The organism is Paucibacter sp. PLA-PC-4 (assembly GCF_026241155.1).
Taxonomy (GTDB): domain Bacteria; phylum Pseudomonadota; class Gammaproteobacteria; order Burkholderiales; family Burkholderiaceae_C; genus Roseateles_E.
Window position 1 is genome coordinate 1 of the sequence record NZ_JAPFGP010000016.1, and the last position, 162392, is coordinate 162392.

Below are 162392 nucleotides of genomic sequence, written 5' to 3' on the forward strand. Positions count from 1 at the left end.
CTGGTCGCACGTCACGGCCGTCACGCTCAACCCGGAGCGCGAATCGGTCGTCACTGCGGCCTCGCGTTCCCGAAATACTCAGCCATTGGCTGCATGAATGAGGCGACAGGTAGCTTGACGCGCGCCGCGAACCACCCGGTTCACAGGCCGCGATTGCACCTCAGCCCCAGCAACAAGGCTATCCCCCGAGTAGGGGCGTGCAGCGCAGAACTGCCCACCCAAAGCGGCCTCAACTGGCCGGACGCCGCGAGCAATTCGGCTTACTTGCTGCGTCCTCGCAACACCGGTCGGATAAAGCTCAGCAGCAATTGCTGCAGCGGATTTGCGTTGCCCAGGGGGCGCCAGGCAAAGCTCAACTTCTGGCGATACCCATCGAACTGCAGCGACCACGGCGCCGCGCGCAGCGCGCCGCGCCCCAGCAAGACCTTCAACACCGAAGTCCCCATCATCCCAGCACAGAGGTCGCAGGCCATCATGGTCGATGGCCCCCGCTTCTCAACGAAATTCACCGCCTCGGGCACCACAAGGTAGGAGCGCTGCAGCATGGCCGGAGACAGCCCAGCGATGAATCGCGCGTATTGCTCCTGCTTGTTATGACCTTCGAGCCGAAAGTAATTCTCAAAACTCAGCCCTCCCGGCTTGAAGTACAGCAAAGAAACACCCATGCCAAGCGGGGCGGCCGTCAGCGCCGGAATATTGCGCTCGTGACACAGCTGAAACAAGCTGCGCCGTGCATCGATGGCGAAAACGTCGATGCCGTCCACGTAGACATCGACATCAGCCAAGAACTCGCCAATATTCTCAGCAGTGACGCCGGCCGGATACACCCGCACATCGGCCTCGGGATTGATGTCCTTGACCATTTCGGCCAGCACTTGCGCCTTCGGACGCCCCAACGTCGACATCGTCGCACCAACTTGGCGGTTGAAATTGTGGACTTCGAAATCATCGAAGTCGGCAATATTGAACTTGCTCAGCCCCAACCTCGCCAGGGTCAGCAAATGAGCCCCACCAACCCCACCCAGCCCGGCTATCGCCACCCGCGCCTGACGCAGCCGCGCCTGCTCTGCGTCGGAGACCCAGCCGATATTTCGCGAAAAGGCGCGCTCATAATCAAAACTCAATGTCGGCTCCAAGTGCACCTCTTTTCTTCCGGCCGTCAATGGCGCGGCACCCTCATCATCGGCAGTTCGCAAGCAGCTGTAAATCCAAACACAGCCCCGGCGCACTCAAACCTGCCTTGCGCAGCTTTTTTGAGGAGCCTTTGTATACCATGTGCAACCTCTTCTGAAGCACCCGCACCATGCCGACTCGCGACCAAGTTCTGCAGATTCTGGACCTCGCTCGTTGGGCACCCAGTGGCGACAACACTCAACCCTGGCGATTCGAGATCATTGCGCCCGAGCACGTCGTTGTGCACGGGTTCGATACGCGCGAACATTGCGTCTATGACCTCGACGGGCATCCAAGTCAGATTTCCCTGGGAGCCCTGCTTGAGACCGCTGCGATCGCCGCGAGCGCCCATGGCCTAGGCCTGGAGATCAGCCGACGAAACGAGCTGCCGGAATCAACGCCCACCTTCGATGTGCACTTGCACGCGGATCCGAGCGTGAGGCCTGATCCACTGATCGATCAGATCGAACGACGCAGCGTGCAGCGCCGGCCGTTGAGCACCCGGGCGTTGAGTGCGGCCGAGAAACAGCAGTTGCAGGATTGCTTGCCGGCTGGCTACAAGGTGCATTGGCTCGAGGGCTTTACCAACCGGCTGCAGACCGCCCTGCTGATGTTTCGCTCGGCCCGGCTGCGCCTGACCACGCCCGAAGCCTACCGTGTGCATTGCGACATCATCGAATGGGATTGCCAGTTCAGCGCCACCAAGGTCCCCGATCAGGCCTTGGGCGTCGATGCGGCCACGACCCGTCTGATGCGCTTCGTGATGAAGAGCTGGGGTCGGGTGCAGTTTTTCAACCGATTCCTAGCCGGCACCTGGGCGCCTCGGCTGCAGATGGATTTTGCCCCCAGCCTGGCTTGCGCGGCTCACTTTGTGCTGTACGCACCTTCTCAGCCCAAGACCGTAGATGACTACGTCCATGCCGGCCGGGCCATGCAGCGCTTCTGGCTGAAAGCCACGGAGCTACAGTTGCAGCTGCAGCCGGAGGTAACACCGCTCGTCTTCGCAAGATATGCCAGAGAGCAACGACCTTTCTCTACCATCGGTAACGCCATGGCGGCTGCGGCCGACGTCAAGGCTCGCCTTGAACTGCTGATCGGCGCTGAATTGGCTCGCACAGCGGTTTACATGGGGCGAGTCGGCGCTGGCCCGAACCCCAGTTCGCGCTCGTTACGCCGCCCCCTGGAAGACTTGATCATCAACAGGCCAGCGGGAGCCTCATCATGATCGTGGTGATCACCACGTTGCTGGCGACGCTCTTCATCCAGCTGGGCTACTTTCTGTGGAAACTCTCCGCCGAGCACCAACCCAAGATCGGACAAGCCTCCTGGCGCAGTGTCGCCACATCACTGCTGACGGACTGGCGCTGGCTGCTGGGCCTGGGCAGCACGATCATTGGCTGGGTGCTCTTTGTCCAGGCGACCGCCTTGGGCGAAATCTCGCTGGTTCAACCCCTGATGTCGGCAGGTGACGTGCTGCTGGTCTTGATGGCGGTTGTGTTCCTGAAAGAGCGGATGAACCGCGCGGAATGGCTGGGCCTGGCACTGACAGTGGCAGGCGCATTGGCGCTGTCCTGGCAGGCCGAAGCCAAGCCATTGATCGCCCCCGACATCACCAGTCTGCTGATTGCGGCTGCCGCACTGACCATTGGTGGAGGCATTATTCTTTCTCTGGGCCGGCGGTCGAGCCAGAGAGAACTTCCTTTGGCCATCGTCGTCGGCTTGGCGTTTGGCATGGGCGCGGCGCTGACCGAAGCGCTGACCGCCCAGCCGCAGAGCGGAGACAACGCGCTTTCGCTGCAGACTTTGACCAACCCTTTGCTACTCGGAGTGGTGGTTTTCAACATCGCGGGCCTGATACTGCTTCAAGCTGCGTTCCAGCGCGGGCGAGCCTCACTCATCGTGCCGGTTCAACTTGCGCTCGCCAATCTGGTGACCGTTGCCATCGGGGCAACGGTTTTCGCCGAGCACATCAGCCCGGCCCGAGCCACGGGCATCGCGCTGATTTTGCTGGGCGCGGTCATGCTGCACCGCCACCAAGGAATTCCTGATGGGCAAGCACTGTCGGAATAATTTACACCGCCAATCCCCTTGGACCGATAAACCCGCGAACCAAGCCCCTAAGTGATTGATTTAAATAACAAAAATATCGCTGGCACGAACTCTGCTTAGAAGATGCACGGGTGGGCTGCCCCTTCGAGCAGCTTTTCGATAAGGAGATGGATATGACGATTCTGCGCAAAGTTGCACTGGCAGCCGCACTGACCCTGGCCGGTCACGTTGCTCACGCTGGTGTTGTGATTGATGACTTCTCTGTCAATCAAGGTACCCTGGCTACTGGCGTCCTGCTGGACAACGTGACCGACGCCAATGGCGTCTTTAGCCGCGTTTCTGGCCCGGCTGCCAGCATTCTCGGCGGCCAGCGAGACATTTTTGTCATCAAGAATGGTTCTGTCGCGTCTGACAACACTGGCGCTGGCATCCAAGCCTCGGCCAATGGCGGCGTGCTGAGCTACAGCACCGCTGCAGGCACTCACGGTCAAGCCTATGTTCGCTGGGACGGCAGCGTGCTGGGTGACATCGGCGCAACCGCATCGACCAAGGCTGGTTTCGAGGCCCAACTCGACTACACGGGTCTGGGTGGACAGAACCTGGCAGCGACCGCCAATGCATTCAAGATTGACGTGCTTGAGTCGGATCTGGGCTTTGACTTCACCATCGAGGTCTACACCAGCGCCACTCAGTGGACCAAGCTGATCTTGCAATCCTCCGCTGTCAATGGCGGCGTGCCGGACCAGGGCGCGATCTCGTTTGCCGATTTCGTCGGCCCGAACGCCGTGCTGCCAAGTGGCGCGATCCGCATCTCCGCCGGTGGTGGCGCTGACTTGAGCAATGTCGGTGCCCTGCAAACCGTCATCAACTTCAGCGGCAGCACGACCAAGATCGACTTGGAACTCGACCTGATCAAGACCGTTCCGGAACCGGCATCGCTGGCACTGGTTGGTGCTGCTCTGTTCGGCCTGGGCTGCGCTCGCCGCCGTCGTAGTGTGCAAAGCTGATCGGTTCTCACCGATAAGCAAAAAAAGGGCGCCTCGGCGCCCTTTTTTGTTGTCAATCGTTTGAGTTCAGGACGGATCCGAAACCTCCATCTCGGGCAGACCCCGCAGTCAGCTCGCTGTCACAGCGACCTCTCTGTAGCTGGACTCCATCAAGTCAACCACTGACTCGGCCTCGTATTGTGTCGACTTGCGTCGACCCGCAGCACCGAAGGCAGCCCTTAGACCAGCATCGGCGGACAACTGCACCAACCGATCAGCTAGCTCCTGGTCATTCTCCGGCTCGACCAGGAAGCCATTGACACCCTCATCGACCAACTCTGTCGCGGAGACCACGCTGCGAGCAACCACAATCGGCTTGGCAAACCACATGGCCTCCATCGCAACAAGGCCCTGGGTCTCGACCCACGACGGCAGAACAAACACATCGCAAGCTGCGTAGTGGCGGGCCAGCAGATCATGGTTTAGAAAGCCAAGGAACTTGACCCGATCTTGAATGCCCAGGGCCGCACATTGCCGTTGAAGCGAATCAAGATCGGCGCCTGCCCCGGCTATAAGCAGCTGAGCATCCGTCACCCGCTTCAGCATGAGCGCGAAACTACGCAGCAAGAAGGGGATGTTCTTCTCTGGATTCAAGCGCCCGGCAAACATCACCACATAGCCTGCTTCTTTGGCCATCGGTTCGACCGATTTCGGGTCCGCAAAGTCGACCGGGTTACTGATGAAGTGCACCGGCGTATGGATGCCTTTGCCCGGCAGTTGATCAGCCAGGTTCTTGGACACTGAGATCAGCAGATCGACGCGGTTGCAGATCGAGACAATCTTGCGAACAATGAGGCGTCGGAACGGCCGCATCGGTAGCGGTTGCGTCAGATGATCCTCTGTCATGTGATAGGTGTAGACCTGCTTGAGCCCCAGCCGTTTGCAGACCTTGAGCGCTCGCAGCAGCATCACTCCCAGATAGTGATGATGGACCACATCGGGTTGTATCTTGCGCAGCAGGCGCTCAATCTCTGCACTCGAAGGCAGAGCCTGATAGAAGCCGAATAATTTGAGAGTCGCCACGCGATAGACCTGCACACCGCGCCAGACTTCATGCTCAGGCTCTCCGGGCCGACGCGAGGTAATGATGCTGATGCGGTGGCCACGCCGGCTGAGATGACCCGCGACCGCCTGCAAATGCGTCCCGACCCCGGTCGCTCCGGGTAGGAAATCATCCGACAGCATGCATATCGACAAGGGCTGTACCTGGCTCATGGCGGACCTTGCGTTGTGGCAGTGAAAGATATGTTGATTGGCGAAGGCCGGCAGCGCCGGGCTTTTGCTAGCGCTTGGCGAGCAATCGAGCCGCGTAATGCGCAGGGATGGCGTAGCTGATTCCCGTGGGCTGGGTCAATGCGGTCTCCTTGCTGCCCTTGATGAAGACCATATTGACGATGCCCAGCACCTCGCCAGTATCCAGATTAAATACCGGACCGCCGCTATTGCCGGGGTATGCCGTAGCATCCAACTGGAGAATATCGAATGCGCCCTCGCGCAATTGGCGTATCGCCCGTGCATTGAGTGTCTGAGCGCTGGGTGGTGGCAAGGCAATGCTCGTGATCGCCGCGACGATGCCCCGGTGGGTCACCGGTGAAAAACCCAGGGCACCACCGACCGGAAATCCCATCAAGGCAATCGCCTGCCCTTCTTGAGCAATGGCGCTTTGACTCAGCTGCAGTGCCGGAACCTCGGGGCCATCAAAGCGCAGCAGCGCCAGATCATGCGCATGGTCAAGGCTGAGCACCGTAGCTGACCGCATGCCCCAGCGTCCATCGCCTTGCGGCACCTGGATCACCAGCTTGCGCTGCCGCTCTTCATCCGAGGCCGGTGGCAGCACATGGGCATTGGTGATCGCATGTCGACCGTCATCGACAACAAAACCGGTGCCACGGAAAGCGAACCGGGGGCTGTCAGTCTCCGCATAGGTGCCGACCAATAGCAACGACGGTTTTGCGCGCTTGATCAAGGCCGGCAGATCGGCACTCGCCGGCGCCGCCCACAGAGACAGGCTGGCGATACAGCACGCCTGGAGAAGTAGGAGCCGGCGCTTCATTGCATCAGATCATCCGAGGTCTGCCCGACCTCGAGTGCAGCCACGCACTGGCGCCAGATGCGGTCAGGCTCGTCGAGCCTGAAACCGATGAAGACACCGGCCTCGGTCTCTCGCCGCCGCACCGCCGAGACCGTAACCGTTGAATGCTCGGATTTGCCAAGCTCTATCGTTGCCTCGCCTGACCGGCCGAGTTCCAGATCCAATTTGCATTCCGCCTGGAAGCCCGACAGCGAGACCTCGATGACATGCAATACAAAGGGTCTCTTGCCCTCTGGGGTATCAAAGGTCACCACCCCGGGACAACGGATTGAGTAGCGCTGATGCTGACGCAAGGGATGTCCAGCCACCGCGTCCCCGCGCAGCATCGGCAGCACCGATCGATAGTCCACCAAACCGTAGATGGACCAAAGCAGTGCCTTCTTCCGATCATCCAGTTCCTCAAATACCTTGCTCTTCTTGTTGAAGAAGTGGTCCAGCAGGGCCGGTGTCATGACCGGATCATTGGTCGTGAAATAGCGTCGCCGCGGCAGTTGGATATTCTCGAGCTTGAGCTGAAAGAAATACTTGTGCAGATTTTTGCGAGCGGCTCGGCCCCGATAGCCGGCGCGAAAAACATCCGATGCATGCTTGAGGTCAAGCGTGGCGCCGACAGCGGGGGCACCATTGGCGAAGTCGTAGTTGTCTACCACGGTCTCCTGCAAACGCTGGAAAAACAACAATGCCTCATAGAGCTCGATCCGCTCGGGATTCACCGCGATCACCAGATGTCGGGTGTCGAAGAACTCGGTGCAATATTCGTGCATGAACTTCATCAGCGGGAACAGGATGGCCCCACCCGTCTTACGGAAGTCCGGATGAACCGCCAATGCGGAAATCTCGGCGATCTGACCGCCTTGAGCCCGCACATGTTCTAGATCAAACACCGACTGCAACGGAAAACCAAACACCCCTTCTCTGATCATCGATATGGTGCCTACCACGCGCCCATCGTACTTGGCACACAGCGTCGTGGTGGTAGGCAAAGCGTGATAAGGCGTGATGCGCATGCCCGAGGGCTCGGGCTTCATGAATCCGCTGGCCACATAAGCATCGTGGAGAATTTTGAAACAGTCTTCGAGTTCTTCGCGCGTTTCGGCAATTTTCAGTTGTAGCCGAGCATCGGGCTCGGGATCGCAATCAACCATCCGACGGTAGATTTCAAAACGTGCCGGCGCCGGCAAAACGCCGAAAAGGCGCCGCAGTCCATGGTGAAACTTCTTCCTAAAGCTGGATCGCTGAATTTGCGTCATGCCACATTCTCCGTTGGCCGCCTTCTACCCCGATGCGGTTGAGGCTAACAGAGCCCAGTGTCACTCACAAGCTGTCACATTTGCGGCTCAGAGTTCTGACTGCAGTTTTTTCACCTCATTGTGCTGGGCAAACTTATCGCCGAGTTCAGCCAGTTTCTTCAGCTCCTCCTGGGCCGCCGATTTCTGCCCGGCCCGTAGGTAGTAGCGCGCCAGATGCAGTCGGTGCAAATGCACCTCGGGCGCAAGTTTCACGGCTTGCTGTTGAACCTCTAGCGCCTTATCGAACTGGCCGGCATCGGCATGAATCTCCGCCAACGTATCCATGAAGGGAGGTTGATTGGGACGCAAGCGATTGGCCTTTTCTGCATATGCCAGGGCCCCGGGCTTCTTGGTTGTCTTCAGCAGCCAAGCCACATTGTTATTGGCGGCCGGGTTGTCGGGTTGGAGCTTGAGGACCTCCTGATAGAACGTCAGGGCCTGGCCATGATCGGAGGTCAAGAGCGCACTGTCCCCGAGGTAGAAGACAAACGCACTGTCCTTGGGACGATCTTTGCGCCATGCCGCCTCGAAGGTGGTGGCCTCTGCCCTCTTGCCTGCGGCCATCAAGCTGCGATGCAGTTTGATGGCCAAGTCGGTCTGAGCACGCTTGTCCAGGCTGCTGCGGTATGCGGCCGCAGCCTTGGGCCAGTTCTTCTGCTGGGCTTCGAGATCCCCCTCCAGCTCGTAGCCGGCAGGGTTCTGGGGGCTTTGCTGTTGCAAGCTGCGTACTTGCGCTCGGGCTTCGCTGATCTTCCCCGCTGCAATCTCCAAGGTCAGCAGGCCGGTATGGGCGGGCACGAAATCAGGCTTGATACTCAACGCCCTTTTGTAGCTTTGCGCCGCCGCTGCCTGGTTCTTGCCAGCCAGATGCAACTCGGCAATACGCATGAAGGGTTGAGGCGATGTGGGCTGCAAAGAAGCCATCTTGTTGAAGGCAATCAAGGCCTGATTGCTGTCGCCGGTCGCCATCTGGACCTGCCCGAGCAATTCTTGCAACTCGGCACTATCGGGCAAGGCTGCCACCCCTTCCTGAGCCGCCGCGAGCGCGAGCTTGTTCTCCTTGCGCTCAAGCTGCAGTCGCACCAAAGCAGCACGAGGTGCCAACGCTTCGGGATTCTGTTTGACCGCCTTGGTCAAAAGCTCGATCAGCTCAGCCGGCTGTGCGCCGGCCTGAGCCCGCAAGCCAACGATGGCCATCTGGGCCTGCACATGCCGCGGGTCCGCCTCCAACATCTTCTCGAAACGCTTGATAGCGAGTTCGGGCTTCTTGTCCGCGACGTCCATTGTGGTCAAGCTGCTCGCGGCCGGGAAGTACACCGGATCTGCCTTCAAGGCCGCCTCGAAAGCCGAACGAGCCTGCGCTTGATTGCCACGCCGGAGCTCGACGCCGCCGCGCAGCATGGGCGCCAGGGGTTTGTTGGGCTGCTTGCGCTCGAGCGCATCGATCGCCTGCAAGGCCTTCTCGCTCTCACCCTTGCGCACCAAGGCGCTGATCAAAGCCAGGTCGGCCGTTGCACCGCTGTCCTCTGCCGAGATGGCCCGCAGCTCGTCGAGACCTTGGTCGCTGCGGCCTTTGCCGATGTTGGCTACAGCCAGGGCTGTGCGGCTGCGAGCGTCTTGAGGATTGAGCTTGACCGCTTGCTGCAGATACTCCTCGGCCTGCTTGGCATTGCCCAATTGAAAGTGCGCTTCGGCAGCCGCCGCAAAGATGTCGGCATCTCCTTTGTCATCATTGAGCGCTGGCTGTAGCACGGTCAGCGCCTTGGCAGCCTCGCCTGCACGCAAATGAGTTCGAGCGAGCAACACCCGGACGCGCTTTGTATTGGGCGCTAGCCGAAGCGCCTTGTTCAGATGACTCTCCGCCTGTAGCAAGGCCCCTCGGCGAAACTCGATTGCACCCGCAAGGAACTGAACTCGCCCGTCTTCGGGTGCCCCTTTCAGCAAGACCTGCACGTTTTCTCGCGCGGTCTTCAGGTCGCCGGATTCCATCGCTTGATTAGCGGTGAAAAGGCGCAGCTGAGGGTGATTGGGCAAGGCAGCCTTGAAGTCGGCCAGCGCCTTGTCGATCGCCGTCCGTTCACCCTTTGCGCTGAGCAGAGACAACAAGCCGTTGTGAGCAGCGACATTGCTTTTGTCGAACTTCAATGCCTCTCGGAATGCTGTGATCGCCTCATCGTTTCGCCCGGCGAAAGCCAGCAACTCGCCCTTGAGCTGCCAGCCCTCGGCGAACTCGGCATGCTTGGAGAGCACCGACTCCAGGGCCGGCAAGGCCAGTGCCGTACCGCCCGAACCGGCCAGCAGGCGCACCTGGACCAGCTGAGCGCTCACGTTCCCAGCATCGAGTTTCAAAGCCCGATCGATACGACTCCTTGCCTCGTCCTGGTTGCCGCGCAAGGCGTATACGGTTGCCAGCGTCGTCTGCAGATCGGCCATTGGTTTGGCAGCGGCCAGTTCGACCTTGGCATAGTCCGCGAGCAGCTTGTCGAACTGCAGTTGCAAAGACAAAGTCCGCGCCAGCAATGCTGTCAGCTCATCATTCGCATAGCCGAGCTCGCGTGCCTTGCCAAGCTCAATCACCGCGCCGCTGACATCGCCACTTTCGAGCAATATTTTGCCAAGCAGGAAGCGCGCCTCCGCCAGATTGGCATTGCCCTGCAAGGCATTCTTCAGCTGTATCACTGCCGCCTTGTTGTCCTTCTTCTCCAGATGGCTTTTGGCCGAGGCCAGCAACTGCTCGGGCGAGTCGCTGAAACATCCCGTCATCGACAGGGCAGCCAACCACGCGACCAAGGTCTTCGTGCCCACGCTGGTGCGCTTGGATACTTGCTTTACTTTCACTGCGCTCTCCCCTTCGGTGTTACTTGATCTGCAGCCTGCTCATCAGGTCGTACAAGGTCGGGCGACTCACGCCCAGTATCTCGGAGGCCTTGACGATGCTGCCATCGGCACGTGCCAGCGCCGTCACGACGGCTGCACGCTCGGCACGCTCTCGGACGGTACGCAGATCCAAGGTCGCAATCGCCTCATCGGGATCCCCCGCGGGCTGCGGCAAACCGAGATCCTCCCCACTGAGGCGATCGCCATCAGCCATGATCGCTGCGCGCTTCATCAAATTCTGCAGCTCGCGGACATTCCCGGGCCAGTGATAAGCCTCAATCATGCGGACCGCCTCTTCACTGAGGATCAGCTGGCTGCGGCGCTGCTCAGCCGCATAGCGCCGCAAAAAGGAATGACATAGCAGCACCGCATCGCCCTGACGCTGGCGAAGCGGCGGGATCTCGACGACGATCTCGGCCAGGCGGTAGTAGAGATCCTCACGAAAACGCCCCTCGGCGATCAGTTGCTTCAGGTCCTGGTGAGTGGCTCCGACGACGCGAACATCGATGGCGATCTCCTGCCGACCGCCCACCCGCTCCACCGTGCGCTGCTGCAGAAAACGCAACAGCTTGGCTTGCAAGGCATGGGGCAGATCGCCGATCTCGTCCAGCATCAAGGTGCCGCCGTTGGCCGTCTCGATCTTGCCAATGGTCGTTTTGTTCGCACCGGTGAACGCCCCGCGCTCATAGCCGAACAGCTCGCTTTCCAGCAGGTTCTCCGGAATGGCTGCACAGTTGATCGCGACAAAGCGACCTTTGCGCTTGGAGGCGTCGTGCAGCCCCTGGGCCAGCAGCTCTTTACCGGTACCACTCTCGCCCAGCAGCAGCACGGTTGCATCACTGGGCGCTACTTTTTCAATCGTCCGGCAAAGCTTCTGCATCTGCGCATCGCGCGTGACCAAGCCACCCAGCGCCTCGCTTTGCTGCTGGGATTGCAGGCGCTTGTTCTCCTGCTGCAACTCGTAGAGCCGATAGGCGCGCTCGACCGTCAAGCTCAGCACATCGGGATCGACCGGCTTAGCCAGGAAATCGTACGCACCAAGCCGAATGGCTCGCAGCGCATTGTTTTGGTCGTTTTGGCCTGTCAGCACAATGACTTTGACGCCAGGGTCGAGCTCAAGCATCTTCTCCAGCAGCTTGAAGCCCTCGGTCACCGAGTCCTGGTCGGGCGGCAGGCCCAGATCCATCGTGACTACGGCAGGCGAGTGGCGCCGGAACTGCAGCAGCGCCGACGGGCCATCGTCAGCCAGCACCGACTCGAAACCATCGAGCGACCACTTGATCTGTTTCTGCAAAGCCAAGTCGTCTTCGACGATCAGCAGCGGTTGTTGGCGGGGTGTTGTCATTTGGCGCCGAGCATACCCAGGTCCGAGGCCTGCGAGGCACGGAACAGTGGGAGCAAGATGGTAATTCTCGTGCCACGATCGATTTCACTGTCCACGTTGATCTTGCCTCCAAGTTCGTTCAGGTACTGGAAACTCTCGAAGGCGCCGATGCCCATGCCGCTGGACTTGGTGGTTTGAAAGGGCTTGAACAATCGGGTTCGGATGAATTCCTCGGACATGCCGCACCCCGTGTCGCCCACCTCGATGCGCGCATAACTGCCCTCGACGTTCAGTTGCAGCCACACCCGACCCTGCTCGGGGGTCGCGTCAAAGGCATTCTGCACCGCATGTCCGATGACCCTTTCAACCCGCTCCTCATGGCCGCGGGTGCTTGCCGCAGCCTGAATATCCAGCTGCAACTCCCGACCTTTGCTCTGGGCAGCAACAGCAAGGCGTCGCGCAATCGGCGCCAGGTCCACCCCGCGCGACAGGCCATGAGGAGACTCCCCTTCACGCAGCTGCAGCATCAATTGACGCATCTTCTCCAACGAGTTCTCGACCGTTGCCAGCATGTCTTCCTGAAACTCCGGGTTGTCGCGCAGTCGGCGCGCATTTTTCATCATCAAGGACAGCTGGGTGACGATGTTCTTCAGGTCATGCACCACAAAGGCCGACATGCGATTGAAGGCGTCGAACTTGCGCGCCTCCAGCAGCGCCTCGGTGGCCTGCATCTGGGCAAGATAGCTGGAAGCTTGGCTGCTCGCCGTGCGCAACAGATCCCGAACCTCCCAGTTGAGCTCCAAGGGCGTGCGGGGTCTGCTGAGCAACACGAAACCGATCAGGTCGGCACCGACCACCAGGGGCACCAGCAGCCAGCACCGAGCATCCTCAAGCAACCAGGCCGGGCATTCAAAGCCGGGATAGCTTTGCGGCGAGCGCCGCAGTTCGTCGAAGTCAACAATCCAGTGACGCTGGCGAAGGAACTGCGCCATTGGCGAATCCGCTGGCTCGCGCTCGTTGCGCGCAGGCATATTCCAGTGCGCCGACTGCGAATACTCGGCCTGCACGCCATGCCGTAGCCACAAAGTACCTGCTGGGCTCTCTACCAGATTGGCCAAACCCTTGATCACCGAGATGCCCAACTCCTGCGGCGAACTCTGAGACGACAGCATCGCCGTGAAACGCAGCCATTCCTCGCGATAGTCATAGCGATAACTAAAAAAGTTCTTGCTGATATACACACGCAGCTTGGCTCGCATGGCACCCGATAGCAGCACCATCACCAAGGCCAGCAGACCGACCACCATCAGCGCCATCTGCAAGGCACGCCCCCAGTTTCCACCGGTGTAGCGAACGTAGTAGCCAACTGCCGAAACGAGTAGGAGGTAGGCGCCAGCGATCAGCAGTGTCGCCGAATGGAACACTGCCGCACGAGAGACGTGCAGTTTGGAGAGCCAGTCTTTGTGCCGACGTGAGGCGATAAACAGCAAGGGTGCAGCAATCGCGTGCACTGCGGGACGTATGCCAATTGCATCCCCATCAAACTGCCTGAACAGCGCAGCCTGGGAGTAGGTATAGAGGTCGAAGATGAAGAGCGCGCCCAGGGCGAGGCAAACAGGCTTGGCGCTCCAGCGAGCATCGCCCTTGATACTGCGCAGCAACTGCTCGACCAGCATCAGGCCCACAACAGCGAGAGCCAGACCAGAGAATGCAACGGGACGCTCGAGTTCGGAAATTCGATAAGGGCCGAACTCCTGGATCAGTTGCAGACCCAGCGCCAGCAACAGAGCTGCGATTGCTGCAAGAGGCAATGCACGCTGCGGACGCTCGGCCGATGCCGGCCGCAACAGCAACAAAATGAAGCCAAACCAGAGGCCGTAGCGCAAGATATCGGCGATCGGCAGCAGCAAATCACCCAGCCATCGCCAAGGGCGGTGATGCGCCCCCAAGCCGATCGCAGACCAGACCACACTGGCCAGCAAAGCGGCACAGAAAAGCCAATTGGCTGGCGTCAGGCGATCACCGATGCGCCACAGCCGCCCCGCATACAGGGCGAAGAGGCCGACGTAGCACAGGCAAGCCAGCCCGTAGGACAGCAGGCTGATATTGAATTCCCCGGCTAGCATGCCTCAGTCAACCATGCGGGATCAGGCGGAGCCGGTCGGCGGCATCGAGCCGCCAAGTCGACCTGGAATCAGCGGGCACCCTTACCCGTCAGCACAACCGCCACCGTTTCCAACATGATCAGCAGATCCAGGAACAGGGTGTGGTTCTTCACATAGTAGAGGTCGTACTGCAGTTTCTCGACCGAATCCTCGACCGTTGAGCCGTACTCGTAACGAACCTGTGCCCAGCCGGTGACGCCGGGCTTGACGCTATGGCGCACCGCGAAATAGGGAACTTGCGCGACCAGTTCGTCGACAAAGTACTGGCGCTCTGGCCGCGGGCCAACGAGGCTCATCTCGCCCTTCAGCACATTGATCAACTGCGGCAGTTCATCGATGCGCACCCGGCGAATGAACCGGCCCACGCGAGTCACCCGGTCGTCATTGACGCTGGCCCAACGCGGCTTGCCGTCTTTCTCGGCATCGGTACGCATGCTGCGGAACTTGATGACCTTGAAAACCTCGCCGTTGAGCCCGACGCGCTCCTGGCGATAGAAGATCGGGCCGCGAGACTCCAACGCCACCATCACCGCGGTAACAAGCATGATAGGTGCGGCCAGCAGCAGGATCAGGGCCGAAAACACCAGGTCAAAGCTGCGCTTCACGGCAGTACGAATCACCCCTTGATTGAAACCGTCGCCAAAAATGAGCCAGCCGGCATTGACATGGCTGATCTTGATCTGAGCCAAGGTCTTTTCAAAGTAAGTGGCGATGTCGACGACACGAACGCCATAAAGCTTGCAATCGAGCAACTGCCGCAGAGGCATGCTGCCACCACGACGCTCCGACAGTGCCACGACAATTTCGTCGACACCCAGGCGCAAGGCCGTTTCGGTCAAACTGCCCTGAGCCTCGATCAACTGCGAGCGAGGCACGGCAGGTTCGACCTCATTGGGACCGGCGAAGTAACCGACGATCTGGGCATGAGGATCCGCAGCCCGGAGCGTGTGACCCACGGTCTTGGCCGCCTCACCGGAACCGAAGATCAAGATCTTTGTTTTGGTCTGCGACTGGGACACCGAGTGCGCGGCATAGACCCGGTGCACCAACACGGCAGCTACCGACGCCATGGCCGCAAAGGTCATCAAGTCGCGGTTGTCTGCACTCGTCGGAAGAAAACTGAAAATTCCGTAAGCCAGCGGCAGGGCCACCAGCAAAGCAAGCAGGCCGCGTGCGCAGGACTCGGTCACCGAGCGGTTGTGCACATGCTGGTAAAAACCCGTAGCCGAATTGATCACAAACATGCAGCCAGCCAGCGACAGCCCTTGGGAGGCCGCGAACGGGATGACCTGACCGGCGCCCTCGCCCTGACTCAGCACCACCGCAAACACAGCCACGATGATCAGGCCCAGATCAAAGAAAACCTGGAGCAGCGTACGCCGATGCAAATAGTGATTGAATATTCGAACCATGCTTATCCCCAATCGCTGGACTCGGCAGCTGGACACTGCTTCCGAGTTTGATTTCCGCCTGCCTCAAAACGGTTTACCGTCGTTGAGGAACTGCCTGCCGGCTACCCTGGCTCGGTGCATGCGGCCTTTCTAGCCACCCATCTCGAACCGAACGGGACCCGAACTGCCTGGCAGGCCGAAATCGGAAATCCGCATTGCGCCCGAATCATGCCCGCCTGACCCTCTCTTGAAAGCCCCCCGTTTAAAGGGTGCGCTGTCCTTGAAAGCGGGGAACTGATCTTGACTGCCAAACCGCAATCCCCACCCCCGACAGCACAGGCAAACAAGCGTTCGAAAACCAGTCGACTCCGAGGCGTTGACGGCAACCCGAACCTGCCAGTGACGCAGTAGAACGCATTTGGATGTGCCGTTGACATGGCGGCTGGCCGGTCGCGTGCGTATTGCACAAGCTCGCATCATTGCGCGGCCTCGCGCCGAACAACGCTTGCCTGAACGCAACAAAAAAAGCGCCCACCGAAGTGGGCGCTTTGGCTCAGTGTCGAAAAACGACGATGGTCTGAGCGGAACTCGCTTAACGCACGACAGCGATTTGCTGACGGGCACCGGCCTTGTAGGTGAACAGGGTCAGTGCACCGTTCTTGATATCGCCCTTGTTGTCGAAGGAGATCGTGCCGGTCACGCCCTTGTAGCCGTCGGTCTTGGCCAGCACCGGCAGGTACTTCGCAGGCTCGGCCGAACCGGCCTTGACCATCGCATCGACCATCACATTGACCGAGTCATAGACGTAAGGTGCATAGATCTGCACATCGGCCTTGTACTTGGCCTTGAACTTGGCCTTGAAATCGTCCATCGACTTCTTGGACTCGCCCTCGACGCCACCTGCTTCGGCGCAGACCACCTGGTTGTCGGCCATCGTGCCGGCCGCCAGCTTGGGAAGTTCGCCCGAGCAGATGCCATCGCCGCCCATGAACTTGGCTTCGATGCCCAACTGCTTCATCTGGCGCAACATCGGGCCAGCCACCGCATCCATGCCGCCGAAGAAGACCACATCGGGCTTCTTGGCCTTCAAGGAGGTCAGGATGGCGGTGAAGTCCGTGGCCTTGTCGTTGGTGAACTCGCGACCGACGACCTTGCCGCCCGCGCCCTTGACACCTTTCTCGAACTCATCAGCCACGCCCTGGCCGTAGGCCGTGCGGTCATCGATCACCGCGATCGACTTGCCCTTGAGCTCCTTGACGGCGTACTTGCCCAGCGTGCCACCCAGGTGCACGTCATCGGCCACGACGCGGAAGGCAGTCTTGTAGCCGTTGCGGGTGAACTTCGGGTTGGTCGCCGAAGGGCTGATCTGCGGCACACCAGCGTCGCTGTAGACCTTGGAAGCCGGGATGGAAGTGCCCGAGTTCAGGTGGCCGATCACGCCGTTGACCTTGGAGTCCATCAGCTTTTGCGCCGCTGCCGTGCCCTGCTTCGGATCGCCGGCATCGTCTTCGGCCAGCAGCTCGAACTTGGCCTTCTTGCCGCCGATGGTCACGCCCTTGGCGTTCAGATCATCAATGGCCATGCGGGCGCCCAACTCATTGTCCTTGCCCAGGTGGGCAATCGCGCCGCTGGTCGGGCCGACATGGCCGATCTTGACGACCAGCTCTTGCGACATCGCGGTGCCGCTCAGCACCACAGCGACCGCGCCAACAATCATATTCAACTTAACTTGCATGAATTACCTCCGAGTTGGAAGAAGGAGAGCTATTGCTGTTGAGATATCAACCCAAGGAACATAACCGAAATCAGAACGCTTCTCCATGGGGAAAGCGCGGGCCTGAAAGCGGGTTTAGCCACAGATTGAATTCGAACTCAGCCTTGCCAGAACGCGGATTCCAGGCCATGGTTGACAGGGTCATCCGAGCTAGCCATCCTGGCGCTCGCGTTGGAGCCAATCTTGTACGGCGCGCTCCACCATCTGCTCCACCATCTGCTCCACCATCTGCTCCAGACGAGGCGCCAGATGCTGGCGCAACTCCAGCATCAAAGACTCTTGCAGCTGTGCGGTCGCATGCTCCAGCGCAGCACGCAAGCTGTGTTCCAGCAACTCATCGAGGCCCTGATTCAGCGAAGGTCTCAAGGCCTCACGCAGCCGGTCTACCGTCGCAGCCATAGGTTCCGGCTCAGCGCTAGGCTCAGCAACTGACGGCGCTGCAGCAAAGCCCAGATCCAGCTCGAAATCCACTTCGTCGTGGACCGGCCCAACGCTTGCCGCTGGCGGCATTGACTGCCAGCTGCCTTCGTCCAGCACCTCGGTCAGCGTCGGTACGACGCGCGGCGGATGCGGGCTCAAGCGCCAACCTCGTGATGCGTGACCTCGTGGCCTCCGGCCTTGTAGGTCTTGAAGCGCTGGCGGCCCGCCTGCACCTGCTCGGGCTCGCGCGACACCACCTCCAGCACACGCTGGAACTTCTCGAAGTCCTCGGGCAGATCGGGCCCCAGATTCAGCAACACCTCACGATGTGGCTGCTCGCTGGCCCGCTCGGCCAGCACAATCGATGTGGCGGCCAGCAGGGCGGGCTGGGCGCTGCCGTGCCAGCGCAGGTGCGGCACGAACTCGGTCGGCTCGAAGCTCCACAGCGCGGCATCCAGCCGGTCCAGCAGCGGAGCTGGACCGACCACGGTCACCTTGGCGCCGCTTTGCTGCGCCTTTCGCAGCAAGCGGCACAGAAAGCTCAGGCGCTCCGGCACATGGGTATAGAAGCTGACAGCCGTCATGCCGGCCTGCCCCGAACCATCCTCATCACCGCGCGTGGGACAGCACGAAGTGTGTCAGCAGGCCGACCGGGCGACCCGTGCTGCCCTTGGCGCCGCCGCCCTTCCAGGCGGTGCCGGCGATGTCCAGATGGCCCCAGCGGTACTTTGAGGCGAATCGCTGCAGGAACTTGGCCGCTGTGATCGAGCCGCCTTCGCGACCGGCCACATTGGCCACATCGGCAAAATTGCTCTTCAGTCCCTCTTCGTACTCGTCGTCCAGCGGCATACGCCAGCAGGGATCGAGCGCCGCCTCACCGGCTGCTGACAGCGACGCCGCCAGCTCGTCGTCGCTGGCATACATGCCGCTGCGCACGCCGCCCAGCGCGATCACGCAGGCGCCGGTCAGTGTGGCCACATCCACCACCACCGCAGGCTTGAAGCGCTCGGCATAGGTCAGCGCATCGCACAGGATCAGCCGGCCTTCGGCATCGGTGTTCAGGATTTCGATGGTCTGGCCTGACATCGACGTCACGACGTCACCGGGCTTGACCGCACGCGCGCTAGGCATGTTCTCGCAGGCCGCGATGATCACCACCAGGTTCAGCTTGGGCTTGAGCTCGGCCACCGCGCGCAGCGTGCCCAGCACGCTGGCTGCGCCACCCATATCGAACTTCATCTCATCCATGCCGGCGCCCGGCTTCAGCGAGATGCCGCCCGAGTCGAAGGTAATGCCCTTGCCGACGAGGACTACCGGTGCGACCGTCTTTGCCGCACCCTCATAGCGAGCCACGATAAAGCGCAGCGGCTCGTCCGAGCCCTTGGCCACGGACAGGAAACTGCCCATACCCAGCTTCTCGACCGCCTTCTGGTCCATCACCTCGACCTTGATGCCATGGCTGCGGCCCAGGGCCTTGGTCTGCTCGGCAAGATAGCTCGGCGTCGCGTAGTTCGGTGGCAAATTGGCGGCCTCGCGCGCCACCGCAATGCCCGCAGCGATGGCCTCCCCGCGCGCCAGCCCCGTCTTGACCGTCTTTGCGTCGGCCTTATCGGCCAACAGGGTCAACTTGCCCAGCACAGCGGGCTTGGCCGCGCTGGGCTTGGTGTTGCGGTACACATAGAGCGCTTCAGCGGCAGCCAGCACGGTCTGCTCGACCAAACCCTCGCTGAGGCCCTCGATGCCAGCAAACGCAACGGCGGCGTGCGCCGCGCCACGGCTCTTGAGCGCCGTCACCGCCGCAAGCACAGCGGCGCGGGCGGCCTTGATTGAGGGCTTGCCAATGGCCGCCAGCACCAGGCGCGGAGCCTTGATCCCGGCCACGCGCTGCAGCACCAGCGTTTTGCCGGCCTTCAGCTCGAAATCGCCGAGCTTGATCGCGTCCTTGAGTGCCGAGGCAACGCTGGCATCCAACCCAGCCGGCACGGAATCGCCGCCGACCAGCAGGATCAAAGCATCGGCGTTGACGCCGGCCAACGCGTCCAAAGACGCAGACTGAGTACGGAAGTCCATAATGTCGTGGAATAAGTAAAGTGCCCGGATGTTATTCGATTCCACCGTACGCAAAGAGCTGGCGCGCAGCTTCGGCGTGACCCTCGTGGTCATCCTGACTATCGTCCTGACCATGATGTTGATCCGCACTCTCGGCCAGGCGGCGGGCGGCAGCGTGGCACCGCAGGACGTGCTGCTGCTGATGGGTTATGCCGCCCTGGGCCATCTGCCGACCATGCTCAGCCTGTCGCTGTTCATCGCCATCGTCGCAACCCTGGGCCGTATGTACCGCGAGTCTGAGATGACGATCTGGTTTTCCAGCGGGATAGGACTATCGCGCTTCGTCAAGCCGGTGCTACGCACCGCCTGGCCGGTGTTGATCGTGATCCTCGCGCTGGTGCTAGTGGTCTGGCCCTGGGGCAACCGAAACAGCGCCCAGCTCAGGGAGAGTTACGAGAAACGCTCGGATCTGTCGCGCGTCGCCCCGGGTCAGTTCCAAAGCTCGCGAGACGGCTCCCGAGTCTTCTTCATCGACCGCGACAGCGACGGCGGCAATGGCGGGAGGGTCGGCCGCAACGTCTTTATCCTCAGCAATACCGAGCACAGTGAGTCGGTCACGACCTCGCACAAAGGCCAGATCGAACTGGAGGACGGCGACCGTTACCTGGTGCTGGAGAAAGGCCAGCGCAACGAGATGAACCGGCAAAGCGGCGAGAAAAGCCTGGCCCGCTTCGAGCGCTACAGGCTGCTGGCCGACAGCCAGGTGATGCGCTCGGTGGAGGCCCTGCCACCCAAAGCTATGGACACACTGGACCTGCTGCGCAGCGCCAACTTGCGCCAACGCGGCGAGCTGACCTGGCGCCTGGGCATCGCGTTGGGCGCGGTCAATATGGTGCTACTGGGCATCGGTATGTCGGCAGCCAACCCACGCCGGGCCAATAACTGGAACCTGCTGTTCGCCTTGCTCAGCTTTGTGGTGTATTTCAATCTGATAAACCTGTCCCAGTCCTGGGTCGCCGCCGGACGTATGGGCATGGGCGGCGCGTTGACGACCGTGCATGGCGGTGCCCTCTTCATCGCCATGACCCTGCTGTGGCTGCGCGACCAAGGCAACCGGCTCCTGCTGCCCAGGCGCAACAGCGCCCGAACGACCAAGGGAGCCGCCGCTTGAGAACCGTCCGCAGCCTGCTCTACCGTGACATCCTGGGCTCGGTGCTGTTCGTCGTGCTGGCCTTCTTGTCGCTGTTCTACTTCATCGACTTTGTCGACGAACTCGACCGGCTGGGTCGCCGCGGGATCGGTGCCGGTCAGGCTGCCTGGCTGTCCCTGCTGGAACAGCCAGGCCACTTCTACGAGCTTTTCCCGATCGCGGTGCTGATCGGCAGCATCTACTCGCTGGCCCGCATGGCCCAGTCCAGCGAGTTCACGATTTTGCGCACCGGCGGCCTAGGCCCCGGTCGTGCGCTGAGCCTGCTGACCACTCTCGCTTTGGGCTTTGCAGCGCTGACCTTTGTGGTGGGCGACTACGTCGCCCCGCAGTTCGAGCGCCAGGCCGAGCAGCAACGCGCCCGGCTGACCGGCGGCGTCGCCCGCAGCGGCAACAGCGCCTGGCTTAAGGACAAGCAACAGATCGATGGCGTCGAGCGCAGTTACTCGGTCAATGTGCAGCGCGCCAAGGCGCCAGGTGAACTGGACAAGGTGCGCATCTTCGAATTCGACGCCCAAGGCAGCCTGATGTCGCGCACCGAAGCGGCCAGCGCCAAGGTCGAACCCAACGGCGTCTGGCGCCTCAGCGATGTCCTCCAAACCCGTTGGCAGGTTTCGGCAAACAGCACGCCTCAGGTCAGCGAGCTGAAGCTGCCCACGCTGGACTGGCCCAGCGGCCTGACCATCAACGTGATCAGCGCCGCCTTGCTGCCAGCCAAGACCATGTCGACCGCCGAGCTCTATCGCTACACCCAGCATCTGTCAGCCCAGGAGCAGTCGGCCCAACAGCATGACATCCAGTTCTGGCGCAAGGCCTTCTACCCCTTCGCCTGCCTGGTGATGGTGGCACTCGCCCTGCCCTTCGCCTATTTGCACGGCCGCGCCGGGGGCATCAGCCTGAAGGTCTTTGGCGGCATCATGCTCGGCATCAGCTTTGTGCTGCTGAATAATCTGGCCGGCCATCTGGGCCTGCTCAAGGGCTGGACGCCGTGGGCGGTGGCCGCCACGCCCAGTCTCATCTATCTAGGCATTTCGCTGGCCGCCTTTGGCTGGCTGGTGCGTTACCGCTGAACCACTGAATGGACCCAAAGATGGACGGCATCCTTTTGTTTGCCCATGGTGCACGCGACCCGGCCTGGGCCCGACCGTTCGAGGAGGTCTCGCGCCGTATCTGCGCGCAGCGGCCCGACATGCCGGTGAGCCTGGCCTACCTGGAATTCCTGTCGCCCGGCATCGCAGAGGCCGGGCAGCGCCTGGCCACCATGGGCTGCCAGCGCATCCATATCGTGCCTCTATTCCTGGGCGGCGGGGGCCATGTGCGGCGAGACGTGCCGCCACTGGTCGAGCAGTTGCGCCAGCAGCATGCCGGCGTGCAATGGCTACTGCACCCGGCCATCGGCGAGCAAGATCCCGTCATGCAAGCCATGGCCGAGGCCAGCCTGGCCTTCACCTGCGCACCCACCGCATGAACCTGCATCAATTCCGCTTTGTCCAGGAAGCGGCACGCCGCAACCTCAACCTCACCGAGACCGCGAAGGCCCTGTTTACCTCGCAGCCCGGCGTCTCCAAGGCCATACTGGAGCTAGAGGAAGAGCTGGGAGTCGACATCTTCTCGCGCCACGGCAAGCGGCTGCGCCGCATCACCGAACCTGGCCTGCAGGTGCTGAAATCGATCGAGATCATCATGCGCGAAGTCGGCAACCTCAAGCGCATAGGCGAGGAGTACTCGAAGCAGGACGCCGGCACCCTGTCGATCGCCACCACACACACCCAGGCCCGCTATGTGCTGCCAGGCCCGGTGTCCCAGCTGCGCCGCCAGTTTCCGCAGGTCCATGTCAGCTTGCACCAGGGCAACCCTGAGCAGGTCGCTCGCATGCTGATCGACGAGACAGCCGATGTCGGTCTGGCTACCGAGGCAATGTCCGAGCATGAGGAGCTGGTCTCGCTGCCCTGCTACGAATGGCAACATGTGCTGGTCGTGCCGGCAGGCCACCCGCTTGCCCAGATCGACCGGGTCAGCTTGGAGCAACTGGCGGCCGAGCCTCTGGTCTCCTATCACCCCAGTTTCACCGGCCGCACCCGCATCGACCGCGCCTTCGCAGCCCGACATCTGAAGCCAAATATCGTGCTGGAGGCAATCGACTCCGACGTTATCAAGACCTATGTCAAGCTGGGCATGGGCGCGGGCATCGTCGCCGAGATGGCGGTGCGAGAGGACCCGCCCGGCGGTGAACTGGTCTCGCGCCCGCTGGGCCATTTGTTTGGCCAGAACGTCGCCCGCATCGCCTTCAAGCGGGGCGCTTATCTGCGCAACTATGTCTACGCCTTTGCCGAGCTGCTGTCTGACCGGCTCGACAAAAAGCTGCTCGAGCGCGCGATGAGCGGCGACACCAGCGACTATGGACTTTGACGACTGCCTTTGATGGCTGCGTTTGTCTCCCGAGACCCCAATAACCATGCGATTGCACAGCCGCCTGCCCCATGTGGGCACCACGATCTTCAGCACCATGTCGGCACTGGCCCATCAGCATCAGGCCGTCAACCTCGGCCAGGGCTTTCCCGACTTCGATTGCGATCCGCGCCTGCTTGACGCCGTCGGCCGCGCGATGGCCGGTGGCCACAACCAGTACCCGCCAATGCCCGGCGTGCTGCTGCTTCGCGAGGCGGTCTCGGCCAAGATCGAAGCCCTGTACGGGCACCACTACGACCCCGGAAGCGAAATCACCATCACCGCCGGTGCCACCCAGGGCATCTTCACGACGTTGCTGGCCATCGTGCATCCAGGCGACGAGGTCATCGTGCTGGAGCCCTGCTACGACAGCTATGCGCCCAATATCGAGCTGGCCGGCGGGGTCATCGTACGCGTACCGCTGACGCCGGGCAGTTTTCGCCCCGACTTCGAGCGCATCGCCGCCGCAATCAGCCCGCGCACCCGCGCGCTGATCATCAACACACCGCACAACCCCAGCGCCACCGTTTGGAGCGATGCCGAGATGCGGCAACTTGCCACGCTCCTAGAGGGCACCGAGGTGCTGCTGATCAGCGACGAGGTCTACGAGCATATGGTGTTCGACGGCCAGGCCCACCAAAGCGTGGCGCGTCTTCCTGAGCTGGCGGCACGCAGCTTCGTGATCTCCAGCTTCGGCAAGACCTACCACGTCACCGGCTGGAAGGTCGGCTATGTGGCTGCGCCGGTGGCGCTGTCGGCCGAGTTCCGCAAGGTGCACCAGTTCAATGTGTTCACCGTCAACACCCCGGTACAGCACGGCCTGGCCGCTTACATGGTCGACCCGGCACCCTACACGGGGCTGCCGGACTTCTACCAGCGCAAGCGTGATCTCTTCGCGGCCGGCCTGACCGGCAGCCGCTTCAAGCTGCTGCGGACCCAGGGCAGCTACTTTCAGTGCGTTGATTATTCGGCCATCAGTGCGCTAGGTGATGCCGAGTTCTGTCAATGGCTGACGCGCGAGGTCGGTGTCGCCGCGATCCCGCTTTCGGCCTTTTATGCCGGAGGCAGCAGCGCGCCCGTCATCCGCTTTTGCTTCGCTAAGCAGGACGAGACCCTAAGTCTGGCACTGAGCAAGCTCGGTGGGCTCTGAGCCGGCCGCGGATTAGGGGCGCTCGGGTTCGTCCAAAGAGATATCGACCTCCAGCGTCTGCGATTGCGGCGGACGCTGGCTGGCCGGCGGCTGCCAAGCCATCGTCGCCATCATGCCGCTGGAGCCGGGCGTATCCAGCGGCAGGAACAGATCGATCTCGTCGCCGCGTACCTCGTGCTCAGACAGGTCCCGAGCGACGCCGTAAAGCATCAGCAGCTCACGGTAGCTTTGCAGATCCAGCAGGCCGCCGTCAAGACCTGACCCTTGCGGACTTCCCGTCAGCAAGCGTTGCAGCAAGGCCATGCAGGCCCCGCTGTCGCGCCAGCAGGCCTGCAGCAGCGCCAGCGTTGATGACTGAGCCTGCAGCCCGGCACTGGCACCGATGGCAGGTCCCCAGGCTGGCGCCGAGATGCCGAATGCGGCGGCGTATCGCTGGGCGGCAATGGCGAACGCCGCCTCATCGCCGCGCCGTTGCAAGACCTCCAGCAGCTTCAGATGCGGCAGGGCGACCTCGGCGCCCGAACCTTGCAGACGACTCTCCAGCAGCTCAATCGCCGCCGCGTCCTGCCCCAGCACCATGAAGAAATCAATCTGCTGCTCCAGATCGATCAGTTCCTCCACCGTGACGGTGCAGGCCACGTTATTGGCCGGGACATCCGAGACCAGCGTGCCGGCCGGTGGTGCATCCACCAGCTGGAGGCCGATTGGCTCCGGCGCCACCTTTAGCGCAGCGACAACAGGCGGCTGTAGACTTGGCGCCACCGCGGCGACCAAGCTGGGAAGTGCCAGGGTTGGTTCATCCTGTGCCGTCAAGGCGCCCCAGTGAGACATGACCTCGACTGCCGCAGGCGCGGCCCCAGCAGCCGGCACTGCAGCCGTCGGCACTGCCGGCTTGCTCGGCTCGGCGGGCGCCACCGGATCAGCCGCACGCTCAGAGCGCGCCTGGTCCCACCAGGCCGATTCCTGTGACAGTTGCTCGCCGCGACGACTGCGCCAGAAGTACAGACTGCTGCCCGCCAGCATCAGGCTCAACAGCCCCAGTGCGTACACCCAGGGACCCTGCGAGCCCGCCGACTGAGCCTCGACCAACCGCTGGCTGACCAGTTTGAGCTCCTGACGGGTGGCCTGGTTCTCGGCCTGCAACTTCAGCAGGGTCTGTTCAAGCTGAGCCAGGCGGGCCTGCGTAGCCGCATCAGGAGCCGATGCGGCAGCGGCTGCCGACGCTGCCGACGCTGCCGGCGCGGCCGCCAGCACCTCGGCCGGCTCGAGCATCAGCATCGGGGCCGGGCTAGGTTTGGGGCTGCGGGCCGGACGCCGGGGCCGCGACGGCGCCTTGGCAACAGGTTTTGCCACCGGGGGAGCTGAGGCCGCTGACGCGGGGGCCTGACCCGGCGCCAGCAAGGCCTCGGGCATGGCCTGGGCAGTGGCCAGCGCGGCACTCAGCGCCGGCGAATACTGGCGCAACACCGGCTCCGGCACAGCGGCCGGTGTGGTAGCCGCCCCCGGCGGATCGATGAAGGCGATGTACTGGCGGGTAAAACGCGCCGGACAACCCAGGCTCAGATTGATCGTCACCAGCGGCTCGTCGACCTGCACCAGGCTTTGCAGCCGCACCGCGCGCACCGCCGCCTCGCCCTCACCCTCCAGTTGCAGCTGGATCAGATTGGCAGGGACCCGCGATTCCCCGGCCAGCACCTCGGCCCGCACACAGTCTAAGCTCAGGGTCTCTCCGCTGGCCAGCCGCACGGGGAACACCAGGTTCAGCGACTGCCCGAGCGCCGACAGGGTCAGCGGACGCCCGACACCCAGAGCCTGCACGGGGCCTAGCGCTGCCGCACTGAGGACAAACACGCTAAGAACGCGGGGGGGCAAACCCTTGCGAGACAAGGCTCGGTACATGCAGGGATGATCTGTTGTTTGCTGGGCACTCTAGCATGTCGGGCACCACAACAAGTGCGGTCAAACCCAGCATCAGCACACCAAAGCCGCAGCTGTTCCATTGTTCACACAGTGCCCGCCTCTTGGCAGCGTCGCAGCAGACTCATGGACAATGACCGAGAAGGGCAGCCTGTAGCTGTCACGTCAGCGACTAAGCATGAATAGCACGGTTCTTACAATTCCCGAACGCAGCAATATCGAGTCGGGGTCGTGGTTCTCCAAACTGTCCGCGCCCTTGCGAGGCGACATTCTCTCGCGTGCTACGGTGCGCCGCCTGGGCGACAACGCCCTGCTGTCCTGCCGCGGCGAACCGGCCGAGGAATGGGTCGGCGTGGCCAAGGGCGCGGTGCGGGTCAGCTCGGTCTCGCTCTCGGGCAAGCAGATCACGCTGACCTACGTGGAACCCGGCACATGGTTTGGCGACATCTCGCTGTTCGACGGCATGCCGCGCACTCACGATGCCACCACCCATGGCGACACCACCTTGCTGGTGGTGCGCAAGCCCGACTTCAAGGATCTGCTGTCGCGCCACTCCGAGCTCTACGAGGCCTTGCTGCGCCTGAACTGCCGGCGCCTGCGCCTGATGTTCGATGTGGTCGAGGATCTGAACACCCGGCCGCTGGCCTCGCGCCTGGCCAAGCAGATCCTGCTGCTGGCGCGCTCCTACGGCGTGCCGCAGGGCGAGGAAATCCGTATCGGCCTGCAGCTCGCGCAGGAAGATCTGGCCCAGATGCTGGGCGCCTCGCGCCAGCGCGTCAATCAGGAGCTCAAGGGCTTCGAACGCGACGGCGCGGTGCGAGTGGAGCCCACCCGCCTGGTGTTGCTGAGCAAGGAAAAGCTGATGGCCATCGCCGCACGCTGATCCCGGCTCGCGCGTCGCCGGGCCTGTCCAACAACCATTGAAGGAACCCCATGGACGACGCATTCACAGGCACCCGCGAGCTCGCGCAGGCGCTGGACACCGAGGCCCTGGACCGCTGGCTGAGTGCCCAGGTGCCAGGTTTTGCCGGCCCGCTGCGCATCGAGCAGTTCAAGGGTGGTCAGTCGAACCCGACCTACAAGCTGCTCACGCCCAGCGCCAGCTATGTGATGCGCTCCAAGCCCGGCCCGGTCGCCAAGCTGCTGCCCTCCGCCCATGCGATCGAGCGCGAGTTCGCGGTGATGAAGGCGCTGCAGGGCACGGCGGTGCCAGTTCCGCGCATGCTGGCGCTGTGCGAGGACGAGGCCATGATAGGCCGGGCGTTCTACGTCATGGAGTTCATCGAGGGTCGGGTCTTGTGGGACCAGAGCCTGCCGGGCATGGGCCCGGTCGAGCGTGGCGGCCTCTACGATGAGATGAACCGCGTGATGGCAGCACTGCACAACGTCGACTTCGCGGCCGCCGGGCTGACCGGCTACGGCAAGCCAGGCAACTACTTCGAACGCCAGATTGGGCGCTGGAGCAAGCAGTATCAGGCGTCGGTCACCGGTCCCAACGAAGCCATGGACAGACTGATCGAATGGCTGCCGCTGAACATCCCAGCTTCGGCGCGCGACGAGCGTGAGGTGGCCATCGTTCATGGCGACTACCGGCTCGACAACCTGGTATTTCACCCGACCGAGCCGCGCGTGCTGGCGGTGCTTGACTGGGAGCTGTCGACCCTCGGTCACCCACTGGCCGACTTCAGCTACCACTGCATGTCGTGGCATATCCGGACCTCGGGGGCGGCGCGCGGCCTCGGCGGCCATGACCTGGCCGCGCTGGGTATTCCCGATGAACTCAGCTACGTGCGTCGCTACTGCGAGCGCACCGGCCGCGCAGACATGGCCCTGGTGATGCGCGACTGGAACTTCTACCTGGCCTACAACCTGTTCCGTATCGCCGCTATTTTGCAAGGCATTGCCAAGCGCGTCGAGGCCGGCACGGCCTCCAGTGAGCGGGCCCGCGAGGCAGCGGCCGGCGCCCGGCCGATGGCCGAGCTGGGCTGGCAGTTCGCGCGGCGCGCTGCCTGAGCGTCAACGCCCCGGCAGCTCGCCCAGAGGTGGCTGGCTTTGCCAGGCCACCGATGTGGTGGTCGGCCAGGGCCCGCCATCGGCCAGCCGTGCATTGACACGCTGGGCCTCGCGGCAGGCTGTCTCCAGCAGCTTCACCAGCCCTTGGATCTCGGCCAGGGTCGGTTCCTGCATCGAGACGCGCAGATAGACATTGCCGCGCAGCACCATCAGCACAAAGGGCCGCTCCTCGGGCAGCAGATCCTGGCTGGCCTGGATTAGCAGGTCGCTGAGCGCGTTCTCCAACCAGGCCGACACCACTTCCTGGTTGATCGCAACGGCGCCGAAACGCTCCTTGACCAGCTTGTGAGGATAGTTCTTCAACTTGGCGAACATCACCAGCCAGCGCATCTCCTCGGGCGTGTCGGTATCGACCCGGGTCTTCAAGGTGTCGGTATAGGCCTCAAACACCGCCTTCTCCAGCCGCTCCATCAATGAGCGCGCCAGCACCATCATTTGCAGATCCGAGTGCAGCCCCAGCTCGCAGCGCATGCGCAGCTCATTACCTTCGATATAGCTGCGCTGCGACGGCGCCCATTCGATGCGCAGCGCGCCGCCCGGCGCGGCCTTGGCCTGCTCGATCTGGAAGCCGCGCGCATCGCGGCTCTGGCGAAACTGCGCGCCGCGGCTCTCGGCCCAATCGGCCATGTGCTTCCACCGCGCGGCATTGGCCCGTGCGACAAACCAGCGTTTAACTTGCTTAATTAACATGGACTAGGACAATGAGCTGCGCAGCGTGGAGAGCAAACAATGATTGAAGTCTATTCATGGCCCACACCCAATGGGCACAAAGTTCACATCATGTTGGAAGAATGTGACCTGCCGTATAAGGTGATCCCCGTGGACATCGGCGCCGGGGCTCAGTTCGAGCCCGGCTTTCTGTCCATCAGCCCCAACAACAAGATTCCCGCCATCGTCGACCCCGATGGGCCGGAGGGAAAACCGATATCGCTGTTCGAATCGGGTGCTATTTTGCTCTACCTGGCCGGCAAAACCGGCCGCCTGTTGCCCGGTGACACGGCGGCTAAATACGAGGTGCTGCAATGGCTGATGTTCCAGATGGGCGGCGTCGGTCCGATGCTTGGTCAGGCCCACCACTTCCGCATCTACGCGCCCGAGAAAATCGATTACGCGATCAATCGTTACAGCAATGAGGCCAGGCGTCTTTACAGCGTGATCAACAAGCGCCTGGCCGCCAGCACTTATCTGGGCGGACCCGATTATTCGATCGCCGACATCGCCACCTTCCCCTGGCTGCGCTCATGGAAGAACCAAGGCGTGGAGCTGGGCGACTATCCGCATCTCAAAGGTTGGTTCGACGAGATCTCCGCGCGACCGGCGGTGCAGCGCGGCGTCGAGGTGCTCGCCCAGCAGCGCAAACCCCTGGTCACCGACCAAGCCCGCGAGGTGCTGTTCGGCGCGACCCAGTACAAGAAACACTGAGCGTCAGCGCGCCTTGGCCAATCCTGCTAGGCTTGCGCGGCCCGTCACTGCGAAGCTCAGGAGATAAGCCATGGCCCAGTTGAATGTTAACGGTGCGCTGCGCGAATTCGAGGCCGATCCCGACACCCCCTTGCTGTGGGTGCTTCGTGAACAACTCGGCCTGACCGGCAGCAAATACGGATGCGGCATCGCCCAGTGCGGTGCCTGCACCGTACACATCGACGGCGTCCCGACGCGCTCCTGCGTGCGGCCCGTCTCCAGCCTCGGGGCCAAGGAGAAGATCGTCACGATCGAAGGCCTCTCGCCCGATGGCAGCCACCCGGTACAGCAGGCCTGGGCCGCGCTGGACGTGCCGCAATGCGGCTTCTGCCAGAGCGGCATGATCATGGCGGCCGTTGCGCTACTGAAGGACAAACCCAGGCCCAGCGACGCCGACATTGACGCGGCGATGAACAATATCTGTCGCTGCGGAACCTACAACCGCGTGCGCGCCGCCATTCACCATGTGGCCGGCGGCTCCAAGCGCGCGGCCATCCCTATCCGTATCGTCGACGGGGGTGCCGCATGAGCCAGACCTTGACCACAACACGCCGACAATTTCTTCAGCGCAGCGCCCTCGGCGGCGGCGGACTGATGCTGGGCTTTCACGTGCCGCTGCCGGCGCTGGCGCAAGCCACGGCGGCCACGCCCGAGATCAATGCCTGGGTGCTGATCAGGCCCGACGACAGCGTGGTGATCCGCATTGCCCGCTCTGAGATGGGCCAGGGCACGCTGACCGGCCTGGCTCAGCTGGTTGCCGAGGAGCTGGAATGCGACTGGTCCAAGGTCACGACCGAGTACCCGACGCCCGGGCAAAACCTGGCACGCCAGCGCGCCTGGGGCAATTTCTCGACCGGCGGCAGCCGCGGCATCCGCGAATCACATGACTATGTGCGCAAGGGCGGCGCCGCCGCGCGGCTGATGCTGATCCAGGCGGCGGCCGCCGAGTGGGGCGTGCCGGCCGCCGAATGCACGACAGCCAAGAGTCTGATCAGCCACAAGCCCAGTGGCCGCAGCACCAGCTACGGCAAGATGGCCGCAGCGGCCGCCAGGCTGCCCATCCCCGCCGCAGCCGACATCAAGCTCAAGGAGCCCGGCGCCTGGACCCTGGTCGGCCAGCCCATACGCCGTCTCGACACCCGCGACAAGCTGACCGGCGCCCAGGTCTACGGCATGGACCTGAAGCTGCCCGGCATGCTCAATGCCGCAATCAAGGACTGCCCGGTGTTCGGCGGCAAGCTCAAGAGCTTCGACGCCGCCGCCACATTGAAGCGCCCCGGCATCAAGGCCGTGCTGCCGGTCGGCGACAGCGCCGTGGCCGTGGTGGCCGATACCTGGTGGCGCGCCAAGACTGCGCTGGATCAGCTCCCTATCCTCTGGGATGAAGGCCCCAACGCCCAGCTCAGCAGCACCGCCATCGCGGCGACGCTGAAGGAGGGGCTGGATGCACAAGACGCGGTGCCCGGCACCAAGTTCGGCGATGCGCCGACGGCCATCGCGGCTTCAGCCCGCCAGTTGGAAGCCATCTACAGCTACCCCTTCCAGAACCACGCCACGATGGAGACGATGAACGCCACCGCGCGCTGGACACCGGAGCGTTGCGAGGTCTGGACACCGACCCAGAACGGCGAGGCTGCGCTGGCCGCCGCCGCCGAGGCGGCCGGCCTGCCGCCGGCGCAGTGCGAGGTCTACAAGCTGCTGCTGGGCGGCGGTTTCGGCCGGCGCGGTGCCGTCCATGACTGGGTGCGCCAGGCTGTGGCCATTGCCAAGCAGATGCCCGGCACGCCGGTCAAGATGATTTGGTCGCGTGAGGAGGATATGCAGCACGGCCGCTACCACCCGGTCACGCAGTGCAAGCTGACGGCGGGTCTGGACGCGCAGGGCAAGATCACGGGCCTGGCCATGCGCATCTCGGGCCAGTCCATCGTGGCCGGCATCTTCCCGCAGAACATCCGCGACGGCCGTGATCCGGTGGTGTTCCAGGGGCTGAACGCCGATGGCCCTGAGGGGCATCTGGGCTACAAGTTCCCGGCCCTGCTGATCGAGCATGCGATGCGCAATCCTGCGGTGCCGCCGGGCTTCTGGCGCGGTGTCAATCTGAACCAGAACGCGATCTATATGGAGTGCTTTTTGGACGAGATCGCCCATGCGGCCAAGCGCGACCCGCTGGCGCTGCGCCGCGAGCTGCTGGCCGGCTCACCCAAGCACCTGGCGGTCTTGAACGCGGTGGCCGACAAGGCCGGTTGGGGCCGACCCGCACCCAAGGGCCACCATCGCGGGCTGGCCCAGATCATGGGCTTCGGCAGCTATGTCGCGGCCTGTGCCGAGGTCTCCGTCGGGCCCAAGGGCGCGCTGAAGATCCACCGCATCGTTGCCGCTACCGACTGCGGTCATGCGGTCAATCCGCAGCAGATCGAGGCCCAGGTCGAGGGCAGCTTTGTCTACGGCCTGTCGGCCGCTTTGTTCGGCGAATGTACGGTCAAGAACGGCCGCATCGAGCAGAGTAATTTCCACGACTATCCGGTGCTGAAGATGGAGCACATGCCCAAAGTCGAAACCGTGGTGATGCCCTCGGGCGGCTTCTGGGGTGGGGTCGGTGAGCCCACTATCGCGGTGGCCGCGCCTGCGGTGCTGAATGCCATCTTCGCTGCCACCGGCAAGCGCATCCGTCAGCTGCCGCTGAAGGATCAGTTGGCGGCCTGAGCGCCATGCTGCTGGCCACGTTGGTGCTGGTGTCGGCGACCACTGCCGATGTCATCCCCGAACCGCTGCAGGGGCTGCAGGGAGATGCGCAGCGCGGCCGCGCCATCGTCGCGAGCCGCCAGACCGGGCTGTGCCTGCTGTGCCACAACGCGCCCATCCCTGAGGAGCGCTTTCAGGGCACACTGGCGCCCAGTCTGGCGGGCGCCGGTGCGCGCCTGAGCATCGGCCAGCTGCGCCTGCGCATCGTCGACAGCCAGCGCGTCAACCCCGACTCCATCATGCCGGCCTATCACCGCTTGGACGGCCTGAATCAGGTCGGGCGCGACTGGCGCGGCAAGCCGGTGCTGGATGCCCAGCAGGTCGAGGATGTCGTGGCCTATCTGCACACCTTGAAGGACTGAGGCATGGACCGCTCACGCCGTCTGTGGCTCGGTCTGAGCATGTTCCTGGCGCTGCGGCCGGCCGGCGCCACGCCCGAAGCGCTTCGCGAGGCAATCGCCGGCTTTGCTGCCGGCACACCGGTCCAGCGCGGGCGCATCACGCTGGAGATCGCGCCGCTGGTTGAGAACGGCAATGCCGTGCCCATCAGCATCACCGTCGCCAGCCCGATGACCCCGCAGGACCATGTGCGCGAGATCGCCCTGTTCACTGAGCAGAACCCACAGCTGGAGGTGCTGCATTGCAGACTGAGCTCGCACGCTGGCCGGGCAGAGGTGTCGACCCGCATCCGGCTGGCCACAAGCCAGCAGATCGTCGCGCTGGCACGCCTGTCCGACGGCAGTTGCTGGCAAGCCAGCGCCGATGTGGTGGTCACGCTGGCCGCCTGCGTGGAGTAGCAAGCCCATCATGGCTAGAACGCTGATCACCCTGCCCGCCAGCGCGCCGCGCGGCAGCATCATCGAGATCCGCACGCTGATCGCGCACCCGATGGAGACCGGCTACCGACGTGACAGTGACGGCAGCCTGCTGCCGCGCAACATCCTGCGCCGCTTCGAGTGCCGCTACAACAACGAGCTGGTGTTCAGCACCGATCTGTTCGCCGCCATCGCCGCCAATCCTTATCTGGCCTTCCCGCTGCGGGTCGGCGACAGCGGAACGCTGAGCTTCAGCTGGATCGGCGACCAGGGCTTCGCGCAGACTGAGACCGTTACGCTGACCGCGACATGAAGGCCTGGCCGGCGCTGCTGCTGATCGCGACCGCACTGCCCGCCTGGGCGCGCTCGGGCTTCGAGCAGCTGAGCCCGGCGCTGCAGGCCATGCAGCGCGATGACGCCCAGAACCCGGCCATGCTGTGGGTGCAGGACGGCGCCCAGCTGTGGACTCGCGGCCCTGACAAAGCTTGCGCCTCCTGCCATGGGGATGCAAGGCAGAGCATGGTCGGCGTGGCTGCCCGCTATCCGGCCTTCGACACCCGCTCGGCCAGGCCGCTGAACCTGGCCCAGCGCGTCAACCAGTGCCGCAGCGTCCACCAGGGCCGCCCGCCGTGGCCGCCTGAGAACGCCGAGCTGTTGGGGCTGACGGCCTTTATCGGTCTGCAGTCGCGCGGCCTGCCGCTGGCACCCCCCACCGACGCGCGGCTGGAGCCGGCGCGGGCGCGTGGTCGGGTCTTGTTCAACGCTCGTATCGGCCAGCTCAATCTGAGCTGCGCGATCTGCCATCAGGCCAATGTCGGGCAGCGTCTGGCAGGCAGCCTCATTCCGCCGGGTCATGCGAACGGCTACCCGCTATACCGGCTGGAATGGCAGGGACTGGGTTCGCTTCAGCGCCGGCTGCGCAACTGCATGAGCGGAGTGCGGGCCGAACCCTTTGCCTGGGACGCGCAAGAACTGCTTGATCTGGAACTCTATCTGGCTCAGCGCGGCGCTGGCCTGCCGATCGAGACGCCGGCCGTGAGACCTTGAGCTTGTGAGCGCCACGGGCTCCGATATGCTTGCCCGCTCACCAAGGACAGCTGCTATGCATCACCACCGCCTGATCATTCTCGGTGCCGGCACTGCCGGCCTCAGCGCCTACAAGCAGGCCAGCGAACTCAGCGATGACATTCTGCTGATCGACCCGGGCCCGTTGGGCACCACCTGCGCGCGGGTCGGTTGCATGCCGTCCAAAGCCTTGCTGCAGGTGGCGCGCGAGGTCCACGCCACACACAGTCTCTACCGGCGCCGGCTGCTCAAGGGCACCCTGCCCGAACTGGACTCGGCAGGCGTGATGCAGCAGGTGCGCGCGCTGCGCGACCACTTCGTCAGCGGCCCGGTGCGAGCCGTCGACAAGATGGGAAAGCACTATCTACAGGCCAGCGCTCGTTTCGTCGCGCCGAACCGCATCGAGGCGCGCAGCGTCACCGGCGTCGAGCTGTTCAGTGCCGATGCCATCATCGTCGCCACAGGCAGCCGTCCCCTGGTGCCGCCGGCCTGGCAGGCCTTCGGCAGCCGGGTGCTCAGCAGCGACAGCCTGTTCGAGCTGCCGGACCTGCCGGCGCGAATGGCCGTCATCGGCCTGGGCGCGCTGGGCTGCGAGCTCGGCCAGGCGCTGGCGATGCTGGGTGTCGAGGTCCACGCCTTCGGCCGTGGCAGCGCCCGGGTGGCCGGCATGGCCCAGCCCGAACTCAGCGCCCTGGCGCATGCGGCACTGTCCGAGCATTTCTCGATTCATCAAGGCCATGAGGCCCAGTTGCGAGCCGCCGATCCGGGCCTGGTGGTCGAGTTCGGCGAGCAGCGCATCGAGGTCGACGCAGTACTGGCTGCCTTGGGTCGCACGCCGGCAGTCGAAGGGCTGAACCTGGCCGCGCTGGGACTACCCCTCGATGCACGAGGCCTGCCGTCCATCGATGCGCAAAGCCTGCGCGCCGGTGACACGGCGGTGTTCTTTGCCGGCGATGTCAATGCGCTGACGCCGCTGATGCACGAGGCAGCCGACGATGGTCGGCTGGCAGCCTGGTATGCGCTGCATCCCGAGGCCTCATGCCTGGCCCGCCGCACACCCTTGTCCATCGCCTTCACCGAGCCGCAGATAGCACGCTGCGGTCTCGGCCAGGCGGAGCTGCCCGCTGGTGCACTGACCGGCCGCAGTAACTTCGGCACCCAGGGACGCTCGGTCATCATGGGGCAGACCCATGGCCTGATGCTCGTCCATGCCGATGCCGGCGGTCGGCTGATCGGCGCCGAGATGGTGTGCGCCGGTGCCGAGCATCTGGGCCACGAACTGGCCTGGCTGATACAGCGCCGTGTCGATGTCATCGAGGCGCTACAGCTTCCCTTCTATCACCCGGTGCTGGAAGAAGGTCTGCGCAGCGCGCTGCAGGACATCCGCCGCCAGTTGCCCGCGCGCGAGCGCCGCCCCGACCTACCCTTGTGCGGCCAGTCAGACGAGGGCTTACCCGGCGTCTAGGTCGCCCTCTGAGGAAGACTCAGCACAAAGCAGCTGCCGCCGCCCTCACGGCCTTCGCAACGCACTTCTCCGCCGTGGCGCTGCGCGATTTGCTTGACCAGACTCAGTCCCAGGCCGACACCGCCGGCCAGTTCGGCATGGCCGGGCAGGCGGAAGAAGGGTTCGAAGATGCGCTCACGCATCTCGGGCGGCACGCCGGGGCCGCGGTCGCAGACCCTCAGCTCCATGCTCGCACCGCGCCGACGCAACTCCAGCAGCACCTGTTCGCCGCCGTAGCGGCGGGCGTTCTCGAGCAGATTGCGCACCGCACGGCGCAGCAGGCGCTCCTCGCCGGGTACCTTGAAGTCCAGTGCGCCCTCGTCAGGATCGACCAGGGCGCCGGTGCGCGAGGCCTCCTCGGCCGCAAGGCCGAGGAGGTCGACAGGATCTTGCTGCAGCGCTTGGGCGCCGGACTCGAGCCGACTGGCCAGCAAGACCTCTTCGACCAGTGCATCGAGCTCGCCAATGTTGGTGTCGATCTCCTGCTGCAGTCGCGCACGCTGGGCCGGGCTCGACCCCTCGAGCATCGCGAAAGCCATCTTCAGCCGCGCCAGCGGCGAGCGCAGTTCATGGCTGGCATTGGCCAGCAGGCTTTGGTGCGAGCGCAGCAAGGCCTCGATCTGGCCAGCCGTGCGGTTGAAGCTGGCGGCCAGCGCAGCCACCTCGTCGCGCCCTGCGTCCTTGACCCGGTGCTGCAGATTGCCGGCGCCGAACAATTCGACACCGCGCTGCAGATTCTCCAGGCGCCGGGTCAGGCGCCGTACCACCGGATAGGCACTCACCGCCACGGCGAGGAAGAGCAGCACCAGCAGGATGACCAATGCCTCGCCGCTGGGGCGAGGCCCGAAGGGCGCCAGCAGCCAGGGGCCTTCATCGCGACGCGGCGGCCTGGCGATGCGATCACCACGCTCAGCGCGTTCACCCGCAGGGCTGGCACCAGCCACTGCGGAGCGCAACCCGCCCCGCAGCATCCACAAGCTGCGGCCATCCTCCAGCGGCACCTGCAGCAATCGCACACCCGGGTCCTTGATGCGGCGCTCGAACTGCTCCGAGGCCGCGATCCGCTCACCCTGAGGATCGTCCAGCGCGATAGACATTCGCAAGCGCTGGCCCCAGTCGCGCAGCGCCTCGGCTTGCTGTTCGCGCGGCGCGTCGGCCTCGGGCAGCGCGCGGTGAATCAGCAGCGCCATCGAACTCAGGCGCTCGGTCGCGGCGGCCTCAAAGCCGCCTCGCTCCTGCTCGATCTGGCGCTGGAACAGCCAAGCTGAGCCGAACGCAAAGGCCAGCAGCAGGACCACCAGGGTCAGATAGATGCGCAGGTAGAGTGATTTCAAGTGCGGGCGGCCTCAGCTGTCGGCGTCTTGCTTGCGCGCGAACACATAGCCCACACCGCGCACCGTCAGCACGCGGCGCGGGTTCTTTGCGTCATCCTCAATCAGCGCGCGGATGCGCGAGACATGGACATCGATCGAGCGATCGAAGGCGTCCAGCGGATGGCCTTTCAGCGCGTCCATGATCTGGTCGCGCGACAACACCCGGCCCGGGCTTTGCGCCAGCACCACCAGCAGATCGAACTGATGGCTGGTCAGATCACAGGGCTTGCCGTCCAGCCGTGCGACGCGCGCCGCCAGATCGATCTCGAGCCGACCGAAGCGCAAGACATCATCAGCCTGGCCTTCCGGCTCTGCACGGCGAAGCAAGGCCTTGACGCGGGCCTGCAGCTCGCGCGGCTCGAAGGGCTTGGCCAGATAGTCATCGGCGCCCAGCTCCAGGCCGAGAATGCGGTCCATCGGCTCGCCGCGCGCCGACAGCATCAGCACCGGCAATCGCCGGGTGCGGGGCTCGCCGCGCAGGCTGCGGCAGAAGTCCAACCCGTCGCCATCGGGCAGCATCAGGTCCAGCACCAGCAGATCGGGCAGGGCCGCCTCCAGCGCCTGCCGGCCCTGGGCCAGGCTGTGCGCGGTCTCGACCTCGAAGCCGGCGGCCGTCAGATAGTCGCCCAACATCGAGGTCAGGCGGGCATCGTCGTCAACAAGAAGCAGTCGGGTACTCATGGATGGCTGGGGCTGCGCTCGGCGGTGGCTGCCCGCGCGACGCGCCGCCACCAAGCCCGTGGACATGGAGGTGTCAAGCATAAGCGAGTCTCCGGGCACTTACTGCTTGGGGGCGTCGGCCTTGATCCGCTCGGCACGATGCTCCGCCATACGAGCCTGGCGCTTGGCCATGCGCTCGGCGAGCTTGCTGCGCTGCTCGGGCGTCAGCACGTTAGCGGCCGCAACCAGGGCCTGACTCATGCGCTTGCTGATCTGATCATGCAGGGCCTGGGCCTGCTGGCGCTGCGACTCCACCGCTGCGGCGTCGATGCTGGGTGCGGTCAGCAAGGCCTGACCCTGGGCGTGCAGCTTGCGAAGCGCTTCACGCTGCGGCTTCAGATCGGCCGCGGCGCTGCGCATGATCTGCTTGACCTCGCTGCGCTGCGCCTCGCTGGCGTCGACCTGCTCCAGCATGTGTTCCACGCGCGGGCCGCCACCCATCATGCCGTGCCCGCCGTGGTGGCCGCCCACCTTGGCCTGGGCCGACAGCGCGCCCAGGCTCAGCACGGCGGCCAGCGCGGACAGGGTCAGAAGGGACTTGGAATTGAACTTGGACATCAGGGTCTCCATCAGTCAGTAGGGGGTGACGTGATGGTGGATCCGCGACGTAAGGCCCGCATGCAGGTCCTGTAAAGATCTGTGAATCAAGAAACAGAGGCCCGCAGGCCTCTTGTGTGATCACTTGATCGGCTTGAAGCGCATGCGCTTGGGCCGCGCGCCCTCTTCGCCCAGGCGCTTCTTTTTGTCGGCTTCGTACTCGTGGAAGTTGCCGTCGAAGAAGAACCACTGCGAGTCGCCTTCGCAGGCCAGGATGTGGGTGCAGATGCGGTCCAGGAACCAGCGGTCATGGGAGATCACCATGGCTGAGCCAGCGAACTCCAGCAGAGCCTCTTCCAGCGCGCGCAGGGTTTCGACGTCCAGATCGTTCGATGGTTCATCGAGCATCAGCACATTGCCGCCCTGGGCTAGGGTTTTGGCCAGATGCAGACGACCGCGCTCACCGCCGGAGAGCTGACCGACCATCTTCTGCTGGTCATTGCCCTTGAAGTTGAAGCGGCCCAGGTAGGCGCGGCTGGGCATCACGAACTTGCCGACTGTGATGTTGTCCAGGCCGCCGGAGACGTCCTGCCATACGGTCTTGTCGGCATCCAGGCTTTGGCGGCTCTGATCGACGAAGGCCATGCGCGCAGTCTTGCCGATCTTGACCGTGCCGCTGTCCGGCGTCTCGGTGCCCTGCAGCATGCGGAACAGGGTCGACTTGCCTGCGCCGTTCGGGCCGATGATGCCGACAATGGCGCCGGCCGGCACCTTGAATGACAGATTGTCGATCAGCACCCGGTCGCCAAAGCTCTTGCTGACGTTCTCGAACTCGATGACCTCATTGCCCAAGCGCTCGGCCACGGGAATGAAGATTTCGTTGGTGACATTGCGCTGCTGGTATTCAACGTCCGACAGCTCCTCGAAACGGGCCAGACGCGCTTTGCTCTTGGCCTGGCGGCCCTTGGCATTGGAGCGCACCCACTTCAGCTCCTCCTTCATCGCCTTCATGCGGGCGTCTTCGGACTTCTGCTCGGTCTCCAGGCGCTTTTCCTTCTGGTCCAGCCAGTCGGAATAGTTGCCCTTCCACGGGATGCCATGGCCGCGGTCCAACTCCAGAATCCACTCGGCTGCGTTATCGAGGAAGTAGCGATCGTGAGTGATGGCCACCACGGTGCCAGGGAAGCGCTGCAGGAACTGCTCCAGCCACTCGACGGATTCAGCGTCCAAGTGGTTGGTCGGCTCGTCTAGCAGCAGCATGTCGGGCTTGGACAGTAGCAGGCGGCACAGCGCGACGCGGCGCTTCTCGCCGCCCGACAGCACACCGATCTGGGCATCCCAGGGCGGCAGGTTCAACGCATCGGCTGCCAGTTCCAGCTGCAGATCGGTGTTCTCGGAGCCGGCGGCGGCGATGATGGCTTCCAACTCACCCTGCTCGGCGGCCAATGCATCGAAGTCGGCGTTCTCGTCGGCATAAGCGGCATAGACCTCGTCCAGGCGCTTCTTGGCGGCCAGCACGCCGCCGATGCCCTCCTCCACCGCCTCGCGCACGGTTTGCGTCTCATTGAGTCGGGGCTCCTGCTCCAGGTAGCCGATTTTGATGCCGGGCATCGCGATCGCTTCGCCGTCGTACTCCTTGTCGACGCCCGCCATGATCTTCAGGATGGTCGACTTGCCCGAGCCGTTGACGCCCAGCACGCCGATCTTTGCGCCGGGGAAGAAGGACAGCGAGATGTCCTTCAGAATGTGACGTTTAGGAGGAACCGTCTTGTTGACGCGGTTCATTGAAAAGACGTACTGAGCCATGCTGAGTCCTGAGAGGCTTAAAAATCTGCAGGCCCGTCAAGGGCCTGCTGAGTCTTGCGAGAGCCGGTCGGATCGACACGGCCGAAGCCGCTATTGTCGCTGCTTTATACACAGCTTAGGCCGGCTTTGATGCCGACTCCCCCGGCAGCCACCGGCCCGGCCGCTATAATCGTTGTCAACGCTGCGCATCACAGTCTTTGCGCGGCGTTATTTTTTTGAGCTCAAGCACGCTCCTTGCATGACCCGAAGACTGGCGCCCTCTCAAGGCGCGGTCATGCTCACAGGGCACCGTGCACACATTGCAGTCGATGACATTTGATTCCCTGGGCCTGGCCGCCCCCCTGTTGAAGGCCATTGCCGACGCCGGCTATACCTCCCCCACCCCGATCCAAGCGCAGGCCATTCCGGCCGTCCTCCAAGGCGGCGATCTGCTCGCCGGCGCCCAGACCGGCACCGGCAAAACCGCCGGCTTCACCCTGCCGCTGCTGCACCGTCTGTCGACGGGCGCGCCGGCCACCAACAAGCGCGGCAAACCGGCCATCCGTGCGCTGGTGCTGACCCCGACCCGCGAACTCGCGGCCCAGGTCGAGGAAAGCGTGCAGACCTATGGTAAATACCTACCACTGAAGAGCATGGTGATGTTCGGTGGCGTCGGGATGCAGCCGCAGATCAACCGCCTGCGCGACGGCGTCGACATCCTGGTGGCCACCCCCGGTCGGCTGCTCGACCACGCCCAGCAAGGCACGCTGGACCTCAGTCAGGTGCAAATCCTGGTCTTGGACGAAGCCGACCGTATGCTGGACATGGGCTTCGTCCATGACATCAAGAAAGTGCTGGCTCTGTTGCCAGCCAAGAAGCAGAGCCTGCTGTTCTCGGCCACCTTCAGCGACGACATCAAGAACCTCGCGGACCGACTGCTGAACCAGCCGGCCCTGATCGAGGTGGCACGCCGCAACCAGACCAATGAGTCGATTGCGCAGAAGGTCCACCCTGTGGGCCGCGAGCGTAAGAAGGAACTGCTGGCCCACCTGATCAAGCAGGGCGACTGGGACCAGGTTCTGGTCTTCACCCGCATGAAGCACGGCGCCAACCGCCTGACCGATTATCTGAACGACCAGGGCATCAGCGCGATGGCCATCCATGGCAACAAGAGCCAGGGTGCCCGTACCAAAGCCCTGGCCGAGTTCAAGACCGGTGATCTGCAGGTGCTCGTGGCCACCGATATCGCGGCGCGCGGCATCGACATCGACCAGCTGCCCCATGTGATCAATTTCGAGCTGCCCAACGTCCCCGAGGACTATGTGCACCGCATCGGCCGCACCGGCCGCGCCGGCGCCCAGGGCGAGGCGATCTCGCTGGTCTGTGTCGACGAGAACGGCTTTCTCAAGGAGATCGAGAAGCTAATCAAGCGCGAGATCCCTAAAGAGATCATCCCCGGCTTCGCTCCCGATCCGAGTGAGCGTCCCGAGCCTATCGTGCTGGGCCGCATGGTGCTCAACACCAATGGCAGCCGCTCCGGCGGGGGCGGTCGCGGCGCAAGCTCGCGCAGCGGCGGCGGCGCAGGTCGCTCGGCCCCTCGTGGTGGTGGCGGTCAGCGTGACGGTGCCCGCGAGGGCGCACCGCGCAGCGCAGCGCCGCGCGAGGGTGCACCGCGTGGCGCCGCCCCTCAAGGCCAACGCCCATCGGGTAACGGCGGTGGTGCTCGCCCCGGCGCGGCCAAGCCGGGCGGCTCGCGCCCCGCAAGTGGTGGTGGTGGCGGTCGCAACCCGGGCGGCGCACGCCTGACCCAGACCAAACGCTGATCCCAGGCTCCGGCCCAGCAAAGCCCGGCTCAAAATGCCGGGCTTTTTTTCGTCCCGACACTTGAGATGTATCAAGATGGCGCGGCCCTGCCGGTGCTGGAATCGTCCCGGACAGACCTAGATCGGGAGACATGATGAAGCTGACCTTCCTCGGCGCGGCCGACGCCGTCACCGGCTCACGCCATCTGCTCGACATCGGCGAGCAGCGCCTCTTGCTCGATTGCGGCCTGTTCCAAGGCTACAAGACCTTGCGCGAGCGCAACTGGGCGGGCTTTGGCGTCGCGCCGTACAGCATTGATGCGGTGCTGCTCTCGCATGCCCATCTGGACCACAGCGGCTATCTCCCGGCGCTGGTACGCCAGGGCTTCAAGGGCCAGATCTTCTCGACCGGCGCGACCCGCGATCTCTGCGAGGTGCTGCTACTCGACAGTGCCAAGTTGCAGGAAGAGGACGCGCGCCGCGCCAACCGCTTTCACACTTCGCGCCACGAGACCGCGCTCCCGCTGTACACCGCCGCCAACGCCAAAAAGGCGCTGGCTCACTTTGTCGGTCTGCCGCGCGACGGCAGGCTGCGCCTGGGCTCCGCCGAGATCCGCTTCACGCCGGTGGGCCATCTTCTGGGCGCCTCGGCCATCAGCGTCACGGCCGCCGGTCAGACCCTTGTGTTCTCAGGCGATTTGGGACGCAGCAACGATCTGCTGATGCCGCCGCCGCAGACCATCGAGCATGCCGATGTGCTGCTGGTGGAGTCGACGTATGGCAATCGCGTCCATCCGCCCGAGGATGTACAGGCCCGGCTGGCGCAGATCATCCGCAGCACACTCAAGCGCGGAGGCAGCGTGCTGCTGCCCAGCTTCGCGGTCGGCCGGGCGCAGGCCCTATTGCTGGTGCTGCAGCGCCTGCGCGCCGCCGGCGACCTGCCCCACGACATCCCCATTCTGCTGGACAGCCCGATGGCCACAATGGCCACCGACATCATCGTCAAGCACGCCAAGCTGCTGAGAATCAGCCTGCGCGAGGCGGCGCGTTTGTGTGAGGGCGTGAGTCTGATCGCCAAGCCGGCCGACTCGCTGAAGGCGGCTACCCGCGCCATCACACGGCCGGCCATCATCATCTCCGCCAGCGGCATGGCCACCGGCGGGCGCGTGCTGAACTATATCGAGACTCTGGCGCCGGGCGCGCGCCACCACATCGTCTTCCCCGGCTTCCAGGTCGGCGGCAGCCGCGGCGCCAAGATGGTGGGAGGCGCCCGCGAGATTAAGCTGCACGGCGCCTTCGTACCCGTCAATGCAGAGGTCAGCCATCTCGAAGGCTTCTCGGGCCACGCCGATGCCGAGGGGCTGATGGCCTGGCTGCGGGGCTTCAAGACAGCGCCGCAGCAGACCTTTGTCATGCATGGCGAGCCCGAGGCCAGCGACGCCTTGCGCAGCCGTATCCAGGACGAACTGGGCTGGCGGGTGCGCGTACCCCAGCATGGGGAGACGGTCACGCTTTGAGCCGGCGCTGGGGCATACTCGCGGCCCGCGCATGAAGACTCAGCCCATCATTCCCGCCCGCGTCGATTTCAGCGACGCTGCCGCCCCTGCCGCACCCGAATTCGGCGATATCTATCACGCCCGCGCGGGCGCCTTCGGCCAGGCCAGACATGTCTTCCTGAGCGGCAATGAGCTCCCGCGGCGCTGGGCCGGCCAGCCGCGCTTCGTGATCTTGGAAACCGGCTTCGGCCTGGGCAACAACTTCTTGGCCAGTTGGGCCGCCTGGCGGGATGATCCAGCGCGCTGCGAGCGGCTGTTCTTCATCAGCATCGAAAAGCACCCGCTGCGCCACGAAGACATGAGGCGCGCGCATGCCGCCAGCCCCGAGCCGGCCCTGGCCGCCGAGCTGCTGGCGGCCTGGCCGCCACTGACGCACAACCTGCACAGCCTGAGCTTCGAGGGGGGCCGGGTGCAACTGCTGCTGGCGCTAGGCGATGTACGCGACTGGCTCAAAACCCTGGTCGCCGAGGTCGATGCCATCTATCTGGACGGATTTGCCCCCGCGCTGAATCCGGCGATGTGGGACGGCTACACCCTGAAGCTACTGGCTCGCCTGGCCAAGCCCGGCGCCAGCGCCAGCACCTGGAGTACGGCGCCAGCAGTGATCGAAGGGCTGTCGGCCGCCGGCTTTGCGGTCGAGAAGCGACCCGGCTTTGCGAAAAAGGGCCGCATGAGCGTGGCCCGCTTCGCACCGCGCCACCTGCTGCAACGCCCGCCAGCGCGGCAGGCCCTGGCACCGGCGGCGCGCGAAGTATTGGTGATAGGCGCCGGGCTGGCCGGGGCCGCCTGCGCGTGGGCGCTGCGCCGCGAGGGCCTGAGTTGCACGGTGCTCGACAGCCACGCGGCCGTGGCCCAGGGCAGCTCGGGCAACCCGGGCGGCCTGTTCCACGGTACCTTGAACCCCGACGACGGCCTGCACGCCCGCTTCAACCGTGCTGCTGCGCTGGCCACCCGAAGCGCGCTGGCCGAGCTGCCAGCCCTGCCCTGGCTGCAACGCGGACTGCTGCGGCTGGAGGCCGAGCGCGACATCGAGCGCATGCGCGCTCAGATCGCACGCCTGGGACTGCCCGAAGACTATGTGCAGGCGCTCCACGCAGAGGCCGCCCAGGCGTTGGCCGGCGTCGCCCACGGCAGGCCGGCCTGGTTCTACCCCGGCGGCGGCGCGCTGCCGCCGGTCCACTATGTGCGGGCCCTGCTCGGGGACACCCCGCTGAGGCTAGGCCGGCGTATCGCCAGACTGCGTCCGGGAGGCGCAGGCTGGCAGGCGCTGGACAAGGACGGCATCTTGCTGGCCGAGGCGCCGGCCGTGGTGCTGGCCTGCGGTCATCTGAGCCCGCTCTTGCTGCAAGACTTGGCCCCCGATTTGGTACTGCCCTTGACATGCCAGCGCGGCCAGATCAGCCATCTAGCGCAGGCCAGGCCGCTGCCGGCCGTGCCGCTGGCTGGCTCCGGCTATGCCTTGGCCGACGGCGAAGGTGGCCTGTGGTGCGGCGCCACCAGCCAGGACGAGGACATGGACCCGGCGCTGCGCCCGGCCGACCAGCGACGCAATCTCGAACAATGGGCCGAACTGGCCCGTTTGCCCGCAGTGCCCGAAGCTACCCCACTCAGCGGCCGTGTCGGCTGGAGGCTGCTGGCCCCCGATCGGCTGCCGCTGGTAGGAGGGCTGCCGCTAGGCCCGCCCGGGCGCGAGGATCAGCCCCGCCTGCTGCCGCGCATGCCCGGCCTGCTGCTGTGCAGTGCGCTGGGATCGCGCGGCATCAGCTGGGCGGCTTTGTGCGGCGAGGTCGCGGCGGCGCAGCTGACGGGCGCGCCGCTGCCGCTGGAGGCCGATTTGCTGGATGCGATCGACCCGGCGCGCTTTCGCGTGCGCGAGTCAAGGCGCCGGCCCGGCCCGTAGATCGCTCGCCAGGCAAAAGTACTCTCAACTATGCGTAACTCGCGCCGATAACTAGGGGCGAAACGCGGCAACCGCCCGCGCACCCTGCCTATTCGGGAGACCTCTATGCTTAGCAGCCTGTTTGCTGGCCGTTCCATCGGCCAGCGCCTGACCGTGGTTTTGAGTCTGGTGCTGATGATTGCCTTTGCCGGCTCCGGCCTGGGCTTTTGGGCACTCAGCCGGGTGGCGGCCGAAACCAGCGATATGTACGAGAACTCCCTGGTCAGCGAACGCCTGGCCTCCGACTGGTACCGCAATATCACCAATGGCGTGAACCGCACCAGCGCAATCGCGATCAGCGCCGACCCCAGCCTGGCTGAGTTCTTCGCAGCCTCGGCCGCCGAGTCGACCAAGCAATCGACCGAGCTGCAGAAGGCTTTGGACAAGCAGATGACCTCGCCCACCGAGCGCAAACTGTTCGAGCAGCTCTCCGAGGCCCGCAAAGGCTATCTGAGCAGCCGCGATGGCGTCAGCGCCGCCAAGAAGGCCGGCGATGCCGACAAGGCCAAGCAGATCTTCGACAGCCAATTCCAGCCGGCTGCGGCCAAGTTCCAGGACGCGATCAAGGAGATCGTGCAGGAAGAACGTGCGCAGCTGGACGCCGCCGCCAAGCGGGTGGACGCGGCCAACAGCACGGCCCGCACCGGTCTGGTGGTGTTCGCGCTGTGTGCGCTGGCAATGGGTGCGGCGCTGGCCGTCTGGCTGACCCGCTCGATCACCGGCCCCTTGCGCGAGGCCGCCACGGTGGCCGACGCGATTGCGAACTTCGACCTGACCCGCCCGATCACGCCGCGCAGCAATGACGAAACCGGCCAACTCCTGCGCTCGCTGAAGACCATGCAGGAGGCTTTGCTGAAGCTGATCGGCGAGGTGCGCGGCTCGACCGACAGCATCTCGACCGCCAGCTCCCAGATCGCCGCCGGCAATCTGGACCTGTCGGCTCGCACCGAACAGACCGCATCAAATCTTCAAGAAGCCGCGGCCTCGATGATGCAGCTGACCGGTACGGTACGGCAGACGGCGGAGTCGGCCACCACAGCCAACCAGTTGGCACACTCGGCCGCTGAGGTGGCGCAGCGCGGCGGCACGGTGGTAGCTCAGGTGGTGTCGACGATGGACGACATCAACAACAGCTCGCGCCGCATCAGCGACATCATCGGCACGATCGACGGCATCGCCTTCCAGACCAATATCCTGGCGCTGAATGCGGCAGTAGAAGCGGCGCGTGCCGGCGAGCAGGGCCGAGGCTTCGCGGTCGTCGCCTCCGAGGTGCGCTCGCTGGCCCAGCGCTCGGCCAACGCGGCCAAGGAGATCAAAACACTGATCAGCGCCAGCGCCGAGCGTGTCGAGTCGGGAAGCAAGCTGGTGCGAGACGCCGGCACAACGATGGGCGATATCGTCTCCAGCGTGCAGCGGGTCTCCGACATCATCGGCGAGATCAGCGCTGCCTCGCGCGAGCAAAGTGACGGCATCAACCAGATCAATGCTGCGGTAACCCAGCTTGACCAAATGACGCAGCAGAACGCGGCTCTGGTCGAGGAAGCCGCGTCGGCTGCAGAAAGCCTCAAGGATCAGTCCGGTCGGCTGTCAACCGCGATAGGCGTATTCAGGCTTTGAAGTCCAGCGTCCGGACGCCCTCGGCCGTACCCAGCAAACAGACGCTGGCTCGGTTGCGGGCGAACACGCCGACCGTGACGACGCCGGGCCACTGGCTGACCTCGGCCTCTAAGGCCGCAGGCTCACGGATTTGCAGGCCGCGCACATCGAGGATGTGGCAGCCGTTGTCGGTGACGCAGCCGGCACGCAAATCGGCCTGGCCGCCCATCGCGGTGAAGCGGCGCGCGACCTGGGCTGCGGCCATCGGGATCACCTCGACCGGCAAAGGGAAGCCACCGAGCACCGGCACCAGCTTGCTTTCGTCGGCAATGCAGACAAAGCGCTCGGCCAAGTCGGCGACGATCTTCTCGCGAGTCAGCGCGGCACCGCCGCCCTTGATCATGTTCCCGGCCGGATCGATCTCGTCGGCGCCGTCGATATAGACCGGCAGGCTGCTCACCTCAGCCGCCTCCAGGATCTTGATGCCCAGCGCGCGCATTCGCTCGGTGCTGCGCTGCGAGCTCGACACGGCGCCGGCAATGGCCATGCCGCTGGCGGCCAGCGCATCGATGAATTTGTCCACCGTCGAGCCGGTGCCAACACCGACGATGCTGCCGGGCGTCACATAGTTCAGGGCCGCTTGGCCCACCAGGGTTTTGAGTTCGTCTTGTGTCATTGCGGCGCTGCCCGGCAGAGAAAGACCGGATTATCTCAAGAGGCGTAGAAACGGCCGTGAAAGCCGTAAGGCAGCCAATGAGGCAACCAGACCCGCGCCAGCGGCCCGCTGGCGAGCGCCTGGGCGTCAAAGATGCTGGCAAAGCTCTGCTGCCTGCCCGTGTCGTAGCCCATGCCCAGCAACCAGCCCTCGCCTTCTTTGCTGCTGCCCGGCTTTGGCACCAGCACATGCTCCTCGATTACGGTCTCTGGGCCGAAGACGAAGCGCTCGCGCCGGCCGCTGTCCAGGTCCAGGCCCATCAGGCCATTGAAACCCCAGCGCTGACCCAGATCCACCGCCGTCGGGTACCAGATCTTGCTGTAGCGCTGCGCCACGACACGCGGATCGACCACCGGGAACTCCACCGCCTCGTCGCGCGACTGCAGCTCGATCCGCCCGCCCGTATCACCAGCCAGCGTGATGCGCATGAAGCGCGGCGTTGAATGGCGCGGCGGCGGGCGCTGGCCGCGCATCTGCCGCTGCATATCGGCATTGATCTCTGGCAACGGCGCGCCCTGCACAAAGTCGAGATGGATCTGGCCATCGGCATCCCAGGCATTGCCGAAGTGGAAGACGAAGGCCGCCGTCATCTCCAGAACCCGGCGCTGGCTCAGATCGGTCTTGTCGATGATCAGTACCCGTGTCGGCTGGTCGCCCTGCCAGCGCATCGCGTCCAGCAGGCTGCCGCCCGAGCGCAGGGCCTGCAGATCCATTTGCACCGGCGGCAGCAGAAAGACCAGATAGCGCTGTGAAACCGCGAAGTCATGCACCATCGCCGAGGCGGGCACCGGGAACACCGCGCTCTTGAGCAGCGCTCCGGCGGGCGAGATCTGGTAGATCACCATGCGGCCATGGGCGGTGCCGAAGTTCCAGCTCGTCCCGTCCATCTCCTGCTTGGGATGGGCCGAGAACGGCATGCCGGTCAGCTCGGGAGACCAGGCGCGCAGGCCCCGGGTTTCCAGGCTTTGCGGGTCGAGCTCATAGGCGCTGCCGCCCTCCCACAGCGCGTACAGCCGGCCCGCCTGGCGCAGCACGCTGGTATTGGCCACATTCATGTTGTCTGGCCCGTGTATCGGCATGCGCGGCGGGATGGCCGTGCCAAGGGCCGGCACGAGAAAGCGCCGCTCGCGCGCCTCGGCCTTGAACTTGGTGGTCTGCACAAAGCGCGCGCTGTGGCTGACCCGGCCGTCCTCGAAGCGCCAGGCCTGCACCAGGCCGTCGCCGTCGAACCAGTGGCGGTAGCGCTCGCCGCCGCGCACCATCAGGCCCGGGCCGTTGCGGTAGTAAATGCCGCGCAGGCCGGCCGGAATACGGCCTTCGATCCGCGGCGCGCCGCCCTGCGGCACCTCGCCTGACAAACCCGCAAAGGGCCGCAACTCGGGGGCCGCCTTGGCGTCGAAGTCAGCCGGCACACCCAGAGCCAGAGCCTCCTGGGCTGAGCTGCCCAGCATGGTCGCCAAGCCGGCAGCAAGGAAATCACGTCGTTGCATGGTCACGTCTCCCGCCTCAGTTCAGCTTGATCGTCAGGCGGGCGCCTTCGCCCTTGAGCTCAAAGGCGGCCTGCTCAAAGCGTGGCGGACCGAACTGGCCGACCGCGTTGTTGGAGAAAGCGGTCGGCTCCTGCGGCATGCCCATCGCGTTCATGTCCAGACGGCCGTTGCCATTCAGGTCGTGGATGACGCTCACGCCCACCATGCCCTCGGGCACGCTCTTCAGCAGGATGCGCAGCGCCCCTGCCTGCTGGGTCGAGGCGTCCTGCCGGCTCGCGGCAATCGGCCGGCGCAGCCAGCCATCAGCGCCAAACACGGCCACCAGCAGCTGGCCAGTGCCGGCACTCAGGCCCTGCACATCAAGCTCCAGCTCGGCCGCCTGGGTGCAATGGCTGCTCAGAGCCAGCAGGAGAATCAGAAAGGTGGATTTCATGCGCGTCCTCGGGGTTCGACTTGGGATGAGCGAACTCTAGGGACGGGGCATTGTGGCGCCCAGCAACAAGCGATAAAGCGCCGTGACCGGTCGCGAAACGACCGGCCACGGCGCCAAATGCGGCTAGGCTCAGCCGCGGCGCTGGCGCACGGCCGCGGCCAGCTCGCGCAGCAGCGGTTCGGTCTGGCTCCAGCCCAGGCAGGCATCGGTGATCGAGACGCCCGGCTTCAAATCGGCCTTGGTCTGGCCCGGGGCCAGATCTTGCCGGCCCGGCTGCAAATGGCTCTCGACCATCACGCCGGTGATGCGCTTGTCGCCGCCGGCCATCTGGGCCGCCACATCACGGCCGACCTCAATCTGGCGCTCGTACTTCTTGCTGCTGTTGGCATGCGAGAAATCGATCATCACCTGCTCGCGAAGGCCTGAGGCCTGGAGCGCCGCGCAAGCGGCGGCCACCGAGGCGGCGTCGTAGTTGGGCGCCTTGCCGCCGCGCAGGATGATGTGGCAGTCCTCGTTGCCGCGGGTCTCGAAGATCGCGGCCGCCCCCATCTTGGTCATGCCCATGAAGGCGTGGCTGGCGCTGGCTGCCAGTACCGCGTCGGAGGCGACCTTGATGCCGCCGTCGGTGCCGTTCTTGAAGCCGACCGGGCAGGACAGGCCCGAGGCCAGCTGGCGGTGGCTCTGGCTCTCGGTGGTACGGGCACCGATCGCGCCCCAGGCGATCAGGTCGGAGATGTACTGCGGCGACAACAGATCCAGGAACTCGGTGCCGGCCGGCAGGCCCAGGGCCGTGACGTCCAGCAACAGCTGGCGCGCCAGACGCAAGCCTTCGTTCATATGGAAGCTGCCGTCCAGGCGCGGATCGTTGATATAGCCCTTCCAGCCCACCGTGGTGCGCGGCTTCTCGAAGTAGACCCGCATCACGATCAGCAAATCCTGCTGCAGCTCGTCGCGGGTCTTTTTCAGCAGGCGGGCATAGTCCATCGCCTGATCATGGTCGTGGATTGAGCAGGGACCAACAACCACCAGCAGGCGGTCATCGCGGCCATGCAACACATCGCCAATTTCTTGGCGGGCACGCTCGACCAGCTCCAGCGAGGCATCGGGCAGTGGCAGCTCATCCAGCAGCAGGGCTGGCGAGATCAGCGGGCGGACAGCGCCGATACGGGTGTCATCGGTGCGGGTGGTATCGCGGGTTGCATCGCGCGAACCGACTTCGCGGTCATGTTGGGGGTCATCGAGCGGCTTCATCGCAGTCTCCTTCTGGGCCCGGATTATCGGTGGGCCGATGCGACAATCCGGCCATGTCATTGATGCCTTATGCCCTCACCCGCCCTTTTTTGTTCGGCTTGGATCCCGAACATGCCCATGAACTGACGCTAGGCTCTATCGCCCGCCTGCAAAACACCCCGGCGCAATGCCTGTGGGCCCAGCGCCGCATCAGCGATCCGGTCAGCGTCGCCGGGCTCAACTTCCCCAATCGCATCGGCCTGGCCGCCGGCCTGGACAAGAACGGCCGCTGCATCGACGGCTTGGGCGCCATGGGCTTCGGCTTCATCGAGGTTGGCACGGTAACGCCCAAGGGGCAGCCGGGCAACGACAAGCCGCGCATGTTCCGCCTACCTGAGGCCGAGGCGTTGATCAACCGCCTGGGATTCAACAACGAGGGCCTAGACAGCTTCATCGCCAATGTGCAACGCGCGCACAGTTTCCGCGCGGCCGGTGGTCTGGTGGGGCTGAACATCGGCAAGAACGCCGCGACGCCCATCGAACAGGCGGCCGACGACTATCTGCTGGGTCTGGAGGGCGTGTTCCCCCATGCCGACTACATCACGGTCAATATTTCGAGCCCCAACACCAAGAATCTGCGTGCACTGCAGAGTGACGAGGCGCTGGACGCCCTGCTCTCCCGGCTCCAACAGCGCAAGCTGCAGATGGAGCAAAGCAGCGGCCGGCGCGTGCCGATGTTCGTCAAGATCGCGCCGGACCTGGAGGAAGATCAAGTGGCGGTGATTGCCCAGACCTTGAAGGTCAACGGCATCGACGGCGTGATCGCCACCAACACGACGATTGCGCGCGACGCGATCAAGGGACTGCAGCATGCCCAGGAGATGGGCGGCCTGTCGGGTCGGCCGGTGTTCGAGGCCAGCAACCGGGTGATACGCCTGCTGCGCGCGGCGCTGGGTTCGGGATACCCCATCATCGGCGTCGGCGGCGTGCTCAGCGGCGCCGATGCGCGCGCCAAGCTGCAGGCCGGGGCAGATCTGGTACAGCTCTACACCGGCCTGATCTACAAGGGCCCGGCTCTGGTGACGGACTGTGCCCGGGCCTGCGCCCTCTGAACCCTTGACAAGTTCAGCATAAAAAAAGCGGACCGAGGTCCGCTTTTTCATTTCAGCCGGAGGGCTCAGCTCGTCTTGCGACGGCGTGCAACGAAGCCGACCACGCCGAGACCGGCCAGCATCAGCGCATAGGTCTCGGGCTCGGGCACCGGCACGGCGGCGGCGGCCGAGTTGATCGAGTAAGCACCGGCCGCGGTGGCCAAAGCGAACACAGCGTAGTAATAATTACCAGCACTCAGGGTCACTTCATTGACGGTCGGGGCGCCACCAAAGGTCCAGGCAGCAACGCCGGCGTCGTCAGCAGTACCGACCAGACCGTCACCGCCCAGGCTGAACAGGCTGTAAGTCGCGGGAGCGAACGTGCCGAAAGCGCTGACGCTGCTGGCCACCGTGGAAGTCTCTGCCAGCGAGAAGCTGAAGGTGTCATACACAAAGCCACCGGCAGTTCCAGCCAAAGCGCTTTCCAGCAAGGCATGCGAGCCCCAATCAAAAGACGCGGCTTGAGCACCAACACCACTCAAGGCCAGAGCCGCCGCAGCGACTAGAGGTTTCAACTTCATAAAAAAACTCCCAGGTTGAACAAACGAGCACAAAGAACTCATGACTTATTGTGCACTGCAGCGCAACTCCTGTTCTACCCCCCGCGTCCCTTGTGTTAGGGGCTAAGCCCTTGTTTCTTGTACCTTTTTGTAAGTGCCTCCCGATCTAGGGGAGCGCTTGTAAGCCAAGGTTGCCAAAGCAAAAACATCGGCATGCACCATTTCGGTACTGCCCGCACGTCAAGCAGGCAGAACGCGCGCCACTTTCTGCAAACCCTCTACCGCCTTGCCCTTTCGAGCCCTCTTGCCGGAATACTGAGCAAGATTTGTGCCTTTGAGCAGCTCTTCCTTGGGCTTACCGCCGCGCCCGCTGCCCAGCACCTGCAAGGCCTGGGTGAACGCGGCCACGCTCAGCAGCGCATCCTTGGGCTCCAGATCCATCAGGGTCAAGCCGCGCCCGCCCTTGGGCTGGTGTTTCAGCTCGTCCAGCGGATAAGTCAGCAGGCGGCCGTTCAGCGACAGGCAAGCGAGTTGCGCGCCCAGCACTTCACCGGCCGGCAAAGCGGCCGGCGGCAGCGGCTTCTCCTCACCCTCCAGGCTTAAGAAGGTTTTGCCGGCTTTTTGCCGGCCGATCAGGTCGCCCACCTGGGCGATCAGGCCGAAGCCGCCGGTGCCGGCCAACACCAGGCGCTGCTGGGTGTTGGCGGCGTAGTAGTGAGCGATCTGCGTGCCGCTCTCCAGCTCGATCAGGGTCGTGATCGGCTGGCCGTCACCGCGCCCGCCGGGCAGCACCGCCACTGGGACCGAATAGACCCGGCCATTGCTACCGAACACGATCAGCGGATCGACGCTGCGGCAGGGGAAGGTGCCGTACAAGGTATCACCGGACTTGAAGGCCAGCGTCGCCGAATCAACCTCATGACCCTTGAGCGCGCGCACCCAGCCCTTCATACTGACGACCACGGTGACCGGCTCGTCCACCACCTTGATTTCGGCCACCGCACGCTTTTCCTCCTGGATCAGCGTGCGGCGCTCGTCGCCGTATTGCTTGGCGTCGGCCTCGATCTCCTTGATCACCGTGCGCTTGAGCACGCCGGGGTTGGCCAGGATGTCATCAAGCTTGGCCTGTTCATCCCTCAGGCTCTTGAGCTCCTGCTCGATCTTGATTGCCTCCAGCCGCGCCAGTTGGCGCAGGCGGATTTCCAGGATGTCCTCGGCCTGGCGGTCGCTCAGGCGAAAACGCTCGATCAGCGCCGGCTTGGGCTCATCGGCATTGCGGATGATGCGTATCACCTCGTCGATGTTCAGCAGCACCAGTTGCCGGCCTTCCAGCACATGGATGCGGTCCAGCACTTTGGCCAAACGATGCTGGGTGCGGCGCTGCACCGTGGCCTGGCGGTAGCCCAGCCACTCCAGCAAGATCTGGCGCAGGCTTTTCTGCGTCGGCCGGCCGTCGGCGCCTATCATCGTCAGATTGATAGAGGCCGAGGTCTCCAGACTGGTGTGGGCCAGCAGGGTCGTGATCAGCTCCTGCTGCTCGACCGTGCGGCTCTTGGGCTCGAACACCAGGCGCACCGCCGCGTCCTTGCTGGACTCGTCGCGCACGCAGTCCAGCACCGCCAGCACGCTGGCCTTGAGCTGCAGCTGTTCCTGGCTCAGCGCCTTCTTGCCGGCCTTGACCTTCGGGTTGGTCAGCTCCTCAATCTCCTCCAGCACCTTCTGCGAGCTGGTGCCATGCGGCAGCTCGGTGACGACCAGTTGCCATTGGCCGCGCGCCAGGTCCTCGACCTTCCACCGCGCGCGCAGTTTCAGGCTGCCGCGGCCACTCAGGTAGGCCGAGCGGATGTCCTCGGCCGCGCTGATCAGCTGGCCGCCGCCGGGATAGTCGGGGCCAGGGAGCAGGCCGAACAACTCATCGTCGCTCAGTTTGTCGTTCCTCAGCAGCGCTACTGCGGCGGCGGCCACCTCACGCAGATTGTGGCTAGGCACCTCGGTGGCCAGGCCCACGGCAATGCCTGAGGCGCCGTTAAGCAGCACGAAAGGCAGGCGTGCCGGCAACTGGGTCGGCTCCTGTGTCGAGCCGTCGTAATTGGGCGCGAAGTCGACCGTGCCCTCGTCGATCTCGTCGAGCAGCAGTCGCGAAATGGGCGCGAGGCGGGCTTCGGTGTAGCGCATCGCCGCCGCGCCGTCGCCGTCACGGCTACCAAAGTTGCCCTGGCCATCAATCAACGGGTAGCGCTGGCTGAAGTCCTGGGCCATTCGAACCAGTGCGTCGTAGACCGACTGATCGCCATGGGGGTGGAATCGGCCCAACACATCGCCGACCACGCGTGCGCCCTTAACGGGCTTGGCGCCGGTTGTACCACTGAAGGACAGGCCCATACGGTCCATCGAGTACAGGATGCGGCGCTGCACCGGCTTCTGGCCATCGCACACATCGGGAAGGGCCCGGCCCTTGACGACCGACAGCGCGTATTCGAGATAGGCCTGCTGGGCATAGTGCGCGAGGGTCAGCGCCTCGTTGCCATCCTCGGCGGGCGGGGTGAAATCAATCGTGGTCTGGGTCATTTTGGACTGCTGTGAATTCGAAGGTGCTGGGCCTGGGCCGGCAGGCTGCGTTGCAGCAGGGCCCAGTAAAGTTCCAGCACCAGATGGACATGAGCCTGGGTCTCAGCGAACGGCGGCATGCCGCCGCCATGGCGGCGCACCGCGCCTTCACCGGCATTCCAGGCCGCCAGGGCCACATCGATACGCCCGAAGCGTTGAATCAGGCCGGCCAGCTTGTGTGCGCCGGTCAGCACATTGGCACGGGGATCGAGCAGGCGCTGGGTCTGCTCGGCAGGAGCGATGATTTGCATGAGGCCAACCGCGCCGCGCGGCGATACCGCGTCATGCCGGAAGCCGGACTCGACCGCGATCACCGCCTTCAGGAGCTCCATATCGACACCGTGACGCGCCGCTGCCTCGCGCAAGAAGGGCTGCACCGCCTTGACCTCGGACGCGAACTCCAGCCAGGTCAAGAGGGCTTGGCTGCCATCGAGCTTGCCGGGCACACGGCGATCGGGCTCGGCGGCGCCGAGCACGAGGCCGTAGTTGCTGTTCAGCGGCCGATTGGCCAGATGGGCAACGCCGGCGCCGTCGACATAGCCCCACAGCTCGGCCTGCGCGTGGCCGCTGAGCAAGAGCAGGCAAGTCATCGCGAGGCGTCTCACGCGCCCTCCTCGCCCAAGGCGATGCGGGCCTGGTACTCGCGGTCCAGCATGGACATCACGATCAGGCTGTCGTAGCCATCGGCGCCGACACTGACTCGCACGCTCTCGCGCAAGCGCCCTTCCTCGACAAAACCCTCGCTCTGGTAGAGCGCGTAGGCACGGGTGTTCAGTGCCTTCACATCTAGCCAGAAGCGATGTGCCTGCAGCTGACTGAAGGCCAGCTTCTTCAGCTGGCGAACGCAGGCGCGGCCCAGGCCCAGGCCTTTGGGGCCCAGCACGATGCGCTTGAGCTCGACCGAGCGATGCGGGTTGCGACAGCCCTGCAGAATCACGAAACCGGCACGCTCGGCCGAATCACCGAACTCGACGATGAAGTGACGTGAGTCCGGGAAGCGGATTGCGCCCTCGTGCTGGGTGCGTTCCCAGGGCGTGATGAAGGGCAGATTGGCGGCGTCTTGCTCGACCGTGACGACATAGTCCAGATCGGACAGCATGGTCGGGCGCAGGCTGACGCGGGGAATGCTCATCCCTGCTGGCCCTCAATGTTGTCAAAGCCCTGCAAAACCGCCACCACATTCAGGCCTATCGCCTCGGTGGCATAACCGCCCTCCTGCAGCAGCAAGGTCGGCCATCCCTGGGCGGCCAGCAGTTGACCCATGCGATTGAACTCGCGCCGGTCAAGCTTGAAGTGCGAGATCGGGTCGCCGCCATAGGTGTCGACGCCCAGCGAGACGATCAGCAGCTCGGGTGCATAGGCGCGCAGCCGCGCCAGCGCGGCATCGAGCGCGGCGAACCACTCGTCGTTGCTGGCGCCCGCTGGTAGCGGGTAGTTGGCATTGCAGCCCGCACCCGCACCGACGCCGCGCTCGTCTGCATGGCCGAGAAAGAAGGGGTACTCGGTCTGCGGATCGCCATGGATGCTTGCGTAGAACACATCCCCGCGTTCGTAGAAAATCGCCTGCGTGCCATTGCCATGGTGATAGTCCACATCGAGGATGGCCACGCGCGCCAAGCCGCGATCCAACGCCGCCTGGGCCGCCACCGCCGCGTTATTGACAAAGCAGTAGCCACCGAAGAAGTCGGCGCCGGCATGGTGGCCGGGCGGGCGGGTCAGCACATAGGCCGCGCGCTCACCGGCCAGCACCAGGTCCAGGCCGCTCAGGCCGGCCTGCGCGCCCCAGTAGGCGGCCTGCCAGGAACCTGAAGTCAGCGGCGTGCCGCTGTCCATCGAGTACAGCCCCATGCGGGCGGCAAAGCTCTTGGGCTCGACATCCGAGCGCAGGCTGCGCACCGGCCAGACGGCCGGAAAGGCATCGCCCTGGCCGCCCAGGGCGAGCCACTCGGCATGCGCGCCCTGTACAAAACGCAGATAAGCGGACGCATGCACCCGCTCCAGCGGCGCCAGCCCGTGATCAGTTGGCGCCAACACCTCGCCCAGCGCCGCGTCCTTCAGCGCCTTCAGCACGTAGTCAGCACGGGCCGGAATCTCGAAGGCCGGCACCAGTTGGCCACGAAAGAACTCGTGCGTGGCCGCATGCAGACCGTGCCTGTCGTTGTAGACCGTCTTCATACGTCCACCTCGATCGAGTCACCATGAATTTCCATCAGCTCACGGCGCGAGGCGGCCTCGCCCTTGCCCATCAGCTTGTTAAAAGCCTCCTCGGTCTGGCCCAGGTCCAGCTCGCCATAGCGCACTGGCGCCAGGCGCCGGGTCTCGGGATTCAACGTCGTGTCCCAGAGCTGCTCGGCGCTCATCTCGCCCAGGCCTTTGAAGCGGCTGATGCTCCAGGAGCCCTCGCGCGCGCCTTCCTTGCGCAGCTTGTCAAGGGTCGCTGTCAGCTCGCCCTCGTCCAGCGCATAGATCTTCGCGGCCGGCTTCTTGCCGCGGGCCGGCGCGTCGACGCGGTACAGCGGCGGGCGCGCTATGCAGACATGGCCAGCCTCAACCAGGCGCGGGAAGTGGCGGAAGAACAGGGTCAGCAGCAGCACCTGGATGTGCGAGCCGTCGACATCGGCGTCCGACAGGATGCAGACCTTGCCGTAGCGCAGGCCGCTGAGGTCTGCGACGTCGTTCTTGCCATGAGGATCGACACCAAGCGCCACCGAGATGTCGTGGATCTCGTTGTTGGCAAACAGGCGGTCGCGCTCGACCTCCCAGGAATTCAAGACCTTGCCGCGCAGCGGCAGGATGGCCTGGGTTTCCTTGTCGCGGCCCATCTTCGCGCTGCCACCGGCCGAGTCGCCCTCTACCAAAAAGATCTCGTTGTGCAAGATGTCGCGGCTCTCGCAGTCGGTCAGCTTGCCGGGCAGCACGGCCACGCCCGAACCCTTGCGCTTCTCGACCTTCTGGCTGGCGCGCTGGCGGGTCTGCGCCTGCTTGATGACCAGCTCGGCCAGCTTCTTGCCGTAGTCCACATGCTGGTTCAGCCACAGCTCCAGCGCCGGCTTAACATAGGTGGAGACCAGCCGCAGCGCGTCGCGTGAGTTCAGCCGCTCCTTGGTCTGGCCCTGGAACTGCGGGTCCAGCACCTTGGCCGACAGCACAAAGGAGGCGCGCGAAAAGACATCGTCGGGCATCAGCTTGACGCCTTTGGGGAGCAAGGAGTGCATCTCGATGAAGCCCTTGATCGCACCGAACAAGCCGTCCTTGAGCCCCGACTCGTGCGTGCCGCCAGCCACCGTCGGGATCAGGTTCACATAGCTTTCTCGCATGACCTGGCCCTCCTCAGTGAAGGCCACGCACCAGCTGGCGCCCTCGCCCTCGGCGAAATTCTCGGTCTCAGCCTTGCTCGCGTACTGCTCGCCCTCAAACAGCGGGATCAGCGGGTCGGCATTGAGCGTTTGCATCAAATAGTCGCGCAGCCCACCCTTATAAGCCCAGGTCTGGATCTCGCCGCTTTTCTCGTGCTTCAAGGTCACCGTGACGCCTGGCATCAGCACCGCCTTGGAGCGCAGCAGATGCACCAGCTCGCCCTTGGGCAGATCTGACGCTTCGAAGTACTTGGCATCGGGCCAAACCCGCACCGTCGTACCTTGCTTGCGATCGCCTGAGACCATCGCTCGCACCGCCACGGGCTCGACCACATCGCCGGCCTCGAAGGCCAGCGTCGCGACCTGTTTATCGCGCCAAACGGTCACCTCCAGGCGCTTGGCCAGCGCATTGGTGACCGAGACGCCGACGCCGTGCAGGCCGCCCGAGAAGCTGTAGGCGCCGCCCGAGCCCTTGTCGAATTTGCCGCCGGCGTGCAGCCGCGTGAACACAATCTCGACCACCGGCACCCCTTCCTCGGGGTGCAGGCCGAAGGGGATACCACGGCCATCGTCGGCGATGGAGACAGAGCCGTCGAGATGCTGGATCAGGTCGATGCGCTTGCCGAAGCCGGCCAGGGCCTCGTCAGCCGCGTTGTCGATGACTTCCTGGATGCAGTGCAGCGGGTTGTCGGTGCGGGTATACATGCCCGGACGCTGCTTGACGGGCTCCAGGCCCTTGAGCACGCGGATGGAGGCCTCGCCATATGAGCCCGGGGAACTGCCGGGGGTAGTGCTTGAATTTGCTTTGGTCGCCATGGGGCGCGATTCTAGGACCCGGCCCGAGCAGGGTCGTCCAGCTTTGGCTACAGTGCGTAGATGAGTACCGCCGCCGCCCCATCCAAACTGTCCATGAACCAGGTGCTGCTGTGCGGCGCGCTGATTGTCACGCTGTCCATGGGCATACGCCACGGTTTCGGCCTGTGGCTGCAGCCGATCACCATGGAGCGGGGCTGGACGCGCGAGACCTTTGCTTTCGCGCTGGCAATCCAGAACATCGCCTGGGGTCTGGCCGGGCCGCTGGCCGGCATGCTGGCAGACCGTTTTGGCGCCTTCAAGGTGCTGATCGTCGGTGGTCTTTTGTACGCGCTGGGCCTGGTGCTGATGGCCTTGTCGACCTCGGGCCTGGCTTTCACCGGCAGCGCCGGCCTTTTGATCGGCATGGCGCAATCGGGCACCACCTACGCGGTCATCTACGGCGTGATCGGGCGTAATGTGGCGCCGGAGAAGCGCTCCTGGGCGATGGGTGTCGCCGCAGCGGCCGGCTCCTTCGGCCAGTTCCTGATGGTGCCCGTGGAAAACTGGCTGATCTCGGGGACCGGCTGGCAAAACGCGCTGTTCTTGCTGTCGATTGCGTCCTTGCTGATCGTCCCGCTGGCCTTCGGCCTGCGTGAACCGCAGCAGTCGCGTGCGCACAACGCACAGCACCAAAGCATCGCCCAGGCGGTGCGCGAGGCCTTCGGCTACCGCAGTTTCCAGCTGCTCATGGCCGGCTACTTCGTCTGCGGCTTCCAGGTCGTCTTCATCGGCGTGCACATGCCCAGCTACCTCAAGGACAACGGGCTGTCACCACAGGTCGCCACCTATGCGTTGGCGCTGATTGGCTTGTTCAATGTGTTCGGCACTTATGCGGCCGGCAGCCTCGGCCAGCGCATGCCCAAGCGCTATTTGCTGTCGGGCATCTATGCCTTGCGTTCGGTGGCCATCGTCGCCTTCTTGCTCGCGCCGCTGACGCCGATGAGCGTTTACATCTTCTCGGCCGTGATGGGCGTATTGTGGCTGTCTACCGTGCCGCCGACCAACTCGGTGGTGATGCAGATCTTCGGCATCCAGCACATGTCGATGCTTGGCGGCTTTGTCTTCCTGAGCCACCAAGTCGGTAGCTTCCTGGGCGTCTGGCTCGGCGGCAAGCTCTATGACAGCAGCGGCAGCTATGACGTGGTCTGGTGGCTGGCCGTCGCGCTGGGCATTGCTGCGGCCCTGATCAATCTCCCGGTGCGCGAGCATGCCATCGCGCGGTCGCAAACGCCCGCAGCGGCCTGATCATGGGCTGGCGCCGCGCGCTCGCCTGGGCACTGGCCGGTCTGGTACTGGCCGCGGTGTTCCTAGCCTATCTGCAGCCGACTCTGATGCAACAGCTGTCCGAGCAGCTCTGGGCCTGCTTCTAGCGTGTCTGCCGATCGCAGCAGCCACAATCCACACTCCAGCCACAGGACAGGGAGTGAGCGGATGAAGGTGGTAGTGATCACGGGAGCCTCGGACGGCATTGGGGCCGAACTGGCCCTGCAATGGGCACAGCGCGATAGACAAGGCCTAGCGCTCGTGCTGGCGGCGCGCAGCCTGGACAAGCTCCAGGCCGTGGCCGCCCAGTGCGAGGCGCTCGGGGCCCAGGCACTAGCGCTACGCTGCGATATCGAGCAACAGGGAGATTGCCGAACCTTGGTCGATGCGACCGTCGCGCGCCACGGTCGCATTGACGTGCTAGTCAACAATGCTGGCATCTCGGCGCATGCCCTGCTGGCAGAGGTTGACGACCTAGCCTGGTATGAGCGCCTGATGCGTGTCAATTTTTGGGGCAGTGTCTGGACCACCCATGCTGCCCTGCCCCATCTGAGAGCCAGCCGAGGTCGCGTCGTCGCCGTATCCAGCCTGGCCGGCCTGCTGGGCATTCCCGGTCGCACCGCCTACAGCGCGACCAAGTTCGCGATGGGCGGCTTCTTCGAGGCGCTGCGCGGCGAAGTGGCGGCCGATGGCGTCAGCATCACGGTGGCTTACCCGGGTGTGGTCGATACCCAGATCCGCTATCGCGGCCTCAATGCACGCGGCGAGGCCCTCGGGCGCAGCGCCATGGACGAACGCGGCGCGATGACGGTGCAGACCTGCGCGCGGCTGATACTCGACGGCACACTTGCGCGCAGACGCGAAGTCGTGATGACCGTCAAGGGCCGGCTGGGCCGCTGGCTCAAATTGCTCGCGCCGGGGCTGGTCGATCGTATGGCCATGGCCGCGCTGAAGAAAGAGGAGCGTCCGCGATGAGCGAGCCTGCCGTCTCGACCTGGCTGCGGCGCTGGCCCCAGGCCTGCCAGCCCGGCCACACAGCGCTGGACCTGGCCTGCGGCTCGGGCCGCCATGTCCGCCATCTGGCGTCTGTGGGCATGAAAGTCACCGCCGTGGACCGCGATGCCCAGGCCCTGGCTGCGCTGAGCGGCCTGGCCGAAACCTTGGTGGCCGATATCGAAGCCGGCCCCTGGCCGCTGGGCGAACGCCAGTTTGACCTGGTGCTGGTCACTCACTATCTGTGGCGCCCGCTGCTGCCGCGCATCGCGGCGGCCGTCGCGCCGGGCGGCTGGATGATTTACGAAACCTTTACCGAAGGCCAGCAAAGTGTGGGCCGACCGTCCAATCCGGATTTTTTGTTGCGGCCCGGCGAGTTGCTGCAAGCCTGTGCTGGGCTGCGTGTCGTCGCCTATGAGGATGGTTTTCTGGATGGGGTCAACCCGCGCTATCTGCAGCGCGTTGCTGCGGTTCGTGAAAGCTGCGAGCCGGGGGTTTTCCAGCGCTACCGCCTGGACTGAGTCAAGAGCCCGGCGCGCTTCAGTAGAATCCGCCGATTGCGAGGAATTCCATGACACCGATTGTTGGCAGCATCGTCGCGCTAGTGACGCCGATGCAAGAGGACGGCAGCGTCGATTACGCCGCGCTGCGCAGCTTGATTGACTGGCACATTGCCGAAGGCACGGATTGCATCGGCGTGGTCGGCACGACCGGCGAGTCACCGACCGTTAGCGTCGAAGAGCATTGCGAGATCATCCGTGTAGCGGTCGAGCATGCGGCCGGCCGCGTACCCATCATGGCCGGCACCGGTGGCAACTCCACCGCCGAGGCGATCAATTTGAGCCGCTTCGCGAAAAAAGTCGGTGCCGATTGCACGCTCTCAGTTGTGCCCTACTACAACAAGCCCTCGCAAGAAGGCATCTACCAGCACTTCAAGGCAATCGCCGAGGCTGTCGACATCCCGATGATGTTGTACAACGTGCCCGGCCGCACCGTCGCCGACATGGCGCCGGAGACGAGCTTGCGCTGCGCCAGTCTGCCCGGCGTCATCGGCATCAAGGAGGCCTCCGGCAATATCGAGCGCGCCGCCTACCTGATCAAGCATGCGCCGGCAGGCTTCTCGATCTTTTCGGGGGATGACGGCACGGCCGTGGCCCTGATGCTGCTGGGCGGTCATGGCAATGTCAGCGTCACTGCCAATGTCGCACCACGCGCGATGCACGAGCTCTGCAAGGCCGCGCTGGCCGGCAATGTGCGTGAGGCCACCCGCATCCATATGCAGTTGCTGGGTTTGCACAAGCAGCTGTTCTGCGAACCCAGCCCTGCCCCCACCAAATGGGCGCTGGAGCGCTTGGGCCGCTGCAAGTCGGCACTGCGCCTGCCGATCACACCGCTGACGGCCGCAGGCCAGGCCAGCGTGGCGCAAGCCATGAGCGAAGCAGGCCTGCTCTGACCCAGAGCTTGTTGCTCCAGGTTCTTCCCGTTTACCCAGCCTTCAGTCCGGAGATGTCTAGCGTGACCCGTTCCTTTCCCATTGACGCCAAGGCCACGCGCCTGGCCCGCACCGTCCTGAGCACCGCGCTGATCGCCTCACTGGCCGCTTGCAGCTCCTTTGACGGCGTGCTGAGCTCCGACAAGGTCGACTACCGCACTGCCGCCCGCCAGACCACGGGCCTGGACGTACCTCCGGACCTGACCCAACTGGCCCGTGACAATCGCTCCCAGGTCCAGGGCGGCTCCGTCAGCGCCTCGGCGCTTCAGCAGGGGGCTGGCGCAGCGCGTGCGGCCGCTGCTCCCAGCAACCAGGTAGCGCTGAAGGCGGCCGGCAATGTCAGCCTGGAGCGCAACGGCGAGGTGCGCTGGCTGCGCAGCACGGCCAATGCCGACCAGCTGTGGCCGCAGCTGCGCGCCTTCTGGCAGGAGTCCGGCTTCGAACTGGTCAAGGACGATGCCGCTGTGGGCCTTCTGGAAACCAACTGGGCCGAAAATCGAGCCAAGCTGCCACAGGATTTCATCCGTCGCACCATCGGTACGGTGCTGGACTCGGTCTACTCGACCGGCGAGCGCGATATGTACCGCACTCGCATCGAGCGCGTGGCCGGTGGCGGCACCGACATCTATATCAGCCACCGCGGCATGCAGGAGGTCTACACCACCAGCCAGCGCGAGCAGACTGCTTGGCAGCCGCGTGCTGCCGATCCTTCTCTGGAAGGCGAGATGCTCTCGCGCCTGATGCTCAAACTGGGCGGCCAGACGGAAGCGGCCAAGGCCGTGGTGGCGGGCGCCGCCGCACCCGTGGCGATCCCATCGTCCGAGCTGCCGGCCTCGCGCGGCGGGGCACGCAGTCGGCCGCTGAGCGAAGTGCCCGACACGCTGCAGGTCAACGATGGCTTCGAGCGCGCGTGGCGCCGGGTCGGCCAGTCGCTGGATCGCCACGGCTTCACCGTGGAGGACCGTGACCGCAGCCAGGGCCTGTTCTTCCTGCGCTATGCCGACCCGACCCAGGCCGGCAAGGAAGAGCCCAACTTCTTCCAGCGCCTGTTCAAGGGCGAGCAGGCGGTGACCGCCAACCGCTACCGCGTCTCGGTCAAATCCGAAGGCGAGCGCAGCACTGTCAGCGTGCTCAACAATCAGGGTCAGCAGCAGACCGACGAGAACGCCAAGCGCATTCTGAACCTGCTGATGGACGATCTGCGCTGAACCAGCCTAAGCTGCGACGTAGCCGCCGCCTGCTGATGCAGCGGCGGCTTTTTTCTTGTTCGACCTTCATCACACAGCAGGCTTTTCGATGCGTTTTTGCAGCCTGGGCAGCGGCAGCGCCGGCAACGCCACCCTGATCGAAGCCAGCCAAGGCATCACCAGCACCAAGGTGTTGATTGACTGCGGCTTTAGCCTGCGCGAGCTCGGCCGTCGCCTAGCGCGCGCCGGCAGCGCTCCCGAGCAGCTCAGCGCGATCTTCATCACCCATGAACACGGTGACCATGCCGGCTGCGCGCTGAGCCTGGCCCGTCAGTACAAGCTGCCGCTCTTCACAAGCCGCGGCACCTGGCGCGCGATAGGAAGCCCGGATTTCGACCCGGCGCTGCTGCACCTGACACGTGACGGAGAACGGCTGGCGCTCGGGGACATCGAACTGCGGCCCTTCGCGGTGCCGCACGATGCCAACGAGCCGCTGCAACTGAGCGCCAGCGACGGTCACCGGCGACTGGGCGTCATCACCGACATAGGTTCGCTGACGCCCTCGGTCGTGCAACAGTTGCAGCATTGCACCGCCTTGCTGCTCGAATGCAATCATGATGAGGCCTTGCTGCGGACCAGCAGCTATCCGGCAAGCCTCAAGCGGCGCATCCTGGGCAGCCATGGCCATCTCTCCAACGCCTCGGCCGCCACGCTACTGAGTCAATGCCTGCATCAGGGGCTGCAGCATGTGGTGGCTGCGCATCTGAGCGAGCGCAATAACTCTCCTGAGCTCGCTGCGGCGGCACTGGCCGAGATACTGGGCACGGAACCGGCAGATATTCTGGTGGCCAGCCAGACCCTGGGTATGGATTGGCTGGATCTGAACTGAGAGAGTTCAGAAAACTGCCAAACTCAAAAGAAAAGCCGCCCGGCTTGCGCGGGGCGGCTTTCAGTGACCGGAAAACCGATTACTTGCTGGCAGCCGAAGCAGCAGCGTCGACAACAGCCGAAGCAGCATCAGCAGCAGCACCGGCGACAGCCGAAGCAGCGTCGACAGCAGCGCTTGCTGCATCAGCGACGGGGGCCGGAGCAGCAGCCGAAGCAGGCTCAGCAGCGACAGGAGCCTCTTCCTTCTTGCCACAAGCGGAGAGAGCAACAGCAGCCAGCAGGGAGGCCAACAGGATCGACTTTTTCATACGTGTCCTCAAAGAATCAATTAGACGAAGAAACAATTACCGGTATTTCTTGAAGCAGCGCCGCACTACCACCCGACAGCGTGCCCCAGTAGAACAAGACGTGGAAACCTCGAACGCTTCCCTCGCCTAGCCCGATATTGTAGCGTCACTTGGGGAAACTCCTTACAGCCCCAGGGTACTTGCTGAAAAGGATTCAGTCGAACGTTGCCAAACTGCATCAAACCATTCCCGGCAAGCCACATCGTCCGCAGTTCGCACCGATAAAGCCGCCCGCCATTGCTGGGCATCCAGCAGGCGCAGGCTGAACAGCCCTGGCGCCATCAACAGCCCGACCGGTCGGCCGACACCGACGTCCTCGGCCTGGTACTGCACGGCCTGCACCACATGATCCCAGGTCCGCCGCCATTGAACAAAACGAGGATGCAGGCGCTGCACCGCATCGAACTGGGCAGCCGCAATACGCAGCCTGCGATGCGGCAGAGCCCATTGCTTCAAGGCCTCCAGCATCACCGGCTCCGACAGCGGCCAAGCCGCGAAATCGGCATCGAGCCAGAGCAGCTCGCGTCCGCCCTGCTCCGCCGCGTACTGCAGCCCTTCACGCAAGGCTTGAACAAAGTCCTGGCGACCGTTGATGATCCCTTCGGTCAAGCTCACTGCCATGCCTGGCTCCCCTTAAGAATCCTGTTGTACCCAGCCGTCCTCGGCCCACTGATCCAGCAACTCGCGCGCGCCCTCGCTGAGCTTTGCGACCTCGGCGCCGGAAAGGCGGCGTGAATCAGCCAGCCGCTGCATCAGCTTCGCATCGCGCCCGCCGGCCCGATAGGACTCCCCATTGATGAAGACATGGGCACGGTCGTAGAGCATGCGGCTGCGCCGGTCCAGGCGCGCAGCGGCGCCATCAGGCAAAACTTCGCCTGGCTCGAACCAGACCTTGGGCTTGGGCTCGCTGAGCGCCTCGCCGAGCGCACGCTCCAGCGCCAGCGGCTCGCGCAGTGCGCGCTCGGCGGCGTCGCGGGCAAAGGCCAGCAAGGCCTCGGGCACGCGGCCCGGCTCGGCGGTGGCTGGCTGCTTCGGGTCTGCATACATGCGGTTAGCCTGCGGCAGGGTCTCGTCATCCATCAGGCGCGGCAGCAGCTCGCGCGCCAGCTCGGCGCGCCAGGGCGTGCGAAAGCCAACCGAGCAGGTCATGCATTCGCCCTCGGCCACGCCATCATGGGCCCAGCCGGGTGGCAGGTAAAGCATATCGCCCGGCTCCAGCACGAACTCTTCTTCGGCTTGGAAGTTGGCGATGATCTTCAGCGGCACATCGTCGCGCAGCTGCGCGTCAGGCTGGCGGCCGATGCGCCAGCGGCGTTTGCCATGGACCTGGATCAGGAAGACATCGTAGGAATCGAAGTGCGGGCCTACGCCGCCGCCATCGCTGGCGTAGGAGATCATCAGGTCATCGAGCCGCGCCTCGGGGATGAAGCGAAAGCGCGCCAGCAACTCATGCGCGGTCTGCAGATGCAGATCCAAACCCTGCACCAGCAAGGTCCATTGCGGTTTGCTGAAGGCCGGCAGTTTGGCCAACGGCCCCTGCCGCAAGTTCCAGCGGCCATCGAAGGCCGTCACCAAGCGGGATTCGACGTCCTCGCTGGCAGCCAGCCGGGCCAGCTCCGCGCGCGTGGCCGGCGGCGTGATACCGGGCAGGGCCTGACGCACCAGCAGCGGCTTCTTCTGCCAGTGACTGCGCATGAATTGCGCGGGGGACAAACCGCCAAGAAGTGGCGTGGATTGGTCAATATTCATGGGCATGGATTGTGGCCTGCCTGGGGTATGCGATCATCCTGCCCATGCAAATTTCCGCACCCTGTGTGGTCTCCCTGAGCTGGAGACTTGAAGATGCCCAAGGCCAGTTAATTGATGAGCTGAGCGAGCCGCTTGAGTTTTTCTACGGCGGCGACGACCTGTTCACCAAGGTCGAGGATGCGCTGCTCGGCCAAGAGATCGGCTTCGAATCCAGCCTGGCGCTGGAGCCTGAAGACGCCTTCGGTGAGTACGACTCCGCCCTGGTCTGCTTCGAAAGTCGCGCCGTGCTGCCCGAGAACGTCTCAGAGGGCATGCAGTTCGAAGGTCTGCCCGAAGGTGCGGCCAGCGAAGACATGCCAGCCGACCGTGTCTATACCGTCACCGAGGTCTATCCCGAACATGTGGTGCTTGACGGCAACCACCCCTTGGCCGGCATTGGCCTGCGCATGCATCTGAAGGTGCGTGATGTGCGCGAGGCCAGCGAGGAAGAGATCGAGGCCGGCAGCGTCGGCGAGGCGGTATTCAGCCTGGTCAGCGGCGCGCCGCCGGACGCCTCCATCCACTGATGGCTTAGGCCTTGCCGGTGGAGCCGAAGCCACCGGCACCGCGTTCGGACTGATCGAAATCGTCGACACGGCGAAAGCCCGCCTGCACCACCGGAACCAGCACCAGCTGCGCAATGCGCTCCATCGGCTCGATCACGAATGTGGTCTGGCCTCGGTTCCAGCAGCTGACCATCAACTGCCCCTGGTAGTCGCTGTCGATCAGCCCGACCAGATTGCCGAGCACGATACCGTGTTTGTGGCCCAGGCCCGAGCGCGGCAGTATCAGCGCAGCCAGGCCGGCGTCGGCGATGTGAATCGCCAGACCGGTCGGGATCAAGGTGGTCTGGCCTGGCTCCAAAGTGACGGCCGTGTCCAGGCAGGCGCGCAGATCTAGGCCGGCCGAGCCGGGGGTCGCGTAGGCGGGGAGTTGCTCGGCCATGCGGGCATCGAGCACTTTCAGGTCAACAGTCGTCGTGGTCATAGCTTTTCTTGCAGGCGCGCCGAGATTTCGCGGATCAGCTCGCGCGCCAGGCTCAGTTTGTCGTTGTGAGGGAGTTCGCGCTGGCCCTGGGCATCGACCAGGAGCAGCGCATTGTCGTCGCGGCCAAATGTGGCGGGGCCTAGATTGCCGACGATCAGCGGCACGCCCTTGCGCAGCAGCTTCTCGCGCGCATGCTTTAGCAGGTCCCGGCTCTCAGCAGCAAAGCCCACACAAAATGGCTTGTCCGCCAGCGCCGCCACTGCGGCCAAGATGTCGGGGTTCTCGGTGAGCTCAAAGCTCGGCGCCGTGCTGGCACTGCTGCCGTCCTTTTTGATCTTGTGCTCGGTCATCTGCGCCGGCCGCCAGTCCGCGACCGCGGCGGTCGCGACGAACACATCGTGCGCCGCCGCGCGCGGCAGCACCGCGTCATACATCTGCAGCGCGGTCTGCACATCGACACGCCGCACGCCCCGCGGTGTGGCCAGATGCACAGGCCCGGCCACCAGCGTGACCTCGGCGCCGGCCTCGGCCGCGGCGCGTGCGATCGCGAAACCCATCTTGCCGCTGGAGCGATTGGTGAGGCCGCGCACCGGATCGATAGGCTCGAACGTCGGGCCGGCCGTGATCAACAGCGTCTTGCCAGCCAGCAGCTTGGGCTGGAAAAAAGCAATCAGCTCGTCACGCAACTCGGCGGCCTCAAGCATGCGACCATCGCCGATTTCTCCGCAGGCCTGGTCGCCACTGCCGGGGCCCAGCACAACAGCGCCATCGGCGCGCAACTGCGCGATATTGCGCTGCGTGGCCGGGTGCGCCCACATCTCGCGGTTCATCGCCGGCGCCACCAGCAGCGCGCAACGCTGCGCAGGCCGCGCGAGCGCAGTCAGGCTCAGCAAATCATTGGCCCGACCCTGCACGAGCTTGGCGATGAAGTCGGCACTGGCCGGCGCCACCAGCATCACATCGGCGCGCCGCGTCGCGTTGATATGGGCCATATTGTTGGGCTCGCGGGCGTCCCACTGACTCATCAGCACCGGCTGGTTGGACAGTGCCTGCATCGTGACTGGCGTGATGAAGGCCTCGGCGGCCTCGCTCATCATCACCTGCACGGTGGCGCCGGCCTTGATCAGAAGCCGAACCAGCTCCGCGGACTTGTAGCAGGCAATGCCGCCCGAGAGGCCCAGCAAGACATGCTTGCCGGCTAGTTGTGTGCTTTCAGACATGGCGCGCACTCTAGCAGGCTCTATGCTCGCGGCCATGCCCGTGGACTATCTTGCCGAACTGACCGCCCCGCAGCGTAGCGCGCGGGCCAATCTTCACCTAGGCGCCGGCCTTGCCTTTGTGGCCGGCGCACTCAATGCCGGCGGTTTTCTGGCGGTCGGCCAGTACACCTCGCACATGACCGGCATGGTCTCGGGTGCGGCCGACCATATCGCGCTGGGCCAGATCGGCCTGGCGTTAAGCGCCCTTGTTGCGGTGCTGGCCTTTGTGCTGGGCGCGCTCAGCACCGCCGTGCTGGTCAACTACAGCCGCCGGCGCCGCCCGGTCTGGGCCTATGTGCCGACCCTGATGCTGGAAGCTGCCCTGCTGCTGGTGTTCGGCCTGATTGGCAGTGAGATGCTGCCGCACCAGATCGAGCGGGTTTCGCTGACCGCGCTGCTGCTGTGTTTTGTGATGGGTTTGCAGAATGCGCTGATCACCAAGATCTCGAATGCCGAGATCCGCACCACCCATGTCACGGGCTTGCTGACCGATCTGGGCATGGAACTGGGGCGTCTTCTCTACTGGAATCGAAACCCGGCCGGCCCCAAGGTGCAGGCTGATCGCCGGCGCCTGAAAATCCACGCCAGCTTGGTGCTGGCCTTTTTCATCGGCGGCCTCGCCGGTGCGCTAGGCTTCAAGCATGCCGGCTTTATCGCCACCGTGCCGTTGGCCATGGCCTTGGTCTTGCTGGCCGCGGCGAGCCTGCTCAGGCCGCAGCAACAGCCCCAGCTGTAGATCAGCGACGCTTGAACACCAGATCCCAGACGCCGTGGCCAAGCTGGATGCCGCGGTTCTCGAACTTGGTCAGCGGCCGATAAGCCGGTTTCTCGGCATAGCCTGTGGCGGTGTTCTCCAGCCCCGGCTCGGCGCTCAGTACCTCCAGCATCTGCTGAGCATAGGGCTCCCAATCGGTGGCCAGATGCAGATAGCCGCCGGGCCTGATGTGCTGGATCAGGGTCGCCACAAACTCGGCCTGGATCAGGCGTCGTTTGTTGTGGCGCTTCTTGTGCCAAGGGTCGGGAAAGAAGATGTGCACGCCGGCCAGCGAGGCGGGCGCAATCATCTGCGCGAGAACCTCGACCGCGTCATGCTGGACGATCCGGATATTCGTAATCTGATGCTCGTCGATGAGTTTGAGCAAGGCGCCAACACCAGGCTCATGCACCTCACAGCCGATGAAGTCATGCTCAGGCAGCGTTTGTGCGATCTGGGCCGTGGCGCCGCCCATGCCGAAGCCAATCTCCAGCACAAGCGGCGCCTCGCGACCGAAGACCTCGGTCGGCTTCAACAGCGCCGGCTCGAAAGGCAGCACAAAGCGCGGGCCCAGCTCGGCCAGGGCCTTGATCTGGCCCGTGCCCATGCGGCCGGCGCGCGTGACAAAACTCTTGATCGCGCGGCGCGGCGGGGTGTCGGGGGAATCTGACATGGCGGAGTGAGCGGGGAAAGAAGGAGCGGGGGCGAAAGTCTAGCCGACCCGCGCCGCGATCAGCGGCAAGACCTGCCAGGGCGCGCCGGGCTCGGCGAGCTCGCAGGCCGATTGCAGCGCCGCCACAGCGCGCTCGGCATCGAGCTCATTGCCCGCATGCACCCAGGCCAGCGGCTCGCCGGCCTGCAACTCATCGCCCAACTGTCGCATGCCGGACAAGCCCACGCGCATATCGATCACATCACCGGCCTGGCGGCGGCCGCCGCCGAGCTCAACGATGATCAAACCGATCTCGCGGGTGCGCATCGCCGTCAGACGACCCGCTCGCAAGGCCGGCACCGGGCGCAGCACCGGCGCCTCGGACAGATAGGCCGCCGGCCGCTCCAGCAGGTCGGCAGGGCCTCCCAGCGCCGCGACCATTGCGGCAAATTTCTCGGCCGCTGCGCCACTGTCCAGCGCTCGCTGTAGTTTTGCACGCGCCTGGGCCTCGTCGCCGGCCAGGCCACCCAGCAGCAGCATCTCGGCGGCCAGCGCCAACGTCACCTCGTGCAGGCGCGGCTCGCGTGGCTCGCCTCTCAGGTAGGCAATCGTCTCGTGGATCTCGAGCGCATTGCCGACCTCGGTGCCCAGCACCTGGTTCATATCGGTAATCAGCGCTCGGGTCTTCATGCCGGCGCCGTTGGCCACCTCGACAATGCTCTGGGCCAACTGCTGCGCCATCGCCGGCGAATCGGCGAAAGCGCCGTTGCCCCACTTGACATCCATCGCCAGCCCCTGCAGGCCGGCGGCCAGTTTCTTGGACAGGATGGAGGCGGTGATCAGGGGCACGCTTTCGACCGTCGCAGTGACGTCACGCGTCGCGTAAAAACGCTTGTCGGCCGGGGCTAGATCAGCGGTCTGGCCGATGATGGCGCAGCCCAGCGAGCGCACGATGCGGTCGAAATCGGCCGGGGTTGGCGTGGTCGTGTAGCCGGGTATCGCTTCGAGTTTGTCGACCGTGCCGCCGGTATGGCCCAGGCCGCGGCCGGCAATCATCGGCACATAGCCGCCGCAGGCGGCCACCAGCGGTGCCAGCATCAGGCTGACCTTGTCGCCGACACCGCCGCTGGAGTGCTTGTCCAGCACCGGGCCGGGCATGTCCGGCCAGCTCAACACACGACCCGAGCGCATCATCGCTCGCGTCAGCGCCACGCACTCGTCGCGGCCCATGCCGCGCAGGAACACGGCCATGCCCAGCGCCGCGACCTGGCCCTCGCTCCAGTTGCCGTCAACAAGGCCACGCACGAAGGACTGGATCTGCGCGTCCGACAGCGCCGCGCCGTCGCGCTTGCTGCGGATGATTTCTTGAGCCAGCATCATCGCTGCCGCTCCTCTCTTGATTGAATCAGTAGGCGCTGGTGATGAGCGCCGGGGGCTGGCCCGACAGCGTCGCGAGAATGTCGTTGAGCAAGCCACTGGCACCGAAACGCAGGCGCTGCGGCGTCAGCGCGGCTGTGCCGAGCTTGTCGGCCGCGAGCTGCAGATAAGCCTCGGCCTCGGCCACCGTACGGATGCCGCCCGAGGCCTTGAAGCCGGCATGCGACAGGCCGCTGGTCGCGATCTCGCCGAGCATCACGGCTGCCGCCTGCGGCGTGGCCGACACAGAGCTCTTGCCGGTGCTAGTCTTGACGAAATCCGTCCCGGCCATCAGGGCCAGACGGGTCGCCTCTGCAATCAATTCAGTGGTCCTGAGCTCGCCGCTTTCGATGATGACCTTCAAGGTCAGCGGCCGGCTGGCGTGGCGCACCTCGGCCAGGAATTCGGCGACTTCCGCTGCCTGCCCGGCCATCAGCGCACGGTAAGGCAGTACCACATCGACCTCGTCACCACCGGCCGCCGCAATGGTCTGGACATCCGCCAGCGCACGCGGCAAATCCAGCGCACCATCAGGGAAATTTGCCACGGCAGCCACCTTGATGGAGGCCGGCAGCGACGCTCTGGCCTGCGCAACAAAGCGCGGCCATACGCAGACTGCAGCCACCGGTCCGAACTCGGTCTGGGCGCGGCGGCACAGCGCCTCGATATCGGCGGCGCTGTCGGCCTCGTTGAGGCTGGTCAGATCCAGGCAGGCCAGGGCCTGGCGGGCGGCTGCATGCAGGTCCATGCGCATCAGGCCCGCAACGAGGGCAGCTCGGCCAGGCCGGCAATCACCTGGGCCAGGAACTTCGCCGCGCTCTCGCCCGAGGCCTGCGCCTGCTGCAGCGTCAGCGCATGGGTCAACGCCTCGGCCGACAGTCCAGCTGCCATATTGGTCATCAGCGCGATGCCCATCACGCGCAGGCCGGCGTGGCGAGCCAGAATGGTCTCGGGCACGGTACTCATGCCCACGGCATCGGCGCCCCAGGCCGCGAACATGCGGATCTCCGCCGGTGTCTCGAACTGCGGGCCCAGCGCCCAGACATAGACGCCCTCGCCCAGCTTCAAGTTCTGGGCCTGGGCCACCTTCTTGGCGTGGCCGCGTAGTTCGGCGTCATAGGCCGTACTCATGTCGACAAAGCGCTCACTGCCCGGCTCGCCGATCAGCGGCGAGCGCTGCGGCGCGTTGATGTGGTCGGCAATCAGCATCAGGCTGCCCGGCGGCGTGTGCGCGCGCAGCGAGCCCGAGGCATTGGTCTGCAGCAGCACCTTGACGCCCCAGCGCTTCAAGCTGCGCAGCGCGCCGGCCATGCCGGTACAGTCGCCGCTCTCGTAGGTGTGGGCACGGCCGCGCAGCATCACGACGCGCTGGGCACCGATCTGGCCGACGACGATCTCGTTGACATGGCCCTCGACCTTGGGCTGCGGAAAGGCTGGCAGATCGGTGTAGGGCAGGCTTTGCGCGCGTTCGACATGGCTGACCGCGCCGGCCCAGCCCGAACCCAGCACCACGGCCACTTCTGGGGCCGGACCGAACAAGGATTGCAGCTTGGCGACGGTGGAGGCGATCGCCTGTTCTTGTGTGTTCATTGTTCTTGTCTCCCGATGATCAGGTCTTCAAATGTTCGGGGCCGAAGCTGAAGGGCAGCAGCTGCTCCAGCGTCCACTGCTGGCGGATGCCGCCCGGGTCGGCCGCGATGATCAGCAAATCGGGGCCGCCGAACTCGCGCAGCTTCTGGCGGCAGCCGCCGCAAGGCGTGATGATGTCGGGCCCCGGGCCGCTGACCAGCACCGCCTGGGCCCGACGCGAGCCGGCCATCAACATCACGCCAAGGGCGGTGGCCTCGGCACACCAACCTTGAGGATAGGCGGCGTTCTCCATATTCGCACCCAGATGGATGAGGCCGTGCTCGTCCAGCACAGCGGCACCAACGGCGTAGCGTGAGTAAGGCGAATAGGAGCGCTGGCGGGCCTGCAGCGAGGCCTCCAGCAGGCGCTGCTGCAACTCGGGCGTCAGGGTCATGATGATCAACGTTCCTTGATATAGGGCCGACCCAGCGCCTTGGGCGCCAGCGCCTGGCCGATGAAGCCGGCCAGCAGCACGACGGTCAGGATGTAGGGCAAGGCCTGGATCAGTTGCACTGGCACCTCGCCGCCGCCCAACACCGCCGGTAGAGCCACACCCTGCATCCGGATCGCCACCGCGTCCAAAAAGCCGAACAGCAGGCAGGCGAACATGGTCGGCACCGGCTTCCACTTGCCGAAGATCATGGCAGCCAGCGCGATGAAGCCGCGGCCGGCCGTCATATTCGGGCTGAAATTGGCGTTCTGCGCCAGGGTCAGATAGCTACCGGCCAAGCCGCAAAGCACCCCGTTCATCAACAGCGCCGCATAGCGCAGCCGGGGCACCGAAACCCCTGCTGCATCGACCATGGCCGGGTTTTCGCCGACCGCACGCAGGCGAAGGCCCGGCTTTGTGTGTTCCAGGAAGAACCAGACCGCGGCCACTAGGAAGAAAGCCAGGTACACCAGCACGTTGTGGCTCAGCAAGCCGTGACCGATCACCGCGCCCCACCAGTCGCCGGCCACCGGCTCGGCGTAGGCCGTGCTCAAGCCAGTCAGGCGCACCTCGGCGCTGACCGGCGGCGTCTGGCCACCCTGGGCAAACCAAGCGATGCCCAACACCACGGTCAGGCCGGCGGCCACCATATTCAGGGCCACGCCCGTGATCACCTGGTCACCGCGATGGCTGACGCAGGCAAAGCCGTGCAGCAGCGACAGCGCGCAGGCCACGGCAATAGCAGCCACTAGCCCCATGCCGGTCGAGTGACTAGCGCTGGCAGCAGCGGCCGCGGCGAAGGCTGCGAACAGCATCTTGCCTTCCAAGCCGATGTCGATGACGCCGGAACGCTCTGACAGCAGCCCGGCCAGCGCACAAAGCAAGAGCGGCGTCGTCACGCGCAAGGTGGACGCCAGCACGGATCCGATCAGTACTTCATCCATGGGACACCTTGGGCACCGTGCGCTGGAAGGCCGCGTACAGCTTGGCAAACATCGGCGCGCTGACCATGGCCATCGCGCCGGCAAACAAGACGATCAGCCCTTGCACCGTCACCACCATTTCGCGGCTGAAGCCGGGCACCTCGAAGGCCACCTCGACCCCGCCCTGGTAGAGCACACCAAACAGCAGCGAGGCCAACACGATGCCCACCGGATGGTTGCGGCCCATCAACGAGACCGCGATGCCGGTGAAGCCGGCGCCGGCGACAAAGTCCAGGGTCAGCTTGCCCTGCACGCCGGAGATCTCATTGACCCCGACCATGCCGGCCAGCGCGCCGGACAAGCCCATCGCAATCAGCACCTGCATACGCGGCCGGATACCTGCATAGTGCGCGGCCTTGGGGGCGCTGCCCACCGAACGCAGCGCATAGCCGGCGCGGCTCTTCCACAAAAACCACCACACAAAGACACAGGCAAGCAACGCCAGCAGCAGGCTCAGATTCAGCGGCGACGAGGGCATCTCGACACCCAGGCTCTGCGCCAGGTTGTGCAGAGCCGGCATGCGAGCGCTGTCGGCAAAGTTCGCGCTCTCCACCGCCATGCTGCCCTTGGGCCGCAACACATTGACCAGCAGATAGACATTCAGGCTGCTGGCCAGGAAGTTGAACATGATGGTGGTGATGACGATATGGCTGCCGCGCCAGGCCTGCAAATAAGCCGGCACCAGGGCCCAGAACATGCCGAACAGCGCGCCCGAGACCACCAGCAGCGGCAGCATCAGCCAGGCCGGGAGGCTCGCGCTGAGCGTCAGCGCCATCAGGGCCACGCCCAGACCTCCGAAGGTGGCCTGGCCCTCGCCGCCGATATTGAACAGGCCGCCGTGAAAGGCCATCGCGACGGCCAGACCGGCAAAGATGAAGGTGGTCGTGTAGTACAACGTGTAGCCCAGGCCGCGCACGCTGCCAAGAGAGCCCTGAAGCAGCACCGCCAGTGCCTGGGTGGGACTCTGCCCGATCACCAGCACCACCAAGCCCGCCACCGCGAGCGCCACGCACAGATTCCACAGCGGCAACAGGCCGACATCCATCCAGCGCGGCAGTTGCAAGGATTGACTGCTACTCATGACTCCACGGGCTCCGCCGCCTGGGCCGCCATCAGCATGCCCAGACTCTTCTCATCACATTGATCGATGGCCAACTCGCCGGTGATGCGGCCGCCATTCATCACCAGCACCCGATCCGCCAGTGCCAGGATCTCATCGAGCTCTGAGCTGACCAACAGCACCGCGCAGCCGGCGTCGCGCAGCGCGCGCAGTTGCTGGTGAATGAACTCGATGGCGCCGATGTCGACACCACGCGTCGGCTGGCCGACCAGCAGCACGGTTGGCGCCTGCCCGATCTCTCGCGCCAGGATCAGCTTTTGCTGGTTACCGCCGGAAAACTTCGACGAGCCCAACTGCGCATCGCGCGGCCGCACATCGAAGCGCTCCATCATCTCGGCGGTCTGCAACCGCATATGGCCCTGATTCATCGCCCAGCCGGCCGGGCCGGCACGGTACTGCGCCTGCTCGTGATAGCCCAGTGCGGCGGTCTCCCAGGCCGGGAAACTCATCACCATGCCGCAGACCTGGCGGTCTTCCGGCACATGGGCCAGTTTCAGCAGCCGCGCCTGGCCGGGCTCGAGCCAGGAGCTGGCGGCATCGAAACTCGCCGCACCGACGCTCAGCCGGCCGGCATCCGGCGCGCGCATGCCCGACAAGACCTCCAGCAACTCGCTCTGGCCATTGCCGGAGACGCCCGCCACGCCGACGATCTCGCCGGCCTGCAGCCGCAGCGTGATGCCCGACAACACCGTCACGCCCTGCCCATCTCGCAAGTCGAGGTCTTGCGCCTGCAGGCGCACGTTGTCACCGCGCTTGGCGCCGCCGCTGCGGCCCAGATTGACCTTGCGCCCGACCATGGCCTCGGCGAGGTCCTCCGGGCTGGTGTCGGCGATCGCGCTGGTCTTGATCACCTGGCCGGCGCGCATCACCGTGACCTCGTCACACAAGGCCATCACTTCCTTGAGCTTGTGCGTGATCAGGATGATGGTCGTGCCCATAGCCTTCAGGCGGCGCAAGGTCTCGAACAGCTGCAGCGTCTCCTGCGGGGTCAGCACCGCGGTCGGCTCGTCCAGGATCAGGAGCTTGGCGCCGCGGTACAGGGCCTTCAAAATCTCAAGGCGTTGCAGCTCGCCGACAGGCAGGTCGCCGACCAGTTCGTCGAGCCGCACATGCAGGCCGGTGTCGCGCATCAGCGCTTCCAACTTGGCCCGCACCTCGCGCTTGGCGCGGCCGAGGAAGAAGGCCGGCTCGGCCCCCAGCATCACGTTGTCCAGGCAGCTCAGCGTCTCGACCAGCATGAAATGCTGGTGGACCATGCCGATCCCCAGCGCGATCGCTTGGTGCGAGTTGGCGATCGCCACCGAGCGACCGGCCACCTCGATATGGCCGGCATCGGCCTGGTAGTAGCCGTAGAGGATGGCCATCAAGGTGCTCTTGCCGGCGCCGTTCTCGCCGACCAGACCGTGCACCGTGGCCGGGGCCACACTCAGATCCACACTGCGATTGGCCTGCACCGCGCCGAAACGCTTGCTGATCCCGCACAGGCGTACCGCCGGAGGCACTCGTGTGCCGCTGCTTGCTTCTGACATCAGGAATCAGTGCTCGTACTCTCGTTGTCCCGAGATATCAGTATTTGCAGGCGTTGTCGGCCATGTAGTCGGCCACCTTGATCTTGCCGGCGATGATGTCGGCCTTGTAGGCATCGACCTTGGTCTTCAGCGAAGCGCTGACCAGCTTGGCGTTGTGCTGGTCCATCGCGTAGTCGACGCCGCCTTCCTTCAGACCCAGCACGCTCAGGCCCGGCTTGTATGACTTCAGCACGTTGTAGACAGCCACATCGACGCGCTTGACCATCGAACTCAGCATCGTGCCGGGCTGCATATGGTTCTGGTTGCTGTCAACACCGATGGCCAGCTTGGAAGCATCCTTGGCGGCCTGATAGACGCCCGAGCCGGTGCCGCCGGCGGCGGCAAACACAACATCGACGCCCTTGGCGAACTGTGCCTTGGCCAGCTCGCCGCCGCGGGTCGGATCGTTCCAGGCGCTGGCGGTCGTGCCGGTCATATTGCTGAACACCTCGGCCTTGGAGTTGGCCACCTTCGCGCCCTGCTCATAGCCGCACTGGAATTTGCGGATCAGCGGAATGTCCATGCCGCCGATGAAGCCGACTTTGCCGGTCTTGCTCGACAGGCTGGCCATCGCGCCAACCAGGAAGCTGCCCTCATGCTCCTTGAACACCACCGACTGCACGTTCGGCAGGTTCACGACCATGTCGATGATGGCGAATTGCGACTTCGGGAATTCCTTGGCCACCTGTTCCAGCGCCGAGGCCTGGGCAAAGCCGATCGAAATGATGGGGCTGGCGCCGCGTTCAGCCATGCGGCGGATCGCCTGCACGCGCTGGGTGTCGTTGCTGATCTCGAACTCGAGATAGGTCTTGCCCGTCTCCTGCTTCCAGCGCTCGATGCCGCGATAAGCCGACTCGTTGAACGATTTGTCGAACTTGCCGCCCATGTCGAAGATGATGGCCGGCTGAGCCTGGGCCGACGCCGACAGCGAAACGGCGGACAGGGAGGCGGCCAGCATGGCGCCGACGAGCGTGGATTTAGCGATCATTGCGTACCCATCAAGACTGGTTGAACACAGCTCGCCACGCTGCCAGCCTCGCCACGGGGACGGACATCGAACAAGCGCAGAGGCGAGACCGGACGGATTGTAGGAAATGTCAGTGTAATAGCTGCTCAAGGAAAACGCTAAACGTTTGCGCCCCAGCATTTACGCGTTTGCGCAAATTTCGCAAGCATGTACGCGCCCTCTTGGGCGAGCGGCAGGATGGGCCGATCAGTGGGGTGGCCCGTCCTCCGGCGGCCGCTCCCGCAGCTCCTGCTGCTCGCGCCCGCGCCGCCATTTCCGCCAGTCCCACCACTGCCACAGCGCCCAGGCCATCACGGCGCCGAACACCAGCAGCAGCTCGATCAGGCCGTAAAAGCGCTTCGCGCTCATGCGCCGTCGCGCAGGAACAGGCGCTGCACCGACTCCATCCAGTGCCGGTGGGCCTCGCCGGCGCTGCCGTGCAGCTCGCTGAGGGCGCCATGCAGCATCTTGCGAGTCAGGGCGCCGGACAGGGCTTCCATCACCGCTTCGACATCCTGGCCCCGGGCCAGCGCGCGGCGCGCCTTGGCCAGCTCGGCCTGGCGCCAGTCCTCGGTCTGGCGCTGCAAGGCCTGGATCAGCGGCACACTGGCGCGCTGCTCCAGCCACTGGGCGAAGCTCGTGACCCCGGCGCTGACGATGGCCTCGGCCTGCTGCACCGCCGCCTGGCGGCGCTCTCCATTGCCCTGCACCAGCCGGGCCAGGTCATCAACTGTGTAGAGATAGACATCGTCAAGCGCCGCCACTTCGGGCTCGATGTCGCGCGGCACGGCCAGGTCCAGCATCAGCACCGGGCGGCGCTTGCGCGCCTTCAGCGCACGCTCGACCGCGCCCAGGCCGATCAGCGGCAAGCTGCTGGCGGTGCAGCTGATCACCACATCGAACTCATGCAGGCGCTGGCCCAGCTCGACCAGCGGCAACGAGGCCGCGCCCAACCGCGCCGACAGCACCTGCCCCCGCTCCAGGCTGCGGTTGGCCACCGTGATGCTGCGCGGTTGGTGCGCGGCCACATGGGTGGCCACCAGCTCGATCATCTCGCCGGCACCCACAAAGAGCACCCGCGTGTCGTGCAGGTCCTCGAAGAGTTGCAGCGCCAGCTGCACGGCCGCCGCCGCCATGCTGACCGCGTGCGCGCCGATCTCGGTGCTGCTGCGCACCTCCTTGGCCACCGCGAAGCTGCGCTGGAACAGCTGATGCAGGGTGGCGCCTAAGGCGCCGGCGCTGTCGGCCTCGCGCACCGCCGCCTTCATCTGGCCGAGGATTTGCGGCTCGCCCAGCACCATCGAGTCCAGCCCCGAGGCGACGCGGAAGGCGTGGCGCGCGGCCGCCTCGCCTTGCAGGAAGTAGCTGTGGCTGCGCAGGCTCTCGGCGCTGGTACGCCCCTGGGCGGCCAGCCATTCGATCGCCGGCTCGGCCAGCTCGAGCGGATGGCGCGGGCAGGCCGTACCGGCCGGCAGACCGACATAGAGCTCGGTGCGGTTACAGGTGGAGAGGATGGCCACCTCGGGCTGGGCCCGGGCCAGATGGCTGCGCAGGCCCTGCACGCTGCGGCCCAGCGCCTCCAGCGGAATCGCGAAGCGCCCGCGCAGATCCAGAGGCGCGCTGCCGTGGTTGAGCCCCAGCGCGAGCACGCTCATGCTGCGCTGCGCCCGAAGTGGGTCTGGCGCTCGCGGCGCTCCAGACGCTCGAACAGATCGAGCACGAAGTCGACCTTGCCGGCCGGCTGCGGCGGCGGCTCCTCGGCCGCCACGGCGGCCAGCAGGGGCCGGTTGGCCGGCAGCGGCGGCGCCTGCAACAGCGCCCGGCCGGGCCACAGGCTAAAGCCCGCGCGCAGCAGCAGGCCACTCTTGCGCCGACCCGACACCACGGCCCGGCGGCTGACCGAATCGCCGCCGGCCCGCGCCACCTCGTGGCCGATCTCGGCATAGAGCAGGCGCGCCGCATTGATGCCCGGCCGGCAGGCCATAGGCAGGCTGGCGACACCGGCGGCCGCGCGTGCGTACAACTCATCGGCACTGGCCAGCAGGCGCTGCATCACGCCGGCCAGCGCCGGCTCGAAGCGCGGCGCGGCCAGCCAGGCTTCGGGATCGATGCCCGCCTCGCGCAGCCACTGCCGCGGCAGGTAGAGCCGGCCCATGCGGGCGTCCTCGCCGACATCGCGGGCGATATTGGACAGCTGCATCGCCACGCCCAGATCGCAGGCCCGCGCCAGCGCCGGCGCCTCGCGCACGCCCATGAGCAGGCTCATCATCGCGCCCACCGTGCCGGCAACGCGGGCGGCATAGTCCTGCAGCTCGTCCAGGGTCTCGTAGCTGCGGCCCTCGACATCCCAGGACAGGCCCTCGATCAGCAGATCCAGCAAGGCGCGCGGAATCGCATAACGCGCGACGACGGCGGCCAGCGCCCGGTCGGCCGCCACGGCCTGAGGCCTACCCTCGAACACCCGGTCCAGGCGGCGGCGCAACTGCGTGATCGCCAGGCGGCGGCCTCCCTCGACATCGACCGTGTCGTCGGCCAGACGGCAAAATCCGTAGAGCACAGTGGCCGGCGCGCGCACCGCTGGCGGCAGCAGCAGCGATGCCGCATGAAAGGTCTTGGAGTTGGCGGCCAGGCTGGCACGGCAGGCCGCCACATCGGCGTCCAGCAGCGGCGGGATGGCTTGATCAGGCCGGTGATGCGTTGCTGACATGGGGGGTGATTCCTTGCTCGGCGTTGACTTGCGGCTCGCGGCCCAGATCGCGCCCATGAGGGACGATGGCATCGAGCACCTTGGCCGAGGACAGCACGCCCGGCAGACCGGCGCCCGGATGCGTGCCGGCCCCGACCAGGTAGAGCCGCTCGACTTCCTCGCTGCGGTTGTGCGGCCGGAACCAGGCGCTTTGCGTCAGCACCGGCTCCAGCGCAAAGGCCGCGCCCTTGTAGGAGCTCAGTCGGTCCTGGAAGTCCTGCGGCGTCAGCATCAGCGAGCTGACCACCGCCTGCTCCAGCCCCGGCAGCAGGGTGTCGGACAGGCGCTTGGCAATCGCGGCGCGATAGGGCTCGGCGCGCTCGCGCCAGTCGACGCCGGCCTCCAGATGCGGCACCGGGGCCAGCACATAAAAGGTGTCGCAGCCCGACGGCGCCAGGCTTGCATCGGTGGCAGTGGGGCGGTGCAGATAGAGGCTGAAATCGTCGGCTAAGTGCTTCTTTGTGAAGATGTCATCGAGCAGGCCCCGGTAGCGCGGGCCCAGCGAGATCGTGTGGTGGGCCACATCCGGGTACTGGCGATTGGTGCCGAAGTACCAGACGAACAGGCTCATCGAATAGCGCGCACGCTCGATGCGCCGGTCGGTCCAGCGCTGGCGGTAGCGGGCCGGCAGCAAATGCTTGTAGGTCCAGGCTGAATCGGCGTTGGATACCACGACATCGGCCGCCAGCTCTTGGCCTGTACTCAGGCGCACACCGCAGGCCCCGCCTCGGTCGACCAGGATCTCCTTGACCGCCTGGCCGCACAGCACCTGCCCGCCCTGCCCCTCGATCAGTCCGACCAGGCCGCGCACCAGCGCCCCGGTGCCGCCCATCGCGAAATGCACGCCGAAGCGTCGCTCCAGAAAGGCAATCAGGCAGTAGACCGAGGTGGTCGAGAAGGGGTTGCCGCCGACCAGCAGCGACTGGAAGGTCAACACCACGCGCAGTTTCTCGTTCTTCACATGCTTGCAAGCCAGGCCCCACACCGTGCGGTATCCCTCCAGCTTCAGCAGATCGGGCAGCACCTTGGCCATTGAGGTCCAGCTGTCGAACGAGACATGGCCCAGTTGCTCGAAGCCCACCTTGTAGATCGCCTCGCTGGCTTGGAGAAAGCGCTCATAGCCGGTCACATCCTCGGGCGCGAGCCGGGCCACCTCGGCGCGCATGGCCTCGGCATTGCCGCTGTAGTCGAACACCGTGCCGTCGTCGAAGCGCACCCGGTAGAACGGCGCCACCGGGCGCAGGTCCACATCGTCGGCCAGGCGCCGGCCGCACAGCGCCCACAGCTCCTCGAACAGAAAAGGCGCGGTGATCACGGTCGGGCCGGCGTCGAAGGTGAAGCCGTCCTGCCGGTGCACATAGGCGCGGCCACCGGGGGCGTCGAGCTTTTCAAGCACCGTCACCCGGTAGCCGCGCGCGCCCAGCCGCACCGCCGCCGCCAGGCCGCCAAAGCCGCTGCCGATGACAAGGGCCTGTGAACGAGCATCAGGACGGGCATGGGGCTCTGCCCCCGGCAGGGCGGCGGAGCTGGGCGAGCTGGGCTGATGGCCGGGCGTCAACATGGCTTGATCCTAGACTTGTCCAGTTTAGTTGACAATAGGCATTGACATGAAAACTGACAGTCCCCTGCCCTCAGAGCTGCTGCAAGCCGGAGCGCTGCGCTGGCGCGCGCAGCGCGCGGGCCAGACGGGGCCGCCACGCTTGCTATTGCTGCATGGCACAGGCTCCTCGCTGCAGTCTTGGGCACCCTGCCTGCCCGGGCTGGTCGAGCATTTCAACCTGCTGATCCCCGATCTGCCCGGCCATGGCTGCAGCGAAGGCTTTGCCGACGGCCAGGCCAGCCCGGCGCGCATGGCCCACGCGCTGGGCGAGCTGCTCGCCGCGCTCGACTGGCAACCCGAGTTGGTGGCCGGCCATTCGGCCGGCGCAGCGGTGATGGTGCAGATGTGCCTGGACGGCCTGCTGCCGCAGGCGCGCGGGCTGCTGGCCGTCAACGGCGCGCTACAGCCGCTGCCGGGCCTGATGGGCGTGGTGGCCCCGGCCGTGGCCAAGCTCGCGGCCCGCAGCGCCTGGCTAACCGCCTGGGTGACCCGCCACGCCGGCCAACCCCGCGCGCTGACGAACCTGATCGCCTCCACCGGCTCACGCCTGGACGAGGCCGGCGTGCAGCACTACCGCGCCTTGCTGGCCCAGCCCGCCCATGTTCGCGGCGTGCTGGACATGCTGGCCAGCTGGCGGCTGGAGGACTTGCAGGCCCGCCTGCCCGAGTTGCGCCTGCCGCTCTGGCTCGCCGCCGGCCTGGCCGACCGCACCGTGGCGCCGGTGCAGTCGCTGGAGCTGGCGCGCTGGCTGCCGGGCGCGAGCTTTCATCCGCTGGCGGGGCTGGGGCATCTGGCGCATGAGGAGGCGCCGGAGCGGGTCAATGAGCTGCTGATGGCGTTGCGGGATGAGACGGCGCTAGACCGAGCAGTGATTCCGTCGGCCGCAGACGTGTCTTGAGCGGCGCGGCATGGGAACACCTAGGATGCGTGACAGCATCGGGCGGGCATGGTCGAGGCGTCCTGCTGGGCCAAGTGGCGGGGTGCTTTTGGCGGACCTACGCAAATGGCTAGCACTGCCTGTCGTCGTCAGGGCGTCTGGCTACGCTTTGAACAGGAAGGGCTTGACTTGGAGCACCAATCGGTTCAGTTCGTCAGCGTTAGGCTGCAAGTGCTGATGTCGCCAGAGATTCTCGGCAAGCGGAGAAGCACCGTCATCCGACAGTTGCCGGCCCAACTTTTTAATCGACATCACGTACTTGCAGAAAGCCTTCAATCTCTCGGGTTCGTGCAGGCAGCCCAGCAGATAAGTGCGGTCTGAAATGGGCGGCGCTAGAGTCGCCTTGTGCTGCTGATAGAGGCCCCAACGATTGGCAAATTGCTCGTCGAAGTCGATCAGCAACAGAAGGTGTCGCTTGCCAAATTCGTTCATCCCCTGAATCGTGAAAGGATCGATCAGAGTGCCCAGAACCTGCTTCCATCCGCCGGCAAGCTGGAGCAGTTGCAACCTCCGCGCCATCAACCAGGGGGGCTGACTCAAGCCGTGGATCAGCTAACGGTTGGCATCGTTCTCAACGAGCACCTGCAGGTGTTCGACGTACTCATTGCTCCTGAAGACAACTCACCAGACAGCAAAGCCTGCCGCACGGGCGCAAAAACCATTCACAAGGAGTTGCCAAACCGACCCAGCCCCAGCTCGATCAAACCTTCGGCTCTGCGAAGCAGGAACAGCACCTCCAAACCCACGCGCTGTGCCATGACCAGACCTTCTCCAGGGCCTGCCACCAGCAAGGCCGTGGCCCAGGCATCTGCCTGCATGCAGGTGGGCGCGAGCACAGTGACCGACGCCACGGCGTTGTTCACAGGCGCACAGCGGTGCGGGTCCATGGTGTGCGCCAGGCGTGCATCGCCCACTTGCACGAAGCGTCGATAGTCGCCCGAGGTGGCCACAGCCATATCTGCCAGCTCGATGACGCCCTGCGCCGCGCGCAGCCCTGCCTCGGGATGTTCGAGTGCAACGGCCCAGAGCGCGCCGCCACACTGAGAGCCCACGGCCCGCAACTCGCCATCCAGCGATGCCAGTGCATGCCGCACACCGTGCCGTTGCAGCACTGCGACCATGCGGTCCACCGCGTAGCCCTTGGCAATGCCGCAGAGGTCAAGCAGCAAGGGCGCATGCTTGCGGGCGCGGCCCGCAGGGCGGTCCAGTTCCAGGCAACCGTCCGCACCTTGCGGCGGCGGCTGGCGTGCAGCTCGGATCGCCTGCGCGTCGGGCGCATCGCGCACTGCGCCGAACCCCCAGGCATTCACCAGCGCGCCGACGCCGGGGTCAAATGCCCCCGCGCTCAGGCGCTGAACATCGAGCGCGCATGCCAGCACCTCCAGCAGCTCAGCGGGCAGCACCACCCAGGCATCTGCGGGCGCACGGTTCAAGCGCATGAGGTCGCTATCGGGTTTCCAGGGCGACATCTGCTCGTCCACCTGCTCTACCGCAGCGGCGAGGGCCTGGCGCAGGGCCGCCATGTCGGTGCTGGGGTCGGCGTCGACACTGGCGGACCAGTGTGTACCCATGGCCCGGCCGTGCAAAGTGCTGCGCTTGAGGGCCGCTGCGGGTTCAGAAGACATCTTCGGCATACCGCTCACTGGCCTTCAACTTGGCGACGTTGAGCATCAAGGGTGCCAGCACCGCGTCCAACGCCTGGACAACGCCTTGCGCCATCGCGCGCCCGCCGCAGACACGCACAATGGCGCCTTGCATCACCCAGTCGCGCAGGTGCTCGGCATCGCGGCGCAACGCGTCCTGCACATAGCCGCCGCCATGGGGTACGCGGGAGAACGTCGTGTGCAAGCTTGCCAGACGCCCTTCGCCGAGCCAGCGCTGGATGTCGGGGCCGAAATAGAAGTCCCGTGCCGGGTCGCGCCCGCCAAAGTACAGATGCATGGGTCTGTGAGCGTCGTTGCGGCGAATGAAACCGGCCAGTGGCGCCACGCCGGTGCCGGCCCCGATCAGCAGCACGGGCCCACGCGTGCGGTGCAATGCAAAACCGGGGTTGGGCCGGATGAAGGCGGTGGCGAGATCTCCAGGCTGCAGGCCCAGCAAGTGGGTGGAACACAAGCCGCCGGGCATCAGGCGCACGCAGATTTCGACAAAACCGTCTTCGCAGCCCGAGGCCAGCGAGTAGTAACGCGGCACGGCCGAGCCCGGCGGCACGATGCCCACGAGATCGCCTGCGGCAAACCGCGCCAGACCCTGCCCGCGCAGCCGTGCCCACAGGCCCAGCGCGGGCCATGCAAAGCGCAGGATTGCCGCAGCCTGGTCGGCAGGCCCGGGGTAGTCATGGCGCGACAGCAACGTGAGCACTGCTGTGGATGGCAAGCGCGGTACATGCGCCAACACCAGCGGCTCACCCAGCACCTGCGACAGCGCCAGGCCCCAGCGCTCGAACTGCTGGCCCGATTGCTGGTGGATGCGCTCGAGCGGCATCAGCATGGGCCAGCCCCGCGCGCGCAGCATCTGATCCAGCGCCTCGGCAAAGGCGCAGAAGGCCGGAAACTGCCGGTCGCCAAAGCCCAACACCGTCACCGGCACGGCGCCGGCGCCGAGCTTGGCGATGTGATCCAGCGCCTGGCTGGCGTGGGCCGGCGCCTGGCCTTCGCCATAGGTGGCGGCCAGCACAAACACGTTTCGCGTGGCGGCGGAGGTGCGAAAGTTCTCAAGCGCGCTGGTATGTACACGGTGGCCGCCTTGGCTCAGTGCGTCATGCAGCGTCTGGGCGAAACCCCAGGTGCTGCCGCCTTCGCTGGCGACGAAGATGAGTATGTCCGCCTGAGCCAGCGGCGTGTTGCCCGTGACGTGTGACGCCTGGCGGCGTGCCTGCCACCAGACGACCACGCCCGACAGCCAGAACAGCAGCACGCTGACGCCCACAAGCCCGAGCACGACGGCCCAGGGCCATGCGCCTTCGCCGGTGTGCAGCACCACGGCATAGTCGTAGACGCGCTGCGCAAAGCTTGCCTGCTGCCAGGCCAGCACCTGCCCCGAGTTACGGTCGATCCAAGCTTGTCCCTGGACGGTGGTGACCTTCCAGGTGTCCTCGGGGTCGGTGGCGCCGGGGAAGTTCAGCTTGAGCAAATCCCGCACCGCCAGGCTTTGCAAGGGGGCAAGCTGCGCGCCGGGCACGGCCGGCTTGCCGGAGACCACCGACAGCACTTCCGGCTCGCTCCCGGCATCCAGCGCCACCAGCCCCAGGGTCGTGGCGCTCATGATCAGCGCGGTGAGCGATGTCAGGCACAGGATTGCCAGCATCACGCGACCCGCCACCACATGGATGCGCTGCGCCAGCGAACCACGCACCCGCGCCGTCAGCCGCTGCCAGCCACCCATGCGCCGCAGCAGAAGTACCAGGGCCGATACGCACAGCACGCCCATCGCCAGAGCGATGCCGGCCGCGCCCCAACGCCCGGCGTCCCCGAGCAGCAGTGAGCGGTGCAGGTTCTTCACCCAGCGCGGCAGCGCCGAGGATTGCCATGCGCCCAGCACCCTGCCATCGGCGGGGTCCACATGGGAGGCCTGTGGCTGCTCGCCGGCAAAGCTGAACACCACGATGGCACCCGAAGGCAGATGGCGGATTTCTTCAGCGCCCGGGATGGTGCGCATCACGCGTTCCACCAGCGTGGCCACGGGCAGCTCGCCCGCTGCGGCATGTGCCTGCCAGGCCTGCTGAACCGGATCGATCGCCAGGATGGCGCCGGTAAGGCCCAGCACCACGGCCGCCGTGCCAAGGGTCAGACCCAGCCAGCGGTGGATGGCTTTCCAGCTCATGCCGGCGCCACTACTTGAGCTGCACCGCGGCCGACTGGATGTACAGCTTGCCGGCCTGCGGCTTGCCGGCGTTGGCGGTGGACAGCGGCACGCGGACCTCCGCCGGGCTGTCGCGCATGTCTTCTGCCGCAGCGTCGATGCGGATCTCATAGCCCGCATCGATCAGCGCATCCGCCAGATCGGCGCTGACCTTCAGCGTGCGCCCCGCGCCCACGCTGGCGCCCGTGATGCCGTCCAGGCGCTTGGCGTCACCGGCCGAAAGACGGCTCCAGTCAGACAAGTGCTTGTGGTATTTCGCCTTGCCGCCGGCCACCCACAGCGTGCGCACATAGGCGCCCTTCGCATCGGTCACGTACGCCGCCAAGTAGGCGCCGTCGCCACCGTAGTTCTTCAGCTGGGCGGTAACAGTGACCGGGCGGCCGTGTGCCAGCGCGGGAAGAGCCAGCGCGCAGGCAGTGACCAAAAGAGACTTCAGGGGCTTGGACATGGTCTTGTTCCGTTGGAAGAGAGGGCTACTTGGTCGGTTCGCGCGGCGCGGCGCCCTTGTCATCACGATCACGATCTCGTTCACGCTGGCGGTCGCTTTGCTTCATCTTCAACACCTTCAGGCTCTCCGGGTCGATCTTGGCTTTGAAGCTGCGGCCTTGGGCATCGGTGCCCCGCACTTCGTAGCAGCCATCGTCGATCTTCAGCCCTTGGATCTGCCAGCCCTGTGCCACGGCCATCTGGCGCACGGCATCGCGTGACTGCCAACGATTCAGCGGCACATCGCAATCGTCATCGGCCCAGACGGGCAGCGCGGCCAGGCCCAGTGACAGAAGCAGGAAAAACCCCTGGCGCCGAGGGGCGAGGTGCTTCATGGGAGGCTCCTTTTCACCGAGTTGGTGCAGGACATACGGCTTGCGGTGCGGGCTCTACACATCGAGTTGATGCGTACAGCATGCGCCTATGACCCGCCAGGCTATTGCGCTGGATCAAGAGCCCGGCAGGCGGCGAGGGCGGCATCGCAAGGCTGACCGCAGGCCGCGAGGTCCCGGTGCGCTCGCCGCGGGCAGCCCACGCCACCAAGCCCTCCTGCGCGCGTTCACCGCCCCGCCGTCACCGCCGCATGCACATCCTTGGCCTGCCCCTGCGGCAGCGGCACATAGCGCGCCGCCATGGCCTGGGCCAGCGCCATTGCGGCGGGCTGCGGTCGCGGCGAGGTGTCGATCAGCACGCTAGCAAGGCCCGAGGCGCGCAAGCGCTGGGCGGCGCTCAGTGCGTCCTGCATGGCCTGGGCTCGGCCGGGGCTGCCGTCGCGGGCGATGTTGGCGCGGGCATCGGTCAGGAAGACCAGCAGCGCCCGGCCGCCTTCGAGCGACTGCAGCTTGCTGCCCAGCAGCCAGGCGGCCTCGATGCCGGCCGCCAGCGGCGTGCCCCCGCCGCCCGGCAAACCGGAGAGCGAGCGCCGCGCGCGCACCAGCGAGCGGGTCGGCGCCAGAAGGACCTCGGCGCCCTCGCCGCGAAAGGCGATCAGCGCGACGCGGTCGCGCCGCACATAACAATCGGCAAGCAGCAGCTCGACCGCGCCCTTGGCCTCGGCCAGCCGGTTCAGCGCCTGCGAGCCCGAAGCATCGACGACAAAGACCGTCGTCGTCTCGTTCGGGCGGCGATAGCGCTTGATATGGAAGTCATCGCGGCGCAGCAGCAAGCGAGCTGGCGAGACGCCCAGACCCCGCTGCTCGCGCTCCATCAAGCGCAGCCGCTGCCAGGGGATGGCCGCCCGCATCGTGGCCAGCAGATCGAGCCGGCTGCCCGCGCGCAGACTGCCCCGGCGCGGCGCCAGCGGCCGGCCACTCTGCGCCGGGCGAGCGGCCGCACCACGACGGCCGGCCGCCCCTGCAGCGCTGCGCGATGGCGCACCCGCCAGGCTGGCCAGCAGGCCGGCCGGGATCGCGGCCTGGGTGGCGGCGATCAGTTGTTCCTGCAGGGCCTGAGCCTGCTGCTCGCCATCGCTGGGGTCGGGTGGCGAGGCGTCGGCAGCGCTGGGCTGGGGCTCGGCCGGACTTGCCTGAGGCGGCTCAGAGGACTCGGGCTGCGGCGTTGAGTGGGATTCGGCCTCAGGCTCTGCATGCGGCTGTGGCAAGGCCCGTGCGCGTGGCGCCAGCACCAACCGGGCGGCCAGCTCGGCATCGGCCTGGGTCACTTCGTCTCGACCGGCGACGGCCGCCGCCGCGCAGGCCGCGCGCCAGGCCTGCCAGGGCGGGCGCAGTGACACCAGGCCCAGCGCAGCGGCGGTGCCGCACAGCGCCTGCACGGTGGCCTCGTCATAAGGGATGTCAGGCAGGCGTCGGCGCGCGGCGGCCAGATCAAAAGGCAGAACCTGCATCGCTGCCAGGTCGCCCAAAGCAGCGGATAGATCAGGCCTGGCGGGGCTGGCGATCAGCGCCAGCCGCTCTAGCAGGCTGGCCGGCATCTGCTCATCGGCCGACTGGCCTTCGTCCAGCGCCACGACGCAAAAGCGCGGCCCGCCCTGCCGCTCCAGCGCCGAGGCGAGCTTGGCCGCCAGGCCGGCATCCACGCGCTCAGCCATAGCCAGCAGCAGCACGCCGCCATCGGCCTCAGCCAGCAAACCGGCCTGCGCCACGGGCCGCCCGGCCGCCAGGCTCAGGCCCAGGTCCAGGCCGCCGAGCAGGCGCTCGTCATCGATCTGCAGCGGCAGGCGCCGCCACGGTGCTTCGGGCGGCAGGGCCTGGCGCAGATTGGCCAGCACCGCGTCGCGCGCCGGGCCGGCCGGGCCGCGCAGGCACAAGCCGCCCAGGCCTTGCGGGTCAACCGCCAGCAGCCAGGCGGCTTGCAGGGCCGGATCGGCGTCGGTCAGCTCCACAACTCGGCCAGCGCTCGTTCGATGCGCTCGCTGGAACCGGTGTCGTCCAGCGGATTGCGGCGCAGTCGGTGGCGAAGTGCGGGCACGGCGACCTTGCGCAGGTGCTCTTGCGTGACCTCGGGCGAGGCCTGCAGCGCCGCCAGCGCACGCGCCGCGCGCATCAGGGTCAGCTCGCCGCGCAGGCCGTCGCTGTTGACGGCCACGCAGAGCTCGGAGGCCCGGTAGAGGACGGCGTCGCCGACGACGACCTGCGGCAGACGCTCGCGCGCCTGCAGAATCTGCCGCCGCACTTTGACGTCCTGCTTAGCCCATAGCGCGACAAAGCTCGCCGGGTCGCGCTCGAAAGCATCGCGGCGGCGCACGACCTCGACCCGCTGCGCGATCTCGGTCGGCGTCTTCACTTCGACCGACAAGCCGAAGCGGTCCAGCAACTGCGGCCGCAGCTCTCCCTCTTCCGGATTGCCGCTGCCGACCAGCACGAAGCGCGCCGGGTGGCGAACGCTCAGGCCCTCGCGCTCGATCACGTTCTCGCCCGAGGCGGCCACATCGATCAGCAGATCGACCAGATGGTCTTCCAGCAGATTGACCTCGTCGATATAGAGAAAGCCTCGGTGCGCGCGCGCAAGCAGGCCCGGCTCGAAGACCTTGATGCCTTGCGACAGCGCCCGCTCGAGGTCCAGCGCGCCCAGCACGCGGTCTTCGCTGGCGCCCAGCGGCAGGTCGACCACCGGCACCGGCAACTCCTCGGTCTTTGGCTTTACACCGGCCTTCAGACGGGCGCAATCCTCACAGACGGAACTGGCTGACGGGTCGCAGTGATAGCGGCAGCCCTGCACCGCCCGCATCTTCGGCAGCAGGGCCGCCAGGCCGCGCACCGCTGTGGACTTGCCGGTGCCGCGATCGCCGAGCACCAGCACGCCGCCGATGGCGGGCTCGACTGCCGCGATCAAGATGGCCAGCTTCATCTCGTCTTGCGCGACGATGGCGGAAAAAGGAAATGGGGTACTCATGGAGTTTCAGATGGCCTCGGATTCACGCGCTCGCCGACGCGCCCGCCGCACGGCCCCGTAAGCCAGCAAGGCCAGCAGCGGCACGCTGAGGCCCACAAAGAGATCGACATCGAACGGCACACCCATCGAGCGCCCGCCCTTGGCCAGATACCCGGCCACGCCGGCCATGTAGTAGACGATGGCGGCGATCGACAGCCCCTCGACTGTCTGCTGCAGGCGCAGCTGCAGCTTGGCACGCCGGTCCATCGAGGCCAGCAACGCATGGTTCTGATGCTCGCGAGCGATGTCGACACGGGTCGACAGTAGATGGCTGGCCTGGGCGACGCGCTCGGACAGATCGTGCATGCGCTGCGACACGGTGGCGCAGGTCGCGACCGCTGGCGTGAAGCGGCGCGACATGAATTCGTCGATGGTCTGCAGGCCGCTGAGCCGGCGCTCGCGCAGCTCGGCAATACGCGTGCGCACCAGCTCCGCATAGGCGCGACAGGCGCCGAAACGGAACTGGCTAGCGGACAGGCCGCTCTCGACCTCGGCGGCCAGCCGAGTCAGCTCTTGGAGCAGCTTTTCATCGCGACCTCCGTCACGGGCGATGTCATCCGTCAGCCCGGCCAACGCTCGCTCAATCGCAAGGATGCGCGGCGCCAGGCGGCGCGCCACCGGAAAGGCCAGCAAAGCCATCATCCGATAGGCCTCGATCTCGAACAGGCGTTGCAGCATGCGGCCGGCCATCAGCGGTGTGAAACCCTGGTCTACCAGCACCAGGCGGCCAAAGCCGTCGGCATGGATCAGAAAGTCCGAGTAGGCCAAGCCCGCGCCATCGCCCACCTCGCTGCCCACCACCGCGTGGCCCGCAAAAAAATCGTCCTGCAAGCCGGTCGGCGTCGGCGCGGCGCTCAGCAGCTCGGCATGACCGGCGTAGACGGTCAGCCCCGGCACGCCGGCCAACCAGCCTGGCAGCAACTGAGCCGCCGCCGGATCGCCAAAAGGTTGCGCCGCAGCGGCGGCCGCCGCCAGCACCGTGTAGCTAGAGAACTCACCGTGGCGCTCCCACTTCAGGCGCAGGCCGCCGACAGCGCCGCTCCAGTGCACCGCATCGGCGGCCGGTGCGGGCAGGCCGTGGCTGCGGCACAGCCGCGACAAATGCGCGAGCTCGCGCTCGCGCTCGTCAGCGTCGACCAGCACCGCCAGATAGCTGGCCCGGCCCGGCGCAGCCAATGGTTCCGAGGGGCGCGCATGCACCTCCAGCGACAACGCGGCACGCTCGGGCAGGTCGGGCGGCAACAGCCTCATGCTGGGCTGCCGTGCTCAGGGCTTCTTCGCATAGGCACTGCACCAGCCTTTGGCTGACACCTGCTTGGCTGGGAATAGCGGGCAAGGCCCCGACGCCGCACCCGCCTTGGCCTGGAACAGCGCGCAACTGGCGCATGCTTGGCCGGCGGCGAACTTCGGGTACTTGGCCTTGTCGACCTTGGCGGCGTCGGCCACATAGCCCAGCGCGGCGGCCTGGGGATCCTTCTCGTCAACCATGGCCTGCGACCAGGCGCGGCCCGCGAGCAAGCCACCGCCGGCGACGGGAACCAATTGAATGAATAAGCGGCGACGTGTGCTCATGGCGATGGCCTTCCTTGCCCGGGGGCGTGGGTGGGTGTGGGGAAATTTTCAGCGCGGCGGGCTTGCAGATCGAACAGATGGGCCACACCGGCAGCGATCAGGCAGGGCGCGACCCAGGCCAGGCCAGCGCCGCCCAGGCCCAGGCGCAGCGCCAGGCACAAGCTCAGCCCGGCCAGCAGATTGGGCAGCAGGCCGCGCGACTTCGCCGGCCGGCGCAGCAGCAGCCAGGCCAGCTCCAGCAGGCTCACGAGCAGCACCAGATCGACCAGATGTAGCAGCAGTGCCGCCTCATCGAATGGGAGAAAACTCATCGCCATCAGACCCGCGCCAGCCCGAGCAGATGGGCCATGTCCTTGAAGAAGATGCGCACATGGGCCATCGGCTTAGCGCGCACCAGGCGCTTGTGCATATAGGCGTCGAAGGTCAGCTGCTGCACATCGCGGTCGCGGCAGATGCTGACAAACCGCTCGCGGCGCTTGTCGCTGGAGTACCAGAAGCGCTGCATCATCGCGAGGATCCAGAACACCCGGCCGTGCTCGCGCATGAAACGCTTGCGGGCCAGCTTCAGCGAGCGCACGTCGCCGGTCTGCAGCAGCGCCTGCACCGCCTCGGCCGCCAGCCGGCCGCCCAGCATCGCGTAATAGATGCCCTCGCCCGAAGCGGGGGCGACGACGCCGGCCGCATCGCCGGCCAGCACCACATCGCGGCCGTTATCCCAGCGCGGCAGCGGCTTCATCGGGATCGGCGCGCCCTCGCGGCGCAAGGTGCGGGCATGGGCCAGGCCGGCGCTTGCGCGCAGCTGCTTGACGCCGCTGCGCAGCGAGAAGCCCTTGTCGGCGCTGCCGGTGCCGATGCTGACGCTGGCGCCATGCGGGAACACCCAGCCATAGAAGTCCGGCGACAGCGCGCCGCAGTAATGCACCTCGCAGCGGCTGCCCAGGTAGTCGGCCGGCAGCGACTCGGGCACCGCGACGATCTCGTGATAGGCGAACACGAAGCGGCCCTTCTCGGCGCCCGCAATGGCCTGGCTGGCGACCTTGGAGCGGGCGCCATCGGCGCCAATCACGGCGCGGGTGCGCACGCGGTGGGCGCTGCCGTCATCGCAGCTGAAGTGCACGACGCTGATCTCGTCGGCGTCGCGGCTCAGTCGCTCGAACGAGCCCTCGCGCCGCTCGGCGCCGTGGGCTCTGGCACGCTCGCGCAGCCACTCGTCGAAGTGCTCACGGTCGACCATGCCGACAAAGCCGCCCTCGATGGGAATGTCCACCTTGGCCGCCTGTGGAGAGATCATGCGGGCCGCCGTGGCGCGGGCCACCAGCATCTCGCCGGGGATGGCGAAGTCCTGGATCAGCCGCGGCGGGATCGCACCCCCGCAGGGCTTGATGCGGCCGGCGCGGTCAAGCAGCAGCACGCGCAACCCTTGACCTGCTAGGTCATCGGCGGCGGTGGCGCCGGCGGGTCCGCCACCGACAACCACCACGTCGTAGTCCACAGTCATCGACTTGTTCATCATGGCGCCCTTTCCAACTGAGCGAGGAAGACAGCGGGGCGCGCCACGCGCGCCGGCTCGACCCGGCTCGCCAGGCGCGCGGCCCAGACGAACAGCGCCGCATCGACAAAGAAGACCAGCGAATAGGCCAGGCCCACGTCCGTCAACAGCCAGCGCATCAGGTCGCTGGCGGCGCTGCCCAGCAAACCGCCCAGCGCGAACGCGATGGCCTGGGCCGCGCCCCACAAGCCCATGCGCACGCCTTCATGGCCATCTCCGGCAGCACCGGCCAGACCCATCATCGAAGCGATGGCGGCGATTGAAAAAGCGCCGGTGCTCAGACCCAGCACAAAGACATTGGCCCGCAGCGGCCAGGTCGGGCCCACCAGGCCGGCGCAGACCAGGCCTCCCAGGGCCAGCGCCGAGGCGACGCAGCCCCAGACCGTCCAGCCCCGCAGCGTGCCCCATTGACGGCCTGCCCAGCGGCTGCCGGCTGCGGCGGCCAGTAGCATGCCGAGCAATGCGCCGCCGTGCTGCAAGCCCGAGAGCCGCGTGGTAGCACCGGGGCTCAGACTGAACACCAGGCCGGCGAAGGGCTCCAGCACCAGGTCCTGCATGCTGAAGGCAAGCATCGAGACGAAGACGAAGATCGTGAAACGGCGCGCGCGGGGCTCGGCCCAGGCCGCAGCCAGCGCGGCCTTGAAGGCCATCGGCGCCGGTGCGCCGGTGACGGGGCTCGGCGCTTGTCCGGGCCCCTCCAAGCCGAGCAGGGCCAGCGTCGTCACGCCCACCGCCGCCAGCGCCACGCCGCCGGCCACCCACAGCAGGCGCGTCGGCGTGTAGGGGTCGAGCAGGCTGCCGGCCACGCCGGCCGTCACGACGAACCCGGCAATCATCATGATCCAGACCGTGGTGGCCGCCGCCGCGCGGCGCTCGGGCGCAAGCCGCGTGGCCAGCAGCACCAGCAGCGAGGTGCCGCTGGCGGCGACACCCAGGCCGATCAGGCTGTAGGCCACGAGGGCCAGCGCGATGCCTGCGGCCGAGTTGCTGCCCATCCAGACGGTGGCCAGCGCGGCCAGCCAGCCGCCGAGCGCGAGCGTGAACATGCCGCCGATGATCCAGGGCGTGCGGCGCTGACCCAGGTCGGAGCCATGGCCCATGCGTGGCCGGCTGATCTGCACCAGGTAATGCAGGGCCAGCAGCAGGCCCGGTAGCAGCGCCGGCAGTGCCAGCTCGACCACCATCACTCGGTTCAGGGTCGAGGTCGTCAGCACGACGATAGCACCCAGGCTGGCCTGCACCAGGCCCAGGCGGAACACACCGAGCCAGCCGAAGTTGCGCGCGCTCATGCGAGCGCCCCGCGCAGCGCAAAGGCGCTGACCAGCATGCCCGAGACGAACAGTGGGACGCCGGCTCCGCTATACCAGACGGCGCGCTCCACCGGCTGCGCCACGAAGCGCCGCATCATCAGCAACTGCACCGCCAGCAGGCAGGCCACCCCCAGGCCGTGCCAGCCCTGGCCCCAATGCCAAAGCAGCAGCGCCACGATCAGCTGGGGTGTGGCCATCACGATGCAGGCCACATAGGCCGCGCCCGAGGCGCCCAGCATCACCGGCAGCGAGTCGATGCCCATCTGGCGGTCGCCCTTGATGGACTTGAAATCGTTCAGGGTCATGATGCCGTGTGCCCCGGCGCTGTACAGCAAGGCCAGCGCCAGCGAGCGCGCGCCGGGCCACTCACCCATTGCCATCACGGCCGCGCCTGTAATCCAGGCCAGGCCCTCGTAGCACAGGCCGCAGGCGGCATTGCCCCACCAGCCATTGCGCTTGAGCCGCAGCGGCGGCGCGCTATAGGCCCAGGCCAGCGCCAGGCCGAACAGGGCAGCCACAAAGGCCGCCTGGCCGAGCTGCCAGGCCAGCAACACGGACAAGAGGGTCCAGATCAGCGCGATATAGAGGCCCCAGCGGCCGGGCATGCGACCCGAGGGGATGGGCCGCTGCGGCTCGTTGATCGCATCGACATGGCGATCGAACCAGTCATTGACCGCCTGGCTGGTGGCGCAGACGAACGGGCCCGCCAGCAGCACCCCGGCAACGATCAGCGGCCAGCGCCCTTCGGCCGACATGCCCGAGGCCACGACCCCGCAGGCAAAAGCCCACATCGGCGGGAACCAGGTGATGGGTTTGAGCAGTTCGGTGACTGCGGACAGAGCGGGGCGCTGCATGCAGCCTATTCTGGGCTGACGCAGCAAGTTGTCAAGTTTAATTTACACTTTCGTGCTTCACGGCGAAATGCCGCACACAGTCTCAATCGCCGGAGGGGCCGCCCATGTCCTGGATGCCGTAGCGGCGCAGCTTGACATACAGGCTTTGCCGGGACAGGCCCAGCATCTCGGCAGCCGAGGCGCGGTTGTCGCGCGTCAGCTCCAGCGCCGCCTCGATGCACAGGCGCTCGATCAGGTCGGTGGTCTCGCCGACGATGTCTTTCAGCGGCAGCCGGCCCACCAGCCCGGTCAGTTGGTCGGCCGAGCGCGGCAGCTGGCGGTTCGAACGGCCCTCGGCCGGCAGGCGGCGCGCCACATCGCGGATCGAGAAGCCCAGGCAGGCCTGCGGGCCGTCGGGCACCGCCACCGCGGAGATCTCGACCGCGCCGGGTTCGCCGTATCCACTGCGCAAGGTCGTCGGGAACAGGCGAAGCACGCCGTGCTGGCGCAGATTGCCGATCAGCACATTCAGATCCACCGAGGAGCGACCCAGCCAGCGGTCCAGCGACTGACCCTGCACCGACTCACCCACCGCCAGTTGCAACATGTCGCTGAAGGCCTGGTTCGCGCTCAGGATGCGGCCCTGCATGTCGGTCAGCACAAAGGCATCGGGCATCGCATTGACTACGCTCAGCAGCGAGGGCGCCTCGGCCGCACGGCCTGCAGCCGTCGGGACAGCGTGCAGCGGCGACAGGCGCACCAGCAACGAGCTGGTGCTGTCCTGCTTGAACAGGGTGGCGGCGAGCTTCAGCTCGATATGGCCATGGGCCAAGCGCACCGTCATCTCGTCGCTACGGCCGGCGCTGCGGGCCTGCGAGAACTTGGCATAGGACTCGGCCTGGCTCTCCACCGCCAGCAACTCGGTGAAGGCACGACCGACGATGCGCTTGCTCGAATCACCCAGCAGGCGGGCCGCTGCGGCATTGTGTTCGAACACAACCAGAGAGCCAGCATCAAGCACCAGCACCGCCTCGTCGACCGCCTCGAACAGCAGCCGGTAGCGGGCCTCGGTGTGGCGCAGGCGCAGGTAGTCCCGCTCCATCGACTGCTGCGCATCAATCAGACGCTGCTGGACGGCGGCGACCTCGCGCAGGTCGCGACCCAGCGCCAGCATGCGGCCCTGCACCCCCAGGGGCACCAGGCTGTAGCTGACCGGCAGTTCCAGCCCTCCAGACAGCGGATGGTTGACCTGACGCTCGGGCCGCTGGCCCTGAAGCTCCGGGCCGGCGCCGCCGGTCGCCGCGGCCAGCATCGCACTGATCTTCCCGCGGTTTTCGACCGTTACCGTCTCGACCCAACGCCGCCCGACCCACTGGCGAAGCTCGCCCAGCTCCTTTGTATGGCTGGTGCCCAGCGAGATGTCCCGGATCACGCCTTGGTTGTCCAGCACCAGGGCCAGATCGGCAGCAGCGGAAACCGCTGCTGCCAGGACGTCAGCATTCAAGTCGGAGAAGTACAGCTCGGGAGCTTCAAACAGCTGATCGGCCGATGTGCCAAGGTTCTGCATCGAGCTCCCTGAGTTGCAAGAGGCGGCATCAACTGCTGCCGGGACGGGTGAAGACTGGGGTGAACGAGAATGATGATGCGTCCACTTGACGTCAAGCTTGCTTGACGCGCTTGCCGACACCGGCGTTTGCGGTTGCCACCGCGCTGCCAGCCTCGCAAGCCATCGCGTCGGCGCCGCAAAGGGCCGCCAGATTCGGCAATTCCGCCGCCATCGGTCCCCCGACCATCACAAAAATCAAAGGGTTGGCCGACGCTTCTCGCATGTCAAGGATAGCAGACGCCACATGGGCGATGCTGTCGCCAGTCGCGATTGACAGTCCGAACATGTCGAACCAGCCGCCATTCAGACGGGCTTGCAGATCGGGCCAACTGGCCTTGGGTTCACATTCGACGTCCCAGCCGGCCCGGCTGAAGAACTCGGCCGCCATGATCACTCCAAAGGTATGTTGCGCGCCCGGCACGGCGGCCAGCAGGGCGCGATGGCTGTCGGCGTCGGGCCTAGCCACTTGGTTGAAGCGGCTGCCCTGCTCGTGCAGCACCCGCTGCAGGCGCCACAGCGCAATCGTCACCTGCGAGAAATCGTAGCGGTCGTCGTCCCACATCTGACCGAGCCATCGCGCGCAGGGCGCCAGCAGGTCGAGAAACACCTGCTCCTGCGAGGCGCCAGCGTCGAGCAGGGCCCGCACATAGCTGCCGGCACTGTCCGATTCACCTTCCGCCGACAGATGGGCCAGCGTGTGCACATGGTCCACTGTCAGCACCATGGCCGGCAAGGGGGGGCGGTCATGCAGCGCTTGGGTGCTGTGCATCAACATCAGGCGCGGGATGATCTCCAGCTCGACGATGCGCGAGAGCTGCATGTCCTGCCCGGTGTTGCTGGCCACCAGATGAGGCGATGTCAGCCGCGGCCGCTCGTCGTCAAAGCTCAGCTGTCGCGGCTGGCCGATCAGCTCGGCACTTTTGCGCGCCAGCATCTCGGCCAGAGTCGGCGGATCGGGTTGATTGAGGGGCTCGCCCGTTTCGCTGCTGCGGGAACCGTCTGCTCCGGGCAGCGGCGTTTGCTGGCGCTTGGCCAGTCGATTGTGTGTCCATCCAGCCACCACGTATCTCCTCGTGGGTGGATTGGCAGCAAGGCTCACTCTGAGAAACCGGGGAAGACTGGCCTCGGCTCTCGGCGCTGGGCAGCGTCAGTGATCGCTACTGCTAACCGTTTTTATCTCTTACTGAACTCTTTGTCGTTATGTACCGGCTGCTCAGTCAGTTCTCATTGACATTTGCAGCGCGTCCGACTTTCGGTGCCGTCGCGGTCGGCGTCAAGCTGATTTTCCCCACTGGGAGAAAAATGTCTAGTTTTGTTTACGTCAATTCCGATTGACAGATGAAAGAGGCAGGCCTAGATTCGGCTCCATGCTTGAACAAGCCGTCCGCGCCGAACCCGCCACTGCCCCGGATCGCCAGCCGGTCCGCCGTGCGCTCTACACGCCTGCGCAACGCGCGCGCCGCGATGCCAGCGTCTGGACCCTGGTCCAGGGCCTTCTGGCACCGCTGCAGTTCCTGGTGTTCCTGGTCAGCCTGGCCCTGGTGATCCGCTTCCTGACGACGGGCCAGGGCGAACAGGCCGCAGCAGCCTCAGTGCTGGTCAAGACACTGACGCTCTACACCATCATGGTGACAGGCTGCATTTGGGAGAAGGTGGTGTTCGACCGCTGGCTGTTCGCGCCGGCCTTCTACTGGGAGGACATGTTCAGCATGCTGGTGCTGGCGCTGCACACCGCCTATGTGCTGGCCTGGTACACCGGCTCGCTCGGCAGTCATCAGCAGATGTGGCTCGCCCTGGCAGCCTACGCCGCCTACGTGATCAATGCTGCTCAGTTCATCTGGAAGCTACGCATGGCGCGACTTGACCATGCGGCCAGCCTGGCTGCGGGAGCAGCGACATGAGCGCAGTCATTCCAATCCACGCCGACGCTGGCTGCACCGATGCGCCAGTTCTGGCCGAGCGCGGCCAGCGCGAGGTCTTCTGCGGCCTGACCGGCATCATCTGGCTGCACCGCAAGATGCAGGACGCATTCTTCCTGGTCGTCGGTTCGCGCACCTGCGCCCATCTGATCCAGTCAGCCGCCGGCGTGATGATTTTCGCCGAGCCACGCTTCGCAACCGCCATCCTCGATGAGCGAGATCTGGCCGGCCTGGCCGACGCACAGGACGAGCTGGACCGCGTGGTCAAGCGCCTCCTGGAGCGCAGACCTGATATCCGATTGCTGTTCCTGGTAGGTTCCTGCCCGTCCGAGGTCATCAAGCTCGACCTGTCACGCGCCGCCGGCCGACTGAGCGAGCGCTTCATGCCCCAGGTGCGGGTGCTGAACTACTCAGGCAGCGGGATCGAGACCACGTTCACCCAGGGCGAGGACGCCTGCCTGGCGGCCCTGGTGCCGGTCTTGCCCGTCTCAATGCAGCAACACGAGCCCGAGCTGCTGATCGTCGGCGCGCTGGCCGATGTGGTCGAGGACCAGTTCGCGCGCTTGTTCACGGCGATGGGCATCCGGCGTTTTGCCTTCTTTCCTTCGCGCCGCTCGACTGCCCTGCCCGCCGTCGGCCCCCAGACCCGCTTTCTGCTTGCCCAGCCCTTTTTGGCCGACAGCGCCAGGGCGCTGGAGGGACGCGGGGCCTGCCGTGTTTCCGCGCCCTTCCCGCTCGGTGCCGAGGGCAGCGCCGCCTGGATGCAGGCCGCTGGGGCGGCCATGGGACTGCAGGCCGCAGAGGTCGAGCAAGCCATCGCGCCCGCTCGCAAGCGTGCCGAGCAGGCCCTGACCACGCACCGCGAAGCACTGACTGGCAAGCGCATCTTCTTCTTCCCCGACTCGCAGCTGGAAGTGCCACTGGCGCGCTTTCTGGCGCGCGAGCTTGGCATGGTACTGACGGAAGTCGGCACACCCTATCTGCACCGTCAACATCTGGCCGTGGAGCTGGCTTGGCTGCCGGCCGGCACGGCTCTGTCCGAGGGCCAGGATGTAGAGAGGCAGCTGGACCGCTGCCGCGCGCTGCGCCCCGACATCGTCGTCTGCGGCCTGGGCTTGGCCAACCCGCTGGAGGCCGAGGGCTTCACGACCAAATGGTCGATCGAGCTGGTGTTCACGCCGATCCAGGGTTTCGAGCAGGCCGGCGATCTCGCAGGCTTGTTCACCCGCCCCTTGACGCGGCGCACGCTGCTGGCGGCCTGATATGCAACTGACCCTCTGGACCTACGAAGGCCCGCCGCACGTCGGCGCGATGCGCATCGCCACTGCGATGCGTGATGTCCACTACGTGCTGCATGCGCCGCAGGGCGACACCTATGCCGACCTGCTGTTCACGATGATCGAGCGGCGGACCGAGCGACCGCCGGTCACCTACACCACCTTTCAGGCCCGCGATTTGGGAGGCGACACAGCACAGCTCTTTAAGGACGCAGCCCGCGATGCCTACGAGCGCTTCAAGCCGCAGGCCCTCCTGGTCGGCGCCTCCTGTACGGCCGAGTTGATCCAGGACGACCCCGGCGGCCTCACGCAGGCGCTGAACCTGCCGGTGCCGGTGATCCCGCTGGAACTGCCGGCATACCAGAGAAAAGAAAATTGGGGCGCGGCCGAGACTTTCTATCAGCTCGTGCGCACGTTGGCCGTCAAGCCTGCACAGCCCCGCGTGAGGGGCGAAAACAAGCCCCGCTGCAACATCCTCGGGCCGACGGCCCTGGGCTTTCGCCACCGTGATGATGTGCGAGAGATCTGCCAGTTGCTGGCGCAGATCGGCGTGGCAGTCAATGTGGTCGCACCGTTGGGCGCCAGTCCGCAAGACCTGGCACGCCTGGTCGATGCCGATTTCAATGTCGTGCTCTACCCCGAAGTCGCGCACCAGGCCGCCGGCTGGATGGCGCGCAATCTGGGCCAGCCCGCCACCAAGACCATCCCGATTGGCGCCGGCGCCACCCGCGAGTTCATCCGCGAGGTCGCGACGCTGGCCGGACTCGATCCGGGCCTCGCGACTACCGAGACCCACTCGCATGCGCCTTGGTATGCCCGCTCGGTCGACGCCAATTACCTGACGGCCAAGCGCGTCTTCGTCTTCGGCGACGCCACCCATGCGATCGCCGCCGCCCGTGTGGCTGCCTCCGAGCTTGGCTTCAAGGTCGTCGGCCTGGGAACCTACAGCCGCGAGTTTGCCCGCGATGTGCGCGAAGCCGCCGCGCTATACGGCGTCGACGCGTTGATCAGCGACGACTATCTGGAGGTCGAGGCCGCGATCAGCGCAGCCGGCCCGGAGCTGGTGCTGGGCACGCAGATGGAGCGCCATATTGCCAAGCGTCTGGGCCTGCCCTGCGCGGTGATCTCGGCCCCGATCCATGTGCAGGATTTCCCGGCGCGCTACTCGCCGCAGATGGGTTTCGAAGGCGCGAACGTGCTGTTCGACGCCTGGGTCCATCCGCTGATGATGGGCCTGGAGGAACACCTGATCGGCATGTTCCGCGGCGACTTCGAATTCCATGAGGATGCGGCCCCCTCGCATCTGGGCGGCGCCGCCATCAAGGCGAAACAGGACGAGGCGCCCGCCTTGATCGAATTGCCGCCACCGGAGCCAGACAAGCAAGAAGGTCCAGCCGCCGCGATCACGGCCGCATGGGCTCCCGATGCCGAGAAGGAACTGCGCAAGATCCCCTTCTTCGTGCGCGGCAAGGCCCGCCGCAACACCGAGCGATACGCACAAGACCATAGCGTACCGGTGATCACCATCGAGACACTGTATGACGCCAAAGCTCACTTCAGCCGCTAGAGGCACGACCTCTGAGCACGCTGCAATGAATGTGGTCGTGGTGACCATGGACAGCCACCTCGCCAGCGCCACCGAGCGTGCCAACACCACCTTGTCTAAGACCCTGCCCGGCCTGCACTTGAGCGTGCACGCCGCCGCCGAATGGGGCGACAACCCGGCCGCGTTGGATCGCTGCAAGGCGGACATCGCGCGCGGCGACATCGTCATCGCCTCCATGCTCTTTCTCGAAGACCATTTCATGCCCATCCTGCCGGCGCTGCAGGCACGGCGCGAGCAGTGCGATGCGATGGTCTGCATGATGTCGGCCGCCGAAGTTACCAAGCTGACCCGTATGGGCAAGTTCGACATGGCCGCGCCGGCCACCGGCGCGATGGCCTTTCTGAAGCGGCTGCGCGGCAAGCCCCCGGGCAAGGACGACGGCAACAAGGGCACAGCGGGCGCCCAGCAGATGAAGACGCTGCGCATGCTGCCCAAGATCCTGCGCTTCATCCCCGGCACGGCCCAGGACGTGCGGGCCTATTTTCTGAGCTTGCAGTACTGGCTCGCGGGCTCGCAGGACAACATCGGCAATATGGTGCGCCTGCTGGTCGAGCGTTATGCCGAGGGGCCGCGCAAGGCCCTGCGCCCGGTGGCCCGGCCACAGCAGCCGATCGAGTATCCCGAGATCGGGCTCTACCACCCTTTGATGAACCACGCGAGCGCGGTGGGCCAGATGGCCACCACGATGGACGCCCTGCCCAAGGTGGCCACAACCGGCACGCGCGGCACGGTCGGCCTGCTCTTGATGCGCTCCTATCTACTGGCTGGCAACGCCGACCACTACAAGGGCGTGATCACCGCGCTGGAGGCGCGAGGGCTGCGCGTGATCCCGGCCTTTGCCACCGGCCTGGATCAGCGTCCAGCCATCGCCGCCTATTTCCGTGATGCCGAGGGCCGCAGCCAGATCGACGCACTGGTCTCACTGACAGGCTTCTCGCTGGTCGGCGGCCCGGCCTACAACGATGCGAAGGCGGCCGAGGATGTGCTGGCAGCACTGGACGTGCCCTATTTGGCCGTGCACCCGGTCGAGTTCCAGACCCTGGACCAGTGGGGCGGCTCCTCGCGCGGTCTGCTGCCGGTGGAGTCCACCATCATGGTGGCTATTCCTGAGCTGGACGGGGCCACTGGCGCGATGGTCTTCGGTGGCCGGGCCAACGCCGCCCATATCGCCTGCACCGGCTGCCCCCACGCATGCCGCTTCGAAAATGAGGTGGACTCGCACGATATGCACAGCTGCATCGAGCGGGCCGATGCGCTTGCCGCACGCGTCGGCAAGCTGGTAGACCTGCGTCGCAGCGAGCGCGCCGGGCGCCGGGTCGCGGCCGTGGTCTTCAACTTCCCGCCCAATGCCGGCGCCACCGGCACCGCCGCCTTCCTGTCTGTGTTCGAGTCGCTGTTCAACACCATGGCCGCGCTGGCCCGTGCGGGCTACACGGTCGACCTGCCCAGCTCGGTCGATGAGCTACGCGATCGCATCATCAGCGGCAACGCCGCACGCTTCGGCGCGATGGCCAATGTGCACCACCGCATCCCGGCCAACGAGCATCTGCGGCGCGAGAAGTACCTGAGCGAGATAGAGGCGCAATGGGGCCCGTCGCCCGGCAAGCAGCAAAGCGACGGCAGCCATATCTTTGTGTTGGGCGAGCGCTTCGGCAATGTCTTCGTCGGCATCCAGCCGGCCTTCGGCTACGAGGGCGACCCGATGCGACTGCTGTTCGAGCAGGGCTTTGCACCGACGCACGCTTTCTCGGCCTTCTACCGTTGGCTGCGCGAGGATTTCGCGGCCCATGCGGTGCTGCATTTCGGCACACACGGTGCGCTCGAGTTCATGCCCGGCAAGCAAGCCGGCATGTCGTCCCGCTGCTGGCCGGACCGGCTGATCGGCGATCTGCCGAATCTGTATCTGTACGCCTCCAACAATCCGTCCGAAGGCACGATCGCCAAGCGCCGCGCCGCCGCCACCTTGATCAGCTACCTGACCCCGCCGGTCGCCCAGGCCGGGCTGTACAAGGGCCTGGTGGAGCTGAAGGAAGCGCTGGAGCGCTACCGCAGCCTTGAACCGGAAGCCCAGGCCGAGCGCGACGCGTTGAGCCTGATGATCCAGACCCAGGCAGCAGCGCTGGAGCTGGCCGAGGCCGAGCCGCTGTGGGGCGCGGCCTCGGAGGCCCGTATCGCGCGGCTCAATGATGCGGTGCTGGAAGTCGAGTACACGTTGATCCCCTACGGCCTGCATATCGTCGGTCAGGCTCCGAGCTTGCCTGAGCGGGTGGACCTGCTGCTGTCCTGCGCCGAGGCCGCGCATGGCGTGAAGCCCGAGCGGGGTCAGATCGAGGCCCTAGTGGCCCACGGCGTGAGCAAAGACGCGACCCCGCTGCTCCAGGAACTCGCCGCCATCGACCGGCTGATGGCCGAGGACCATGAGCTTGATGGCATCCTGCACGCGCTGGACGGCCGATTTTTGCGCCCCGCGCCGGGCGGCGATCTGCTGCGCACCCCGGCCATTCTGCCGACCGGGCGCAACCTGCACGGCTTTGACCCCTTCCGCATTCCCAGCGCCTACGCGGTCAAGGACGGCTTCGCCCAGGCCCAACGCCTGCTCGATAAGCACATGGGCGCAGGCAACCCGCTGCCCGAGTCCATCGCGATGGTGCTGTGGGGCACCGACAACCTGAAGAGCGAGGGCGGCCCGATCGCCCAGGCGCTGGCGCTGATGGGTGCCAGGCCTCGCTTCGACAGCTATGGCCGCCTGGCCGGCGCCGAACTGATCGCGCTGGCCGAGCTGGGTAGGCCGCGCATCGATGTGGTGATCACCTTGTCGGGCATATTCCGCGACCTGCTGCCGCTGCAGATCAAGCTGCTGGCCGAGGCTGCCTTCCTGGCGGCGCAAGCCGAGGAAGCGCCGGAGCAGAACTTCATCCGCAAACATGCGCTGGCCTTCCAGGTCCAGCACGGCGGCGATCTGGAGACCGCCTCGCTGCGCGTCTTCGGCAATGCCGAGGGCGCCTACGGCTCCAACATCAACAGCCTGATCGACAACAGCCGCTGGGAAGGCGGCGACGAGCTGGCCGAGACCTACAGCCGCCGCAAGGGCTTTGCCTACGGTATCAAAGGTCGGCCGGTGCAGCAGGCCGCGCTGCTGCAAAGCGTGCTGGCCGAAGTGCAGCTGGCCTATCAGAACCTTGATTCGGTGGAGCTCGGCATCACCACGGTGGACACCTATTTCGACACGCTGGGCGGCGTCAGCCGCGCGATCAAGCGGGCCAAGGTGCGCAAGGACGGGGACAGCGCCCAAATGGCCCCGGTCTACATCGGCGACCAGACCCGCGACAGCTTCGGCGGCGGCACCGTGCGCACGCTGTCCGAACAAGTGGCGCTGGAAACCCGGACCCGCATGCTGAACCCCAAGTGGTACGAAGGCATGCTCAAGCACGGCTACGAGGGCGTGCGCCAGATCGAGGTGCATGTGACCAACACTATGGGCTGGTCGGCCACCACCGGACAGGTCCAGCCCTGGGTCTACGAACAGCTCAGCGCCACCTTCATGCTGGACCCCGCCATGCGCGAGCGCCTGGCCCAGCTGAACCCCACCGCCTCGGCGCGGGTGGCCAACCGATTGCTTGAAGCCTATGAGCGCGACTACTGGCAGCCCGATGCCGACACGCTCCAAGCCCTGCGCCAGGCCGGCGATGAACTGGAAGACCGCCTCGAAGGCGTGATCGTTGAAAAGGCAGTCGCATGAGCACAGTCACCGAAATTCCCGTCTCCACCATCCGACGAGGCGGCCGTCCCGACGGCGAAGGCAGCGTGCAGGTCGAGCTCGATCCCAGGGTCGATATCGGCACTGCCAAGGTCTTCGCGATCTATGGCAAGGGCGGCATCGGCAAGAGCACCACCTCCAGCAACCTCTCGGCCGCCTTCTCCAAGCTGGGCAAGCGGGTGCTGCAGATCGGCTGCGACCCCAAGCACGACTCCACCTTCACCTTGACAAAGAAGATGCTGCCCACCGTCATCGACGTGCTGGAGACGGTGGACTTCCATGCCGAGGAGCTGCGGGTCGAGGACTTCGTCTTCCCCGGCTACAACGGCGTGATGTGCGTGGAAGCCGGCGGCCCGCCGGCCGGCACAGGCTGCGGCGGCTATGTGGTGGGCCAGACCGTCAAGCTGCTCAAGGAGCACCATCTGCTGGAGGACACCGATGTGGTGATCTTCGATGTGCTGGGCGATGTGGTCTGCGGCGGTTTCGCCGCACCGCTGCAGCATGCCGACCGGGCGCTTATCGTCACCGCCAACGACTTCGATTCCATCTTTGCGATGAACCGCATCGTCCAGGCCATCGGCGCTAAGGCCAAGAACTACAAGGTGCGGCTGGGCGGCGTGATCGCCAACCGCAGTGCCGCCACCGACCAGATCGACAAGTACAACGAAAAGATCGGCCTGAAGCTCGCGGCCCACTTCCCGGACCTGGACGTAATACGCCGCAGCCGGCTGAAGAAGTCGACGCTGTTCGAGATGGAGCCCTCGCCCGAGCTGGAGCTGGTGCAGAAGGAATACATGCGCCTGGCCGCCGCGCTGTGGCTGGGCAGCGAGCCGCTGAGCGCCGTCCCGATGAAGGACCGCGACATCTTTGACCTGCTGGGGTTTGATTGATGCAAGCCGACACCTACACCGCTCGCCGCGGCGAAATCGAAACCTATTTCGACCGGACCGCGGTCGAGGCCTGGGCACGGCTGACCTCGGACGCGCCGGTGGGCCGGGTGCGCGCCACCGTGCGGGCTGGACGCGAGCGCATGCGCCGCACCCTCTTATCCTGGCTGCCGGCCGATCTGCGCGGCCTGCGCCTGCTCGATGCCGGCTGCGGCACCGGGGCGCTGGCGGTCGAGGCGGCGCTGCGCGGCGCCCAGGTGCTGGCCATCGATCTCTCGCCCACGCTGGTGGACCTCGCAAGGGAACGACAGCCGGCCTTCGACAGCAGGGGCGGCATCGACTTCCGCTCGGGCGATATGCTGGACCCTCGGCTTGGCGAATTCGACTATGTGGTGGGCATGGACTCGCTGATCCACTACGAGGCCGGCGATGCCGTCGAGGTGATCGCCGGCCTGGCCCAGCGCACCCGCCGGGCTCTGCTGTTCACCTTTGCCCCCAGCAACCCGGCGCTGGAGCTGTTCAAGGCGGCCGGCAAGCTGTTCCCGCGCGGTGATCGCTCGCCGTCCATCGTACCGGTGGCCGAACGCACGCTGCGACGCCGCCTCGAAGCCCATCCTCAGCTGCTTGCCTGGGATCTCGGGCGCACCGAACGCATCGCCAGCGGCTTCTACACCTCGCAGGCCCTCGAGCTGAGGCGGCCATGAAAGCGGGCCAGTCCGTGCGACAACTCAATGAGCGCCTGGCGCTTAAGTGGGCGCGGCTGAGCCTGGATTTCCTGCCTTTTGCGGACGTGGCCAGCAAGGAGCTGCCGTTGAGCCGGCTGCTGCGCCTGGCGCTGTTCCAGGTCTCGGTGGGCATGGCTTATGCGCTGATGGTCGGCACCTTGAACCGGGTGATGATCGTCGAGTTGGGCGTCTCGGCCTGGCTGGTGGCGCTGATGGTGGCGCTGCCGCTGCTGGTGGCGCCGTTTCGTGCGCTGGTCGGCTACCGCTCCGACATCCATTTGTCGGCGCTGGGCTGGCGGCGCGTGCCCTACCTGTGGTTTGGCTCGCTCCTGCAGTTCGGCGGGCTGGCCATCATGCCTTTCGCGCTGATCCTGCTGCAGCCTGGCGCGGACACGCAGCCCGGCGGCGCCGTGATCGGCCATATCGCCGCCTGCCTGGCCTTCCTCATGGTGGGCGCCGGCATGCAGACCACGCAGACCGCCGGACTGGCTCTGGCCACCGACCAGGCCGCGCCGCAGGCCCGGCCGCGGGTCGTCGCGCTGATGTATGTGATGCTCTTGGTCGGCATGGTGCTGTCCAGCGTACTGTTCAGCCTCGTGCTGCAGGACTTCACGGCCACCCGGCTGGCCGGCGTCGTGCAGGGCGCCGCAATGCTGACCATGTTGTTCAACACCATTGCGCTGTGGAAGCAGGAGGCGCGCGGCAGCGTGCCGCGCCGCAGCGAGGCCTCAGCACCGCAGCCACCGTTTCGCGAGGTCTGGCGGCGCTTTGCCGGACAGCCGAAGACACGCCGCTTCCTGGTCGCGGTGGCACTGGGCACGGCCGCCTTCAATATGCAGGACATCGTGCTGGAGCCTTATGGCGGCGCGATCCTGAAGCTGTCCGTGTCCGCCACCAGCTTGCTGACCGCCGGCCTGGCCCTAGGTTCGGTGCTGGCCTTTGCGATCGCCGCACGCCTGCTGCGGCGCGGCTTCTGCGCCTACCGGCTCGCCGCCATCGGCCTGCTGATCGGCATATGCGCATTCTCGGCGGTGATCTTCGCGGCGCCACTCGACTCGAGCCTGCTGTTTCGCGTCGGCAACCTTCTGATCGGCCTGGGCGGCGGCCTGTTCGCCGTCAGCACCCTGTTCGTGGCGATGAGCCTGGAGCGCGACGGCCTGGCCGGCCTGGCGCTGGGCGCCTGGGGCGCGATGCAGGCCACGGCCGGCGGCATCGCTGTGGCCCTGGGCGGCGCGCTGCGCGACGGCTTCGAGACCCTGGCCGCCACCGGCTGGCTGGGCACGGCAATGTCGGAGCCGCAGGTGGCCTACAGCATCGTCTATCACCTGGAGATCGCGCTGCTGTTCGGCACGCTGATCGCCATCGGTCCCCTGGTGCGCCCGGCAGGCGCGCCTCAACCATCCCGCCAGCGCTTCGGCCTGGCCGAGTTCCCAGGCTAGGAGGCTTCCATGCAAACCGGTGCCATCACAGGCTATATCGACGTCGCCCAACTCGCGCTCTATGCGTTCTGGATCTTTTTCGCGGGCCTGATCTACTACCTGCACCGCGAGAACAAGCGCGAGGGCTATCCACTGGAGTCCGACCGTTCGGCCCATATTACCGTGCAGGGCTGGCCGTCGGTGCCCGATCCCAAAACGTACCGCCTGGCCAACGGCGAGTCGGTCAGCGCGCCGAACGGCAAGGCAGCAAACCAGCCGCCGGTACACGAGGGCGCGTACCGCGGCGCGCCTTTGCAACCCGAGCAGAGTGGCAGCGAGTTGCTGCTGGCCGGCGTCGGCCCCGGCAGCTGGAATGACCGCGCCGATGTGGCCGATATGACCTACGAGGGCCTGACCAAAATCGTGCCTCTGCGTGTGGCGGAGGGATTCGGCGTGGCTAGGCAGGATGTCGATCCGCGCGGCCTGCCGGTGCTGGGGGATGACGGGGTCGAGGGCGGTCGGGTCGTCGATCTGTGGGTCGATCGTTCGGAGATGCTGTTCCGCTATCTGGAGCTGGAGGTGGCCGGTGGCGCACGCGTGCTACTGCCGATGAACTTCGCGCGCGTCGAGCAGCGCCGCATCCGGGTCAAGTCCATTCTGGGCAGCCAGTTCGCCCAGGTGCCCAAGACGCGCCAGCCCGAGCAGGTGACCTTGTTGGAAGAGGAAAAGATCATGGCCTACTACGGTGCCGGTACCCTCTACGCGACGCCCTCGCGCCAGGAGCCGCTGATATGAGGGCCGTCCGGAAGAATGTGGTGGACCTGCTCACGCCGGCGCATGAGCATGAGTTCGAGGCGGCTCATGGTCTGCCCGAGGCGCTGCCGGCCGGCGAGACGCAGCTCTGGCAGGGCAGCCCCGACGCGCTGCTGATGGCCCGCCAGGCACTGCATTTGGATCTGCTGCTGCTCTATTTCGGCGCGCTGCTGGCCTGGCGCGGCCTCGGCAGTTGGTATGACGGCGAGCCGCTGGGCCAGACCGTGCTGGCAATGGCCGGCATGCTGCCGCCCATCGTGCTGGCCCTGGGCCTCATCGGCACCCTCGCCTGGCTGATGGCGCGCAGCACGGTCTACACCATCACCAACCGGCGTGTCGTGATGCGGGTCGGCGTGGTGCTGAGCATCACCTTCAACTTGCCGTTTGCGCAGATCGCCTCGGCGGGTTTTCGCCGGCGCGGCCAGGCGGGTGACATCGTCTTGAGCCTGGCCGGCAGCGACCGCATCGCCTATCTGCATTTATGGCCTCATGTACGGCCCTGGCAGCTCAAACGCACCCAGCCCATGCTGCGCGCGCTCGCCGATGCAAATGCCGTCGCACAGACCCTGGCTAGGGCGCTAGCGCAGGCTGAGGCGGCCCGCTCGGCGCTGCCGGTACGGGCGGTCGGCGTGGTCGATCCGGGCAGCGGCCTGCCCGCCCTGGTCGCCAAGCCCATGGCCCGCGCGGCCTGACTGATCAAGGAGACGCCCCATGAACCCCAGCCTGCAATCCAAGCTGCCGATACTCCCGCTCGCGGCAATGGCGGCCTTGGTCCTGAGCAGCTTGATCGGCGTCGGCCTGGTGCGGCTCGCCGGCCTGAGCGCACAGCAGCAGCCCGATGCGGCGACGCTTGCCGTGCGCCAGCTGCGCTTCGAGGACCGCGACGATGGTGGCATCGAGGTGCGCGACGCTCGCAGCGGCGCGCTGCTGGACACAGTGGCGCCAGGGACCAACGGCTTTCTGCGCAGCACCATGCGCGGCCTGGTACGCGAGCGCAAGCGCCAGGGCCTGGGGCCGGAGACGCCGTTTGAATTACTGGGCCGCTCCGACGGCCGGCTGACCCTGGTCGACCCCGGCACCGGCCGACGCGTCGATCTCGAATCCTTCGGGCCCAGCAACTCGGCGGTGTTCGCCCGGCTGATGATGCCCTCTTCAGGAGCCCAAGACCATGTCGCACAGCGCTGAACAGACCCTGCTGCAAAGCCCCGAGGACGCCGCCCGTCTGGCCAAGGCCGAGACGGTGCTGACGCCACGCTTCTATACCACCGACTACGCGGCGATGGACCGGCTCGATGTGAGTCCGATACGCGCCGAGTGGGACGCGATGATGGCCGAGTACGAGGGCGACAACAACCACGACCACTTCCAGCGCACGCCCGAGTTCGCCGCCGAGGTGGCCGCCCTGTCGGCCCAGTGGTCGCCGCAGTTGCGGCGCGATTTCCAGGAGTTCCTCGTCAGCTCGCTCACCAGCGAATACTCCGGCTGCGTGCTCTACAACGAGATCCAGAAGCACGTCAGCAACCCCGACATCAAGGCGCTGATGCGCTATATGACGCGCGACGAATCGCGCCATGCCAACTTCATCAACCAGTCGCTGAAGGACTTCGGCCTGGGTGTCGATCTGGTCAATCTCAAGCGTAGCAAGGCCTACACCTACTTCAAGCCCAAGTACATCTTCTACGCGACCTATCTGTCCGAGAAGATCGGCTACGCCCGCTACATCACGATATACCGCCAGCTCGAACGCCACCCCGAGCTGCGTTTTCACCCGATTTTTCGTTGGTTCGAGCGCTGGTGCAATGACGAGTTCCGCCACGGTGAATCCTTCGCGCTGATCATGCGCGCCCAACCCGGCCTGCTCAGCGGCGCCAACAAGCTCTGGATCCGCTTCTTCCTGCTGGCCGTCTACGCCACCATGTACGTGCGCGACCACACGCGGCCCTGGCTCTCCGAGGCGCTGGGCATGGACCCGAGCGAGTACGACTACAAGGTCTTCGACATCACCACCGAGATCAGCCGCCAGGTCTTCCCGTTGAGCCTGGACACTGACCACCCGGCCTTCCGCGCCGGCATGGACCGGCTGTGCAGCATCTCGGCCGCCGCCGAGCGGGCCAAGCAGCGCGGCGGACTGATGGGAAGACTGCAGCAGGGTGTCTGTGCGGCCCGCGCCGCGCTGTGCTTTGGCCGCTTGTATCTGCTGCCCACCCTCAAGCACGAGCTGCCGCGTGAAATGCGCGTGGCACCGAGCTGGTAGGACACCTGGCCATGCAACACGGCTGGCCCGCGCTCTACACCCTGCTGCTGTGGTGGTTCAGCACCGGCGTAATCCTGTATCTGAACGGGCTGCCGCGCGCCACACACAAATGGACCTTTGGCGCGGCTACCGTACTGCTGGGCATCTCGCTGCTGGGCGTGGCGGCCTCGGCCGACGACACTCGAGTCAGCGGGGCGTATCTCGCCTTCACCTCGGCACTGATGGTCTGGGCCTGGCAGGAGATTGGCTTCCTGCTCGGTTATGTGACCGGTCCGCGACGCATCGCCTGCCCGAGCGGCGCGCGCGGCTGGCGCCGGGTCGGGTTTGCGGTACTTGCGATCCTCTACCACGAACTGGCACTGATCGTACTGGGCGCCGCCATTGCGCTGCTGAGCTGGGGGCAGCCCAATCAGCTGGCGCTGTGGACCTTTGCGGTGCTGTGGCTGATGCGCTTGTCGGCCAAGCTGAATGTGTTCTTGGGTGTGCGCAATCTCAACGAGCAGTTCCTGCCCGAGCATCTGCGCTATATGCACAGCTATTTCCGCCAGCGCCCCGGCAATGCGCTTTTCCCCGTTACGGTGATCTCAATCACCGCGCTTGCCGCCGCCGCTTGGCACAGCGCGGTGGCCACCTCGGTGAGTGTCTTCGACGCAACGGCCTGCAGCTTTGTCGCGATGCTCTTGAGCCTGGCCCTGCTGGAGCATTGGTTCATGGTGCTGCCGCTACCCAGTGAGAAACTGTGGGACTGGGGCCTACGTTCGCGCGCGCCGCACGCCTGAAGCCGTGCTCAAGAAGAGAACCGCAATCTTGATCCTGCTCGCACTGGCACTGTTCGGCCTCGCCGCCTGGGCCTGGACACCGGATCTGCCGCAGGCCGACCTGGACGCCAAATACATGCGCCAGCCCAGCGACAGGGTCGAGTTGCGCGCCGTGCCCGGCGTGCATCTACATTTGCGAGACACCGGCCCGCGCTCTGCCCCAGCTTTGTTAATGATCCACGGCTTCGGCGCCAGCCTGCACAGCTGGGAGCCCTGGGCAGCCGCCTTGTCAGAGACTTACCGCGTGATCCGCATCGATCTGCCCGGTAGCGGCCTGAGTCCGCCGGACCCAAGCGGTGTCTATACCGACGCTCGTACCGAGCAGCTGCTGCTAGCCCTTCTCGATCAGCTGGAGGTCCCTCACGTCACGCTGATTGGCCACTCGATCGGCGGGCGCATCGCCTGGGGCATGGCGGCGCGTCATCCCGAGCGCATCACCCGTCTGGTGCTCATCGCCCCGGACGGTTTTGCCAGCCCCGGCTTCGACTACGGCCAGGCGCCTGAGGTGCCGGCCAGCCTGAAGTTGATGACCCATGTCCTACCCCGCCCTTTGCTGCGCATGAGCCTGGCGCCGGCCTATGCCGATCCGGAGGTACTCAGCGATCGTCTGACTGAGCGCTACTTCGAGCTGATGCGCGCCCCTGGCGCGCGGCAGGCGCTGCTGGCCCGCATGCAGCAGACCGTACTCAGCGATCCCAGGCCCCAGCTGCAGCGCATCAAAGCGCCCACGCTACTGATCTGGGGCGAGCAGGACGCGATGATCCCCTTCAGCAACGCCGCCGACTACCTCACCGCCCTCCCCAGCGCTCGCCTGGCCGCTCTGCCCGGCATCGGCCATCTTCCTCAGGAGGAACAGCCGGCGCGCGGGCTGGCCGCGCTGCAGGCCTTGCTGCGCGAAAGCCAATGACGGGCAATACCTGACCCCGGAGACCCCGGCGCTGAGGCATCATGCTTGGCATGGGAGCAAGCATCAGCACAGCGAGTAACGGACTCGCCGCCCGTCTGAAAGACGCCACACGCGATCTGCACCGGCAAGCCGAACGCAGCGGCGTTATGGCCGAGTTGATGCAAGGCCGCATCAGCCGCGATGTTTATTGCCTGATGCTGCGCAACCTGCAGCCGATTTATGCGGCGCTGGAGGTGGGGCTCGATGCGCACAATCACGCCGACCCGAGCGTGCAGCGGCTCTGGAGGCCCGAGCTGCGCCGGCTGCCGGCGCTGGAGCAGGATCTGGATTACCTGCATGCTGGCGCGGACTGGCGCCGTGACTTGCCAATGCTGAGAGCTGCTGCGGAATACGCCGAGCGGCTTGAGCGCCTGGCACGAACCGACGCAGTGCTGCTCATTGCACATGCCTATCTGCGCTACCTCGGCGACCTTCATGGCGGGCAGATGCTGGCGCGAATCGTGAGGCAGGGCCTCGGGTTGAAGGGCGAGTTGGGTACGGCGTTTTATGCCTTTGGGGGCGGGGATGCGCAAAAGCTGGAACAGCTGAAGCTGGGTTTTCGGGTCGGGCTAGATGCGCTGACTCTGACGCCGGAGCAGGCGGATGCCATAGTGGATGAGGCGTGCGAGGGTTTCAGGCTGCATGCAAGCCTATTTGAAAGCGTACAGGGGGACGGACGGCTCGGGTGAGCGGCCGCGGCGAAGGCATAGATGCCGCAGGGACCGTCGCTCACGTCCAAAACCTTGGTGCTCGGCGGGCGGCAAAAAGCCGTCGTCGGCTCACGCCGCACTGCGGCGGAGTCAATGACCGTTGTCAAGGTCGGAGTACCAATTCGGGCTGCTAGCCAGGCTGCGGATTGCCTCGTTAGCCCGCGTGCCCGCTCGATGAAGCCGAAGCTCAAGGAGTTTTCAGGCTTTCGTCCCTGTCTCGGTTCCGGTCGTCCCCGTTATCAACATCTGCTCGAACATGAGTTGTGGCACCGGCCTAGAGAACAAGAAGCCTTGCTGCAGCATGCAGCCCCGGCCGATCAGGAACTCCGACTGTTCTAGCGTCTCCACCCCTTCGGCGACCACTTGAAGGCCCAGTTCCTTGCCGAGGGTGATGATGGCGGTGGCAAGGGCAGCGTCGCGACCTCCTCGTGCGACCTCGGCAATGAAGGCGCGATCGATCTTCAGCTCACTCATGGGCAGACGCTTCAATTGACTCAGCGACGAATAGCCGGTGCCGAAGTCATCCAGCGACAGGCCAAAGCCCAGGGTCCGCAGGCGGTCCAGCACGCCGACGGCCGTTGCCACCTCGCGCATCACCATGGTCTCAGTCAGCTCGAGCGTCAGCCAGGAGGATTGCAGGCCATAGTGCAGCACGAGGCCCTCGAGCTGGTCCGGTAGCGTGGCATCGGCAAGACTCGATGCAGGGAGGTTTACCGACAGAGGCAGTATCGACAGCCCATGGTCCGACCAGCGACGCAGGCTCATGCAGGCGGCGTGCAGCACCCAATCAGTCAGTGGCGCGATGAGACCGCGTTCCTCGGCCAGCTCGATGAACGCGCCCGGCGGCACCAGACCGCGCTGCGGGTGCTGCCAGCGCACCAGCGCCTCGGCACCGACGAGTTGTCCGCTGCGAGCGTCTACTTTCGGCTGATAGTGCAAACACAACTGCCCAACTTGTATCGCATGGCGCAATTCGGTCTCGAGCACCGCGCGCTCCCTGGCCCGGGCGTTGAGTGCCTCGTCGAAGAACTTGTGTTGGGCGCCGCCTGCATCCGCGGCAACCCGAGCCGTCTGTTCCGCGCAATGCGTCAGGCCGACCATGTCCTGGGCGTCGCCCGGGAACATTGCAATACCGATGCTCGCAGACAGGGACAGCGGCTGCGCGTGGATGACGATGGGTTGTGCCACCGCCGCGAGCAGACGTTGCGCGACGACGGACGCTCGCTCCTGGCCGTCGAGATCCGTGAGAAGCACCGAGAACGCGTTGTCGCCGAGTCGTGCAACCACGGCCGGTTCATGGGCAACCGGGTTGACCGACGCCACGTCGCTGCCTCGGATGCAAGCGCGCAGACGCTGCGCGACGCTGGCCAGTACCGTGTCGCCCTCTCCGCGGCCATAGACGTCGTTGACACCGCCGAAGCGGTCGATCTTGACATGCAGGACGGCGCATCCGACGCCGCTGCGCATAGACCGTTCCAGTGCCGGCCCGGCCAACTCGGCAAACAGGCGGCGGTTCGGCAGCCCCGTGACCTCGTCGTAGTGTGCCAGCCGCAGGGCCCGGTGCTCCGCCTCGACGAGCGAGTCGTCAAGCGCCGTCCGCGCCACGAATTCGTTTCGCAGCAAGAACTCGCGCCACCAACCAATGCCGGCCGCGAGGATGAAGAGCGTGACCACGTGATACGACCAATAGCCCGCCAACTGGGTCGACAGGCCGGCATGTCCCCACAGCGCATAAAGGAATGCCACCAGGATGGCAACACCCGCAGCAAGTGCATGCCGGAACTGCACCCCCAGGATCACAAAACAATAAAATTCTAGAAAGGTGAAGTTCAGGACGCCCACCCAGCTTTTCAAGCCGGCACCACCCTCTTCATCGATCCGGACCAGGATGAACATCAGGCAAAGGGCCACCGTGACGATGAAGCTTGCCATCACCGGCTGCCAGTACCTGCGGGCCTTGGGCAAGAGCGAATAGCCGAGACCCGACAACAGCACCGGCACGGCCATCGTCAGTCGCAGCAGATTGGCGGGTCCATCGTTGTGGCTGATGCGGTCGACCAGGTAATCGCCGACGATCAGGACCACACCAAGCACAAGGCTCGCCTGCGCATAGCGGAAATAGAAGGCGACATAGTGTTTGATGAAGCGCAACTCATAGTCCGCGCCGGAAAAGCGCAGCAGTAGCCTCAGCGGCAATGCCGCGGCGCCGATGTCACGGGTTCCAAGCGCCTTTTTTTCAAAAGTAGGCATCAGGTGGAGGTCACATCTGAAGGGTGGGGTGCGGAGCAATTTCACCACTGTTCGCCGTAGACCCTGGGGTTCGTACTGGTGCGCGCAAATCATCTGACATGGCGGCAGTACTGGGCCGCTGTTGAGAAAGCCAGGATGCGAGCACTTCGGCTGGCAGCGCCTTGCTGTAGAGCCAGCCCTGGGCGTACTGGACGCCGAGGCGGCGCAGGACATCGGCCATCTCCTCAGTCTCCACACCCTCTGCAATTACCTCCAGGCCAAGCCCCTTGGCCAAGCTTGAAATGGCCGTAAGAAGGGCATGCCGCTTGGGCGAGTCACCGCCTCCAGCAATGAAGCTGCGGTCTAGCTTTACCGCAGTCAGGTCCAACCCGGCCAGTTGCCCGAGTGACGAATATCCTGCGCCGAAGTCATCCAGATGCACGCCACAGCCTAGCGCACGGGAGGACTCGATGAATGCGCGAGCCGCCAGGCCGTCTTCCAAGAAGCTGGACTCCGTCAGTTCCACGTCGATGAATCCATCACAGTGGTCGTGGGCGGCTTTCAAGGCATCTATCAAGAAGGGGTCATGGGCCACCTGTTTGGCGCTGACATTCACCGAGACGCGAAGCGATAGGCCCATGTCGGCCCAACTCTTGGCCTGGCGCGCTGCCGCTTGCATGACCCAACGCCCGATCTCCACAATGATGCCCGTTGCCTCAGCACGAGGGATGAACCTGTCAGGCGCGATGTAGCCTATTTCCGGGTGGTTCCAGCGTATCAAGGCCTCAACAGTCTCGACCGTGCCGTCAACCAGACTGACTTTAGGCTGGTACCAGAGCTCCAGCTGTTCGCGCGCCAGCGCCTCTCGCAGCTGGGAGTCCAGCCATAGTCCCTCTGCCAACTCTTCACGCATCCGGCTTTCGTACAGCTGCAAGCCGCTTCGTGAGCGCGTCATGGCGGCGTGCATCGCCGCGTCCGCTGCCATCTCGAGGTCGTCAGCGGTGACGGCGTGATCTGGAAAGCGAGCCACGCCAACGGCAGCTTGAAGATGCACCTGCACGCCGGCCACCATAAAGGTCTTGGCAAGGGCGCTCAGTATCTCGTCGCCGACCGCCACCAACTCTGCATCTGATCGGGTGCCGTCCGCCTGCAGTTGGAATTCGGGGCCGCCAGCGCGGCTGACCATCCAGTCCGCGGGCACCGCCTGAACGAGAGCATCTGCCACTTGCTTCATAAGCCTTTCGGATTGCGTCAGCCCCAGCATGCCCCGCAGTTGCCGGTAATTCAACACCACGAGCGTCATGAATGCGACGGGCAGGCCCAAGTCAACAAGCTCTTCCAGTCGTTGCCGAGAGGCAAGACCGTTGGGCAGACGCGTCACGCGATCTTTGGTCGCCTGCTCGTAAAGACGTCGTTTGCCTGCGAGTTCCTCGGTGATGTCGATGCCTGAGCACACTACATAAGTGTCCTCGTCCGCACTCCCTCGTATCAGCTTGTTCCGCCACTGGATCTGTCGTTGCCCCAGCAGCGAATCCACGGGAGTACTCGTTTCATAGGACTCGCCCTTTTCGAAGAAACTGGCAATGTGGGCTCTGGCCTCCGCCTGATGTGACGCTGGAAGGAACAGCTTGTGGGCATCGATGCCGATCAGGTCAGCCTCCCTCATGCCGGAACCTTCTTCACACAGCCGATTGAAGCGTCTGACCTTGTGGTTCCTGTCGATGATGACCACCAGGGAGTTGACCTCCGAGACGATCTGCTCGGCAAAGCCCAGCGCCTTCTGCAAGGCAGCCATCACACCCTCGGCATCGTCTGACCGGCTGGCCAACCCACCCCAGAGCCCGATGCCAGTCTTCTTGCCAACCAGTACGAGTTCAACGCGGCGCGTGGCCCGCGCCGTGATCCGCACGCATTCCGTCGCCGCACCAAGCGCCCTGATCGTCGCAGCCTGCGTGGAAGTTAGGCGCAGGCAAGTGGTTCCGATGCCCATGTCGTGACTGAGCATCAGGTCGTCCGAGTCCTGTCCAAAAGACCAACGATCGCTTTGCAAGTCTTCCGCTGCTGCAGGCACCGCTGCTCGAGATGACAGCACTAGTTCAGACATTCGGGCTCCGAGTCAGATAACCAACATTTTATATCATTTACCACTTTCAATTTGATTGCAATGATACATATGGCATTTTCAAATGAACTGCCAAAAAGGTCACATCACTGATCCCGAACTGGTGCGCATGAAGGGCACGAAGCCAGAAGCATCGTATTCGTCTACTTCCCCAATCTAGAGTGCTCGGGCTCTTGAAGAAGGCAGGGCGGCAGCATCTGCGACTGGGTCTCAGGTCGAATAGCGGAGTTGCGACACCGTCTAGCCTAGAGACGAAATCGCCATTCCGAGCAAAGCCACACAATCATAAATGTCATTTTAATCATTTTAAAACAATGAGCGCGTTGTGTAGTTCCACCCCGCGGTGTCTGGCCAACCCACCGCGCAAAGCGCGGGCTGGTCACACCCCCACCCGTAGTCAACGTTCGGGTCGCAAAACCGCCACATGCCAAAAGAACAACCTGACCTTAGAAAAAGAGGCTCTTCGCGACCTTCGCTGCAATACTGACTTTTGCCGGAATCCTCATCGCTGTAGCGCTCGTCAGCACCCTCGACCGCTGAGAGTCCGGTACACAACGATCTAAGCCTTTCCAACTTGCCCGAAGTCTAGAGGGCCGAGATAGCGGGGCCTCGACTGCCGGTGCGTCGGGACATCACCCAGAACTGCTCGATGAGGTCGAACACATCTGACCTGGCCTACTCGCGCGAGCGACTGCCCTTGCGGGCCACTCTTGCGGTCTTTAGGCTGGGAAAATTACCTCTCCGTGGCCGAGTTGTCCCAGACCTCGCCCCGAACGGCTCTGCTGGGCTTGGCCGTCGCACAGCATCGTGAGGTCGGCTTGCTTGCGGCAGCTGTACAGAACTAAGCCTCGCACAGGACTGCTTCGCCGACTCCTCACTGTCAGTCATCGGGTCGCTACAGCCACTTCCTAGGCCATAGAAGCCATAGCTGACCTTCCCAGCTCCGCGGGTCATTGTCAAACTCGGCTCTCGCGTCGGCGAATGGCCGATACTGGAGGGCCCGTAGCCGCTCAGCCGGCGAACTGTCCAATGATTGTTGCTTACGGTAACAACTCGAGAGCCGGGAAATCCGCGGATCGCATGCCGCCTCGAGCTGTCTTGCCACTACCGGGTCGCCATCGAAGAGCTAAGCTCTCACGCCGCGCCTGAGCACTCATCAGCTCTGGCCCCTACCCCGAAGAACTCCTGATCTGCGCATACAGCCCAGCCGCCCTGCGCGTCGAGTTCTCCAGTTCCTGTAATAGCGGCGCGACCGGGGGGCCTCCGCGGGCGTCGGCGATGTCCATGGCGGCGAGGCTGGCGTTGGTGAGGATGGCGGCGATCACGCCGTCTGGTTCGTTGGCTTCGCTTCGCGTGTGCTGCGCGGCCAGGCGTAAGGTGCTTTCCAGGTTGAGCCGGGCGGTGTCAGCGCGGCGGGCTTCGCGCAGGTCGAGCAGGGTCAGCACATATCCCAGGGCCTGGCCGTCGCGGCCGCTGACGGGCTCGGCGTGGACGGCCATCGGCACCAGCGTGTCGTCGGCGCCGAGCAGATCGAGTTCGCGGCGCCAGCCGTGCTGGGAGCGGCGCATCTCGGCCAGAGCCCGCTGCACGGCGGGGGCAGCGGCGAACAGGCCGGAGATCTCACCGCCCTTCTCGACCGGCGCGCCGCGCAAGACCACCAAGGCCTCGTTGGCGAACACCACGCGGCCCTCGGCATTGGCCACCAGCACCGGTTCGCGCGAGCCGGCCACCGCGCCGCGGATCTGCACCAACTGGTGCTCGGCGATCAGTAATCGCACCGCCTGCACCTGCACGATGATGTCCACCAGGGCCACACCGATGCCGCGCGCCAGCGCCAGCTCGGTGCTCGACCAAGGCACGGCTGTGCCGCGCACGATCTCGGACCAGGCCGCGAAGGAGCGGCGCGGCGACAGCTCCAGCGGATTGTTGGCCACCATGGGCTTGGACGGATCACCGGCCCAGGTGACGCTTTGCAGCTGCTCCTTGCGAAACCACATCAGCCAGTCGGGGCTGTTGGTGGACAGGCGCACGGCCAGCACGCCGCTGGCCGTTGGCGTGAGACTCGCCAGCGCGGGGTTCGCCTGACCGACCGAGGCGCAGGCAAAGGGCTCGTCAACCGGCACCGGCTGCTGCGCCTGCACCCAGGCCAGCAAAGCGCGCAGCTCGGGCGTGGACGGCGTCTCGCCCGACACCAGCACCTCGCCTTCGCAGAACAGCGCAGCGCCAGTGGCCTCGAGCGGCTGTAGCAGGGTGCGCGGGTTTCGGAACAGCGCATAGCGCCATTCGCCCTCAGTCGAAGTCGCCTCGACCAGGCGCTGCTCGAGCCGGCGTACCATCAGCGCCACCTGGGCGTGAGCATAGTTCTCAATGGCCGAGATGCGGGTGGAGGCCACCTCGGCCAGCAGATCGGCAGCCGAGCGCAGCGTGCAGCGCAGATGGCGCGGCGAGTAGTGGTGGCAGGCGATCAGGCCCCAGAGCTGACCCTCGCGCACCAGCGAGGCGGTCAGCGTGGCCGTCACGCCCATATTGCGCAGGTACTGCAGATGGATGGGCGACATGCTGCGCAGCTGGCACAGCGACATGTCCAGCGGCGCACCGGTCTCGGGCCGCAGAGCCGGCAACAGCGGAGCCTGCTGGGCGTTCACATCGACCAGCATGCGTACCCGGTTGAGCAGATAGAGGGCGCGGGCGCGCTGCGGAATGTCGCTGGCCGGGTAGTGGTGGCCCAACAGCGACTCCAGCCGCGGGTGCCGCGCCTCGGCGATCACCTTGCCATGGCCGTCGGGGTCGAATTTGTAGACCACCACGCGGTCATAGCCGGTCAGATGGTGCAGAACCTCGACCACCGCATCGGCCAGCACGCCCACCGAGGGCGCGGCGCCGAAGCGCTGCAGTGCGTCGGACAGCGTGGCTGCCATCTGCTCGGGGGTCAAGTCTTGCAGTTCCATGCCACCGGTTTCGGCTGAGGCCGAGGTCGTCGCCGGCTCCAGTTCCAGCACCAGCCCGCCCTCGGCCAGCCGGTGCAGAGCGCCGTCGAAGCGGCGCCCGGTCGGCCCGATGCTGCATTGCAGCATCACGGCCTCGCGCAGATCGGCGTGGCCGCTGTTGGCTTGATGCTGTTGCGGCGGCCGAAGCAGCGCCGCCACCCGCTCGGCCACATCGCCGCCGAGCAGCGCCAGCGGCCGCTGCAGCAGCGCCTCTGCCGGCAGGCCCAGCAGGCGTGCGACATTGCCGCTGCACTGCTGCACCAGCAGATCGGCGCTCTCGCGCAAGACCAGCAGCGCGCCATGCGGCTGCACCGAGCCGGCCAGATGGATCAGCTCGCGCTCGCAGTTGCTGAGGTCGGCCTGGCCGAAGGCGGGTGCCACTTGCTTCGAGGCTTGCATCGATGCTTGGTGCGTCGTTCAGTCAGTGCTTCAGTTGATCAGTTGCGTGGAGCCGCCGTTACCCGGCAGATAGCCCAGCCCCGACAGCCCATGGCGCTGCATGCGCAGACCCAGCGCCTCGCTCGTCATGCCCAGCGCCTCGGCAGCCACGTCGCGCCGGCCGCTGCTGCGCAGCAAGGCATTGGCGATCAGCTGCCGCTCGGCCCGGTGCGCCACCTCCACCAGCAGGTCTGCCAACGGCACCTGGCCGACCTGGTCGAGCAGACCGGCAAGCACATCGTCGCCGGCCGTCCGCAGCGGCATCGCCGGCCCACCCGGTCGTAGGATGAAACCCAGGCACGCCTGCTCGCCATCGGTCATCAGCGCCGCCGTAACCTGTACGGTCTGCGGCTCGCCGCTGGGCGAGCCAACCTCCAGCGAGGCGCTGCTGACGATGCCGGCGCTGCGCACCCGCGCGATCATCTGCGCCCAGCCGCCGTCGGCGTCAAGCAGCAACTCGGACATGGGCCGGCCGCGCAGCGCCAGCTCGTTGGCCTGGTGGGCCAGGCGCAGAAATGCAGGGTTGGCCATGAGGATGGCACCGGCCGAATCGGTGATGACCACCGCATCGGGCGTGGTCTCGACGAACTCAGCCATGCGTGCGAGCGCCAGGCTGTCAGCGTTGGCCGCATCCTCGCGGCGCGCCCGCACAAGTATTAGCTGGGCCTCATCGGCCCGGAACGGCGTGGCCGAGATGTCCAGCACGCCGGCCGGGGCGCGTACGCGGATCTCGCCGGCGCGACCGCTGCTGCGCGCCGTGGCCAGCAGCTCGAGCACCGCAGCCCGCGCCGAGGGCGGCAGACGCTCGCTCAGCGCCCTGCCCTGTATCAGGCCGGGCTCATAGCCGAGCAGCGCGGCGCTAGCCGCATTGGCCTCCAACACCTTCAGGTCCAGCGCATCCAGCACCAGCACCGCGTCATTGGCAACTTGGAACAGCAGCTGATAGCGGCTCTCGGCCTGGCGGCGGCTCCAGAAATGGCGCTCCATGTCTTGCTGCGCTTCGACAAAGCGCTGCTGGATCGCGGCCACCGCGCGAAGATCGCGGCCGACCGCCAGCACCGGACCGTCGGCGCCCAGACGTATCGCCGCCCAGGTCAACGGCAGCTCCTGCCCGCCCTGGGCTGGATGACTGACCTCGCGTCGGCGCGAGACGACGCCCTCGTTCGTGACCTCGTCGAGCAGAGACTGGATCTTGCCGCGGGTACTGACGGTGACCGTGTCGACCCAACGCTGGCCGACCCAGTCGCCACAGCCCTGGGCCTGTACGGCCTGGCCCTCGGCAACGGCCGAGATCACGCCATCCTTGTCGATGACCAAGGCGATATCGCTGGCCACGCGCGCAATGGTGTTGGCCAGTTCGCTGGCCAGGGGCGACAGCGCGCTGAGATCAGAGTCTTCGGAATCTGTGGACACCTGAGGCGGCCTCGATCGAGTGATGAAGCCCGGGAGCTGCGCTGGCGCGGCGCCCGGAGATACTGCTTGAACTTATCACAGACAGCTGGATCGTAGGCCGGCCCGGCACCTGCCGGAAACCCGCGCTTCGGCTCGCGTGCCGACAGCTCAGCCAGGGGCTGCCGGCTTGGCCGGCGTCGTCGGGAGGACTTCCAGCACTTTCAGCTCCTCCGTCGTCAGCGCCGTGCCGCCAGCCGGCGCCGGGCCAGTCTTGACCAGCAGCTCGGGGTGGTGCTTGGCCATTTCGGCGCCATACAGCGGCTTGTGGGCGCCCTGGTGGCAGGTAGCGCAGTTGACCTTGGCGACATCCCCGCCAGGCCCGAGGCGGTTGACCGGGAAGGTGTCGGTCAGCGGCAACATATGCTCCAGATTCAGCTCGCGCGCCATGCGGATGCCGTGCCAGGCCGACAGGCGCGGCGGCGAACTGCCGTTCCAGTCGCCGAAGCTGCGGGTGTTGTGGCACTGGGTGCAGTTGACGTTGAGCGACTTGGACATGTGCATCATCAGCCCATAGGTCCACTCGGCCTGCTTGGTCGATTGCCGGTTGCCGTCCGGCAAGGCCTGTTCGCCGGCCACGCGAATCGGAGCGTCGCCGAGCAGGAAGGCGCTGAAGGGATCATTGGGCAAAGACGCCAGGCCGACGCTGGCGGCCGGCGCGTTCTGTCCGGCCAGGTCGCCGGCGAAGCTGTTCGCGCCTTTGGGCGCCAGCGGCTGGAACCAGACCTCCTTGGGCACCGGTTCGCCGCGATGGCAGGTAAAGCAGGTGACGCCGGTTTTGGCAACATGGCTTTGCCAGTCGCTGTTGATCTTCTGCGTCATCTGCAGCATGCGGCGCGCGACCACCTTGGTGTAGAGCGAGTCGTCGGCGAAGTTCTGCACATTGTGACAATGCACGCAGCCCTGCTTGGGCGATACCCAATTGGTCATCGCCACCATGGTGCGGCTGAACTCGGCCACACTCTGGTTCCCCAGCACCTTGACATTCTGGTAAACCTGCCCGGCCTTCGGACCATCGGGCGATGCCGGCTCCAGCGGCGCCGGTGCCTCGTGGAGGGCGGCCTGCTCGGCCATCAGGCGCGGGTTGTAAACCTGCTCCATGCCGGTGCCGCGGTAGCCGCGCTGCACAGTGTCGACCGGCGGCCGCTCGCAGGCCGCGAGCAGGCCGCACAGCAGGCCCAGCCCGATCAGGCGCAAGGGATGTTGATTCATCATGGCTGCTCTCCAGTCAACAAGGCACCGGGCTGCGGCTGCGCCGGCAATTGCGCCTGAATGGCCAGGCTCACCGACGATCCGCCGAAACCATTGCGCAGCAGGGTCCAGCAGGCGGCGCACCAGTGGTTCAGGTGTAGGCGGCTCATGGCTTGGCTCCCAGGACTTGCAGGGCCGGATCGACGATGGGCTGGAACACCGCCGGGTACAGCGGCGCGACGCCGTGCTTGACGGCCCACAGATACCAGTTATCGACCACGGTGCCGGTCAGGAGAATGCCGATGCCTCCTGTCAGCGGGCACAGCACGGCAAACCACCAGGCCCAGCGATGAATGGATTCCATCGTCGCGTTAAAGCCCATCGTCCAGCGCCAGAAGAGAGCTGCCCGTTCGCTGGCGGTGCCGCGGTCGGTGATCTGCTCGATTTCGCGTTCGCCGCCGAAGCGGCTGACCGCCAGGATGGTGGCGCCATGCATCGCGAACAGCAGCGTGCTGCCGTAGAGGAAGGCGATGCTGAGCATGTGGAAGGGGTTGTAGAACAGATTGCCGTAGCGCAGCGAGAAGGCCGCCGTCCAGTCCAGATGCGGGAAGATGCCGAAAGGCACCGCCTCACCCCAACTGCCCATCAGAATAGGCCGGATGAAGCCCAGCACCAGGTAGAGCCAGATCGCCGCGGCAAAGGCCCAGGCCACATGGGTGCCCATGCCGAGCTTGCGCGCGCGCCGGTACATGCGGGCCCACCACAGCAGGATGGCCATGGTCAGGAAGAAGCCGGCCAGCAACCACCAGCCGCCCTGGTTCAGCGGCGGCAGCGACAGGCCGTAGGCCGGTGGCGGCGGCTCCAGCGCCAGCCAGAACAGCTGGCGAGCGAACTGCACCGGATCCCAGCCGACCGAGGCCCACATATTCAGACCAATGATCTCGATGGCAATGAAGCCGCAGATCAGCGAGGCAATGCCCAGCCAGCCCAGGTAGATCGGCCCGATCTGCGCATCACCGAGGCGCCCCAGCCAATGCAAGTGCAGTCCCTTGCCCTCGCGCTGGTACTCGTCACGCCCCAGCGGCACGCCGGGATAGGACGGCGCCGCGACCTGGACGCTGGTGAAAAGATTCTGATATTCCGCAGCCATGATGAGTCTCCTCGGCTTTTTGGACTTGTTGAGCGCTCAGCGCCAGACCGGCAGGTTCAGCCACCAGCTCCACCACTCGGGCCAGCCGCGGGTCCAGAAGGGGCCGCTGATGACGATGCAGACCGCGCTCCAGAAGCCGGCCGACAGCGCCAGGAACAGACCCAGGCGGTGGATACCCAGGGTGCCGATCGAGTAGCCGATGGCGTCACGGAAGAAGGTGTTCTCGTGCTCGGCCGTCTTGACCACCTCGCCCTTGGCCGGGTTCGTGGCCGACAGGATCAGCGCGCCGTGCAGGCTCAACGCGAAGGTGGTGGCGAAGAAGAAGCTCACCGCCAGCATGTGCGCCGGGTTGTAGTGGAAGTGCAGGTACTGGTAGCCGGTGTTGGACACCCAGTCCAGATGGCTCATGATGCCGTAGGGAAAGCCATGTCCCCAGGCGCCCATCAGCGCGGGCCGTATCACCACCAGCGTGACGTAGGCCAGGATTGCCACCGAGAAAGCGAAGGGCACGTGGTAGCCGATGCCCAGTTTGCGGCAGATCTCGACCTCGCGCAGTGCCCAGGAGACAAAGGAGCCGATGGCGCAGACGGTAATCAGCTGCCAGAGTCCGCCCTCCATCAGCGGCGCCATGCCGAGACCGTATTTCAGGTCGGGGGGCGCGATATTGATCTGCCAGAGGTTCCAGGTGCCGCCCTGCGACGCTCCCCAGACAATCAGCAGGATGCCGACCAGCGAGAAAAACGCCGTGGTCACACCGAAAAAGCCGACGTAGAACGGGCCTACCCAGAAGTCGAACAAATCGCCTCCCAGCAGGGTGCCGCCGCGTACGCGGTACTTTCTCTCGAAGTTCAGCATAGCCATGCTTGCCACCTCAGGTAGAGGGCGCCCGCGACTGGCGGGGCCCTTTGCGGTCCGGACACGGCGCGGGAGTCAACCCGCGCCGTGGCTTCGATGGGTCGAGGCCGGTGACTACTTCGGCGCCGGTGCGGGCATCGATGAGTTCTGACTCACCGCCTGCGTCCTGGGTCCATCGAGCCAGTTGAACTTGTTGGTACTCAAGAGCACAAAGTGAATCACCAGTGCCAGTACGAACAAGAAAGCGAACAAAGCAACCAGCGCTCGGCGCGGGTCGAACAACAACCAAATTCTCCACATGCTTATCTCTCCTAGTTAAGGTGCGACATGAAGGTGTAGACACCTGCCCTCACACCCTTGATCAGCGATTTCTCGCTCTCCGCGCCCGGGAACCAGCGACGCCACTTCAGCAACAGCAGCTGGGCGGCGACGGCGATCATCAGCACGAACACAAAACTCACGAAAAACAGCGCCTCGTAAGCCTTGGAGTCCTGCAAAGCCGCATGGTTGACGGGGACGGTGGTGATCTCAGCCATGACGGGCCTCCTTCAACGATTCAGAGCCAGGGACGCCACATCCACACCAGCACATGGGCGACCACGGCAACCGCCGTGAAGCCAATGAAGCTGGACATGAAAATGCCGTGGAATTCCCGGGCTTCGTTCTCAGTCAGCCCGGATAACGAGCCTGTTCTGTTGTCAGCCATAGCGATAGCTCCTCAAAAAAGCCTTGCGGCCAGTACCGCGCAGCTCCCGCGCGGCAGGGACTTCCACGGGCCACAGCCCAAGGCAAGACTGGTATTCACGTCAATGCTCCGAGCGCCGCTGCGGCCAGCTGCCGGGTATGGCCCTCGATGTCCAGGGTCGCCACTGCCGCCGCACCGCGTGCGCGCGCCGCCGCCTCGGCGCGGTCGCGCAGGCGCTTGGCCGCCGAGATGCGAAGCAGCACCGGCTGCGCCTCCAGCAATTCGTCCAGCAGCTCCTTGGCTTCCTGCGTCCAGCCCATCTCGGGCAGCGCCCGGGCCGGCGTGGCCTCGGCCTGGTCGAGCTCGGTGCCCAGCGGAAGTATGTGAAAGAGCGCATCGAACAGTGCGTTGCAGAATTCCTGCACCAGATAGGTCGCGCCGGCATAGCCCATGAAGGGCGTGCCGGTGGCGCGGCGGATGATGGCGCCGGGGAACGAAGCGGGGATGAATGCCGGCTTCATCGGTCCCTTGCTACCAGCCTCAGCCATATACATGCGCTCATTGAAGCTGCCGTACATCACCAGCGGCGGCTTTTCATGCACCAGTGCACGGATCGCGGCGTTGTCAGTCTTCTCTCCGGGCTTTCGTGCGACCGCGAAATTACAGGGCAGGCCCAGCTCGTCCTCGAAGAAATGTCGCAGGCCGCGCGCATAGGTCTCGCTGGCCACTACCGCAAAGCTGGCGGTGGCGAAGAAGTCCTGAGTGACTGAACGCCACAGATCCCAGATCGGCTTGATCGTGGTGTGCTTCTCGCGCTCGATGAAGGGCTCGGGGTCCAGATGCAGCAAGCTGCCGAGCTCGCGAAGGAATGCGGTGGTACTGTGCAGGCCGATCGGAGCCTGCAGATAGGGCCGCTCCAGCGCCTCGCAGAGCATGCGGCCGAATTCGCGGTAGAGGCACACGTTGACGTCGGCGTTCACCAGGTTCACGACATCGGCCAAATGGCTGCCCAGCGGGAAGACCATGTTGACCTCGGCACCGATGCCTTCGACCAGACGACGGATTTCGTGCAGATCGCTCGCGCCGTTGAACTGCCCGTAGCAGGGGCCGATCAGGTTGACACGCGGTTTCTCGCCAGCGTGTCGCTGATCAAAGGGCGTGCGGGCCGGCACCTTCTTGACGCCATATTCGGTCCACAGCCAGAACATCGCACGGTTCGCGCACTGCCACTGATCCTCGTCGATGGTGCGCGGAAGAAATCGAGCGATCGTCGTGCCCTCGGGCGTGACGCCGCCGCCAATCATCTCGGCGATCGAGCCGGTCACGACCACGCTGGGCAGGTCCGGGTCCAGCGTCGCATGGGCGCGCTTCATCGAACCCTCGGTGCCTTCGCGGCCAAGCTGCTCCTCGGCCAGGCCGGTCACGACGATGGGCAGCTCATGCGGCGGCAAGGCGTCGGTGTAGTGCAGCACCGAGGTCACCGGCAGGTTCTCGCAACCAACAGGCCCGTCGATCACAACCTGCAGGCCCTTGATCGCGGTGAAGACATAGACGGCACCCCAGTAGCCGCCTGCCCGGTCGTGGTCCAGCACTAGCATGTGGCACTTCCCCATTCGACGCAGCGACGAAAACCGCAGTAGCGTGCCGCGATGGAGCGCAGCGGGCCGCGATGGGCGATCCGGCGGCGCGGCTGAGGAAGGACGCGCGCCAAGCAGACCAGACGGGCGCTGCGAGGGTTCAGGTGATCGCACATCAAATCATCTCCTCTGCCTTGCGGCGTTTGATCAGTTTGATGACCTGGCGACGTGTGTCGGCCTTGAACTCGGGACGGTCGCGTGGAATGTCTTCCCAGATACCGGCCGCATAGCCTGAACCCACCTCGCCGAAGAACTCGCGCATCTGCGCGAACCGATGCTTGTTGCTGATCGCCGCGTTGACCACCTGGGCCAGCGAGCCGGCCCCGGCCGGGCCCATCAGCGGGCGGGCCGAAATCAGGTTGGTGAAGTACAGCGCTGGCAGTGCCAGCTGCTTGGCCTTCTGCACCACCGGCGTCGTGCCGATGGCCAGGTCTGGCTTGCACTCGGCCAGCGCCGCCAGGTCCTGCTCCAGCGAAGCGCGGTACTGCACATGCACGCCGCGCGCCTGCAGCCATTCGCGGTCGGGGTCGCTCCAACGGGTGCGCGGGCAGGCGGTGCCCACATAAGGCACCTCGGCGCCACTCTCGACCAGCAGCCGCGCCACCAGCAGCTCCGAGCCTTCGTAGCCGCTGACCGTCACCCGAGCCTTGATCGGTGAGCGCGCCAGTGCGCCCTTGATCGCGGGAAGGAATTTCTGCTTGGCCGCATCGATCAACGCCTGCGGCACGTTCGCCGCCATGCCGATGGCTTGCAGCCAGGCCTCGGTGCCGTCATGGCCCACCGGGGCAGAGCCGATCACCGGCCGCCCGGCAGCCTCGAACTCGCGCACGCAGGCGGTGTAGAAGGGATGAATGGCAGCGGCCACCGTGCAGTCCAGCGCAGCATAGAGCTCCCGCCATTCGCGCGTCGGCACTACCGGCCCGGCCGCCAAGCCCATGGGCTCCAGCAGCATGCCCAGCACCACCGGGTCGGCCGGGAACATCTCGCCGAGTAGGCTCACCGTGGGCCGCCCAGTCTGCAGCTTCTTTTCGCGCCAGCCGGTCGGCGCGGCGACCGGCCCGGCCTCGGCCTCGCCGCGCGCGTACTTCAGCATCGCACCGGCCAGCACGTCCTTGGCCTCGGCATGGGTGGGCACGCCAAAGCCCGGCACGTCGACCCCGATGATGCGCACCCCGTTGATCTGCTTGGGCAGCAGTTGCAGCGGCACGCCGCTAGCGGTGGGTACGCAGAGGTTGATCACCACCAGTGCATCGAGCTTGGCCGGATCAGCCTGCTCGTGGACAGAGTCGCGGATGTCCTCGAACAGCTTGCCAGTTACCAGGCTCTCACTGTTGAAGGGCACATAGCCGACGCTGCGCTTGGCGCCGTAGAAGTGAGAGGTGAAAGTCAGGCCGTAGACACAGCAGGCCGAGCCGCTGAGGATGGTGGCGGTGCGCCGCATCCGTAGGCCCACCCGCAGCGCGCCAAAGGCCGGGCACATGCTCTGCGGCTGGTCGTGCGGGCCCTTGGGGTAGTCGGCAGCGTAGCGCTCCAGCGTTTCGCGCGTGGCGTCACTGGTCGCTTGTGCGAGCTCGGGGGCGGCGTGGCAGTTGGACATGATCAGGCCGCGTCGTAGATCACTTCAAGCGTCGGCTTGATCAACTCGGTCTTGCCCACCATGTCGAACAACGTGGCAGGCTCCATCATGAAATCGCGCCCGGTGACCTCGGCAGAGAAAAGGCCCAGCAGCTGGTCCTGGGTCTGCGGCTTGGGCCGCACCGGCGGCGCCTCGCCGACATTGGTGGCCAGGGTCTCGAACAGCGAGGCCCATTGCGTGCCGGGCCGGCCAATGATTTCGTAGCTGGCGCTCTTGCGGCGGATGTCCTCGTTGGCGGGGATGGCCGCCAGCACCGGGATGCCCACCGCCTGCGCGAAGGCGGTCGCCTCGCCTGTGCCATCATCCTTGTTGATCACCATGCCGGCCACGCCGACATTGCCACCGAGCTTGCGGAAGTACTCCACCGCGCTGCAGACGTTGTTGGCCACGTACAGGCTCTGCAGGTCGTTGCTGGCGACCACGATGACCTTCTGGCACATGTCGCGCGCAATCGGAAGGCCGAAGCCGCCGCAGACCACATCGCCGAGAAAGTCCAAGAGCACGTAGTCGAAACCCCAGTCGTGAAAGCCGAGCTTCTCCAGCGTCTCGAAGCCGTGGATGATGCCGCGCCCGCCGCATCCGCGGCCGACCTCGGGGCCACCCAGCTCCATGGCATAGACGCCGTCGCGCTTGAAACAGACATCGCCGATGGCCACCGCCTCGCCGGCCAGTTTCTTCTTGCTGCTCGTCTCAATGATCGTAGGGCAGGCCTTGCCGCCGAACAGCAAGCTGGTGGTGTCGCTCTTCGGGTCGCAGCCGATCAGCAGCACCTTCTTGCCCTGCTGGGCCATCATGTAGCTGAGATTGGCCAGCGTGAAACTCTTGCCGATGCCGCCTTTGCCGTAGATCGCGATAATCTGCGTGGTCTTGGTGACCGGGCCTGTTGCTGGAGCATCGGGCTCGATGGCGGCCTCCGCGCGCAAGGCGTCCATGCGAGGCTGGAAAACCATCGGCGCGACCGCCGGGATGCTTGAGCTGCTCATGCGTGGTGTCTCCAGTCCAGAACCATCTTCAGGCAGCCGGCATCGTTGAAGGCCTGCTGGTAAGCGCCGCCGGCCTGCTCGGCCGGCTCGCAGTGGGTGAGCAGGCCGTCCAGCGACAGCCGGCCGGCGTGCAGCAAGGCGTTGACCGCCAGCATGTCGGGCCGCTTCCACTCCGCGGCCACGCGGATGCGCGCCTCGCGCATGAAGGCCGGGGCGAAGTTCAGCGACAGTGGCTTCGAATAGAAGCCCGCCAGCACCACCTCACCGCCGGGTGCGAGCCTGGCGATGAGCGTGTCGAGCAGACTCGAATCGCCGCTGACGTCGTAGATGGCCTTGTAGTCGCGGCGCTTGTCATCGTCCGGGTGCATTACCGTATAGCCCATCGTGCCGGCGGCGCGCGCCGGGTTGGTCTCCCATACGGTGAAATCCCTGATACCGGCGGCCACATTCATGCGCGCCAGCAGGCGCCCCAGCACGCCGTGGCCGACGATCAGATCCGGCGGCGCAAACGGCACATCCTGGCCGCCGCCGGCTACGCTGTGATAAGCGGTCGCGGCCAGGGCGAGCAGGACGGCCTGCTCGCCGAGTCTTTCCTCGACCGGCACGACTTTGGCACCGGGCACGACCAAGCGCGAGGCCGAGCCGCCGAACAAACCCTTGACTTCGCCAAAGCAGCGCGCGCCAGGCACGAAGACCCGCTGGCCTATCCACTGTGTGCTCTGCGGTGTGACCGCAATCACCCGGCCGACAGCCTCATAACCCGGCACCAGCGGATAACCCATGCCGGGGAACATGGGCATGGTGCCAGTCCAGATCAGGCGCTCGGTGCCGGTGCTGATGCCGCTCCATTCGACCTCGACCACCACATCGCCGTCTTCCATCGCCGGCAGCCGCAGCTGAGCGAGGGTCAGATGCTCGGGGCGGTCAATCACCACGGCCAGGGTGTTCATCAGCGGATCTCCTGAGGACGGAATCTCTTGATCCCATGCAGTCATCTTATGCAGACACAGCAAAACGTCAACTAATATTTACACTCAGAACTGTCAGGCTGAATCAAGCAGCAACAGACCGGTCTGCAATGGCATGCGCGTGCGCAGCCGCCGGACCCGCCCGAAGCCGGCCTGCATCGCCAATTCACGCAGCCTTGCCTCGCTGCGCGGCCTCCCCTGGCCCATGGCCATCAGGTAGAAGCCGAAATAAGCATGGCCCATGGCCTCAGCGCCCGGCGTCTCGGCCAACGGCTCGGCCAGCAGCAGCCGTCCGCCCGCAGCCAGGGCCTGACGGACTGCGCGCAGCAGGATCAGCACCTGAGCGTCATCGTGGTCATGCACGACACGCAAAAGCGTGATCAGATCGGCGCCCGGCGGCAAGGCGTCGCGGAAGAAGTCGCCACCCACGGCGCTGCAGCGCGCCGCCAGGCCGGCGCACTCGAAGCGTTCGCGTGCCCTCAGCGCCACACCGGGCAGATCGAAGACCTGCAGCTGCAGGCCCGGCGCGTGCGCAGCAGCCGCACAGGCAAACGCGCCATCCCCGCCGCCAACATCGAGCAGTCGGCGATGGCGCCGCAGTGGGTAGGCCTGCAAGAGCTGCTCGGCCACAAGCGGCTGCGAGGCAGCCATCAGCGCCGAGTAGGCGGCCAGCTGCGGCGCCGCCAGGCCACCGGGAGCAGCCGATCCCGAGTACGGCCAGAAGCTGGCCAGCTGCGTCGAGGCGGGCTCGCCACGCAGCAGCGCCACCGGATCCGCCAGATCCAGGTACAGCGCGCCATGGTGATCCACCATCGCCGCCAGGGCGGTGTTGCCGACCATTGGCGCACCCAACGCACCCAGACCGTAGCGCCGGTCACCACCGGTTTGGGAACGAACGTCCAGAAGCCGCAGCGATACGGCCGCCAGCACCAGCCGCTCGGTGCCGGCAAGCGGCAGGCTCAGACGCTGCGCCAGCGCAGCCATCGTCAGCGGCCCATGCGCGGCGAGCAGATCAAACAGGCGCAGGCGCACGCAAGCCAGCAGCACCTGCGAGTAGACAAAGCCGGCCAGCAGATCGAATAGCGCAGCGGCACGCCGGCGCGCGATCCAGCGCGTGGGCACAAAGGCCTCGGCCCAGCGCCGAAAGCCGGCGCTGCTCAGCACCCGGTCGCGCCAGGCCAGCGGCGCATCGCTCCAATGGGCTTGAGCCTCGACCGTTTCCATGGCTCAGGCCGCTGCAGCAAGTCGCTCGATCAACTGCGGCGGCACCAGGCGCTCGGCCTCGTGCCGGATCAGCTGACGGAACTGCGCCGCCCCCGGGCAGACCGGCACGGTCAGCAGCGTGGCCTGCACCAGCCGGTGGAACTCGGCCAGCGCGCCCTCCAACCCCAGCTCGCGGGCCATGCTGGGCCGCCCCAGGGCGAGGTCTTGCCCACCGGGCTTGCCGGTGGCGCTGGAGTCCAGGGCCACATCGCGGATGTCGTCGGCCACCTGATAGGCCTGGCCCAGCTGCTCGCCCAGCGCGCGCCAAGGCGTGCCGTCGGCACCGGCCGCTTGCGCGCCGGCCATGGTCGCGGCAGCGAACAGGGCGCCGGTCTTGGCCTGCTGGTACTCGCGCAGCGAGAGCTGGGGCTCGCACTCCCAGGCCTGGCCGGCGACAATGCCCATAGGCATGCCGACGCCGTGGCAGACTGTCCGCAGCAACACCGGCAGACGCGAGAGATGGCGGCGAGCCCGACCACCAAGCACCTCGAAGGCTGCAATGATCAGGGCGTCGCCGGCCAGCACGGCCAGCCGTTCGCCGAAGGCGCGCTGCACCGAGGGCCGGCCGCGCCGCGTGTCAGCCGCATCAAAGCAAGGCAGATCGTCATGCACCAGCGAGGCGCAATGCAGCAGCTCGATGGCCGCCGCCACGCCTTCGCTGAGGCCAGGATCGTCCTCGCCGCAGGCCTGGGCCACAGCCAGGCACAGCGTCGGCCGAATGCGCGCGCCGCCGGGGAACACTGCATGCTGCATCGCGGCGGCCAGCTTGGGCGGATGGCCGCTTTGCAGACTGGCAGTAAGGCTGGCGCGAAGCGCGCGTTCGATTCGGTCTGGGTAGGGCATAGAGGGAGCCTTTGCTGACGGAACCCGCAGAACGACCGCCCGTCGTTTGCGAATTACATTATCATGTGTCAACTAGAATAGACACACATGGAGATTGCGTCAATGCGCGTCAACGCCCTGCCCTGCGCACCGCTTCGTCCTCCCCGGGTGCTGGTGGTGGGAGCCGGCATCGGCGGGCTGGTGGCCGCAGCCTTGCTGGCCCGCGGCGGCGTCGAGGTGCAGGTGCTGGAGAGGGCCAGCGCGCCTGGCGGCAAGATGCGCCAGATCGAGCTGGGGCCTCAAAGCCTGGACGGCGGTCCCACGGTGCTCACGATGCGCTGGGTGTTCGACGCGCTGTTCGAGCGCCTGGGCCTGAGCCTGGATCAGCACCTGAGCCTGCGCCGATGCAGCGTGCTGGCCCGCCATGCCTGGGGTGCCGATCAGCGCCTGGACCTGTCGGCCGATCTGGAAACCAGCGTCGCGGCCATCGCCGAGTTCAGCGGCGCGGCCGAGTCGCAGCGCTACCGCGCCTTTTGCGAGCGCGCCGGCGCCGTCTATCGGACCCTGGACCGGCCCTTCATGCAGAGCAGCCGGCCGACGCCCGGCTCGCTAGCCTGGCGCGTGCTGCGCCAACAAGGGCCATCTGGCCTGCGGCAATTGCTGCGTATCTCGCCCTTCACGAGCTTATGGACGGCGCTGGGTCGCTACTTCCATGACCCGCGCCTGCGCCAGCTCTTCGGCCGCTACGCCACCTACTGCGGCTCCTCACCTTTCGAAGCACCGGCCACACTGATGCTCGTAGCCCATGTGGAGCGCGAGGCGGTCTGGCAGATCGAGGGCGGCATATACCGGTTGGCACAGGCCCTGGCCGCAGCCGGCCGTCAGCAGGGCGCGAGCTACCGATATGGCTGCGAAGTTCGTCAGTTGCTGATGCGCGCGGACGGTGCGGTCGGCGGCGTCGAGCTGCAGGACGGCGAGCTCCTCGCCGCCGACGCGGTGCTGTTCAACGGCGACGCCCATGCGCTGGCCAGCGGCCTACTGGGCCTGCCGGTGCAGCAGGCGCTGGGCCTGCCTGCGACGCCGCCGCCGCGGTCGCTGTCGGCGCTGACCTGGCACTGCCATGCCGAGGTCGAGGCCGGGGGCTTCGAGCTGTCCCACCACAATGTGTTCTTCGGCCCGCCCGAGCACTACCGCGCCGAGTTCGATGCGGTCTCCCAGGGACGCTTGCCCGAGACACAGACCGTCTATGTCTGTGCGCAGGACCGCGCTGGCGATGCCAGCGGCCGCTCGCCGCAGCGGGCCGAGCGGCTGATGTGCCTCATCAATGCCCCGGCCATGACCCATGCCCTGGGCCCCAACAGCGCCCGCGCGCTGAGCGAACCGGAGATTGCGCGATGCCAGCAGAAGATGTGGGATCAACTCGGCCGTGCGGGCCTGCGGCTGAGACCGGGCCCGCATGCGCCACTGTGCACCCGGCCGCAGGACTTTGCGCAGCTGTTTCCGGCGACCGGGGGCGCGCTTTACGGCCCGGCCAGCCAGGGCTGGCGGGCCAGCTTCTACGCGCGCCCGGATGGCCGCACGAAGGTGCCGGGCCTGTTTCTGGCTGGGGGGTCGGTGCATCCGGGACCGGGCGTGCCGATGGCGGCGCTGTCGGGTCAACGGGCCGCCGAGCAGATATGCGCGGCCCTGCATTCGACACGCCGATGGGCGCGCGCGACGGGCGGGGCCCTGCTTACGCATGGTGGTATCTCGACGCGCTGAGCGACCCGCAACCCGACGGCAGCGCCTATGCGCTGACCCTGATCGCCTTCATCGGCAGCGTGTTCTCGCCCTACTATGCCTGGGCACGCCGTCGCCATGGCGAAGCGGTGCAGCCAACCGCCCATTGCGCGCTCAACATCGCGCTTTACCACCGCCCGCCGGGTCGGGCCGACTACAAGCGTCTGTGGGCCATGACCGAGCGCGGCGAGCCTCAGCTGCGGCGCAGCGCTGAGCAGCTGCAGATCGGCCCCAGCCGCCTGGCCTGGCAGGACGATGGGACGCTGCACATCGAGGTCAACGAATGGACGGTACCCTGGCCGCGGCGCCTGCGCGGCCGGATCCGGCTTGAGCCGCAGTTGCTACCGGGCCAAGCCTTTGCGCTGGACACCGCCGGCCGGCATCTGTGGCAGCCGATCAGTCCGGTAGCGCGGGTCGAGCTGGACTTCCAGGCGCCGCGCGGCCTGCGCTGGCGAGGGGATGCTTATCTCGATGCCAACTGGGGCAGCCGTCCGCTGGAGCAAGACTTCCACAGCTGGCAATGGTCGCGCGCCGCGCTGTGCGCGCATGCGGGATGTAGGGTGCTTTATGAAGTTCAGCCGCTGAGCGGCGAGCGGCGAGCGCTGGCGCTGGACATCGATGCGCAAGGGCGCATCGCCCAGCGCCCGCTGCCGCCCGACTGCCCGCTACCGGGAACGGCTTGGGGGCTGGCGCGCAGCACACGCGCCTCGCAAGCGCCGGATTTGCTGGCCACGCTGGAGAGCGGCCCCTTCTACAGCCGCTCGCTCCTGCGCGATCCGCTGGACGGCAGCATGGCCGTGCACGAAAGCCTGTCGCTGCAGCGCTTTCGCCAGCCCTGGGTTCAGGCGCTGCTGCCTTTCCGGATGCCGCGTCGGGCGAAGGGTATCAGATCATGACGGCCCGGCGCGTCTTCATGCTGGGTGCCACTGGCACGATCGGTCAGGCCACCGTGCGCGCGCTGCTGCGGCGCGGCCATGAGGTTGTCTGCCTGGTGCGACCTCGCTCCGGTGTCGGCGCCCGGATGACACGCAGCGACAGCGAACGTCTGCTGGCGGGTGCCGCCGTGCGCTTTGGCGATGTCTGTTCACCCACCTCGCTGGTCACCGACGGCTTTCGCGGTGAGCGATTCGACGCTCTCGTCTCATGCCTGGCCTCGCGCACTGGCGCACCGCATGAGGCCTGGGCCATCGACCACCGGGCCCATCTGCTCGCGCTGGCGGCGGCGCAGCAAGCGGGCGTCACGCAGATGGTGTTGCTGTCGGCGATCTGCGTCCAGAAACCGCTGCTCGCCTTCCAGCAGGCCAAGCTGGCCTTCGAGCGGGAGCTGATCGCATCGGGGATGGACTACAGCATCGTGCGGCCCACCGCCTTCTTCAAATCGCTGTCGGGCCAGATCGAGCGGGTGCGCCGGGGCAAGCCTTTTCTGGTCTTCGGCGACGGCCGTTTGACCGCCTGCAAGCCTATCAGCGACGCCGATCTGGCAGACTACATCGCCGACTGCCTTCATGAGCCCGGCCGCCGCAACCGCATCCTGCCGATCGGCGGCCCCGGCCCGGCCCTCACGCCGCGCGAGCAGGGGGAGTTGCTGTTCGAAGCGCTGGGCCGCGAGCCGCGGTTCAAGCAGGTGCCCGTCACGCTGCTCGACGCCATCATCGCCGTGCTCGCTGGCCTGGGTCGGGCGCTGCCGACACTGGCCGGCAAGGCCGAGCTGGCACGCATCGGCCGCTACTACGCGACGGAGGCCATGCTGGTGCTGGACCCGCTCACCGGCCGCTATGACGCCGCCGCCACACCATCGACAGGGCAACAGACGCTGCGAGGTTTTTATGCCGAGCTGGCCGCAGGCTCGGCTGCGCTGCCCGAGCGCGGGGACCATGCGGTGTTCTGAAGCGGCGCAAGCCGACGCGTCCCCAAGCTCAGTGGATCAGCGCTTGCGCTTGGTGCAGGGGCATGGGACGGCCCAGGTGATAGCCCTGCGCACTGCCGATGCCCAGTCCTCGCAGGGTGTCCAACTCGGACGAGGTCTCGACCCCCTCGGCGACTATGCTGCAGCCAGTCTCCAGAGCAAATCCGCGCAGGGCCGCCGCCAGAGCGCGCCGCGAGTGATCAGTGTCGATGGCTCGGGTGATGCTGATGTCGAGCTTCACGATGTGAGGGTGCAGATTCAGAATGTGTCGAAAGCTGGCATAGCCGGCGCCGGCGTCGTCAATCGCGACACGTAGGCCCTGTGCTTGCAGAGGGCGCATCACGGCGGAAACATCCTCGTAGCGCTCGACTGCCTGGTGCTCCGTCACCTCGACCACGATTCTGTTGAGCGGGAGTCCTTTGAGCATGTCGGCGAAGTCGCCTTTGACAATCATCTCGGGAGAGGCATTAACGGCGATGTACACCTCGGCGGGCAATTGCGCCAGCGCGCCTAGCGCGATGCGAATGGCTATGGACTCCAACTCCAGTTCGCGGTTCACCATGGCGGCTTCGGAAAACCATACATCCGGCGCGCGGTAGGGGTCCGACGAGAAGCGCGCCAGCGACTCGAAGCCGATGGCACGCCCCGTCAGGACATCGAAGATGGGTTGGTAGACCATCTGTAAGCCGCCAGATTCAAGCACTGTGTCGATGCGCTGATCCAGCACCTGGATGGCCTGGCGCTTCGACAGCTCCTCCTGAATCTCCTCGGCGACCATCTCGGCGAAGACGCGCATCATCGCCAGATCCCGCGCCGTTAAGCTGATGTCCGGCGCGTGGCTGAAGCAGCAGAAAGTGCCATACACCTGCCCGTCGCCAAGCCGGATCGGCACGCTCAGATGCGCACCGACCGGCAAGGCACGTGTTGCCGGCAGGCTCAGGGCCTCGGCGTTCAAGCACGCGTCGGTCATCAGCTCGGGCAGCCGGCCATCAATGACGCGCTGGCAGTAGCTTTCTTCCGCCGGATCGGAATTGCCAACTTGCACCAGGTCGTTTTCCGGGCGCGCATCGACGTGGCGAAAGACCCGGCGGCCGTCCACCATCTCCGAGATGAAGGCGACATCCATGCCCAGATGTGTGCGAATTGCGTGCAGGGCGCGTTCCAGGGATGGTTTTGCAGCGACATGAGCTCCCAGAGAGCTGTCGCGCGCGAGTTCCGCAACGGCGGTGGCGAGTAGTGCTGTCAACTGCGGCCTCCTTAAAACTGCAGTCATCCGCGCATCGAGGGACGCGCAGTGTGCCCGGCTTTGCCGGTGCTACAGGCAGATCGTCGCACAAGCCCTCACTGCTCGGCTAGCTCGCTAATGATGCGCCCCAGGCTGCACAACGCCGGTTCAAAGCGGGTGTCGCCCGGATAGCCGTGATTGATGCGCAGATGGTGGCGGTAGCGCTGGTCAGCGGAGAACAGATGTCCGGGCGCAACGCCGATGCCGCAGGCCATCGCGCGCCGATGCACTTCCAACGCGTCCACGGCATCCGGCAGTTCAACCCATAGAAAGTAGCCGCCCTCGGGCCGGGTCACCCGCGTGCCGGCGGGGAACTCACGCTCTATGACACGCAGCGCCGAGGCCTGCTGACGGCCGAGCGCATGCCGCAGGCTGCGCAGGTGCCGGTCGAAGCTGTTTTGTTGCAAGAACTCCTGCAGCGCCAGCTGCGAGGGCAAGGCGGCGGCCAACGAGTTCATCAGCTTGTGCCGCCCCAGCTCGGTCGCGAAACGCCCGCCCGCCACCCAACCGACCCGGTAGCCAGGTGCCAGCGACTTCGAGAAGGAACTGCAGTGCATCACCCAGCCCTCGCGGTCCCAGGCCTTGGCCGGCGGCGGGCGGCGCGGGCCGTGGTGCAATTCGCCGTAGACATCGTCCTCGATCAGCGGGATGCCCCGTGCGCTCAGCATATCGACCATGCTGGCCTTGGCCTGATCAGGCATGGTGCCGCCCATCGGGTTTTGGAAGGTCGGCATGAACCAGCAGGCCTTGACCGGATGCTGTGCCAGCACACGCTGCAGCGAGTTCAGATCGACGCCCGTGCGTGGATGGGTCTCAACCTCAACCGCCCGCAGCCCGCGCCGCTCCAGGGCCTGCAGCGCGGCGTAGAAGCACGGCGTCTCGATGGCCACCACATCGCCCGGCTGTGTACTCACCTCCAGGCAGAGGTTCAGCGCTTCCATCGCGCCATTGCTCACGACAATCTCGGACGGCGGCACATCAATGCCAGCCACGCCATAGCGCAACGAAATCTGATGCCGCAGCTCGCCATTACCCGGTGACATATCCTCCACAGTGCGCCACGGATCCATGGCCCGCATCGCCCTCCCCATACCACGCGCCAGCGCCTCCAGCGGGAACAGGGTGGGCGACGGGAATGCCGAACCCAGCGGCACCAACTCGCGCTGGCGCGCCTGGGCCAGCACCTGGAAAACCAGGGCCGAGACGTCCACCGCCATGCTGTGAATCAGCGGTTCGCTGGCGCCGGGCTCGGGCTCGTTGCGCCCGGGTGGGCATAGTACGTAATAGCCCGAACGTGCCCGCGCTTCGACCAGCCCCTGGGTTTCCAGCAGGTAGTAGGCCGAGAAAACCGTCGAAGCACTGAGCCCCTGCTGTCCCCGGGCTTCGCGCACCGATGGGAGGCGGTCACCCGGCTTCAGGCTGCCGCTGCGAATGCGCTGGGCAATGGACTCGGCATAGGCCTCGTAACGTTTCATCGGGTTCCTGGGCGTGTCTGATACGTTGAACTCTAAAGATTCTGATGCTTTTGGGCTCAGGCGCGCACAGCAGCACTGGGTCCATCCCATCGCCACGTCGCGCCACCGCTTCTTGCGCTTCCGTTATTCATCATCGAGGACACGCCCGAATGACAACCCTTCAAGATGCAGCGCAGTGGGCGCTGGCGGAGGCGACAAGATCTGCATCGTATTGAAGTCGGAGCGCGGGACTGGCTACCCATGTGCCGGCGTGCGTAGCGCATGGGACCGCATCTGCACCCGGCCTGGAGTTGACGATTTAAATATTCACGACCTGCTCGGCCGGGCCGGCGCCGACGCCGACGCGATGCTTGGCGAAGAGGGGGAGGAAGACATCACGGCCGCGCAGAAGCTACTGGGGCGCAAATCGCAGGGGATGACGCGGAACTATGTCGAGGGAAAGTATCACAAGCGGGTCAAACCATCGCGGTGAAACTTGGACACGCCGAGTGTTTCTTAGACAGCGGTTAGTTAGCACTATCGCTGCGAGCCAGTATGTTGGCCTGCCCGGAGGGACTCGAACCCCCGACCTGCTGCTTAGAAGGCAGCTGCTCTATCCAGTTGAGCTACGGGCAGAGGTGCTGTTGATGAAGAGGGGAACTTGATCGGGCCACGGGAGCCCAACTCGCGACACTCCGCTTCAAAAGCAAATGTCAACCAAACTCTAGGGCACGGCCCGAGACCTGCCAAGACCAGAGATCTCTCGCACTTCAACAACTTAACTCTCTTCCCCTGTCCCGCGACATCTCAAGAAACTCCATGAAAGCCCTGCATACGGTACACCGCTTGCAGCACGCAGACCTGAGAAGGAATCTGGAGCTCGAAACGCCTAAGAAGACTCGCTACCCCAGATCCGGCAACGGCCGGCGCCGAACGATCACAGAACTGCGGGCTATCCCGCGGGACTGGAGAGTCGGCATCATAGCTGACAGCAATGGTTGAGGGGGGACGCCTGCTCCATCCTCTCCAGGGGATAGTGCCCCACCCGAGCCTCCTCCACGGTGATGTCCAGCGCGTCCCGGCTGTGCCTTCGATGGCCGGCAAGCAGCACATAACGAAGCCGAGCTCGTGGTCGGCACTTCGGAGAGTTGTCTGCATGGCGAACACCGTTTGACATCCTTGGCCTCCTCGAACGGAGCTTTGCCACCAATGACGTCCACTGTGCTCGCTGCGCGTTAGTGGACAGAATTGATCGCGGTTCTCATCAGGAAGGCCCGCGGCTCCAGCGCAGCCTGCTCAGGCACGTCGCTGGCCAATCGCTCAAAGGCATCCTAGATGTGAACATCGGTCTTCTGGGCCGCACCACGGCGCATCAGCGCAGACCGGACGCGGGCCAAGCAGGAGGCAGTTTTCATGATGAACCGTCCCTGGGTCAGTAGCCAAGTGATACCGAACCTGCATCATCGCCTCTGACAAAGCGCAGCCTGGGACGAGCCGACCCAGACAGCTTGGACAACTTGAGCCGCCGCTCGTCCCGCGAAATCGTCTGAGCCACGAACGAGACTGCAGCGGCCAGATCCACAAAGGGGCCATGGGAGGCCACAGCGCGGCACAAACCGGGACCCAACTGCTCCAAGTACTCGTCGCCCGAGCGCACCAAAGCCCGGCGACGGGGGCGCAGCATATAGAACGGCCGAAGCTCCTCCAGCACCTCGGGCCAGTTTGGCGACAACACGGCCGCCCTAGCCGCCCCTGAACCAGCTAGCAGGCACTCCAGCGCGATGCGTGCTGCAGGAACACCAGAAGCCTCACGGACGGTGCGCCGTGCTTCGGCGCGAAGGACACCGACGGTGGAAGCAGCAGACGCATGTCCCTCTCCCAAAATTCGCCGCAGCGGCGGGAGCACACTTGTCCCCGGGCACAAGGTCCGAGCATCAGGGTCCGACGCACACACCAGCGAAATCTTGTCGACGTCCCGAGCCTCCAGGTCCGCCCAGACACCGCTCCAAAACTCGTGGCCCACAGCACCACCAGGCCAGGCACCCAGAAATTCCCAGTCGCCGCCCGCCAACACGCCTACCGCCCAGGTCACCGTCGGCTGGCACGCAGTCTCATCGGAATCGGCAAGCTCTACATGCTGCTCGTCGAAGTGCACGCTGAAGTAGTGCCAACACAGAGCATGTGCGGTCCATGAATTCGCCTTGTTTGAAGTTCTGGTCATCACAGGCTCCTGTGTTTCGCCCACCGGCTTTTGACGAGGAGTTCCAACCTCGAATGCCATCCATAGAGCGTGGACCGAAAGATGCGATTAAACGAATTCGCGCATGCCAGCGAAGTCAAACCAACCCGCAAAGATCGACACTAGATTCGTCTTCAGTCGTGTGTTTCTCGAGAGAGTCACCCTGACAAAGCACATCGCAGAAGCCAGCCTGCTAGCAGCACGCATGCGACCGCAATTGTGATGGTCTTTGCACTTTGTCAGCCTACGATACTTCCCAGCAAAAGGAAACACGATTGACAGCCACCTTCACCCTCCACCGCGCGTTCGACCGAATGCCAGCCCCGGACCTCTTCAGGAAATCGAAGAGCCTCGAAACGCCGGTCCCGCTTTCAGGGCCGTCGGGACCGTCGACGACGGCTCTTCCATTGCTGCGTGCCAGGCCAGGTGTCGACTCTCTCGTTGAGTCGCAGCCGGGCTCCACCATCCAGCTTGACGACGCTGCCGGTGGCATCATTGCGGGGCAGCCAGCCCGACGTATCCCGCTCAGATGCGGCTCCCGGGCCTCTTCCGTGAACCGCGCGCGAGCTGACGCCTGATGCCTCCAACAGTCGAGTTCGGGGAGTTCTGGGTCGACAATCCTGAGGTTGAGGGAGTCCTCGACCTCCGCACCGGCGCGTGCCTGCAGCACGACAGAGCTATAGGTAGCGACTACGAAGACGTCGACATCAGAAAGAGATATTGAAACTCTCGAATGTTCTGCTCGCTAGATCGACGACGTCTTTTCCTAAAGCCAGTCCCTTCATCGAGTCCCTTGCCACCTCCAACCATTTCTTTACGCGACTCTTGTCCGGCGCACCCTCCAATGCCAATTCATCCTTTACCTTCTCTAGGTTAAGGACCGCCTTCTTGGCATGGTCGGCGGCGGGTGCTTGTTCCAATATGGTGATCAATTGATCCAAGCTATCGAGCTGCTGCTTTCTCTTGTTGAAAGACTCGGCTATATGGATACTCTGATCCACCTCATTATTATCACCTTGAATCACCCGTTCCGACCCTGAAGCAGTGTAATTTCTGGCGCTCATGTCACCTCCTGTTTGAAGGTAGAAGTTCTGGGCAGGGACTATCCCAGCGCTTTGAGGGCTACCCTCCCTCAGCACGCGCTCATAAAAATCAAGAACATTCTTTTGAGCTCGGTAGGTATGCTGCAAAAATATAATGCGATTGCGCATGGCGAGAAGCAAGGCCTCATGCTTTTCCCAGGCAACGATTCGCGGCATATCGCTCAGATCTATGTCGCCCGACTGCACGCGTCGCATGTATTCTTTGAGATCGTCATGCACGGTGTCGTTTGAGACGGAAATGCCGGATGGCAAAACAGTAAACTTGAATGCGATCTTGTTCGCAACGCTGCCATCAACGGAGAAGGAAATCGAGTAGCCTTTTAGTTTTGCAAATTCCTCGAATCCTTTGAGCACATCATGGAACATGGCCTTGTGGTCATCCTGTAAGTCGAGGAATATGTAGCCCCCATGCCCGGTTCCGGTACCCCATCGCCCTTCTCGCCCGAGATCAGATTCCAGCTCGTGAAGTCGATCACGTAATCTCTTGGCCTCAGTGATGTTGGTCATTGAGGTCATCCAGCCAGTTTGCTTACCCCGGGAGTCAATCATGGGGCTGACATAAATGCGGGCGTCGAAGAGGGTACCGTCCTTGCGCATCACCTTGACCTCGGCACCGCCCGAGGGACTGCGGCCCTGGATCTCCTGCTGCAGCAGTCTGAAGTTTTCTTCATAGTGGTCGGTGGGCCAGTATGGGAATGGCGGCCTACATCCGATCAGCTCGGCCTCGGAGAAGCCGGTCATCGCACAAAAGGCTGGGTTGACGTAGGACATGCGCGACTCCAGGTCCATGGCCCGCATGCCGGTCAGCATGGAGTTCTCCATCGCGCGGCGGAAATTGGTCTCGCTGAACAGGGCGGTCTGGATCTGCAGGCGACGGCGCTTGTCACGCCAGGCTGCGACCACCATCCAAACAGTAAATACAGAGAGCGCGAGTGCAACCCAGAGCAGCGGGTTCCCTGTGAGGTCATTCACGTGGGGTGGCCTCGACCGCGCATCAGCGGCCCTGTCCCACGAAAACGCGAGCAGCAACAGCATCCATGAGAACGCTGACGTTCGCCACGGATGTCGTATTGGGGAAAGTCAGGCAGCATCGAACAATTATCCAAGACAAGGCGACAGTCGGCGCTTCGGTTGAGGCCGATAGGGTAAATCGCTCTGCACTTCTTGAACGCTGGGGTCATCACCAACAGCTTTGCGCGAGCATTGGCAAGGACAGCTCGCCGCTGTGCAGCATGACCGGCGAACCGGAGGACCTATCCGATTCCGTCCATGGTCAACGGATGCGTGTCGCTTAGGCCCATGGCTGCGCCAGCAAGAGTCCCGGCAGTCCTTGACTTGCGGATCACAAAGGAGAAGGGCCGCAGCCTGAGAAGCTTGGCCGAGAGATTCTGCTCCGCATCCAAGCCCCCGTAGCAGGTGCGCCGGGGGGAATTGAACAAACCGTGCCAGCACGCATCAACATTGACCTCACGTTCCCGAAGGAAAGTGAGTTACTTCAAAAATCACTGCGTCGCTTTGTACCAACAGCTCTGACCTCTCCCTTCCATTGCTCCGCACACACCGACAAACATTCGTACTGCGACGAGTTGAAGGGCAGCGGCTGAAGTTGGGGTTCGGAGCCTCGAAACTCATCATGAACGGCAAAACGGCCACCGGACTGTTAATCCGTATTTCCCTGGTTCCAGCCCAGGTCGAGGAGCCAAATATTGAAGCCCTGCATGTGAAAACGTGTGGGGCCATTTTTTGGGGGGCGGCCGGGCGATGTCCGGCTAGTCTGCAATGTTGTGCAAGCTGAACGGGAGAGCGGCGCACTGCTGCGGGACCAATGGATGGTCTTCCTGCATGCAGAATTCGAGGTGCGCCCCATCGTGCGGCATTTGGAATCGAATGACACCCTTAGTGTCCAAGCGAGAAAAGCTGAACGCCATTGCTTGACCAAGTTGGACATCAGGACCCTGGCCCCGAGGAACGTCGATGCTTCGATGTACGCCATGCTTGTTTCGGAAATGGATAAGTGCGCAGAGTTTGGGCAGGTCGCCTACCCGTCCGATAGCTCGGGCAAAGTAGTAGAACTGCCCTAGCCTATTGAGATACCTGAAGGCGAATCCCGACGGAACGCTGCCGACCGCACTGTGTGCAGGCGAGCCCGTCTAAACGAAGAACCTCTTGACGGAACTGATGCCATGACGCGCTGCGGTAGTGGTCAACCATCACCAATAGTTGTCTTCATTGTGCTCCGGAACTTACCGGCCAGACGGCTCGAATGACCTGGGACTGCGAGCGCACGGCATCTCACAGCCAGAGATCGTCTTGGGTTCAAACAGGTTTGCGGCGAGTGGGCTTAGGTAGAGGTATGGCGGGTTGGTAGTGCTCACTCGACAGGACGCGCTTTGCCGCATCCGCCATCAGCGAGAACATGAACATCAGCCAGACCCAGAACACGCCCATCATCCCCACCAGTGCCGCCGCAGCTCCACCGCCGCGTTGCCAACTCAGGGGAACCAGTAACAGGAGAACTGAGACCGATAGCGACGCAGCCAATGTGGTCAAAGCCGACACCCGCCCAAATGGAAGCCAACGTTGGGCCCAAACACCTCGCGGGTCTCGATACCCGCCCTCTAGCGCCAGAAACTTGACCCAAGGCCCCGCCTCGATCCGATCCAGCAACAACCGCACAGGAGACTGGCGCGCCTCAATGAAGACCAGTTCGACGGGCTCGACACTGCGACCGTAGGCATCAGTCATCGCACAGTGGAAATCCAGCGGAGCTGCTTTTTTCCATGCGGACTTCTTGAAGAGTTCCCGGATTGCACGTCTTCGCTTTGAAGAGAGCAGCCACTGACGCTCTCGCAGGCGAACCCAATTCAGCAATACCCAAACCGGCACAGCAAACAGCACAGCCAAGAACCGGACATCGTTTAGCAGTTCCATATCCCTCCCTAGGTTGCGGACTGCCCTACATGATGCGCCACCACTAGCTCACCAGATGAGCTAGCACCATGTCTACGCCAACCTTCCCAAGGGAATATTTACTCTCGGCCACGGCGACCCGACTGTGCCGAGTGCAGGCCGATCAGACGAAGCAGCAGATGCTTCTTTGAGCGCTCGCCTAGAAGTCCCCCGTACCAAGCTTCAGCGGGTTCTCGCGCGAATAAGTCTCGCCTTCGACCATACGCGCCAACGCCCGGGCAGTAATGACGTCCTCGTGCTTCTTGAAGGCATCGATCAGCGAGTACGCACCGGCTCCAGCGCCAAAGTGGTCCTCAAGTGCCTCTCTGCTGATCACCAGAGGGATAGCTCCCTGCGCCGTTGCAATACGCACATTCAGTGTTTCATCCATGGGAACCCCGCGTGAAGAACTGCCGTCCGGTCAGCAGTCGGGTTGCTGAAGAACCGGCGCCCTTGATCGAGGTGGATGGTACTGGCGTAATAACGGAATCGCCGCCAGAATCAGCAAAAAAGACATCAGGGGGGACATCGACACCATTGACTGCGCACAGTCGTTGCGCGGTACACCTACAACTTCCCCCGAAAACTGCTTCCGCTCGGATTGATTTTCCTGAGCACCGGTTGCTTTCGCCTGCATCGCACATTGAAAACGTGATTGAGTAAGCCATAAGCCTTCTAAAAATCTTGGACTAGAGCAAACCATGGATTTTCTGCACGACCCAATTCGCCACCTTCGATACTTACGCCAATCCTTGGCTCAAGATAACGAATCAATAGGTTTCTTCCTATCTGCGGGATGTCCGCTTTCTGTACCAATGCCAGACGGGCAATGGCCGCTGATCCCCGACGTGCTCAATTTAACGCGGCACATCAATAGCGCATTAGAAGCTGACCCAAATTACAAAACACTTTGCACCGAGCTAACTAAGGCCGAGCGAAATCATGAAAACATTGAGGATATTCTCAGTTTTCTCCGCAGCCTAATACTGGTTGCAAAAGGCGGCGATGTTCGTGGACTCAGCGAGCAAACACTCGATGGTTTAGAAAAGAAGATCTGCTCTGAGATTGTAAAAAAGATAAATGTTCAACTCCCATCGACGGAGACGCCTTATCACCGACTGGGCAATTGGATTAGGTCAATTGATAGAAAATTGGCCATCGAAATATTCACCACAAACTATGATCTGCTTGCTGAGCAGAGTCTTGAGGACAATGAAGTACCCTATTTTGACGGCTTCGTAGGTGCGCGAAGGTCATTCTTTGATCTCCGCGCGCTGGAGGACAATCTGATTCCAGTCCATTGGACGCGCCTGTGGAAAATACATGGCTCCATCAATTGGTACCAAGAAGTAAAAGACAAACAGCGCGTGGTGTACAGAGCATCAGATGTGAAGGAAGACGCATCACATCTTATATACCCGTCGCACCTGAAATACGAGGAAAGTCGCAAAATGCCTTACCTCGCATTAATCGATCAACTGAATAGATTTATTAGGCGCAAGTCTTCGTTTTTGATCCTGTGCGGTTACTCGTTTAACGACGGTCACCTAAACGACACCATTGTTAACGCACTAAAAGCGAACCCGACCGCCATGGTGTTAGGCCTCCAGTATGGCACGTACGCTAAGGAAAATAATGGCGCAGAGTCTTATCCTGAAGCCTATCGACTGGCAAAGAAACAGCACAATCTGAATATTTGGACCTTCGATAAGGCGATTATCGGAACGAATTTAAGCGCCTGGGGCCGTTCACGCGAACGCGACGACGCTGATGCCGAGTTGAGTCAGTTTGTGATATCAAAAACCGACGATGCCGACCCTCCGACCTACTCCACCCTTGTTCAGCTAGGTGATTTCTCCATATTCACCGAGTTCCTGAAACAAATCATTGGAACCATAGGACGGCAGCAAGATGTCTAGCAAAGAAACTTATCTTGGTGATGTGCAGGATGTGGATGGAACCGCTGTCAGTATTATTCTATCGAAAGACTCGTTGACAGGTTTCGTCTATATCAATGGTCAAGGCTATAGGGCAGGCCAAATAGGCAGCTTCGTCCGCATACCAGTTGGATTTTCTGATTTATACGGAATAGTAAGTCAAGTGGGTGCCAGTGCTGCACCCAAGCAGGAATCATCCCAGTCGGCGGAATTGGGGAATCGTTGGATGAGGATTCAGCTCATCGGAGAGGGGCTTCGTACAGGAGTATTCTCCAGGGGGCTTTCTCAATACCCAACGGTTGGCGATGAGGTACATCTTGTCTCTGAGAAAGAGCTGAAAAACATCTATGGCCAGCCCGATAAGCCATATTTTGTTAAGGTGGGCCACATTTCAAATGCTGATTCCATCCCGGCCTTGATCGACGTGAACAAACTAGTTACACGACATTCCGCCGTAGTGGGGACCACTGGATCCGGAAAATCCACCACGGTTGCGAGCATCGTTAATGCACTTTCCGATGGGGAAAAATATCCTTCGTCAAGAATTATCATGCTCGATCTTCATGGAGAGTACGGCCATGCACTCAAGGACCGGGCAAACGTTTACAAGATCAATGCGGATAAGTCTGCAAAATCGAAAGAGCGAGAACTCCACATTCCATTTTGGGCACTTAACTTTGACGAACTCTGTGAGATTAGTTTCGGTGAATTCTCAAACGAGAAAGACCGAAATATCGTCATGGAGCGCGTGCAGAAGTATAAGAATTTTTCGATTGGAAAATATCCTAAAGATGGCGCTTCGGCCGACACCCTAAGCGTTGACTCACCTATCCCCTTCAGCCTCCACCACCTGTGGCACGAATTGTTCATCGAAACATTCGGAACGTACTACGCCAAGAAGTCAGGAAAGCCAGTAGATAATTTAGCATATGAAGTTGATGCAAATGGTGTGGAGCTGAAGGGCAATCCAGAACTCGGTATCCCGCCAATATTTAAAAACGTCAAGAATGAGAAGGATGATGACGAGAAGATCAACTATCTTCCGGGAGCATTGAATCTTGGCAAGCAGCTACTTTTGCTAGGTTCAAAGCTTCGCATACCTAGGTATAACTTCATTTTCCGGCCCAACGACTGGAATCCGGAGCAAGATGGGAAAGTAACGCGCGATCTTGACGGGCTGCTTGAAGATTGGATTGGTGGTGATCGGCCTGTCTCGATTTTGGATCTCTCTGGTGTACCTGCCGATATTCTGCAAACCACAATTGGTGCGCTTCTAAGGCTGGTTTATGAGGCCCTGTTCTGGTCACGAAACTTGTCGCAAGGTGGCAGGCATCGACCCTTACTAATCGTTATGGAAGAGGCGCACATCTATCTAAACGACGAGTTAAAGGGAATGGCATCCAAAGTAGTCCAGCGCATTGTGAAGGAAGGGCGGAAGTACGGAATTGGCGCCATGATTGTTAGCCAGCGCCCGTCTGAGATAAACTCAACTATTTTGTCTCAGTGCGGCACCTTCTTTGCCTTGCGGCTAACCAACTCGGCCGACAGAGGCCATATTACTGCGGCGCTCTCTGACAATCTCGATGGACTTACCAGCATGTTGCCGATCCTCAGGACCGGCGAAGCTATTATTCTTGGTGAAGCAGTGAAGTTGCCAATGCGCACTGTTATTTCACCGCCACCGAAGAATTCACGACCGGACAGTCAGGATCCGGTAATCTTCGATGAGATAACACCCGAGAACTCGCAAAATCCTGGTGGATGGGGAATTCCACGAGAAGAGAACCCGAACTATGCGGAGTTGAGCGAAACGTGGCGCTCCCAAAATCCACGGATATCTAGAGTTAAGCAATAGGGAGATAATATGAACCGCACACCCGTATCGTCGAGCAACATTGCATCAGTTGGCTACGATGCTGACAGCTCTACTTTAGAGATTGAATTCAACAATGGAACTGTATATCAATATTTTGACGTCAACGAGAATGTCTACAATGAGCTAATTGGAGCTCAGTCCATCGGCGGATATTTAGCAGCCAATATCAAGGGGCGCTACCGCTACTCGAAGGTGTAATCAGCCGATCGACGCAAGTCGTGTGGCGACCTTATTCCATCCCTTACGTCGATCCAAGTTCCACCTCACGCTTGCCGTGAAACTAATCCCAGCCAATGACCAAAACCACCCTAAAAGACCTCATCGCCCAGCGCGCCGCCCTTGATGCACAGATCGAGCAGACCAAACAAGCTCAACTCGCCGGGGCAATCCAGCAGGTGAGAGATTTGATGGCCGAGCATGGACTGACCATTGCCGACCTCGCCACCAAGCGTGGCCCCAAGGCAGGCAAGTCTGGAGAGGCCTCTAAGGTCGCTGCCAAGTACCGCGACAAGGCGACTGGTTCCACATGGAGCGGCCGAGGGTTGAAGCCCAAGTGGCTCAAGGCCGCGCTCGATGCCGGCGCCAAGATCGAGGACTTCGCTATCTGATCAGCCCCGACTGCGGCTGACGACCGTTGCATCTCGGATGGCCGGCCAAAAATCTCCGCTACTTATTGCAGGCGCACCCGCTTCCAGCAGTGCAGGTCGCAGTGGCAGCAATGCATGTGTCGCCACAAGCTTTGCCCACGTCGCAAACCCTGCAGCACTCATCCCCTCCACCGCCGCCGCATGCAGACAACGGAATTGATGCAGTCACCGCTAGAGGTACCGTCAGGGTTAAAGCCCTGAGCAAGTTGCTGATTCTGAATTTCACAGTCTCATTCCTTCTTCTCGCATCAAGTTCAAGTCCGCTGGTCGCTGCTGCGCCGGGGGGGTTGGAGCCGGCCTCGGTCGCTTCCACGACTGCATGTCGGTCAGCATCCGCCGTAGTTCTTCTTGCCGCTTGCGGTGAGGGTGTACGTACCGCCACGAGGCCCCGTGTAGCAAGTTGCGCCAGCAGCACGGCTTGGGGCAGTTACTGAGACAGACGGGGGCGCATCCAGGGCTTGCTGCGCAGTCGCTTTCTGGACAGGCAGAACCGCAGGGGCTCGATGGCAGTGGTAGTCGCCGGTCTTGCGATTGGTGTGGCAGCCCTCGGCATTGAGCCCTCCACCGTGAGCACTGGCCAGAACTGACACACACAGCAATGCCAACGCCACAGCCGCCGATTTCAGTCGTTCCATGGACCCTCCCCTGCATGCCGTTCGATCTAGGGCACTTATGTTTCCAAGTGTTACAGACAGGACTGTGTCTGATGCTGGGGTTTACGCGCTGTGGCGAGTCCAAAAGGCCACAAGTCGGCATCACCTTGGTATCAGAAGCCTTCATTCATCTTCAGCAGGTCAGTTGCCGAGGGCAGGTCACCGCCGATGGTTTTAGTACCACCCTCAGTCAGCATTCGGGAGAATTGCTTGACCTCTCCGTCTCGGTCGTCCTGGCGCCAAATGTTGCAACCCAAGCCGCAACTTCGCGACGCCATCGTCTCCGTAGTTGTCGCTCAGACTTAACCGGGATTCTTGGTCGGCACGACCATACGTTGAACGCGCATCCGGCCCTCTACTTCCTTGAAGCATGTCGGACGGGGCGATGTCCAGCACATCACATAGCCGAAACATCATGCGCACACTAGGACTATTGCGGCCAAGCTCGATCAGTGACACGTAGTTGCGGTCGACATCTGCGCTCAGCGCCAAGTCTGTCTGCGTCCACTTCCGTTTTGACCGCAGTCTAGCTCTGCCGCAAGTCAACGGCGCCCTCCGCTCCGGCGAAAGCAGCCGGCCACTTCCTTCGCATATGACCATCATCGGCACAGCCGTTGACGGCACTGCACCCTTTGCTCCGCCATTTCACTAGTCATGAGTCAACTGCCAAACCACATGGGCATCTACATGCTCATCACGACCATCTTCGTGTTCTTCGTTGTCTACGGTTACGTAGGCGTATCTTGGAAGACCCGGCCATGGATTCCCCTCCTTGCTGGTGTACTTCTTCTGGTGGCTGCCTACGTCGCAACTCTCGCAATCGACGGGACGTCAAAGCAGCTCAGGGCGACTGCTGAGAAGGCAGCAACGCAGGGGAATCTCAAAGACCGTGAAACCCTCATGACGTTCGCGGAGGCCAACGACCGCCAAACCAAGCTGCTTGAGTTGGTCACCATCCCGTTGGCCGTCTCCCTGATTGCCTCCGCGTTCTTTGCAAAAGCTGATCGTGCCTTTCAAGCCAAGGCCACTGAATTCGAGGGGCGGCAATCTGAACTCGAACAGCGAGAAGGGGCTCTCGTGGAGGACGAGGCGGCACTGATTAGAGATCTGATTTCCGGGCTTCGCGGGCAAGGCGTAATCGATCGGCATGAAGGAATATTGGAGAAGCGCAAGGATCTCAACTTTGACCACTGGTTCCTACTGGACGACTATAGGGATCTGCTGAACGCACGTCTGGTGCAACGCCGCGAACGGAGGAGTCGCCGCCCACCATCTGGAAAGCGCTGATCGGAGCGCTTGCGGGGTCAGGTCTCGCCAGGGTGGCACTCAGGGAAAGCAAATTGCCCCGACTTGCGCGGTTGCCAGTTCTCAGCCGCACCCACAGCCGGTGCCGGAAATGGACCGGGCTGGGATCTGGTTAGCGGACCTTGCTGCCTCCGGCAGTTGCCTGCATGGCCATCTCGAGCCGGCCATCCTTCGATTGCCTGATGCCCTTTGGATGGTGATGCGCCCCTTCAAGCGCGCCAAATGCAGCCGAGGGTGCCGGAGCAGGTGCTGTGAAGGCAAGTGGTTTCGACGAGCACGCCTTCAGAATGAAGTTTGCTCCCGGCATCCAAATGCTGGCGCCCAGCCTATCCTGCTACAGGGACTTCCCAGTAAGTAAACCGACTCGGCACGGGCTGCCTTCGATAAGAGCCTTTCTGCTTTCCTCAAGACCAGAGTTCGGGTTCGATGCAGCGCCACAGAGAACAGACTGCACATCTACAGGCGGCCTTGTTGCACTCGGTTTCGGTGCGGGCCCAGATACCAACCGCTCAGCAGGGCTCCATTCACTCGCCGCCGTCGCCACGAATGGCGCGGCACCAGGATAGTCGAGCTTGCCTGCTGCCGGTCTGACCTGTGTGATGCATCTTCGAACGCATGTCTTCGGGAAGACCTTCAGATTCGGTGGCCTCGTTGAATCAAACGGCCGTGTTGCCAGGTATTGCCAAGGACGCCTGCGGCATGACCGACACGTAGTTCGGATCGAACACGCGCGCCTTGGCCAGCAGCGCCCAGACGATGCGCGCGTTCTTGTTGGCCAGCGCGACCACCGCCTTCTGCCAACCCACGCGGGCCAGCAGTTGCACCAGCCAATGCGAGATCTTGTCGGTGCGTTTGTGCGCCGTCATGACCGCCGACTTGGCGCCCTGGATCAGCAGTGTGCGCAGATAGTCGTCACCGCGTTTCGTGATGCCCCCGAGCTGCGTCTTGCCGCCGCTGGAGTTCTGCCGTGGCACCAGGCCCAGCCAAGAGCCGAACTGCGCACCGCTCTTGAACTGCTTGAAGTCGCCCACCGTGGCGATCAGTGCCGAGGCGGTCACGGGGCCGATGCCGCTGAGTTGCGCGGCTGCCTTGGCCTGCTCGTCAGAGCGCACATGCGCGGTGATGCGCTCGTCGCAGCTGGCGATGTGGCACTCCAGCTCGATCCAATGCAGCCGCGCCTCCTGAATCGCCAGCCGGGCAATGCCGGGCAACTCGTTGCTGGCGTCTTCGAGCACATCGGCCAGGCCCATGCGCAGCGCCTCGGGGCTTTGTGCGAAGACGATGCCGAACTCGGTCAGCAGGCCGCGGATGCGGTTGATGCAGGCGGTGCGGTCTTCCTTGTAGCCCTCGCGCAGCCGGTGGATGGCCAGCAGGGCCTGCTGGACAGGCGTCTTAACGGAGACGAAGCGCATGTGCGGCCGGCCTGCAGCCTCGCAGATTGCGGCAGCGTCGTTGGCGTCGTTCTTGCCGCCCTTGCCCGCCATGCGGTACGGCGCGACGAAGTGACCGGCAATAAGGCGCGCATCCAACCCGTAGCCGCGCAGCTTGCGCGCCCAGTGGTGGGCGCCGCCGCAGGCCTCCATGGCAACGATGCAACCGGCGGGCAGCTGCACGCACCAGGCGGCGAACTTGTCGGCAGGCAGGGCCTTGGCGGTAACAACGCGGCCTGTCACGTCGACGCCATGGACCTGAATGACGCGCTTGGCCAGATCGACCCCGACTCGCGTAATCTCGTTCATGGGCTTCCCCTTTCAGATGGCTAGAGGTTGACGATTCACACCATCAATCTAGGCGGTCTACCGCCGTTAGCCAGAAGGTGGGAAGTCCCTTCGTATTCACTAGGTGTTATCTGAAATACATTGATTCGGATTGAGGGGCGTTTTTCGCCGCGAAGGCGACGCGCAGCCGCCCCCTAGGCACCCGCAAGGCGACCAGGCCGACGGGAACCCGGCGCCCATCCACCGCAAAGCCGCCGCCCTCGCCGCTGACCCGCTTCGCAGCCGCCCCATACCAGCCCCAAAGGTGCTGATTTTTCGCAGAATTCAGCACGCGTTTGCGCCCGAACCGCGCCTAAGTTTGTTGCATCACCACCGCGAGCATTGCCGTGGAGCTGCAACCCAAACGCCCGCCCGGTCGCATTGACCGCAAAGCCGCCCGCTACGCCGCCGAGATTGCCCGGCTGCGCAGCGCTGGCTACACCTACGAGGCCATCCGCGAGGCCCTGGCCGATGTCGGCCTCGCGGTGAGCACCAGCGCCCTGCGTCGCGAGGTACGGCGGATGCGGCAGCGCTCGCCGCTCCAGCAGCGAACGCCAGTCCCGCCTGGCGATGCACTGCCCTCACCTGCATCGCCCGCCCCTGTTCAGCCGTCGTCATCGGCGTCGCGCCCGACGCCCGTGCAGGCTGCGCCGCTCCCGCGCGCGCCGCCGGCTTCGCCAACCCCGCCGTCAGCACCAGGCTCACGCGCCGCGCCGGTTGTCGAGCACACCCGCGCAGCCGCCGAAGCCTTCTTCACCGCCAACCCCAGCCACCTGCTGCACCCCCACAAGGAGACCCCATGAAACTCGCTGTCATCAACTTCTCGGGCAACGTCGGCAAGAGCACCGTCGCCCGGCACCTCCTGGCCGCCCGCATCCCTGGCTGCCAGGTCATCGCCGTCGAGAGCATCAACGCCCAGGACAGCCCCATGATCACGATCCGGGGCCGGCAGTTCGCCGAACTGCAGGACACGCTGCTGAGGGTGCCCGACCTGGTTGTCGATGTGGGGGCCAGCAACGTCGAGGAGCTGCTGAGCGTGATGCGCCGCTACAAGGGCAGCCACACCGACTTCGACGCCTTCATCGTGCCCACGGTGCCCGACCGCAAACAGCAGCAGGACACCGCCGCCACGCTGGCGGAGCTGGCCCGCATCGGCGTGCCCCCTGAGCGGCTGCGGCTGGTCTTCAACCGGCTGGAGGACGATGAGCCGGTCGAGCGTGTCTTCGAGACCTTGCTGGCCTTCTGCGCTGCCTCCTGCGTCGTGCAGCCGCGCCTGGGCGCCTGCTTGCCCTACAACGAGGTGTACGCGCGGGTTCGTGGCACCGACTGCACCCTGATCGAGCTGGCCGCCGATCCCACCGACTACAAGGCCGCCATCGTCAGCGCAAGCAGCCCGGCCGAGCAGGCCGCCCTGGTGCAACAGCTCGCCAATCAGCGGCTCGCCCAAGGCGTGGTCCCTGAACTCGATGCCTGCTACGCCGCGCTGGAGCTCGTGGCGTTGGGCCAAGAGGCGCCCAGCGAGCAGGTGGATCTGTTCGCCTCGCGCCGGCCTCGCTCGGACGCCGCGTCCGCTGCTGCAAGACGGAGGGCATGATGAGCACGTCCACCGCCCGCGAGGCGCTCATCATCGAGGCCATCGGCGAAGTGGCCCGGCTGATCCACCAGGTCGAAGCCTTGGCACCGGAGATGCTGAAGACCGGCCAGGCCTTGCGCAAAAGCGACGCCCAGCTGCACCAGACCCTGGCCGGTTTCGAAGCCCGCTTGGCCGCCATCACGGAGCGCACCAAGACCCAGGCCGTACAACACCTGGAGGCGCAGATGAGTGCCTCCGCGCAGCAGATGTTGGGGCGGCTGTGCGCGGCGCTGATTGAGGCGGCGCACCGGGTCTTCCAGGACCAGATCGGCGCCACCATGCGGGAACAACAGGTCGTCCTGAACAACCTGCAGGCCCTCCTCCACCAGCTGACCCAGGAGCGCGCCGAGCGCTGGATCCCCTGGGCGACGCATGCGTCGGCCGCCGCCCTGGCCTCCATGCTCACGATCCTGGTGCAATGGCTGGGGCGCTGAATGCCCCGGCGACTCTGCGACCGGCGTGACACGCGCCGAAGCGTGTCACGCCGGTCGAGCCGTGGCGATCAGCACCCAGGCGGCCCGGCTTCGGGTGTGGCGGGTGCCAGGGGTGCCGATCTGGCAAGCCAGTTCGGCAAGCGGGCCCTTGCCGCACCAGCGGGAAGGATCAGGCCCGCGCTCCCCTGGCACGGGTACGGGCCGCCTGAATTACCTCGGTAGCAACTCCAGTCGATCCGGAAGTTCTCGAACCCGCAAGTCGTGCAGCTTGGCCACCGCCTGCGCAAAGCCAGCGCTGTCGCCGGTCTTGAACAGGCCGCTGATCCGCAGCGCCGCCAGGCTGGGGTCCGCCACGATGGGCGTCGCGCTGTAGCGGTTCATCTCGGCCAGCGCTTGCGGCAGCGACGCGTTGTCGAAGACCGCTTCGCCGCGTTTCCAGGCCAGCACCTGGTCCATGCGCGGCCGGTCCCGCTGGGGCGGTGCTGCCTTCGAAGCGTTGCCACCCGCGCCTTGATCGCCCCGCACGCGCAGCCGCTCGCCGGGAGCCATCACGATGGGCTGCACGATCCTGGCGGCAGCAATGCGGCGCTCGGCCTCGCGCACCACCACCTGGCCTTCCACCAGCGTGACATCGAGCGCCTGACTCGCACCTGCACCTGGCGGTGTCAGCCGCACCACGAAGGCCGTCCCGGTGGCGGTGACTTCCGTACCGGCGGCCTGCACGACAAAGGGTCGGCTCGCATCTTTGGCGACCTCGAAGAACGCCTCTCCGCCTTCCACGCGCACGCGGCGCTGGGTCTGGTCGAGTTCCACCTGCACCCGGGTCGAGGTGTTCAGCGACATCCGGGTGCCATCCCTCAGGATCACCAAGCGCTGCTCCCCGATGCCGGTGTCGTAGCTGTCGATATCGCGCCAGGGCTGGCCTACCAGCACACCGACCACGAGGACCGTCACTGTGAGCGGCAGAGCGAGTGGCCAGAGGCGCCGCCAGCCCCATCCCCTCGTGCCGGCACTCGCGGGGCTGGCGACCTGCCCTTCCCCACTTTGGTCCTCAGGCCTGCATGCAGCCGCTGCCCGGGCAACAGCGGCCCGGTCGACCCCCGCCGCCTCCATCCACAGATCCGTCCCGCGCTCGAAGGCCAGCCGGTGTGCCGCCGAGCGCGCCTGCCAGGCGCGGCATTCGCGTTCCATGTGATGTGATCGATCCGGCCCGTGCAGCCGGGCAATCCAGACCGCCGCCTCGGCCGCGATCTCTCGCGTCACGACAGGCTCGGACCCTTGTCTCTCTTCCCCCTGCCCGTCCCGCCCCTCCCGCCCCTCTGCGCCATTCACGTTCGCCAGTCCTGCATCCCGGTGATGAGTTGCATCGTAACTTTGGCGATGTGCTTCTCCACGGTGCTGATGCTCAAGCCGTGTTGGTCGGCGATCTCCCGGTAGGTCAGCCCGTCCAGGCGGTGGGCCAGGAAGATGTCCCGGCTCTTCTCGGTCAGCCGCCCCAAACAAATGTGCAGCCGCGCCAGGCGTTCCCGCCCCAGCACCACGGCCTCGACGGGCGGCGACTCATCGACCAGGATCACCTCTTCGAGCACGACCTGCTCGCCGTGGGTGACCCGGCCCCGGTGCTCATCGATCGCCAGGTTCAGCGCGGTCTGCATCAGGAAGGCCTCGGGCTTGTCGACGACCTGCTCACGCTCATAGCGGGCCAGCCGCACCCAGGCTTCCTGGACGATATCTTCCGCATCCTGAGTCGAGCTGCCGCGTCGCCGCAGGGCGTCTCGGATGCGAGAGAAGACCGGAGGCAGATGCTTCTTCATGGTGAACCCTCCCAGGGTCAAAGGCCGAACGGTACGAAGCCGGCCGCACGAGAACCGAAAAGGCTCAGCCTTGAGCGAAGGCCAGATTGTCATGCTACTTTACGTCTGTATACCCAAAGTCATCAAGAAGAGATTATTTGCTTTACTCGCATGAGGTCTGCCCTTTGCATCGAAGCAGATGGTGACGCCGCAGCGACTTCAATTGCTACTTAACGTCTGTAGACCCAAAGTCATCTGTGATTGAACCTCCGACGTCATGTCAGGGCGTCGGAAAACCACGGTCGAATCAGCACGGGAGCGCTTAGCGCGACGCCTTCGTTCGCTTCGTGCTGCTCGCGGCCTATCGCAAGAGGGGCTTGCTGACTTGGCGGATCTGCACCGCACCTATGTGGGGTCCATTGAGCGTTGCGAGAGGAATGTCTCTCTCGACAACGTTGAGCGGTTGGCAACGGCGCTGGGCGTTGACATCTGTGATTTGCTGATCCAGGAATGATCGTCGTACGATAATTGATGAACGGTCGTGAATTCAGACACCGGGCATAGCTGCTCAGCAACCGGGCCTGTCCGAATTTCTGTGTGTGAGGCTCGTTGAGCCTTCACCGATTTCGTGAAGGCGGTGGAGGATCCTACGACACCGGTCTGGTGAATCGATCTTCGTAGAGGATTGCGAACTGGTTCATCGCGGCTTTCCAGTGGTGAGTCGGTCGGGTCCAGTCCTCGGTGATGTTGCGCAGCGCCAGCCAGATCA

General features: G+C 64.9%; 147 protein-coding genes, 1 tRNA gene and 3 pseudogenes. 60 read left to right on the forward strand and 91 right to left on the reverse strand.

Annotation, left to right across the window (positions count from 1 at the left end; all coding sequences use genetic code 11):
• Positions 1 to 260: 260 nt before the first annotated feature.
• Positions 261 to 1136, reverse strand: coding sequence for a ThiF family adenylyltransferase (locus tag OOZ63_RS21780; protein WP_266007720.1), 876 nt, complete (start codon positions 1134 to 1136; stop codon positions 261 to 263).
• Between the two features lie 167 nt (positions 1137 to 1303).
• On the opposite strand from OOZ63_RS21780, the gene OOZ63_RS21785 reads away from it, so the two are divergent.
• From OOZ63_RS21785 to OOZ63_RS21795, 3 genes are all read left to right on the forward strand, one after another.
• The gene (locus tag OOZ63_RS21785) at positions 1304 to 2398 is read left to right on the forward strand and encodes a nitroreductase family protein (RefSeq protein ID WP_266007722.1); all 1095 of its coding nucleotides are present in this window, start codon (positions 1304 to 1306) and stop codon (positions 2396 to 2398) included.
• Positions 2395 to 3243 carry an EamA family transporter gene (locus OOZ63_RS21790; RefSeq protein WP_266007723.1) on the forward strand — a complete coding sequence of 283 codons (849 nt, stop codon included), beginning with the start codon at positions 2395 to 2397 and terminating at the stop codon, positions 3241 to 3243. The genes OOZ63_RS21785 and OOZ63_RS21790 overlap by 4 nt, the downstream gene beginning before the upstream one ends.
• Before the next feature lie 110 nt (positions 3244 to 3353).
• Positions 3354 to 4229 carry a PEP-CTERM sorting domain-containing protein gene (locus tag OOZ63_RS21795; RefSeq protein ID WP_266007724.1) on the forward strand — a complete coding sequence of 292 codons (876 nt, stop codon included), beginning with the start codon at positions 3354 to 3356 and terminating at the stop codon, positions 4227 to 4229.
• 108 nt (positions 4230 to 4337) lie between these two features.
• On the opposite strand, the gene OOZ63_RS21800 is transcribed toward OOZ63_RS21795, so the two are convergent.
• The 11 genes from OOZ63_RS21800 to OOZ63_RS21850 form a co-directional block, all read right to left on the reverse strand.
• Positions 4338 to 5483, reverse strand: coding sequence for a glycosyltransferase (locus OOZ63_RS21800; protein WP_266007725.1), 1146 nt, complete (start codon positions 5481 to 5483; stop codon positions 4338 to 4340).
• A 67-nt stretch (positions 5484 to 5550) separates the two neighbouring features.
• The gene (locus OOZ63_RS21805) at positions 5551 to 6234 is read right to left on the reverse strand and encodes a S1C family serine protease (protein ID WP_266007726.1); all 684 of its coding nucleotides are present in this window, start codon (positions 6232 to 6234) and stop codon (positions 5551 to 5553) included.
• Positions 6235 to 6317: 83 nt separating this feature from the next.
• Positions 6318 to 7610: a GNAT family N-acetyltransferase gene (locus tag OOZ63_RS21810; RefSeq protein WP_266007727.1), complete on the reverse strand. Its 1293-nt coding sequence runs from the start codon at positions 7608 to 7610 to the stop codon at positions 6318 to 6320.
• A gap of 87 nt (positions 7611 to 7697) precedes the next feature.
• Positions 7698 to 10487 (reverse strand): XrtA/PEP-CTERM system TPR-repeat protein PrsT, encoded by a 2790-nt coding sequence (gene prsT / locus OOZ63_RS21815; protein ID WP_266007729.1) that lies wholly within the window; start codon positions 10485 to 10487, stop codon positions 7698 to 7700.
• 19 nt (positions 10488 to 10506) lie between these two features.
• Complete coding sequence (prsR, locus tag OOZ63_RS21820) at positions 10507 to 11871, reverse strand: PEP-CTERM-box response regulator transcription factor (RefSeq protein ID WP_266007730.1); 1365 nt, start codon at positions 11869 to 11871, stop codon at positions 10507 to 10509.
• Positions 11868 to 13976: an XrtA/PEP-CTERM system histidine kinase PrsK gene (gene prsK / locus OOZ63_RS21825; protein WP_266007731.1), complete on the reverse strand. Its 2109-nt coding sequence runs from the start codon at positions 13974 to 13976 to the stop codon at positions 11868 to 11870. The genes prsR and prsK overlap by 4 nt, the downstream gene beginning before the upstream one ends.
• 68 nt (positions 13977 to 14044) lie before the next feature.
• Complete coding sequence (locus tag OOZ63_RS21830) at positions 14045 to 15463, reverse strand: TIGR03013 family XrtA/PEP-CTERM system glycosyltransferase (protein WP_323055775.1); 1419 nt, start codon at positions 15461 to 15463, stop codon at positions 14045 to 14047.
• Positions 15464 to 15998: 535 nt separating this feature from the next.
• Positions 15999 to 17141: a branched-chain amino acid ABC transporter substrate-binding protein gene (locus OOZ63_RS21835; protein WP_266007732.1), complete on the reverse strand. Its 1143-nt coding sequence runs from the start codon at positions 17139 to 17141 to the stop codon at positions 15999 to 16001.
• Positions 17142 to 17330: 189 nt separating this feature from the next.
• Positions 17331 to 17759, reverse strand: a complete 429-nt coding sequence (locus OOZ63_RS21840; RefSeq protein ID WP_266007733.1) for a hypothetical protein — start codon at positions 17757 to 17759, stop codon at positions 17331 to 17333.
• Complete coding sequence (locus OOZ63_RS21845; protein WP_266007734.1) at positions 17756 to 18184, reverse strand: DNA polymerase III subunit chi; 429 nt, start codon at positions 18182 to 18184, stop codon at positions 17756 to 17758. Before OOZ63_RS21845 ends, OOZ63_RS21840 begins: the two co-directional genes overlap by 4 nt.
• Before the next feature lie 25 nt (positions 18185 to 18209).
• The gene (locus OOZ63_RS21850) at positions 18210 to 19670 is read right to left on the reverse strand and encodes a leucyl aminopeptidase (RefSeq protein WP_266007735.1); all 1461 of its coding nucleotides are present in this window, start codon (positions 19668 to 19670) and stop codon (positions 18210 to 18212) included.
• A 28-nt stretch (positions 19671 to 19698) separates the two neighbouring features.
• Here OOZ63_RS21850 and lptF point away from each other — a divergent pair, with 28 nt between their 5' ends.
• Genes lptF through OOZ63_RS21875 form a run of 5 tightly spaced genes read left to right on the forward strand, consistent with a single transcriptional unit; the run spans position 19699 to position 24454 of the window.
• On the forward strand, positions 19699 to 20820 hold the full coding sequence (gene lptF / locus OOZ63_RS21855; protein ID WP_266007736.1) for an LPS export ABC transporter permease LptF: 1122 nt from the start codon (positions 19699 to 19701) through the stop codon (positions 20818 to 20820).
• Complete coding sequence (lptG, locus tag OOZ63_RS21860; protein WP_266007737.1) at positions 20817 to 21926, forward strand: LPS export ABC transporter permease LptG; 1110 nt, start codon at positions 20817 to 20819, stop codon at positions 21924 to 21926. Before lptF ends, lptG begins: the two co-directional genes overlap by 4 nt.
• 20 nt (positions 21927 to 21946) lie before the next feature.
• On the forward strand, positions 21947 to 22324 hold the full coding sequence (locus OOZ63_RS21865; protein WP_266007738.1) for a sirohydrochlorin chelatase: 378 nt from the start codon (positions 21947 to 21949) through the stop codon (positions 22322 to 22324).
• A complete protein-coding gene (locus OOZ63_RS21870) occupies positions 22321 to 23265 on the forward strand; it encodes a CysB family HTH-type transcriptional regulator (protein ID WP_266007739.1) in 945 nt (314 codons plus the stop codon). The genes OOZ63_RS21865 and OOZ63_RS21870 overlap by 4 nt, the downstream gene beginning before the upstream one ends.
• Before the next feature lie 46 nt (positions 23266 to 23311).
• Positions 23312 to 24454, forward strand: coding sequence for a pyridoxal phosphate-dependent aminotransferase (locus OOZ63_RS21875; RefSeq protein ID WP_266007740.1), 1143 nt, complete (start codon positions 23312 to 23314; stop codon positions 24452 to 24454).
• A 12-nt stretch (positions 24455 to 24466) separates the two neighbouring features.
• Here OOZ63_RS21875 and OOZ63_RS21880 read toward each other — a convergent pair whose 3' ends face one another.
• Positions 24467 to 26305, reverse strand: coding sequence for a FimV family protein (locus OOZ63_RS21880; protein ID WP_266007741.1), 1839 nt, complete (start codon positions 26303 to 26305; stop codon positions 24467 to 24469).
• A gap of 244 nt (positions 26306 to 26549) precedes the next feature.
• On the opposite strand from OOZ63_RS21880, the gene OOZ63_RS21885 reads away from it, so the two are divergent.
• Together OOZ63_RS21885 and OOZ63_RS21890 are read left to right on the forward strand one after the other, a co-directional pair.
• Positions 26550 to 27254, forward strand: coding sequence for a Crp/Fnr family transcriptional regulator (locus OOZ63_RS21885; protein ID WP_266007742.1), 705 nt, complete (start codon positions 26550 to 26552; stop codon positions 27252 to 27254).
• 50 nt (positions 27255 to 27304) lie between these two features.
• A complete protein-coding gene (locus OOZ63_RS21890; protein WP_266007743.1) occupies positions 27305 to 28384 on the forward strand; it encodes a phosphotransferase in 1080 nt (359 codons plus the stop codon).
• 3 nt (positions 28385 to 28387) lie between these two features.
• Here OOZ63_RS21890 and OOZ63_RS21895 read toward each other — a convergent pair whose 3' ends face one another.
• On the reverse strand, positions 28388 to 29071 hold the full coding sequence (locus OOZ63_RS21895) for a hypothetical protein (RefSeq protein ID WP_266007744.1): 684 nt from the start codon (positions 29069 to 29071) through the stop codon (positions 28388 to 28390).
• Between the two features lie 102 nt (positions 29072 to 29173).
• Between OOZ63_RS21895 and OOZ63_RS21900 the strand changes: the two genes are divergently transcribed.
• From OOZ63_RS21900 to OOZ63_RS21935, 8 genes are all read left to right on the forward strand, one after another.
• Positions 29174 to 29866 carry a glutathione binding-like protein gene (locus tag OOZ63_RS21900; RefSeq protein ID WP_266007745.1) on the forward strand — a complete coding sequence of 231 codons (693 nt, stop codon included), beginning with the start codon at positions 29174 to 29176 and terminating at the stop codon, positions 29864 to 29866.
• Positions 29867 to 29936: 70 nt separating this feature from the next.
• Positions 29937 to 30434: a (2Fe-2S)-binding protein gene (locus OOZ63_RS21905; RefSeq protein ID WP_266007746.1), complete on the forward strand. Its 498-nt coding sequence runs from the start codon at positions 29937 to 29939 to the stop codon at positions 30432 to 30434.
• A complete protein-coding gene (locus OOZ63_RS21910) occupies positions 30431 to 32608 on the forward strand; it encodes a xanthine dehydrogenase family protein molybdopterin-binding subunit (protein WP_266007747.1) in 2178 nt (725 codons plus the stop codon). Before OOZ63_RS21905 ends, OOZ63_RS21910 begins: the two co-directional genes overlap by 4 nt.
• 5 nt (positions 32609 to 32613) lie before the next feature.
• The gene (soxX, locus tag OOZ63_RS21915; protein WP_266007748.1) at positions 32614 to 33009 is read left to right on the forward strand and encodes a sulfur oxidation c-type cytochrome SoxX; all 396 of its coding nucleotides are present in this window, start codon (positions 32614 to 32616) and stop codon (positions 33007 to 33009) included.
• A 3-nt stretch (positions 33010 to 33012) separates the two neighbouring features.
• Complete coding sequence (locus OOZ63_RS21920; RefSeq protein ID WP_266007749.1) at positions 33013 to 33444, forward strand: SoxY-related AACIE arm protein; 432 nt, start codon at positions 33013 to 33015, stop codon at positions 33442 to 33444.
• 10 nt (positions 33445 to 33454) lie between these two features.
• A complete protein-coding gene (gene soxZ, locus OOZ63_RS21925) occupies positions 33455 to 33775 on the forward strand; it encodes a thiosulfate oxidation carrier complex protein SoxZ (protein WP_266007750.1) in 321 nt (106 codons plus the stop codon).
• Entirely contained in the window at positions 33772 to 34509 is a 738-nt protein-coding gene (gene soxA, locus OOZ63_RS21930) for a sulfur oxidation c-type cytochrome SoxA (RefSeq protein ID WP_266007751.1), read from the forward strand. Before soxZ ends, soxA begins: the two co-directional genes overlap by 4 nt.
• Before the next feature lie 55 nt (positions 34510 to 34564).
• Entirely contained in the window at positions 34565 to 35992 is a 1428-nt protein-coding gene (locus OOZ63_RS21935) for a dihydrolipoyl dehydrogenase (protein WP_266007752.1), read from the forward strand.
• Here OOZ63_RS21935 and OOZ63_RS21940 read toward each other — a convergent pair.
• The 4 genes from OOZ63_RS21940 to ettA form a co-directional block, all read right to left on the reverse strand.
• Positions 35989 to 37365, reverse strand: coding sequence for a sensor histidine kinase (locus OOZ63_RS21940; protein ID WP_266007753.1), 1377 nt, complete (start codon positions 37363 to 37365; stop codon positions 35989 to 35991). The genes OOZ63_RS21935 and OOZ63_RS21940 overlap by 4 nt on opposite strands.
• 12 nt (positions 37366 to 37377) lie before the next feature.
• Positions 37378 to 38085 carry a response regulator gene (locus OOZ63_RS21945; protein WP_266007754.1) on the reverse strand — a complete coding sequence of 236 codons (708 nt, stop codon included), beginning with the start codon at positions 38083 to 38085 and terminating at the stop codon, positions 37378 to 37380.
• A gap of 99 nt (positions 38086 to 38184) precedes the next feature.
• Entirely contained in the window at positions 38185 to 38682 is a 498-nt protein-coding gene (locus OOZ63_RS21950; protein WP_266007755.1) for a Spy/CpxP family protein refolding chaperone, read from the reverse strand.
• Positions 38683 to 38802: 120 nt separating this feature from the next.
• Complete coding sequence (ettA, locus tag OOZ63_RS21955) at positions 38803 to 40467, reverse strand: energy-dependent translational throttle protein EttA (protein WP_266007756.1); 1665 nt, start codon at positions 40465 to 40467, stop codon at positions 38803 to 38805.
• A gap of 308 nt (positions 40468 to 40775) precedes the next feature.
• On the opposite strand from ettA, the gene OOZ63_RS21960 reads away from it, so the two are divergent.
• The 4 genes from OOZ63_RS21960 to OOZ63_RS21975 all read left to right on the forward strand — a co-directional run bounded on the left by OOZ63_RS21960 (position 40776) and on the right by OOZ63_RS21975 (position 47360).
• Entirely contained in the window at positions 40776 to 42269 is a 1494-nt protein-coding gene (locus tag OOZ63_RS21960) for a DEAD/DEAH box helicase (RefSeq protein WP_266007758.1), read from the forward strand.
• A 134-nt stretch (positions 42270 to 42403) separates the two neighbouring features.
• A complete protein-coding gene (locus OOZ63_RS21965; RefSeq protein ID WP_416234770.1) occupies positions 42404 to 43765 on the forward strand; it encodes an MBL fold metallo-hydrolase RNA specificity domain-containing protein in 1362 nt (453 codons plus the stop codon).
• Between the two features lie 31 nt (positions 43766 to 43796).
• Positions 43797 to 45704 (forward strand): FAD-dependent 5-carboxymethylaminomethyl-2-thiouridine(34) oxidoreductase MnmC, encoded by a 1908-nt coding sequence (gene mnmC, locus OOZ63_RS21970; RefSeq protein ID WP_266007760.1) that lies wholly within the window; start codon positions 43797 to 43799, stop codon positions 45702 to 45704.
• Positions 45705 to 45809: 105 nt separating this feature from the next.
• The gene (locus OOZ63_RS21975; protein ID WP_266007761.1) at positions 45810 to 47360 is read left to right on the forward strand and encodes a methyl-accepting chemotaxis protein; all 1551 of its coding nucleotides are present in this window, start codon (positions 45810 to 45812) and stop codon (positions 47358 to 47360) included.
• On the opposite strand, the gene rpiA is transcribed toward OOZ63_RS21975, so the two are convergent.
• The 4 genes from rpiA to OOZ63_RS21995 all read right to left on the reverse strand — a co-directional run bounded on the left by rpiA (position 47350) and on the right by OOZ63_RS21995 (position 51228).
• Positions 47350 to 48015, reverse strand: a complete 666-nt coding sequence (gene rpiA, locus OOZ63_RS21980) for a ribose-5-phosphate isomerase RpiA (protein WP_266007762.1) — start codon at positions 48013 to 48015, stop codon at positions 47350 to 47352. The genes OOZ63_RS21975 and rpiA overlap by 11 nt on opposite strands.
• A gap of 35 nt (positions 48016 to 48050) precedes the next feature.
• A complete protein-coding gene (locus OOZ63_RS21985) occupies positions 48051 to 49544 on the reverse strand; it encodes a carotenoid oxygenase family protein (protein ID WP_266007764.1) in 1494 nt (497 codons plus the stop codon).
• A gap of 16 nt (positions 49545 to 49560) precedes the next feature.
• Entirely contained in the window at positions 49561 to 49977 is a 417-nt protein-coding gene (locus OOZ63_RS21990; RefSeq protein WP_266007765.1) for a DUF2141 domain-containing protein, read from the reverse strand.
• Positions 49978 to 50106: 129 nt separating this feature from the next.
• Positions 50107 to 51228, reverse strand: a complete 1122-nt coding sequence (locus OOZ63_RS21995; protein ID WP_266007766.1) for a 3-deoxy-7-phosphoheptulonate synthase — start codon at positions 51226 to 51228, stop codon at positions 50107 to 50109.
• Between the two features lie 53 nt (positions 51229 to 51281).
• Here OOZ63_RS21995 and OOZ63_RS22000 point away from each other — a divergent pair, with 53 nt between their 5' ends.
• A complete protein-coding gene (locus OOZ63_RS22000) occupies positions 51282 to 52319 on the forward strand; it encodes a quinone-dependent dihydroorotate dehydrogenase (protein ID WP_266007767.1) in 1038 nt (345 codons plus the stop codon).
• Positions 52320 to 52384: 65 nt separating this feature from the next.
• Here OOZ63_RS22000 and OOZ63_RS22005 read toward each other — a convergent pair.
• From OOZ63_RS22005 to OOZ63_RS22030, 6 genes and pseudogenes are all read right to left on the reverse strand, one after another.
• A pseudogene (locus OOZ63_RS22005) lies at positions 52385 to 52849 on the reverse strand (FxDxF family PEP-CTERM protein); the annotation flags it as partial.
• A 249-nt stretch (positions 52850 to 53098) separates the two neighbouring features.
• Entirely contained in the window at positions 53099 to 55426 is a 2328-nt protein-coding gene (gene parC, locus OOZ63_RS22010; RefSeq protein ID WP_266007770.1) for a DNA topoisomerase IV subunit A, read from the reverse strand.
• Complete coding sequence (locus tag OOZ63_RS22015) at positions 55423 to 56070, reverse strand: lytic transglycosylase domain-containing protein (protein ID WP_266007771.1); 648 nt, start codon at positions 56068 to 56070, stop codon at positions 55423 to 55425. The genes parC and OOZ63_RS22015 overlap by 4 nt, the downstream gene beginning before the upstream one ends.
• Entirely contained in the window at positions 56067 to 56597 is a 531-nt protein-coding gene (locus OOZ63_RS22020; RefSeq protein WP_266007772.1) for a GNAT family N-acetyltransferase, read from the reverse strand. The genes OOZ63_RS22015 and OOZ63_RS22020 overlap by 4 nt, the downstream gene beginning before the upstream one ends.
• A complete protein-coding gene (locus tag OOZ63_RS22025; protein WP_266007773.1) occupies positions 56594 to 57640 on the reverse strand; it encodes a histone deacetylase family protein in 1047 nt (348 codons plus the stop codon). The genes OOZ63_RS22020 and OOZ63_RS22025 overlap by 4 nt, the downstream gene beginning before the upstream one ends.
• Positions 57637 to 59637 (reverse strand): DNA topoisomerase IV subunit B, encoded by a 2001-nt coding sequence (locus OOZ63_RS22030; RefSeq protein WP_266007774.1) that lies wholly within the window; start codon positions 59635 to 59637, stop codon positions 57637 to 57639. The genes OOZ63_RS22025 and OOZ63_RS22030 overlap by 4 nt, the downstream gene beginning before the upstream one ends.
• Before the next feature lie 60 nt (positions 59638 to 59697).
• On the opposite strand from OOZ63_RS22030, the gene OOZ63_RS22035 reads away from it, so the two are divergent.
• From OOZ63_RS22035 to OOZ63_RS22065, 7 genes are all read left to right on the forward strand, one after another.
• The gene (locus tag OOZ63_RS22035; protein WP_266007775.1) at positions 59698 to 60921 is read left to right on the forward strand and encodes an MFS transporter; all 1224 of its coding nucleotides are present in this window, start codon (positions 59698 to 59700) and stop codon (positions 60919 to 60921) included.
• 2 nt (positions 60922 to 60923) lie between these two features.
• Complete coding sequence (locus tag OOZ63_RS22040) at positions 60924 to 61046, forward strand: hypothetical protein (protein ID WP_266007776.1); 123 nt, start codon at positions 60924 to 60926, stop codon at positions 61044 to 61046.
• A 61-nt stretch (positions 61047 to 61107) separates the two neighbouring features.
• Positions 61108 to 61914: an SDR family oxidoreductase gene (locus OOZ63_RS22045; RefSeq protein ID WP_266007778.1), complete on the forward strand. Its 807-nt coding sequence runs from the start codon at positions 61108 to 61110 to the stop codon at positions 61912 to 61914.
• On the forward strand, positions 61911 to 62453 hold the full coding sequence (locus tag OOZ63_RS22050) for a class I SAM-dependent methyltransferase (protein ID WP_266007780.1): 543 nt from the start codon (positions 61911 to 61913) through the stop codon (positions 62451 to 62453). Before OOZ63_RS22045 ends, OOZ63_RS22050 begins: the two co-directional genes overlap by 4 nt.
• 50 nt (positions 62454 to 62503) lie before the next feature.
• Positions 62504 to 63385 carry a 4-hydroxy-tetrahydrodipicolinate synthase gene (gene dapA, locus OOZ63_RS22055; protein WP_266007782.1) on the forward strand — a complete coding sequence of 294 codons (882 nt, stop codon included), beginning with the start codon at positions 62504 to 62506 and terminating at the stop codon, positions 63383 to 63385.
• Positions 63386 to 63447: 62 nt separating this feature from the next.
• Entirely contained in the window at positions 63448 to 64632 is a 1185-nt protein-coding gene (gene bamC, locus OOZ63_RS22060; RefSeq protein ID WP_416234771.1) for an outer membrane protein assembly factor BamC, read from the forward strand.
• Positions 64633 to 64720: 88 nt separating this feature from the next.
• A complete protein-coding gene (locus tag OOZ63_RS22065) occupies positions 64721 to 65500 on the forward strand; it encodes an MBL fold metallo-hydrolase (protein WP_266007784.1) in 780 nt (259 codons plus the stop codon).
• Positions 65501 to 65579: 79 nt separating this feature from the next.
• Here OOZ63_RS22065 and OOZ63_RS22070 read toward each other — a convergent pair whose 3' ends face one another.
• The 3 genes from OOZ63_RS22070 to OOZ63_RS22080 all read right to left on the reverse strand — a co-directional run bounded on the left by OOZ63_RS22070 (position 65580) and on the right by OOZ63_RS22080 (position 67595).
• Positions 65580 to 65807 carry a hypothetical protein gene (locus OOZ63_RS22070; RefSeq protein WP_266007785.1) on the reverse strand — a complete coding sequence of 76 codons (228 nt, stop codon included), beginning with the start codon at positions 65805 to 65807 and terminating at the stop codon, positions 65580 to 65582.
• Between the two features lie 162 nt (positions 65808 to 65969).
• On the reverse strand, positions 65970 to 66467 hold the full coding sequence (locus OOZ63_RS22075) for a hypothetical protein (RefSeq protein ID WP_266007786.1): 498 nt from the start codon (positions 66465 to 66467) through the stop codon (positions 65970 to 65972).
• A gap of 12 nt (positions 66468 to 66479) precedes the next feature.
• Entirely contained in the window at positions 66480 to 67595 is a 1116-nt protein-coding gene (locus OOZ63_RS22080) for a JmjC domain-containing protein (RefSeq protein ID WP_266007788.1), read from the reverse strand.
• A 44-nt stretch (positions 67596 to 67639) separates the two neighbouring features.
• Between OOZ63_RS22080 and OOZ63_RS22085 the strand changes: the two genes are divergently transcribed.
• A complete protein-coding gene (locus OOZ63_RS22085; RefSeq protein ID WP_266007789.1) occupies positions 67640 to 68161 on the forward strand; it encodes an FKBP-type peptidyl-prolyl cis-trans isomerase in 522 nt (173 codons plus the stop codon).
• Between the two features lie 4 nt (positions 68162 to 68165).
• Here OOZ63_RS22085 and dut read toward each other — a convergent pair whose 3' ends face one another.
• Together dut and coaBC are read right to left on the reverse strand one after the other, a co-directional pair.
• The gene (gene dut / locus OOZ63_RS22090) at positions 68166 to 68621 is read right to left on the reverse strand and encodes a dUTP diphosphatase (protein WP_266007790.1); all 456 of its coding nucleotides are present in this window, start codon (positions 68619 to 68621) and stop codon (positions 68166 to 68168) included.
• Positions 68618 to 69841 carry a bifunctional phosphopantothenoylcysteine decarboxylase/phosphopantothenate--cysteine ligase CoaBC gene (coaBC, locus tag OOZ63_RS22095; RefSeq protein WP_266007791.1) on the reverse strand — a complete coding sequence of 408 codons (1224 nt, stop codon included), beginning with the start codon at positions 69839 to 69841 and terminating at the stop codon, positions 68618 to 68620. The genes dut and coaBC overlap by 4 nt, the downstream gene beginning before the upstream one ends.
• 34 nt (positions 69842 to 69875) lie before the next feature.
• Between coaBC and OOZ63_RS22100 the strand changes: the two genes are divergently transcribed.
• A complete protein-coding gene (locus OOZ63_RS22100; RefSeq protein ID WP_266007792.1) occupies positions 69876 to 70616 on the forward strand; it encodes a YoaK family protein in 741 nt (246 codons plus the stop codon).
• 1 nt (position 70617) lies between these two features.
• Here OOZ63_RS22100 and trmB read toward each other — a convergent pair whose 3' ends face one another.
• From trmB to OOZ63_RS22165, 13 genes are all read right to left on the reverse strand, one after another.
• The gene (gene trmB / locus OOZ63_RS22105) at positions 70618 to 71307 is read right to left on the reverse strand and encodes a tRNA (guanosine(46)-N7)-methyltransferase TrmB (RefSeq protein ID WP_266007793.1); all 690 of its coding nucleotides are present in this window, start codon (positions 71305 to 71307) and stop codon (positions 70618 to 70620) included.
• Between the two features lie 39 nt (positions 71308 to 71346).
• Positions 71347 to 72666: a thymidine phosphorylase gene (gene deoA, locus OOZ63_RS22110; protein ID WP_266007795.1), complete on the reverse strand. Its 1320-nt coding sequence runs from the start codon at positions 72664 to 72666 to the stop codon at positions 71347 to 71349.
• Between the two features lie 25 nt (positions 72667 to 72691).
• On the reverse strand, positions 72692 to 73450 hold the full coding sequence (gene deoC / locus OOZ63_RS22115; RefSeq protein WP_266007796.1) for a deoxyribose-phosphate aldolase: 759 nt from the start codon (positions 73448 to 73450) through the stop codon (positions 72692 to 72694).
• 5 nt (positions 73451 to 73455) lie between these two features.
• Entirely contained in the window at positions 73456 to 74292 is an 837-nt protein-coding gene (locus OOZ63_RS22120; RefSeq protein ID WP_266007797.1) for a purine-nucleoside phosphorylase, read from the reverse strand.
• 19 nt (positions 74293 to 74311) lie between these two features.
• Complete coding sequence (cdd, locus tag OOZ63_RS22125) at positions 74312 to 74725, reverse strand: cytidine deaminase (protein ID WP_137940758.1); 414 nt, start codon at positions 74723 to 74725, stop codon at positions 74312 to 74314.
• 5 nt (positions 74726 to 74730) lie between these two features.
• Positions 74731 to 75705 carry an ABC transporter permease gene (locus OOZ63_RS22130; RefSeq protein ID WP_266007798.1) on the reverse strand — a complete coding sequence of 325 codons (975 nt, stop codon included), beginning with the start codon at positions 75703 to 75705 and terminating at the stop codon, positions 74731 to 74733.
• The gene (locus tag OOZ63_RS22135; RefSeq protein ID WP_266007799.1) at positions 75698 to 76825 is read right to left on the reverse strand and encodes an ABC transporter permease; all 1128 of its coding nucleotides are present in this window, start codon (positions 76823 to 76825) and stop codon (positions 75698 to 75700) included. Before OOZ63_RS22135 ends, OOZ63_RS22130 begins: the two co-directional genes overlap by 8 nt.
• Positions 76822 to 78393: an ABC transporter ATP-binding protein gene (locus OOZ63_RS22140; protein ID WP_266007800.1), complete on the reverse strand. Its 1572-nt coding sequence runs from the start codon at positions 78391 to 78393 to the stop codon at positions 76822 to 76824. Before OOZ63_RS22140 ends, OOZ63_RS22135 begins: the two co-directional genes overlap by 4 nt.
• Positions 78394 to 78430: 37 nt before the next feature.
• The gene (locus tag OOZ63_RS22145) at positions 78431 to 79420 is read right to left on the reverse strand and encodes a BMP family lipoprotein (protein WP_266007801.1); all 990 of its coding nucleotides are present in this window, start codon (positions 79418 to 79420) and stop codon (positions 78431 to 78433) included.
• 225 nt (positions 79421 to 79645) lie between these two features.
• Entirely contained in the window at positions 79646 to 79807 is a 162-nt protein-coding gene (locus OOZ63_RS22150; RefSeq protein WP_266007802.1) for a hypothetical protein, read from the reverse strand.
• Entirely contained in the window at positions 79804 to 81093 is a 1290-nt protein-coding gene (gene hemA, locus OOZ63_RS22155; RefSeq protein WP_266007803.1) for a glutamyl-tRNA reductase, read from the reverse strand. Before hemA ends, OOZ63_RS22150 begins: the two co-directional genes overlap by 4 nt.
• The gene (locus OOZ63_RS22160) at positions 81090 to 82145 is read right to left on the reverse strand and encodes a phytoene/squalene synthase family protein (protein WP_266007804.1); all 1056 of its coding nucleotides are present in this window, start codon (positions 82143 to 82145) and stop codon (positions 81090 to 81092) included. The genes hemA and OOZ63_RS22160 overlap by 4 nt, the downstream gene beginning before the upstream one ends.
• Positions 82120 to 83745 carry a phytoene desaturase gene (locus OOZ63_RS22165; RefSeq protein ID WP_266007805.1) on the reverse strand — a complete coding sequence of 542 codons (1626 nt, stop codon included), beginning with the start codon at positions 83743 to 83745 and terminating at the stop codon, positions 82120 to 82122. Before OOZ63_RS22165 ends, OOZ63_RS22160 begins: the two co-directional genes overlap by 26 nt.
• Positions 83746 to 83791: 46 nt before the next feature.
• On the opposite strand from OOZ63_RS22165, the gene bchO reads away from it, so the two are divergent.
• Positions 83792 to 84682, forward strand: coding sequence for an alpha/beta fold hydrolase BchO (gene bchO / locus OOZ63_RS22170; protein WP_266007806.1), 891 nt, complete (start codon positions 83792 to 83794; stop codon positions 84680 to 84682).
• 141 nt (positions 84683 to 84823) lie between these two features.
• On the opposite strand, the gene OOZ63_RS22175 is transcribed toward bchO, so the two are convergent.
• The 15 genes from OOZ63_RS22175 to OOZ63_RS22245 all read right to left on the reverse strand — a co-directional run bounded on the left by OOZ63_RS22175 (position 84824) and on the right by OOZ63_RS22245 (position 100388).
• Positions 84824 to 85261, reverse strand: coding sequence for a hypothetical protein (locus OOZ63_RS22175; RefSeq protein WP_266007807.1), 438 nt, complete (start codon positions 85259 to 85261; stop codon positions 84824 to 84826).
• Between the two features lie 122 nt (positions 85262 to 85383).
• Positions 85384 to 86355: an FAD:protein FMN transferase gene (locus OOZ63_RS22180; RefSeq protein WP_266007808.1), complete on the reverse strand. Its 972-nt coding sequence runs from the start codon at positions 86353 to 86355 to the stop codon at positions 85384 to 85386.
• Positions 86336 to 88543 carry a PepSY domain-containing protein gene (locus OOZ63_RS22185; RefSeq protein ID WP_266007810.1) on the reverse strand — a complete coding sequence of 736 codons (2208 nt, stop codon included), beginning with the start codon at positions 88541 to 88543 and terminating at the stop codon, positions 86336 to 86338. The genes OOZ63_RS22180 and OOZ63_RS22185 overlap by 20 nt, the downstream gene beginning before the upstream one ends.
• 10 nt (positions 88544 to 88553) lie before the next feature.
• Positions 88554 to 89030: a DUF2271 domain-containing protein gene (locus OOZ63_RS22190; protein WP_266007811.1), complete on the reverse strand. Its 477-nt coding sequence runs from the start codon at positions 89028 to 89030 to the stop codon at positions 88554 to 88556.
• Positions 89031 to 89055: 25 nt separating this feature from the next.
• Positions 89056 to 89403: a PepSY domain-containing protein gene (locus OOZ63_RS22195; RefSeq protein ID WP_266007813.1), complete on the reverse strand. Its 348-nt coding sequence runs from the start codon at positions 89401 to 89403 to the stop codon at positions 89056 to 89058.
• Between the two features lie 224 nt (positions 89404 to 89627).
• Entirely contained in the window at positions 89628 to 91409 is a 1782-nt protein-coding gene (locus OOZ63_RS22200; RefSeq protein WP_266007814.1) for a magnesium chelatase subunit D, read from the reverse strand.
• The gene (bchI, locus tag OOZ63_RS22205; protein WP_266007815.1) at positions 91400 to 92419 is read right to left on the reverse strand and encodes a magnesium chelatase ATPase subunit I; all 1020 of its coding nucleotides are present in this window, start codon (positions 92417 to 92419) and stop codon (positions 91400 to 91402) included. Before bchI ends, OOZ63_RS22200 begins: the two co-directional genes overlap by 10 nt.
• A 6-nt stretch (positions 92420 to 92425) precedes the next feature.
• Positions 92426 to 93709 (reverse strand): DUF3422 family protein, encoded by a 1284-nt coding sequence (locus OOZ63_RS22210; RefSeq protein ID WP_266007816.1) that lies wholly within the window; start codon positions 93707 to 93709, stop codon positions 92426 to 92428.
• Between the two features lie 15 nt (positions 93710 to 93724).
• Entirely contained in the window at positions 93725 to 94030 is a 306-nt protein-coding gene (locus OOZ63_RS22215; RefSeq protein ID WP_266007817.1) for a high-potential iron-sulfur protein, read from the reverse strand.
• Positions 94027 to 94341 carry a hypothetical protein gene (locus OOZ63_RS22220; RefSeq protein WP_266007818.1) on the reverse strand — a complete coding sequence of 105 codons (315 nt, stop codon included), beginning with the start codon at positions 94339 to 94341 and terminating at the stop codon, positions 94027 to 94029. The genes OOZ63_RS22215 and OOZ63_RS22220 overlap by 4 nt, the downstream gene beginning before the upstream one ends.
• 5 nt (positions 94342 to 94346) lie before the next feature.
• Positions 94347 to 95543 (reverse strand): geranylgeranyl diphosphate reductase, encoded by a 1197-nt coding sequence (locus OOZ63_RS22225; protein WP_266007819.1) that lies wholly within the window; start codon positions 95541 to 95543, stop codon positions 94347 to 94349.
• Positions 95540 to 96868, reverse strand: a complete 1329-nt coding sequence (locus tag OOZ63_RS22230; RefSeq protein ID WP_266007820.1) for a BCD family MFS transporter — start codon at positions 96866 to 96868, stop codon at positions 95540 to 95542. The genes OOZ63_RS22225 and OOZ63_RS22230 overlap by 4 nt, the downstream gene beginning before the upstream one ends.
• Entirely contained in the window at positions 96865 to 97743 is an 879-nt protein-coding gene (gene chlG, locus OOZ63_RS22235; protein ID WP_266007821.1) for a chlorophyll synthase ChlG, read from the reverse strand. The genes OOZ63_RS22230 and chlG overlap by 4 nt, the downstream gene beginning before the upstream one ends.
• 82 nt (positions 97744 to 97825) lie before the next feature.
• Entirely contained in the window at positions 97826 to 99226 is a 1401-nt protein-coding gene (ppsR, locus tag OOZ63_RS22240) for a transcriptional regulator PpsR (RefSeq protein WP_266007822.1), read from the reverse strand.
• A gap of 154 nt (positions 99227 to 99380) precedes the next feature.
• Positions 99381 to 100388 carry a cobalamin B12-binding domain-containing protein gene (locus OOZ63_RS22245; protein WP_266007824.1) on the reverse strand — a complete coding sequence of 336 codons (1008 nt, stop codon included), beginning with the start codon at positions 100386 to 100388 and terminating at the stop codon, positions 99381 to 99383.
• 307 nt (positions 100389 to 100695) lie between these two features.
• Between OOZ63_RS22245 and bchF the strand changes: the two genes are divergently transcribed.
• From bchF to OOZ63_RS22315, 14 genes are read left to right on the forward strand one after another with little or no spacing between them, the layout of a single operon-like run.
• Positions 100696 to 101229: a 2-vinyl bacteriochlorophyllide hydratase gene (gene bchF, locus OOZ63_RS22250; protein WP_266007825.1), complete on the forward strand. Its 534-nt coding sequence runs from the start codon at positions 100696 to 100698 to the stop codon at positions 101227 to 101229.
• Entirely contained in the window at positions 101226 to 102509 is a 1284-nt protein-coding gene (locus OOZ63_RS22255) for a ferredoxin:protochlorophyllide reductase (ATP-dependent) subunit N (RefSeq protein ID WP_266007826.1), read from the forward strand. The genes bchF and OOZ63_RS22255 overlap by 4 nt, the downstream gene beginning before the upstream one ends.
• Position 102510: 1 nt before the next feature.
• Positions 102511 to 104091, forward strand: a complete 1581-nt coding sequence (gene bchB / locus OOZ63_RS22260; protein WP_266007827.1) for a ferredoxin:protochlorophyllide reductase (ATP-dependent) subunit B — start codon at positions 102511 to 102513, stop codon at positions 104089 to 104091.
• A complete protein-coding gene (locus OOZ63_RS22265) occupies positions 104063 to 107869 on the forward strand; it encodes a magnesium chelatase subunit H (RefSeq protein WP_266007828.1) in 3807 nt (1268 codons plus the stop codon). The genes bchB and OOZ63_RS22265 overlap by 29 nt, the downstream gene beginning before the upstream one ends.
• Complete coding sequence (gene bchL, locus OOZ63_RS22270) at positions 107866 to 108777, forward strand: ferredoxin:protochlorophyllide reductase (ATP-dependent) iron-sulfur ATP-binding protein (RefSeq protein ID WP_266007829.1); 912 nt, start codon at positions 107866 to 107868, stop codon at positions 108775 to 108777. The genes OOZ63_RS22265 and bchL overlap by 4 nt, the downstream gene beginning before the upstream one ends.
• Positions 108777 to 109478 carry a magnesium protoporphyrin IX methyltransferase gene (gene bchM / locus OOZ63_RS22275; RefSeq protein ID WP_266007830.1) on the forward strand — a complete coding sequence of 234 codons (702 nt, stop codon included), beginning with the start codon at positions 108777 to 108779 and terminating at the stop codon, positions 109476 to 109478. Before bchL ends, bchM begins: the two co-directional genes overlap by 1 nt.
• Positions 109475 to 110938: a BCD family MFS transporter gene (locus OOZ63_RS22280; protein WP_266007831.1), complete on the forward strand. Its 1464-nt coding sequence runs from the start codon at positions 109475 to 109477 to the stop codon at positions 110936 to 110938. Before bchM ends, OOZ63_RS22280 begins: the two co-directional genes overlap by 4 nt.
• 9 nt (positions 110939 to 110947) lie before the next feature.
• Complete coding sequence (gene puhA / locus OOZ63_RS22285) at positions 110948 to 111712, forward strand: photosynthetic reaction center subunit H (protein ID WP_266007832.1); 765 nt, start codon at positions 110948 to 110950, stop codon at positions 111710 to 111712.
• Entirely contained in the window at positions 111709 to 112422 is a 714-nt protein-coding gene (puhB, locus tag OOZ63_RS22290) for a photosynthetic complex putative assembly protein PuhB (RefSeq protein WP_266007833.1), read from the forward strand. Before puhA ends, puhB begins: the two co-directional genes overlap by 4 nt.
• A 19-nt stretch (positions 112423 to 112441) precedes the next feature.
• A complete protein-coding gene (puhC, locus tag OOZ63_RS22295) occupies positions 112442 to 112915 on the forward strand; it encodes a photosynthetic complex assembly protein PuhC (protein WP_266007834.1) in 474 nt (157 codons plus the stop codon).
• Positions 112899 to 113984 (forward strand): magnesium-protoporphyrin IX monomethyl ester (oxidative) cyclase, encoded by a 1086-nt coding sequence (gene acsF / locus OOZ63_RS22300; RefSeq protein WP_266007835.1) that lies wholly within the window; start codon positions 112899 to 112901, stop codon positions 113982 to 113984. The genes puhC and acsF overlap by 17 nt, the downstream gene beginning before the upstream one ends.
• Before the next feature lie 11 nt (positions 113985 to 113995).
• Positions 113996 to 114763, forward strand: a complete 768-nt coding sequence (puhE, locus tag OOZ63_RS22305) for a putative photosynthetic complex assembly protein PuhE (protein ID WP_266007836.1) — start codon at positions 113996 to 113998, stop codon at positions 114761 to 114763.
• 4 nt (positions 114764 to 114767) lie between these two features.
• Complete coding sequence (locus OOZ63_RS22310; RefSeq protein ID WP_266007837.1) at positions 114768 to 115709, forward strand: alpha/beta fold hydrolase; 942 nt, start codon at positions 114768 to 114770, stop codon at positions 115707 to 115709.
• Between the two features lie 50 nt (positions 115710 to 115759).
• Positions 115760 to 116437, forward strand: a complete 678-nt coding sequence (locus tag OOZ63_RS22315; protein ID WP_266007838.1) for a biliverdin-producing heme oxygenase — start codon at positions 115760 to 115762, stop codon at positions 116435 to 116437.
• 219 nt (positions 116438 to 116656) lie between these two features.
• Here the strand turns inward: OOZ63_RS22315 and OOZ63_RS22320 are convergent, their stop codons facing one another.
• The 17 genes from OOZ63_RS22320 to OOZ63_RS22400 all read right to left on the reverse strand — a co-directional run bounded on the left by OOZ63_RS22320 (position 116657) and on the right by OOZ63_RS22400 (position 136894).
• The gene (locus OOZ63_RS22320; protein ID WP_266007839.1) at positions 116657 to 118708 is read right to left on the reverse strand and encodes a putative bifunctional diguanylate cyclase/phosphodiesterase; all 2052 of its coding nucleotides are present in this window, start codon (positions 118706 to 118708) and stop codon (positions 116657 to 116659) included.
• A 10-nt stretch (positions 118709 to 118718) separates the two neighbouring features.
• Positions 118719 to 120791: an EAL domain-containing protein gene (locus OOZ63_RS22325; protein WP_266007840.1), complete on the reverse strand. Its 2073-nt coding sequence runs from the start codon at positions 120789 to 120791 to the stop codon at positions 118719 to 118721.
• Positions 120792 to 121978: 1187 nt separating this feature from the next.
• Positions 121979 to 124195, reverse strand: a complete 2217-nt coding sequence (locus OOZ63_RS22330) for a GAF domain-containing protein (protein ID WP_266007841.1) — start codon at positions 124193 to 124195, stop codon at positions 121979 to 121981.
• Between the two features lie 30 nt (positions 124196 to 124225).
• Positions 124226 to 125647 (reverse strand): PAS domain-containing protein, encoded by a 1422-nt coding sequence (locus OOZ63_RS22335; RefSeq protein WP_266007842.1) that lies wholly within the window; start codon positions 125645 to 125647, stop codon positions 124226 to 124228.
• A 147-nt stretch (positions 125648 to 125794) separates the two neighbouring features.
• The gene (gene pufC, locus OOZ63_RS22340; protein ID WP_266007843.1) at positions 125795 to 126895 is read right to left on the reverse strand and encodes a photosynthetic reaction center cytochrome PufC; all 1101 of its coding nucleotides are present in this window, start codon (positions 126893 to 126895) and stop codon (positions 125795 to 125797) included.
• A complete protein-coding gene (locus OOZ63_RS22345; protein ID WP_266007844.1) occupies positions 126895 to 127044 on the reverse strand; it encodes a hypothetical protein in 150 nt (49 codons plus the stop codon). The genes pufC and OOZ63_RS22345 overlap by 1 nt, the downstream gene beginning before the upstream one ends.
• Positions 127041 to 128024, reverse strand: a complete 984-nt coding sequence (gene pufM, locus OOZ63_RS22350; RefSeq protein ID WP_266007845.1) for a photosynthetic reaction center subunit M — start codon at positions 128022 to 128024, stop codon at positions 127041 to 127043. Before pufM ends, OOZ63_RS22345 begins: the two co-directional genes overlap by 4 nt.
• 36 nt (positions 128025 to 128060) lie before the next feature.
• The gene (pufL, locus tag OOZ63_RS22355) at positions 128061 to 128885 is read right to left on the reverse strand and encodes a photosynthetic reaction center subunit L (protein ID WP_137940794.1); all 825 of its coding nucleotides are present in this window, start codon (positions 128883 to 128885) and stop codon (positions 128061 to 128063) included.
• Between the two features lie 108 nt (positions 128886 to 128993).
• Complete coding sequence (gene pufA, locus OOZ63_RS22360) at positions 128994 to 129179, reverse strand: light-harvesting antenna LH1, alpha subunit (protein WP_133701504.1); 186 nt, start codon at positions 129177 to 129179, stop codon at positions 128994 to 128996.
• Between the two features lie 11 nt (positions 129180 to 129190).
• On the reverse strand, positions 129191 to 129415 hold the full coding sequence (locus OOZ63_RS22365; RefSeq protein WP_137940795.1) for a hypothetical protein: 225 nt from the start codon (positions 129413 to 129415) through the stop codon (positions 129191 to 129193).
• Positions 129416 to 129435: 20 nt separating this feature from the next.
• The gene (pufB, locus tag OOZ63_RS22370; RefSeq protein WP_137940796.1) at positions 129436 to 129585 is read right to left on the reverse strand and encodes a light-harvesting antenna LH1, beta subunit; all 150 of its coding nucleotides are present in this window, start codon (positions 129583 to 129585) and stop codon (positions 129436 to 129438) included.
• A 95-nt stretch (positions 129586 to 129680) separates the two neighbouring features.
• A complete protein-coding gene (gene bchZ, locus OOZ63_RS22375) occupies positions 129681 to 131162 on the reverse strand; it encodes a chlorophyllide a reductase subunit Z (RefSeq protein WP_266007846.1) in 1482 nt (493 codons plus the stop codon).
• 154 nt (positions 131163 to 131316) lie between these two features.
• The gene (bchY, locus tag OOZ63_RS22380) at positions 131317 to 132798 is read right to left on the reverse strand and encodes a chlorophyllide a reductase subunit Y (RefSeq protein ID WP_266007847.1); all 1482 of its coding nucleotides are present in this window, start codon (positions 132796 to 132798) and stop codon (positions 131317 to 131319) included.
• A 2-nt stretch (positions 132799 to 132800) separates the two neighbouring features.
• Entirely contained in the window at positions 132801 to 133820 is a 1020-nt protein-coding gene (locus OOZ63_RS22385; RefSeq protein ID WP_266007849.1) for a chlorophyllide a reductase iron protein subunit X, read from the reverse strand.
• Complete coding sequence (gene bchC, locus OOZ63_RS22390) at positions 133817 to 134770, reverse strand: chlorophyll synthesis pathway protein BchC (RefSeq protein ID WP_266007850.1); 954 nt, start codon at positions 134768 to 134770, stop codon at positions 133817 to 133819. Before bchC ends, OOZ63_RS22385 begins: the two co-directional genes overlap by 4 nt.
• A gap of 93 nt (positions 134771 to 134863) precedes the next feature.
• The gene (locus OOZ63_RS22395; protein ID WP_266007851.1) at positions 134864 to 136012 is read right to left on the reverse strand and encodes a methyltransferase; all 1149 of its coding nucleotides are present in this window, start codon (positions 136010 to 136012) and stop codon (positions 134864 to 134866) included.
• A gap of 3 nt (positions 136013 to 136015) precedes the next feature.
• A complete protein-coding gene (locus tag OOZ63_RS22400) occupies positions 136016 to 136894 on the reverse strand; it encodes a polyprenyl synthetase family protein (RefSeq protein WP_266007852.1) in 879 nt (292 codons plus the stop codon).
• A gap of 102 nt (positions 136895 to 136996) precedes the next feature.
• On the opposite strand from OOZ63_RS22400, the gene crtD reads away from it, so the two are divergent.
• The 3 genes from crtD to OOZ63_RS22415 are packed head-to-tail and all read left to right on the forward strand — an operon-like array spanning position 136997 to position 140540.
• On the forward strand, positions 136997 to 138634 hold the full coding sequence (gene crtD, locus OOZ63_RS22405; RefSeq protein ID WP_266007853.1) for a 1-hydroxycarotenoid 3,4-desaturase CrtD: 1638 nt from the start codon (positions 136997 to 136999) through the stop codon (positions 138632 to 138634).
• A complete protein-coding gene (locus OOZ63_RS22410) occupies positions 138550 to 139548 on the forward strand; it encodes a carotenoid 1,2-hydratase (RefSeq protein ID WP_266007854.1) in 999 nt (332 codons plus the stop codon). Before crtD ends, OOZ63_RS22410 begins: the two co-directional genes overlap by 85 nt.
• Positions 139545 to 140540, forward strand: coding sequence for an NAD(P)H-binding protein (locus OOZ63_RS22415; RefSeq protein ID WP_266007855.1), 996 nt, complete (start codon positions 139545 to 139547; stop codon positions 140538 to 140540). Before OOZ63_RS22410 ends, OOZ63_RS22415 begins: the two co-directional genes overlap by 4 nt.
• A 28-nt stretch (positions 140541 to 140568) precedes the next feature.
• Here OOZ63_RS22415 and OOZ63_RS22420 read toward each other — a convergent pair whose 3' ends face one another.
• Together OOZ63_RS22420 and OOZ63_RS22425 are read right to left on the reverse strand one after the other, a co-directional pair.
• Positions 140569 to 141804 (reverse strand): EAL domain-containing protein, encoded by a 1236-nt coding sequence (locus OOZ63_RS22420; RefSeq protein WP_266007856.1) that lies wholly within the window; start codon positions 141802 to 141804, stop codon positions 140569 to 140571.
• A gap of 95 nt (positions 141805 to 141899) precedes the next feature.
• The gene (locus tag OOZ63_RS22425; RefSeq protein ID WP_266007857.1) at positions 141900 to 143318 is read right to left on the reverse strand and encodes a PLP-dependent aminotransferase family protein; all 1419 of its coding nucleotides are present in this window, start codon (positions 143316 to 143318) and stop codon (positions 141900 to 141902) included.
• Positions 143319 to 143568: 250 nt separating this feature from the next.
• Between OOZ63_RS22425 and OOZ63_RS22430 the strand changes: the two genes are divergently transcribed.
• Complete coding sequence (locus tag OOZ63_RS22430; protein WP_266007858.1) at positions 143569 to 143790, forward strand: hypothetical protein; 222 nt, start codon at positions 143569 to 143571, stop codon at positions 143788 to 143790.
• Positions 143791 to 143856: 66 nt separating this feature from the next.
• Here OOZ63_RS22430 and OOZ63_RS22435 read toward each other — a convergent pair.
• The 5 genes and pseudogenes from OOZ63_RS22435 to OOZ63_RS22455 all read right to left on the reverse strand — a co-directional run bounded on the left by OOZ63_RS22435 (position 143857) and on the right by OOZ63_RS22455 (position 149979).
• Positions 143857 to 143933 (reverse strand) — tRNA-Arg (locus tag OOZ63_RS22435).
• Between the two features lie 796 nt (positions 143934 to 144729).
• On the reverse strand, positions 144730 to 145518 hold the full coding sequence (locus OOZ63_RS22440; protein WP_266007859.1) for a transposase: 789 nt from the start codon (positions 145516 to 145518) through the stop codon (positions 144730 to 144732).
• Positions 145519 to 147104: 1586 nt separating this feature from the next.
• A pseudogene (locus tag OOZ63_RS29295) lies at positions 147105 to 147643 on the reverse strand (PAS domain S-box protein); the annotation flags it as partial.
• Positions 147644 to 148955: 1312 nt separating this feature from the next.
• Positions 148956 to 149570 carry a hypothetical protein gene (locus tag OOZ63_RS22450; protein WP_266007860.1) on the reverse strand — a complete coding sequence of 205 codons (615 nt, stop codon included), beginning with the start codon at positions 149568 to 149570 and terminating at the stop codon, positions 148956 to 148958.
• Positions 149571 to 149748: 178 nt separating this feature from the next.
• Positions 149749 to 149979 (reverse strand): DUF1488 family protein, encoded by a 231-nt coding sequence (locus OOZ63_RS22455; RefSeq protein ID WP_266007861.1) that lies wholly within the window; start codon positions 149977 to 149979, stop codon positions 149749 to 149751.
• 310 nt (positions 149980 to 150289) lie between these two features.
• On the opposite strand from OOZ63_RS22455, the gene OOZ63_RS22460 reads away from it, so the two are divergent.
• The 4 genes from OOZ63_RS22460 to OOZ63_RS22475 all read left to right on the forward strand — a co-directional run bounded on the left by OOZ63_RS22460 (position 150290) and on the right by OOZ63_RS22475 (position 154009).
• Complete coding sequence (locus tag OOZ63_RS22460) at positions 150290 to 151507, forward strand: SIR2 family protein (protein ID WP_266007862.1); 1218 nt, start codon at positions 150290 to 150292, stop codon at positions 151505 to 151507.
• Entirely contained in the window at positions 151500 to 153380 is a 1881-nt protein-coding gene (locus OOZ63_RS22465; protein WP_266007863.1) for an ATP-binding protein, read from the forward strand. Before OOZ63_RS22460 ends, OOZ63_RS22465 begins: the two co-directional genes overlap by 8 nt.
• A 9-nt stretch (positions 153381 to 153389) precedes the next feature.
• Positions 153390 to 153599, forward strand: a complete 210-nt coding sequence (locus OOZ63_RS22470) for a KTSC domain-containing protein (RefSeq protein ID WP_266007864.1) — start codon at positions 153390 to 153392, stop codon at positions 153597 to 153599.
• Between the two features lie 95 nt (positions 153600 to 153694).
• Complete coding sequence (locus tag OOZ63_RS22475; RefSeq protein ID WP_266007865.1) at positions 153695 to 154009, forward strand: H-NS histone family protein; 315 nt, start codon at positions 153695 to 153697, stop codon at positions 154007 to 154009.
• A 365-nt stretch (positions 154010 to 154374) separates the two neighbouring features.
• On the opposite strand, the gene OOZ63_RS29300 is transcribed toward OOZ63_RS22475, so the two are convergent.
• Entirely contained in the window at positions 154375 to 154683 is a 309-nt protein-coding gene (locus tag OOZ63_RS29300) for a YHYH domain-containing protein (protein ID WP_416234772.1), read from the reverse strand.
• 204 nt (positions 154684 to 154887) lie between these two features.
• The gene (locus OOZ63_RS22480) at positions 154888 to 155304 is read right to left on the reverse strand and encodes a helix-turn-helix transcriptional regulator (protein ID WP_323055777.1); all 417 of its coding nucleotides are present in this window, start codon (positions 155302 to 155304) and stop codon (positions 154888 to 154890) included.
• A 72-nt stretch (positions 155305 to 155376) separates the two neighbouring features.
• Here OOZ63_RS22480 and OOZ63_RS22485 point away from each other — a divergent pair, with 72 nt between their 5' ends.
• On the forward strand, positions 155377 to 155988 hold the full coding sequence (locus OOZ63_RS22485; RefSeq protein WP_266007866.1) for a hypothetical protein: 612 nt from the start codon (positions 155377 to 155379) through the stop codon (positions 155986 to 155988).
• Positions 155989 to 156662: 674 nt separating this feature from the next.
• Here OOZ63_RS22485 and OOZ63_RS22490 read toward each other — a convergent pair.
• Positions 156663 to 157745: an IS110 family transposase gene (locus OOZ63_RS22490; protein ID WP_266007867.1), complete on the reverse strand. Its 1083-nt coding sequence runs from the start codon at positions 157743 to 157745 to the stop codon at positions 156663 to 156665.
• A gap of 365 nt (positions 157746 to 158110) precedes the next feature.
• On the opposite strand from OOZ63_RS22490, the gene OOZ63_RS22495 reads away from it, so the two are divergent.
• From OOZ63_RS22495 to OOZ63_RS22505, 3 genes are read left to right on the forward strand one after another with little or no spacing between them, the layout of a single operon-like run.
• On the forward strand, positions 158111 to 158566 hold the full coding sequence (locus tag OOZ63_RS22495) for a hypothetical protein (RefSeq protein WP_266007868.1): 456 nt from the start codon (positions 158111 to 158113) through the stop codon (positions 158564 to 158566).
• The gene (gene stbB, locus OOZ63_RS22500) at positions 158563 to 159357 is read left to right on the forward strand and encodes a StbB family protein (protein WP_266007869.1); all 795 of its coding nucleotides are present in this window, start codon (positions 158563 to 158565) and stop codon (positions 159355 to 159357) included. Before OOZ63_RS22495 ends, stbB begins: the two co-directional genes overlap by 4 nt.
• Positions 159357 to 159830: a hypothetical protein gene (locus tag OOZ63_RS22505; protein WP_266007870.1), complete on the forward strand. Its 474-nt coding sequence runs from the start codon at positions 159357 to 159359 to the stop codon at positions 159828 to 159830. The genes stbB and OOZ63_RS22505 overlap by 1 nt, the downstream gene beginning before the upstream one ends.
• Positions 159831 to 160040: 210 nt before the next feature.
• Here OOZ63_RS22505 and OOZ63_RS22510 read toward each other — a convergent pair whose 3' ends face one another.
• From OOZ63_RS22510 to OOZ63_RS22520, 3 genes and pseudogenes are all read right to left on the reverse strand, one after another.
• Positions 160041 to 160784 carry a FecR family protein gene (locus OOZ63_RS22510; protein ID WP_266007875.1) on the reverse strand — a complete coding sequence of 248 codons (744 nt, stop codon included), beginning with the start codon at positions 160782 to 160784 and terminating at the stop codon, positions 160041 to 160043.
• Between the two features lie 186 nt (positions 160785 to 160970).
• A pseudogene (locus OOZ63_RS29130) lies at positions 160971 to 161162 on the reverse strand (DUF4880 domain-containing protein); the annotation flags it as partial.
• Positions 161159 to 161644, reverse strand: a complete 486-nt coding sequence (locus OOZ63_RS22520) for an RNA polymerase sigma factor (RefSeq protein WP_266007871.1) — start codon at positions 161642 to 161644, stop codon at positions 161159 to 161161. The pseudogene OOZ63_RS29130 and the gene OOZ63_RS22520, both read right to left, overlap by 4 nt.
• A gap of 256 nt (positions 161645 to 161900) precedes the next feature.
• Between OOZ63_RS22520 and OOZ63_RS22525 the strand changes: the two genes are divergently transcribed.
• The gene (locus OOZ63_RS22525) at positions 161901 to 162137 is read left to right on the forward strand and encodes a helix-turn-helix domain-containing protein (RefSeq protein ID WP_266007872.1); all 237 of its coding nucleotides are present in this window, start codon (positions 161901 to 161903) and stop codon (positions 162135 to 162137) included.
• Positions 162138 to 162392 lie beyond the last annotated feature (255 nt).

Coding starts and splice junctions, on each gene's coding strand:
- OOZ63_RS22000 (WP_266007767.1), top strand. CDS start 51,282: ATGTCATTGATGCCTTATGCCCTCACCCGCCCTTTTTTGTTCGGCTTG.
- OOZ63_RS22085 (WP_266007789.1), top strand. CDS start 67,640: ATGCAAATTTCCGCACCCTGTGTGGTCTCCCTGAGCTGGAGACTTGAA.
- bchY (WP_266007847.1), bottom strand. CDS start 132,798: ATGTCCAACTGCCACGCCGCCCCCGAGCTCGCACAAGCGACCAGTGAC.
- OOZ63_RS22470 (WP_266007864.1), top strand. CDS start 153,390: ATGAACCGCACACCCGTATCGTCGAGCAACATTGCATCAGTTGGCTAC.
- OOZ63_RS22030 (WP_266007774.1), bottom strand. CDS start 59,637: ATGGCGACCAAAGCAAATTCAAGCACTACCCCCGGCAGTTCCCCGGGC.
- prsR (WP_266007730.1), bottom strand. CDS start 11,871: ATGACAACACCCCGCCAACAACCGCTGCTGATCGTCGAAGACGACTTG.
- pufA (WP_133701504.1), bottom strand. CDS start 129,179: ATGTGGAGAATTTGGTTGTTGTTCGACCCGCGCCGAGCGCTGGTTGCT.
- OOZ63_RS22180 (WP_266007808.1), bottom strand. CDS start 86,355: ATGCCGAAGATGTCTTCTGAACCCGCAGCGGCCCTCAAGCGCAGCACT.
- pufM (WP_266007845.1), bottom strand. CDS start 128,024: ATGGCTGCGGAATATCAGAATCTTTTCACCAGCGTCCAGGTCGCGGCG.
- bchC (WP_266007850.1), bottom strand. CDS start 134,770: ATGAACACCCTGGCCGTGGTGATTGACCGCCCCGAGCATCTGACCCTC.
- dapA (WP_266007782.1), top strand. CDS start 62,504: ATGACACCGATTGTTGGCAGCATCGTCGCGCTAGTGACGCCGATGCAA.
- OOZ63_RS21990 (WP_266007765.1), bottom strand. CDS start 49,977: ATGAAATCCACCTTTCTGATTCTCCTGCTGGCTCTGAGCAGCCATTGC.
- OOZ63_RS21800 (WP_266007725.1), bottom strand. CDS start 5,483: ATGAGCCAGGTACAGCCCTTGTCGATATGCATGCTGTCGGATGATTTC.
- mnmC (WP_266007760.1), top strand. CDS start 43,797: ATGAAGACTCAGCCCATCATTCCCGCCCGCGTCGATTTCAGCGACGCT.
- OOZ63_RS21950 (WP_266007755.1), bottom strand. CDS start 38,682: ATGTCCAAGTTCAATTCCAAGTCCCTTCTGACCCTGTCCGCGCTGGCC.
- soxX (WP_266007748.1), top strand. CDS start 32,614: ATGCTGCTGGCCACGTTGGTGCTGGTGTCGGCGACCACTGCCGATGTC.
- puhB (WP_266007833.1), top strand. CDS start 111,709: ATGAGGGCCGTCCGGAAGAATGTGGTGGACCTGCTCACGCCGGCGCAT.
- OOZ63_RS22450 (WP_266007860.1), bottom strand. CDS start 149,570: ATGGAACTGCTAAACGATGTCCGGTTCTTGGCTGTGCTGTTTGCTGTG.
- OOZ63_RS22220 (WP_266007818.1), bottom strand. CDS start 94,341: ATGAGTTTTCTCCCATTCGATGAGGCGGCACTGCTGCTACATCTGGTC.
- OOZ63_RS22425 (WP_266007857.1), bottom strand. CDS start 143,318: ATGAAACGTTACGAGGCCTATGCCGAGTCCATTGCCCAGCGCATTCGC.
- OOZ63_RS22325 (WP_266007840.1), bottom strand. CDS start 120,791: ATGTCTGAACTAGTGCTGTCATCTCGAGCAGCGGTGCCTGCAGCAGCG.
- OOZ63_RS22480 (WP_323055777.1), bottom strand. CDS start 155,304: ATGATGGTCATATGCGAAGGAAGTGGCCGGCTGCTTTCGCCGGAGCGG.
- OOZ63_RS21935 (WP_266007752.1), top strand. CDS start 34,565: ATGCATCACCACCGCCTGATCATTCTCGGTGCCGGCACTGCCGGCCTC.
- OOZ63_RS21835 (WP_266007732.1), bottom strand. CDS start 17,141: ATGCAAGTTAAGTTGAATATGATTGTTGGCGCGGTCGCTGTGGTGCTG.
- OOZ63_RS21985 (WP_266007764.1), bottom strand. CDS start 49,544: ATGCAACGACGTGATTTCCTTGCTGCCGGCTTGGCGACCATGCTGGGC.
- OOZ63_RS22415 (WP_266007855.1), top strand. CDS start 139,545: ATGACGGCCCGGCGCGTCTTCATGCTGGGTGCCACTGGCACGATCGGT.
- OOZ63_RS22485 (WP_266007866.1), top strand. CDS start 155,377: ATGGGCATCTACATGCTCATCACGACCATCTTCGTGTTCTTCGTTGTC.
- OOZ63_RS22045 (WP_266007778.1), top strand. CDS start 61,108: ATGAAGGTGGTAGTGATCACGGGAGCCTCGGACGGCATTGGGGCCGAA.
- bchM (WP_266007830.1), top strand. CDS start 108,777: ATGCAAGCCGACACCTACACCGCTCGCCGCGGCGAAATCGAAACCTAT.
- prsK (WP_266007731.1), bottom strand. CDS start 13,976: ATGCTAGCCGGGGAATTCAATATCAGCCTGCTGTCCTACGGGCTGGCT.
- deoA (WP_266007795.1), bottom strand. CDS start 72,666: ATGATGCTGGCTCAAGAAATCATCCGCAGCAAGCGCGACGGCGCGGCG.
- OOZ63_RS22455 (WP_266007861.1), bottom strand. CDS start 149,979: ATGGATGAAACACTGAATGTGCGTATTGCAACGGCGCAGGGAGCTATC.
- OOZ63_RS22230 (WP_266007820.1), bottom strand. CDS start 96,868: ATGAGCGCGCGCAACTTCGGCTGGCTCGGTGTGTTCCGCCTGGGCCTG.
- OOZ63_RS22050 (WP_266007780.1), top strand. CDS start 61,911: ATGAGCGAGCCTGCCGTCTCGACCTGGCTGCGGCGCTGGCCCCAGGCC.
- OOZ63_RS22145 (WP_266007801.1), bottom strand. CDS start 79,420: ATGATCGCTAAATCCACGCTCGTCGGCGCCATGCTGGCCGCCTCCCTG.
- pufL (WP_137940794.1), bottom strand. CDS start 128,885: ATGGCTATGCTGAACTTCGAGAGAAAGTACCGCGTACGCGGCGGCACC.
- OOZ63_RS22190 (WP_266007811.1), bottom strand. CDS start 89,030: ATGTCCAAGCCCCTGAAGTCTCTTTTGGTCACTGCCTGCGCGCTGGCT.
- OOZ63_RS21870 (WP_266007739.1), top strand. CDS start 22,321: ATGAACCTGCATCAATTCCGCTTTGTCCAGGAAGCGGCACGCCGCAAC.
- OOZ63_RS22210 (WP_266007816.1), bottom strand. CDS start 93,709: ATGAGGCTGTTGCCGCCCGACCTGCCCGAGCGTGCCGCGTTGTCGCTG.
- puhC (WP_266007834.1), top strand. CDS start 112,442: ATGAACCCCAGCCTGCAATCCAAGCTGCCGATACTCCCGCTCGCGGCA.
- OOZ63_RS22505 (WP_266007870.1), top strand. CDS start 159,357: ATGAGCACGTCCACCGCCCGCGAGGCGCTCATCATCGAGGCCATCGGC.
- OOZ63_RS22070 (WP_266007785.1), bottom strand. CDS start 65,807: ATGAAAAAGTCGATCCTGTTGGCCTCCCTGCTGGCTGCTGTTGCTCTC.
- OOZ63_RS22150 (WP_266007802.1), bottom strand. CDS start 79,807: ATGAGCGCGAAGCGCTTTTACGGCCTGATCGAGCTGCTGCTGGTGTTC.
- bchO (WP_266007806.1), top strand. CDS start 83,792: ATGAAAACTGACAGTCCCCTGCCCTCAGAGCTGCTGCAAGCCGGAGCG.
- OOZ63_RS22475 (WP_266007865.1), top strand. CDS start 153,695: ATGACCAAAACCACCCTAAAAGACCTCATCGCCCAGCGCGCCGCCCTT.
- OOZ63_RS22075 (WP_266007786.1), bottom strand. CDS start 66,467: ATGGCAGTGAGCTTGACCGAAGGGATCATCAACGGTCGCCAGGACTTT.
- stbB (WP_266007869.1), top strand. CDS start 158,563: ATGAAACTCGCTGTCATCAACTTCTCGGGCAACGTCGGCAAGAGCACC.
- OOZ63_RS22385 (WP_266007849.1), bottom strand. CDS start 133,820: ATGAGCAGCTCAAGCATCCCGGCGGTCGCGCCGATGGTTTTCCAGCCT.
- hemA (WP_266007803.1), bottom strand. CDS start 81,093: ATGAGCGTGCTCGCGCTGGGGCTCAACCACGGCAGCGCGCCTCTGGAT.
- acsF (WP_266007835.1), top strand. CDS start 112,899: ATGTCGCACAGCGCTGAACAGACCCTGCTGCAAAGCCCCGAGGACGCC.
- OOZ63_RS22185 (WP_266007810.1), bottom strand. CDS start 88,543: ATGAGCTGGAAAGCCATCCACCGCTGGCTGGGTCTGACCCTTGGCACG.
- OOZ63_RS22315 (WP_266007838.1), top strand. CDS start 115,760: ATGGGAGCAAGCATCAGCACAGCGAGTAACGGACTCGCCGCCCGTCTG.
- OOZ63_RS21910 (WP_266007747.1), top strand. CDS start 30,431: ATGAGCCAGACCTTGACCACAACACGCCGACAATTTCTTCAGCGCAGC.
- OOZ63_RS21790 (WP_266007723.1), top strand. CDS start 2,395: ATGATCGTGGTGATCACCACGTTGCTGGCGACGCTCTTCATCCAGCTG.
- OOZ63_RS22400 (WP_266007852.1), bottom strand. CDS start 136,894: ATGCCCTACCCAGACCGAATCGAACGCGCGCTTCGCGCCAGCCTTACT.
- OOZ63_RS22345 (WP_266007844.1), bottom strand. CDS start 127,044: ATGAGCCGCCTACACCTGAACCACTGGTGCGCCGCCTGCTGGACCCTG.
- OOZ63_RS22440 (WP_266007859.1), bottom strand. CDS start 145,518: ATGACCAGAACTTCAAACAAGGCGAATTCATGGACCGCACATGCTCTG.
- OOZ63_RS22365 (WP_137940795.1), bottom strand. CDS start 129,415: ATGGCTGAGATCACCACCGTCCCCGTCAACCATGCGGCTTTGCAGGAC.
- OOZ63_RS22020 (WP_266007772.1), bottom strand. CDS start 56,597: ATGAGCATTCCCCGCGTCAGCCTGCGCCCGACCATGCTGTCCGATCTG.
- soxA (WP_266007751.1), top strand. CDS start 33,772: ATGAAGGCCTGGCCGGCGCTGCTGCTGATCGCGACCGCACTGCCCGCC.
- OOZ63_RS22320 (WP_266007839.1), bottom strand. CDS start 118,708: ATGCCTACTTTTGAAAAAAAGGCGCTTGGAACCCGTGACATCGGCGCC.
- deoC (WP_266007796.1), bottom strand. CDS start 73,450: ATGGACCTGCATGCAGCCGCCCGCCAGGCCCTGGCCTGCCTGGATCTG.
- OOZ63_RS21960 (WP_266007758.1), top strand. CDS start 40,776: ATGACATTTGATTCCCTGGGCCTGGCCGCCCCCCTGTTGAAGGCCATT.
- OOZ63_RS21785 (WP_266007722.1), top strand. CDS start 1,304: ATGCCGACTCGCGACCAAGTTCTGCAGATTCTGGACCTCGCTCGTTGG.
- OOZ63_RS22135 (WP_266007799.1), bottom strand. CDS start 76,825: ATGAGTAGCAGTCAATCCTTGCAACTGCCGCGCTGGATGGATGTCGGC.
- bchZ (WP_266007846.1), bottom strand. CDS start 131,162: ATGCTAGTGCTGGACCACGACCGGGCAGGCGGCTACTGGGGTGCCGTC.
- OOZ63_RS22395 (WP_266007851.1), bottom strand. CDS start 136,012: ATGGAAACGGTCGAGGCTCAAGCCCATTGGAGCGATGCGCCGCTGGCC.
- OOZ63_RS22460 (WP_266007862.1), top strand. CDS start 150,290: ATGGATTTTCTGCACGACCCAATTCGCCACCTTCGATACTTACGCCAA.
- crtD (WP_266007853.1), top strand. CDS start 136,997: ATGCGCGTCAACGCCCTGCCCTGCGCACCGCTTCGTCCTCCCCGGGTG.
- OOZ63_RS22255 (WP_266007826.1), top strand. CDS start 101,226: ATGAGCGCAGTCATTCCAATCCACGCCGACGCTGGCTGCACCGATGCG.
- puhA (WP_266007832.1), top strand. CDS start 110,948: ATGCAAACCGGTGCCATCACAGGCTATATCGACGTCGCCCAACTCGCG.
- bchB (WP_266007827.1), top strand. CDS start 102,511: ATGCAACTGACCCTCTGGACCTACGAAGGCCCGCCGCACGTCGGCGCG.
- soxZ (WP_266007750.1), top strand. CDS start 33,455: ATGGCTAGAACGCTGATCACCCTGCCCGCCAGCGCGCCGCGCGGCAGC.
- OOZ63_RS22195 (WP_266007813.1), bottom strand. CDS start 89,403: ATGAAGCACCTCGCCCCTCGGCGCCAGGGGTTTTTCCTGCTTCTGTCA.
- coaBC (WP_266007791.1), bottom strand. CDS start 69,841: ATGTCTGAAAGCACACAACTAGCCGGCAAGCATGTCTTGCTGGGCCTC.
- OOZ63_RS22225 (WP_266007819.1), bottom strand. CDS start 95,543: ATGATGAACAAGTCGATGACTGTGGACTACGACGTGGTGGTTGTCGGT.
- OOZ63_RS21920 (WP_266007749.1), top strand. CDS start 33,013: ATGGACCGCTCACGCCGTCTGTGGCTCGGTCTGAGCATGTTCCTGGCG.
- OOZ63_RS22080 (WP_266007788.1), bottom strand. CDS start 67,595: ATGAATATTGACCAATCCACGCCACTTCTTGGCGGTTTGTCCCCCGCG.
- OOZ63_RS22130 (WP_266007798.1), bottom strand. CDS start 75,705: ATGGATGAAGTACTGATCGGATCCGTGCTGGCGTCCACCTTGCGCGTG.
- OOZ63_RS22120 (WP_266007797.1), bottom strand. CDS start 74,292: ATGAACACACAAGAACAGGCGATCGCCTCCACCGTCGCCAAGCTGCAA.
- puhE (WP_266007836.1), top strand. CDS start 113,996: ATGCAACACGGCTGGCCCGCGCTCTACACCCTGCTGCTGTGGTGGTTC.
- chlG (WP_266007821.1), bottom strand. CDS start 97,743: ATGCAGCGCCCCGCTCTGTCCGCAGTCACCGAACTGCTCAAACCCATC.
- dut (WP_266007790.1), bottom strand. CDS start 68,621: ATGACCACGACGACTGTTGACCTGAAAGTGCTCGATGCCCGCATGGCC.
- OOZ63_RS22490 (WP_266007867.1), bottom strand. CDS start 157,745: ATGAACGAGATTACGCGAGTCGGGGTCGATCTGGCCAAGCGCGTCATT.
- lptF (WP_266007736.1), top strand. CDS start 19,699: ATGTTATTCGATTCCACCGTACGCAAAGAGCTGGCGCGCAGCTTCGGC.
- OOZ63_RS21975 (WP_266007761.1), top strand. CDS start 45,810: ATGCTTAGCAGCCTGTTTGCTGGCCGTTCCATCGGCCAGCGCCTGACC.
- pufB (WP_137940796.1), bottom strand. CDS start 129,585: ATGGCTGACAACAGAACAGGCTCGTTATCCGGGCTGACTGAGAACGAA.
- OOZ63_RS21890 (WP_266007743.1), top strand. CDS start 27,305: ATGGACGACGCATTCACAGGCACCCGCGAGCTCGCGCAGGCGCTGGAC.
- OOZ63_RS29300 (WP_416234772.1), bottom strand. CDS start 154,683: ATGGAACGACTGAAATCGGCGGCTGTGGCGTTGGCATTGCTGTGTGTG.
- OOZ63_RS22525 (WP_266007872.1), top strand. CDS start 161,901: ATGTCAGGGCGTCGGAAAACCACGGTCGAATCAGCACGGGAGCGCTTA.
- OOZ63_RS21900 (WP_266007745.1), top strand. CDS start 29,174: ATGATTGAAGTCTATTCATGGCCCACACCCAATGGGCACAAAGTTCAC.
- OOZ63_RS22265 (WP_266007828.1), top strand. CDS start 104,063: ATGACGCCAAAGCTCACTTCAGCCGCTAGAGGCACGACCTCTGAGCAC.
- OOZ63_RS22465 (WP_266007863.1), top strand. CDS start 151,500: ATGTCTAGCAAAGAAACTTATCTTGGTGATGTGCAGGATGTGGATGGA.
- cdd (WP_137940758.1), bottom strand. CDS start 74,725: ATGACCCTGACGCCCGAGTTGCAGCAGCGCCTGCTGGAGGCCTCGCTG.
- OOZ63_RS21850 (WP_266007735.1), bottom strand. CDS start 19,670: ATGGACTTCCGTACTCAGTCTGCGTCTTTGGACGCGTTGGCCGGCGTC.
- OOZ63_RS21995 (WP_266007766.1), bottom strand. CDS start 51,228: ATGAAGCCGCTCGATGACCCCCAACATGACCGCGAAGTCGGTTCGCGC.
- OOZ63_RS22410 (WP_266007854.1), top strand. CDS start 138,550: ATGCGCGGCCCTGCATTCGACACGCCGATGGGCGCGCGCGACGGGCGG.
- OOZ63_RS22215 (WP_266007817.1), bottom strand. CDS start 94,030: ATGAGCACACGTCGCCGCTTATTCATTCAATTGGTTCCCGTCGCCGGC.
- ettA (WP_266007756.1), bottom strand. CDS start 40,467: ATGGCTCAGTACGTCTTTTCAATGAACCGCGTCAACAAGACGGTTCCT.
- OOZ63_RS22160 (WP_266007804.1), bottom strand. CDS start 82,145: ATGTCAGCAACGCATCACCGGCCTGATCAAGCCATCCCGCCGCTGCTG.
- OOZ63_RS22280 (WP_266007831.1), top strand. CDS start 109,475: ATGAAAGCGGGCCAGTCCGTGCGACAACTCAATGAGCGCCTGGCGCTT.
- OOZ63_RS22065 (WP_266007784.1), top strand. CDS start 64,721: ATGCGTTTTTGCAGCCTGGGCAGCGGCAGCGCCGGCAACGCCACCCTG.
- rpiA (WP_266007762.1), bottom strand. CDS start 48,015: ATGACACAAGACGAACTCAAAACCCTGGTGGGCCAAGCGGCCCTGAAC.
- bchL (WP_266007829.1), top strand. CDS start 107,866: ATGAGCACAGTCACCGAAATTCCCGTCTCCACCATCCGACGAGGCGGC.
- OOZ63_RS21810 (WP_266007727.1), bottom strand. CDS start 7,610: ATGACGCAAATTCAGCGATCCAGCTTTAGGAAGAAGTTTCACCATGGA.
- OOZ63_RS21865 (WP_266007738.1), top strand. CDS start 21,947: ATGGACGGCATCCTTTTGTTTGCCCATGGTGCACGCGACCCGGCCTGG.
- bchI (WP_266007815.1), bottom strand. CDS start 92,419: ATGAGTACCCCATTTCCTTTTTCCGCCATCGTCGCGCAAGACGAGATG.
- OOZ63_RS22040 (WP_266007776.1), top strand. CDS start 60,924: ATGGGCTGGCGCCGCGCGCTCGCCTGGGCACTGGCCGGTCTGGTACTG.
- bchF (WP_266007825.1), top strand. CDS start 100,696: ATGCTTGAACAAGCCGTCCGCGCCGAACCCGCCACTGCCCCGGATCGC.
- OOZ63_RS22025 (WP_266007773.1), bottom strand. CDS start 57,640: ATGAAGACGGTCTACAACGACAGGCACGGTCTGCATGCGGCCACGCAC.
- OOZ63_RS22140 (WP_266007800.1), bottom strand. CDS start 78,393: ATGTCAGAAGCAAGCAGCGGCACACGAGTGCCTCCGGCGGTACGCCTG.
- OOZ63_RS21905 (WP_266007746.1), top strand. CDS start 29,937: ATGGCCCAGTTGAATGTTAACGGTGCGCTGCGCGAATTCGAGGCCGAT.
- pufC (WP_266007843.1), bottom strand. CDS start 126,895: ATGAATCAACATCCCTTGCGCCTGATCGGGCTGGGCCTGCTGTGCGGC.
- OOZ63_RS22035 (WP_266007775.1), top strand. CDS start 59,698: ATGAGTACCGCCGCCGCCCCATCCAAACTGTCCATGAACCAGGTGCTG.
- OOZ63_RS22165 (WP_266007805.1), bottom strand. CDS start 83,745: ATGTTGACGCCCGGCCATCAGCCCAGCTCGCCCAGCTCCGCCGCCCTG.
- OOZ63_RS21875 (WP_266007740.1), top strand. CDS start 23,312: ATGCGATTGCACAGCCGCCTGCCCCATGTGGGCACCACGATCTTCAGC.
- OOZ63_RS21885 (WP_266007742.1), top strand. CDS start 26,550: ATGAATAGCACGGTTCTTACAATTCCCGAACGCAGCAATATCGAGTCG.
- trmB (WP_266007793.1), bottom strand. CDS start 71,307: ATGTCAGATTCCCCCGACACCCCGCCGCGCCGCGCGATCAAGAGTTTT.
- OOZ63_RS21945 (WP_266007754.1), bottom strand. CDS start 38,085: ATGAGTACCCGACTGCTTCTTGTTGACGACGATGCCCGCCTGACCTCG.
- OOZ63_RS22330 (WP_266007841.1), bottom strand. CDS start 124,195: ATGCAAGCCTCGAAGCAAGTGGCACCCGCCTTCGGCCAGGCCGACCTC.
- OOZ63_RS21895 (WP_266007744.1), bottom strand. CDS start 29,071: ATGGCCGATTGGGCCGAGAGCCGCGGCGCGCAGTTTCGCCAGAGCCGC.
- OOZ63_RS22100 (WP_266007792.1), top strand. CDS start 69,876: ATGCCCGTGGACTATCTTGCCGAACTGACCGCCCCGCAGCGTAGCGCG.
- OOZ63_RS22520 (WP_266007871.1), bottom strand. CDS start 161,644: ATGAAGAAGCATCTGCCTCCGGTCTTCTCTCGCATCCGAGACGCCCTG.
- parC (WP_266007770.1), bottom strand. CDS start 55,426: ATGACCCAGACCACGATTGATTTCACCCCGCCCGCCGAGGATGGCAAC.
- OOZ63_RS21965 (WP_416234770.1), top strand. CDS start 42,404: ATGAAGCTGACCTTCCTCGGCGCGGCCGACGCCGTCACCGGCTCACGC.
- OOZ63_RS21845 (WP_266007734.1), bottom strand. CDS start 18,184: ATGACGGCTGTCAGCTTCTATACCCATGTGCCGGAGCGCCTGAGCTTT.